This is a genomic window from Volucribacter psittacicida (genome assembly GCF_004339025.1).
Taxonomy (GTDB): domain Bacteria; phylum Pseudomonadota; class Gammaproteobacteria; order Enterobacterales; family Pasteurellaceae; genus Volucribacter; species Volucribacter psittacicida.
Genome location: NZ_SMFT01000002.1, coordinates 140,276 through 370,961, shown reverse-complemented (window position 1 = coordinate 370,961; position 230,686 = coordinate 140,276). Strand labels below are relative to the sequence as shown.

Sequence of the window (230,686 nt, the reverse complement as noted above, 5' to 3'; positions counted from 1 at the left end):
ACCTGATGAAAGTGAGGCGATACGATGTAGTACTTCGGGTGAAATATGCATTTGTTTAGCAATAGCTAGATATTTTTCACCTAAGGCTTCCAATGCGATTCCCATACCACCTGACGCTGAGCCTGTTGCACCTGCTAAAATATTTACCGCAATAGAAAGGGAGACTAATGGTCCGCCTAGAATATTGAGAATCATCGTGGTGAGTAAATCAAAACCTGGCACCATTCTTACTACACTGCCGAAACCAACAGCAGCGGCAGTATTGATGATTGCACCGACCGCACCATTTGCACCTTTACCAATAGCAGGGATAAATTTGTCTCTTTGCTTTAAACTTAATAATCCCACAAGGATGATGCCTGAAAGTAAGGCGATGACAATATTTTTAGGATCATCATTTTTTAACCCAATGAGTGGTGGTATAAAGTTAAGCACGACGATAACGGCAATTAATGGTAGTAAAGCAACCAAAGGGCTAGGTAATTTTTCTTGTTGTGGTGTAGTGCTTTGTTCTATGACGGCTGGCTCAGTAAAAAACTCACCATTACTGGCATATTTTTTACGACGCATTTCAAGATAAGCTACGCCACCAAAGAATAAAATCGCAGAGGCTATAATGCCCATCATTGGTGCCGCCATCGCATCAGTGCCAAAGTAAGCGGTTGGGATTAAGTTTTGGATTTGTGGCGAGCCCGGTAAGGCGGTCATTGTGAAGGTAAACGCGCCACAGGCAATCGTTCCGGGAATTAATCGTCTCGTAATATTGGCTTCTTTGAAAACTGCGAGAGCAAGTGGGTAGATAGCAAATACTACCACAAATAAACTAACGCCACCGTAAGTTAATAATGCACACCCCAGTACGATTGAGGCGATAGCACTTTTTGTCCCTAACATTCTTGTCAACCAAGCGGCAATAGATTTTGCACCGCCACTGACGTCCATTAAATTACCAAAAATAGCACTGAGTAAGAATGCAGGAAACCAGGCTTTAACAAAGTTGACAAGACCACTCATATAGCTATCTAAATAAGCATCTAGCACATTGAGATCGCCAGTAAAGGCAACAATCGCGGCACAAATCGGCGCAATCCATACTATGGAATAGCCCCGAAAGGCTAATACCATAAGTAAGACTATACCAACGAAAATACCAATTAAACTTAGCATAGCTTTACTCCTTAACCCGCAGTCCAACCACCGTCAATAGATAAGCAAGAGCCTGAGATCGAAGCTGCTGCATCAGAACAGAGGAATTTTACAAACTCGCCAATTTCTGCAGGTTCAATTAAGCGTTTAACCGCCGCTTTTTGTAGCATAATTTTACTAATCACATCTTGTTCTGAGATACCGTGATGATTAGCTTGATCAGCAATTTGTTTATCTACAAGTGGTGTTCTGACATAAGCCGGGCAAATTGAATTAACCGTGATACCATAAGCTCCCCCCTCTAAAGCGGCAGTTTTAGTTAAACCAGATAAGCCGTGTTTGGCTGAAACATAGGCGGATTTAAAGTCAGAGGCAACAAGTCCATGAATAGAATTAAGGTTAATAATTCTACCCCATTGATTTTTCGCCATATGTGGCCAGCAATATTTGGTTAATAGGAAAGGGGCAGTAAGCATAAGATTAATCATAAAATCCCATTTATCTTCGGGAAAACTTTCAATAGGGGAAACTGTTTGAATACCTGCGACATTCACCAAAATATCTACGCCGCCAACGGTTTTATGTGCAAAATCTACCGCACTTTTGCATCCTTCTCGTTTGGATAAATCGGCAACGATATAGCTTGCTTGTAATTGTTCAGCTTGTTGTTTAAGTAAATTTTCATTCACATCTACCATAACAACTTTAGCCCCTTCATTGGCTAAAGTTTGACTAATCGCTAAACCAATACCACTTGCAGCACCTGTGACCAATGCAACTTTATTATTTAACATAAATTTTCTCCTTACAGATTAATTGGGTACATCTTAGACTGCTCGTACCTTGTTTGATGAAAGGAAAAATGCTGAAGCATTTTTCCATTTTATGGTTTAAACACGTTCCACAACCATTGCAACGCCTTGACCGCCACCAATACATAATGTGGCTAACCCAAGGGTTTTATCCCTCGCTTGCAAAGCGTGTAATAATGTCACTAAAATTCTTGCCCCACTCGCTCCTACAGGATGACCCAATGCAATTGCACCGCCATTAACATTCACTTTCTCTAAATCAAAATGAAGTTCTTTACCTACGGCTAAGAATTGTGCAGCAAAAGCCTCATTGGCTTCGATGAGATCCATATCTTGTACGCTTAATCCTGCGTTAGCTAAGGCTTTTTGCGAGGCAGGAACAGGACCTAGCCCCATAATTTCCGGTGCAACGCCACCACTGGCATAACTACGGATTCTCGCTAAGATAGGGAGACCAAGATCTCTTGCCGTTTGTTCCTCGACAATCACTAAAGCGGCGGCTCCATCATTAATACCAGAAGCATTGCCTGCGGTAACTGTTCCCTCTTTATCAAATGCAGGACGTAATGCAGATAATTTTTCTAATGTTGTTTCTGCTTTAGGGTATTCATCTGTAGAAAAGGTAATTTCTTGCTTTTTCTGTTTTATGTTGACAGGAACAATTTCTGCTTTAAATGCCCCACTTTCAATCGCCGCCGCCGCTTTTTGTTGTGAAGCTAAGGCAATCTCATCTTGTTGTTGACGGCTAATACCATATTTTTTTGCTACATTTTCTGCCGTAATTCCCATATGGTAACCCTGTTCGGCACAGGTTAAAGCATCAAGTAGCATCACATCGCCAATTTGTCCCGAACCGAGACGATACCCCCAACGTGCTTTATCCAAAAGATAAGGGGCTTGGCTCATATTTTCCATTCCACCTGCAATAATGATCTTCGCATTACCCGCCTTAATTGCCTGAGCCGCTAAGGCAACGCTTTTTAAGCCAGAACCACAGACTTTGTTTACGGTATAAGCCGTTACTTGTTGGCCAATGCCACTATGTAATAAGGCTTGTCTTGCGGGGTTTTGTTTTTGTCCCGCTTGTAATACCTGTCCCATAATGACTTCATCAATCAATGCCACATCAAGATCAGCACGCTCAATGGCTGCTTTGATAGCGATTGAACCTAATTCGACGGCATTTATATTGGCTAAACTCCCATTAAAACTACCGATAGGGGTGCGAACAGCGCTCGCAATAACAACATTTTTCATTGACTCTCTCCTATAAGCCTTTTTGGCTGATTTGCATAGGTTTAAAATCACTCGCTACACTAAACTCCGCTTCTGTAGCCGCTTGGATTGTCTCTAAATCAACTTCTGGCGCGTGTTCTTTTAGCACCAATTTTCCATCAATAAATTCAAATACGGCAAGCTCAGTAACAATCATATCTACCGCCTTTACTGCGGTAAGTGGTAAACGGCATTTCTTGAGAATTTTTGCATCCCCTGATTTTGCACAATGTTCCATACCGATAATTACTTTGCGAGCTCCCGTTACTAAATCCATTGCTCCACCCATACCCGGTACCATTTTGCCCGGAATCATCCAGTTAGCGAGATTAGCTTCTTGATCGACTTCCAAACCACCCAATACACAAGCATCAACGTGCCCACCACGAATTAAGGCAAAGGAAAAAGCACTATCAAAAAACGCACCACCTGCTTGAATGGAACAAGGTTGCCCACCTGCGTTGACAATATTTGGATTGGCATTAGTAGGATCAAAAGCGGCAAGCCCTAAAAAACCGTTTTCTGATTGAAGTGTAATATTCACGTCATCTGGAATATAGTTTGCTACCATTGTTGGTAAGCCAATGCCGAGATTGACAACATCACCATTATGAAATTCCATTGCAATACGACGAGCAATTAATTCTTTTGCGTTCATCATTATTCTCCCCTTAATTATGCGTAATAATATGATCGACTAAAGTCGCAGGTGTCATAATTTGATTTGAATCTAATTCCCCGACTTTAACGACTTTATCCACTTCAGCAATCACTGTTTTTCCTGCTAATGCCATAATGGGATTAAAGTTTCTTGCCGCACCGTCATAAATTAAATTTCCTGCTTCATCGGCAATATGAGCTTTTAAAATGGCAAGATCTGCTTTTAAAGGTAATTCAAGTAAATAATCTTTTCCTTCAACTTGGATTTTTTGTTTACCTTGTTCAACGACTGTACCTATACCTGTTGGCGTGAGAATACCACCCAAACCAGCACCGCCCGCACGAATACGCTCCGCAAAAGTACCTTGTGGAACAAGCTCTACTTCAATTTCACCAGCAATCATTTTTTTACCTGTTTCTGGATTTGTACCAATATGTGAAGCTATCACCTTTTTTACTCGATTATTAACGATCAATGGCCCTACGCCGGTATCAATTAAAGCGGTGTCGCTACAAATTAAGGTAATATCTTTTATGCCAGCCGCTAAAATTGTCTGGACAATATGTGAAGGTGTACCAATGCCCATAAAGCCACCGGACATAATGGTCATACCATCAAAAAGATATTGTTGAATTTCATTGATAGGAATGATTTTTGACATAGTTTCCTCCATATAAACTATTTTCATAATAAAATCTATTTATGAAATAGCTTCCGATTTTGTTTTATCTTTATCAAAGGGAATACTATTGTTATGCTTTATAAAACAGCATAGAAGCATAATGTATGTATTGTTATAGAAATTATCTCTTTCTATCGGCTGACAGACTAGCAAGAAAAAAATAAAAAAAGAAATATTGATTTTTTAGATTTGTATAAATTTTTTTTATAGTATTTTAATCAGGATAATTATATGATTTTGGTGAATTTTAAGTGAAATAAAGCAAGATAATAATATCGTTATAATTTATTTTTATATATAAAATAAATCTCAAGTAAAGCGGATAGCCCTGAGATGCTGGTACAGCAATATTTACCTAAATATAGTTATTCCACTTTAAAATAAAACAAGGCGTGGCAACAGGCTATTCTTTTAAAGTGGAATAGCCATAAGGGAGAAATGATTATCCTAATGCTTTTAACACAGGGGGAGGAACTAATTGGCTAATGTCGCCACCATGCAGTTTTATTTCTCGGATCATGGTTGAGGAAACATAAGACCACCGATCAGATGGAGGAAAAAAGAGGCTTTCTACACCTTGGGTTAATAAGCGATTTAAATGGGAAAGTTGTAACTCATATTCAAAATCAGCTACACCCCTTACGCCTCGAATAATGGCTTTAATTTGGCGTTGTTGAATAAATTCCGCTAACAGACCAGAAAAACCTTCTACTTGCACATTAGGCAGATGTACAATAGATTGACGCACAAGTTCTACTCTTTGGTTGAGGTCAAGCATTGGACGCTTACTTGGGCTATTGGCAACAGCCACTAACACCTCAGGAAACAAAGTGGCACTACGTTCAATAATATCTAAATGCCCATTGGTAATGGGATCAAAGGTACCGGGATAAATTACACGGATCATATTTATTGCTCTAAATAAGGTTGTAAAAGTTGTAATAAACGGTCTAATGCCCCTCGATTTTCCATAAGGACTTTAAAACCAGCTTCGCCATATTGATGACGTTTTTCTTCGGAATTTAATAAAAAATCCACCGCACTTTTGAGAGATTGTACATCTGAGTTGACTTCTATTACGCCCTGTACGTTTAATAATTGCTCAAAGATTTCTGGAAAATTAAAGGTATATTGTCCACTAATAATCGGGCATTTAAACGCTAAAGGTTCTAGTGGATTATGTCCACCATGTTTCACTAAACTCCCGCCTACAAAAGCCACATCGGCAAGCCCATATAACAACATAAGCTCGCCCATCGTATCACCTAAGACTACCTGTATGTTAGGATTGGGTAAGATATTTTTACTGCGGCGACAATAATGAAATCCCATTTTTTCAATTAACTCCTCCACCGTATTAAAACGTTCAGGGTGGCGAGGAACAAGGATTAAGAGTAAATTCGGATATTGAGCTAATAGCTGTTGATGTGTTTGCAAAATGATGTCATCTTCGCCCTCATGGGTACTGCCCGCAACCCAAACTAGACGATCATTCCATAAAGTTTTTAAGCCATTAATTTTTTCCTGCAAACGGTGGGAAATTGTTAAATCATATTTAATATTGCCCGTCAATTTTAACTTTTCTTTGGGATAGCCTAGTGTTAAATAACGGTTACCGCTAACTTGATCTTGGGGAGTGATAAGTTCAATATCTTTTAATATATTTTGAAAACGCCCTTTTACCCAGCCATAACGTTTAGCCGAACGAGGCGATAAACGGGCATTGGCAATAATAAAAGGAATATGGCGTAGGCGTAATTGTCGGATTAAATTTGGCCAAATTTCAGTTTCAATCACAATACAAAGTTTGGGCTGTACAAAGTCAATAAAGCGTCGAATCACAAAGGGTAAATCATAGGGTAAATAAAGATGATTGACTTGATGACCAAATGCTGAAATAACACGATCTGATCCTGTCGGTGTTACCGTTGTAAAGGTAATCGGCAGATCAGGATACTGTTGTTGTATGCGTTTTACTAAAGGTGTTGCAGCAATAACTTCCCCAACAGAAGCGGCGTGAATAATAATTCCGTTGGGTTTAGGGGGGCGAATATGCGAATAACAACCGTAACGTTCGCCAAGACGTTGCCGATATTGCGGCGATTTTAAACTACGGATCAGCATAAATAATAAAATAATTGGCTGAATCCCATACATAAATAAGGTATATAAAAAACGTAACATAGTTTTTTTATTGGTTAAATTTGCTCTCACGAAAATAGTCTCAGAGAGATTTTGTGTGTTAAAATTTCGCAATAGTATAATCGTTCAGGCAATAGACTTAAAGGATAAATTATGGCTGAAACCTTGCCCATTAGCGTCACTATTCTCACTAAAAACTCGCAAAGCTATCTGGCTCAGTGTTTAAATGCGTTAAAAGATTTTGATGAAATTATTGTGTTAGATAATGGCTCAACCGATGACACCTTAGCCATTGCTCAACAATATCATAATGTTGTGATTCATTATCATGATTTTGTCGGGTTTGGGGAAATGAAAAATTTAGCGGCGTCTTTGGCTAAAAATGATTGGATTATTAATATTGATAGCGATGAAATTTTTACGCCTGAGCTTATTCAAGAAATTCGCCAGCTTGATCTGAGTAATCCTCATCGTGTTTATGCGATTCCTCGTATTAATCATTATCGTGGTAAACCCATAAAAACCTGCGGTTGGTATCCTGATTATGTAAAACGTTTATATCATAAAAGTGCGGTGCAATTTAACCATAAAAAAGTGCATGAATCGCTACAATTAACACAAGAACATCAAATTATTAATCTTACTCAACCCTTTTTACATTATTCTTTTGCCAATGCTGAAGGCTTAATTAGCAAAATGCAACAATACACGAGCTTGTTTGCCGAACAACAAAAATTCCGAAAACGAGCCTCATTATTGACCGCTATAGGGCATGGCATTTCAGCCTTTGTGAAAAATTATATTGTTAAGAAAGGCGTTTTATCGGGTGCTGATGGTTTTGTGATTTCCTTTGCCAATGCCAGCGGTTCTTATTATAAATATGTAAAATTAGCAGAAGCTAATCAAACCTTGACCGCTGCACTCATCATTACGACTTACAACCGCCCTGATGCCTTAGAAGCTGTACTCTATTCAGTGTTAGCACAAAAAGTGTTACCACAAGAAGTGATTATTGCTGATGATGGCTCAAGCGAACAAACGCAACAAGTTATCAAAGATTTTCAAGCGCAACCTTTACCCTTTAAACTCAAACATGCTTGGCAACCCGATGATGGATTTCGTTTAGCACAATCTCGCAATCGGGCTTTAGCTATGGTAGAAAGTGATTATGTTATTGTTATCGATGGCGATATGCTTCTTCACCCCGATTTTATCGCTGATCATAAAAACGTGGCTCGCAAAGGGCTTTTTGTTCAAGGTGGACGCGTCATCTTAACCGAACAAAAAACGAAACAATTATTGGCAAATCCTCGCCAATATAGACCATTAAAATTCTATGAAAAAGATTTAGAAAAACGTTTAGAAAAACGGCTTTCTGCCTTACATTTACCTTGGTTAAGTGCGGTCATTTTAGCCAAAGAATTGCGTAATGAATACCAAGGCATACGCGGTTGTAATATGGCTTTCTTTAAACAAGATGCCGTTGCAATTAATGGTTTTAATAATGACTTTATTGGTTGGGGGCGTGAGGATAGTGAGTTTGTAGCACGTTTTTACAATAACGGCGGTAAACGGGCTAACCTTAAATTTGCGGGCATCGCTTATCATCTTTGGCATCACGAAGCCGAACGGGATAGCCTACCTGAAAATGATAAATTATTGAATATGGCGATGAATCAAAAACTGGTTCGTTGTGCGAATGGGCTTGAACAATTACAACCTATAAATGAAAACAAGGACATAAAGAAAAATGATAAATAACAGAGAATCCTCAAAGGTTACCCTTGTGATCACCAGCGCAGGGCGTTTTGATTTATTAGCAAAGACCTTACAAAGTTTTTTTCATTATAATCATTATCCCCTCGCTAAAATTATCATTATTGAAGATAGTGGTGGCGGCGAAAAAGCATTACGCCAATTAATTAGCCAATATGATCAATATCCTATTCAGCTTATTATTAATCCACAACGTTTAGGACAAATGCGCTCCATTGATCGTGCTTATGCGGAAGTAACTACTCCCTATATTTTTCATTGCGAAGATGATTGGTTATTTTCACAATCAGGCTTTATTGAGCGTTCTCTAGCATTGTTAGAGCAAGATCCAAAGGTTTTATTGGTAGGAATGCGAGATAAACAAGATTATCCACAAGATTTTTTCCTTGAGGAAGATTATATTTCGCCACAGGGCGAACATTTTTACCAAGTGCGTAAAGAGGTTTTTACTTTTAATCCTGGATTACGTCGTAAAGCAGATATGGATTTGTTCGGCGATTACGCCAAGCTCATTGGACAACCTTTAGAAGATGTGCTTTCGGATTTTTATTATCAACGTAATTTCATTAGTGTTTTTTTCAAACAGCCAATGGTTGCCCACCTTGGCGATAAACGGCGAGTACATTTTAGCCAACATAAAATGAATAGCCGTTTGAATTTGATTTTAGATCAAGGAATTAAGAAGGTAAAAATAAAGCTAAAAAAATGGCTAGGAAAAAATAGATAAAAACTGACCGCACTTTGTATTGCCTTCAGTTTACAGGCTTGTCTTATTTTAAATTGAAACGGCTATAAAAGTGGGATGGTATTTATTTCATACTTGCATTTTTTATCAAAAAAGGTAAAATCGGCAGGCTTTTTGTCTATATATACAGAGAAAAAAGTAAGCATTATCCTCATTTATGAGGATTTTTCTTTTTACTATTGAATTAGAGGAAGGTTATGGTAACCATTCGTTTATCTCGTGGCGGAGCAAAAAAACGCCCATTTTATCAAATTGTTGTTGCAGATAGCCGTTCACCGCGTGACGGTCGTTTTATTGAGCGTGTAGGCTTTTTTAACCCTTTAGCTTCTGGTCAAGCTGAGCCTTTACGTATTAATTTAGAGCGTGTTGATTACTGGTTAGGTCAAGGTGCTACTTTATCTGATCGTGTAAACAGCTTAGTAAAACAAGCTCGTAAAGAAGCATAAACAATATTCTTTATTTTAGTTAGGTGAGTAAGATGAGTGAACAACGTATTGCAGTGGTTGGGAAATTAGGTTCCACTTATGGCATTCGTGGTTGGTTGCGTATCTATTCATCAACAGAACAAAGTGAAAGTATCTTTGCTTATCAGCCTTGGTATTTAAAAATTAAAGGCAAGTGGCAACAAACAGAATTAGAAACTTGGCGTTATCACAATAATGATTTGATTGTTAAATTGAAACATATTGATGATCGAGAAAGCGCTCAAACTCTCGCTAATATTGAAATTGGCGTGGATCTTGCGGTCTTTCCTCAGCTTGAAGAGGGGGATTATTATTGGCACGATTTGATTGGCTGTCAGGTCGTTAATTTGCAAGGCTATAATATGGGCGTGGTTTCTGAAATGATGGAAACGGGATCTAATGATGTGTTGGTCGTAAGAGCAATGAATAAAGATGCTTTCGCTAAGCAAGAACGGTTAATTCCTTTTTTGCTTGAACAAGTAGTTAAAAGAGTCGATCTCACCACAAAAACAATAGAAGTGGATTGGGACGCTGGTTTCTAACCTCAGGTAATCCTGTAGCTTTATATGCAGATTGGTATTATTAGCCTTTTTCCCGAGATGTTTAAAGCGATTACGGAATTTGGGGTAACAGGACGAGCAGTTAAACAAAATCTGTTAAGCATACAATGTTGGAATCCTCGAGATTTTACAACGGATAAACATAAAACTGTTGATGATCGCCCTTATGGCGGTGGTCCGGGTATGTTGATGATGGTGCAACCTTTGCGTGATGCCATTCGTTGTGCTAAACAGAATATTGGCGAGCAGACAAAAGTGATTTACCTTTCGCCACAAGGACGTAAACTCGATCAAGCAGGCGTAAAATATTTGTCTACATATCAAAACTTGGTTTTAGTTTGTGGGCGTTACGAGGGCATTGATGAACGATTGATTGAAACGGATATTGATGAAGAATGGTCAATCGGTGATTACGTTTTAACAGGGGGGGAGTTGCCCGCAATGACGTTAATCGATGCAGTGGCAAGATTTATCCCGGGTGTATTGGGTAAAGCGGTTTCTGCACAAGAAGATTCCTTTGCAGAAGGTTTGTTAGATTGTCCTCATTATACACGCCCTGAATGTTTAGACGGCTTGACTGTTCCTAAGGTGTTAATGTCTGGTAACCATGAAGAAATCCGCCAATGGCGATTAAAGCAATCTTTATTGCGGACTTGGTTAAGACGACCTGAGCTATTAGAAAGCCTAGCTCTGACTGACGAACAACGTAAGCTATTGGCTCAAGCACAACTTGAGTATCAAGCGATTATCAGTTAAACCTAGGATTTATCCTTATAAGGAAAGATTATGAGTAACATCATTAAACAACTTGAACAAGAACAACTTAAACAAAACGTACCTAGCTTCCGCCCAGGTGATACTTTAGAAGTGAAAGTATGGGTAAAAGAAGGTAATAAAAAACGTTTACAAGCCTTTGAAGGCGTTGTTATCGCGATTCGCAATCGTGGTTTACATTCTGCTTTTACTTTACGTAAAATTTCTAATGGCGTTGGGGTTGAGCGTGTATTCCAAACTCATTCACCAATCATTGATAGCATTAGTGTGAAACGTAAAGGTGCGGTACGTAAAGCGAAACTTTACTACTTACGTGAGCGTTCAGGTAAATCTGCACGTATTAAAGAGCGTTTAGGCGACTAATTAAGTCGTTAAGATAGTCTTTTAAAGGGATTATCTTTCATATTGTTGCGAGTGCATTTTTATTATAAAATGCACCGCACTTTTCCTGTTGCATTTATGCAATGAATATTAACCAACTAACCTGAAATAGGTTAAGATTACATACGGTATTGGCTGAAAAACGCCAATGGCGGTATGGCTTCAGATTGAGGTTTTCTATGAGACAAGGTATTCACCCAGAATATAAAGAAATTACGGCAACTTGTTCTTGCGGTAATGTGATTAAAACTCGCTCTACAGTGGGTAAAGACATTAACTTAGATGTGTGTGGTGTTTGTCACCCATTCTATACAGGTAAACAACGTGTTGTTGATACAGGCGGTCGTGTAGAACGCTTTAACAAACGTTTCAGTATTCCAAGTACAAAATAATCTTGGTTTAACGATGATATTAACCCTGCATAATGCAGGGTTTTTTATGCCAAGAAAGGGTTTTATAGTTGTTTCAGTTTAAAGTGTCGCGATTATAGTCGTTTCCAATTTAAAATGAGACAAGGCGGTACGCCGAAGACAGTACAAGTCGTACGGCGAGGCGTACCAACGCTGTATCATTTTTAAAGTGGGACGACTATATATTTGGGTTCCCTCACCCCAATCACTTAATAAAAAGGATCATTATGTTAAAACAATCGTTAGTATTTACACGTCAACAAAAAATTTATTCTCTTTTTTTACTCAGTTTTTTTCATATTTTTATCATTACCGCCAGTAATTATTTGGTACAAATTCCCTTTGAAATTCGTCTTCCTTTGGGGATTTTTCATCTACAAGATTTTCGTTTTCATAGCACTTGGGGCACACTCACTTTTCCTTTTATTTTCCTTGCCACAGATTTAACGGTACGCATTTTTGGCGCAAAGGCTGCACGTATTATTATTTTTATTGTGATGTTGCCCGCATTAGTTATTAGCTATATTGTTTCTGTTTTGTTTTCAGAGGGCGTTTATCAAGGGCTAAGTGCGGTCAGTATTTTTAATTTTTTTGTTTTTCGTATTGCCATTGCCAGCTTTTTGGCTTACGTCTTTGGGCAATTATTAGATGTGTTTGTGTTTAACCGATTACGTCGCTTACCACAATGGTGGATAGCCCCTAGTTGTTCAATGATTTTCGGTTCTGCGATGGATACCTTTTTATTTTTTGCGGTGGCTTTTTATCAAAGTAGCGATCCTTTTATGGCAACTCACTGGGTAAGTCTAGGGTTTGTGGATTATTTATTTAAACTCTTTATTGGGATTTTATTATTTGTTCCTGCCTATGGTGTGGTGCTAGATGTTATTTTGCGAAAGATTAATCGTTTAACGCAGTAAGTTTTATCATAATAGTGGAGAAGTGGTCTATGACATTAACAGAAAAAATCGCGCAAAGTCCAATGAGTTTATACCAATGGCTCATTGTTATTATGGCGGCGGTAATGAATTTATTAGATGGGTTTGATGTATTGGCTCTCGCCTTTACGGCAACGGCAATTCGTACTGAATTTGGGCTAACAGGCGTTGAGCTGGGCTATTTATTTAGTGCAGGTTTATTGGGTATGACCGCTGGCTCCTTATTTCTTGCCCCTTTAGCGGATAAATTTGGTCGCCGTCCCTTATTGCTGATTTCGGTAGCCCTATCGGCATTAGGTATGTTAGGCTCTGCCTTTGTAAGTAGTTACCAAGTCCTCGGTTTTTGGCGAGTTATCACAGGATTAGGCGTGGGTGGGATTTTAGTCGGCACCAATGTTTTAACCAGTGAATATTCTTCTAAAAAATGGCGTAGTTTAGCCATTAGCATTTATGCCTCTGGCTTTGGTATTGGTGCTATGTTGGGGGGCTTTTTTGCGGTTGTTTTACAAGCAGAATATGGTTGGCGTTCGGTGTATTTGGTCGGCGCGATATTAACTGCTTTATGTTTGTTGGTGTTATTATTTTGGTTACCTGAATCCATTGATTTCCTTAGCACGAAACAACCTAAAAATGCCCAACAGCGTTTAAATCACATAGCCCGCAAAATTCATTTAGCGGGCGACTGGGCATTACCCCCTAAAGGGAACACAAATGCGGTAAAACTGCCTATTTCTAAATTATTTAGCCCACAATATTTGCGTTCAACATTGTTAATCTGGCTTGCTTTTATTGCCATTATGTTTAGCTATTATTTTGTTAGCTCTTGGACGCCTGCTTTGTTAAAAGAAATGGGAATGAGTACGGAACAAAGTGTTACTGTGGGAATAATGATCTCCTTAGGGGGAACTTGTGGGGCATTGCTTTATGGTATTTTAGCCAGCCGATGGACAGCACGCAACGTCTTGATTTTATTTACCTTGGGAGCGGCGTTAATGTCGGTAATTTTTATTTTATCCGCCAGTATGTTATCCCTCGCCATTGTTTTTGGGATTGCCATTGGTGCGTTAATGAACGGTTGTATTAGTGGGCTTTATACCCTCAACCCAAGTATTTATGCCGCAGATATTCGTGGTACAGGAGTAGGCTGGTCAATAGGCGTGGGGCGTGTAGGCGCGATTTTAGCTCCCACCGTAGCAGGCTTTTTATTGGATCAAGGTTGGCAGAAACAGGATTTATATATTGGCATTGCATTGATTATGCTTGTTTCTACCTTAGCCTTAGCTTTCTTACGTATTAAAGCAGAATTAAACGCAGTAAAATGAATCTTGTAAGTCAAATTAATTTAAATCCTATGCGGCCTTATCAGTGGTTTGTCATTTTGATGACCGCCATAATGAATATGCTTGATGGTTTTGATGTATTGGCACTTGCCTTTACCGCGTCCGCCATTCGAGAAGAATTTTCTCTCACAAGCACCGCACTTGGTTATTTACTCAGTGCTGGGCTTATTGGTATGGCACTAGGCTCTTTGTTTCTTGCCCCTCTTGCGGATCGTATTGGGCGGCGACCATTATTATTAATTGCGGTGGCAATTTCTGCTTTAGGTATGTTCGCTTCCGCTTTTGTTCATAACCCAACTAGCCTTGCCATTTACCGCATTATTACGGGCATTGGCGTAGGAGGCATTTTGGTTGGAGGAAATATTTTAGCCAGTGAGTATGCATCACAAAAATGGCGAGGCGTTGCCATTAGTATTTTTATTGCGGGTTACAGTTTAGGGGCGGTATTAGGCGGAATTTTTGCTGTGTTTTTACAGCAATATTATGGTTGGCGCTCGGTATTTTTAGCAGGGGCAATCTTAACCGGCCTTTGTTTTGTGATGTTATGGCTATTTTTACCTGAATCCATTGATTATTTAGTCAATAAGCAACCAAAAGCCTTTCGCCAACGCCTTGATCATATCAGCCAACGATTAGGCATAACTCAATACCAATTACCGCCTTTATCTCCTCAAGAGATAAAATCTCATTCGCCACGTCAACTTTTCTCGCCCCCCTTAATCAAAGCCACTTTATTACTTTGGTTTGTGTTTTTTACCATTATGTTTGCCTTTTATTTTATTAATTTTTGGACACCTACATTACTCAAAGAAGCAGGTATGACCGCTCAACAAAGTATTACCGTAGGTATTATGATTTCGGCAGGAACCGTATGTGGGGCAACGTCCTACGGCTTTTTTGCTATTCGCTGGCGAGCAAGCCAAGTTTTAATGCTGTTTACCTTGATGGCTGCCATCACCATGATTGGATTTATTTTATTGTCTGAACAGCTGATTTTTGCCATTGTTATTGGCGTGGTATTAGGTTTTCTTATTAATGGCTGTATTAGTGGTATTTATATGCTTAACACGTTAATTTACCCAACTAAAATCCGAGCCACAGGCGTGGGTTGGGCGGTAGGTATTGGCAGAATGGGCGCGATTATCGCCCCAATCCTTGCAGGGGCATTATTAGATCTAGGTTGGCAAAAACAATCGCTTTATATTGGGGTGGCAATGATGTTGGTTATCACCAGCTTAGTTATTCTTACTATGCCAAAAAGCCATAATTGAAACAACGATAGTCGTCCCACTTTAGACTGATAGCCTGTTGGTACGCCTTGCCGTACGCTTTGTACTACCTTCGGCGTACCTCTTTCAATGCTATAACACCATTTTGATTAAGGCATCGGCTTTAATTCTGGCAAATTTTTTCAGTAATTTTTGCACAGGAAAAGGATAATCCGTTAAATCTTGTAATTGAGTATAGTGGGTAATTTGTTGGGTATGTTGACGAATCGCTTGTAACTCTTGCGCTACTTGAGTTTTTAATTGTTGCTGAGGATCTTGGATTAACAAACCATTTTCCGCATCTAAACGCCAAGCACGAGGATTAAGATTATTCCCCGTCAATAAAATATAATAATCATCAACCCACACCCCTTTAAGATGATAGCTATTTTCACCATTTTTCCAGATTCTAATGGTTAAATTGCCTTGAGTAATATCATCCGCAAATTTTTTGCTAAATGCGCGTAGATTTTTTTCATAGAGATAAGGCAATGCTCCAATCAGTTTAAAAGGTTTTTCAGGGGGAATATAAAAATCATTCGCGGTTTTATCACCTACAATAATTTCTACTTGTTTGCCTAATTGCAAAAGCAGACGAATTTTTTGTTGTAAACTGCGTGGTAAATTAAAATATGGTGTACAAATAATTAATTTTTGTTCTACCACTAACAATAAATCCTCAATGGTGCGATTTAATACATTATGTTGAGCACCTAAACCAAATAATGGACTAATACGAAGTTGTTGCTCATTGGCATTATTCTCAAATTGATATTTTCCCTGTTGTGCCAAGTGTTTACGGTAAGCACGAATAGCGTGGCGAAGGGTCTTCGTGGTAGGGCGAGGTAACTGATCCAAGGAAAAAACAGCACGCTGATCCCATAAATATTGGTTAATAAAATTGACCATACAATCCGCTAAAGCAGAATTGGTAATTTGATGATAACGATCATAACGGTACTTTTGCTGTTGGCATAAATAAACATTATTAATGCTCGCCCCACTATATAACAAGGTATCATCAAAAATAAATCCTTTAATATGCAAAACACCAAAAATTTCTCGGGTATTAATCGGCACTCCCCAGAATAATGGGGTGTCTTGATGGGCTTGGCGTTGTTGAACATACCAATCGGCATTGGTTTCGCACTTTTTTGCCCCCAATAAATTACGTTGGGCGCGATGCCAATCCACGAGGATTTTAATATCGAGTTGAGGATTATCTTGTTTCGCTTGGTAAATTTCAGCTAAGATTTGTTGACCCGCCTCATCATTTTGCCAATAAAGTGCGGTCAAATAAATGCGCGTTTTTGCTTGACGAATAAGCTGAATAATTTGTTGTTTAAAGTCTTCTGCACGATAAATAAAGGTAATATCTTCTGGTTGTTGTGCTAAACAAGGCAAATTTTCAAGATTTCTTTTGGCTCGCTTACTTTTGTCTATTAGCATAATTATTCAATGTTATTCCGAATATTAAGTGATTAGTTTACAATTAACCAAGCCATTTTAACAGTAATTTCCGCCTTTTTCTGTTAAAAAATAGCGATTTCTCTTGCTTTTCTCGCTATAATGATCGGCATTAAATATATTATTTTTGAGTAATTTATGCAGCATAAAAAACCCACTTTTCAGCAAAATAAACGCCAGTTTAAAGAACCTACTTCTCCTCATTTTTCCACTCAACGCCGTACGTCAAAGCCTACGCAGGATAAAACGGGGCAACCATCAGCGACCTCAGCAAAAAAACATTATTCCCTTAATACTGAGTTACAACGTGCGGATAAACAAGGCACAGTGCCGGTTTTCATTAAACATCGTGGCACTACAACACAAACGAAAAAGACAGGGCCTCTTTCGCCGCGTGCACCAGAGAAAATTCGTAAAAATCGTGCAGAAGAAATGAAAGTTTATGGCGAGAATGCGTGTTTAACCTTGTTTGATGTACGCCCTGAAGCCATTGTACGAGTATGGGCAACGGTGCAAATGTCCCATAAAATTGGGCATATTTTAAGCTATTTGGCGAACCATAAAAAAGCCTATCATATTGTCGATCAACAAGAATTACAATTAGTGAGCGGATCAGAACACCATGGCGGTATTTGTATGTTGGTGAAGAAAAACACGCCTTTTAGCCTTGCAGGCTATTTGCAACTTGAACGTTCACAAGATTGTTTAGTCTTACTTAACCAAATGGGGAATGCTTATAACATTGGTGGCTTAATGCGGACTTGTGCGTATTTTGGCGTGAGAGGGCTTGTGGTGGATAATATTGATGCTTTACATTCTTCTATGGCATTACGCATTGCCGAAGGGGGAGCGGAACATCTTTTATCTTTAGAAACCCCCTACCTTCACGAAGGTTTACAGCAATTACGTCAGGCAGGCTATCAAATTATTCATCTTAGCCAAAATAAGCAAGCGGCGCTTATCACGCAAACCAAATTTGCCGATAAAGTGGTGTTTGTGTTAAGCGAAACAGATGATGATAGCTTGGTTATGACTGGCGATAAACACATAAAAATCCCCCATAGCTATCAACTGAAACAAGGCTTAAATGTGGTAGTGAATGCAGGGATATTATTGTCCGCTTGGTATAATGCTTAATGATGAATAAGGACGTAAAATGATTAATAAAGATACACAACTTTGTATGTCATTAGCTGGGCGACCCGGCAATTTTGGCACCAGATTTCATAATTATTTATATGAAAAGTTGGGCTTAAATTTTATTTATAAAGCCTTTACCACCGAAAATATTGAAGATGCCATAAAAGGTATTCGTGCATTAGGCATACGAGGTTGTGCCATTTCAATGCCCTTTAAAGAAAGCTGTATTCCGTTTCTTGATGAATTATCACCCTCAGTTCAAGCCATTCAATCGGTAAATACCATTGTTAATGATAAAGGTTACTTGACCGCTTACAATACCGATTATATCGCCATTAGTAAGCTCATTGCCCAATATCAATTATCCCCCGAGCAAGCTGTGGTAGTGCAAGGGAGTGGCGGTATGGCAAAAGCAGTGGTGGCGGCTTTTAAACAAGCAGGATTTACTCAATTAACTGTATTGGCACGCAATCAGCAAACAGGGCAACCTTTAGCAGAATTATACGGCTATCAATATTGCAATACCTTGACCCAAGGGGCAGATATTTTAGTCAATGTTACCCCAATAGGAATGTATGGTGGTGCTGAGGCGGAACAATTAGCCTTTGCTGAACCTTTGATTCAACAAGCACAAGTGATTTTTGATGTGGTCGCATTACCAGCACAAACCCCATTGATAACTTATGCCCAGCAACAAGGTAAAACCACCATTTCTGGGGCAGAAGTTATTGTTTTACAAGCGCTGGAACAATTTGTGCTGTATACCCAACAACGCCCAGATGAACAACTTATTGCCCAAGCTGCTGCTTTTGCTCGAGAAGCCACAGCTTAAAGGTTAGAGTTTATCGGCGTGATGAATTAACACAAATTTTTCCCACAGTTCATCGTGGCTTTCAACATGGGCAGGATCAGAAATAATACAATGATTAATAGGGCAAACTTTCTGGCAAGTGGGTTTATCATAATGTCCCACGCATTCAGTACAAAGTACAGGATCAATTACATAGATCTCATCGCCCACCGAAATAGCCTCATTGGGACATTCGGGTAAACACATATCACAATTTGTACATTTTGCGGTAATTAATAATGCCATAAACCTATTGTTACAAAGGATAAAAAATCATTGAGTGGCACATTATAAAGAAAGTTGGCTAAAAAGCCACTGTTTCACAAGTCTTAGATAAGGAATAACAATGAATCAACGTAATACATTATTACTTTCATTATTTGTGGTTTGCTTTTTTATGTTTTTATTAGCAGGCTGGTATTATTTTGCACAGCAAAAACACGCCGTAGAAGTGGTGTTAGATACGGATTATGATGTTTCAATGAAACATGATCCCATAGGGCAAAATAAACGTGCAAGCACTGATTATTACACCCTCGTTTTATCTTGGTCGCCAGCTTTTTGTGCGCAACAACAAAAACGTTATCAAGATAATTTACCTAATTCTGTGCAGTATCAATGTGGCGACACTCAACAGTTTGGTTGGATCATTCATGGTTTATGGCCACAACATGCCAAAGCTCGCCGAGTTTCCGAACACCCTCGTTTTTGCCAAGGGGATTTAAAGCCCTTGCCACGAGATCTTATTGAAGAATTTATGCCAGAGTCCCCTGATGCAAGATTATTACAGGGCGAATGGGAAAAACATGGTGCTTGTGCGTTTAAAGATGCACGTAGTTATTTTGAGAAACAACGAGAATTATATCAAGCACTGACTTTACCCCATTATGAGCTATCACGCACAGAACTCTTTCGTTGGTTAAAGAAAAACAACCCAGCTTTACAAAATAAAAGTTTAAATGCCAGACGTAACGAACTCTTTATTTGTTATGACTTACAATGGCAAGTGATTGATTGCCCAAAAGTGCGTTAGGAGATAAAAAATTTGCTAAAAATGACCGCACTTTTTATTTGGATTGATAGAGTTTTTCAATTTAAAGCGGGGCAATTATAAATGATTGTGTCTATCTCTTGGGAGGCTATCATCGCCCATCTTTAAAGTAATACGTGTTGGTAGCCATTGTCTTATTGTAAAGTGAAAAGACAATATCATTAGGCTTGATTTATTTAAATAAATAAAATAAATCGAAAATTCTTTGATCTAACACTATTAATCACAAGGGATAACTGGTTATAATGGACGGAGTTTTTATTTTATCTTAACTTAATAGAGGATCAATTATGTCAGTAATTAAAATGACCGATTTGGACTTAGAAGGTAAACGCGTATTTATTCGTGCAGATTTAAATGTGCCTGTAAAAGATGGCGTGGTAACTTCTGACGCGCGTATTCGTGCGACGATTCCGACCTTAAAATTGGCGTTAGAAAAAGGCGCGAAAGTGATGGTAACCTCTCACTTAGGTCGTCCAACAGAAGGTGAATTTACTGAAGCAGATTCATTACAACCTGTTGTTGATTACCTAAATAAAGCCCTAGATGTACCTGTACGCTTAGTGCGTGATTATCTTGATGGCGTTGAGGTTAATCAAGGTGAAGTTGTGGTGCTTGAAAACGTACGTATCAATAAAGGTGAAAAGAAAAATGATCCTGAACTTGGCAAAAAATATGCTGCACTTTGCGATGTGTTTGTGATGGATGCCTTTGGTACAGCGCACCGTGCGCAAGCCTCAACTTATGGTGTGGCTGAATATGCACCAGTCGCTTGTGCTGGCCCATTATTAGCCGCCGAATTAGATGCGCTAGGCAAAGCCTTGAAAGAACCACAACGCCCAATGTTAGCTATCGTGGGTGGATCAAAAGTCTCAACAAAATTAACGGTATTAGATTCTTTATCCAAAATTGCCGATCAATTAATCGTTGGTGGCGGTATTGCTAATACCTTTATTGCCGCAGAAGGAAATAATGTGGGTAAATCTCTCTATGAAGCAGATTTAATCCCTGAAGCTCAACGTTTAGCGAAAGCGACCAATATTCCTGTTCCTGTTGATGTGCGTGTTGGTACCGAGTTTTCAGAAACGGCACCAGCCACAGAAAAAGCGGTGAACGAAGTAGCGGATAATGAATCTATTTTTGATATTGGTGACAAAACTGCAGAAGAATTTGCCGCATTAATCAAAAATGCCAAAACCATTTTGTGGAATGGCCCAGTAGGCGTATTTGAGTTCCCGAATTTCCGTAAAGGTACCGAAGTGATTTCTCAAGCGATTGCAGAAAGTGATGCGTTCTCTATTGCAGGGGGTGGAGATACTTTAGCTGCTATCGACTTATTTGGTATTGCCGACAAAATTTCTTATATTTCCACTGGGGGCGGTGCGTTCTTAGAGTTTGTGGAAGGTAAAGTATTACCTGCTGTTGAAATTTTAGAGAAACGTGCAAAAAATTAAGGTTATTAGGGGCGTTGCCCCTTATTGTTTGATAAATTTTATTATTAATAAAGGAAAATAAAATGGCTAAATTATTAGATATCGTAAAACCAGGTGTGGTTACGGGTGATGATGTACAAAAAGTTTTTGCTTATGCAAAAGAGCATAATTTCGCAATTCCAGCAGTAAACTGTGTAGGCTCAGATTCCATTAATGCAGTATTAGAAACTGCCGCTCGTGTCAAAGCCCCAGTGATTGTACAATTCTCAAACGGTGGTTCTTCTTTCTATGCTGGTAAAGGTATTAAACCAACTAGCGGACAACGCCCAGATGTATTAGGTGCGATTGCGGGTGCAAAACACGTTCATGCTCTAGCAGAAGAATATGGTGTTCCTGTTATTTTACATACTGACCATTGTGCGAAAAACTTACTTCCTTGGGTAGATGGCTTACTTGAAGCTGGCGAAAAACACTTTGCTGAAACAGGCAAACCATTATTCTCTTCTCATATGATCGATTTATCAGAAGAACCAATGGAAGAAAATATGGCAATTTGCCGTCAATACCTTGAGCGTATGAGCAAAATTGGTATGACCCTTGAAATTGAAATTGGTATTACAGGTGGCGAAGAAGATGGCGTAGATAATACCGATGTTGATGAAGCACGTCTTTATACTCAACCAGAAGATGTACTTTACGTTTACGATCAGTTAAATCCAGTTAGCCCACGTTTCACCGTTGCCGCGGCATTTGGTAACGTACATGGCGTATATAAACCAGGTAACGTAAAATTAAAACCAAGCATCTTAGGCGCATCGCAAGAGTTTGTATCAAAAGAACGTAACTTACCAGCGAAATCTATTAACTTCGTATTCCATGGTGGTTCAGGTTCAAGTCGTGAAGAAATTCGTGAAGCTATCGGTTATGGTGCAATCAAAATGAATATTGACACCGATACACAATGGGCATCTTGGGAAGGCATTTTAAACTTCTATAAAGCGAATGAAGCCTATTTACAAGGTCAATTAGGTAACCCAGAAGGCCCAGATGCACCAAACAAAAAATACTATGATCCACGCGTTTGGTTACGCAAAATGGAAGAGTCAATGTCTAAACGTTTAGAGCAATCTTTTGAAGATTTAAACTGTATTGATGTGCTTTAATCACTCATTAATAGATGAGATAAAATAAAAAGTGCGGTTGGTTTTACCGCACTTTTTTATTGGTGTGATGGACAAAATAGTGACTAAAAAGAGTTTGAAATCTTATAGTATCGGTATTATGCAACGGTTGCACAAAACCAAAACACTAACTACATTAACTTAAAGATAAAAAATATGTTCTCTCGTTTTTATAGTCCATTAAATAAAAGAAACTGTATTAGATAAAGCTTTTTTAGGGACGTGTTTATTTACTTACTTACTTCCTTTAAATGAGTAAAGAAAGTAGGTCGCCAACGGCGAAAGCCGTTAGTAATAACGGAGAAATAAAAATGAAAAATCATTCTTAAACCCTCTGTTTTATCTGTGGATAACTTATGAATAAATCCTGAATAAGCCTTGTATTACCCAAATATATCCTATTTTTCCCTTAATTCTGCTGAACAAATCAGATAAAAAAACCAACAAATCTTGCCTTAATCCTAATCACTCTTTTTAAATTTCGCTGTACTTGTGAGTTATTCAGATTTTCTGTGGATAAAATTGTGGTTGAAATAAGGTATAATTTAGAATAACTTTTTAGCCCTATAAACCAAGCAACAAGATCTTATATTTTTCCTTTATTTATCATAGTGATAAATATTCAGTATGAATAAATTCACAGGATCAATATTAAGATCCTAATACAGTGATTATTTATTAAGCAATCCACAATGAAAACACAGATACCCACATCAGAACAAGAATTATTACAACGAGCCTATGATATTGCAGGGCTAACCTTTGCAGAACTTGCCAGTGCCTTAAATATTGCTGTTCCGCCTGATCTTAGACGGGATAAGGGTTGGGTTGGCATATTAATTGAAACTGCACTAGGCGCAAAAGCAGGCAGTAAAGCAGAACAAGATTTTGCTCATTTAGGCATTGAATTAAAAACGATCCCGATCAATCAACAAGGTTTTCCCCTAGAAACGACCTTTGTGAGCCTTGCACCTTTAACCCAAAATATTGGTGTGAATTGGCAAAACTCTCATGTACGCCATAAATTATCCAAAGTATTATGGATCCCCATTGAAGGGGATCGCAGTATTCCCCTTGCTGAACGGCGTATAGGCTGCCCAATCCTATGGCAACCAAGCCCTGAACAAGAGCAACAATTACGCCAAGATTGGGAAGAATTAATGGATTATATTGCCTTAGGCAAGGTGCAACAAATTAATGCAAAATTGGGGGAAGTGTTACAATTACGTCCCAAAGGGGCAAATCGTCGCTCCTTAACCAAAGGCATTGATCAAAATGGGCAAATCATCAATACCCTTCCCCTTGGTTTTTATTTACGCAAAGAGTTTACCTCGCAAATATTGCAAGCCTTTTTAACACAAAATGCCCATAAAAATGGGTAAATCAGTTGCTTTATTATCATAACAAGCTATGATCTCCCTTTTACTTTCTCTTTTATATTTTAAGGATATTTTATTATGTTTGAATGGCTAGCAAGCCCCGAGGCTTGGGTCGCTCTTTTTACCCTAACGGCACTAGAAATTGTGTTAGGTATTGATAACATTATTTTTATTAGTATTTTAGTCAGTCGTTTACCTGAACAAAAACGTCAATCTGCACGCTTAATCGGTTTAAGCCTAGCAATGGTGTTACGTATTCTGCTATTGCTTTCCCTAGCTTGGGTAATGAAACTTACTGCCCCCTTATTTAGTATTATGGGCAACGAAATCTCTGGACGTGATCTTATTCTCTTAATTGGGGGGTTATTCTTAGTCGCAAAAAGTACCCACGAAATTCATCACGCATTAATGCCCGTACAAGATGATGAACAACAAGCCCCTAAGCATGCTAATTTTTTTAGCATTTTGGCACAAATTGCGGTATTGGATATTGTGTTCTCATTAGACTCAGTGATTACCGCCGTAGGTATGGCAAAACATATTGAAGTGATGATCTTAGCCATTATTATTGCGGTAGGGGTAATGATGTTGGCGGCAAAATCCATCAGTGATTTTGTGGAATCACACCCAACCCTAAAAATCTTAGCATTATCTTTCCTTATCCTGATTGGCGTTGCACTATTAGGCGAGGGACTAGATTTCCATATTCCAAAAGGCTATATCTACTTCGCAATGGGCTTCTCTGTGGTAGTAGAAATGATTAATATTAAAATGCGTAAGCATATTACTAAGCCTTAAATATTCCTAATAAACCTAAAACTCGGAGCTTATTTTCTAAATAAGCTCCTTTAGAGTCTTAATCATTAAACTCAGCCGTAATTTCTTGCTGTAATTTTGCCCAGATGATGCCACTGTCTTTACCATATTGGCGAATACAAGGGGCGACTTCATCAATGGCTTGTCGTTGGCAAATATCTTTTAATTGTAGATAAAATTGTTTTGCTAACAAACGGGCTTGTGGATTGGCAAAATAAAATAAAGCCACTCGGCTATAAAGGCTTTTTAGGCTATTTAGAATTAAGCCATAGACAGGGTTGTCAGAGGCAAAAGCCAGTTTACGGAATAAGTCGTAGTCAAATTTTGTGTAGTCTTCGGCATTATCTTGTAATGTTTCTAAGGGTTCAAAGATCTGTAGGCTTTCGGCTTGAGAGAGTTTAAAGGCTTTTTTGATGTAGATGGGCGAAATATTAGTCCGAGCTGATAGTACATTAGCAATTAATGAGGGTAATTTGGTGCCGTCAAGGCGAACTAATACATCAATAATATTTAATCCTGAGGTTTCCCAGATATTATTGACTTTGGTCGGTTTTCCATGTTGGATACTTAGCCAACCATCTCGTGCTAAGCGTTGTAAGACTTCTCGTAATGTGGTGCGAGTAACACCAATTTTTTCTGCTAATTCACGCTCAGCAGGTAAATCAGAGCCTGGGGGGAAATGATTATTCCAAATACTTTTTACAATATATTCTTCTGCTAGCCCAGCGGGGCTTTGTGCTTTTAATAGAGTGTGATTTGTCATATTTTGTGATTAACCTTTGTTGAGTATTTTGATCTAGTTAAATAAATATCGTATTTCTTTCTTTATATAACAAGAAACTATTATCGTTCAAAGTTTTTTATATTACAATCAGAAAACTTCTCTTATCGCATTAAGGAATCCTATAATGGAATACGCGCGAGCCTTATTTAAAAACTTTTTAGGGCAAAGTCCCGATTGGTATAAATATACTATTCTTCTTTTTCTGATTATTAACCCTTTACTGTTCTTTTTTATAAGCCCTTTCTGGGCAGGTTGGGTGCTTGTTGCTGAGTTTATTTTTACGTTAGCTATGGCATTAAAATGTTACCCTTTGCAGCCCGGTGGTTTATTAGCCATTGAGGCGGTGATCATAGGTATGACCACAGCTGAGCACGTTAAGGCTGAAATTATGGCAAATTTTGAAGTGATTTTGCTATTAATGTTTATGGTGGCGGGTATTTATTTTATGAAGCAATTATTGTTGTATTTATTTACAAAATTATTGTTAGGTATTCGCTCAAAAATCATTTTGTCTTTGGCTTTTTGTTTAAGTGCGGCGTTTCTTTCAGCATTTTTAGATGCCTTGACGGTGGTAGCGGTTATTATTAGTGTTGGAATGGGATTTTATGGGGTTTATCATAAGGTGGCTTCAGGCTATCATTTTTCTGATCCGACGGATATTACCAATGACGATAAAATTCTTCATCATCAACAAACCTTAGAGCAATTTCGCCGTTTTCTCCGCAGTTTAATGATGCACGCTAGTGTTGGTACCGCTTTAGGTGGGGTAATGACAATGGTTGGTGAGCCACAAAATTTGATTATTGCGGAACAAGCAGGCTGGCATTTCAAGGAATTTTTCTTTCGTGTTTTGCCCGTCAGTTTACCTGTGTTAATTTGTGGGATTTTAACTTGTGTTGTATTAGAAAAAACACAGTGGTTTGATTATGGGGCAAAATTACCGCGTAAAGTTTGGGCGGTATTAGCAAAATTCGATCGTGCACAAGAGCGTAAAATGATAAAACAGGAAAAAATGAAACTGTTTATGCAAGCCGTTATTGGTGCATGGTTAGTGATCGGGCTTGCTTTTCATCTTGCGGCAGTTGGCTTGATTGGTTTAACCATTATCGTATTTTGTACCGCGGTTTGTGGCGTTACCTCAGAACATGAAGTAGGAAAAGCCTTTCAAGAAGCCTTACCTTTTACCGCGTTATTAGTGATCTTTTTCTCAGTGGTTGCAGTGATTATTGATCAACAATTATTTGCCCCCATTATCCAATTCGTACTATCCGCCAGTGAAAGCACACAGTTAGCCTTATTCTATGTGTTTAATGGCTTATTATCCGCCATTTCAGATAATGTTTTTGTCGGTACAGTTTATATTAATGAGGCAAAAGCGGCTTGGACATCAGGAGCAATTTCTCATCAACAATTTGAATTATTAGCGGTTGCCATTAATACAGGTACAAATTTACCTTCAGTTGCAACCCCTAATGGACAAGCAGCTTTCTTATTCCTCTTAACCTCTTCTTTAGCACCATTGATCCGTTTATCTTACGGAAAAATGGTATTGATGGCATTACCTTATACGATTGTGTTATCCTTAGTGGGTTTATTGTCAGTGGAATTTATTTTACCAAGCCTAACCGCTTTATTTGAAAATATAGGTTTACTGACCTCAATGTAACCTAACAAGACAAAAGGAAAAGTTATGCTGAATACATTAAAAAGTTTATCAACACAACGTTTAGGTTGGTTCTTATTGTTACTCTCCGCATTAGCTTTAGAATTGACCGCACTTTATTTCCAACATGGAATGGCATTACAGCCCTGTGTGTTGTGTATTTATGAACGAGTGGCTTTATTCGGTGTACTGATTGCTGGTATCGTTGGTTTACTTGCCCCACAACGCTTAGTAATACGTTTAATGGCGATTGGTATAGGGTTAGCCAGTGCAATCAAAGGGTTATTCATCGCATTAAAACATGTGGACTATCAAATGAACCCAGCACCTTGGAAACAATGTTCTGTATTTGCTGATTTTCCAGAAACCTTGCCCCTTGATCAATGGTTGCCTTTTATGTTTAAACCTACAGGTTCTTGTAATGAAATCACTTGGACATTTTTAGGGGTAAGTATGGCACAATGGATTGTCGTGATTTTTGCCTTTTACATTGCTCTTTTGGTTCTTGTATTAATCAGTCAATTAAAACGGACACATAAACAACGCCGTTTATTTCATTAATCCTTTTCACCATCCTCTCTTGATAAAACTCAGAGGGGATTTTTATTTTTAGATAATTTATTATGCAAAATGTAAAGCAATTTACCCAACGCTATATTAACTGGGTTATAAAACTTGGGCGATTAAAGTTCTCTTTATTAGGTTTCGTTATCCTAGCAATATTAGCATTAGTGATACAAGGATTAACAAGCTTAATCATTGTCGGGCAGATTTATTGGCAAGATGTTATCCGCTCCATTATTTTTGGTTTATTATCCGCCCCCTTTGTGATCTATTTTTTCACCTTATTAGTGGAAAAATTAGAACATTCTCGTTTGAAATTGGCACAAAGTAACGCCCAATTAAATGAAAACATTCTCGCCTTAAATCAAGCACAACAAGAACTTGAACAAAAAGCCGAATTTTTACGCTCTTTTATTGATGCCTCGCCTGATTTAGTTTTTTACCGTTCCGCACAAGGGCAATTTCTCGGTTGCAACCGTGCAATGGAAACCTTAACAGGAAAAACTGAAGCTGAATTAATCCAAGTCACACCACAACAGATTTTTAATCAAGATGTGGCTCAACGTATTGAACAAATTGATCAAGATATTTTAAACAGCAATCAAGGTGTTACCTATGAACAATGGTTAGAAGATCCTAAAGGCAATCAAACTTGTTTTGAAATTCGTAAAGTGCCTTATTTTGATGCCATGACCAATAGCCATTATATTATGGGATTTGGACGAGATATTACCGAAAGAAAACGTTATTTAGAGGTGATTGAAAAAAATAGTCGTGATAAAACCAACCTAATGGCAACCATTAGCCACGAATTACGCACACCTTTAAATGGTATTGTCGGATTAAGCCAAATTCTACTGGATAGCCAACTTACAGAACAACAACGTAATTATCTCCAAACCATTCATGTAAGTGCGGTCTCTTTAGGCTATATTTTTAGTGACATTATTGATCTTGAAAAATTAGACAGTAGAAGAATTGAAATTTATCACAAAGAAACAGATTTCAACCACTTCTTAAAGGATATTCAAAACATCGCCACCTTTATGGCAGAAAGGAAAAACCTCAAATTTGAGCTACAATGTGATGAACCTTTACCAAGTTGGTTAATGCTTGATGCCACCAGATTAAGCCAAATTTTATGGAATTTAATCAGCAATGCGGTAAAGTTTACCTCACAAGGCAAAATTTGCCTCAAGGTAACATCCTTAGCACAAGAAAAATTACAATTTAGCCTAACCGATACTGGTATTGGTATCGCCCCGCAAGAACTGGATAAAATCTTTATGATGTATTATCAAGTTGAAGATGAACAACATCGCCAAAAAGCCTTAGGCAGTGGCATTGGTTTATCGATTTCTAAACATCTGGCTAAATTAATGGGTGGCGATCTTTGTGTACAAAGTGAAGTAGGCAAAGGCTCAACCTTTACCTTAATAATAAAAGCACAACAAGTTCGCCAACCTTCTTCTCAGGCACAAACACAAATACATTTCCCCTTAAATATCTTGTTAGTGGAAGATATTGAGGTCAATATTATCGTAGCAAAAGCGATGCTAGAAAAATTGGGTTGCCACATTGATGTCGCCATGACAGGACAACAGGCTATTGAAAAATTTACCCAAAATGCTTACGACTTATTACTCCTAGATATTCAATTACCCGATATGACAGGCTTTGATGTAGCCCAACATTTGCGTGAAAAATATCAAGCCGATGAATATGAATATTTACCGCCTTTAATTGCCCTGACAGCTAATGTAATTAACAATAAACAAACCTACCTTGATAAAGGCATGGACGATGTACTTTGTAAACCTTTATCCATAGAAGCATTAACTCATTGTCTATCTGATTATTTTGCGATAGATGAGCAACCTCAAGCAAATCAATCTCAAATGCAAACAGATGATGTTGCCATTCTTGATAAAGAAATGCTAACAGATCTATTTGCTATGCTTGGTAAGGATTTTATCCAACAAAATATCCAATTATTTGAACAAACAATGTCTGACTATCTCAAAGAATTAACGGATTGCTATCAACACTATCGACAAGATCCCCAATACCAAAAGCCGCTCACAGAAATTGCCCACAAAATAAAAGGTGCTTGTGCCGCTATCGGATTAAAACGCCTCCAACAATTAGCCCAACAAGCACAATCAGATGACAATTCTCAATGGACACAATCTATTGGCAACTGGGTTAACCAATTAAACGAATATTGGCAACAAGATGTGAATACACTTAAGCGGTATTTGGGGAGTAGGGATATTTTTAACTAACCAAATAAAATAAGCCCCCAAACCAACAAACAAATAAGCATACAAATAAATACTGAAGCAGAGCCGAGATCTTTGGCTCGTCCTGCTAAGGGGTGATAATTTGGGCTAACTAAATCTACTACGCTTTCAATGGCACTGTTTAATAATTCAGCGACCAGAATAAGTAGTAACGAGCCTATCATGAGAGCCATTTCAATAGGGGTATCAGCTAGCCAGCAGGCGAGAGGAATGCCAATGAGGCAAAGTAATAATTCGTGGCGGAAGGCGGTTTCTTTTAATGCCCATTTTAGCCCTTGTAGTGAATAGCCTGTGGCTTTAATAATATGGGTTAATCCTCGATGTTTTTGCATGAATAATCCTTAGCTGGCTAAGCGTTTTGCTTCAATAACGTCATCTAATTTTGCTAATCTCGCAAGAATTTTACTTAGCATTTGGACGTTATTTAGGCTAATTTCCATATCAATGGTAGCCAGTTGACGCTTTTGATCCGTTCGGCTTGAAATGCCTGCGACACTGACTTTTTCATTGGCTAATACTGTTGTAATATCTCGCAATAAGCCATGGCGATCACTCGCCACAATGCGAATAGTGAGATGGAAAAACTCACTTTTAGAGTTTTCGCCCCAGCAAGATTCCACAATGCGTTCTGGATTTTCTCGTTGTAAATCCGCCAGACGTTCACAATCACTGCGATGAATGGAAATGCCTCGCCCTCGGGTGATATAGCCCACAATGGCATCGCCAGGGATTGGCTGACAGCAGCGGGCGATATGGTGCATAAGATTGCCTACGCCGTCCACGACGACATAGCCTTGTTTCTCCGTTTTTTGTTGGGCATTATTAGCACTTTTGTGGCTAACATGGCGTAAAATTTCTTCGTCCGTTTCTTGGGCAGTAGGTTTAATCAATTTGCTTTGCAGGAAGTGGATTAAATGATTAAGGCGAATATCGCCACTGCCAATGCCCGAAAATAAATCATCCGTTTGTTTGAGGTTATAACGTGGCAGGGCATAGGGTTCAATCTGTTTTAAGGTTAGCCCAATTCTTGCCAGTTCATCTTCTAATAATTCTTTGCCAATAGGGATATTTTTATCTCGGTCTAATTTTTTAAACCAAGCGTGGATTTTAGCTCTGGCTTTGGCGGTATGGGTAAAACCAAGGTTAGGATTGAGCCAATCTCGGCTTGGGTTCGGATTTTTTTGGGTGATGACTTCAATTTGATCGCCCATTTGTAGTTGGTAAGTAAAAGGTACAATGCGTCCTGACACTTTTGCCCCAATACAGCGATGTCCTATTTCACTATGAATAGCATAGGCAAAATCTAATGGCGTAGAGCCTGTGGGTAAATCAATCACTTCGCCTTTTGGCGTGAACACATAAACACGATCATCAAACACTTGGCTACGTAATTCTGCCATCACTTCGCCTGAGTCGGTAATATCATCTTGCCAAGCTAATAATTTGCGTAACCAAGTGATTTTTTCTTCATAGCCAGAGCGTCCGCCTGTGGTGCCTTCTTTGTACTTCCAATGGGCAGCGACCCCTAATTCGGCGTCATCGTGCATTTGTTGGGTACGGATTTGTACTTCAATGGGTTTGCCCCCTTTGCCAAGCACAACGGTATGAATAGATTGATAACCATTTGGTTTCGGATTGGCAACATAATCATCAAATTCTTTGGGTAAATGCTTAAAATGGGTATGTACCACGCCAAGTGCGGTGTAACAATCCTGTAATTTTTGCACAATAATACGCACCGCACGAACATCATAAAGATCGGTAAATTGCAGGTGTTTCTTTTGCATTTTTCGCCAAATGCTATAAATATGTTTCGGGCGACCATAAACTTCCACCTGCTCAAGATTTTGGCTTAAATAACCACTTAATTCTTGCACAAAATCGGCAATATATTGTTCTCGATCTAAACGGCGTTCATGTAATAAATTGGCAATATTGCGATATTGTTCGGGATGCAAATAGCGGAAACAATAATCTTCAAGTTCCCATTTTAATTGCCCAATGCCTAAACGATTGGCTAAAGGGGCATAAATATTGGCACATTCTTTTGCGGCAAGGACACGTTCTTCTTCGCTACAATATTTTTCTGCACCACGTAAAAAGGTAATACGTTCTGCCAGTTTAATAATCACGCAACGAAAATCATCTACCATCGCTAATAACATTCGTCGTACATTATCCACTTGCAATGCACTTGCTGATTGGCTCACATTAAGCTGGCGAATATTATCCATTTCTGCCACGCCTTTGATTAATTTACTGATTTTGCTACCGCAATGTTCTTTAATTTCATCAAGGCTAATCAGTTTACGTTCGTACAATGGAAATAACATGGCGGTCATTAGCGTATCCGCATCCATATTTAAGCCATGTAAAATTTCAAGCATTTCAATGCGATTACGCAAGGATAATAGAGGGGAATTTGTCGCTTGTAATTTTTGTTCAGAATAATGCCAAGTTGCAATCAGTTTATTCGCCAGATCGGCATTGAGTTGTAATGCCTGGCACCAATTTTCAAAAATAAAATCCTTGGGATTAATTAAGTGTGAACCACGAATTGCAACCATATTAATCTCCTATTGTCGTTCAAATAAACTGATACTTTCCAAATGCCCCGTATGGGGGAACATATCAATCATCGCTAATTTAACGAGTTGATAGCCTTTATCCAATAAAATTTTTGTATCTCGTACTAAACTGGCGGGGTTACAAGATACATAAAGAATTTTTTCTGCTTGTAACTCACATAACCCATTAAGAGCGAAATCAGCCCCTGCCCTTGGTGGATCCAGTAAAATCTTATTAAATGTTTGTTTTGCCCAAGGTTGATCCAAAAAAGATTTAGCTAAATCAGTTTGATAGAAGCGAACATTATGGCATTGATTTTGCTCAGCATTGTAACGAGCTTTCGCTACCATTGCTTGCACGCCCTCAATGCCTACCACGCTTGCTACATACTTGCTTAATGGTAAGGTAAAATTTCCCATACCACAAAATAAGTCTAACACATGATCCTGTGCTTGCAATTCCAACCAGTGCAAAGCGGTATTTACCATTTGTTGATTAAGGCAGGCATTGACCTGAATAAAATCCTGCATATCAAATTGGAGTTTGAGATCATTGATCATATACATAGGCATATCACCATACCAGCACATCACATCATGATCAGATTGGACAAATAAATTCAGTTGCTGTTGCTCAGCAAAATGTTGCAATAAGGCTTTATCACGTTTATCCACTTCGCCTAGATGACGCAATAACATACTTACACCATTATCCCCAGCCACCAAATCAATATGCCCAAGTTGCTGTGGCTGTTGCCACTGGCTAAAAAGTGCGGTCAGTTTTGCAATAATTTTATTCAAACGAGGTTCAACCACTTCACAATGAGCAATACTCACAATATGTTGGCTTTGTTTTTGCCGAAAGCCTAATTCAAGTTGTTTACTTTTGGGATTGACTCGTAGGGCTAAACGAATACGGCGACGATATTGCCAAGGCTCGCCCGTAATCATTGGCATAAACTCAATCTGTTTATGCCATTGTGATAATTGACGAAATAGGGCTTGTTCTTTGGCTTGACGTTGCATTGCAATAGGAATATGTTGACTCTGACAGCCACCACAACGTGCATAATAATGGCATTTTGGTTGTTGTCGTTGTGGGCTAGTCTTAAGCCATTTTTGTGCTGTACCGCGTCCATATTGACGCTTATTCTCTAATACAGAAAAATGAACCACTTCTTGTGGCAAAGCGTTTTCAATAAACCAGGTTTTCCCCTCAATTTTTGCCACCCCTAATCCCTGATAATCAAGCCCAATGATCTCGGCTTGCTGTAACGAAGTTGGTTGATGTGCTTTAGTAGGGGAATAAAATAATGCCATAATAATTTATTGATGAGTTTGTCTTTGTTGTAAAAAAAGTTCACGACTTTTCAATGGTTTACCACCTAAATAAGGTTTTAATGCCATACGCGTAAAACGCTTAGCGGCTTTTAATACCTCTACATCATAGAATTGCCGTTGTTCAAAAGCGAGTAATTCACGCCCATAAAAGGTCAAATTATCTTTAATTAACGAAGCAATAAACCCTTTTTCTTCCCGATAACGATAGGTCATATTCTCATCAACAGGCTCGCCGCTGCCTGCACAATGCACGAAATCAACGCCATAACCAAGAGTTTGTAACAGCTGAAATTCAAAATAACGTAACATAGGTTCTACTTGATTAGGCGAGCTTGCTAATCCCATAAGGCATTGCAAATAATCTTGAAAAAGGTGCGGATAAGGGGTTTCTTTTTCCAGCACTCGTGTAATCAATTCATTAATATAAAAACCACTAAAAAGGGCAGTTTGCTCTAAAGGCAGGCTAATAGAAGCAGGTTCGGCTTTGGTTAAAATTTTGAGTTCGCCTTTGCCTGTCCAACGGAGTAATAAGGGTGTAAAAGGTTGTAATACCCCTTTTAAGGGCGAACGTTTAGTCCTTGCTCCTTTAGCAAGAACCGTTAATCGACCGCCGTGTTCCGTAAAAATATCCACCAATAAACTGGTTTCACTATAATTTTTACGATGTAACACAAAACCACGTTGCCAATTTTCGATAGCCCATTCCTCAATAGCAGGTTCAAAGGGGTATTATTTTAACAGAAAATTGGCATTTAGGCGGTCTCTTTTAGATGAAAATGCAATAAATTACATAAAAAAGTTATTACACTTTTTTTCGCGTTTTTTTAATATAGTCGTCCGCTTTAAAATGAAATGGCTATAATAATGCCATTTTTATGGAGAGAGAATAATGATATTTACAGGATTAATTTGTGGCTTATTGCTCGGTTTTATTATGCAACGTGGACGTTTTTGTATTACAGGTGCATTTCGTGATATGTATGTAACAAAAAATAATAAAATGTTCATTGCTTTGCTTATTGCAATTAGTATCCAATCAATAGGTTTATTCATTTTTCATAGCCTTGGTTGGCTTAGTATTCCCGCTGAAAAATTAGCGTTTGGCGCGGTAATTCTAGGCGCATTTATTTTTGGCATTGGAATTATTCTTGCTGGTGGTTGTGCTACAGGGACATGGTACCGAGCAGGAGAAGGGCTTATTGGAAGTTGGGTCGCATTATTCACTTATATGTTATTCAGTGCCATGATGCGAACTGGTCCATTAGGTGGGATAAACCATTACTTGCGTAATCAAACTATTGAACATACCACCATTTATGAAACTTTCGGTATTTCGCCTTGGTTACTCGTGGCTTTACTAAGTGCGGTAACAATATGGTTGGTATTTAATCAATTACGCAAACCTAAAGCAAAACTGGCACAATTAAAAGCTAAGAAAACGGGGTTAGCACATATCTTATTTGAAAAACGCTGGGATCCGTTTGTTACTGCAATTTTAATCGGATTAGTGGCATTATTAGCTTGGCCATTAAGCATAGCCACCGGCCGTCAATTTGGCTTAGGTATTACTGGCCCATCGGCCAATTTGATACAATATTTTATTACTGCAGATACCGCATTTATTAACTGGGGTGTTTTCTTAGTATTAGGTATTTTACTTGGCTCATTTATCGCAGCTAAAGGCAGTAATGAATTCCGTTTTCGTGTGCCAGATACCACCACAATGTTGCGTAGTGCCGCAGGTGGGGTACTCATGGGAATAGGGGCTTCTTTAGCTGGAGGCTGTTCTATTGGTAATGGATTAGTTGAAACCGCCTTTTTTTCGTGGCAAGGTTGGATCGCTTTACCAATGATGATATTAGGTACTTGGGTTGCGGCTTATTTCACAATAATCCGCCCACAACGTAAAGCATTAACATCATAATAAAATGTAAGGAGAATTTATGTTAGTGACATTAGAAACCAATGGGTTAGTTTGTCCTTTCCCTTTAGTCGAAGCAAAACAAGCTATGGCAAAATTAAATAAAGGCGATGGATTAATCATTAATTTTGATTGTTCACAAGCCACAGAAAGTATTCCAAACTGGGCAGCAGAAGAAGGCTATGAAGTGACTAACTTTGAACAAATTGGGGATGCTTCTTGGACTATTACTGTGGTAAAATAACAAACTAACTTGAAGATAAAGTGCGGTATCAATTTACCGTACTTTTTTATTTTTACGGAGTAATAAATTAATGACTTGGCTGTTGTTAAGTTTATCTATAATGATTGAAGTCTGTGCTACCAGTTTACTTAATGCAAGTGCAGGGTTTAGCAAACCTCTACCGACTTTTGGTGCATTGCTCTTATACGCACTTTCCTTTTATCTTGCAGCTAAAGTAATGACGGTGTTACCTGTAGGAATTGTCTATGCAATTTGGTCAGGTATGGGTATTGTCTTAATTTCTGCGGTAGGTATGGTATTATTTAAACAACGTCTTGATATCGCTGCGATTTTAGGTATAGGACTAATAATTAGTGGTGTATTAGTAATTAATTTATTTTCTAAAACTACTTTGCATTGATTTAATCTTAAATAGGAATATTCTCAATTTTGCAATACATTATCACTTATGATTCCATTTTAAACATTTTTAGTGTAATGGAAAAATGGTTACTAAAAAGTGATTTATTATCAAATATATTTAAATACATCAAGATCATTTGAATGAACGTTCAAATAAATGCAATGAAAAAGGTTATTTTCCTTATAAATATAAAAAGTTAAGCAGAAAGTGTAATATTATTTTTATAAAGAATTTTTTAAACAAAACGAGTTAGTAAGTAATATAGAAATAATTAAATTCCATATTTTTGTCCATTACACTTTTATTTTTCAATAGCAAACAACCCACAACTTTGCTGCCAAATAACCTCTGCAATATGTTGTGCGGGTTCTTTTCTTAACTGACATAGCACCTCAAAAATTTGCCTAATGCGTTCAGGGCGGTTAGGTTGTCCTTGAAAACCAAAAACAGGCATATCTGGGCTATCAGTTTCCAATAACAAACTCTCTAAGGGTAATTTTGTAATGGTTTGGCGAGTTTTATTTGCACGTTGGTAAGTAATAGTACCCCCAACACCAATTTTATAACCTAAATCAACAAAACGTTTCGCTTGTTGGTAACTACCTGCAAAGCCATGGATAACACCTGTAACCGTTAAATCTGCTCGCTTTAAAAAGGGAACGAGCTGTTCATGGGCTTTGCGAGAATGAATATTGACAGGCAACGCATAATGTTTAGCAAGTTGTAATTGATTTTCCAATAACTCACATTGCTTACGCCAATGTTGGGGTGTGATTAATTCGGGTATCGCGCGTTCTAAACCAATTTCACCAATGGCAGTGCAACCTTTTGGGCGTTGTGCCAGTAATTGTGCTAATTGTTGCAAATGTTCTGGCTGATGTTGTAAAAGATGTAAGGGGTGTAAACCTAAGGCATAAACCAGTTGTTGTGGATAAAGTGCGGTCATTTTTTCAATTTTTTTGAAATCTTTTGCCATTACCGCCACAATTAATATTTTTTCTACCGAATGTTGCTGGGCATTATGCAGTAATTCCGCTAAAGGGCATTGTGTTTGCTGTTCAACGTAATCTAAATGGTTATGTGTATCAAAAAATTTTAGTTGTTGCACTCTGTGATCTACCTAAATATCGTCGTTTTAAAATAAAACAAGGCGGTACAGTACATATAGTACAGTGAATAGTGTTATTTTAAAGTGGAACGATTATAAATGCCAATATCTTAGATATTGGCATCATTTGTGATTATTCTTGAATAATAAAACGTGAATTTAATGGTTGTAATGGACGATTATTTTTTCCCATAACATTGGCTAACCAATCAATTTGGCTTTGGCTTGCTTCAATAGGCTGTTGCATAATAATCCAATTCACGCCTTCAGTACAAGGAGGGGTTGTCAGTGAACCTGTTAAGCGGAAATGTTTAGGATTTTTAGGCATTAATTTTGCGAGATCAACCTCTTGCGTAACAGAATGTTTTTCTCCTATAGGTAAGGTTTGTTGCTCTAATTTCGCTAATTCTGAATTTGCTTTACCTAGAGTGAAAAATACAGCAATAACAGCTAATTGTCCTTCTTCATTTTGATAAACAAAATGGGCTTCTAAAGGAAAATGTTTTTGCTTAAAAGTATGTTCACTTGGCGTATGAAAATGAAATTGTTGTAGGGCAAAGGGCGTTTGTTTAATCCATAACTGGTTATTTGCTGTTATTGGCGTTGCCTGAATACTATGTCCATTATTTTCTAATTTCACCTGTGTTTTTGCTGTATGTAATTTGATTGTATGAGAATGTGTTTCAATACTTTCAGAAACATCCACAGGAGATTGATTTTTACCTAGTTTACAAACTTGATATTCAGTTGCTAATTCTCCCCAATGAGCAGGATCTTCATTTCCCACATAAGACCAGTGATGATGGTGAAGATTTGCGTTTTGATCATGGTGATGTTGTTGGCTACAACCTAAAAGAATAGCGGAAAAAATGCTAATTATCCCTATGTTTTTCATCATAATTACCTCTTTATATTATGAAAATAATGTATAACTCCAAATATAGTCATTCTTTTGTAAATCAGAACCACTATACATTGGTAATTATAAAAGAAAACAAATTTTGTTTTATAGAATAAAAACGGATAATACTAGGATAAAAAACAAACAAAAAGGGCGTAATAACGCCCTTCTTTTGCTAAAATTGATGGTTATTATTCATCTACAGAAACAGAAGTAATAATCACTTCTTCTTTTGGTACATCTTGATGGAAGCCATAGTTACCTGTTTTCACTTTACTGATTTTATCCACGATATCCATACCGTCCACAACTTCACCAAATACACAATATCCCCAACCTTGCATAGACTCTGATTTAAAATCTAAAAAATCATTGTCAACGGTATTGATGAAAAACTGAGCCGTTGCAGAATGTGGATCCGCAGTACGAGCCATAGCAATAGTGCCACGCTTATTACTTAATCCATTATTGGCTTCATTTTGAATGGGTTGATTGGTTGCTTTTTCTTGCATACCCACTTCTAAACCACCGCCTTGAATCATAAAACCATCAATAACACGATGGAAAATTGTGTTATTATAAAAGCCATTTTTGCAGTAATTTAAAAAATTCTCTGCCGTTTTAGGTGCTTTTTCATGATTCAATGCAATTTTAATGTCACCAAAATTTGTATGTAATGTAACCATTTTTTCAATCCTATTTAGAAAATGAAGTTATCATTATTTCATAAATTAGAAAAAAGTGCTATAAAATGTGAAGAATAATTTTACTTATCATTGGAAAATTTTATGCTAAAAATATTTAATACCCTCACTCGAGAAAAAGAAATTTTCAAACCTATTCATCAGAATAAAGTAGGTATGTATGTTTGTGGGGTAACCGTTTATGATCTTTGCCATTTTGGGCATGGTCGGACTTTTGTTTCTTTTGATGTTATTACTCGTTACCTACGCTATCTTGGTTACGATCTTACCTATGTTCGTAATATTACTGATGTGGACGATAAAATTATTAAACGAGCGTTAGAAAATAACGAAACCTGCGAACAATTAGTAGAACGAATGATTAACGAAATGCATCGTGACTTTGATGCACTTAATATTCAACGTCCTGATATTGAACCGAGAGCAACACATAATATTGCTGAAATTATTGCAATGGTAGAAAAACTGATCGCCAAAGGGCATGCTTATGTGGCAGAAGATGGCGATGTGATGTTTAATGTCCCTAGCTTTGAACAATATGGTGCATTATCTCGCCAAAATCTACAACAACTGCAAGCGGGAGCAAGGGTTGAAATAAAATCTATCAAACATAATCCAATGGATTTTGTGTTATGGAAAATGTCAAAACCGAATGAACCAAGCTGGGATTCGCCTTGGGGAAAAGGTCGCCCTGGTTGGCATATAGAATGTTCTGCAATGAACCAAAAAACCTTAGGGGAACATTTTGATATTCATGGCGGCGGCTCTGACTTGATGTTTCCACACCACGAAAATGAAATTGCACAATCCTGCTGTGCAAATGGGCATGATTATGTTAATTATTGGCTACATACAGGTATGTTGACCATTGATAAAGAAAAAATGTCTAAATCGTTGGGCAATTTTTTCACCATTCGTACTATGCTTGAACAATACGATGCGGAAAGTTTACGTTATTTCTTTCTAACAGCGCATTATCGTTCACTGCTCAATTATGATTTAGAAGCACTCAACAATGCTCGTCAAGCCCTAGAACGGCTTTATACCGCTTTACGTGGCACAAATCCACAAACTGCACCAATGGGCGGCGAACAATATGTTGAAGCATTTCAACACGCCATGAATGATGATTTTAATACCCCTTCTGCCTTGGCAGTATTATTTGATATGGCACGTGAACTCAATAAATTAAAAATTGAAGATCAACACAAAGCCGATCAACTGGCAGCAAGATTACGTGAATTAGCTGGCGTATTGGGTCTTTTATACCAAGATCCAGAACAATTTCTACAGGCAGGTGCAAATCAAGATGATATTGTGCTTATTGAGCAACTTATTGAACAACGCAACACTGCTCGTGCTAATAAAGATTGGGCAATCGCCGACCAAGCTCGTGATAAACTTACCAAAATGGGGATTATTTTAGAAGATAGTGCAAATGGCACAACTTGGCGGAGAGCTTAATCAATTTAAGATGGTACGCCAAATACAGTACAAATAGTAGGGCAAGGCGTACCAACGCTGTATTATTTAAAGTGGAACAGCTATAATTTCTTTCCAGCTAGAAATTATGCTTTTTATTAACTTTCTTATCGCTATTGCTAAAAGATAAAAATGGTACTTTGGATAGGGTATTGAATATCTCTTTTAATAATCTATGATAACTATCGCAAGTAATTAATTGAATTATATAGCCTTTCCTCCCTTAATTTATTTAAACCATAGGTTATCTTAGATAACTAAAATAAATTACCTTTAACTAGTTGTTTTAAAATGTAAATTTAATACTTTATGTTACTGTGAGTAATGCTGAAATGAGTAAATAGTGAGTTTGTCAGTTATCTAATACAGCCCCAAAATAATTAGACTCCACACCTTTATCCATTACACCATAATACAATGTTAGCACGCCTTTATGTATTTGGCGTGCCAACTTGTCTTTATTTTAAATTGAAATGACAATAAAACGGATTATTTACCAATACAAAATGAACTAAAAATATGGGTAAGTAAATCATCAGAGGTAAATTGTCCAGTGATTTCACTTAATTGTAACTGTGCCAATCTAAGTTCTTCCGCCAGTAATTCCCCAGCAAAATATTGGGTAAGCTGGATATGCCCTTGTGCTAAATGTTGAGCGGCTTTATTGAGCGCCTCTAAATGGCGGCGGCGAGCTAAGAATCCCCCTTCTGTACCCGATTGATAGCCCATCGCTTGTTTTAAATGCTCGCGTAATAGATCGACACCATATTGTGTTTTTGCCGATAGTTGAATCACCGTATAGTCTTGTTGCTGCTGAATACCTTCGGTTTCGCCTGTGAGATCAACTTTATTACGAATAATGGTCACAGGAATATGGGGAGGTAATTTTTGTAAAAATTCTGACCGCACTTTTTCCATATTTTGGTTATCAGGTGCTGTGCTGTCTAACATTAATAAAATCATATCCGCTTGTTTGATTTCATTCCAAGCACGATGAATACCGATTTTTTCTACTTCATCGGTGGCATCCCGTAGCCCTGCGGTATCAATAATATGTAAAGGCATACCGTCAATATGAATATGTTCTCGCAAAATATCACGGGTGGTGCCAGCAATATCGGTAACAATCGCTGCTTCACGCCCAGCTAAGGCATTCAATAAACTGGATTTTCCGGCATTAGGTCGCCCAGCAATGACTACTTTCATTCCTTCCCGTAAAAGTGAACCTTGTTTCGCCTCTTGTTGAACTTGGTTAAGTTGCTGGATAATTTGTTGTAAATGCCCTTCAATTTTGCCGTCAGCAAGAAAATCAATCTCTTCATCGGGAAAATCAATGGCAGCCTCCACATAGGTGCGTAAATAAATGAGCTGATCCACTAATTGGTTGATTTTATGTGAAAATTCCCCTTGGAGCGACTTTAAGGCAGAACGTGCCGCCTGTTCTGAACTGGCATCAATGAGATCGGCAATGGCTTCTGCTTGGGCAAGATCCAATTTATCATTTAAGAAAGCCTGTTCAGAAAACTCACCTGGGCGAGCAAGACGAATATGATCAAGCTGTAAAATACGTTTTAGTAATAAATCCAATACCACTTGTCCGCCATGCCCTTGTAATTCCAACACATCTTCGCCGGTAAACGAATGAGGGGCTTTAAAATAAAGGGCAATGCCTTGATCAAGGATCGTGCCATCGGCGTCTTTAAAGGGTAAATAATCTGCCATTCTTGGCTTTGGGCATTTACCTAATACGGCTTGTGCCACATTGCTTGCTTGTGGGCCTGATACCCTTAATATGCCAATTCCACCACGCCCAATGGCTGTGGCTTGGGCGACAATCGTTTCTTTTTGTTGCATAAAATTTTCCTAAAATAGACCGCACTTGCTTAGAAGTGCGGTACGTTTTGACTTTATTTTATCGCTGTTCCACTATAAATAAAAAAGCGTCAGAGGACGCTTTTTTATATTATTTTTTGGCTCTTGAATGTAAGCCTTTTTTCTCTAATCCTCGATAAATTAATTGCTGTTGAGCAATGGTAATCAAGTTAGAGGCTAGCCAGTATAAAACCAGTCCTGAAGGGAACCAGAGAAAGAACACAGTAAATACTAACGGCATAAAGTTCATAATCCGTTGTTGCATCGGATCAGCCATAGGTGTTGGCGATAATTTTTGCAACAGGAACATTGAGCCACCCATTAAGATTGGCAAAATATAATAAGGATCAGGTGCCGATAAATCTTGAATCCAGCCAAAGAATGGGGCGTGGCGTAATTCTACCGCTTCCATAAACATCCAATACAAGGCAATGAAAATTGGCATTTGTAGTAGGATAGGTAAGCAGCCGCCTAATGGATTGACTTTTTCTTCTTTATAAAGTTTCATCATTTCTTGGCTCATACGTTGGCGATCATCGCCAAAACGCTCACGCATTTCTTGCAATTTTGGTTGCAACATACGCATTTTTGCCATAGAGGTATATTGTGCTTTGGTTAATGGATAAAGAATGGCTTTAACCACTAAGGTAACCCCGATAATCGCTAGACCCCAGTTTTTTACAATACTCTGAATGAGTTCAAGGAGCATAAACAAAGGTTTAGAAATAAACCAAGCCCAGCCATAATCAACGGTTAAATCAAGGTTCTTAGCCACATTTTCCATATCATTTTGTAGCTTAGGCCCTGTCCATAATTGGCTACTGATGGTTTGTGTTGTGCCAGCAGGGATAACAGTAATCGGCCCACGATAACCAATAAAGCCTAATCCATTGGCAGTACGGCTATAAAGCTGATTTTCTGCATCTTGATTTGGGATCCAAGCGGAAACGAAATAATGTTGTAAGACCGCAACCCAACCTGCTTTGGTATCAACGGATAAATTGGCTTTTTCCATATCTTCAAAGCTGTATTTTTTATAATTGGTGTCTGATGAGGAATATGCTCCCCCCGTATAGGTTGGCATAGCAATATTGCCTGAGCTGTCCACTAATTTATGTTTGAGCTGTCCGTATGGTTGAACTTCAATGGCGTTGGCACTGTTATTTTGAATATCAAAATTAACCTCTACATTATAAGCATTTGGCTTGAGAATAAAGGTTTTGCGGTAAATTACGCCATTTTTTTCTAAGGTTAATGGTACAACTAATTGTTGTTCACCTGGTGCAAGTCTAAAGCTATCGCCATCAACTTGATAATTAGCACGTCCTGCCTGACTGTCAATGCCATCTTTACCAATCAAGCCACTTTGTGCAACATAAATATGCGCGGGATCATTTTGTAATAACACAAAAGGTTGATGAGAGTTTAAGGTTTCATCGTATTTTAATAACTCAGATTCCACTATATCTCCACCTAAGGTATCCACTTTTAAACGAAAGACATCGTTTTCAAGGGTAATAATACGCCCAGTTGCTTGGCTATCCACGGTCATTGTGGTATTGCTTGATGAAGGTGTTTCAGAAAATGCTGTTGTTTGTTGTTCTGTGGTAGCAGGTTTTGGCGAATGATAATCCATTTGCCATTGCTGATACACAAGAAAAGATACAAACAGGAGAGCGATAACTAATAAACTGCGTCTTGAATCCATTATTGTTTCTCTTTATTTGTTATAGATTGACGAGGTGGAACGGGATCATATCCTCCCTCACTTAAAGGATGACATTTTAATACACGCTTAAACGTAAGCCAACTACCTTTTAATACACCGTGAGTTTTTAATGCTTCAATACCATATTGAGAACAAGTGGGCGTAAAACGGCAACGTGGTCCAAGTAAAGGACTGATTGTGAGTTGATATAGCCGAATTAACGCAATAAAGATTTTTGTGCCAAACGAATATGTCTTCGCCATAACTTGTCTAATAATTGGTTTAAACTCTGATTATCCAGATTACCAATGCCTTTTTTACTAATGATAACGAAATCACAAGCTGGGAGCTGATGTTGCTTCAAGCGAAAACTTTCACGACAAACTCGTTTAATACGATTACGATCATGGGCTTTTTTGACATATTTTTTTGCTACGGTTAAACCTAGTCGAGGGATTTGAAGTTGATTAGGACGAGCAAGAATGGTAATTTCAGGCGAACTCGCTTTAAGCGGTTCTTGGAAAACAGATTTAAATTGAAGAGGAGTTACTAAACGTAACTCCCTAGAAAAATTAAACTTAATCACGGGCTAGGCGGATTAAGACTATGCACTTAAACGTTTACGACCTTTAGCACGACGACGAGCTAATACTTGACGGCCGTTTTTGGTTGCCATACGAGCACGAAAACCGTGAGTACGGCTACGTTTTAATACTGATGGTTGAAATGTACGTTTCATAATGTTCTACTCACTTAATTGAATTTGTTCTAAAAAACAAGGTTACAGTAATAAAATGAAGAACGGAATTTTAATCATAATTCCTAAGTTCGTCAAATCAGAATCGTTAAAATCTTGGCAAATAAAGTAAAACCTAGGGGTTTCGTTTATTTTTTCGCCTATTTGTTGTTAAGAATAACGGCAGAATTATACGGATTTATCATAAAATCTCAAGCCACCTTTTTTAGTTTTTTTATGATTTGGTTAAAGATCTTTTATTGTCTTTATTGTAGAATGAGTGGCTAAAAATAAAAAAGACAACAAATTTGGTGGTTTCAATTTAAAATAACACAAGCGGTGTTAATACCGAATTATTTTAAGCAGGAACGACTTATAGAAAGATAACGGAGCTAGATAGTGTCTGCTTTATGGCAAGATTGCCTTTCCCAATTACAAGATCAGGTTTCATCAACAGATTTTAGTACATGGTTACGTCCCTTACAGGCGGATGTGAGTGGTAATACCTTAACCCTCTATGCCTCTAACCGTTTTGTGCGAGATTGGGTACAGAACCATTATTTGGCGAAAATTACGGAAATTATTCGCTTTCTCAGCCAAAATGCCGAGTTTAGTGTAAAATTGCAAGAGGGAATAAAACCTCTTAAGCAGCCAGAACAGCCTATGGATGAGCTGGCGTCAAAAGCGCAAAGGGAACAAAAGGCAAACCATGAGATTGAAACTGAAAAAAATGCGGTTTTTCGTTCTAATCTCAACCCTAAACACGTTTTTGAAAACTTCGTTGAGGGGAAATCCAACCAATTAGCACGTGCAGTGGCACAAAAAGTGGCAGATAATCCTGGCGAACCAACGGCAAATCCACTGTTCTTATACGGTGGCACAGGATTAGGTAAAACCCATTTATTGCATGCTATCGGTAACGGTATTTTGGCAAATAATCAACAGGCTAGAGTCGTTTATATTCATTCTGAGCGTTTTGTGCAAGAAATGGTGAAAGCCTTACGCAATGAAACCATAGAGAAATTTAAGCGATTTTATCGTTCATTGGACGTGTTATTAATTGATGATATTCAATTTTTTGCGGAGAAAAAAGGCACACAAGAAGAGTTTTTCCATACCTTTAATACCTTATTTGAAGGGGGAAAACAAATTATCCTTGCTTCCGATCGCTTTCCTAAAGAAATAGACAAAATTGAAGAACGGTTAAAATCTCGTTTTGGTTGGGGATTAAGCATTCCCATTGATCCCCCAGAGCTTGAAACACGCGTTGCGATTTTATTGAAAAAAGCGGAAGAGAAAAATATTGATTTACCCCAAGAAGTCGCCTTTTTTATTGGACAAAAATTGCGTGCTAATGTGCGAGAATTAGAGGGAGCATTAAATAGAATTAGTGCCACCGCGGATTTTACCGGTAAAAAAATTGATATTGATTTTGCTCGAGAGTCTTTGAAGGATATGATTGCGGTACAAGATCGCCTTGTGACCATTGAGAATATTCAAAAAGTGGTGGCAGAATATTATCGTATTAAAGTGTCAGATTTAAAAGGTAAGGTGCGAACCAAATCCATTGCTCACCCTCGTCAAATGGCGATGGCATTGGCGAAAGAATTAACCAACCGTAGCTTGCCTGAAATTGGTAAAGCCTTTGGTGATCGTGATCATACAACCGTATTGCACGCCTGTAAAACAGTGGCACAAAGACGCAAAGATGATACCAGTGTACAAGAAGATTTTTCTAATTTGATCCGAACATTATCCTCATAAGGAACAAACTATGCAGTTTATCATTTCAAGAGAAAATTTGTTAAAACCGTTACAACAAGTTTGTGGCGTATTAAGTGGGCGACCGAATATTCCTGTGCTTAACAATGTTTTACTGCAAGTGGAAGGTGAAAGGTTAATCATTACTGGCACAGACTTAGAAGTAGAGCTCTCCACCCAAGCACAGTTAATGTCTAGCTCAGCAAATCAAAATATTACAATGCCTGCCAAAAAATTATTGGATATTTGTAAAAGCCTGCCTGAGCAATCAGAAATTCAAGTTTTACTTGAAGAAGATCGTGCCATTGTTCGCTCTGGACGGAGTAAGTTTACCTTAACCACATTACCAGCGGAAGAATATCCTAATCTAGCTGCTTGGCAATCAGAAGTGGCGTTTTCATTGCCACAAAGCACCTTACGCCGCTTAATTGAAGCCACGCAATTTTCTATGGCAAACCAAGATGCTCGCTATTTTCTTAATGGTATGAAATTTGAAACAGAAGGCAATTTATTACGCACTGTGGCAACCGATGGACATCGCCTTGCGGTTTGTACCATTGCCTTAGAGCAAGATTTACAAACCCATTCTGTTATTGTTCCGCGTAAAGGCGTTATTGAATTAATGCGCTTATTAGAACATAACGACCAAGAGGTTCAGCTACAAATTGGCACCAATAATATTCGTGTTCAATTACCAAACATTATCTTTACCTCAAAATTAATTGATGGTCGTTTTCCTGATTACCGTCGAGTCTTACCACGCAACGCCAACCGTATCCTTGAGGCTAACTGGGATTTACTCAAACAAGCCTTTTCACGCGCGGCAATTCTTTCTAATGAGCGAGTGCGTAGTGTCCGCTTACAATTAAACCAAAACCAATTAACCATTACCGCCTCTAACCCAGAACAAGAAGTGGCAGAAGAAATTATTGATGTAGCTTATACGGGCGAAGAAATGGAAGTGGGCTTTAATGTTACCTACATTTTAGATGTACTCAATGCGTTAAAGTGCAATCAAGTCCGTATGCGTCTAACTGATTCATCTTCAAGCTGTCTTATTGAAGATTGCGAAGATGCCAGTGCAGAATACGTGATTATGCCAATGCGTTTATAATTTATGGCACTTTCTCGTTTATTGATTGAGAATTTTAGAAATCTTGCAGCCGTTGATCTTGAATTAGATCACGGCTTTAACTTTTTGGTTGGCAATAATGGCAGTGGCAAAACCAGCCTACTTGAAGCGATTTTTTATTTAGGACATGGACGCTCATTTAAAAGTGCGGTCAGTAATCGAATAATTTCTTATGATCAACCGCACTTTATCCTACATGGTAAAATACAAGAACATCAGCATCAATGGTCAGTCGGGTTACAAAAATTAAGACAAGGCAATAGTATCGTCAAAATTAACGGTGAAGATGGTAATAAAATTTCTGATCTTGCTCACCTACTACCAATGCAAATCATTACCCCAGAAGGCTTAAATCTACTTAATGGCGGACCAAGTTACCGCCGAGCTTTTTTAGACTGGGGATTATTTCATCATCAACCCGCCTTTCATCGAGCTTGGGCAAGTTTACACCGCTTACTTAAACAGCGTAATGCCGCACTAGCACAAGCTCAATATTATGAAGAACTAAAAATTTGGGATAATGAATTAGCAAAATTGGCATATCAAGTCAGCCAATGGCGAGCAGAATATGCCGAAGCTCTACGCCCAGAAATAGAACAAACCTGCCAATTATTTCTCCCCGAATTGGAAATCAGCGTCAGCTTTTACCAAGGTTGGGATAAAGACAGTGATTATAGCCAATTACTCGCCCAAAACTTTATGCGTGATAAAGCGGTAGGCTACACTATGTCGGGGCCACAAAAAGCCGATTTCCGCTTTAAAGCCAACGGATTGCCCGTAGAAGACGTATTATCTCGAGGACAATTAAAATTATTAATGTGTGCCTTACGTCTGGCACAAGGGGAGAATTTAATGCAACAAAAAAACCGCCATTGCATTTTCCTCATTGATGATTTTGCCTCAGAACTTGACGAAAACAAGCGAGGATTATTAGCTGAACGACTACAAGCCAGCCAATCACAAGTCTTTATTAGTGCGATTACCAATGAACAACTCGCCAAAATGCAAGGACAACATCACCGCACTTTTCGTTTGGTTGAGGGGAGAGTGGAAGCAACCGAATAGATAGGCGTAATGAACAAAATGGTTGTTAATTATTTTTCATAATATTTAATATTCGTTAATGCGCTCTTAAGTCTTTATGTTTATTAGGTTAAAGCTTTGTATAGTCGTTCCACTTGAAATGATACATCGTTGGTAGGACTTGCTGTACTACTGGTATTGTCTTCGATGTACCGCCTTGCTTTATTTTAAATTGAAATGATTATAGTATAAGACTTTAATCCGTTTTTCTCTCATTTTTCCATTACACTAATAGTTAGGTTAAAGAAAAACTGAGGCTTTATGCGTCTTGTTGTAACATAAATTGCAACGAATGGCGTGATGATACCATTTTTTTTCTCTGTCTTAATCGTTTTAAGCGTAATGCACGATTTTGTGAGATGCGGAATGAAGTTTTTTGTTTTAAGAATATTTTTTTACGTCTAACAGCCATAATATTTCCTAATTGTTGGTTTCGTTATTTTCAACGGTGTTTTGTTCGCTTATTTGTTCATTATTCGTTTGTAAACGATGATAGTTTACGATGCTATTCATATAACGGCGGATATTTTCCACATAACGATAAGCCTCATAGCCTCTTGCGTAACCATATTTGAGTTTTTCGTAGTAGCGTTTTTCTGCCAATAAGGGAAGATTTTTTTTCACGTCTAACCAATTATCAGGGTTTCCGCCTAAACTGGAGGTTAAACGTCTTGCATCAAGTAAATGTCCTAATCCCATATTATAAGCGGCTAACGCAAACCAAATTCTATCTTCTGGTGGGATAGTGGCGGGCATTTGGTTGATTAATAAGTGTAAATATTCTGAACCTGCTTTGATACTTTGTTCTGCATCCGTTCGATCAGTGACATTCATACGATCTGCCGTTGCTTTGGTTAGCATCATCATGCCTCTTACGCCTGTTGGGGAGGTGGCATTTTCTTGCCAATGGGATTCTTGGTAGGCAATGGCGGCTAATAAACGCCAATCAAGTTCGCCTTTGTATTTTTCAAATAAAGGTTGATAAAGGGGTAAAATATTTTCAATGGCTTTTAAATAAGCACGCATATCCACATAATCAAAATTAGAAAAGTGATTGAGATATTTTTCTTCAATGCGAGCGATAGCTCCTGTTTCTAGGGCTTGATTCATAAATTCCAGTAAGCTAGCTTGTAATTCATTGTAAGAGCTTGCAGGAAGATACCAATGTACTTGAGCTTCATCGGTAATATCAAAAGCCACCGCAATTTGGGGGCGAATTTGTTGAATAGCAAGGACATCAATAGAATTTGCAATGGTATAATTTATCTCCCCTTCGGCAACTTTTAGTAATAATTCCTCTTGGGTACTGTCATTTTTATTATCCCATTGTAAGTTAGGATAGTTTTGTTGGTAGTCCATTAAAATTTTGGCTAATTCAGATCCGCCCGCAATAAGCAATTTGTCATTAATTTCTGCTAATGAACGTGGGCGATATTCTCCTTTACGATAAACTAATTGCCAGGAGGCGGAATAGTAAGCTGGGCCTATTTGAAAATGATGTGCTTTATCTGGTTGGTATAGGAGATTAGCTGCCGCAATATCAATGTTATTGTTATTGAGCGCGTTAAATAAGGCATCATTATTGCTTAATGTGCGCATTTCTAACTGTACCCCAAGATAATCAGCAAAGGCTTTGCTTAATTCATATTCTAAACCAGCCGCACCATCTTGTCCGATAAAATAGGATACGGGATTATTAATTGTGCCAACGATGATTTTTCCACGTTGTTGAATAACATTGTAATGATTTTCTTCGGATAAAAGTATGCGTTGCCATGGAAATACCATGTCAATCGCCCAAAGTAATAATCCGACGGCAACGATAATGCGTAAAAATAAACCTTTCAATGGGATAAATAAGTGAAAATAACAATCTTGCGATTGTACACAGGAAATGCGGATTTAACAAATAGAAAGATAAGTATAAATCTGGAAGGTATCCTTATCGCATTTTAAAAATCACAGGGTATTGGCATATTTTGCTTGATTCTTATGTGAAAATTGCCATGAAAAGTCTGTGGTTTTGTTGAGATTTTTGTAAAGCAAACGTTTTCGTTTTATTCGCTTTACTTTATAATAACCGCCAGTTTTTAATTAAAAAGGGTGTTATTGTTTATGATTCAAACCTTTCGTGGCTCACCAGCCTTATCTGATTTCCGTATTAATCAATTATTAACGCGTTTTGCTAAAGCGGATTTAGCGGTAACGTCTGTCTATGCCGAATATGTGCATTTTGCAAAATTAACTGAAAAACTGACCGCCCTTGAGCAACAAGCATTAACGGAATTATTGCATTATGGTCCAACCTTAGCGGAACAAGCCACGCAGGGCGAAAGTCTGATTGTTATCCCTCGCATTGGCACCATTTCGTCTTGGTCATCAAAAGCAACGGATATTGCCCATAATTGTGGTTTAAATAAGGTGGAGCGTTTGGAGCGAGGGGTTATTTATTATTTTTCCTTTGCGCAAGCCTTAACGGAACAGCAATATCAACAGCTTGCCCGTTTATTACACGATCGAATGATGGAAACCGTGATCACGGATATTGCCCAAGCTGATGCCTTGTTTGCTCAACAAGAGCCGAAATCTTTTACTGAAGTGGATATTTTGAAGGACGGCAGACAAGCCTTAGAACAAGCTAATACTCAATTAGGCTTGGCATTAGCGGAAGATGAAATTGATTATTTAGTGGAAAATTTCACCGCACTTGGACGCAATCCACACGATATTGAGCTTTATATGTTTGCTCAAGCCAACTCGGAACATTGTCGCCATAAAATTTTTAATGCGGATTGGATTATTGATGGCGAAAAACAAGAAAAATCCTTGTTTAAGATGATTAAAAATACCTTTGAACAAACCCCTGATTATGTGTTGTCCGCTTATAAAGATAATGCAGCGGTGATGCAAGGATCAAAGGTGGGACGTTTCTTCCCTGATCAAGATGGACAATACCGTTACCATCAAGAAGATGCGCATATTTTAATGAAAGTAGAAACTCATAACCATCCAACAGCGATTTCGCCTTTCCCGGGAGCAGCAACAGGTTCGGGGGGCGAAATTCGTGATGAGGGCGCCACAGGACGTGGAGCAAAACCAAAAGCAGGTTTAACGGGCTTTTCGGTATCTAACTTAGTGATCCCTAACTTTGAGCAACCTTGGGAAGCCCCATTATCTAAACCAGAACGCATTGCCTCTGCTTTAGATATTATGATTGAAGGCCCATTAGGCGGTGCGGCATTTAATAATGAATTTGGTCGCCCTGCTTTATTAGGGTATTTTCGTACTTATGAACAAAAGGTGAATAGCTTTGCCGGCGAAGAAGTGCGTGGCTATCATAAACCTATTATGTTAGCGGGTGGAATCGGTAATATTCGTGCGGAACACGTGCAAAAAGGCGAAATTCCAGTGGGGGCAAAACTGATTGTATTAGGTGGCCCAGCGATGAATATCGGCTTAGGTGGCGGAGCGGCTTCCTCAATGGACAGCGGTAAATCAAAAGAAGATTTAGATTTTGCCTCAGTACAACGTGATAACCCAGAAATGGAACGCCGTTGCCAAGAAGTGATTGACCGCTGTTGGCAATTAGGGGAACAAAACCCAATTTTATTTATTCACGATGTGGGGGCTGGTGGGTTATCTAATGCGATGCCAGAATTAGTGAACGATGCGGATCGTGGCGGTAAATTTCAGTTACGCCAGATTTTATGTGATGAAAAGGGAATGAGCCCTTTAGAAATTTGGTGTAATGAGTCGCAAGAGCGTTATGTTTTAGCGGTTGCCCCAGAAAAATTAGGTTTATTTACCGCCCTTTGTCAGCGTGAACGAGCACCTTTTGCGGTGATTGGAGAAGCAACGGAACAACGCCATTTAGAATTAGCGGATAGTCAATTTAATAATAAGCCCATTGATTTACCGATGAATGTGCTATTGGGTAAAACACCAAAAATGACGCGAGATGTCAAAAAAGCCAGCGTGAATAGCCCTGCTTTGGATCAACAAAGCATTGAACTGAAAGAGGCATTACATCGGGTATTACGCTTGCCTGTAGTCGCAGAAAAAACGTTCTTAATTACCATTGGCGACCGTTCTGTAACAGGTATGGTGGCAAGGGATCAAATGGTTGGACCTTGGCAAGTGCCAGTGGCAGATTGTGCGGTAACCACTGCCAGTTTAGATAGCTATTATGGCGAAGCTATGGCGATGGGCGAACGTGCCCCTGTGGCATTATTGGATTTTGCCGCGTCCGCACGTTTAGCGGTCGCTGAATCCATTACCAACATTGCCGCCACCGATATTGGCGACATTAAAAGAATTAAATTATCCGCTAACTGGATGGCCGCCGCAGGGCATCAAGGCGAAGATGCTGGCTTATACGAAGCCGTTAAAGCGGTGGGCGAAGAACTTTGCCCAGCATTAGGCATTACCATTCCTGTGGGTAAAGACTCTATGTCAATGAAAACCGCTTGGCAAGAAAACGGCGAACAGAAAACCGTTACCGCACCATTATCCCTCGTCATTAGTGCCTTTGCTCGAGTAGAAGATGTGCGTAAAACCGTTACACCACAACTGCGTACTGATAAAGGTGCAAGCCGTTTATTATTAATCGATCTTGGCGAAGGGCATAACCGCTTAGGGGCAACGGCATTGGCTCAGGTTTATCAACAATTAGGCGATAAGCCAGCAGATATTGTGAACACCGCTCGCTTAAAAGGCTTTTTTGATGCTATCCAAACCTTAGTGCGTGAACAAAAATTATTGGCTTATCACGATCGCTCTGATGGCGGTTTAATCACAACCTTAGCCGAAATGGCATTTGCAGGGTATTGTGGTGTGCAAATAGATATTTCCGCATTAGGCGATAATGATTTAGCCGTATTGTTTAATGAAGAATTAGGGGCAGTGATTCAAGTACGAGAAACTGATTTAGTGGCTGTGCGTGAAATTCTAAAACAATATGATTTATTAGCGATTACCAAAGATATTGGTGTGGTAACCACGCAAGATGAATTTGAAATTACCCGTGCTACAAAAACTTTATTGCGTGAAAAACGTTCAACCTTACGCCGTATTTGGGCGGAATTGACCCACCAAATGCAACGTTTGCGTGATAATCCTGATTGTGCTGATCAAGAATTTGCCAGCAAGCAAGCCACTGATGATCCTGGTTTATCGGTTAAACTCAGTTATGATGTCAATCAAGATATTAGTGCCCCATTTATTGCCACAGGCGCAAAACCGACTATCGCTATTTTGCGTGAGCAAGGTGTGAATAGCCATTATGAAATGGCGGCAGCTTTTGACCGAGCAGGTTTCAATGCCATTGATGTGCATATGAGTGATTTAATGCAAGGACACCATAACTTAGCGGACTTTAATGCCTTAGTGGCTTGTGGCGGTTTCTCCTATGGCGATGTACTTGGCGCAGGCGGTGGCTGGGCAAAATCTATTTTGTTTAACCCACAATTAAGAGAACAATTTAGCCAATTTTTTGCCAACCCAAATACCCTTGCCTTAGGGGTATGTAACGGCTGTCAAATGATCTCACATTTAGCGGAAATTATCCCAGGAACAGAAAACTGGCCGAGATTTGTACGCAACAAATCTGAACGTTTTGAAGCTCGTGTTGCCTTGCTCAAAATTAATGAAACCCCGTCCCTCTGGTTCAAGGGAATGGCAGGCTCACATATACCAATCGCCGTTTCTCACGGGGAAGGACAAGTGGAGTTCAAATCTCAACAACAATTAACTGGGTTACAACAACAAAATTTAGTTGTAGCACAATATATTGATAATCACTTGGCTGTTACCGAAACTTATCCAGCTAACCCAAATGGCTCAGTATTAGGCATTACCGCCATTTCTAATCTTGATGGACGTGTCGCCGCAATGATGCCACATCCTGAGCGTGTATTCCGAGCTGTCAGCAATTCTTGGTATCCAGAAGATTGGTCGGAAGATGGTGCTTGGATGCGATTGTTTAGAAATGCGAGAGTGGCGTTGGGTTAATTTCTAGGTGTAATGGAAAAATGGTCACTAAAGAGTGGTTTGAAGTTTGTAGTATAAGGCCTTAACCCACTTTTTTGTCCATTACACCTGTGATCTTGATCTGCCATCAAAAATTTAGACACATTTCTGCCTCCTGAGTCTTACAAAGCGAGGCGAGTTCAGAAATGTGTCGTGATGGTTCAAGTTGAAACACAGGATCAGAATTTTTCTAAGGGGCATTTCTTTGCTTACTTTTAATTAAAACAGCTATCACATAATTAACTTTCTTTCTTCGCCTGCTCCCACCAATAATCCATTTCAGCTAAGTGGCTTTCATCTAAGGATTTATTCTGTGCTTTGAGTTGTTGTTCAACAAAACGGAAGCGTTTTTCAAATTTCAGATTGGCTTGGCGTAAGGTTTGTTCGGCTTGACAGTTTAGATGACGACTTAAGTTAACGCAGGCAAAGAATAAATCGCCCATTTCTTCTTCTATTTTATCTTGCTGTGGTTGCGGTTTATTAAGTTCTTGTTGGACTTCCTGTAATTCTTCTTCTACTTTGGCAAAAACAGCATTAATGTTATTCCAATCAAACCCTTTTTTACTACAGCGTTTTTGTAATTTCTCTGCTCGCATAAGGGCTGGAAAAGCATAGGGGATATTGTCTAAAATAGACTGATGTCCTGCATTTTGGTATTCTTCGCTTTTGACTTGATTCCAGTTTTGTAATGCCTCTTCTTCATTATTTGCTTTGCTTTCTCCGAAAACATGGGGATGACGGCGAATAATTTTTTCACAGACGGATTGTACAACATCAGTAAAATTGAATTTTTGTTCCTCTTGGGCAAGTTGGCATAAAAAGATTACTTGTAATAGTAAGTCGCCGAGTTCTTCTTTTAAATTTTCGGTATTGTTTTGTTCAATGGCTTCTACGACTTCATAGCTTTCTTCAAGTAAATGAGGGATCATTGTTTGGTAATTTTGTTTTAAATCCCATGGGCAGCCACCATTTGGATCACGAAGTTTAGCAATGATAGTGATAAAATCTTGAATATTATATTTTGGCATAAGAATTCCTTATAAAATAAATGAAGTGAATAAATAAAGATCATCATATTTGGAAATATTTTTTATCATTATGTGATCTTTATCGCGACTTTTTTTCTATTTTGGTGGTAATATTTAATCATAAACAAGCTATTCTGTTAATGTTTAGATCTGATAAGGAGCAAATTATGTATAAACATGTTTTAGTTGCGGTGGATCTTTCTGATGAAAGTGTAATTTTATTGGAAAAAGCAGCGGGCGTTGCCAAAAGAAATGAGGCTAAACTTTCCATTATTCACGTGGATGTGAATTTCTCGGATCTTTATACGGGATTAATTGATGTGAATATGTCTTCTATGCAAGATCGTATTTCCAGTGAAACCCAGCAATCTCTCACTCAATTAGCAGAACAAGCGGGATATCCTGTAACCGAAAAATTAAGTGGTAGCGGAGATTTAGGTCAGGTGTTATCTGATGCGGTGAAACAATATGATGTTGATTTACTGGTAACAGGGCATCATCAAGACTTTTGGAGTAAACTTATGTCTTCTACCCGTCAAGTTATGAATAATATTACGGTAGATATGTTAGTTGTCCCATTGCGTGACGAATAAAAAAATAACAGAAATTGACCGCACTTATTGCTTGTTTTGCAAAAGTGCGGTAGGTTTTTTAATAATTTTTATATATCTTTCCTTAATCAGAAAATTTATTGTTGGATAATTTGGATAAACCTTAAAAGTATGCCACAATATGGCAAAAAATTATTAATGATAACCTTTATGAATATACCCTGTATATTTTTAAGGCTTATAGTAAGGTTTATTAATGAAGACAACAGCACAAATTAGACAGTCATTTCTTGATTTCTTTCATAGTAAAGGTCATCAGATCGTAGAAAGCAGTTCCTTAATTCCTGATAATGATCCTACCTTACTTTTTACTAATGCGGGTATGAATCAATTTAAAGATGTTTTTCTTGGTTTAGATAAGCGTCCTTATTCTCGCGCAACCACAGCACAACGTTGTGTGCGAGCTGGTGGTAAACATAATGATCTTGAAAATGTGGGTTATACCGCTCGTCATCATACATTCTTTGAGATGCTGGGAAATTTCAGTTTTGGCGATTATTTTAAACAGGATGCTATTCATTTTGCTTGGGAATATTTAACCTCAGCACAATGGCTTGGGTTACCAAAAGAAAAATTATGGGTAACCGTCTATGAAACCGATCAGGAAGCCTATGATATTTGGCATCAACAAATTGGGGTGCCTGCTGAACGGATTATTCGAATTGGCGATAATAAAGGTGAGCCTGGAAGTTATGCTTCAGATAATTTCTGGCAAATGGGCGATACGGGGCCTTGTGGTCCTTGTACTGAAATTTTTTATGATCATGGTGAACATATTTGGGGTGGGCCTCCAGGGTCTGCAGAGGAAGATGGCGATCGTTATATTGAAATTTGGAATGTGGTTTTTATGCAATATAATCGCCAAGCCGATGGTACAATGGAGAAATTACCAAAGCCTTCCGTTGATACAGGTATGGGATTAGAGCGGATTGCTGCGGTTTTACAACATGTCAACTCTAACTATGATATTGATATTTTCCAAACATTAATTGCGAAAGCTGCCGAAATTACGGGTGAAAAGGATTTAAAGAATAAATCGTTACGCGTGATAGCAGATCATATTCGTTCTTGTGCTTATCTTATTGCTGATGGTGTGATTCCGTCCAATGAAGGGCGAGGCTATGTGTTACGCCGTATTATTCGCCGCGCTGTGCGTCATGGGCATTTATTAGGAGCGAAAGAAGCCTTTTTCTATAAATTAGTGCCGACATTAATTGAAGTGATGGCGAGTGCCGCGAAAGAGCTAAAAACAAAACAAGCCCAAATTGAAAAAGTATTACGTTTAGAAGAAGAACAATTTGCTCGTACCTTAGAACGCGGGCTGACACTTCTCGATGAGGCATTAGCGGAAGTAAAAGATGGGCAATTATCAGGCGATGTGGCATTTAAATTATATGATACTTATGGCTTCCCATTAGATTTGACGGCTGATGTTTGCCGAGAGCGTAACATTACGATTGATGAGCAAGGATTTGAGCTGGCAATGGAACAACAGCGTGTGAGAGCACAATCCGCCAATCAATTTGCGATGGATTACAACAATATCATTCGTGTTGAAGGTTCAACTCAGTTTGAAGGATATACTGAAGCAGAATCTTTGGCAAAAGTGACCGCACTTTTTTATGAAGGTAAAGCTGTTGACAGCATTGAAGCGGGTCAAAGTGCGGTGGTTATTTTGGAAAATACGCCATTCTATGCGGAATCAGGGGGACAAATCGGCGATACGGGTTATTTAACAAGTCGGGATTTGTCATTTAAAGTGACTGATACGCAGAAATATGGGCAAGTTTTTGGTCATATTGGCGAATTACAGCAAGGACGTTTACAAGTTGGGCAGATGGTGAATGCCGTCGTTGATGTAGCACGCCGTCAATCCACTTCTTTAAATCATTCTGCAACACACTTATTACACGCAGCGTTACGCCAAGTGTTAGGAGAACATGTTGCACAAAAAGGTTCTTTAGTCGCTGATACGGGATTACGCTTTGACTTTGTGCAACCAGAGCCTGTGACAAAACAGCAATTAGCTGAAATTGAACGTCTGGTAAACCAAGAAGTAAGGGCTAATTATCCGATTATGACTGAAGTGATGGCGTTAGATGATGCTAAAGCAAAAGGCGCAATGGCATTATTTGGCGAAAAATATGGTGAGCAAGTACGTGTTGTGGGTATGGGAGATTTTTCTATTGAATTATGCGGTGGTATCCATGCTCAACGTACTGGCGATATTGGTTTATTTAAAATCACTGCGGAAACTGCCGTCGCAGCGGGTATTCGTCGTATTGAAGCGGTAACGGGTGAACAAGCAATAAGTTGGTTACATCATCAACAATCTTTGTTAACACAAAGTGCGGAATTATTAAAATCTGATGTAAACTCTCTTGTTGATAAAATTCATCAATTACAAGATAAAGCGAAGAAAACCGAAAAAGAATTACAACAATTAAAAGACAAAATGGCTCAGCAAGCTGGTGCAGACTTGGCTAAAAATGCAATCAAAATTCATGATGTTGCTGTAGTTGTGCAACGTTTAGATAATTTAGATAGCAAATCCTTACGGATAATGGTCGATGATCTGAAAAATCAGTTAGGTTCAGCAGTCATTGTTTTTGCATCAGCGATGGGCGAAAAAGTAAACTTGGTAGTAGGCGTGACACAGGATCTTACAGACAAAGTGAAAGCTGGTGAGTTAGTGAACGTGTTAGCTCAACAAGTAGGTGGAAAAGGCGGTGGTCGTCCTGATATGGCGATGGCTGGCGGTACTCAACCTAATAACATTGATGTTGCATTATCGGGTTGTTTAGATTGGTTACAAGCACATTTGTAATTATATTTTAATATGAATTATTTGTGACAGATCACAGCTTATGTTCACCACGCCAACCAACAGGTTGGTTTGGTTATGATGATAAATGGTTGTAATTATCATATCTTGAGTAAGAAGGATCTTTTAAGTAATAAGGATATTTCCGATATAAATTACAAATAAAAGGGGAGTTTGTATGCTAATATTAACCCGTAAACTTGGCGAAAGCTTACTCATTGGCGATGATATTTCAATCACAATTTTGAATATGCGTGGTAACCAAATTAAAATTGGTGTCAATGCGCCAAAAGAGGTTTCAGTTCATCGAGAAGAAATTTATCGGCGAATTAAAGCATCTCAAGACAAAAAAGATACACCTTAATAGGTAGGAAATAAATTATGGAAAAATTAACCTGTTTCAAAGCCTATGACATTCGTGGTCAATTAGGAAGCGAATTAAATGCCGATATTGTCTATCGTATTGGACGTGCTTTTGGTCAGTTCTTACAGCCAAAAACCATTGTGGTTGGCGGCGATGTTCGTTTAACCAGTAAAGAACTTAAAAGTGCGGTAACCAATGGATTATTAGATTCCGGCGTTAATGTAATCGATCTTGGTGAAGTAGGAACAGAAGAAGTTTATTTTGCCACCACCTTTTTACAAGCTGATGGCGGAATAGAAGTAACGGCTAGCCACAATCCAATGGATTACAACGGGTTAAAATTGGTACGAGAAGGATCTCGTCCTATTAGTGCTGACACAGGTTTAGCTGAAATACAACGTTTAGCCGAAGAAAATCATTTTCCTGCGGTAAGCCAACGAGGGAGTTATAAGCAACAATCTGTGGTTGGTGATTATGTAGAACATTTACTTTCTTATATCAATCTGACGGAATTAACCCCATTAAAACTCGTCATTAATTCGGGTAATGGAGCAGCAGGTCATATTATTGATGCCATTGAAGCACAATTTAAAGCTCATCAAGTTCCCGTAAACATCATAAAAATTCATAATAACCCTGATGGTACCTTTCCACATGGTATTCCTAATCCATTACTACACGAAAATCGCCAAGATACGATAGATGCTGTCAAAAAACATCAGGCAGATATGGGAATTGCTTTTGACGGTGATTTTGACCGATGTTTTTTATTTGATGAAAATGGCGAATTTATCGAAGGCTATTATATTGTCGGTTTATTAGCACAAGCATTCTTAGCAAAACAACCTGACGCCAAAATTATTTATGACCCACGTTTAGTCTGGAATACCGAAGAAGTGGTGAAACAAAACGGCGGTCAAGCGATAATGTCTAAATCAGGGCATTCTTTTATTAAAGAAAAAATGCGAGCGGAAGATGCCGTTTATGGCGGTGAAATGAGTGCTCATCATTATTTTCGTGATTTTAATTATTGCGATAGCGGTATGATCCCTTGGTTATTAGTGATGGAACTTTTATGCAAAACAGGAAAAAGCCTGGGACAATTAGTCAATGAAAGCGTTAAACGTTACCCATCACCGGGCGAAATTAATAGCAAATTGACAAATGCACAACAAAGTATCGCACGGGTCAAAGAATATTACGCTCCTAATGCGATTAAAGTTGAAGAAATTGATGGCATTAGCATAGAATATCCACAATGGCGTTTTAATTTGCGTAGCTCTAATACAGAGCCAGTTGTACGTTTAAATTTAGAAACCCGTGGTGATAAAGCGTTAATGACAGAAAAAACCGAAGAAGTATTGGCGTTGTTGCGTCAATAAAGTACTATAATTTTAACTGTAATCTGCCCTCAAAAGTTGGATTTCCCAACCAATTAAGGAGCAGATTTTTTTATGACAAAATACACCCAAGTAGTTAAATAACATAGTCGTTAATTTTTATTTTCAATATAACAACTTGCTCAGACTTATTGTTATTTTAACCTCTCAAAATCCATTGTTAAACACTGGATTCGCCTTATTTAACTATGGGTAAAACTAGATTAATGTTGGTCAAACCGAATAGGTTTGTTTATCTGATTTTAATGCAACCTATTATGTAGAAACTGTACTATAGAGCAAGTTATGGCTGAATTTGTTTTGTCTAACACGAGGCTTATAAAAAATGATTTAAAACAAGGTATAATGAACTATGGTCAAAAAACTTGAAGGCTCAGCTAAAATAAAAGTCAAATAGCTTATTGCCCCACCGAAAATCTAAAAATAACGCTAACCTTATCGTATTTTAGAGTTTGATGAATCAAACTTCCACTAAACTAAATGAAAGCAAAACAATCCTGTATTTTAACAAAAGCTGGCAATACCTGATTTTTCTGGCAGTTAAAAACGATATGTTATTTTAGTAAGGTTAGTAAGAGTTTTTAATAACTGAAAAATGAGCTGCATGAATATTATAATAATCGGCGTATTTAAAGAAATTAAACGGACTAAGTCTTGTGTGTATAGAATTAAGGGAATACTCGCGAGCATTAAATATTATGAAAGATATTTACCTTCGAAAAGTGTGTGAAATTAAATATGAAAAAACAACAAATTGATTAGAAGGTTTATTGAGTGAACCTAAGGGAAAATTAATTGATCACAATAGATTAAGCGGAAAATATAAGATTATATTTATAAAGAATTTTTTAAATAAAAAGAGCTGCTGATAATTTGAAAAAATTATCAGCAGCTCTTTTTCTATCATACCGATTAATGAATAAATACAAAATAAACCACTATCGCAACCACAAAACGATAAATGGCAAATGGCACAAAAGAAATTTTTTTAATAAGATTTAAAAAGGTTTTAATTGCGATTAAAGCAACAACAAAAGCAGTAAAAAATCCTACTGCAAACATTGGTAAGTCATCAAGGCTAAGAAAATCAAGGCTTTTATATAAATCTAATATGGTTGCTCCCATCATCATAGGAACGGCTAAAATAAAAGAATATTCTGCCGCTGCCTGACGCCCCACGCCCATTAACAATCCCCCAGAAATGGTTGCACCTGAACGTGAAAATCCTGGCCATAAAGCAAGACATTGAAATAAACCGATCGTAAAGGCTTGTTTATAACTCATTTGATCTAAAGTAGCAGCTTTTACTTGAGGACGATATTTCTCTGCTAATAATAACAAAATCCCTCCTGCAACAAGAGCGTACATAACCATTTCTGGACTAAATAAACCTTTAATATGGCTATGAAAAATTAGCCCTAAAATCACAGCAGGGATCATACCTAAAATAATATGTACTAAGGTTAAGTGAGGTTGGTTTTTATCTTGTTTTTCCCCAAAATGAATACCGATTAAACCGAACATTTTACGCCAAAATACAACAACAACGGCTAAAATAGACCCTAATTGGATAATGACTTCAAAGGTTGCAGCTTTCTCTCCCTCAAAGCCTAGTAAATGCCCAACAATGATCATATGACCAGTGGAAGATACAGGTAAAAATTCAGTAAGCCCTTCCACAATTCCTAAAATAAATGCGATTAATAATTCAGACATAATTTCCTCAAAATAATTAAAAAATCCACCGCTCTTTATGCATTATCAATACCAAAAGCTAATACTTCTTTAATATCTGTTGCATTGAGGGCAATCATTAATAAGCGATCAACACCTAATGCCACACCAGCACAATTCGGCATACCTGCCTGTAAAGCTGCAATAAAGCGATGATCAATTTTCTGTGGCTCTAAGCCCAATTTTTGGCGTTGACGATTATCCTGTTCAAAACGACTTAATTGCTCTTTGCTGTCCGTTAATTCGTGAAAACCATTCGCTAATTCTAGTCCTTTATAGTAAAACTCAAATCGTTCTGCAACACGATGATCTTCGGAACTCACTTGTGCTAAGGCGGCTTGAGTGGCTGGAAAATGATAAACCGCAATGGGACGTTCTAAGCCAATATTCGGTTCAACCACCGCACTAAATAAAAATTGTAACAAGGTATCTCTTGGTTCATCTTCAGAGGTTTGAAAACCATATTCTTGTGCTTTCTCTAATAATTCTGATTTTTCGGCTGAAAGCGGATCAAGCCCAACATATTGTTGAAAAACAAATTGGTAGCTAAAACTTTCTGCAGGCTCACAATCCAAGATTTGTTGTAGTAAATCATCCACTTCATTGATCAAACGATACATATCAAAATAAGGGCGATACCATTCTAACATCGTAAACTCAGGATTATGTTTACTCCCAGCTTCTTCATTACGAAACACGCGACAAAGCTGAAAAATTGGTCCACTGCCTGCGGATAATAAACGTTTCATATGATATTCAGGACTTGTCATTAACCACAGTTGTTTATTTTGATGTTGAAAAGGTGCGATAAATTCTGTACTAAAGGTAGATAAATGTACATCTGTTACGCCAAATTCACTTAATACGGGGGTTTCTACTTCAAGCAAACCTCGATCTGTAAAAAATCGACGTATATCTGCGATAATTTTTGCCCTCGCCAATAAATTTTCTATTGGAGCAGAGGGTTTCCATTGGGTATCATGATTATTCATTATTAATGCTATTTTAAATAAAAATGGAATTATTCTAACGGAAAAAGCAGAATTACTAAACCAATATTATTCAAATAAGTTGATATTTCATCACAAGTTATTGTGACCTAATTATCAAACCAAATTGAAATTATTTTCATTTCTCGTTAAAATCTCGCCGATTTTTTCCACAGTATTGATGTCAGCAAAAATAAGGAGAGGAAATTGTGTTTCAATTAAAACAGGTGTCTTTTGTGATTCCGCAACGTACCTTGTTATATCCTCTTGATTTGAATTTTAATGCTGGCAAGGTTTATGGCTTAATTGGGCATAATGGTTCGGGGAAATCTACCTTGATTAAGTTAATGGCTCGCCAACAAAAAATCAGTGGTGGGCAGATTTTGCTTAATAAACAGGATATTTCCTCTTGTTGGGGAAGTCGTGATTTTGCGAAACAAGTGGCTTATTTACCGCAACATTTGCCTACTTCAACCCAATTAACGGCGCGTGAATTAATTGCTATGGGGCGTTATGCTTGGAATGGTTTATTGGGGCGTCAAACTGAAACGGATCAGCAGGCGATTGAACGGGCAATGCAACTGACCCATACTTGTCAATTTGCCGAGCAATTTATTGATACCCTCTCTGGTGGTGAGCGTTCTCGCATTTGGTTAGCCATGTTATTAGCTCAACAAAGCCAATTTTTATTGCTTGATGAACCCTTAGCCCCTTTGGATATTGCTCATCAAGTGGAAGTTATGCAGTTAATTCGTCAATTAAGCCGAGAATTGGGATTAGGGGTGGTGATTGTTATTCATGATATTAACCTTGCCAGCTATTTTTGTGATGAATTAATCGCCTTACATCGTGGGCGTTTGTTAATGCAAGGTACGCCACAACAAATGATTACTCAGCCTAATTTACAAGCGATTTATGGTATTCAACTTAATGTGATACCTCACCCTGATACCACTTGCCCAGTGAGCTTTTACTAATGAAAAAAATTTTGTTTATTTTCACCGCACTTTGCTGTTGCTTTTTCGCTGTTTTAGCACAGGCTCAAATGGGATCAGATCGTTATGCAAGCCTTGATTGGACAGTAGCAGAAACCTTGTTAGCTTTAGGGGTTGAGCCTGTGGCGATTGGCGATGTTGAGGCTTATAAAAAATGGGTGGCAAAGCCTAGCTTACCACCAAAGATTATTGATTTAGGGCTTCGTCATCAACCTAATCTTGAGCAAGTGGCTTGGTTAGCCAAGCAAGATAGCGAACAACCACTTATTTTTATTAATACCCCTTTTTATGCTATGGCAAGTGCAACGCTCAAGCCCTTTGCTCAAGTAGAAATGGTGGATTTTTATCAAGCGGGCAATGCTTGGCAAAATATTGTTACCGCCACTCAGCAAGTGGCAAATTTAGCAGGGCGAACGGATGATGCGGAGAAATTATTGGCAAATTTTGACAAACAGATTGCACAGTTAGTACCACAGGCTCAGCCTTTTACCTCACGTCCCATTGCCTTAGTGCAATTTATTGACACTCGCCACTTACGCATTTATGCGGAAAATAGTTTACTTGGAGCTGTGTTAAAGCAGCTGGGTTTCCATAATGCTTGGCAAGGGGAATATAATATTTGGGGATTTGCCACTATCAATATTACCCAATTAAGCCAATTACCCCAAAATGTGAGACTTGTAGTGATAAAACCTTATCCTGCCAATGTGGTGCAAGCTCTTAGCCATAATAGTTTATGGCAATATTTAAAGCTCAATGAAAACACCTTAGTTTTGCCTGCCATTTGGACCTTTGGCGGTATTCCCTCAGCACAGCGTTTTGCCCAAACCTTGGTGCAGGCATTACAAACAGGAGGGGAACCTTGGTAAAAATAAACACAAAACCCACCGCACTTTTCTTTGTGGGCTTATGCTTATTATTTTTCGTGTTAGCGATAATGTTGTTAAGCCAACAATTACCCGCTCACTTTAATCTAACGGATTTATTCCGTCAGTCCACAGATCTTGAGGTATTGTTATTGCAAAACTATAGCCTACCTCGTATTGTTATGGCGTTATTAGCGGGCGGGACATTAGGTTTAGCAAGCCTTTTATTACAACAAATTATGGCAAATAATTTGGTATCCGACAGCACCATTGGGATCAGCAGTGGCGCCCAATTTGCCTTATTTTTAGCCACCATTTTATTTCCAGCCAGTTTACATTATGGGGCAAGCCTGATCGCTTTAGGCGGTGCGGTGGTGAGTTTGTTATTAGTATTTTGTTTAGCTTGGCGTAAAACTATGTCGCCCTTACTGCTGATTTTGGCAGGTTTAGTGGTAAATTTATATTTTGGTGCGTTTTCATCACTGATGATGTTATTTTATCCTGAAGAATCGCGAGGCTTAGCATTATGGGGAGCTGGCTCATTGGTGCAAGAATCTTGGCACGACAGCTAATGGCTTCTTTGGCAAATAAGCCCAATATTATTGATTATTGCCCTATTAATACGCCCACTCACAATTTTAAGTTTAAATGAAAGCAATGCCGTCAGCTTAGGCGTCCCTGTGGCTCGCTTGCGTTTTCTTGGGATTGCCATAGCAAGTTATTTGATCGCTTGTGTGGTCAGTGCGGTAGGTATGTTAGGATTTATCGGCTTGATTGCTGCCACCTTGGTGCGTCAATTAGGGGTGCGTCGCCTAAAATATCAGCTTATTTTGGCATTTTATTGTGGCGGATTATTACTGGCAATCACGGATTTATTGTTGCAATTATTGGCATTATGGCGAGGTATTCATTTACCCACAGGGGCAGTAACCGCGTTATTAGGCACACCTTTATTATTATGGTTAATGTTCCGCACCTTGCCGAAAGCCACAGGACTGAATGAAACCACTACCACAAAACAAATTAAATTTAGACCGCACTTTATCGGCATTGCCTTGTTGCTTTTGTTCGCTGTGATTTTTGTGGCGTTAAATTTTGGGCGTAGCGGACAAGGCTGGCATTGGCTAAATCAAGATACATGGCAAGATATTGTTATAGGGTTACGCTATCCCCGTTTATTAATGGCGTTAGCCGTAGGAATTTTATTAGCCACCGCTGGGGTTTTATTACAACGGCTTACCCTAAATCCGATGGCAAGCCCTGAATTACTGGGCATATCCTCAGGCACCAGTATGGGGATTTTGCTGTTGCTGTTTTTCTTTTCTAGCCAAAACCCTGTATTTTTTTGGTTAGCTGGGGTTATTGGGGCGTTACTGGCGTTATCCTTATTATTACTGATTAATCAAACCAATGGTATGTTGCCAGAAAAAGTGCTACTCACAGGGATTTCCTTGTCAGCATTATTTGATACCTTACAACGATTAGCCATTGCCAGTGGTGATCCGAGAGCCATTTTATTACTTAACTGGACATCAGGCTCCATTCAACCCGTAGAAAGCCATTTCGCTTGGGGCTTTTTATTAATTAGCTTGGCGTTATTTAGCATAAGTTTGTTATTTAGCCGTTGGTTAGAAATTTTAGGCTTACAAGCCCCTATGGCACAAGCCTTAGGCTTAAATTTACGCCAAGTGCGGTGGATTTTAATTTTATTTTCTGCCTTGCTCACAGCCATCGCCACCTTGATTATCGGGCCTCTGAGTTTTATTGGTTTATTAGTGCCACATTTAGCCCGTTTAGTGGTGGCAAGGGTTTATCAACAGCTTATTGTGGCTGCCTTATTGGGTGGCATTATTATGATTACGGCAGATTGGCTAGGACGTCAGCTACTTTTCCCTTATGAAATTCCTGCGGGATTGGTCGCCACCTTACTTGGCGGTAGCTATTTTTTAGTGATGATGCGTAAAGTGTAATATATAGTGGTTTCAATTTAACATCAGACAAGCTGAAACGGCTATATTTTAAAATAGAATAAGCGAAAAAGTGATATTTTTCGCTTTGTAACCGCCCCTTGTGGGCTTAACCTAACTAGGAACTTAACAATGAAAAAATCCTTTGTTTATACTGGCTTAGCCAGTGCCATCGCTATGGCAATCAACCCAGCATTCGCAGAAGAAAATAGCTCACAAGCAGAATTGTTAGAGGCTATTGAAGTGGTGGGTACATTAAATAAACTTGATGCACAACCCTTTAATCAAGCAAAATCTGCCACAGTGATTAGCCAGCAAACCTTACAAGAGGAAGGCGTGGTAAAAGCCGATGAATTAGGGCGTTATCAAGCAGGGTTTGTTAATCAAACCTATGGCTCAGATACCAATACAAACTGGTTTAATATTCGTGGTGCAAAAGTCAGTCAATCTTTAGATGGCTCCCCGATGTTAGAGCAAGGCTTTTTTACCCCACAAATTGACTTGTTTGGGCTTGAAGCGGTAGAGGTAGTTAAAGGTGCTGATTCTATGGCTTATGGTAAAGCTCTATCAGGCGGCTTAATTAACTATATTAGTAAACGCCCACATAAAGATCTTGTGGGGGGGGGTACGATCGTTAGTTATGTAGGTAACAAAAATCAACGTGGCATTGGATTGGATTATACGGGCGGATTAAATGCGGATAATAGCCTACGTTACCGTTTAGTGGGATCTTATGCACGTGCCGACGGCGAATGGAATGGCACTTGGTCAGAAAGCTATTATTTTGCTCCCTCTCTTAGCTGGGATATTTCCGATCGCACTCATTTAACCCTGCTTGCTAGCTATCTAAAAAATGTGGGTGTACCAAGCTCAAATTTCTTACCACAATTAGGCTCTTTAGTTGCAACCCCACAAGGTAAAATTGCTCGTCATGCTAACCTTGGCGATCCTACCCAAGATTATGAGCGTAATCATGTAAAAAGTATTGGTTATGAATTTAGCCATGATTTTGGTGCAGGTTTAACCTTTAGCCAAAATTATCGTTATCAATATATTTCTAATCAACATCAAGGGGCTTATGCTTATCCCTCCCTGTATGATGCAAACTGGAACCCTATTCCCTTTACCAATGATTTAACTCGAGGTGTTGTATATAACAATGGGCGTGCAAAAAGCCATAGTATTGATAATCGTATGACTTGGCAATATAACAATGATTGGTTAGAAAATACCTTATTAGCAGGTTTTGATTATCGTCATCAGGATTTTAATTCCCTTTATACTTTATCAGGGGAAGCCAGTAGCGTTGATGTGTATAATCCTTCGCTTTCTTATGGACAGCCTTATAGTATTAATGCCCCTCATGTGCATATTAAATATATCCAACAAGGTTATTATGTACAAAATAATGCTCGTTTATGGGATAAATTGGGCGTTACATTAGGGCTCCGTCATGATCGCATAAGAAATACAGAACTTGGTCGATTACTTTCTGATAAAAATAATCATACCTCGTATCAAGGTTCAATCATGTATTTTAATGATTTAGGTTTAAATCCTTATTATGCTTATAGTGAGGCATTTTCTTTGCCTGCAGGATTAAATGCAAATGAAACTCTCTATAAACCTATTATTTCTCGTCAACATGAAGTTGGGGTGAAATATATGCCAAGTTGGTTAGATGGTACAATTTCATTAGCTTACTTCCAAGCTCGCGATACAGGGGCATTAGTTATGTCAGCAACAGGAGAGGGGGCAGAAAATGGAACACCAACAAAACGAAAAGGAATAGAGTTTGAATTAAGAGCAAATATTACTGAACGATTAAACGCTTTATTTGCCTATACTTATCTAAACTCAGTAGAGCGAAAAACAGGAGCAAGAACTGCACTTACTCCAAAACATACCCTTGCGAGCCGTTTAGCTTATCAATTTACCCCTGATTTTAATGCAGGCATTGGTTTGCGTTATATTGGTAATAGTGTCACTGCAACAGGATCATTATATTCAGGTGCCAAAGTACCGTCCGCTACCTTAGTGGATCTCTTTGCTAGCTATAATATTTCGCCACAATGGCAAGCTAGAGTAAATATTGATAACCTAGGCAATCGTAAATATCTCGCAGGCTGTGATTACTATTGTTATTACGGTGAGGGCATTAGTGGCGTTGCCAGCTTATCTTATAAATTCTAATTAAACCTTTCTTGAATTTAGCTCCGTTAAAAAATTGCATTTAGCGGAGCTTTCTTTTAGCTATCATAATTATGCAAAATAGCTTATAATCCGTAGTTTTCATTTAACCCAATAAGCATTATGTTTGAACTTAATCCAATCAAAAATAAAATCCTTGATATTCAGCAGCGTACTCAGTTGCTTAGGGGGTATCTTTGACCTTGATAACAAAATTGAACGTTTAGAAGAGGTTAATGCGGAATTAGAACTGCCCGAAGTGTGGAATGATCCTGATAAAGCCCAAGCCTTAGGTAAAGAGCGTGTTAGCCTTGAAAATGTGGTCAATACGATTCGTCAACTTGAGCAAGGCGTAGAAGATATTGATGTCTTGCTTGAACTTGCCATTGAAGGCGAGGATGAACAAAGTTTTGCCGAAGCCTGTCAAGAAGTAGAACAGCTAGAACAAAATTTAGCCCAGCTTGAATTTCGTCGTATGTTTAGCGGACAGCACGATAGCGCGGATTGTTATGTGGATTTACAAGCAGGTTCTGGCGGTACGGAAGCGCAGGATTGGACAGAAATGTTGTTGCGAATGTATTTGCGTTGGGCGGAAAGTAAAGGCTTTAAAACAGAATTAATGGAAGTTTCTGACGGCGATGTAGCTGGCTTGAAATCCGCCACCATTCGGGTTTCAGGGGAATATGCTTTTGGTTGGTTACGCACTGAAACAGGTATTCATCGCTTAGTGCGAAAAAGCCCCTTTGATTCTAACAATCGCCGCCATACCTCTTTTGCTGCGGTGTTTGTTTATCCTGAGATTGATGAAGATATTGATATTGAAATTAATCCAGCAGATTTACGCATTGATGTTTATCGTGCCTCTGGTGCAGGGGGACAGCACGTCAATAAAACAGAAAGTGCGGTGCGTATTACCCATTTACCTAGCGGTATTGTGGTGCAATGTCAGAATGATCGTTCTCAACATAAAAATAAAGATCAAGCAATGAAACAGCTTAAAGCTAAGTTGTACGAGTTAGAATTGCAAAAACAAAATGCGGAAAAACAAGCCATGGAGGAAAGTAAATCCGATATTGGCTGGGGCAGCCAGATTCGTTCTTATGTACTTGATGATTCAAGAATTAAAGATCTACGCACTGGAGTAGAAAACCGCAATACCCAAGCTGTACTTGACGGGGATTTAGACCGTTTTATTGAAGCGAGTTTAAAGGCGGGGTTGTAGTAAGTATTTTTTGAGGTGACAAAATGTCTCCTCAAAAACATTAAACAAAATAGGGAAAACGCTTTCTAAGCCCCTTAAAAAGCCCCTGACTAAGGCTTACAACGATAGAATAATTTTGGCTGTTTGAGCGTAGCGAGTTCCAAAATTATTCGTATATCGTTGTTGCCGAAAGGCAGGATAAGGCTTTTTCTAGGGGTGCATTTCTTTGCTTACTTTCTTTGTGCAAGCAAAGAAAGTAAGTCGCCAACGGCGAAAACCGTTAGCCATAACGAAGAAATTAAAGTAAATTGTCAACAATAAAAACCGTTGATAACATAGAAAAAATAAACGAAAAACTTACCGCACTTTGTCATAAAAAGTACAAATTTAAAGATTAAACATACAAAAGGTAACAAAATGACAGACCAAAACCAAGAATTAGATTTAAACGGCGAAATGCTTGCTCGCCGTGAAAAATTAAATACCTTACGTCAAAAAGGTAACGCCTTTCCTAATACCTTTCGCCGTAATGCTTTAGCACAGGATTTACATCAACAATATGACGAAAGTGATGGCGAAAGTTTAAAAGCCCAAGAAATCCAAGTCAAAGTGGCTGGGCGAATTATGACTAGACGTGTTATGGGGAAAGCCACTTTTGTTACCCTACAAGATGTGAGCGGACGTATTCAGCTCTATATTGCTCGTGATAATTTACCTGAGGGCGAATATCAAAATAACGTGGGGCTATGGGATTTAGGCGATATTGTGGGTGTGCAAGGTACCTTATTTAAAACCAAAACCAATGAACTGACCATTCGTTGTAATCAAGTGGAATTATTAACCAAAGCGTTACGTCCATTGCCTGATAAATTCCACGGCTTAAGCGATCAGGAAACCCGTTATCGTCAACGTTATTTGGATTTAATTGCTAATGAAGAATCACGCCGTACCTTTATTATTCGTTCTAAAGTGGTGGCGGGTATTCGTGAATATTTTATTAACAAAGGTTTCCTTGAAGTGGAAACCCCTATGCTCCAAGTGATCCCGGGCGGTGCCTCGGCTCGTCCTTTTGTTACTCATCATAATGCCTTAGATGTGGATATGTATTTACGCATTGCCCCTGAGCTCTATTTAAAACGTTTGGTTGTGGGCGGTTTTGAGCGTGTATTTGAACTAAATCGTAACTTCCGCAATGAGGGGGTATCCGTTCGCCATAATCCAGAATTTACAATGTTGGAATATTACCAAGCCTATGCGGATTACCACGATTTAATGGATAACACCGAGGAATTATTGCGTAAATTAGCCCTAGATATTCTTGGCACAACCATTGTACCTTATGGCGACTATGAGTTTGATTTTGGCAAACCATTTGAACGCATTACAATGCACGAGGCAATCCTAAAATATGGTGCAGAGAAAGGAATTGTGGAAGCTGATTTATATGATTTTGAGCGTGCCGTTGCGGTGGCAAATAAATTAGGTATTGAGGTACAAAAATCTTGGGGCTTAGGTAGCCTTGTGAATGCTATCTTTGAAGAAGTCGCAGAACCGCACTTAATTCAACCGACTTTCTTAATGGCACACCCTGCGGAAATTTCGCCATTAGCGCGTCGTAATGATCAAAACCCAGAGGTAACCGATCGTTTTGAGTTATTTATTGGGGGGCGTGAAATTGGTAATGGTTTCTCAGAGCTTAATGATGCAGAAGATCAAAATGCCCGTTTTGATGCTCAAGTGGCTGCCAAAGAAGCAGGCGATGATGAAGCTATGTTTAAAGATGAAGACTTTGTGGTCGCCCTTGAACATGGCTTACCACCAACCGCAGGCGAAGGCTTGGGGATTGACCGTTTAGCGATGTTATTTGCTAATGCCGCTTCTATTCGTGATGTGATTTTATTCCCAGCGATGAAGCATAAGAGTTAATTCTGTATAGTCATTTCAATTTAAAATGAGGTGACTATAAAATTTAGGCTATTTGTATCTACAAATAGCCTATGACCCTTTAACCGTGGTTCGCAAACCTCCCACGCAAAAAAACTAGGAAAATTAATGAACAATTTAGCAACCAACAATCCTAAAGGGATTGTTATCTTTTCGGGTGGACAAGACTCCACCACCTGCTTATTACAAGCCATTCAACATTATGGTGTTGAAAATGTAGAAACCATCAGTTTTCAATATGGACAACGTCATCATATTGAGTTGGAAAAAGCCAAATGGATCGCTCAAGATCTCAAGGTAAAGCAAACAATCCTTGATCTCTCGGTGATGCAAAGCATTACCCATAATGCCTTAATGGATAGTCAGCAAACCATTGCACAAGCAAAAGGCGAACTGCCTAACACCTTTGTAGACGGACGCAATGCGCTATTTTTGCTTTACACAGCCATTTATGCCAAAGGGCAAGGCATTAAGGATATTATCACTGGGGTTTGTGAAACCGATTTTAGTGGCTATCCTGATTGTCGAGATGTGTTTATCAAATCAATGAATATCACGCTCAACCTTGCGATGGATTATCAATTCAATATTATTACCCCATTAATGTACCTAACCAAAGCCCAAACCTGGCAACTTGCTGATGAACTGGGCTATTTAGACTATGTTCGCCAACATACTCACACTTGTTATCAAGGGGTACAAGGCGGCTGCGGACAATGCCCAAGTTGCCAATTAAGGGAAAAGGGCTTGCAACAATATTTACAACAAAAGCAAGGGGGAAATAATGGCATTTAAAATTAGCAAAGAATTTAGCTTTGATATGGCACATTTGCTCGATGGACATGATGGCAAATGCCAAAATTTACACGGACACACCTATAAATTGCAAGTGGAAGTAAGTCAACCTTTACAGCAAACAGGAGCTAAAAAAGGGATGGTAATGGATTTTAGCGACATCAAAAGTATTGTAAAACGTGCGATTCTTGATCCCCTTGATCACGCCTTTATTTATGATCAACATAGCGAACGAGAAAGCCAAATTGCTCAGCTACTAAACCAGCTCAATTCAAAAACCTTTGCTTTTCCGACGCGTACAACCGCAGAAGAAATGGCGAGATTTATTTTTAACCGCCTAAAATACGAGGAAAATTTACCTGTCAGTGCCATTCGTTTATGGGAAACGCCCACCTCATTTTGTGAATATCAGGAATAAATTATGCCAACGCCAGCATTATTTGATCCACAATTTAATATTGTGGAAATTTTTGAAAGTTTACAAGGGGAAGGCTTTAACACAGGTATGCCGAGTATTTTTATTCGCTTTGGCAAATGCAATCTCGCTTGCCCTTGGTGCGATACCAATTACAATCAGTATCAACCCTATTCCCTAAGCCAAATTATGGCAAAAGTGCGGTCGTTTTCCGCAAAAAATATTATTATTACGGGCGGCGAGCCTACGATTGTGCCACATTTAAGCCTACTGCTAGAACAATTAAAAGCAGAAGGCTATTTTCTCGCCATTGAAACCAACGGCTTAAAACCTATCCCACCACAAATTGATTATATCGCCACCAGTCCGAAACGCTTGTACCAACACAAATACTGCCAACGCTGTATTCCCTTTGCTCACGAAGTCCGCATAGTTGCCGATGATGATGTGCTGGCATTTTGTGAACAAATTGAAACCACCATTGAAGCCCAGCATTATTATCTCTCCCCTTGTGAGAATAATGGCGAGATGAATCTGGAACAAACCATTCGCCAATTAGGCTTATTAAACCAACGCCCCAATAAACCTAAATGGCAGTTAAGTATTCAAACCCATAAGTTGGTGGGGATGAGGTAAGTTATGAATTATTATTCCATTTTTTATCAAATCCATAACCTAAATTTAAGCGAGATTTTGCTGTTTTTGCTTGTTTGCAAGGATAGCTATCTTCAATTTGATATTTCATATTATATTGATATGATGAGCTATTTTTAACCATTTCTAATTGATCTAAACAATGATTATAATCGATACGAAGAGCTTCATAATTTTCAATATAATAAAATGCTAATTAGTTCTTATGATATTCTAATTGAATTACCATCTTGCTTCACAATTACGAATACCACTTGCATATTCTCTAATGCTTTGTGGGGTAGGAAAGAACTCCGCAACTTTTTTATTATGCAAATAAATAGTAAATTCATTAGCTGTTGAAATAGCTTGAGTAAATTCATACCACTCATTAGCACCATTTCTGGTGTCAGTGGGTATTGATAAAGGATGATAGGTTTTTCCATTTATTAGGAAAGCTAATTTACCACTCAATTGCTCTGCATCGTAAGTTTGCCCATTTACTGAAAAACTAATGCGATGATCGACATCAGGATCATCACTGGCTCCTGCATTACAAGAGAGAGTCATTGATTGCCCTTGATTATTAGCGATATTATATTCAAGCCAACCTTGACCGAAACCACTAGTCCAAGTATCTGGTAAAAAGTCAGATATATTATTTTGAACATCAAATTTATTACTCTGCTCAATGGTTCTATGATTATTAAATAGTATAGACTCATCGTTATAGCAATTTAATAGTGTTTGTTTAACATTATCTACATCTGTTAAGGTGCATTGATTATTTTGACAATTAAAAGAATAAACAATTTTATTTGGTTCATCAAAATTATTAAAAACTGCTACAACTTGTCCTGCTTGGTTAATAGAGGTTTGAAAATTAGTAATTAAAATATCTTGACCATTACTCATAATGCTACCAACACAATCAGGATCCTCAATAGGTAAGTTTAATGCTTTTTTGAAACTTTGATCTGCATAGACTGATAGAATTTCATGACTATTAGCGTTACTATAAATTAGATTGTAATACATATTATGTACGAGTGTGCGCTTGATATTATTTAAGTCTTCAGCATAAGAAGTTTGAAAAAATAAACAAGCAATATAAAACAAAATTTTTTTCATATATTATTTCCGTATAGTTAATTTATTTTTTATATAAGATTTTGTCAGTGAAGAAAAATTTGGTAAAAAATCATATATAATAGATATATTCTAAAATGTTTGTAATAAATTAATAAAAATATATCTATAATAGATTATAGATAATTATATTTTCATTATAGAAGGTGGCTTATATATTTACCATTTAAATATTGATTTGATAAACTTAAAAATAGTAAATGCAAATAATAAGATCAAACCTATAGTATAACATATAGCAAAGTTTTGTATTGGAAGACAAACTTTATAATAATCATATCTACTAGGCGTTCCAAATTTACCACATCCATAAATAATAGATATGATTATCATTAATATGAAACATATAGCAAACAATATCCAAATTTTTTTTAGCATAAAATTTCCTCAATAAACAAAGTTAATATTATTTTTTACTAAATGTTTTAGCTAAGAGAGCAATGGTTGCTGCTGAAGCAACACCCAAAACTGATTTTCCTAGAGTTGATGAACCAGCTTTATCTTCTTCTTTTACACAAGAAATAATTTTAGCTTTAGTAAATAGCGATTTAAATTTATTTTTAGCCTCAATAATATTACTAGCAGTAACTCTATAACGAATATAGCTAGTATCGGAAGGTTCTACCTTTGCTTTAATCAAATAAGTATATTGTTTATTTCTCATAATGCTTATCTCTAATTAACGAATTTTCTCACAAGCCAATCTCTGTTTTTCAATAAAATAAACTCAATAACAGTTACGTTAGCAAATAGTCTAAATGGAGTTGGTAGAATATTAAATACTATATTCGCTATTCTACGGATATTTTCATCATTCTGTAGAGCGGAAGAAGTCAAAGATAATCCACTATTTTTTATACCTGATATAATACTTTCAGAATGTTGAGAAATATAATTAACTATCATCCCATCTTTTTTATTATCATTTTCTTCCTCATCTTCTTCTATATTATTATATATAACAATATCAGTACTTGAATTGTAATTATTATTTTCATCTTCAAATCTTAATTTTGGTAATGTAATAGAGTTTTCACAGATATCAATAAAAAATGGAGTTTGCTCCTTAATATCTGCAATATAATCTTCAAATTCTTCAGATAAAATAATATCCAAACTGATTTCCTTATTAAAGCACTTTGATAAGAATGGTAGTATTGAAGATAATCTTTTTTCTAAAGGGTATATAAATTTATTTATTATATTTATTTGTTCTATGGTTGTATATTTATTATTTTCTAATATCTCTGACAATATTGTTAATTTATTAGATTCCTCTTTTAACTTTCTAATTTTATCTGATATATCAATAACAAGTTCTTTAAAAAGATCTATTGATTTAAATAGATCAATACTATCTTCATCGAAAAAGGTTTTGTTAATAGAATAATGTTCAAACATTACAAATGTAGTTATAGATATATCAACATCTTTTACAGTTCTAAATAAATTATTTAAACGAATTAAGACTTCATCTGATGTATTTCTGAATGTTCTTATTTTTGTTTTATTTTGCTTTTCTAACAATTTTTCTTGTTCTTGTCTTTCTTTTTCCTTTTCTTCCTCTATATAAGCTAGTTTGAGTTTTATACAAAGATCTATAAGTTTACTTATATAGTTAGATAATAATTCGATATCTTTTTTAGATGCCCCATTAAAAGACTCTACCCAAGGTTGATCCGGATAACGTTTATCTTCAATTTTTATTTTTGTTAGAAAACCAGAGTTTAAAGATATTGACTGTATATCAGTAAAACCAATTGAAATAGGAGTAGAAGCCATTTCTTTAAAAAATAAATTATCATAAGTTAAAAACATTCCGGTTTTAGCGCTACCGAAAACGGTGTTATCAATAAGTAAGCAAACATCGTCTTCATCTAAATCATCACTTCCATATGCATTAATCGCATTAGATAACTTATCTTCAGGAATAGAAGGGAGAGTATATATTTTCAAGCCAGAAGATAAACGGGGTGGTGCTCTAAGCAAGTCATAAATTGATTTTTCAAGTTCTGTAGTCATAGCTTCATTAGTCCTTTACATAAATGAATAATTCATACAAATATTATTCATTTTTATGGCTTTAATCAAGATCAAAAATCAAAAAAATATGCTATTAATGAATAGTATTAGTATATATACAACTATAATGGCAAAATTTATTCCTACAAATATCGACAAACTCATCGGGCAGAGAATCCAACAAAAACGTAAAGAACAAGGCTATACAGCAGAAAAATTATCGGAATATGTAGATATTTCGCAACCCCAGCTTTCTCGTTATGAACGAGGAACCAACAAAATCAACATGAGCCATCTTGTGGCTATTGCTCATTTTCTGAAAACGCCTATTAGTTACTTTTTTGTGGATTGTATGAAAAATGAAGAATGGAATAGTGATGAACTAGATTTACACTGGCAACAGCTTAACCTTGAGCAAAAGCGGGCTATCGTACATTTATTAGCAACTTTACGTAATTCAACTTAGCTAAAAGTAAGTAATATGATTAAATATCAGGTAAATATTTTCTACAAATTCTGATTTTGAAATATATTGATAGGCTGAAGACCTAAGGATCAAATATGAACATAAAACAAAAACTCTATTTAAAACAACTGGATTTTTTACGCCCATTATTAGGATTAATCATTTTATTGGGGTTATTATTTTTTTATGGGTTAGAGGATTTTGATAAATTATTTGCTCAAGTGGGTTTTCATTTGCCCCATTGGCTGATTTATGCTTTATATGCAGTGTTTGCGGTTTATGCCTTATGGCGAACATTCTTTGGTTGTATAATGTTGCTAGATATCAAACATATGAAAAAAGCCAAATGCTTTTTTGCCTTGGTGAGAAATAAGCAACCCGAAGTGAAAATTGAAAATATTGCGGAGCAATATGCTTTATTAGCCACCTTATTTTATGAAAGCTCAAACATTCATTTTTATGACAAAGCCAGTTTGCAAGGCTTAGCCAATAATCCTGATTATATTCCGCCTTATCGTCAAGATAAACAAGGCAATATTGTAGGGGGATCACATTTTATTAATAGCCTTGAGGCTTTTTATTCCACCAAAGCAACTGCATTAATTGAAGATTTAAAACAAGCCTTAGAGATGTCTTGGGGGATTACGGAGCGAGAGTCCGCCTTGGAGCAAATTGATGCCCTATGGCAAGGGGCAAATGAGGGGGCGGAATATGATTTGTTAGCAAGCAAAGAAGGTAAAGCCTATGCCCAAGCTGTGCAAGATTTTGGTTTTCAGTTTGCTTGTTCGGATTTGCCTGTCAATGCTTCGGGTTTTGATTTAGTCCGTTTTATTTATTTAGTGCGAGCGGGGTTTACTTTAGGTTATTTAGATGAACAAGAAACACGTTCGGCCTTATTTTCTGCGGCGATGTTTTTAGCCCATAATTATCGTGATTGGCAACATTTCGCTTATTCTTATTTGATTAATTTCTTAATTTGGAATGTAGCATCAAATAATGACAAAATGGCTTATAATTATGCGTTAGAACGTGTGTTAGGTGTCAATGAAGTGTTATCAGATCCCTATAGTCCATTACAAGGCACTTCTCTTGATAAGTTGAGAACCGAATTACAAGCCCTTATAAAAGAAGAGGTTTAATCAGCAAAAAGGACAAGGGTAATATTTTTTAGAAAGTGCGGTCAAAAATTCATTTATTTTTTCATCGCATACTTGTCCTTATCTGACAATCTCTGTATAATCCACGCCTTACAGCCATATTGAATTTTCGTTCCTTGCTTCCGCAGATTGATGGCTGGTCTATAGTCGGAGGCTGATTAACCCGTAAGGAGCAGTAATGCGTCACTACGAAATCGTGTTTATGGTTCACCCAGATCAGAGTGAACAAGTACCTGGCATGATTGAACGTTATACAGGTTCTGTTAAAGAAGCTGGCGGTCAAGTTCATCGCCTAGAAGATTGGGGACGTCGTCAATTAGCTTACCCAATCAATAAACTTCATAAAGCACATTATGTGTTAATGAATGTAGAAGCGCCTCAAGAAGTCATCGACGAGCTAGAAACAACTTTCCGTTACAATGACGCAGTTCTTCGTAACGTAATTATTCGTACTAAGCACGCCGTAACAGAAGCGTCCCCAATGGTTAAAGCACGCGAAGAGCGTAAACCTTTAGCTGAAGTTGAAGCCAACGATTTTGAGGATGCTGAAGAGTAATTTGAATATTGAGAATCGTTTTTCGTTAATTGGTCAAGTTGCCAGTTTACCAAAACGTATTAAAAGCCCAAGCGGTATCGAACATTGTCGTTTTTATTTAGAACATCGTTCTCAACAACAAGAGGCGGGGTTAATGCGGCAAGCATGGTGTAAAATGCCGATACAAGTGAGTGGCAATCAATTTCATCAAAAAACTCAAAGCATTACGGTCGGTTGTAAATTATTAATTGTCGGCTTTGTGAGTACACATAAAACCAATAATGGTTTAAGCCAATTAGTATTACATGCCGAGCAAATCGAATTTATAGATTAGGAGACTAGCCAAATGGCACGTTATTTCCGTCGTCGTAAGTTCTGCCGTTTCACAGCGGAAAATGTAGTTGAAATCGATTATAAAGATGTAGCTACATTAAAGAACTATATTACAGAAAGCGGCAAAATTGTTCCAAGCCGTATTACCGGTACTCGTGCGAAGTATCAACGTCAATTAGCGCGTGCAATTAAACGTGCACGTTATTTAGCGTTGTTACCGTACACTGACAATCATCAGTAATTTAAGGAGTCGGTAATGCAAGTAATTCTTTTAGATAAAATTGCTCACTTAGGTAATGTGGGCGATCAAGTAGATGTTAAATCTGGTTTTGCACGTAACTACTTAATTCCGCAAGGTAAAGCAGTTATGGCAACCAAAGCAAACATTGAGTATTTTGAAACTCGTCGTGCAGAATTAGAAGAAAAAGCAGCTAAAGCCTTAGCCGCTGCTTTAGATCGTGCAGAGCGTTTAGAAGCCTTAGGATCTGTAACTATCGCTTCTAAAGCTGGTGATGAAGGTCGTTTATTCGGTTCTATCACTACACGTGATGTTGCAGAAGCAGTAACAGCTGCTGGTGTTGACGTTGCGAAAAGCGAAGTGCGTTTACCAACAGGTCCACTTCGTACTACAGGCGAACACGAAGTTAAATTCCAATTCCATGGCGAAGTATTTGCAACATTAAATATTGTTATTGTTGCAGAATAATTTTTCTGATAACTAAAACAAAACCCAGCAATTTGCTGGGTTTTTTCTTGCTTTCTGTTTGGCATAGTGTCAAACTTCTAAAACATTTATATTTTAATTGAACTAAATATATTCATTTTTTATTTGACGGTAACGGGCGGTTAACCAGAATTTTTTTACAAGATTTATCGTTGTTTTAATTTGAAATAAGGCAAGGCGGCACGCCGAAGACAGTACAGGTAGTACGGCGAGGCGTGCCAACACAGTATTATTTCAAAGTAGAACAACGAGCATTCCAATGTGGTTTTGAATTAAATCTAACAAACATTCAGCAAGCAGGCTGGTATAAGGCAATGGAATATGGGTTTTATTGTGGAAATACTGACTTTATTGAACAAGAAATTTATGCCTGTTTTGATTAACGATTAACAAGAATATAAGAGAAATAAGGTTTTTAGAATGACAAAAAAAATAAATAAAAAACAGACCGCACTTTTAGATCCCAATTTTGATCTGGAAGCGAAAAAATATGCTAATCCTATCCCAAGTCGGGAATTTATTTTGGCAACCATTCGTCAGCATAATGCCCCAATGTCTAAAGAGGAGTTGTTTAGTCTTTTAGCGGTGGAAGATGAAGAACGACAAGAGGGTATGCGTCGCCGTTTGCGAGCAATGGAAAATGCAGGGCAATTAGTTTTTACCAAACGTAAACGTTATGCTTTACCAGAAAAATTAGATTTGCTTAAAGGTATGGTAATTGGGCATCGTGATGGTTATGGCTTTTTGCAAGTTGATGGGCAAAAGGAAGATTGGTTTATTCCTAATGGGCAAATGCAACGGGTTTTGCATGGCGATTATGTGCTTGCTCAGCCGAATGGTACGGATCGCCGTGGGCGTAAGGAAGTACGCATTGTGCGAATTTTGGAAAATCGTAAGAAACAGATTGTTGGGCGATTTTTCTTAGAGCAAGGCATTGGCTATGTGGTGCCTGATGATAGTCGGATTAATCGTGATATTTTGATCCCAAATGAAAATCGTCGTGGTGCACGTATGGGGCAAGTGGTGGTGGTTGATATTCAATCTCGCACAGGAACCAGTTCCAGTCAGCCTATTGGTATGATTAGTGAAGTGCTTGGCGATAATATGGCAAAGGGAATGGAAGTGGAAATTGCAATCCGTAACCACGATATTCCTCATCAATTTCCGACGAGTGTAGAAAAATATGTTAAGCGTTTTAGTGAAGAGGTGCCAGAACAGGCGAAACAAGGGCGTGTTGATTTACGTCAATTACCTTTAGTTACTATTGATGGCGAAGATGCTCGCGATTTTGATGATGCGGTATATTGTGAAAAACGCGGTAAGGGCTGGAAACTTTGGGTTGCTATTGCTGATGTGAGTTATTATGTGCGTTTAAGAACAGCCTTGGATAATGAGGCTTATCAGCGTGGTAATTCTGTTTATTTTCCTAATCGTGTGGTGCCGATGTTGCCAGAAGTGTTATCCAACGGGTTATGTTCATTAAATCCGCAGGTGGATCGCTTGTGTATGGTGTGTGAGCTAGATATTTCAAGTAAGGGAAAAATGCAGGGTTATAAGTTTTACGAGGCGGTAATGAACTCTCACGCACGTTTAACCTATAACAAAGTATGGAGCATTTTGCAGGGCGATGAAACCTTGATTGAGCGTTATCAAGGATTGGTCCCCCATTTGCAAGAACTCTATGCGATGTATCAAACCCTATTAGAAGCACGTCATCAACGTGGTGCTATTGATTTTGAAACCCTTGAAACGAAATTTATTTTTAATCCGCAGGGGCGTATTGAGCGAATTGAACCTGTGGTACGCAATGATGCCCATAAAATTATTGAAGAATGTATGATTTTAGCCAATATCGCGGCGGCGAATTTTATGGAAAAGCATAATGAGCCTGCTTTATATCGTATTCACGCAGTGCCTACGGAGGAAAAGTTATCCGCTTTTCGTGATTTTTTGCGTGAATGTGGTTTAACCTTGCAGGGGGGCTTAACACCAAGTACAGAGGATTATGCGGCATTGTTAGAACAGGTGCGAGAGCGTCCTGATCGAGAACTTATTCAAACAATGTTGTTGAGATCTTTAAGTCAAGCGGTATATTCGGCGGATAATATTGGGCATTTTGGTTTGGCGTTGCCAGAATATGCTCATTTTACTTCGCCAATACGCCGTTATCCTGATTTAACCTTGCATCGTAGTATTAAATATTTATTGGCGAAGCAAGCGGGAAGTAAACGGCGTACAACTGATACTGGGGGTTATCATTATACCCTAGATGATATGGATTTGTTGGGCGAACATTGTTCTATGACGGAACGGCGAGCTGATGATGCGACCCGTGATGTGGTGGATTGGTTAAAATGTGAGTATATGCAGGATCACGTCGGCGAGGTGTTTGAGGGGGTGATTTCCTCTGTAACAGCTTTTGGTTTATTTGTACGTTTAAATGATTTGTTTATTGATGGTTTAGTCCATGTCTCTAGCTTGGATAATGACTATTATGCCTTTGATGCCGCAAGACAAATGCTGGTGGGCGAAAATTCAGGAACGGTTTATCGTTTGGGCGATGCGGTTACCATTAAAGTGGAAGCCGTTAGTCTTGAGCAACGTCAAGTGGATTTTTCTATGGTACAAACAAACCGTAAAGTACGGCGTGTAGGCAAAACGGAGAAGGATAAACTGAAGAAAAATCAACGTTATGCTAAAAGTTTAGAGAAGCAACTGGCTAGCAAGGGAAAAGCAAGAAAAGCAAAGCCAATCAAGGCTAAAGCTACTAAAACACCAAAAAGTGCGGTCAAAAATAAGAATAAATCTAACAAAAATAGGAAAAACTAATCCATTATGAGCGATTATATTTATGGTATTCATGCGGTAGAGGCATTGCTACACAATGCCCCTGAACGCATTATTGAAGTCAACGCTTTAAAAGGGCGTGAAGACAAACGATTACAGTCTTTATTACAGCAAGTAGCCGCATTGGGGATTGCTATTCAATTACTCAATCGGCAAAGTTTAGATAAAAAAGCCAATGGTGAAGTTCATCAAGGGGTTATTGCTCGTGTACTTCCAGCTAAGGAATTAAATGAAAGGGATCTTGATGTGATTCTAGCCAATAAAACTGACCCCTTATTATTGGTATTAGATGGGGTAACCGATCCGCATAATTTAGGGGCTTGTTTACGAACCGCTGATGCCGCAGGCGTTGATGCGGTAATTATTCCTAGAGATCGTGCGAGTGGATTATCGGCGATTGCTCGTAAAGTAGCTTGTGGTGCGGCAGAAACGATGCCGTTAATTCGTGTTACTAACTTAGCTCGTACATTAAGGGAGCTACAACAGGAGCACAATATTTGGGTGGTAGGAACAGCAGGCGAGGCGAGCGAAACCCTATATCAAACGAAACTGACTGGCGGTTTAGCTTTAGTAATGGGGGCAGAGGGCGAGGGTATGCGTCGCTTAACCCGAGAACATTGCGATCAATTAGTGAGTATTCCAATGGCAGGGACGGTGTCTTCTTTAAATGTTTCTGTTGCCACTGGGGTATGCTTATTTGAAATTGTCCGCCAACGGTTGGGGTAAAAATATCCAGTTACTCCCTTGAGATCTGATTTTATACCCTTATATACAATGATTAAGATTTATTAATTTAGAGAGAAAGATTATGTGTGCTGGTCGAACAAAAAAAATAGCTATTCCAGTATTGCCATTGCGTGATGTGGTGGTTTTTCCTTATATGGTTATGCCGTTGTTTGTCGGTAGGGATAAGTCTATTCGTAGCCTTGATGAAGCAATGGAACAAGGGAAACAATTACTTTTAGTTTCCCAAAAACGTGCGGAACTTGAAGATCCTAGCATTGATGATGTTTATGATGTAGGGACAATAGCGAATATTATTCAATTATTGAAATTACCTGATGGCACCGTAAAAGTGCTTGTAGAGGGGCAACAACGCGCCAAAATTACCGCATTAGAAGATGATGGCGAATGTTTTATGGCACAGGTTACGCCTATCAATACATCGTTAGGCGATGAACAAGAATTAGACGTGATTAAGCATAGTGCCTTAACGGAGTTTGAGAATTACGCTAAGCTCAATAAAAAAGTACAGCCTGAAGTGATTAGTGCTTTGCGTAACATTGATGACCCAGAACGTTTAAGTGATACTTTGGCGGCTCATATGCCTGTGAGCGTTGCTAATAAGCAAAAAGTATTGGAAAAGGCGAATGTGGTTGAGCGTTTTGAATTTTTGCTAGGCTTAATGGAATCAGAGGCGGATCTTTTACAAGTTGAGAAACGTATTCGTCAGCGTGTTAAAAAGCAAATGGAAAAAACTCAACGGGATTATTATCTCAATGAACAAATCAAAGCGATTCAGCGTGAACTTGGCGATAATAATGAAAATTCAGTGGTTGATGAAATTGAGCAATTACGGCAAAAAATAGAAAAAGCCAAAATGCCATTGGAAGCACGCCAAAAAGTTGAGGCGGAATTACAAAAATTAAAAATGATGTCGCCAATGTCGGCGGAAGCCACTGTGGTGCGTAGCTATATTGATTGGATGTTGCAAGTACCTTGGCATAAGCGGACTAAAGTGAAAAAGGATCTTGCTCAAGCACAACAGATTCTCGATCAAGATCACTATGGTTTAGAACGGGTTAAAGAGCGTATTTTAGAATATTTAGCGGTACAAAGCCGTTTAAACCAAGTTAAAGGGCCGATTTTGTGCTTGGTTGGGCCACCGGGAGTAGGGAAAACTTCTTTAGGGCAATCTATTGCGAATGCCACAGGACGAAAATATGTGCGTATGGCATTAGGCGGTGTGCGTGATGAAGCAGAAATTCGTGGGCATCGTAAAACCTATATTGGCGCTTTACCGGGTAAGTTAATGCAAAAAATGGCAAAAGTGGGGGTAAAAAATCCATTATTTTTGCTTGATGAAATTGACAAAATGGCGTCTGATATGCGTGGTGATCCTGCCTCAGCTTTATTAGAAGTATTAGATCCAGAACAGAATACCACCTTTAACGATCATTATCTTGAAGTGGATTATGATTTGTCTGATGTGATGTTTGTGGCAACTTCTAACTCAATGAATATTCCAGGTCCACTCTTGGATCGTATGGAAGTTATTCGTTTATCAGGTTATACCGAAGACGAAAAACTCAATATTGCTAAACAACATTTATTAGCGAAGCAAATGGAACGTAATGGCTTGAAAGATAAGGAATTGCATATTGATGAAAGTGCGATTTTAGATATTATCCGTTATTACACCAGAGAAGCTGGCGTGCGTGGACTTGAACGTGAAATTTCTAAAATTTGTCGTAAAGCCGTAAAAAATTTATTGTTAGACAAAACATTAAAACATATTAAAGTCAGTGCAGAAAATTTAGCGGATTACCTCGGCGTAAAACGCTTTGAATTTGGACGTGCAGATACACAAAATCGCATTGGCGAGGTTACAGGGTTAGCTTGGACGCAAGTGGGCGGAGATTTATTAACCATTGAAACCGCTTCGGTATTAGGTAAAGGCAAGCTCACTTATACAGGGTCATTAGGCGATGTGATGAAAGAATCTATCCAAGCGGCAATGACTGTGGTACGTTCTCGTGCGGAAAAATTAGGGATCAATAATGATTTCCACGAAAAACGTGATATTCATATTCATGTGCCTGATGGTGCAACGCCGAAAGATGGCCCAAGTGCAGGGATTGCCATGTGTACCGCTTTAGTTTCTTGTTTAACGGGTAATCCAGTGAGATCTGAGGTTGCGATGACAGGAGAAATTAGCTTGCGTGGTAAAGTCTTGCCTATTGGTGGTGTCAAAGAGAAATTACTTGCGGCTCATCGAGGTGGCATTAAAACGGTGTTAATTCCGAAAGAAAATGTGAAAGATCTTGAGGAAATCCCTGATAATGTGAAACGAGATTTGGCCATTCACCCAGTGGAAACCATTGATGAAGTGTTAGGTTACGCATTGGAAAACCCACCTACGGGAATTGAGCTGGTTAAACAGGCAACAATGAAAGCCATTGCACCAGTAAAACAAACACGCCGTAAGCGCCAAAGTGCGGTGAATTAATTTATTATTTTTTAAGCCAGCATTTTTTCATGCTGGCTTTTTAATGATTTCATTTTATTTAAATAGTGCGTATAATCCTCAGTATTTAACGATTTAAAAAGGTAATTGTGAATGATAATGGATAAATTTCGCGGTGCAAGTAATAGCTTGCCTGCTAAGATTTTGTTGACGGTTATTGCGGTTTCATTTGTATTAAGTGGCGTAGCGGGGTATGTTTTTTCTCGTGTAGATACGTCGGCAGTGAAAGTAAATGGCGAAGAAATCTCACAACAAGCATTTCAACGCCAATATAATTTAGAATATCAGCAATTAAGTAATCAACTTAGTGCACAGTTTGCCGCTGTAGCTGATTCCCCTGAATTTATTAATGGTTTACGCAATAGCGTATTAAATAACCTAATTAATCAAGAATTATTACGCCAATATGCGGATGAACTAAAATTGGCGGTGACGGATGAACATATCAAACAGCAAATTGTTTCAACGCCTGCATTTCAAGTCAATGGTAAATTTGATAACCAACTATACCAACAAATGTTAGTGAGCAACCAAATTTCGTCAGATACCTATGCTCATTATGTACGCGAAGGATTAGAGCTAGAACAATTACAAACAGGACTATTAGCCTCAGATTTTCTTGTACCAACACAGCAACAAGCACTGACAAAATTATTATTGCAACGTCGTGAAGTGCGTTTAGCTACCTTAAGTTTAAATGATGAAGTGGCTAAGCAAAATGTGAGCGAACAAGAAATTGAAGATTATTATAATACAAACAAAAATGCCTTCTTAATTCCTGAATTGGTTAAAGTGCAATACCTTGATATATCCAGAGCGGATATTGAGAAAAATATTCAGGTTTCGGATGTGGAAATTGCACAGTATTATCAAGATCATAAAGCCAATTTCCTTACCCAAGGACAACAACGTGTTGCCCATATTCAGTTGAATAATCAACAAGATGCCGATGAAGTTTATCAAGCCTTACAAGCAGGAGCGGATTTTGCTCAACTAGCCCAATCTCGTTCTATTGATAAATTATCAGGCGTTAATGGTGGTGATTTAAGCTGGGTCGTGGCTGGCGAATTTCCCCTTGCATTTGAACAAGCTGCGGATAAATTGGCAGTAGGCGAATATAGCCAACCAGTCAAAGTGGATAACAGTTTCCATATTATTAAAATCCTTGATCGCAAAGCCCCGTCAGAACTTCCTCTTGAACAAGTAAGAGGGCAAATTGTGGATCAAATTCGCCAAGATCTCGTTAGCAGAGAGTTTTATCAGCTAGAGAAAAATATTGCAGAGAAAGCCTTTGAAAACCCAACGTCTTTAACGGCAGCTTCGGAAATTGCACAACAAAATGGCGTAAAATTAGTGGAAACTGATTATTTTTCACGTCAAGATATTCCTGTTGCATTAAACTATCCTAATGTAGTGTCTGCCATTTTTGACAGCGATTTAGTCAATGGTGGAGAAAATTCCCAACCGATTAATATTGGCGATGAGCATTCTATTGTTTTTCGTGTTATTGAGCATAAAGCAGAAGGCATTGAAAGCCTTGCTGATGCGAAAGCAAAAATTGAAAATTTATTAAAACGTCAAAAAGCTGAGCAAATTGTGTTACAACAAGCCGAACAATTAGCGAAGGATTTAAATGCTAACCCAAGTGCGGTGCAAAATAAGGTTAATTTTGCGGATAAACAAACCTTAACTTATGGGCAAAGCACAGATCCACGATTAAATAATGCCATTTTTGCTCTCTCAAAGCCTGAGGAAAATAAAGCGGTTTATTCTGTGGCAAAAGCTGGCAATGGCGATGTAGTCATTATTGAGTTAGATAAAATCATTGAGGGAGAATTAGATCAAGCTCAACAACAAGCCTTTAACGCTCAACTCGCTCAAGCCCAACAACAAGAGTTACAACTTACCTTGCTTGAGGCATTGCGAAGTAAAGCTAAAATTGAAATAAACGATGAGTTTATTAATCAACAACAATAATCTTTATGATAAAGCCTTTCTGATAGAGAGGCTTTTATTTTTAAATTATGGTCATTCGACTTTAAAATAATACAGTATTGAAAACATCGTACTCGTACTATTTGTACTGTCTTTGGTGTGTCGCTTTGTCTTATTTTAAATTGAAACGAGTATCATTTAATCCACTAAAACACCACTAATCAAAAAATTTACTGGATTTAGACCGCACTTTGTGGTATAAAATCGCCCGTCATTTTGCATTGTGCTAATGACGTTTTTTATTCAATTTCAAAAACACACACATATCTTGTTCATTAAATTGGGGTGCCAAATGGTTCAATTTAATTGGATATGTGGAGGCTAAACCCAAATTAAAAGGAAAAATTATTATGGCACAAGTTTCTATGCGCGATATGCTACAAGCAGGCGTTCACTTCGGTCACCAAACTCGTTATTGGAATCCAAAAATGAAACCATTTATTTTTGGTGCGCGTAATGGCGTTCATATCATTAACTTGGAAAAAACCCTTCCATTATTTAACGATGCGTTAGCTGAATTATCTCGTATTGCTCATAACAACGGTAAAATATTATTTGTTGGTACTAAACGTGCAGCCACTGATGCGGTAAAAGAAGCAGCATTAGATTGTCAACAATACTATGTAAATCATCGTTGGTTAGGTGGTATGTTGACTAACTGGAAAACCGTTCGTCAATCTATCAAACGTTTAAAAGATCTTGAAACTCAATCTCAAGACGGTACTTTTGATAAATTAACCAAAAAAGAAGCGTTAATGCGTACCCGTGAAATGGAAAAATTAGAGCTAAGCCTTGGCGGTATCAAAAATATGGCTGGCTTACCTGATGCATTATTTGTTATTGCTGCGGATCACGAGCATATTGCAGTGAAAGAAGCAAACAATCTTGGTATTCCAGTATTTGCGGTAGTAGATACTAACACTGATCCAGATGGTGTTGATTATATTATTCCTGGTAATGACGATGCGACTCGTGCTATTCAGCTTTATTTAAGTGCTGCAGCAGCGGCAGTTAAAGAAGGTAAAGGCGTTGAGGACGTTGTTACTGAAGAAGTTGCAGTGGAAATTGCTAGCGAAGAATAATCTTGGCTAACAAGGCGATTGCCCTTAGTAAATGAATAGGTAAGCAGGGGCATGAATACCCTGCTTTTTTTATAAAGTTATAAATTATAGAGAATAGAGGACATTAAAATGGCAGAAATTACTGCATCATTAGTAAAAGAACTCCGTGAACGTACTGGCGCAGGTATGATGGAGTGTAAAAAAGCATTAGTTGAAGCAAACGGCGATATTGAATTAGCAATTGATAATATGCGTAAGTCTGGTCAAGCAAAAGCGGCTAAAAAAGCAGGTCGTGTTGCAGCTGAAGGGGTGATCCTTGCGCGTATTGGTGCAGGTTTTGGTGCATTAGTTGAAATGAACTGCGAAACTGACTTCGTAGCAAAAGATGCGGGTTTCTTAGAATTAGCCAATGCTGTTGCTGATTATGCTTTAGCTAATAAAGGTGTAAGCATTGAAGCCCTACAAGCACAATTTGAAGAGCAACGTGCGGCATTAGTGGCTAAAATCGGTGAAAATATGACTATTCGTCGTGTGCAGTTCTTAGAGGGCGATGTATTAGTCTCTTACTTACATGGTGCGAAAATCGGTGTGTTAGTTGCAGGTAAAGGTTCTGAAGAAGAATTAAGAAAAGTGGCAATGCATGTTGCGGCGAGTCGCCCTGAGTTTGTTCGTCCAGAAGATGTCCCAGCGGATGTTGTTGCTAAAGAGCGTGAAATCCAAGTTGATATTGCGATGCAATCAGGTAAACCGCGTGAAATCGCAGAGAAAATGGTAGAAGGTCGTATGAAGAAATTTACTGGTGAAGTTTCTTTAACAGGTCAACCATTTGTAATGGATCCATCAAAATCAGTGGGCGACTTCTTAAAAGAGGTTGGTGCTGAGGTGACTAACTTCGTTCGCTTTGAAGTGGGTGAAGGTATTGAAAAAGTGGAAACCGATTTCGCGGCAGAAGTGGCTGCAATGCAAAAAATCTAATTAGAAATTTTGGTAAAATTGACCGCACTTGTAGTGCGGTTTTTTATTCTTAGGCTAGATGATATGAAGTCTTATTTTAAATTGAAATGACGATAAAGTAGGACGAGTATAAAAGGCATAAAAATGGATCAACAAGATAATTCTGTGAAAACTTCAAGTAAACGCAAAAAAATCTTAACTTATTTCTTTATGATTTTATTGCTTATTGGTATAGGTGTCGCCATTTATTGGTTTTTGGTTTTGCGTAATCATCAAGAAACCGATGACGCTTATGCTTCGGGTAATCAAGTAATGGTTTCTGCACAAATCAGTGGCAATATTACTCAAATTAATGTAGATGATATGGATTTTGTTCATCAAGGCGATGTTTTAATTGTGCTTGATGATACTGATGCGAAATTCACTTTTGCTCAAAGCAAAGAGGCACTAGCCAGCGCGGTGCGTTCAATTAAACAGCTTGAATATACGGTGCAACAATTACAGGCGACAGTACAAGCCAATCAAATTACCCTAGCACGTGCAGAAGGCGATTTTGCCCGCCGCCAACAATTAAGTAAATCAGGGGCGATTGATCAAGAATCTTTGCAACACGCCAAAGAAGCCGTTGCTTTAGCTGATGCACAATTACAGGTTGCAAAAAGTCAGTTATTGGCAAATCAGGCTTTATTGGGTAATACGCCATTAACGCAGCAACCTAGCGTGAAAAACGCCATTGATAATGTTAAGCAGGCTTGGCTTAATTTACAGCGTACTCAAATTAGAAGCCCATTAAACGGTTATGTGGCAAGACGTACCGCACAGGTGGGAGCAAGAGCTACTGTTGGTAGCCCATTATTGGCTGTGATTGCTACTGATGATATGTGGGTAGATGCTAACTTTAAGGAAACTCAGCTGGTCAATATGCGTATTGGGCAACCTGCCACCTTAGTGTTTGATTTATATGGTGATAAGGTTGAATTTGAGGGGAAAGTTGAGGGGATTGAGCTAGGTACAGGCAGTGCATTTTCTTTATTACCTGCTCAAAATGCCACAGGGAATTGGATTAAAGTGATTCAACGTGTGCCAGTGCGTATTCGTTTAAATAAAGATCAGCTTGCACAGTATCCTTTGCGGATTGGTTTGTCGGCAACTGTAAATGTTAATACCGCCGATACTTCAGGCGAAGTACTATTGAGCCATAAACGGCTGACTCCTATTTACCGTACTGATGTACTTGATTATGATCTTGCTCCAGTAAATGAACTGATTGAGCAAATTATTTCTGAAAATAGTAAATAGGCAGAAAAATGCAACAAACAATGCGATATGAACCCATAAAGGGCGTGGCCTTAGTGTTAATGACCTTAGCTTTAGCACTCGCTACCTTTATGCAAGTATTAGATTCAACCATTGCCAATGTTGCCATTCCAACCATTGCTGGCGATCTTGGTGCGTCTTCTAGTCAAGGGACTTGGGTAATCACTTCTTTTGGTGTTGCTAATGCCATTGCTATTCCTATTACAGGCTGGTTAGCGAAACGTTTTGGAGAAGTTCGACTATTTTTAGTGGCAACCAGTTTATTTGTGCTTGCCTCTTGGTTATGTGGTATTTCCCATAGCTTAGAAATGCTGATTTTTTGTCGTGTATTACAAGGGATTGCCGCAGGACCAATTATTCCCTTATCACAAAGTCTATTACTGAATAATTATCCTCCACAAAAACGTAGTATGGCTCTTGCTTTTTGGTCAATGACGGTCGTGGTAGCGCCGATTTTTGGACCGATTCTTGGTGGTTGGATCAGTGATAACCTACATTGGGGGTGGATTTTCTTTATTAATGTGCCTATTGGGATTAGTGTGGTACTCATTAGTTGGAAAATTTTGGCAAAACGAGAAACACAAACCTCTCAACAACCTATTGATCGTATTGGTTTAGTGTTACTGATTTTAGGAGTAGGTTGTTTACAATTAGTGCTAGATAAAGGACGTGAACAAGATTGGTTTAATTCCAGCGAAATCCTGCTGCTATCTGTGATTTCCGCTATTAGCCTAATATTATTAATTATTTGGGAATTAACCGAGAAAAATCCTATTGTAGATATTTCTTTATTTAAACAACGTAATTTTAGCATTGGCTGTTTAAGCACCAGTTTAGCGTTCTTAGTTTATTTAGGTTCGGTGGTATTAATTCCTTTATTGCTCCAACAAGTCTATGGCTATACTGCGACTTGGGCAGGTTTAGCGGCTGCACCAGTGGGGTTATTGCCTATCTTATTATCGCCTTTGATTGGTAAATTTGGCAGCAAAATTGATATGCGGATTTTGGTTAGCTTAAGTTTTATTGTCTATGCCTTGACCTTTTATTGGAGAGCAGAAACCTTTGAACCCAATATGAATTTTATGGACGTGGCGTTACCACAATTTGTGCAAGGGTTAGCGGTTGCTTGCTTTTTTATGCCATTAACCACCATTACTTTATCAGGTTTACCGCCAGAAAAAATGGCATCGGCTTCAAGCCTCTTTAATTTCTTGCGTACGTTGGCTGGCTCTATTGGTACCTCGGTTACTACCGCAATGTGGTATAACCGAGAAGCACTCCATCATGAGCGTTTAGTGGAAGCCATTACTCCTTATAATATCAATAGCCAATTATATTATCAGCAAATGGAACAATTAGGGCTATCGGATACCCAGTCTTCTATCTATGCTGCCGAGATGATTACTAAACAAGGCTTTATTATTGGCGCTAATGAAATTTTTTGGTTATCAGCATTATTATTTTTATGCCTTATCGCTGTTGTTTGGTTTGCAAAACCACCTTTTGGGAACAAGACTGGTTAGGTGTAGGTATTTTAAATTTGAAAGGATTATAGTTTAAAATAGAGCGATGATGATTTGAAAGATAAAAAAGACCTAGCTTTTATGAACTAGGTCTTATTAACCCGTTTTTACTGGTTGTTTATTTATTCACTTAATGATTAAAATGTATAATTTACACCTACTGTTAAATTTCTACCAATGCCCGGTAAAGTGTCACCTCGTTGAGTATGTGGGTAATAGAACTTATTAAAGGCGTTGTTTAATGATACATTCACATTCATACTGTCATTATTAAAGGGTTTCCAGTTAAGATAAAAATCATGCACCGTATAACCGTTACGCTCTACCTCCGTCGTATCCCGTACTAATACAGAACCTTTCGCATCTTCTACCGTACGATTACGCCAACCTAGTTCAAGATTTGGTTGAGTAAAGCGATAAGCTAAGCCCGCAGTCCAGGTTCTTCCCACTTGTACGGCAAACTCAGGATTTGCACTAAGCAAGTTATCGGGATGAGTATCGTAAATTCTTGGTTTACTTTGTGATACCCCAATACGTGCACTAAAGCCCTCATACTCATAAGAAGCACTAAGCTCATAACCATGATTTTTAATATAACCCGCATTTACCGTTTCTCTGACTTTGATACCATCTACTTCATGGCGGTCTTGCGGATTGGCTAAGGCGTCATTGATTTTTTGCCAGAAATAGCTTCCTGCCAAGGTAAAGCCCGCATATTTATAGTTAAAGCCTAATTCTGTATTACGAGCTCGTTCAGCGACTGTACCATCAGCAATAGAAATCACCCCTCTTTTGCCATGGGTCATTAAAGCATCATATAAACGTGGGCTACGAGAAGCATAGTTATGGTTCACATTAAAACTTAAATTTTCTAGCGGCATCCAAATTAAACCAAAACTCGGATTAAAGCGTCCATCAGACACAGATTTCCCATCCATAGCTTTAAGGTTAAAGTAATCGTAACGCAAACCACCTGTTAAAACAAAATCACTAATAGAATGAATAACTTCAACATAATTACCCACATCCGTTTTCTTTGGTTCTGTCAATGAATAATTTGGTAATAGGAAGGCGTGTGGCGTGATTTTTTGGTCACGATAATTTACCCCATATTTAATTAAGGTATTTTGTCCTAATGGAGAATCTAAATTAATATTAAAGCCTCGGGTATCAATTTTCGTTGTGGTTGGACCTTCCACATTACCGCAATAACCACAACCGCTATCATCCGCAGAATAGCGTTTATTTTGCATAAAATACGCATTGGCGGTAAGCTCACTGATAAAGCCTAATTCTTTGGCTGTCCACTCAAGATTGGTATTGGTTAAGGTTGTTTCACGATAGGCTGGAGATTGACGAGCGAGGGTTAATCTTGGACCACCGATGGCAAATTCTTCACGAACTAAACGCACTCCTCGATGTTGGTCGCTTAAATGGCTTAAAACAAAACGATGATTAGCAAAAGTTGCCCCTAATTTGATTAAATAACTGCGTTTATCTAACGCACTATAGGGTACCGTACCCCCCCCCCTCAAAGTTCTCAAAACCCTTGCCAGGCTTGTAATCATGGTCATTGACACGATTAAAAGAGATTAAGGCATCAAAGTTTCCAGCCTTACCAAATAGGGTTGCCCCATAAGAATAGCCATCATTACTGGCATAACCTGTATTTAATTTAAAACCATAATCACGCGAGCTATTAGCTAGCAAATCTAAGGCATCAACAGTTTTAGCAATAATTGCCCCATTGGTTGCCCCAATCCCAGCACTTGCCGCACCCGCCCCTTTTTGTACTGAAATACTTTTTAATAAAGAAGGGTCAATAATAAAACGTCCTTGATGGTAAAGAATTTGGCTATCAGAATAGGCATTATCCACTTTAATATCTACAGAGTTTTGCCCCATTCCGCGAATTGTTAAGAATTGAGATGTCCCATTTCCACCACCAAAATCAATGGAAGGCTCTTTTGCCAATACACTACGCATATCTGTTGCTGTCCCCTCATCCATTTCAGGTAAAGTAACAATATCCGTTTCCACTTTGGTTCCTTGATGTGCTGAAATCACAATTTCATCAAGGGTTACGGTTTCTGAGTTTTGATTATTAGCTAACACCGCTGAGCTGGCTAATGCCCCTAATACGATGCAACTAATAGATGTAAGCCTAAATTTTGCAGCCATATTCATTTCCTTTAGGTTATCCATAAAAAAGCGGTAATTTTTACCGCCGCCAAATATACGTTTACAACAAAACGCCAATAAACTTTATCATTTTACTCAAGTTTATACAAATGATATTTATTATCATTTTGTTTGAGGGTAAAAGTGAAACAACGATAAAAAATTCTAAAAACAGACCGCACTTTAATGTATGCTCGGCAAAGGAAGGATAAAAATAACCCACTTTTTATTCTGTTTAAAAAGTGGGTTTGATGATGGATTAAGTGAATAACAATTTACATTGCTTGAGGAACAACAATTTCTGGTTCGGCAGGTTTTTCTGCCTCTTTAATTTGTTTACCTTGGTTAGCGTCAATAATACGTTGTACATCATTTGCCATATCGGTTAATCCCATTTTTTCATAAGCATCACGCATTAAAGGTAAGGCTTGCAATGTGGCATGAGTATCTGAATATTGACGCAACATTTCCGCTACACGATTTGCTACTGCCACATAGGCGTGGCGTTTCATATAAAATTGAGCAATATAAAGCTCGTGGCGTGCTAAGCGTTCTTTTAAATAAGCCATACGAGCTAGGGCATCAGGAACATAAGGGCTATTTGGAAAATTCATCACTAAGGCTTGGAAGTTACCAAAGGCATTTAATACGGATTGCGGTTCACGAGAAGCGCGGTCAACGTGGAAGACATTTTGAATCCAATTTTCCCCTAAGGCACTGTTGGTTAAACCTGCCATATAAATGACATAATCTAAATGAGGGCTACGAGGGTGTTGACGTAAGAAACGTTCTGCCACCGTAAGGGTCATGGTATAGTCTTGGGATTTATAGTAAGCGTAAATTAAATTTAACTGGGTTTGTTCACTATAATTACCAAAAGGAAAACGATTTTCAGTGGCTTCCAAATAGCGAATCGCTTGTGAATAATTACCTTGTTGTAAATAGGTTTGTGCCTTGCTATATAATTCTTGTGCTGAGGCTTGTTCAACCTCTTGATTTGAATTAGAACAAGCGCTAATAGTCAAAGCAACGGCGACAACCAGAATAAGGGATTTTAATTTACGCATAAGTAGTTTCCTATATTTAACAAATTTTTTAACCTGTTGTTTGTTCAGCGATTAAATTATAATATTGTATCGATCATTATCAAATAAGCAAATTGAATTCACAGGTTATTTATATGGCAAAGATTACCTTGTCGGCACAAATTGAGCCACAGTATATGGGACAACGCTTAGACCAAACATTGGCAGAATTGTTCCCTGATTATTCCCGTTCTCGTCTAAAAACTTGGATTGAGGCGGACTTAGTCCAGCTTGATGGACGTATTGCCAATATTCCTCGCGAAAAAGTGTACGGTGGCGAGCAGGTGGTTATTCAGGTAGAAGTGGAAGATGAAAATCATTATGAGCCAGAAAATTTACCCCTTAATATTATTTATGAAGATGAACATATTTTAGTGCTGAATAAACCACAGGATTTTGTGGTTCATCCGGGAGCGGGTAATCGCTCTGGTACGGTATTGAATGCGTTACTTTATCATTATCCAAGCATTATTGAGGTGCCAAGAGCGGGGATTGTACATCGTTTAGATAAGGACACCACAGGATTAATGGTGGTGGCAAAAACCATTCCAGCCCAAACAAAGTTAGTGCGTGATTTGCAAAAACGCAGAATTACCCGAGAATATGAGGCGGTGGCGAGTGGTATTATGACCAAAGGGGGCAAGGTTGATGAACCTATGGCACGCCACCCTACTAAACGTACCCTAATGGCAGTGCATCCTATGGGGAAGCCAGCGGTAACCCATTATCGTATTATGGAGCGTTTTCGTGATTACACTCGCCTGCGTTTACGTTTAGAAACAGGACGGACACACCAAATTCGGGTGCATATGGCACATATTGCTCATCCTTTATTAGGGGATCAAACCTATGGCGGACGTCCTCGCCCACCGAAAAATGCCAGCGAACAATTTGCACAAATATTAAGGGATTTTAAACGCCAAGCCTTGCATGCGGTAATGTTAAGATTAAATCATCCGATGACTGGCGAGGAAATGGAATGGTATGCCCCTTTGCCTGAGGATTTTGTGCAATTAGTCAATGCCTTAAAGCAAGATTATTTATTGCACAAAGACGAATTGGATTACTAATAAAAAACATGATGAAAAAAATTATTCCAGCTTGGCAATGTTCAACAAATGTACGGGCTTTTACCACGACTAGAATGGGGGGCGTGAGTTTACCGCCTTTTGAGAGTTTTAATCTTGCGACTCATGTTGGCGATGAAAAAAATTCTGTGGAAACGAACCGCACTTTGTTAGTGCAACAAGGGCAATTACCCCATATGCCTGCGTTTTTACAACAAGTACATAGCACCAAGGTCATCAGGCTACCCGAGGATCTTTCATCAACAGATACGCCCATTGCTGACGCCGTTTATACTTGTCAGCCTAATCAAGTTTGTCTAGTGATGACCGCCGATTGTTTGCCTGTCTTATTGGTTAATCAACAAGGCAATGAAGTGGCGGCAGTACATGCTGGCTGGCGAGGGTTATGTGAGGGCATTTTAGAAAACACCTTAGCGAAATTTCAGTCCAATCCGACACAAATTCTTGCTTGGCTTGGTCCAGCCATTAGCCAAAACGCCTTTCAAGTGGGGGAAGAGGTTAGGCAACAGTTTGTACAGCGAGATCCACAAGCGGCACTGGCTTTTAAACAAGATAAAAGTGCGGTGGGAAATCAAAATAAATTTTTGGCAGATTTATATTTATTAGCGAAACAACGCCTAAATGCCTTGGGTGTAAGCCAGATCACAGGTGGCGAATATTGCACTTATCGCCAAGCCGAGCATTTTTTTTCTTATCGGCGTAAACAACAAACAGGAAGAATGGCAAGTTTGATTTGGTTTGAGCCATCTTAGTGAGCTGGACTTTTTGCAAAAAATTGATTATTGTACTCAGCCAATTATTTAGTTAGTTGAGTTTAAGGAAAGAAAAATGGGATTATTTGATTTTGTTGGCGATATTGGTCGCAAATTATTTTCTAAACAAGAAGAGGCTTCACAAGCCGTAACACAACATATTAACGAAGATAACCCGGGGATTGAAGATGTATCGGTAACCGTTGATAATGGCGTGGCAAAAATTGAAGGCAATGCAGAATCTGCCAGTGCCTTAGAAAAAGCCATTCTTATGGCAGGAAATATCGCTGGTATTACGGAAGTCAACGCAGATGGCGTAACCATTAAAAATGGTGAAGCCTTAGCCAGTGATGAGCAGTTTTATGTAATACAAAAAGGCGATACTCTATGGAAAATTGCTCAAACTTACTATGGTAATGGGGCAAAATATACCGCCATTGTGGAAGCCAATAAAGAAGTGATTAAAGATGCGGATAAGATTTTCCCGGGACAAAAAATCCGTATTCCTAAAAATCTTTAATGATTTCAAGCTGATTTTATTCGTCATCTCAACGACAGTCGTTTATTTTATGTTTAAAAAATAGTCGAATGTCGTTTTTTATTTGGCATTTTTTCGTCTGTTTCTAGACTGTTCGCTTGAGTATGGCTATAATTTGCGGTCTAATATTTTATTTTCGTGTTCGGTGCGGTTCGCCGAGTGCAATGATTGATTATTTTGAGGTGCATAAATGCAATTTTCAGTAGAAACAACACAAGGACTTGAGCGTCGTATCGAGATTACTGTACCCGCTGAAACAGTAGAACAGGCGGTACGCGAGGAATTAAAAAAAGTCGCTAAAAATGCTCGCGTTGATGGCTTCCGTAAAGGTAAAGTTCCACCAAGCATTATTGAGAAACGTTTTGGTTTATCTGTTCGTCAAGATGTCTTAGGCGATTTGATGCAAAAACATTTCTTTGATGTCATTATCAAAGAAAACATCAATTTCGTGGGCCGTCCAACCTTTAACCCAGAGCAAATTGAAGCAGGGAAAGACTTTAAATTCTCAGCAACCGTTGAAGTCTATCCAGAAATTGCATTAAAAGGCTTAGAAAATATTAAAGTAGAAAAAGATATTGTTGAGATCAAAGAGACTGATATTGACAATATGATTGAAGTATTGCGTAAACAACAAGCCACTTGGAAAGAAACAGAAGAAGCGGCTAAAGCAGAAGATCGTGTAACCATTGATTTTGCTGGCACAGTAGATGGCGAAGCCTTTGACGGCGGTAAAGCCTCAGACTTTGTATTATTAATGGGACAAGGTCGTATGATCCCGGGCTTTGAAGAAGGCATTGTTGGACATAAAGCGGGCGAACAATTTGATATTAATGTCACTTTCCCAGAAGAATATCACGCAGAGAACTTAAAAGGTAAAGCAGCGACATTTGCCATTACCTTGAAAAAAGTAGAAGTGATGGAATTGCCAGAAGTAACTGATGAGTTTGTGGCTAAATTTGGGCCAAATACCAAAACTGTCGCTGACTTACGCAATGAAATCAGCAAAAATATGCAACGTGAATTAAACAATACTTTGACTTCTCGTGTTAAAAATCAAGTGATTGATGGTTTATTAGCGGAAAATCAAATTGATGTGCCTGTGGCTGCTGTTGAACAAGAAATTGAAGCATTGCGTGCTCAAGCGGCACAACGTTTTGGCGGTAATAGCAAGCAAGTAGCTGAATTACCAAAAGAATTATTTGAAGAACAAGCGAAACGTCGTGTTCAAGTAGGTTTATTGTTATCTAAGGTGATCAGTAGCAATGAATTAAAAGTGGACGAAGATCGTGTGGCTAAAATGATTCAGGATATTGCTTCAGCTTATGAGCAACCACAAGAAGTTGTAGAATATTACAATTCAAATAAAGAATTAATGAATAATATTCGTAATGTGGTGTTAGAAGAACAAGCCATTGATGCAGTATTAAGCAAAGCGCAAGTAACGGAAAAAACCGCATCTTTTGATGACGTGATGAATCCGAGAGCCTAATTTGATTTATTTTTGATTGTGTAAGTGCGGTCATTTTTGGGTAAGAAAATGACCGCACTTTTTTATAATGTATTTCAAATGAAAACGATAGTCGTCCTACTTTAAAATGATACGACTATATTAAATCAAGCCTTTTCATAAAAATTCAGGTAGAATAGGCGAATGATTAACATTGATAATGAGGTAGTTATGAGCGTTATTCCTATGGTCGTAGAACAAACTGCTCGTGGTGAGCGTGCTTACGACATTTATTCTCGTTTACTCAAAGAACGTGTGATTTTTTTAAGTGGTGAAGTTGAAGATCGTATGGCGAATTTAATTGTCGCTCAATTATTATTTTTAGAATCCGAAAACCCTGATAAAGACATTAATATTTATATTAATTCCCCGGGTGGCTCGGTAACCGCAGGTATGGCGATCTATGACACCATGCAATTTGTTAAACCAGATATTCGCACCCTTTGCATTGGGCAGGCTTGTTCCATGGGGGCATTTTTATTAGCTGGTGGTACAGCAGGTAAAAGAGGGGCTTTACCTAATGCTCGTGTGATGATCCATCAACCCTTAGGCGGTTTTAGAGGACAAGCCTCAGATATTCAAATTCACGCCCAAGAAATCTTAAAAATTAAAGAAAAACTCAATGAGCGTTTGGCATTTCATACTGGGCAGCCATTAGAAAAAATTGAACGTGATACGGATCGTGATAATTTTATGTCGGCAGAACAAGCCAAATTATATGGGCTTGTTGACGAAGTTATTACAAAACGATAAGAGTTGGGAAAAATATGACAAAAGATGAAGAATTATATTGTTCATTTTGTGGTAAAGAACAAAAAGAAGTGGATAAATTAATTGCAGGTACATCAGGTTATATTTGTAATGAATGTATCGAATTATGCCACCATATGCTAGAAAATAGCGAAACACAAACTGACGAGCAAGTGGAAGGTCAGGCGGTTGAAGAAGAAAGATTACCAACCCCTCATGAAATTCGAGCTCATTTAGATGATTATGTTATTGGGCAAGATTATGCCAAGAAAGTGCTTTCTGTGGCGGTGTATAATCATTACAAACGCTTGCGTAGTGAATATAAAACAGATGATGTAGAGTTGGGTAAAAGTAATATTTTGCTCATTGGACCAACAGGAAGCGGAAAAACCCTTTTAGCAGAAAGTTTAGCGAGAATGTTAAACGTACCTTTTGCAATGGCTGATGCCACAACGCTAACCGAAGCAGGTTATGTTGGCGAAGATGTGGAAAATATTATCCAGAAATTATTGCAAAAATGCGATTATGATCCCGAAAAAGCGGAGCAAGGCATTATCTATATTGATGAAATTGATAAAATTTCACGCAAATCCGATAACCCATCAATTACCCGTGATGTTTCTGGCGAAGGGGTACAACAAGCCTTATTAAAATTAATTGAAGGCACGATTGCCTCAATTCCACCACAAGGCGGGCGTAAACACCCGCAACAAGAATTTTTGAAAGTGGATACTTCAAAAATCTTATTTATTTGTGGTGGAGCCTTTGCTGGACTGGATAAGATTGTAGAAAAACGTGTTCACGTGGGTAGTGGCATAGGTTTTGGTGCAGAAATTAAAGGCGAACAGGATCAACAAAGTCTTAGTGAATTATTTAAACAAGTTGAGCCTGAAGACTTAATGAAGTTTGGCTTAATCCCTGAGTTTATTGGACGTTTGCCTGTGGTTGCACCATTAAGCGAACTGGATGAAAATGCCTTAGTACAAATTCTTACTCAGCCGAAAAACGCCCTGACAAAGCAATATCAAGCCTTGTTTAAACTGGAAAATGTTGAGTTAGAATTTACCCCTGAAGCTCTTACAGCTATGGCGAAAAAAGCCTTAGCACGCAAAACAGGGGCAAGGGGATTACGTTCAATTGTTGAATCTGTATTGTTAGACACCATGTATGATTTGCCTTCTTTGAATGATTTACAAAAAGTCATTATTGATGAAGAAGTTATTACTGATAATCAATTACCGAAATTGGTTTATCAACAATAATTGAATAAATGATTTTAAAAGTGCGGTGGGAAAATAAATTATTTTTTACCGCACTTTTTTGTTTTACGGATTAATCGTTTTTTCGTCTATTATCATTCGTCATTTTAGGCTATACTAATCCGCATTTACTTTAAAAAATAGAACAGATTATTATGAGCGCAAAATTCAATGTAAAAACCTTTCAAGGTATGATCCTTGCCTTACAAGATTACTGGGCAAATCAAGGTTGTACAGTAGTACAACCCTTTGATATGGAAGTGGGAGCAGGGACTTCTCACCCAATGACTTGCTTGCGTGCCATTGGGCCAGAACCGATGGCATTTGCCTATGTTCAACCTTCACGCCGTCCTACCGATGGACGTTATGGCGAAAACCCAAACCGTTTACAACATTATTATCAATTCCAAGTGGTGATTAAACCCTCGCCTGATAATATTCAAGAATTATATTTAGACAGCTTAAAAATGTTAGGCTTTGATCCTACTCAAAATGATATTCGTTTTGTGGAAGATAACTGGGAAAACCCAACTTTAGGGGCGTGGGGCTTAGGTTGGGAAGTTTGGTTAAATGGTATGGAAGTTACCCAATTTACTTATTTCCAACAAGTGGGTGGCTTAGAATGTAAACCTGTTACCGGCGAAATCACTTACGGTTTAGAACGGTTAGCGATGTATATTCAAGGGGTAGATAGCGTCTATGATCTGGTTTGGTCTGATGGTCCACTGGGTAAAACCACCTATGGCGATGTGTTTCATCAAAATGAAGTGGAACAATCCACCTATAATTTTGAATATGCTGATGTGGATTTTCTTTTCCAATGCTTTGATCATTATGAAAAAGAAGCCCAATCACTTCTCTCCTTAGAAAAACCGTTACCTTTGCCAGCCTATGAACGTATTTTAAAAGCGGCTCATAGTTTTAACCTACTTGATGCCCGCAAAGCCATTTCTGTTACCGAACGTCAACGCTATATTTTGCGTATCCGTACCCTAACCAAAGGGGTGGCAGAAGCATATTATGCAAGCCGAGAGGCGTTAGGGTTTCCGGGGTGTAATAAATAAATTATGCGACCGATTTTATATTTTGCTCACTGGTGTCCTGATACTGAACCATTTATCGCAGAACTAAAACGCTTCAAGATTGATTATGAAGCTGTGGATATTACGCAGAATGGTGGTAATTTGAAAGCCTTTTTAAGGTTGCGTGATCGTCTTTCTGCTTTTGATGAAGCTAAACAAAATGGTTATATTGGTATTCCAGCACTGTTGTTAGATAAGGATACTGTCGTGTTAGATGCGACAAAGTTAGATGATATTTTTGCCCAATAAGGCATAAGCCAAAGTGCGGTGAGTTTTGCAGGAGTTTTGTCTGAGATGAAAATAGAAAAACAAATTGCAATTAATGATCAACAATTAGTTAGTGAAATTAGTCAATTAATTCAGGACAGTAAACAACGTGTTACTGTTAGCGTCAATGCGGAACTTACCTTACTTTATTGGCATATTGGACAACGAATTAGCCTGCATATTTTGCAAGGTGAACGAGCAGAATATGGTAAAGAAGTGATAAAAACATTGTCCCAACATTTGACCGCACAATTTGGCAAAGGTTGGGGACGTTCACATCTTAATTATTGCGTAAAATTTGCGGAAACATTTAGTGATCTACCAATTGTCCACGCACTGCGTGGAAAATTGAGTTGGACACATTTTAAAGCCTTAATTTACATTGATGACCCAATAAAACGTGATTTTTATGCCACTATGGCTGCTCAAGAACAATGGAGTACAAGAACTTTAGACGAACGCATTGGTTCTTTACTTTTTGAACGCACCGCCATTTCCAAAAAACCTGAAGAAACCATTATTGCTGAATTGACCAATTTGCGTGAAAAAGGGCAATATAACCAAGCATTAATGTTAAAAGATCCCTATATTTTAGACTTTCTCGATCTTAATGATCGCTATTTAGAAAAAGATCTTGAAGATGCTATTTTGCGAGAAATTGAGCAATTTTTATTAGAATTAGGGGCGGGTTTTAGTTTTGTGGCAAGGCAAAAACGTATTCAAATTGATCAGGATGATTTTTATTTAGATTTGCTATTTTATAACCGAAAATTAAAATGCCTAGTTGCCATAGAATTAAAAACAGAAGCCTTTAAAGCCGCTCATAAAAGCCAAATGGAGCTTTATTTAGCTTGGCTAGCTAAATATGAAAAAGAAGAAGATGAGAATAATCCAATAGGCATAATTCTTTGTACTGGCAAAAAACAAGAACAAATAGAATTATTGGATCTTAATAATTCAGGCATTCATATTGCAGAATATTTAACGGTATTACCGCCAAAAGAACTGTTATTAGAACGTTTACATTCTGCTGTTAAACGCGCTAAACAACGTTTTAATTCAAAAAATGATATTCATTAAATTAGAGAAAACACAATGACTACAAGAAATTTCCTTGCCGAAATTGGCACAGAAGAATTGCCACCAAAGGCACTCAAAAAATTGGCTCTCGCCTTTGCCGAGAATGTTGAACAGAGCTTAATCCAAGCGGATTTAACCTTTGACAAAGTAGAATGGTTTGCTACTCCACGCCGTTTGGCAATCAAAGTATTAGGGCTTGCTGAACAGCAGCCGAGCAAAGAAATTGAAAAGCGTGGTCCAGCTATTTCGGCGGCATTTGATAGTGAAGGAAAGCCGACAAAAGCGGCAGAAGGTTGGGCAAAAGGTTGTGGTATTCGTGTAGAGCAAGCACAGCGTATTAGCACCGACAAAGGCGAATGGTTAGTACATCGAGCCACCGTAGCAGGGCAAGCCACCAAAGATCTCTTGTTAGATATTGTTGCCAATGCGTTGGCTAAGTTACCGATTCCAAAAACTATGCGTTGGGGCGATAAAAATGAATATTTTGTTCGCCCAGTGCATACGGTAACCCTATTATTTGGTGATGAATTAATTCAAGGGGAAATTTTAGGGATAAAAAGCGACCGCACTTTACGGGGACATCGCTTTTTAGGGCAGCCAACATTACAGATTGATAATGCCGATCAATATCCAGCCTTATTGCAAGAAAAAGGCTCAGTTATCTCCGATTTTAATCAACGACAAGCCCTAATTTTAGAACAAGCTCAGCAAAAAGCCGCTGAGTTAGGCGGACAAGCGGACATTGAACAGAGTTTACTTGATGAAGTAACCGCCTTGATTGAATACCCAAATGTGCTCACTGCCACCTTTGAAGAACGCTTCTTAGCAGTGCCAGCAGAAGCCTTAGTTTATACCATGAAAGGCGATCAAAAATATTTCCCAATTTATGATAAACAGGGCAAATTATTACCGCACTTTATTTTTGTTTCTAATATTAACCCAGCTGATCCAACGGCGATTATTGAAGGCAATGAAAAAGTGGTTCGCCCACGTTTGACGGATGCTGAATTTTTCTTCAAAACCGATTTAAAACAACGGTTAGAAGATCGCTTGCCTCGCTTGGAAAGTGTATTATTCCAGCAACAATTAGGTACATTAAGAGATAAAACCGCTCGCATTGAACAATTAAGCGGTATTATTGCTCGCCAAATTGGTGCAGATGAGCAAAAAGCAAAACGTGCTGGGCTGTTATCCAAATGTGATTTAATGACCAATATGGTATTTGAATTTACTGATACCCAAGGGGTTATGGGAATGCACTATGCTCGCCACGATGGCGAAGATGAAGAAGTGGCAGTAGCGTTAAATGAACAATATATGCCACGTTTTGCGGGCGATGATTTGCCACATTCTTTAGTGGCTTGCTCCGTGGCGTTAGCGGATAAATTTGATACCTTAGTGGGCATTTTTGGTATCGGACAACATCCAAAAGGCGATAAAGATCCTTTTGCCTTACGCCGTGCAGCACTAGGGGTATTGCGTATCATTGTTGAGAAAAATCTTCCCCTTGATATTGAAAATTTAGCAGAAAAAACCACCGCACTTTATGGTGATAAATTAACCAATTCAAATGTGGTACAAGATGTGGTGGACTTTGTATTAGGACGTTTCCGTGCTTGGTATCAAGATGAAGGCTTTAGTATTGATGTGATTCAAGCGGTATTAGCCCGCCGCCCAACCAAGCCAGCGGATTTTGACGCCAGAGTGCGTGCTGTTTCGCATTTCCGTCAATTAGAAAACGCCCAAGCTCTCGCGGCTGCCAATAAACGTGTAAGCAATATTTTAGCCAAAGCAGAAGGAAAAATTGGCGATATCAATTTAGCACTTTGCGTTGAACCTGCGGAAAAAGCCTTAGCGGAAGCGGTGTTAGCTTTAACGCAAACGATTGAGCCATTAATCGCGCAAGGCGACTATATTGCCGTACTCGATAAATTAGCGGCGTTGCGTCAGCCTGTGGATAATTTCTTTGAAAACGTAATGGTTAACAGCGAAGATCAACAGCTACGCCATAACCGCCTCGCCATTTTGCAACACCTGCAAAATCTTTTCTTACAAGTGGCGGATATTTCGTTGTTGCAATAGGAAATGCTAAATAAGGTATGATATTTAAAAAAGAACGATAATAACATATCGTTCTTTTTACAAATTGGCGTAATGGACAAAAATGCGAGGAAAAAGTGGGTTAAGTCCTTATACTACAAGGCTAACCTACTTTTTTAAAATGAATAAAAAATAGTTCATATTGTCAAAATAATTCAATCTATAAACATGGAAACAGAAAGGGGGAGAAGCAGTGGGACACAGCATTCTCAGGCTTCAACCTTACAGTCCTGACCTTAATCCAATTGAACATACTTGGGCTTGAATAAAGTAAAAATGCAAGAGTGGCGGTTAAATTGCATTGATCGTTTATTCTTTTATTTTATGTGGTTGTGTGGCGATTTTTAATGGGTTTGACTATAAGACAGATCGGCACATCGAATAAATTACAACGAGTACAGCGAGGCGTGCCAAGGCTGTATTATTTTAAAGAGGAGCAACAATTATATTTTGGCACAATCAAGATATTCCTTGATTGTGCCTTACTTTAATTTTTAACTCACTTTCATCCCCGCTAATGCGTGTTGATCCGCTGAAAGTAAAGCTAATACTTTATCATCTGCCGTTGCACCTGTTAGGATCATGCCTTCTGAAACGCCAAATTTCATTTTGCGTGGGGCTAAATTTGCTACGACAACCACAAAGCGTCCAATTAATTGTTCAGGTTGATCGTAGGCTGACTTAATGCCTGAAAAGATTTGTCGTGTTTCATTACCTAAATCTATTTGGAATTTCAGGAGTTTTTTGGATTCAGGAACGGCTTCACACTGAACCACTTTACCAATGCGTAAATCTAATTTTGCAAAGTCTTCAATGCTAATTTGTGGGCTTATGGGTTCAAATTCTTGCGAATTTTGTACCGCACTTTGCTCAGGGGTTGAGGTATGTGCTGCGTTTTCTTGTTTTGACGCTTCAATCATGGCTTCAATTTGTTTCATTTCTACCCTTGAGAATAAGGCTTTAAATGGTTCAATGTTATGATCCAATAAAGGTTGTGCTAAGTTATCCCACATCAACTCGGTATTTAAAAAGGCTTCAGAACGTGCGGTAAGCTGTGGTAATACAGGTTTTAAATAGCCCATTAAAATGCGGAATAATTGAATCCCCATGGAGCATACTTGATGCAATTCTTGCTCTTTTTCAGGATCTTTCGCCATTACCCAAGGGGCTTTTTCATCAATATATTTGTTGGCTTTATCCGTTAATGCCATAATTTCTCGAATTGCTTTGCCAAACTCTCGATGTTCATAATATTGAGCAATCTGTTCTGATTGAGCAATGAACTCATCAAATAAGGTTTGGTTTTCTAAGGCAGAGGCTAATTTGCCATTAAAGCGTTTATGAATAAAGCCAGCGTTGCGTGAGGCAAGGTTGACTAATTTATTGACGAGATCAGTATTAACACGTTGTACAAAATCTTCTAAATTGAGGTCAAGATCGTCAATACGATGGCTTAATTTTGCCGCATAATAATAGCGTAAACATTCAGGATCTAAATGCTTCAAATAAGTTGAGGCTTGGATAAAGGTGCCTCTTGATTTAGACATTTTTTCGCCATTAACGGTAACATAGCCATGTACAAAAATATTAGTAGGTTTACGCAATCCCGCCCCTTCAAGCATTGCAGGCCAGAATAAGCTATGGAAGTACATAATATCCTTACCAATGAAATGATAAAGCTCTGTATCGCTTTCTTTTTGCCAGAAACGATCAAAATCAATACCGCCCTTTTTCATACAAAGGTTTTTAAAAGACGCCATATAGCCAATAGGGGCATCAAGCCAAACATAAAAATATTTGCCTGTTTGTCCTGGAATTTCAAAGCCAAAATAAGGCGCATCACGAGAAATATCCCATTGTTGTAGCCCTGCTTCAAACCATTCTTGCATTTTGTTTGCCACTTCTGTTTGTAATGCGCCAGAACGATTCCATTCTTTTAACATGGATTCAAAAGCAGGTAAGTCAAAAAAGAAATGTACAGACTCTTTGATTACAGGCGTTGCTCCTGAAATAGCGGAACGAGGATTGATTAATTCTGTTGGATTGTAAGTGGCTGAGCAAACTTCACAATTATCACCATATTGATCCTGTGCTTTACATTTTGGGCAAGTGCCTTTTACAAAGCGATCAGGCAGAAACATTTGTTTTTCGGGATCAAATAATTGTGAGATTGTACGGGATTTAATAAAACCGTTTTGATTTAGACAATGATAAATCTGTTCCGATAATTGGCGGTTTTCTTCGCTATGGGTGGAATGGTAATTATCAAAGCTAATATTAAAGCCATTAAAGTCTGCAATATGTTGTTGCTGGACTTGGTCGATAAGTTGTTCTGGGCTTATTCCCATTTGATCGGCTTTAAGCATAATGGGGGTGCCATGGGCATCATCAGCACAAACAAAATGAACTTGATGACCTCGCATACGTTGAAAACGTACCCAAATATCCGCTTGAATATGCTCAAGCATATGCCCTAAATGTATTGGGCCATTAGCATAAGGTAATGCACAAGTAACTAAAATATGACGATGAGTTGACATTCTCTTGATTTCCTAAATGATACGCAAAAAAATTGGTTTAATGTTACCTTAATCAAGCCATTTTTTCCAGTTTAACCGCTGTTTGGTATTTAACAGAGAGGGATTTATGGTTATTATATTGGGCTGATTTTATATCATGATAAACTTAGCTATATATAAAAATAGGACAGTATATGCCAGTATTTACCGATAATCTTACAACACAACAACAAGCGGGGATTTTAGATTTATTTAAGCAATTTTCTCACCCGAGTTTGCAAAAAGATTTGCTGAGTATTGATGCCGTAAAGAAAATTGAGAAAGGTGGCGACACCTTACGCATTGAGCTACGTTTACCCTTTGCTTGGAATAGCGGTTTTGCCCAGTTACAGCAACAGCTTAGCCCTAAATTGCAACAAGTAAGCGGTTGTTCACAAGTTAAATGGCAAGCTAATTATCAAATTGCTACGTTAAAGCGCGCCAATAATCATCCTGCGGTAAAAGGGGTTAAAAATATTATTGCGGTAAGTTCAGGCAAAGGGGGTGTAGGAAAATCGAGTGTTACTGTCAATTTAGCCCTTGCTTTGCAAGCGCAAGGCGCAAGAGTGGGGATTCTTGATGCGGATATTTATGGACCTTCTATTCCTCATATGCTAGGGGCTACAGATCAACGTCCAACCTCGCCAGATAATCAACATATTATTCCTATTGAAGCCCAAGGCATTTTCTCTAATTCTATCGGTTATTTAATGGAGCCTGATAATGCCACTATTTGGCGTGGGCCAATGGCAAGTAGTGCTTTAAGCCAATTATTGAATGAAACATTATGGCCTGATTTAGATTATTTAGTCATTGATATGCCACCAGGTACTGGCGATATTCAGCTCACACTTTCTCAACAAATTCCTGTAACAGGGGCAATCGTGGTTACCACACCGCAAGATATTGCTTTGCTTGATGCGATTAAAGGAATTGCGATGTTCCAAAAAGTGTCTGTTCCAGTGTTGGGCGTGGTGGAAAATATGTCGGTGCATATTTGTAGCCATTGCGGACAGCAGGAAAATATTTTTGGTACAGGAGGGGCTGAAAAACTTGAGCAAAAATATCAAGCCAAAATCTTGGGGAAATTGCCGTTGCATATTCGCTTACGTCAAGATCTGGATCAAGGCGTACCAACGGTACTTGCTGATCCACAACATGAAATCAGTCAAGCATTTATGCAACTGGCTGAGCAAGTCGCCACTGAGCTTTATTGGCAAGGGTCGGTTATTCCAAGTGAAATTATGTTTCGTGAAGTAAAATAATAGACAGTCATCATATCGCCATTTTAATAGCCTTGGCGATATGTTACACTCTGTTGCTATTTGACAAATCCTAACGAAATATTGTTATGAAAAAATTGCTTGGTTGCTTATTCATTCTTCTTTTATTCGGTGTGGCAAGTGCGGTTTATGCTTGGCATCAACTTGAACAAATACGCTATGCCCCTTTTTCTCAAGCCGAACAAGATAACCCCTATTATTTTACCATTACACGTGGTACAAATAGCCAACAGCTGGCACAACAATTTCACCAAGCAGGGCTAATTTCTCAACCATACTGGTTACCTATTTTATTAAGGCTCAACCCTGAATATGCACAAATTAAGGCAGGGACTTATGAGATAAGTGCGGTCAAAAATCTGCACGATTTATTATTATTATTCAATAGTGGTAAAGAGGCACAACTCGCCATTCGTTTTACCGATGGCGAAACCTTTAAACAACTTCAGCAACATTTGGCTAATGCCCCTTATTTAAACAATCAATTATCAGAGAAAAGCATTGATGAGATTATGCAATTACTCGCGATCCCAAGCTATGCCAAAAATGCTTATCAATGGCAAAGTTTAGAAGGCTGGATTTATCCTGATACCTATCATTATACGCCTTATTCTAGCGACTTAGATTTATTAAAACGTGCCTCAACACGCACCATTAAATTATTAGATCAGGCTTGGCAACAACGTGATAAAGATTTGCCCTTAGCCAATCCTTACGAATTATTAATTCTTGCTTCAATTATTGAGAAAGAAACCGCCATTGATAGCGAACGAGGTAAAGTCGCCTCGGTATTTGTTAATCGGCTAAAACGTAATATGCGTTTACAAACTGATCCTACCGTTATTTATGGTATGGGGGACGCTTATCAAGGCAATATTCGCCGTAAAGATCTGCAACAAGCCACCCCTTATAATACCTATGTCATTGACGGCTTACCCCCTACACCGATTGCAATGCCAAGTGAAAAATCCATTATGGCAGCCGCTAATCCCGATAAAACCGATTTTCTCTATTTTGTAGCTGACGGTTCGGGCGGACATAAATTTAGCAAAACCTTAGGGGAACATAATCGCGCAGTACAACAATATTTACGCTGGTATCGAGAGAATTATCAAAAATGAAAGGAAAATTTATTGTTTTAGAAGGGCTTGAAGGGGCTGGCAAAACCACCGCACAACAAGCCATTGTTAATGTATTAGCGGAATATGGTATCAAAGATTTGGTGTTTACACGTGAACCTGGCGGTACACCGCTGGCGGAAAAATTACGTCATCTGATTAAACACGAAGTGGAAGAGCCTGTCTGCGATAAAGCAGAATTATTAATGCTCTATGCAGCCCGTATTCAGCTCGTAGAAAATGTAATCAAACCTGCACTTTTATCGGGAAAATGGGTTATTGGCGACCGCCACGATCTATCTTCACAAGCCTATCAAGGCGGTGGACGACAATTAGATCAACAATTATTAACCCATTTAAAGCAAGCGATCCTCGCGGATTTTAAACCTGATCTCACCCTTTATTTAGATATTGATCCCGCTATTGGGCTTGCTCGAGCTAAAACAAGGGGAAAATTAGATCGCATTGAACAGCAACAACTGGATTTCTTCCAACGTACACGCAATCGTTATTTACAACTCGTACAACAAGATCCAAAAGCCTTGATCATCAATGCGGAACAGCCCCTAGAAAAGGTGCGTGATGATATTAAACAACAAATACGACATTGGATAGAGAATGAACAACTTGTATCCTTGGCTTGAACCTTATTACCAAGAAATTAGCCAAGCCTTTCAACAAGGCTATGGACATCACGCTTTATTATTCAAAGCCGAGCCTGATATTGGCGTTGCCGCATTAATTCATCATCTTTCTGCTTGGTTGATCTGTCAACAACAGCCAAAACCTTGCCTAGCCTGCCATGCTTGCCAACTGTTTAAAGCAGGCAATCACCCCGATTATTATCATATTTCTCCCATTGAGAATAAAGATATTAGTATTGAACAAATTCGAGAGTTAAGTGAAAAGCTAAATCAGCACGCCCAACAAAATGGCAATAAAGTCGTTTATTTACAAGACGCTCATCGCCTTACTGAAGCGGCGGCAAACGCACTTTTAAAGACCTTAGAAGAACCCCGCCCACAAACCTATTTTTTATTACAAACAGATTTATCTTCCCCATTATTGGCAACCATTTACAGCCGCTGCCAAACTTGGTTAATTCACAATCCTAGCGAGCAACAAGCCAGCCATTGGTTACAACAACAATTACAAAATCATAATGAATATGATCTCACCAGCCTACAAATGGCATTACGCATTACCCATAATCGTCCCCTTGCCGCTTTAACCTGCTTACAACAAAATTGGCTTCAGGAGCGTAATGAATTAATTCGTCAATTTTGGCGTTTTTATCAACGTGATGACATGCTACAAATTTTGCCTTATTTCAAAACTGAGCTGATTTTCCAACAATTAGATTGGCTCATTGCTTTCCTAATGGATAGCTTAAAAGCGAAACTCAATATTCAACATCATTGGGCTTGTCCTGATTTCCAACGAGCCATCCTCCAGTTTGCTCAACAAAATAACCTACAAACCTTGCTTAACGCTAATCAAATCCTACAAAAAGTGCGGTCTGATTTAAAAAATATTAATGGCGTTAATCAAGAGTTAATGCTTATTGATGGGTTAAGTGGGTTGTTATTGGAGAAAGAAAATATAGTCGTCCCGCTTTAAAATAATACAGTGTTGCTATGCTTCGCCGTACTACCTGTACTGTATTCGGCGTGCCACCTTGTTTTATTTTAAATTGGAACGATTATAAAATAGTTAAAATCCTAAGTTTCGCCGAATTTGATCAAAATCGGTAGTTTTAAGCAATTTTCCATTGCAAAATATTTCTTCAAGTAAATCTTGATTAAAATCACTGTTAGCATTCAAATTTTCTATATAACTATCTAAAGATGTTACTTTTACCCTACCTCGTTGTGATTTTTTTAATCCTGTATCGGTTTTTGGAGCTTTAAAAATCGCTTGTTCTTTACCATTAATGGTGATTGATGTTGCTTTCATTGCGAAACCTAAGGTATCGCGACTGAGTTGTTGATAAGTTCTTGAACCGACACCAAATACAATATTACTACTCGCAAAACCTTTTTCTTTTAAGCCCATTAGAATTTTTTCCATTTTGTCATAATTGAGTCCATCACCATAAATGGCACCAATATGACCATCAAGCACTTTATAGCCCTTTTGATTTATCTTACCACCAAATAAATCCCATAAACATTCAATCAGTCCTTTTTGTTCATATTCAGTCTTGGCTTGATTATCACCACAAAGTAGTTTTACGGCATCTCCGCTATCAGGGCGGATGACGACTTTGGCTTGCTCAGGGCGAGCCATAATTTCATCTTTGAGTAAGGGTAAATTAACATTAATGTTATGCCAAAAATCTGTCGTATCTGCCACAATGGATAACATAGTATTAGGATAGAGAGACATTAAATGGCGAAAGGTAGAAAGCTCATCTGGTCCGTGAGCACTCATAACAGAATGCTCAGACGCTGGAATTGACGTACCAATAAGTTTTTGACTTCCGTAATAACGTTCAATATAACAAATAGCTGGAATGGTATCTGTTCCTAAGAATGCGGTTAAATGCCCAGCCCCTGAAATCTCAGCGGCTTCTAAGCCACTCATTCCTCGCATAGAAAAATCATGGGCTTGGAAAGGGATATGCAGATCATTATCACAGGTTTCTTTGGCAAATTGTTCGAAAGTTAATCGGCAGCGACGAGCCATAGAAGCCGAAGTCATCGGTTGCCATAAACAAAGATTAATTAAAGTTTCAAGATAATTGGTTAACCAAAAAAATTTGGGATGTGTATTTTCAATCGTCATGATGGGGACTTTCATTGCAACACTTTTTCCCTCAGCAATGGCTTTAATTTTTATTGGTAAATAACCAAGCTGATGAAGTTGTTTAATATGTTCGCCAGAATCTTCCTGTTGCAAAGTGCGGTAAATAAAATCACGATATTCTTGCAAAACCTCTGCCTGAGGTCGTTGGAAAAAATTATCGTTAAAATAATCAATCAGATACTTTTGAATAAAACCTTGTAAACCAAAACAGACAGCCCTATCAAGATAAGGATTATTATGGTTATCTCTTGGTGTAAAGGTGCTATATATTACTTCTGTTCCCGCTGGATATTGTTTACGATGAGAAACTTTATAGAAATCACAAAGTAAACTAGGGATTGCTGAAGTGTTTTGATGATAAGTATAGGGTGATTTTGTTTCGCTCATAATAAAAAATGAAAAGTATATATTATTTATATATGGAAAATATAACAGCTTATTGGTTTTTATGTAAAGTAAAAATTATATTTTTATTAGGTAATTGATATTTGCTTAACCCTATAGGCTTATGTCAAATACAGTACAAAGACTACAGCGAGATGTATCAACACTATATTCTTTTAAAGGAGGACAAGGATAATGATTGGATTGCTTTAGTTGATTATTAGTTATAGATAATTCTATTAAAGTGCGGTGTATTTTAAAAAAGTTTTAACAGAAAAATAACGGTTTATATTGACATGAAAATTAAATGAGATGTTTAAAAGAATTGGCGGAATGGACGGGACTCGAACCCGCGACCCCCTGCGTGACAGGCAGGTATTCTAACCAGCTGAACTACCACTCCGCTTTGTGTGGTGCATAATAATTGGGATTGATTTGATCGTCAACCCCTTTTTTATGGGTTTTCTATAAATTTGCTTTAACTGATTAGGAAATAAACATTAATGCAAGTTTTGTCCCTTTTCGTATAGTACCCATAAGCATTTATCGCCACTTTTTTTGTTGATCAATTTTAAATATTCTTGATGTGCCGCTAGCTCTTCTTCATTGGGGGTAAGGCATTTTAGTTGATGTTGTGGGGTGTTATATTGAATTTGGCTTTGTTGTGTATCAGGGGTATTTTCTAACGATTGAGGTTCATCAATGATATTTTCATCAAATAAGCTGGTTTGCCCCCCTGTCATGGTGAGATAAACATCTGCTAATATTTCCGCATCGAGCAAGGCGCCGTGTAGGGTACGTTTGCTATTGTCAATGGCGAGACGATCACAGAGGGCATCTAAATTATTACGTTTGCCGGGAAACATTTGACGTGCCAGTTGGAGGGTGTCCGTTACTTTACAGATTTGTTCCGTTTTGATCTGTATTCCTAGTTTAGTAAATTCATAATCCATAAAGCCCACATCGAAGGGAGCGTTGTGAATTAATAATTCTGCCCCTTGGATAAATTCTAAAAATTCATCGGCAATTTCTGCAAAAGGTGGTTTATCCGCTAACATTTCGTCGGTAATGCCATGAACTTTTACCGCTTCAGGATCAACGGGGCGGTCGGGTTTGATGTAAACATGAAAGGTTTTTCCCGTATAGCGGCGATTGATAATTTCCACCGCACCAATTTCAATAATGCAATGCCCTTCGTAATGTGCCCCTAATTGGTTCATACCTGTGGTTTCTGTATCCAGTACAATTTGTCGATGAGTATTAATTTCTAGGTTCATAATAAGTTTTGCGTTATGATCGGTTTATTTCTGGTTATTGTAACAAAGATTTATGCAAAAAAAGATTGAAATTTTTACGGATGGCTCCTGTTTAGGCAATCCCGGTGCTGGGGGAATTGGGGTATTGTTGCGTTATCAACAACATGAAAAGACGCTTTCTCAAGGTTATTTTGTTACCACCAATAATCGTATGGAGTTATTGGCGGTGATTGAGGGATTAAAATGTTTAAAACAGCCTTGTGTGGTGGATTTGTATTGTGATAGTCAATATGTAAAAAATGGGATCACGCAATGGATTTTTAATTGGAAAAGAAAAAATTGGCGAACCAGCAATGGAAGTGCGGTTAAAAATCAGGATTTATGGCGATTATTGGATCAGCAAGTGCAACAACATCAGGTAAATTGGCATTGGGTAAAAGGGCATACTGGGCATAGTGAGAATGAGCGTTGTGATCTGTTGGCAAAACAAGGAGCTAAAAACCCAAGTTTAGAAGATGAGGGCTATCAAGCAGAAACCTCATAGCCCCTTTATTATCCGTTTAAGCGAATAATGCTTGATGTAATTTGCTTACAATATCATCGGCTTGGCTACCATTGACTAACATACAAATGTTATTGGTGCTGGCACCATAGCTGATCATTCTCACATTGTAATCTTCTAATGCTGTAAAGATTTGTTTCGCTACCCCTGCTGCAATATGTAAATCATTGCCAATTAAGGCGACTAATGCCAAGCCTGTATCCACTTTGACATTACAAAGCTCGCTTAACTCGGTAATTAACGCATTAGAGAGTAATTCTGCTCCCGAAGAAGCTGAGCCTGTTTTATCTAAGGTCAAGGCAATGCTCACTTCCGAAGTGGTAATGGTATCTACGGAAATTTTGTGTTTCGCTAAAATACTAAAGACTTTCGCCAGAAAACCTTGAGCATGTAGCATACTTAAGCTAGATAAGGTCAGTAAGGTTTGCTCACGACGTAAGGCAATGGCTCGGAAAGTTGGGCGTAAATGTGGATCCCTTGTTACCCAAGTCCCGCCTTGTTCTGGTGCTTTACTTGATCCTACATAAACAGGAATGTTACTGCGTACCGCAGGTAATAAGGTGGCAGGGTGTAAAACTTTTGCCCCAAAGGTCGCCATTTCAGCGGCTTCGGAAAAGCTAATGGTTTCAATGCGTTTCGCTGCGGAAGTAATGCGAGGATCAGTGGTATAAATGCCAGCCACATCAGTCCAAATTAAAACATCTTTGGCTTTTAGTACTTCGGCTAATAATGCCGCGGTATAATCAGATCCGCCACGCCCTAAAGTGGTGGTTTTGCCCATTTCATCTCGTCCAATAAACCCTTGTGTGATAACTAGTTCGCCATTTTCCACTAAAGGTTTTAGCACCTGATCACAATTATGCTGGGTTTTTTCATCGTTTGGTGCCGCTTTACCAAAATGGCTATCGGTGGCAACCACAGAACGGACATCAAGCCAACTTGCGGTATGACCTAAATCGCGTAATACTTCCACAAAAATTAACGATGACATCATTTCACCATGACTAATCAATTCATCGGTTAATGCGGGAGAAGTGGCTAAGCTCGCGGCTTCAGATAAAGATTGAATACTGGCTAATAAGCGTTCAATTTCTTCGCGGATAATACTGGCGTCTTTGAGTTTATCAAGAATGGCATATTGAATTTGACGGATTTTAGCAAGGCATTGCTCCCGTTGTGCCGTATCACAGCCTTTCGCTAATTCAACTAATAAATTGGTAATGCCAGCGGAAGCCGAAAGCACAACGACACGAGTATTCGGATCGGCAATAACAATTTTCGCAGAGGCTTGCATTGCTTCATAATCTGCAACACTGGTACCACCAAATTTAGCAACAGAATAATTGGACATAGATGATTCCTTTAAACAAGTAAAAAATAAGTTAAGAGAATATTCAGAGAGGGAGCAAACGCAAAGGACAATAATAGAAATATCATTGTAGAAGCGCTCCATTTGCACCAATTTAGGTAAAAATGACAGCCTCAGAGATTCAACCCTAAAGGCCGATAAAGGTTTGTTCGGACAAAACTTTATCTCGGCGAAAACTCCCCTGATTATTTTTGTTAAATTAAACCCTTGATTTAATTTATTGATTCCGAAATCAAAAAAATAACTACCTGAGTAACGCACCTCTTCTGTGGCCTATAGAAATAACGTTAAACCGATTTTTTGTCAATCAAAAATTAAAATTTCGTGGTTTTTATTGAAAATAATAGGGCGTTGTTGGCATACCTCATCTAAATCAAACTCCCTATAAAAAAACAGACGAAAACTGACCGCCCTTTACTTGCGTATTTTTATTGGCGAGCTTGTTAATAAGCATACATTTTACCAGAAACATGGTATTATTAGCCCTTTATATTGGGTGAACTATATTGAGCAAAAATTTATGAATATTCGTTGGAATATTGTGCTATCTCTTGTCGCATTATTATTGTTAGCTTGGTTTTATTCGTTAAACCAACAGGATGAGAGTTTGCATAATCTTATTAAAGCCGAAGAAAGCCCAGAATATACAGGGTTAAATATGGAAACGGTGCTTTATTCGCCCACTAATGGTCAGCGTCAATATGTAGCAAAATCAAGCAAGGTTGCTTATTTTGAAAGTGATGGTCGCACCGAGTTTGAACAGCCGATTGTTTATTTATACGACACAGAAAGCCGTCAATCACAACAACAAAGCTGGACATTGCGTGCGGATCTTGCCACCTTAAGCAAAGAAAATTTGTTATATTTAACGGGCAATGTGGTGGTGCAAAGTTTATTACCTGATTCACGTTTACAACGGATTGAAACCCAAAGTGCGGTGGTAAATTTGACGAATCATAATATTTCTTCACAAAGTGCGGTCAAAATTAATGGACAAAATTTTGTTACCACAGGGCAAAAACTCACTGGAAATTTACAACAACAAATTGCAACCTTACAAGAGCAGGTAAAAACACATTATGAAATTAACAATTAATCACTTTGCCGCTAAAACCTTATTAACGGCAACCTTATTGCTCGCCTCTTTGCATGTTTGGGCATTACAAGATGATACTAATCAGCCGATTAATATCGTTTCTGACAATCAATCTTTAGATTTAGAGCATAATGTGGTGACCTTTACCGATAATGTGGTGATTACGCAGGGTTCCATTATTATCAAAGCACAAAAAGTGGTGATTACACGTCCACAGGATTCAAAACAGCAGGAGACCATTGATGCCACAGGCAATCCTGTTACCTTTCATCAAATGATGGACGATGGCAAGCCTGTTGATGGTAAAGCTCAAAAGGTGCATTATGATTTGTCAAAAGAGTTTTTGACTTTGACTGGGAATGCGGAATTAAAGCAACTGGATAGTAAAATCAATGGTAATGTGATTACTTATGATGTGAAAAAACAACAATTAAATGCGGTGGGATCGCCAAATTCTCGTGTAAGAACGGTGCTCTTGCCTGCACAATTAAAAAATAAATAGGTGATGACTATGCCAGTGTTATATGCAGAAAATTTAGCCAAAAGTTATAAAAGCCGTCAGGTGGTTGAAGATGTGAGTTTACAGGTTAATTCAGGGGAAATTGTAGGCTTACTTGGGCCTAATGGGGCTGGCAAAACCACCACCTTTTATATGGTGGTAGGCTTAGTACGCCACGATCAAGGGAAAATTCGGATTGATGATGAAGATATTAGCCTTTTACCTATGCACAAACGTGCTCAGCGTGGAGTAGGGTATTTGCCGCAGGAAGCCTCGATTTTTCGCCGTTTAAGCGTTTATGATAATTTGATGGCAGTATTGCAAATCCGTAAGGATCTGAATGGACAGCAACGGCGTGAGCGTGCTGATCAATTAATTGACGAATTTAATATTGGGCATATTCGTGATAGCTTAGGGCAAGCCCTCTCTGGGGGGGAGCGTCGTCGTGTAGAGATTGCAAGAGCCTTAGCGGCAAACCCAAAATTTATTTTACTTGATGAACCCTTTGCTGGGGTTGATCCTATTTCGGTGATTGATATTAAAAAAATTATCGTGGATTTGCGTGATCGTGGTTTAGGGGTGTTAATTACCGATCATAATGTGCGTGAAACCCTCGATGTGTGTGAACGGGCTTATATTGTGAGTGCAGGGCATATGATTGCTAATGGCACACCTGATGAAATTTTGAATAATGAACAGGTTAAACGGGTTTACCTTGGCGAGCAATTTAAGCTGTAATTTTTATGAAGTTTACTGAGTTATTAACCCCAGAGAATATTCGGCAAGGGATATTATGTTCAAGCAAAAAACGTTTGCTAGAATTAGTCGCCGAGATGATTGCTCAACAAGGCAATCTCGATCCGCATTTATGTTTTGATAAATTGTTTAATCGAGAAAAAGTAGGCTGTACTTGTATTGGTAATGGCGTTGCAATTCCTCACGCTAAATTGCCAGAGGGCGAAAAACCTTTAGCGGTGTTTATTCAATTAGAAAACCCGATTGAATTTAACGCTGCAGATCGGCGAGAGGTTGATTTATTCTTTGCTATTATGTTGCCAGAACAACAATGCCAAGCCTGTTTACCTATGTTACAAGCCTTAGCACAAAAATTAATGGATAAATCCTTATGTAAACAACTACGTAATGCAAAAAGTGCGGTGGAAATTTGGCAAATTTTTGAAATGGTGGACTTACAATCAGAAACATAAACGAGGATAAGAAATAATGGAAATTATCATTATTAGCGGACGCTCGGGGGCTGGTAAATCCGTTGCCTTACGAGCCTTAGAAGATATTGGATATTATTGTGTTGATAATCTTCCGTTTAATTTGTTACCACAATTAATTGATAATCTCGCCGCTAATCAGTCTTCGGTAGCAATCAGCTTAGACATTCGTAATTTGCCCCGTAAACCCACTATCGTCAATGAGATTTTGGCGAAAATCCCCTCTCAGCACCAAATTAGAATTATCTTTTTAGAGGCGGATCAAAGCACCCTAATTCGCCGTTACAGTGATTCAAGACGATTACACCCTTTGTCCACGCAGGATTTATCACTGGAATCAGCCATTGAATTAGAACAACAACAGCTTGAACCTCTTATACAGCAGGCGGATTTAATCATTGACACCAAAACCCTTTCTACCCACGAGCTTGCGGAAAAATTACGTCAGTTTTTGCGTGGCAATGGCGAAAAAGAATTAAATATTGTGGTGGAATCCTTTGGCTTTAAATATGGTATCCCCCTTGATGCGGATTATGTGTTTGATGTACGTTTTTTGCCTAATCCCCATTGGGATCCTGTGTTACGCCCAATGACTGGGCTAGATGAACCCGTTATCCAATTTCTTGCTAAACATAACGAAGTCAATCATTTTATTTATCTTACTCGCAATTATATTGACACTTGGCTACCTATGTTAGAACAAAACAACCGCAGTTATTTAACTATCGCTATTGGTTGCACAGGGGGCAAACATCGTTCAGTCTATATTGCTCAACAGCTTGGCGAATATTTCCAAGCGAGAGGTAAAAAAGTAAAAATTGTTCATAAATCTTTGAATAAACATCAATTATCCCATTAAGCAATGTAAGGAGAAAATACAATGAATTTTATGAATGCCATTGGTCTGGGGGTTGCAGGTAATTTTGCAGGGCATTTAGAACAAGCGGGCGAAGCAAAAGATTTCGCTAATGTGGCAACGCAAGACGTGATCCAACCTAAAGCGATTTTCCCTTTTTATGTGCCTCAAGCCAACAATTTTTTAGCCACTTATCCTCTTAGTGCGGATTATATTCGTTTTCCTCGTCAAGGGGCGGATAACTTACAAATTGAGCCTGAAGTGGCGTTAATTTGTGATATTCAATATTCTCAGCAAAAAGTGACCGCCCTTATCCCTCGTGCCTTTGCCGCTTACAACGATTGCTCAATCCGCTGTCCTAATGCCAATAAAATTTGTGAAAAGAAAAACTGGGGCGAGCAAACCAAAGGTATTGCCACTAACCTTATTTCATTAACCTCTTTTGATCAACAAAGTGAAATTAACACATATCGCATAGCTTGCTTTCATCAACGTGGCACCGCATTAAATGAATATGGTGTAGATAGCCCTGTATTAAGCTATTCTTATTTTCATCAAAAATTACTAGATTGGATTATTGATCGAATGAATCATCAACCAGATCAAGGGCCAATGAACGAGATTTATTCATTAATCCAACAAGCTAATTACCCAACTCAAGCCGTGATTAGCATTGGTGCAACCCGTTATACGCCCTTTGGCGAGAAAAACTTTCTCCAAGTAGGCGATAGCAGTATTGTGGTACTTTACCCTGGCGATCGTTATTCTTCTACCGACATAAAGCAGATGATCCAACAACAGCGTTTTCCAACAGAGGTTTCTGCTTTAGTACAAAAAGTTATTGATTAATTAAGAAACTTGGTGATTTTGCCAAGTTTTTTACATTATAGTCTTTCCAATTCTTGTCTTATTTTAAATTGAAACGACTATATTTTATTGCTCAATTTTTTATTTTTCCGATCTCTCTCGCAAAATACTCTCCTTATACTTTGCTTTTTTCAACCTTGTTCTATAGTCCATCGTATTTACCTCAGGAGGAAATATGCGCTATTTATTCTCAACAACCTTAACATTATTGATAAGTCTATGGAGTTATGCCAATCCGCCCAATCTGATGTTATTAGATACTTATCAAGCACAGGACATACAAGGCTGGGTAATGAGCGAAAAATTAGATGGTGTGCGAGGATATTGGGACGGTAAACATCTTTTTAGTCGTAATGGTTACTTGCTATCGCCGCCAAGTTATTTTACTCAACATTTTCCCCCTTTCGCTATTGACGGTGAATTATTTAGCCAACGTAATCAGTTTGAACAAATCTCTGCGATTGTGCGATCGGAACAGGATCAAGGTTGGGATACATTAAAACTCTATGTTTTTGATGTGCCAAATCAACAGGGAGATTTAACCGAAAGATTACAATATTTAAGGGATTATTTAGCTCAAAATCCCACTCCTTATATTCAAATTATTCCACAAATTCCCATTCAAAATCAGCAACATCTACAAGATTTTCTCGCTCAAGTGGAACAAAATCAGGGCGAGGGAGTTGTAATTCGTGATCCCAAAGCCCCTTATATAGCAGGGAGAAGCCAACGTATCTTAAAAGTGAAAAGTACCCTTGATGAAGAATGTACCGTTATCGCTCATCATCAAGGACAGGGGCAATTTGCTCAAGTATTAGGGGCAATTACCTGCGAAAATCATCGGGGGCAATTTAAAATTGGCTCAGGATTTAATTTAGCCGAACGCCAAAACCCACCAGCTATAGGGTCAGTGATTACTTACCGATATCGTGGTGTAACAAATAATGGTAAACCCCGTTTTGCTACCTATTGGCGACAGCGAGAGAAATAAAATCAAGCGAGTAAGCGAAATCTTTGTTAAAATTCGGCACCAAATAGAATGATTTTTAAAGAATGAATTATGCGTGTTTCTGATTTTAATTTTGATTTACCCGATGAGCTTATCGCTCGTTATCCTATGGCAGAACGCCGAGCCAGTCGTTTATTACAGCTTAACGGTAAAACGGGAGAAATTACTCACCGCACTTTTGCTGATATTGTTGAATTAATTGATGAAGGGGATTTACTGATTTTTAATAATACGCGTGTTATCCCTGCACGAATGTTTGGGCGTAAAGCCAGTGGTGGAAAAGTGGAAGTATTGGTGGAACGCGTTCTCACTGAAAGCCGTTTTTTAGCCCATATTCGATCCTCAAAATCCCCTAAAGAACAGGCAGAATTATGGCTTGGCGAGGATAAATTGGGGGAAGGAAAGGGCATAGGGGTCAAAATGCTCGCAAGGCAAGGTAGTTTATTTGAGCTAGAATTATTAGATCAATCTTTGCCCCTACTTGAAGTGTTACAACAAATAGGGCATATGCCTTTGCCACCTTATATTGATCGCCCAGATGAAGATGCCGATCAAGAGCGTTATCAAACGGTGTATAACCAAGTGCCAGGCGCAGTGGCAGCACCCACCGCAGGTCTGCATTTTGATCAAGATTTACTCGATCAATTAAAACAAAAAGGCGTTAATTTTGCCTTTGTTACCTTGCACGTTGGGGCAGGTACGTTTCAACCTGTACGAGTAGAAAATATTGAAGATCATCAAATGCACGCCGAATATGTGGAAGTGCCACCACAGGTTTGCGAAGCGATTATCGCCACCAAAAAGGCTGGCAAACGTGTGATTGCCGTAGGGACAACTTCGGTACGTTCAGTGGAAAGTGCGGCACAACAAGCCATTGCTAAACAAAGCCGTCAAATTATTGAACCTTATTTTGCCGACACAGCGATTTTTCTCTATCCAGGTAAAACCTTTCATATTATTGATGCCTTGATTACGAATTTTCATTTGCCAGAAAGCACATTAATTATGTTGGTTTCCGCTTTTGCAGGCTATCAACATACTATGCAGGCTTATCAAAGTGCGGTGCAACACCGCTACCGTTTTTTTAGTTATGGTGATGCGATGTTTATTGAGCAGAAGACAGAGGAGAGATGGCTGATGGTTAGAGATTAATCATTAAAAGCTGAAAGCGAAATATTTTGCTGGATATAAAAACGGTCAAAAACTTTTTATTTTTGACCGCGCTTTTACTAATAAATAATATTTAATCAAAAAGCACTATCGGCGACACACACTTGAACCATATTTGCTACCACCGGGTAAACATTCGCAGGGTTCGCCATCTCGATCCCGATCTAGATAATATGCTCCATAACGCTCCATATAAGCTTGGGCTTCCGCTTGTGTGGCAAAATCCGCACAACGTGCCTTGCGTGCTTCGCTAATAGGGACAATAAGTAATAACCCTAATAAAATAACTGCTTTTTTATACATTTTTATTCCTTATGCTGATTTAAAATTATTGATTATTTGACTTTCTATAATTATCACAACCTAACTGACTGCCATTATCACAAGCCTTGCCAAACCATTCTTTGGCTTGGGAAAGATTTTGCCTAACCCCTTGTCCATTAGCATACATAAAACCCAAATTATTTTGGGCATCAGCATGACCTTGCTCCGCTGCTTGACGATACCATTGTACTGCTTGAAAATAATCCTGTTTTACTCCTAGTCCATTATCATACATAAGCCCTAAATTAAATTGAGCTTGAACCAATCCTTGCTCCGCTACTTGGCGATACCATTGCACTGCTTGAAAATAATCTTGTTTTACCCCTTGTCCTTTAGCATACATCCCCCCTAAATTAAGTTGAGCCTCAGCCAAACCTTGCTCCGCTGCTTGGCGATACCATTTTACTGCTTGAAAATAATCTTGTTTTACCCCTTGCCCATTGGCATACATAGTCCCTAAATTAAATTGGGATTCAGCCAAACCCTGCTCCGCTGCTTGACGATACCATTGCACTGCTTGAGCATAATCTTGTTTTGCCCTTTCTCCGAATCTATACATCACTCCTAAATTAAATTGTGCCTCAACATCCCCTTGCTCCGCTCGTTGTTGTAGTTGTTTAATATCATTTGCCTGAACAGATAGACTGGTTAGGCTTAAAGCGATGGCGAGAATAAATACCAGAAAAGAAAAGGGTTTTTTCCATAAGTTTACCCATAATTTGTACATAAAATGCCTCCAAAAACTCAATAAATTATCTTGTTTGTCAATTAGCTATTCAGCCGACAAAACTTCCCTATTCAAAAAAAAACGATTTGTGTCAAGTGAAAAATCAATATTTTTTCGCAAAAATTTATCTCAATAAAGCGAGAATAATCAGCCATAATGGTGTCGCCAATTTGGCGAGCTAAAATGGGGGATTTAGCCATAGGTAGCAAGAATAATTTGAAATAAAAACCAAGCAAATTACCATAAATCATATTAAAATACTGCCTTTGTTTATGGCGAGGGGCTGTAAACGACAATATATCGAACTGTTTATTCGGTTATAAGGAGTGAATAATGCAATATCAATTAGATAAAACGGACGGCAGAGCCAGACGGGGGCGCTTAATTTTTCAACGTCCACAGGGGGAATTTACTGTGGAAACCCCAGCGTTTATGCCAGTGGGCACTTATGGGACTGTCAAAGGTATGACGCCAGAAGAAGTGCGTGCAACGGGAGCGGAAATTTTATTGGGTAATACCTTCCATTTATGGTTACGTCCTGGGCAAGAAATTATGCGTAAGCACGGCGATTTGCACGATTTTATGCAGTGGCATCGTCCGATTTTGACCGACTCAGGCGGTTTTCAGGTGTTTAGCTTAGGCAAGTTACGCAAAATTAGTGAAGAGGGCGTGCAATTCCAAAATCCGATTAATGGCGAGCGTATTTTTCTTTCGCCTGAAAAATCAATGGAAATCCAATATGATCTTGGCTCTGATATTGTGATGATTTTTGATGAATGTACCCCTTATCCAGCCACGTTTGATTATGCTAAACAGTCAATGGAAATGTCATTACGTTGGGCAAAACGCAGTCGTGATCGCTTTGATCAATTAGGCAATAACAACGCGTTATTTGGCATTATTCAAGGGGGCGTTTATGAAGAATTGCGTAAAATTTCGGTGGAAGGTTTGATTGAGATCGGTTTTGATGGCTATGCGGTGGGCGGTTTAGCCGTTGGCGAACCCAAAGAGGATATGCACCGTATTTTAGAATATATTACGCCGAAAATTCCAGCGGATAAGCCACGCTATTTAATGGGCGTGGGCAAACCAGAAGATTTGGTTGAAGGTGTGCGGCGTGGGATTGATATGTTTGATTGCGTGATGCCGACTCGTAATGCTCGCAATGGGCATTTATTTGTGAGCGATGGCATTGTAAAAATTCGTAATGCTAAATATCGTGATGATACCAGCCCTTTAGATCCTGAATGTGATTGTTATACCTGTCAGCATTACACCAAATCTTATCTCTATCATTTGGATAAATGTGGCGAGATTTTGGGGGCGAGATTAAATACCATTCATAATTTACGTTATTATCAACGTTTAATGGCACAAATTCGTCAAGCCATTGAGCAACAACGTTTTGAGCAGTTTGTGCAGGAATTTTATGCCAAAATTGGTAAGCCTGTGCCGCCATTAAATCAATATCATTCGGCAGAGTAATCATTATGATCAAAACAGGCTGTTATTTAATCTAAAGTGCGGTCTGTTTTGGAATTATTTTTATTGTTGTTTCTCAGAAATCGTTCCACTTTAAAATGTACAGCGTTGACAAGTTTCGCTGTACTACCTTATCTCATTCTAAATTGAAACGACAATATTCAAAACCCCTTAAAAAACCTCGCTTTTGCGATCTTGATTCCAACTTTCTGCCTAACTTTAGCATTCTATTTGGTCTTGTGTCGTTTTTATTAGATGATAAGAAAATGCTGATTATTGTGAAAATATTGCTATGACTGAACTATCATTAATGCCTCGAGAAAAATTATTAAAATTAGGTGCAGGTGCGTTACAAGATTATGAACTTTTGGCGATTTTTTTGCGGACAGGGATAAAAAATTGCCCTGTTATTGATCTTTCTCAACAAGTATTACAGCATTTTGGTTCTTTGCGTGCTTTGATGAATGCCAATGCAGAGGATTTTTGTGCGGTTAAAGGTATTGGTATAACCCAATTTATTCAGCTAAAAGCCTGTACAGAAATGACGAAACGTTATCTTTCGCAACAATTATTTATGACACATCAATTTCATAATATTGAGTCCACAAAATTCTATTTACAAACGGAATTAGAACAACAGGAACGTGAGATCTTTTTGCTCTTATTGTTAGATAATCAACATCGTTTAATTAAACAAGAAACGCTGTTTTTAGGCACAATTAATCAAGCGAATGTTTATCCTCGAGAAATTATTAAAACGGCGTTAGCTTATAATGCCGCCGCCGTGATTTTGGCACATAATCACCCTTCAGGCGTGGCAACGCCAAGTGAACAAGATAAACAGATAACCGAACAAATTCGGCAAGCCTGTGAGTTAATGGAAATTCGTGTTTTGGATCATTTTATTATTGGTAAAGGCACTTATTTTTCTTTTGCGGAGCAAAATTGGCTATGATTTTGGTGGAATATGTGTTTTTTACTTGAGAAACTGGAATAAAGTAAGTATAATTCACGACCTTTAATATACTATGCGGGTTGGGTTGATACCTGACGAGGTAGCTCAAGGATTTGGGTTTTAACGAAAAATTGAGTAATCCAAACCGTAAGCTCGAGCTTAATTAATTATTGGAGAATAACTATGTCTAGAGTCTGTCAAGTAACAGGCAAGCGTCCAGCTGTTGGTAACAACCGCTCACACGCTATGAATGCGACACGTCGTCGTTTTCTTCCTAACTTACATACCCATCGTTTCTGGGTTGAAAGTGAAAAACGTTTCGTAACTTTACGCTTAACAGCGAAAGGTATGCGTATTATTGACAAGAAAGGGATTGATGCAGTGTTAGCTGACATCCGTGCCCGTGGCGAGAAAATCTAAGGAGCTAACAAATGGCAGCTAAAGGTGCTCGTGAAAAAATCCGTTTAGTTTCTAGTGCAGAAACCGGTCATTTTTATACTACAACCAAAAATAAACGTAATATGCCTGAAAAAATGGAAATCAAAAAATTTGATCCTGTTGTGCGTAAACACGTTATTTATAAAGAAGCTAAAATTAAATAATTTTAGTCTCCATGCTGAAAGCCCGAACAATGTTCGGGTTTTTTATTGTTGTTCTATTATGAGGTCATAATGCCTGAATTACCTGAAGTTGAAACCACTAAAAATGGCATTGCCCCTTATTTGCAAGGTGCGATAATAGAGGAAATTATTGTACGGCAAGTAAAACTGCGTTGGGCGGTCAGCCCTGAGCTAATGGCACTTTCTCAACAAAAAGTCACCGCACTTTCAAGACGAGCGAAATATTTGATTATTCATCTTGAGCAAGGTTTTATTATTGGGCATCTTGGTATGTCGGGATCTTTGCGTATTGTGGATAAACAAAGCCCCGCCGAAAAGCACGATCATCTTGATATAAGATTAAATAATGGCAAAATTTTACGCTATAACGATCCACGCCGATTTGGGGCTTGGCTATGGACTGATGATCTGGCAACCTTTCCACTTTTTCGTAAGCTCGGTCCTGAGCCTTTGAGTGATGATTTTACGGGAGATTATCTGTTTAAAAAATCTCGTCAAAAACAAACGGCGGTGAAAACCTTTTTAATGGATAATGGGGTCGTGGTTGGTGTAGGTAATATTTATGCGAATGAAAGCCTCTTTTTAGCTGGTATTCATCCTCTTAAACCAGCGGCAAAATTAACTCAGCGACAATGCCATCATTTGGTTGATATTATTAAGCAAGTATTAGAGACCGCCATTGCTCAAGGGGGAACCACATTAAAAGATTTTTTGCGTCCTGACGGAAGACCGGGCTATTTTGCACAGGAATTGTTGGTTTATGGGCGTAAGGATCAGCCTTGTGTGCAATGTGGACACCCAATAGAAAGCCTAGTGATAGGACAACGCAATAGTTTTTGTTGTCCTATTTGTCAATCTCGATAAAGTTAAGATTTCCTGAAGTGCGGTGCATTTTTAGCTTTTTTATTGAATTTCAAGCTGTTTGGCTATAGCTTTAATCACGACCTCAGGCGATATTTGTGCCATTAAATTATCGCCTTTTAGTTTTGTTGCCCAAGGAAGTTGTTCCGCCGGTAAGCCAAATTGTTGCTGTAAATTTTGCTGGTATACCGAAATGACATTCTCAAGATGATTGTAAGGCCCTGTGCGTAACGGATTATGGTAGGCGTATAAACCAATGACTTTTGTGCCTTGAATTGAGGCGAGATGTGCGGCGGCAGAATCTGGCGATAACACTAAATCTACTTTGCCAATTAATGCGGCTAATTGTTTTAATGTGGTTTTACCGGCTAAATTAATCGGCTTAAATTGGCAAAGTGCGGTGATTTTTTCTACCATTTTTTGTTCTCGCTCCGCACCAGATGCCGACAATATCACATTGATATTGTGCTGATTTGCCCAGTTAGCCACTTGTGCATAATTTTCCACTAACCAATCTTTTTCCGCTTTGCTTGAACAAGGGGAAATCAATAGGTTTTTACGTTGTGGATCAATAAATTGCACAATGGCTTGCTTATCCGAAGAAGAAAGCGGTAAATGCCAGTGAGGCACAAATGGGGGAATGCCCAAATAATGGGCAAAAGCCATAAAACCAGCAAGAACATGAGGATTATCGGGTTCATTCACCTGCCGATTAATAAATAACCATTGTCCTTCTCTTGCACGTTTAGCGCTAAAACCGATTTTATATGTTGCCTTAATTCCCAAAGAAATGATGGAGGCTCGCAAAGCGGTTTGCATATTTAACAAGGCATCAAAACGCCGTTTTTTTAATTGCCGCCATAATGAAAATACCCCTCGCCAGCCAGTTTTTTTGTCATAACAAATTAACTCAACACCCGGAAGCCCAGCAAGTAATTGCATTTCTGTTTTCCCCACGATCCAAGTTAATTTGGTTTCAGGCCAATATTGTTGAATTTGTTGCACCACAGCAAGGGCTTGGCAAACATCGCCAATAGCAGATAAACGTAAAATACATAAAGCCTGAGGTGCTTGCTGAAAAAGGGACATATTACTCTCTATCTTTATTGTTAAATGGGCTTATTATAGAGAGAAAGCGTAGGGATTGAAAGGTATAGCCGTCCCCCTTTAAAATAATACGGCGTTGGTATGCCGACTTGTTTTCTTAAGTTGAAACGACTATAAAATAAAAGTGCGGTTATTTTTTAATAATTTTAATCAGCTCATTTAATATAAGATGGAAGCGAGCTAAACTCGCCTCAAGTTACTGAATTAATAATCAAAAACATCATCAATGAGACTGCTATCATTCCAAATTTCTTCTAAAAATTCGAGCATCTTTTCTTTTTCTTCACTAGAAAAGCCGCTTAAATCAACACCTTGAGAAGTAGAGATACGAATCCTCACATTGACATCATCAAATTTAGTGGCAATGCGTTCAGGTAAAACTTGTTGCAATTTCACGATAATTTTATCTTGCATTATCGCTTTTTTGCTGTCTCTTTCTTTGGAAAAACGAATATCAATTTTTTTCATACTATGCTCCTGTTTACTGTTTATTTGTACAGTATTATAAGTAATAAAAAATAACTGTCAATAAATACAGTTAAATACTGTTTTTATTATCAGTTGCCTGTTCTGCCTAACCTTGCCTTACTTTGATAAAATTTTGTATTTTCTTGACAATATTTTCATTGAAATTTTGTCTCAATGTGTAAAATAAAAGTGCGGTTATTTTTTGATAATTTTTAGGAGCAATCGATGTCTGTTAAAAATATGGCTAAGTTATTGGGCTTAGCAACTTGTTTAACTTCTACGGCAGTGTTAGCCAATCAAGATCTTACTTTTGATCCAGAGCAATATGAACATCAAACCATTACATTAAATGGTAAATCAATGGCAATTCGTGCTTATGAGAATATTGTCTATGTGAGTAATCCTGTGGATAGAGATTATCAAGTGATGAATATTTATATTCCAGAGGCTTATTTTGAAGGAAAAAGTATTGGGCAATACAATGCTGAGAATGCGCCGATTTTCTTACCTAATCAAGTCGGTGGCTATATGCCTGCCAAACCTGCTACAGCAACTAGCGAGGCTAAAGGCTTTGCTGGGCAAGCGACAAAAACGATTGCTACGGCTTTGGAGCAGGGCTTAATTGTGGCTTCACCAGGGGCAAGAGGGCGTACAACGCAAAATGCACAAGGTGAATATACGGGAAAAGCCCCTGCGGTTATTGTGGATTTAAAAGCCGCAGTGCGTTATTTGCATTTTAATGATGGGGTAATGCCAGGCGATGCCAATAAGATTATTTCTAATGGAACAAGTGCGGGTGGTGCCGTTTCCGCTTTGCTTGGGGCAACGGGCGATAATCAAGATTATGAGCCTTATTTAAAAGCATTAGGTGCTGCCGAGGCAAGCGATAAGATTTTTGCAGTATCGGCTTATTGCCCAATTACCAATCTTGAGCATGCAGATATGGCTTATGAATGGCAATTTAATGGGATTAATGATTATAAAAAAATTGAAGTGAGTATGCTAGATTATAATGTGCAACGTAAAGAAGTGCCAGGAACATTAGATAATGAGCAAATTCAAGTTTCTTATCAATTAAAACAACAATTTCCAAGTTATCTCAATAGCCTTGCTTTAACCGATGAGCAGGGTAAGCCTTTGCGTTTAGATGAGCAAGGACAAGGGAGTTTTAAGCAATTAGTGAAATCTTACGTTTTGCGTTCTGCGCAAACGGCACTAGCACAAGGCAAGGATTTAAGTCAGTTTAGCTGGTTGAACATTGAAAAGGGGCAAGTGACCGATCTGGATTTTAATGCTTATCTACATGATATAGGGCGTATGAAAACGCCACCTGCTTTTGATGCGTTAGATTTAAGTGCGGGCGAAAATCAGTTATTTGGTACGGCAAGTATTAATAAACGTCATTTTACACCTTACTCACAGCAACATAGCCTCGTGGTGGATAGTCAACAAGCGGATCAGGACGTGGTGAAATTGATGAATCCATTAAACTATTTGGAAAATAAAGCCAACAATGCCCAATTTTGGCGAATCCGTCATGGCACCAAAGATAGGGATACCAGCTTAGCTATCCCTGTGATATTAGCAACGGCGTTACAAAATCAAGGTTATCAGGTGGATTTTGCTTTACCTTGGGATAAACCACATAGCGGAGATTATGATTTAGATGAGTTATTTACTTGGATTAAGCAGATAACGCAGTAATGAAATAGATATACCGCACTATAAAAGTAAAAAGTGCGGTATATTTTTATCATATCTCTCAATTTCCTCAACGAGTGTTAAATTAAAATTAAATAAATCTATCGCTTGTTAGATTTTATTTAATATTTATCGTTTCTGTTATCTGTTCTTTTGCTTTTTCTAATTTTTTCTGTATTTTATCTCGTCTTGAAATATTACAAGGAGAAAATATGGAAAAATTTCATCAGTTTATCAATCAAGTCAATGCACCTTTATGGGATATTGCAATTATTGCATTGCTTGCTACTGGCTTATTTTTCACCATTACTACTGGCGGTGTACAAATTCGTTTATTCGCTCAAAGTGTAAGAGAAATGTTTAATGGGCGTAATTCCGCGGATAAAAATAAAGAGAGTATTTCAGCTTTTCAGGCATTCGTAATCGGATTAGCGAGCCGTGTTGGCGTAGGTAATGTGGCTGGGGTGGCTTTGGCGATTACCCTTGGTGGACCGGGTGCGGTATTTTGGATGTGGGTAACGGCGATTATTGGTATGAGTAGTGCTTTTGCTGAATCTTCATTAGCACAATTATTCAAAGTCAAAGATGTAAATGGGCAATATCGTGGTGGTCCTGCTTATTATATTACTCAAGGCTTAAAACAGCGTTGGTTTGGGGCATTATTTGCTTTATCCTTAATTATTACCTATGGTTTTGTGTTTAATGCTGTGCAATCAAATACGATTGCAGAGGCAAGCCAAGCGGCTTGGGGAATTTCTCCGACTGTTGTGGGCATTGCTTTAGTGATTTTATCTGCTCCAATGATTTTTGGTGGGATTAAACGCATTTCTAAAATTGCTGAGTTTTTAGTTCCTTTTATGGCGATTTTGTATATTGGTATGGCAGTTTATATTTTGGGCAAAAATATCAGCTTAGTGCCAGAAGTAATCCATTATATTATTCGTTCAGCTTTTGATTTTAGTGCAGCAGCAAGTGGTTTCTTTGCAGCATTTTTCTCACAAGCTATGATTTATGGGATTAAACGGGGTTTATATTCTAACGAGGCAGGTATGGGTTCAGCGCCTAATGCGGCAGCCTCTGCTGATGTTAAACACCCTGTGAGCCAAGGTATGATCCAAATGCTTGGTGTGTTTGTAGATACCATTATTATTTGTACGGCAACAGCAGTGATTATTTTATTATCTGGAGTCCATAATGATGCAACGACCACAGGGGCACAGCTTACTCAATTAGCCATTGAAAGCCAAGTTGGAAGTTGGGGCAAAGATTTCTTAGCGATCATTATGTTTATGTTTGCTTTCTCTACCATTATTGGTAATTATGCTTATGCGGAAAATAACATTAGCTATTTAAAAGACAATCGTTTGTTATTGAATGTGTTTAGACTGTTGGTGCTTGCTATGGTTTATTGGGGAACAACACAAAAAGTGATGTTAGTTTGGGATATGGCGGATATGTTTATGGGGATTATGACGCTCATTAACTTAACGGCAATTCTATTGCTTGCACCGATTGTTTGGACCTTGTTGAAAGATTATCAACAACAATTAAAACAAACAAAAGTACCTCAATTTAACATTGATAAACACCCAAAATTAGCGAAACGTGTAGAGTCTGATATTTGGAAATAATTGAGGCTTTTTTCATTAACATTAGGCGATAGTAAATATCGCCTTTTTGATTGTTATAGTGCGGTTGGTTTTTTTTATTATTTTTCACTTTCATTTCTCTGCTCCCAAAATTTTTCTCAAATAGACCGCACTTTATCGCCTAACCAGTTGGCAATCAGTTGTGAGCCATATTGGCTGATAAAGGATTCAGGGTGAAATTGTACGCCGTAAATGGGGAAATCACGATGTTGGATTGCCATAATTACACCTTGTTGGTCTTGGGCGATGATTTCTAAGTCTTCTGGTAAGGTATCAGGATCCGCAGCCCAAGAATGATAAAGTCCCACTTGGAAGGATTGAGGTAATCCCGCAAAAAGGGGACTTTCTTTAGTGCAATAAAGCGTGCCTGATTGTCCGTGACGAACTTGTCCAAGGTTATAGAGTTTGCCACCAAAAAATTCATATAAAATTTGATGACCTAAACATACCCCTAAGATTTTTTTCTGTTGGTAATATTGTCGTAAGATGGCAAAAACTTGCGGATAGGCTTGGGGAATATCAGGACCCGGGGAAATTAAAATATGTTCCGCTTGTTGTAGTTGTTGTGAGCTAACTTGTTCTACTGGCACCACCATAAAAGGATAACCGAGGGGACGTAGTAAATCCACTAAGTTGTAGGTAAAAGAATCGTGATTATCAATGAGTAATAACATAAATAGCCTCAATCAAGGGGATTCATTGCGTTAATTAACCGCACTTCTTCAAATAAATCCAATTCGTGCAAATAAATATCTCGTAATTCAATACGTTGCTGATCGAGCAAGTATTGCCGTTGTGTGCCTGCTAATAAGGGGGATTTGGGGGTAAACCATTGCCCTTGCCGTTTAAAGACTAAATTGCCAATGGTGCAATCGGTGATGAGGTTTTGTTGTACAAGCATCACTTCATCATAGTCGCCCCGTTGGGCATAATATTGTTGTAATAAATGGCGGTCGGTCCATTTTAATGAATAATTTAATGGTTGATTGACGATAATGGGTAAAAAATGGCGAAAACAACGGCGTTGATAAGGGGTATATTGAATCTGTATGTGTTGATCATTGTAATCCACTCGACAGCGTATTAATCCTTCAGTGCAATGGGGCGGAAGTTGCAAAACTTGGCGAAAATCCACCGCACTTTTTTCGGCGTGAACCCCATAATAATGGCGTAAACTGCGTTGATAACGAGCTTGATGATAATCTAAACGTTGTGCTTGCCCTTGTTCAAAGGCAATGGTTTCAAATAAGGGAAATGACATAGAGGATTACCGATAGTCTGTTTTTAAAGGGAGATAGACTTTTTCGCAAAGTTCATTGTATTCGCTGCTGATTTCACTTTGTGCGGTAATACCACCGCCGCTATGGAAATGATATTGTTGTCCTTGTTGGGCAATATAGCGAATGGCAACGGCACTTATTAAATGTTGTCCGTCAAAATAACCAAAGACACCAGTGTAATACCCTCTTTTTTGTTGTTCCGCTTGTTGAATAATTTGGACGGTTTTTTGTTTTGGCGCTCCGCTGATTGATCCCGCAGGTAATAATTTTTGCAATAAACTTAAGGGATCTTGTTGCCAATTTGATGGTAATTTACCACTAATCTGTGAGCTAGTTTGCCAAATAGCCCCTTGTTGCCGTTCAATTTTTTCTAAATAACGATAACGATCTACCTGAATATCCTGTGCGATAATGGCTAAATCATTACGCATTAAATCCACAATGGTATTGTGTTCACGAATTTCTTTTTCATTGTGTAATAATTGAGCTTTAGCTTGTGGCAGATCGGCATCGATTGTGCCTTTCATCGGATAAGTATAGATCCGATCATTTTCCATTTTGACAAAACATTCTGGCGAGAAGCACACAAAGCGGTTATCCCACAATAATTTATAAGGTGCTTGGCTTGCTTGAAAAAGTTGGCGTAAATTCAGGTTTGTTTCAATGGCGGTGGGATAAGTAAGATTTAATAAATAGGTATTGCCAAATTGCAGCTGTTGTTGTACTTGCTGAAAGCCTTGTTGATAAATATGATAATCCAATGGTGTCTTGCTAAAACGGATGGGCGTAGGAATTTGTACTTGCCAATCTAGATTATGATAGCCCTGTATATCAAAATAAATGCCTTGTTGATGAGCTTGCTCACAAGGCACCACCAAAGGTGCTTGCTGTTCAAAATCAATTAAAAAGAAATAAGGTGGTTTTATCATCACACAATAAAAATGAAAAAAGAAATAGGGCGATATTATAATCAAAAAATGCGTTGCTGACTATGAGTGTGGCTTATGGGTAAAGGCTTTTAGTAATGAATCAAAAATATAATTTTCCACACTAGAATAATTATTTTTCTTTAAACGGCAAAGCGTAACGATCCAAGGAATGGGATTTTTAATTTTACGGCAAACAAAATCAGGCGAAGCATATTGCTTAGCAATGGGATAAGGCAAAATGGTTAATAAATCTTTATTAATTTTAGCTGAGTTCAATAAAAAATCCCAAGAGCTTGATTGTAAAATAATCTGTGGATAAATATTATGAATTTCAAAGGCTTCAGTGAGCTGATGATAAATCATAAAAGTATTATCAAAGATAGCCATTTTTTGGGTATGTAAATCTTGCCAACAAATATATTCTTGGCGAGCAAGTTTATGCTCAGGAGAACAAAAAACCGCCAGTTCTGAATGATGAATTACAAAGGAATCAATGATATTTTTGGAGATACGTTCAGGGTAAAGTAACGAAGCAAAATGAATATTTTCCAATAAAAGCTCATTTTTTAAGATAAATGCCCCTTGTTCTTTGATCGTAAAATTAATAGAAGGATTATTTAAAATCAATTTTGGCATTGTTTCAGAAAAAATGACTGACAATACCAAAGGGGGAATACCAATCACGACATTTCCTGTGATTTGTTTATTACTTTGGTGCAAGTTTTTATGCATTTGATTATATTTCAGCAAAATTTCTTTGGCATCACGGTAATAATTTTCCCCCATATAAGTTAATCCTACAATCCGCCCCTGAGATCGCTTAAACAAAGCAATTCCTTCACGTTGTTCAAAATCACCGATCATCATACTCAACGCTGGTTGGGAGATATATAAATTCTGTGAGGTACGGCTTAGGTTAAAGTCATTATCTACAATAGCGACAAAATAGCGTAAATGTTTAATATCCATTGTGGGATCCTTAATGATGGGAAAGAGGGATGAGGTATTTTGCCATAGAATTTTAGCTTGTAAGTAAATATTTTGTCATAAGATCTCTATTTGTAATCGCTTCAAATTATAGTTGTTTCAATTTAAAACGAGATAAGTCTGTACGTCAAAGACACCACAAAGGGAGTGTTGAGGCATGCCAATGTCCTGTTCTTTTAAAATGGGACGACTATAACCCTATTCAATAAACCTTATTAATGCCATAAATAAATCAAACAAAATCACAATAAATCAAAAAATAATTAAATAAAAACTAATTCAATTTGATTTTTTGTTAAATTTAATTTATTTTTATTGGCAGTTAAGTGTTTTTCGTTTAAATTATTACCCTAGATAGCTTGTTATCCCTTGATAACGTGGGTAAACAAGCCAATAAGCAACAAAAGAATTAAATAATAAAGGAAATGTATTTATGTGTGGATTTATTTTTTCGTCTTCAAGCGAAACCTCAGAACAGTTTAAACGTGGTTATGATGCGCTATTTCATCGTGGGCCTGATCATCAAAGTTTAGTGTCGGATCAAAGTGGTATTTGGGGCTTTCATCGTTTATCTATTATGGATTTAAGCAACAATGGTAACCAGCCTTTTGAGCATGAAGGTGTTCGTTTATTATGTAATGGCGAAATTTATAATTATCCACAGTTAAAAACTATGTTAGCCAGCGGCTATCAATTTCACTCCGGTAGCGATTGTGAGGTTTTGATTCCTTTGTATCAGCGTTTAGGCATTGAGATGATGATGAAAATGCTTGATGGGGAATTTGCTATTGTTTTATGGGATAGCCAAAGTGGCGATATTATGGCGGGGCGTGATCCTATGGGGATTCGTCCAATGTTTTATGGCTATGATAAGCAAACTGGCGGTATTGCTTTTGCTTCTGAGGCGAAAGGTTTAGTGCCGTTTTGTCGTGATGTGCAGCCTTTCCCACCGGGGCATTATTATGCTCAAGGGCAATTTGTGTGTTATAACGATTTGGCGGATCCGAAACGTATTGTGGAACAAGATGTGGATACGATTGCCATTAACTTGCGTGAGAAATTAGAGGCAGCGGTGCTAAAACGTTTAAATTCTGATGCGCCATTAGGTTTTTTACTCAGTGGCGGTTTGGATTCGTCTTTAGTTTGTGCCATTGCTCAACGTCATTCTGATAAGCCGATTAAAACCTTTGCGGTGGGTATGGATACCGATCCTATTGATTTGAAATATGCGAAAGAAGTGGCGGATTATCTGGGGACGGAACATACCGAAGTGATTATGACTAAAGATGAGGTGTTATCAAGCCTAGAAAAAGTCATTTGGCATTTGGAAACTTGGGATATTACCACGATTCGTGCCAGTATGGGTATGTATTTGGTGTGTAAATATATTCGTGAAAATACCGATCTGAAAGTATTGCTTACGGGGGAAGTGAGCGATGAAATTTTTGGTTATAAATACACAGATTTTGCTCCAAGTGCGATGGCATTCCAGCAAGAAGCACAAAAACGTATTCGTGAGCTTTATATGTATGATGTGTTGCGTGCTGACCGTTGTTTAGCGGCAAACTCTTTAGAGGCTCGTGTTCCGTTTAGCGATACTGATTTTGTGGATTATGCGATGAGCATTAATCCAGAACGTAAAATGAACGTATATAACAAGGGGAAATATTTATTACGCCGTGCTTTTGAGGGCTTGGATTATTTGCCTGATAGTATTCTTTATCGTGAGAAAGCGGCATTTAGCGATGCGGTGGGACATTCTATGGTGGATCATCTTAAGGCTTATGCGGAAAGCAAATATTCAGATCAAGATTTAGCACAAGCGAAACAAAAATATCCACATGGTACGCCATTTACCAAAGAATCTTTACTTTATCGTGATATTTTTGAGCAATTCTACCCAGGACAATCTCATTGGATTAAAGACTTTTGGATGCCGAATAAAGAATGGGAAGGCTGTAATGTTGATGATCCAAGTGCGAGAGTATTGGGTAACTATGGGGATAGTGGAAAATAATTAAAGCATAATTATCAAATTAATATGACTATATGGTGTGGTCAAAAAATTCTCTCTATTTTGACCGCACTTTTTTCTCTCTCCCTAAGGTAGGTATAACTACCAGAACACAACAAATCAATAAAACCAACGACTTTTACTTTTTACAGGAAGTTAAACTATGCAGATGTTATATGATCCTTCTCTGACACGAGAAAACTGCGGATTTGGTTTAATCGCCAATATTGATGGGGTACAAAGCCATAAGGTTGTGCGTAATGCCATTTTAGGTTTATCCAGAATGCAACATCGTGGGGCGATTTTGTCCGATGGGAAGACAGGCGATGGCTGTGGCTTATCCTTGCAATTACCCGAAAGTTTTTTTCGTACCATTGCGGAAGAAAATCACTTTTCTTTAGCGAAAATCTTTGGTGTGGGGCAAATATTTTTGCCACAAGATGAACAAAAAGCTCAAGCCTATATTGAGATTATCAATGAAGAATTAACCAATGAAACCCTTGGTATTGCGGCTTGGCGTGATGTGCCTACCAATCCTTCCGTATTAGGGGCGATTGCGTTGGCAGATATGCCTTTGATTAAGCAAGTATTTATTAATGCACCGAGCGGTTGGCGTGTGCAAGATTTACAACGCCGTTTGTTTATTGCCCGTCGCCGTATTGAGAAGCGAATTAGTGATCCTGATTTTTATATTTGCAGTTTTTCTAATCAAACCATTATTTATAAAGGTTTGTGTATGCCGAAAGATCTGCCTAAATTCTATTTGGATTTAGCGGATTTGCGTATGCAGTCTGCCATTTGTTTATTCCACCAACGTTTTTCTACCAATACTCAACCACGTTGGCGATTGGCACAACCTTTTCGTTATCTTGCTCATAATGGGGAAATTAATACCATTTCGGGTAACCGAGCTTGGGCAAGAGCAAGGGCTTATAAATATCGCACGCCATTAATTCCTGATTTACAAACTGCCGCTCCTTTTGTGGATGAAAGCGGTTCAGATTCGGCTTCATTGGATAATATGCTGGAGTTATTTGTGTGCGGTGGTATGGATTTATTTCGTGCTATGCGTTTGCTTGTACCACCAGCTTGGCAGCATAATCCTGATATGAGCGATGATTTGCGGGCGTTTTATGATTTCAACTCAATGCATATGGAGCCTTGGGACGGCCCAGCTGGTATCGTCTTATCCGATGGGCGTTATGCCGCTTGTAATTTGGATCGTAATGGTTTACGTCCTGCTCGTTATGTGATTACCCAAGATCGTTTAATTACCATTGCCTCTGAAGTGGGAATTTGGGATTATGCCCCTGATGAAGTGGTGGAAAAAGGGCGAGTCGGACCAGGGCAATTATTGGTGATTGATACTCGTAAAGGGCAACTGCTCCATTCTGATCAAATTGATGAAGAAGTGAAAAATCGGCACCCTTATCGCCAATGGCTTAATAAAAATGTAAAAAGTTTAATCCCATTTGAGCAAATAGCGGAACAGGATATTGGTAACGTAAGCCTTGATGATAAACAACTTAAGATTTATCAAAAGCAATTTTTATATGATAGCGAAGAATTAGAGGGGATTATCCGCGTACTGGGCGAAAACGGGCAAGAAGCCGTTGGCTCAATGGGCGATGATACGCCATTTGCAGTATTGAGCGAACGCCCTCGAGTGATTTTTGATTATTTCCGTCAATATTTTGCTCAAGTCACTAATCCGCCCATTGACCCATTGCGTGAAGCCCATGTGATGAGCCTTAACACCAGTATTGGGCGAGAAATGTGTGTATTCTTTGAGGCGGAGGGAATGTCGCATCGGGTGAATTTTAAATCGCCGATTTTGCTTTATTCTGATTTACAACAGCTACTCAACTTACCGCAGCAACATTATAAAGCCGAACGCTTAGATGCCACTTATTCGGCGGAGCAAGATTTACAATCTGCCCTAGTACAGCTTTGTGATCAAGCAGAAAGTGCGGTCAAAAATGGCGCTGTTTTATTGATTATTTCTGATCGTCAAATTAGCAAAGATCGCCAGCCAATTCCGTCTGCGTTATTTGTGGGCGCAATTCAACAACGTTTAGTCAGTGCCAATTTACGTTGTGATGCCAATATTATTGTGGAAACCGCTGAGGCACGCAATCCTCATCATTTTGCCGTATTAATCGGTTTAGGTGCAACGGCGGTATATCCTTATTTAGCCTATGAAAGTTTGGCACATATGGTGCAAAAGGGGGCGATTAATAAGCCGTTACGAGAGGTATTGGCGAACTTCCGCAATGGTATCAACAAAGGGCTATACAAAATTATGTCTAAAATGGGGATTTCTACCATTTCTTCCTACCGTTGTGCTCATTTGTTTGAACTCGTGGGAATGAGTAAGGAAATTACCCAATTATGTTTTCCAAAGATCAGCAGTCGGATCGAGGGAGCAAATTTTGCTGATTTACATCAACAAATTAGCCAAACTCGCCAACGTGCATGGCGAGCTAGCCAAGGGCTTGACGCTGGTGGTTATTTGAAATTTAAACCACAAGGAGAATATCACGCCTATAATCCAGAGGTAGTAAATACCATTCAAGCGGCGGTGAATACGGGCGATTACGAAAAATACAAATTATATCGTGATGCTGTTAATCAACGTCCGATTACTACTCTTCGTGATATGTTACGCTTGAAAACAGAAGATTGCCAAGCCATTGCTTTGGAGCAAGTAGAGCCTGCGGAAAATCTGTATAAACGCTTTGATAGTGCGGCAATGTCCATTGGGGCATTAAGCCCAGAAGCACACGAGGCTTTGGCTACGGCGATGAACCGTTTAGGTGGTTTTTCTAACTCAGGTGAGGGCGGCGAAGATCCTAAACGTTACGGCACCGAAAAAGTGTCTCGTATTAAACAAGTTGCCTCAGGACGTTTCGGGGTTACTGCGGCGTATTTAATGAGTGCCGATGTGATTCAAATTAAAGTGGCACAAGGGGCAAAACCCGGCGAGGGCGGACAATTACCCGGCGATAAAGTTACCCCTTATATCGCACAATTACGCTATGCAGTACCAGGCTCAACCTTAATTTCGCCACCACCACATCATGATATTTATTCTATCGAAGATTTGGCACAGCTGATTTTTGATCTCAAACAGATCAATCCAACAGCTTTAATCTCGGTAAAACTTGTGTCCTTGCCGGGCGTGGGAACTATTGCCACAGGGGTCGCCAAAGCCTATGCGGATTTAATTACCATTGCAGGCTATGATGGCGGTACAGGGGCAAGCCCATTATCTAGCGTTAAATATGCAGGTTCTCCTTGGGAATTAGGATTGGCAGAGGCACAACAAGCCTTAGTGGAAAATAATCTTCGCCATAAAGTCCGCTTACAAGTTGATGGTGGCTTAAAAACAGGTTTGGATATTATTAAAGCTGCCATTTTAGGGGCGGAAAGTTTTGGTTTTGGTACAGGACCAATGGTGGCATTAGGTTGCCGTTATCTGCGTATTTGCCATTTAAATAACTGTGCCACAGGGATTGCGACCCAAGACGATACCCTACGCAATAACCATTACCATGGTACAGTAGAAAAAGCGATGAATTATTTCAAATTTATCGCCCAAGATGTGCGTGAGTTATTGGCGCAATTAGGGGTAGAAAAACTCACTGATTTAATCGGACGTACCGATTTATTAGAAATTATTGAAGGAAAAACCGCAAAACAACGTGGCTTAGATTTAACCAAATTATTGTATTCGCCAAAAGTGCCTGACGGCAGTGCACGTTTCTGTCAAGAAAATAACCCGCCATTCGATCAGGGCTTATTAAATAAAGCCATTGTCAATGAGGTACAAGAGGCATTTAACAAAGGCGAAAGTCTTCGAGTGAATTTTGATATTAGCAATCTCGATCGCTCAGTGGGGGCAACCTTATCGGGTATGATTGCGAAAGAATATGGTAATAAAGGAAACAGCACACAAGTTTTTGATATTAACTTAGTTGGCACCGCAGGGCAAAGTTTCGGTGTTTGGCTAACAGGTGGCGTAAACCTTACGCTCACAGGGGACGCTAACGATTATGTAGGCAAAGGTATGGGCGGTGGCCGTATTGTGATCAAGCCTCATAACGGCGTGGCGTTCAAAGCTGAACATGCAGCCATTATTGGCAACACTTGCTTATATGGTGCAACCCATGGCGAATTATTTGCTTCTGGGCGAGCAGGAGAACGCTTTGCGGTGCGTAATTCAGGGGCAAGTGCCGTAGTAGAGGGCATTGGCGACAATGGCTGTGAATATATGACAGGCGGTGTTGTTACCATTTTAGGCAAAACAGGCATCAATTTTGGTGCAGGTATGACAGGTGGATTTGCCTATGTCCTCAATGAAGATGGCAACTTCCCACAACGCATTAATCCTGAATTGGTAGAAGGTTTATCCCTAAGGGAATTACCAATGCACCAAGAACATCTACGCGGTTTAATTTCACGCCATGTGGAGCTAACCCATAGTGCCATTGGCGAACGTATCCTCGCAGATTGGGAAAACTTTATTGACCGCTTTATTTTGGTCAAACCAAAAGCCAATGATGTCAATGCCTTACTCGGTCATAAACGCCGTAGCATTGAAGAATTACGCGTGGTTACGCAATAACCTTAACCTAAGTTAAATATCAAAGGATTTCTAAGGAAAGTATTATGAGTGAGAATGTTTACCAATTTATTGATTTACCTCGAGTAGATCCACCAAAAATCCCATTAAATGCACGCAAAATAGAATTTATTGAAATCTATCAAGCCTTTAGCGATAGCCAAGCCAAATCTCAAGCGGATCGCTGTTTAGCTTGTGGTAACCCTTATTGCCAAAATAAATGCCCGTTACACAACAACATTCCTAACTGGCTAAAGTTGGCTAATGAAGGGCGTATTATTGAAGCCGCCGAATTAGCCCATAGCACCAATAGCCTACCAGAAGTTTGTGGACGAGTTTGCCCACAAGATCGCCTTTGTGAGGGCGATTGCACCCTAAACGCAGAATTTGGTGCAGTAACCATTGGCAACGTAGAAAAATATATTACCGAAAAAGCCTTCGCTATGGGCTGGAAGCCTAGCGTTCCAGCGGTAGAGGCAAGCGGTAAAAAAGTGGCGATTATCGGAGCAGGTCCAGCTGGACTAGGTTGTGCTGATGTATTAATTCGCAATGGGGTAGAGGTTACCGTTTACGAACGCCAACAAGAAATTGGCGGATTGCTGACCTTTGGTATCCCTGCCTTTAAATTAGAAAAGCAAGTGATGCAACGCCGCCGAGAATTGTTTAGCGAAATGGGTATCCAATTTAAACTTGGTGTAGAAATCGGCAAGGATATTGAATTAGCTGACATTGTGGAACAATATGACGCCGTATTTCTCGCGGTTGGGACTTATCAAGGGATCAAGGCGAATATCCCTAACGAACAAGCTCAAGGGGTATATTCAGCTTTACCATTTTTAATCGGCAATACCCAACATCTATTAAATTTACCAGCACCTGATTATGTGAGTATGCAGGATAAACGCGTGGTTGTGTTGGGCGGTGGGGATACCGCAATGGATTGTGTTCGCACCTCTGTTCGCCAACGAGCGAAAGCGGTAACCTGTGTTTATCGTCGTGATGCCGCTAATATGCCAGGCTCCAAAAAAGAATACACTAATGCACAAGAGGAAGGGGTAAAATTCCAATTCAATGCCCAACCTGTTGAAATTGAAGCAGATCCTGTGGCAGTGGAAGTGGATAAACAAGGCAAAGTCACAGGGATTAAAATTGTCCGCACCCAACTAGGCGAGCCTGATCAACAAGGACGCCGCCGAGCTGAACCTATTGCTGGCAGCGAAGAAATTATCCCTTGTGATGCCATTATTGTGGCTTTCGGTTTTGCACCACATCGTATGCCTTGGCTCAGTAAAGTAGGGGTAACCACCGATCAACGAGGCAGAATTGAAGCAAAAACAGGCTTAAAACAACAAACCGCCAACCCAAAAATCTTTGCCGGCGGCGACATCACCCGAGGCTCCGATCTCGTCGTAACCGCCATCGCAGAAGGACGAGATGCCGCACAGAGTATCATGGCGTTTTTGGATATTTAAGCTTAATTTTATAAAGATTAATTTTGTTATTACAACATTAAAATAAGTATAAAAGTGCGGTGCAAAAAATTTTTATTTTTATACCGCACTTTTAATCATTACTTTGCCCGATATAATCACTAAATTCCTCAGGGGAGAATCCATGAGAAATCATATAACGCCAAATCTTCTGTTTGGTTTTAAGATCCTTAACTTGTGCAAAATCAGGAAATTTTTTCTCTAAAGTGGTAAAGGCTTGTTCGAACCAATCAATTTCCATATTTTCAAAAACCATCGTTAATGTTTCATTATTAACGCCTTTTAAATGTTTAAGTTCTTGTTTAATCCGTAATTTACCGTAGCCGCGTTGTAATCGAGAACGGACATAACTTTCACAAAAACGCAGATCACTTTGCCAATTTTTTTGTTGGCAGTATTGAATGACTTGTTCTATATCCTCTTGGCTAAAGCCTTTTTGTTGCATTTTATATCGAATTTCCGCTTCGCTATATTCTCGTCGAGCAAGTAAATTAACGGCGTAATGTAGTGCTGATGACATAATCTATCCTTATTATAGTTGTTCCACTTTAAAATAATACGGTGTTGGTACAGCTGTACGAACTGTACTGTCTTGGGCGTGTCACTTTGTCTTATTTTAAATTGAAGCGACTATATTTAAAAAGTGTTTATTATAGACAAGATAAGGGAGTTATAGCAGGATTAACTTTCTATCTTGTTTGATTTCTTATACAATGCCTGAATATTTGTACAACAATGGAGTAATCAATGAAAGTAGCAAAAAATGTTGTGGTAAGCATCGCTTATCAAGTGAGAACAGAAGACGGTGTTTTGGTCGATGAGGCGCCTGCAAATCAGCCTTTAGAATACTTACAAGGTCATAATAATCTTGTAATTGGTTTAGAAAATGCTTTGGAAGGTAAATCGGTTGGCGATAAATTTGAAGTCAAAGTGAAACCAGAAGAAGGTTATGGTGAATATAACGAGAATATGGTGCAACGTGTGCCAAAAGACGTTTTTATGGGCGTTGATGAATTAGAAGTAGGTATGCGTTTTATTGCGGATACTGATGTTGGCCCGTTACCTGTTGTGATTACAGAAGTTGGCGATAATGAAGTGGTGGTTGATGGTAACCATATGTTAGCAGGGCAAGCGTTACATTTTACTGTTGAAGTAATTGCAACAAGGGAAGCGACATTAGAAGAAATTGCTCATGGTCATATTCATCAAGAGGGTGGTAGTTGCTGTGGTGGTCATGAAGAGGAAGGTCATGGTTGTGGTTGCGGTGGGCATCATCATGAACATCACCACCATGAACATGGCTGCGGTTGCGGGCATAAGCATTAATTGCTTTCATAAAAAAGGTGAGCTTTGCTCACCTTATTAATTACTACCCAAGTAACTTATTAACCCGCTTAATAAAGGCAATCGGATTTTCTAAACTGCCACGTTCTGCCAACATAGATTGTTCTAATAATAATTCAATCCATTCTGCAAATTGTTGCTCATCGGCAATATCTGCGACTTTTTGTACCATTGGGTGGTCTGGGTTTAATTCAAAGGTGTATTTTACCTCTGGGACGCTTTGTCCAGCCGCTGCGAAAAGTTTTGCCATTTGTGTGGTCATTTGATCATTATCAGTAGAAACCACAGCAGGCGTATCCGTTAAGCGATGAGTTAAACGCACATCTTTCACTCGATCACCTAATAGATTTTTCACACGTTCAATAAAACTTGCAAAAGTTTTATCTTGCTCTTTTTGGCTTTCTTCTTGTTCTTTATCGGCGAGATCACCTAAATCTAAATCCGCTTTGCTAATGGTTTGTAATGGTTTTCCGTCAAATTCGGTTAGATAACTTAACATCCATTCATCAATGCGATCGGATAATAATAAAACCTCAATACCTTTCTTGTTAAAGATTTCTAAGTGCGGTGAGTTTTTAGCCGCAATATAGCTATCCGCAGTAATATAATAGATTGCTTTTTGCCCCTCTGGCATACGGCTTACATAATCTTGTAAGGACACTGTTTGTTCTGAGCTGTCCTGATGGGTTGAGGCAAAACGCAGTAACTTAGCAATCTCTTCTTTGTTGGCAAAATCTTCCGCAGGGCCTTCTTTTAGCACTAAACCAAATTGTTGCCAAAATTCTTGGTATTTTTGCTCATCATCTTTCGCCAATTTTTCTAGCATTTGTAGTGAACGTTTGGTTAAGGCTTTGCGTAAAGCCGCGGTGACTTTATTATCCTGTAAAATTTCTCTTGAAACATTTAACGGTAAATCATTGCTGTCAATTAAACCACGCATAAAGCGTAAATAATTCGGCATAAATTGTTCAGCATCGTCCATAATAAACACTCGTTGTACATAGAGTTTTAAGCCATGTTTATGTTCACGATTAAATAAATCCCAAGGGGCTTTGCTTGGTACATAGAGTAGGCTGGTATATTCTTGTTTTCCCTCAACTTTATTATGTACCCATAATAAAGGATCGCTGAAATCATGAGTTAAATGTTTATAAAATTCTTTATATTCTTCATCAGAAATATCGCCTTTGGCTCTTGTCCACAAGGCTTGGGCTTTGTTAATTTTTTCCCATTTAACGCCTGTTTCTTTGCCTTCATCATCATATTCTTTTGTGAGAACTTCCACAGGTAAGCCAATATGATCGGAATATTTGCTGATGATTTCGCGTAAACGCCAGTCATTTAAAAATTCTTTTTCATCCTCACGCAAATGTAAAGTAATTTCTGTACCACGCTGTGGTTTTTCAATATCAGCGACACTATATTCTCCCTCGCCTGCGGATTCCCAAAGGACACCTTTATCCGCTGACTCACCAGCGGCGCGACTTTTTACGGTAACTTTGTCCGCGACAATAAAGGCAGAATAAAAACCTACCCCAAACTGACCGATTAATTGGCTATCTTTTGCTTGTTCACTGCCGAGGGCGGATAAAAACTCTTTAGTGCCAGATTTGGCAATGGTACCTAAGTTATCAATAATTTGTTCACGCGTCATACCAATACCATTATCACTAATGGTTAATGTACCTTTTTGTTCATCAGTACTAATACGCACTTTTAAATCGCCATCGCCTTCATAAAGTTCTGGGGCTGAAAGGGCTTTAAAACGTAATTTATCTGCGGCATCAGAGGCGTTAGAAATTAATTCGCGTAAAAAAATCTCTTTGTTGGAATAAAGAGAATGGATCATTAATTGTAGTAATTGTTTGACTTCCGATTGAAAGCCTCTTGTTTCTTGATTTTGACTCATTGTTTTATCCTATATGTTGATTATAAATAAAAGAATACCTAGCCTATATAGGCATAAAAAATGAAATTTCAAGGAGATAGTGGTTAATAGTCGTCCCACTTTAAAATGATACAGCGTTGGTACGTCTCGCCGTTGTTTTCTGCATACTGTTCAACTTAAAGGGATGATAAAAAAATGATCTGTTACTCAAGTTAAGTAACAGATCAAGAATTTATTTAATAAGTGCGGTCAGAAATTACAAAATTTCTTTCGCGGTTGCCACCACGTTTTCTACGGTAAAGCCGAACAGTTTAAATAGCTCATCGGCTGGGGCGGATTCGCCAAAGCTGTGCATACCAATTACACGTCCTTCAAAGCCAACATATTTATACCACGCATCAGTAATACCCGCTTCAATGGCAATACGTTTGGTTACTTCTTTTGGTAATACTTGTTGTTTATAGTTTTCATCTTGACGATCAAACACATTAGTACAAGGTAAAGAAACCACACGCACTTTTTTACCCTCAGCGGTTAATTGTTCAAAGGCGTTTACCGCTAATTCCACTTCTGAACCTGTGGCAATTAAAATTAATTCAGGTTTGCCATCAGCACAATCTTTTAAAATATAGCCCCCACGAGCCACATCAGCAAGCTGTTGGTTATCACGTTGTTGTTGAGCCAGATTTTGGCGAGTGAAAATTAACGCACTTGGACCAGCTTTACGCTCTACCGCTTGTTGCCACGCAATGGCTGATTCTACTTGATCGCAAGGACGCCATGTATCTAAGTTTGGTATTAAGCGTAATGAAGCGGTTTGCTCCACAGGTTGATGGGTTGGACCGTCTTCACCTAAACCAATGGAATCGTGGGTATAAACAAAGAGGACACGTTGTTTCATTAATGCTGCCATACGCACCGCATTATGAGCGTATTCATAGAACATTAAGAAGGTTGCACCATAAGGAATAAAACCGCCATGTAAAGCAATACCATTCATAATGGCAGACATACCAAATTCACGCACACCGTAATTAATATAATTACCGTCAACATTTTCTGTTGCACGCAGTGGTCTTGAGCCAGACCATAGGGTTAAGTTAGAACCCGCTAAGTCCGCAGAACCGCCTAAAAACTCAGGTAAAACTGGGGCGTAAGCCTCAATGGCATTTTGAGAGGCTTTACGGCTGGCAATCGCCGCAGGATTAGCTTGTAATTTTTCAATAAAGGCTTGAGAATGCGCCGTCCAATTTGCGGGTAATTCTCCGCTAATACGGCGTTTAAACTCAGCAGCTAATTCAGGATAAGCCTGCTCATAAGCGGCAAATTTTTGTTGCCAAGCTTGTTCAGCGGCTTGACCTTGTTGTTTTGCATCCCATTGGGCATAAATATCATCAGGAATTTCAAATGGGGCATATTGCCAACCTAAATATTCACGAGCCGCCGCAATTTCTGCATCACCTAATGGAGCGCCATGGCAATCGTGCGAGTTTTGTTTATTTGGCGAGCCATAGCCAATAATGGTTTTACAAATAATTAAGGTTGGTTTGTTTTGTTCTGCTTGTGCTTGTTTAATGGCTTGCACAATTTGCTCAGGATTATGCCCATCAATGGCAGGAATTACTTGCCAGCCATAAGCCTCAAAACGTTTTTGTGTATCATCAGTAAACCAACCGTCAACATGACCATCAATAGAAATATTATTGTCATCATAGAAAGCAATTAATTTCCCTAAACCTAGTGTTCCAGCTAATGAACAAGCCTCGTGGGAAACCCCCTCCATTAAGCAACCATCGCCAAGGAAAACGTAAGTATAGTGATCGACAATCTCGTGTCCGCTACGGTTAAATTGAGCCGCTAAGGTTTTTTCTGCTATCGCCATACCTACCGCATTGGTAATCCCTTGTCCTAAAGGGCCTGTGGTGGTTTCTACGCCAGGCGCATAGCCATATTCAGGATGTCCTGGCGTTTTAGAATGTAATTGACGGAATTGTTTTAAATCTTCAATAGAAAGATCATAGCCGCTAAGATGTAGCAAACTATAAATTAACATTGAGCCATGTCCATTCGATAACACAAAGCGATCGCGATCAGCCCATTGCGGATTAGTTGGATTATGTTTGAGAAAATCACGCCATAACACTTCGGCAATATCCGCCATTCCCATTGGTGCACCTGGGTGTCCAGATTTTGCTTTTTGTACTGCGTCCATACTTAAAAAGCGAATTGCATTCGCCAACACTTTACGGTTAGCCATATTAATCTCCTAAAAAAGAAATAACCTAAATTAAAATCTTTTTGATTGTACACTATTTATAAGATAATGTACTGCGATTAATGTAATTTGTTTTGCCTGTTGATAAGAGCTGGTTATTCCTTGATAGTTCGTTTCTGTTGCAATAACCAATTCATTACTGCTGGGCTATCAAACGCCATATCCCAACTATTATGTGCATTATTGTTAATAATGCCATTGTCGCCAACTTGTTGAAATGTTAATTCATTATATTTAACAAAAGGGGCGTTAAGTGAGCGGAGTATTTGATAGTTTTTTTGAGTACCTGTTACAGGCGCAATTTTATCTTCTTTACTATGAATAAACCAAATAGGTATATGCTGAATACTAGCAAGATTATCTTTGGTGGCATTACCATCGATCCACTCAAGACTATGTGCTTCACGTCCACTAAGTAGCAATGCACCTGCAAAAAAGTGCGGTCGTTTTAGTAAAAGATTTAATGCGCCTTCTGCTCCTCTTGATAAGCCAATAAGATAAATTCTATCAGTATCAATATTAGGATTGTTAGCTAAGGTTTGATCAATCATTTTTAAGAGTAATTGTTGGCGATTATCTGTTTGCCAATGAATACCGCCGGGTTGCCCTTTCTCTACATTGTCAAAAGGATCAAATGGCGTTTGGTATTGTGGTGCAAGAACAAAGCCTTGTTCATAGGCTAAAGTAGAAATAGCACCTTTACTAGAAAGTAATTGAGCAAGATTATCTTTGCCTACTTGCCCTGAGCCATGTAAGAAGATCGTTAATGGGTATTTTTGTTGCGCAGATAATGGTGTATATAAACGATAAAGAAGTTGGTTGTCTGGGGTATTGAGATAAATACGATGGGAAGTAAATTGATCAATAAAAGGGGTAATGATATTTTTTCTTTCGGCAGATTGTTTCGCTTGTGTTGGTAAAACAGTTTTACCATTGACTAAAGGTAAATTACCAGTTTGGTTGATATGATAGATTAATCGTTGTTGATAATATTGTGGTACACGGCTCACTTGTACTTTTTGAGTATAAATAATTTGTCCCTCAGCATTTTTTTCTCGCACAGTAAGTGGGGTTTCATTCGCCTTGTTTAGCTGATAAACATCGGCATTAGGATCATCTTGAGCCAATTCAATAATCACAAAGCGTCCTTGCTGTGGTTTTTCACTTCTTTCAGGACGATGATTGCTATAAGCCTTGAGTAATGTTCGTTCTTGTAATTCTTGTTGATCTAAACTGGTTTTCACTTGGTAGAGGGTTTTGAGATTATTGCCTGCTAATAAATCATCTTCATACTCTAAAGCAACAGCTGTGATTTTTTGCCCTTTGGCGGTAATTTCACTTAATAAACTTACATTGAGGATAGCAGGATTTTCAGTATTTCTTAATGATTGAGCGAATGTTGTGGTATTGAAGAAAAATAAAAGTAATAGAACGTATTTTTTCATTTTGTTCTCTCCTCTGAAACAATAAAAAAGTTAGGGATTTGCCCTAACTTTTTAGATGATATTAGACAAAGATAAACCAAATTAAACTAATAAAGATAAAGGCGAGACTACCGAACAAAGTAGATAATATTGTCCAAGTGCGTAGCCCTTCACTAATGGAAATGCCAAAGAATTTTGTCCATACCCAAAATAAGGAGTCATTAACGTGTGATAAGGTCATAGAGCCTGCACCAATTGCCAGAGTAAGGAGTGAGATTTGTAATCCTGTATATTGTTCCGCAATAGCCGCTGGGGCGAGAATTGTGGCGGTAGTAATTGTTGCAACGGTTGCTGAACCTTGAGCAGCACGTAATAAAGCCGATAATATAAACGCAAGGAGTAATAAAGGTAAGCCTGTGCTTGCTAACACATCAGCGAGCGCTTTGCCAACGCCACTCGCATCTAATACCTTTCCAAACATACCGCCAGCACCAGTGATAAGTATAATGCCAGCTATTGGCGCGAGTGCGGAGTTTAAAATTTCTTCTAAACGATCAGCATTCCAACCTCGTCTAATACCTAAAACATAAGATGATAGGAATACAGCAATTAATAATGCAAAAGGAGAGCTACCAATCATACTAAATATTTCTCTGATAAGGTTACCTTTTGGGAGCATAGTCGCTGTTACTGTCCCTAACATAATTAAAATCAGAGGAAAAACGATCATTGCTAATACCGTACTAAAGGCAGGTAATCCTTGTTCTTGTTGTGCGATCTTTTTTTGTTGTTGAATAAGATCACTAGATGTTGGTACAGCGACAAAATTACGCTTGGTAAAAAAAGGAATACAGAGATAGCCCAATAAATAAGCAGGCAAAGCCGCAATTAATCCAATGCCTAGCACTAAGCCAATGTCCGCTTGTAAACTTTGTGCTCCTGCTACGATCCCCGGATGAGGTGGAAGTAAAACGTGAACAAGTAACATTGATAAACCAATAGGTAAAGCATATACCAACATATTGCCACCTATGCGTCTAGCAACACTAAAAATAATAGGAATTAATACAATAAAACCAACATCAACGAAAACAGGAATACCAAAAATAAACCCTGTCATACCAAGGGCAAAGGGAGCACGTTTTTCACCAAATTTATTGAGTAGCCAACTTGCAAGTACATCTGCACCATTGGACTTTTCAATAATTTTACCAAGCATAGCCCCCAATCCCACGATAAGGGCTACGCCGCCTAATGTACCGCCCATTCCGCTAATGAGTGTTGGTACAACTTTACTCATTGGAATACCTGCACTTAATGCGACGGCAATACTGACCAAACCTAAAGCAAGGAAAGGATGAACTTTTCCTTTAATCATAATGATTAACAAAGCAATAACGCTTGTGAGTCCGATAAGAATTAACATTTCATTTGACATAAAAAGACCTCCTCGTTGCTTATCTAAGTAAGCAACGAAATATGGTGATTAATTAAATAATGGGTATGGATAAATTAGAATAGGGATTATTTATACCGACTAAACCAAGCTAACCCCTGTTCTGTTTCGCCTCGAGGTTTATATTCACAGCCGATATAGCCCTCATAGCCCATTGCGTCTAACTTATCAAACAGGTATTGATAATTAATTTCTCCCTCATCAGGCTCGTGGCGATCAGGTACAGAAGCTATTTGAATGTGGGCAATATGTTTCGCCAATTTATCGGTTAAACGAGAAAGATTACCGTCCACATTTTGGGCGTGGAAATAATCAAGTTGAATAAATACATTATCTCGCTCAACTTGTTCAACAATCGCTAAGGTATCAAACTGACTTTTTAATAAATAATTAGGTTTAACTTCTGGGCTTAGCGCTTCAAGAAGTACATTGATACCATAGGGTTTAAACTTATCAGCAGCATAACGTATATTTTTAATAAAGGTTTGTTGATATTGCTGGCGATCAGCGCCTTCAGGAACAACAGCTGCCATAATATGAACATTAGAGCAACCTAAAGCAATGGCATATTCCAAAGCAAGATCTATTTCTCGTTGACTATCCTTTTCTCGTCCTGGGATAGCGGCAATGCCCCATTCGCCAGCCTCAATGTTGCCAGCAGGGGTGTTAAATAGCACTTGTTTTAGCCCATATTGATCGAGTTTGGCTTTTAATTCGTGAGCGGGATAATCATAAGGCCAAAGATATTCTACGTAGTTAAAACCAGCTTTAGCAGCGGCGGCAAAACGCTCTAAAAATGGCACTTCATTAAACATCATTGTTAAATTGGCAGCAAATTTTGGCATATTATTTTCCTCTGTTTTTTAGAAAATTCACTTCGTCATCACTTAGATAGCGGATAGCTTGACCTTGTAAGATAAAATAGAGTTTGGCAGTTTCTTCCAACTCTTCACAGTTATCTACCGCATCAATCAAATCCGAGCCTGTTACCACTACACCATGATTGGCTAATAAAAAGGCTTTGGCGGTATTGGCACGTTCGCCTAATTCTCTCGCAATATTGATATCACCCGGTGGATAGTATGGTATGAGGGGTAATTGTCCTACTCTCATAACATAATAGGGCGTGAAGGCTTGCATTGCGTTATCAGGATTAAGCTCCTGTAAACAGGATAAGGCTGTTAAATAGGTTGAATGTAAATGAACAATCGCTTGGCAATCAGGATTATTTTGGTACATAGCTAAATGAAAGACCGATTCTTTAGAGGGTTTATCTCCCTCTAATAAATTGCCTTGCATATCCAATACAGAAAGACGCTCCGCTTGTAAACGCCCTAATGAAGATCCTGTTGGTGTTACTAAAATACGTTGTTTATCAAGTCGTACAGAAAGATTACCTGCACCACCAACACTATAGCCACGTTCAAATAAAGAACGAGCTAAATCAACCATTTGTTGTTTTTGTTGTTGTTCTTTCATACGGACATATCCTGTGCAAAACGGAAAAAATCTTGGCGACCAAAATTGCCTGATTTCAAGGCAAGGAAAATCGGTTGCTCAATGGCTTTTAACCAAGGCACACCCGGTGCGATTTGTTTACCGATATGAAAACCTTGAAAACCTAATTGTTGTACCACAATGCTTGAGGTTTCTCCGCCTGCGGTAATAAAATGTGTTACTCCATAGTCTTTTAATTTTTGTGCTAATTTTGCAAAGGTTTGTTCAATCGCATGGCTGGCTTTTTCTGCCCCAAATTGCTGTTGGATTTCTGCTAATTTTTCAGCAGGTACGGTAGCATAAATCATTGGGGCAAACTCATCGTCTAAATGTTTGATAACCCATTGATAAAGTTCCCCAACATAATTAGGGGTGTTAAGCGTTTGTGCCACATCTAGCCAACAACTGGCGGCATATTGTTGATAATCCTCTACTTGCTGATTTGTCATTAAAGAACAAGAGCCAGATAGAACGACAGTTTTTCCTTTTGTCGCGGTCGGCACAAAAGCATTTTTTCCTGTTTTTCCGCCACTTAAACGAGCCGCCATATAAGCCCCTAATCCAGAACCACCAGTAACAAGTTTTAAATCGGTAATGGCTTCTGCTAAGGTGGCTAATTGGCTATTATCCACCGCATCAACCACTGCATAACGGTAGCCTTGCTGTTGTAATTCAGCTAAACGTGCTTTAACCTGATTTGCTCCCTGACTAACATCAGCATAAGCAACTAAACCCGTTTTACCCTGTGCTTGAGCGTCCATTAAACGCATTAAGTTAGCATCTTTCATTGGGGTAATTGGGTGATTACGCATACCTGATTCATTTAATAATTGTTCGCCAACAAATAAATAACCATTGAAAATGGTACGTCCATTCACAGGTAAAGCGGGGCTAATCACCGTAAAAGTTTCGCCTAATGCATCAAGCAAAGCATCGGTAACAGGACCAATATTTCCTTTGGCGGTGCTATCAAAGGTTGAACAATATTTAAAATAAAATTGTTGGCAGCCTTGTGTTTTGAGCCAATCTAAGGCTTGCAAAGACTGTTGTATCGCTTGTTGTACAGGATTAGAACGAGATTTCAAACTAATCACAATCGCTTCAACTTGTTCCGTTAATGGTTGTGTTGGTACACCATTCATTTGGACGGTTTTTAATCCATTTTCTGTTAGAAAACTAGCGATATCACTTGCGCCAGTAAAATCATCAGCAATAATGCCTAACATCTTAGTTTTCTCCTTGTTTAGAGGGTAAATTCACACCGCTAAAAATTTTGATAACCGCACTATCATCTTGTTTGCCATAACCAGCGTTACTGGCTTGAGTAAACATCGCATAAGCTGTACTGGCTAAATGTAATGGAAAGTGCAAGGCTTTAGCTGTATCATTCACTAATCCCAAATCTTTGACAAAAATATCAACCATTGATAATGGCGTATAATCGCCCTCCACAACGTGTTTCATACGGTTTTCAAACATCCACGAATTACCAGCGGCATGAGTAACCACGTCATACATTAAATCTAAAGGAATACCTGCTTTGGCGGCTAATGCCATTGCTTCTGCCCCAGCGGCAATATGTACGCCTGCTAATAACTGATGAATAATTTTGACGGTCGCCCCTAAGCCAATATCTTGACCAATGTTATAGACTTTACCTGCTACTGCTGATAATACAGGTTGTAATTTATGGAAGGCTTGCTCTGAGCCTGATGCCATAACGGTCATTTCGCCATTTGCCGCTTTTGCTGCGCCACCAGAAACAGGTGCATCAAGCATAATTAATCCAAATTCTGTTAATTTTTGTGAAATTTGTTGAGCGTCTTGAGCGGAAATGGTGGACGATACCATCACAGCTGTACCAGCTTTTAGTTGTTGAGCAAGACCGTTTTCACCAAATAATACGGCGTTTACTTGTTGAGCATTGACAACTAATAACAAAACCGCATCTAAAATGTTTGCAAAATCTACCGCACTTTTTGCTACCCCTTTTGCACCAGCTTGTTTTAATTCTTCTAATGCTTGTGGATTGAGATCAATGCCGTAGGTATCTAAACCGGCACGAATACAAGATTTAGCCGCTCCCATACCCATCGTACCTAAACCAACGATAGCTACCGAATAAGATGAATGTGTGCTCATAATGATTCCCTTTTTTGATGAAATAAGTTATTTGATAATTTAGCGTTTTTTTCTGATTAAGTCTGCGATCAAGATCACAAATATTAACATTAAGTTAAAATTTGTTAATTTACTGAGTTAAAAAACTTCCTGCTTGTTGTATGCGAGTATCCAGAAAAGGAGTATAATTTCAGTTACTTATGGAGTCAGAGGGAAAATTATGATCCCAATAGAACGGCAAAAAAAAATTATTAATCTTATTCATCAACATCAAATACTTGGCATTAATGAGCTGGTTGATTTGTTTCAAGTTTCTCATATGACAATACGGCGAGATATCAAAAAGCTAGAAGATGAAGGTAAAATCATTACTGTGTCAGGTGGTATTCAATTACACGAACGGTTAGCCAGTGAGCCTGCTCGTATTGATAAATCTTTATTATTTTATCCACAAAAACAACGTATTGGAGCAAAAGCTACAGAATTAATTAAAACCAATAGCACGATTTATTTAGACGCTGGTACGACAACATTGGAAATTGCCAAGCGTATTTGTCAACGTGAAGATCTGTTAGTCATTACTAATGATTTTGTTATTACTGAATTTCTTTCGGAACAAGGAAAGTGTCAATTAATTCACACGGGCGGATTTGTTAATAAACCTAATCATTCTTCAGTGGGAGAATTGGCGGCACAATTTCTGCGTAATATTTCTATTGATATGGCATTTATTTCTACCTCTTCTTGGAATATAAAAGGGCTTACTACCCCTGATGAAAATAAAATTCCTGTAAAAAGAGCCATCATACAATCTTCCCACCACAAAATATTAGTGAGTGATTCGTCTAAGTATGGCAAAGTCGCAACATTCTTTTTATTTCCTTTAACAAATTTTAACAAGATTATCTGTGATAAGGATTTAATTGAAAATGCACAAAATGCCATTCAAGAGACAAATATTGAATTAATGTTAGTTTAAATTATTAAGATGAAACATAAACGCCCTACCTTACAAGATATCGCCAATCATCTCGGTATAACTAAGATGACAATAAGTCGTTATCTACGGGATCCAAATAAAGTCTCTCAAGCAACAAGAGAAAAGATTGCGGCAGCAATAGAAAATTTTGGCTATATTCCTAATCGAGCCCCTGATATTTTATCTAATGCGAAAAGTAAAGCCATAGGGGTATTAGTTCCCTCTTTAACCAATCATGTCTTTGCTGATGTGATAAAAGGTATCGAGCAAGTTACGGATCAAGCGGGTTACCAAACTATGCTTGCTCATTATGGCTACAGTGTAGAAAAAGAAGAACAACGGATTGAATCCTTATTGTCTTATCACGTTGATGGGTTGATTTTATCGGAAAATCATCATTCAGCACGAACCTTAAAAATGTTGCAAGTGGCAAATATTCCTGTTATTGAAATTATGGATAGTCGAGAGATGGGCTTACAGCAAGCTATTGGTTTTGATAATGTTGGTGCAGCACAAGCGATGACTGAAACGATGATCCAACGAGGCTATCAGCAAATTGTTTACCTTACAGCTCGTATGGATAAACGTACCCAGCTAAAAATGCAAGGGTATGAATATGCAATGAGAAAACATCAATTATCTCCTCGTAGTCTTATTACTTCTGAGCCTTCCTCTTTTACCTTAGGCGCAAAACAATTACGTTTAGCTCTTGAACAATATCCAGAAACGAACGGAATTTTTTGCACCAATGATGATTTGGCCATTGGGGCGTTATTTGAATGTCAACGCTTGGGGATTAAGATTCCACAGCAAATGGCTATTGCCGGTTTTCACGGACATGATGTAGCCTTATCCATTACGCCAAAACTCGCCACCGTGATTACGCCTCGTTTAGCTATTGGTACAAGGGCGGCACAGGAATTATTAGATCGTATCCATCAACGCCCACAACAAAGTTTAATCGTGGATTTAGGTTATCAAATTTATCTTGGTGAAACGCTATAGTTGCTTTGCTTTAAAATAATATAGCGTTGACATACTTTGCGGTATCTTTGACTTATAACAACGGACGAATAGCCTTGATACAACGCTGAACCACCTCATCAAAAGGAGCATTGATATCAATAGGAATCACATCTGTTTCATCCACTTGAGGAATTTCTAAGGTATCAAATTGGCTTTTTAACATCTCTATTTTCATAAAATGCCCTTGCCGTTTTTTCATACGTTCTAATACTAAATGAAAATCCCCTTGTAAAAAAATAAAGGTGATATGGTTGTTACCAGCACGAATTTGATCACGATATTGACGTTTTAATGCGGAACAAATAATAATGCCTTGTTCACTTTTTTGCTCAAGGCTAAAGGCAGCATCGCGAATACGTTCTAACCAAGGTGCACGATCCTCGTCATTAAGCGGTTGCCCTTTTCCCATTTTTAGAATATTGGCACTAGGGTGTAAATCATCGCCGTCAATCAGTTTTAAACCAAGCTGATGAGCAACTTCTGTACCAATGGAGGTTTTTCCTGTACTTGATACGCCCATTAAAATAAAACTTCTTCCTTTTTGACACGACATAATGCTTACCTCAAACGTTACCAGTAACAAAAAATTTTAATTATCATCGCAAAAAATAATGAAAATAGCCACCGCACTTTTTAGTTTAATATTGAATTTGTGAAGCAGATCGCAATTTCAAATATTGGTTTGCAAAGATAATTTACAATAAGTCAAAAAGTCAGTATGTTACCAGTAACTATTTAAATGATATTTAATCTGCTCATTTTTAACTAAGGAAATGCTTATGTTAATTGGAATTATGATTGTTGCCATTTTGCTTTTATTGGTTTTAATTATGAAATTTAAGGTACACGCTTTTGTTGCCTTAATTATTGTGAGTTTATTTACCGCACTTGCGGCAGGTATTCCAGTTAATAAAATTTTGCCTACATTATTAAATGGTTTTGGTGGCACGCTTGCTTCAGTGGCATTATTAGTGGGATTGGGCGCAATGATTGGGAGATTATTGGAGATTACAGGTGGTGCAAAAGTGCTTGCTGATACTTTAATTAATCAATTTGGCGAGAAAAAAGCGCCTTTTGCCTTAGGTATTGCTTCATTATTATTTGGTTTTCCTATCTTCTTTGATGCGGGATTAGTGGTTATGTTACCTATTATTTTTAGTGTAGCAAAACAATTTGGTGGCTCAGTGTTACGTTATGCTTTCCCTGCTGCAGGGGCTTTTGCAGTGATGCACGCTTTTGCCCCTCCACATCCCGGCCCAGTAGCATCTGGCGAGTTATTAGGTGTGAATATGGGATTATTAACTATCGTGGGGATTATTTGTGCCATTCCTACTTGGTATTTTGCTGCATATTTATTTAGCACCTATTTAGGGCGTAAAATTCACGTTGATTTGCCTAAAGCCTTTCTTAATGCCACAGCCATCAATGAAACAGCGGTAATAAATCCACCGAGTTTTGGCAAAGTATTATTTTTACTCTTACTTCCTTTAGCCTTAATTTTGTTAGATACAGGGCTTAACACCTTATCTGTGGCACAAGTGATTGATGGTTCACAGCTTTGGGTTGAGAGTTTACGCTTATTAGGTAAAACACCAATCGCTTTATTAATCACTCTTATCGCCGCCATTTTGTTATTGAAAGAACAACGTAGTTATGAGCAAATTGAGAAAATCTGTGATAACGCCTTAGGTCCAATTTGTTCCATTGTTTTGGTAACAGGGGCTGGCGGTATGTTTGGTGGGGTTTTACGAGCCAGTGGTATCGGTGAAGTATTAGCCCAAATGTTTGCCGATACAGGTATGCCAGTGATTGTTGCAGCCTTTATTATTTCGTTAACTTTAAGGGTAGCACAAGGATCGGCGACTGTTGCATTGACGACAACAGCAGCACTTATCGCCCCAACCGTAGCTGCCACTTCAGGATTAAGTCAGTTTGATTTATGTTTTATCGTTATTGCCATTGCGTCAGGCTCAACTGCGTTATCGCACGTTAATGACTCTGGCTTCTGGTTAGTGAGTCGTTTTCTAGAAATGGATACCAAAACCACCTTAAAAACTTGGACGGTATTAGAAACAATGATCGGATTAGTCGGATTTGCTATTGCTTTGTTGGGAAGTGTTTTATTGTAATGAATTAAGGGGGATTAGCCCCCTTAAAATAATCCAGCCTTGGTACGCCTTGTATTATTTTTTAATTGAAACGACTATAAATTTAGACCGCACTTTCACACAATTAGCGAGCGTATTGATGAATGGCTTGGCTAATTTCTTGATCTTGATAGATTTTCTGAGTGATGTCATTTAATGTGGTGGTAAGTACATTCTGAATCTCATTATTTTTGGCGGAAAACGCGCCTTCTTGCGTACGTGAGGCTGTTAAGGTTTTGGTAAATTGTCCCGCAGTGCCTTGAACTTGGATTTCAAGTTGAATATTACTGGTTATTTTATAGCGTAGGTTACCTTGTTCTACATTGGCATAAAAAGCCTTGATATTGACAATAACATTGGTATTAGATTGTGCTGGTGGGGTAATGCGAAAGCCTTTGCTATTAAGATCCTGTTGTAGGATTTGTTGGAATAATTGGGTAACGCTTGGCGATGAAGTGAGTTTGATAATTTTTTCTTGTTCTACATAACTCGCTACTTCTGGTTGCGGACGCTGATCCCGTGCCACAATATTTAACGTGGCTTGTGCTTGGTTTGCAATGTTAAATTGTACATTAGGAGCAATAGGGGTGAAGTATAAGGTTGTGCTAGTTTGGCTTTGGCAGGCGGTTAAACCTATACTTGCCATCAATAATGCTGTAAGAGTAAGGGATTTTGTGGTTTTGCTCATAGATGAAAACTCCAGAAAAAAGAAATTTAATGTTTGATATAACCGTTCCACTTTAAAATAATACGGTGTTGGCACTATCTGTACTGCTTTGGCGTACCCTCTTGTCTGATTTTAAATTGAAACGACTATAATATTGGGTAGAATATATAATTTCTTTATTGTTTTTACAAGAGAGGTCAAGGTGGAACAATATTTAGCAGATAAAATTTATACGCAATTTGCACCGCACTTTTTGCAAATAGAAAATGAAAGTCATCGGCATAGTTCGGGCAAAGGGGCAAATTCGCATTTTCGTATTGTGCTTGTGACGGATGATTTTTTAGGGATCAGTAAAGTCGCACGTCATCAACAAATGTATCAACTTTTTGCTCAAGAATTACAAACGGGCATTCATGCTTTGGCTTTACATTTATATACCTTAGAAGAGTGGCAAAATTTAAATCAGCAAGCACCATTATCGCCAAATTGTATGGGAGTGGGGCAATAGATACTCTTTTAGAGGTATTTTCTTTAGCTAAGATAAAAATGATTTTTGATGTACTTCAAAAAATTTCACTTTTTTTCAGGAAAAATTTGCTTGAAAGTGGCAAGATGCTTATTCTTTCGCTAAAATAAGTCGCTTTATTTTTAAATGAATTTTTAGCTGTTTGGTCTTAATGTCAATTTTGTGCCAAATATAGTGAAATACAGAATTTGAGTTTTATTTTTAGTGGTTGGAGTACAGATTATTATTAATTCGCATCCTTTCGCAATTAATGTATTTTTTCTGTCATAAAGCCCTTACTCAAGACGAGGTTATAACTGGCTAATTCAGTTATAGCTATATTTTCAATCTAACCGAAAGTAGTGCAAACAATATGATTACAATCAAAAAAGGCTTGGATCTTCCGATTGCAGGAAAACCTGCACAAGTAATCCATAACGGTAATCGCGTTAATGAAGTTGCTTTGCTTGGCGAAGAATATGTGGGTATGCGTCCTTCTATGAAGGTGCGTGAAGGTGATGTAGTAAAAAAAGGTCAGGTGCTTTTTGAAGATAAAAAGAATCCTGGTGTTGTATTTACTGCACCTGCCAGTGGAACGATTGTTGCCATTAATCGTGGGGAGAAACGGGTATTACAATCCGTTGTGATCCGTATTGAAGGTGATGATCAAATTCGTTTTACCGCTTATGATTCTGCCAAACTTGCTTCTTTAGACGCTGAGCAAGTAAAACAAAATTTGGTGGAATCTGGCTTATGGACAACCTTGAGAACGCGTCCATTTAGTAAAATTCCTGCGTTAGATGCAACGCCTTCTTCTTTATTTATTAATGCGATGGATACCAATCCGTTAGCGGCGGATCCTGTGGTCGTGATTAATGAAGAAAAGCAAGCATTTATTGATGGGGTAACCGTATTAAGTCGTTTAATCAGTGGTGATATTCATCTTTGTAAAGCGGCAGGAGCCAATCTTCCAGCGGTATCCGCAAATAATGTTAAAGTTCACGAATTTGCGGGTGTTCACCCTGCGGGCTTAGTCGGTACTCACATTCATTTTATTGATCCTGTTAGTGTGAATAAAAGCGTATGGCATATTAATTACCAAGATGTGATTGCTGTGGGCAAATTATTTACTACGGGGGAATTGGTAACGGATCGTGTGGTGGCATTATCTGGTCCTCAAGTGAAAAATCCTCGTCTAGTTCGCACCCAAATTGGGGCAAATTTAGCACAATTAACAGAAAATGAATTATTAGATGGCGATAATCGTGTGGTGTCTGGTTCTGTATTGCATGGTAATACTGCTCAAGGTCCACATAATTATTTAGGTCGTTATCATTTACAGGTTTCAGCTTTACTTGAAGGCTATGAAAAAGAGTTTTTAGGTTGGATTACGCCAGGTGCGGATAAATATTCTATTACCCGTACTACGGTTGGGCATTTCTTGAAAAATAAATTATTCAACTTTACCACTGCGGTAAATGGTGGCGAACGTGCTATGGTGCCAATTGGTAATTATGAACGTGTAATGCCACTCGATATTATCCCAACCTTATTATTACGGGATTTAATTTCTGGTGATACCGATAGTGCTCAAGCATTAGGTTGCTTAGAGTTAGATGAAGAAGATTTAGCACTTTGTACTTTTGTTTGCACAGGTAAATATGAGTACGGTCCAATCTTACGTCAAGCCTTAGATAAGATTGAGAAGGAAGGTTAACAATGGGTTTAAAAAATCTTTTTGAGAAACTAGAGCCTCATTTTCATAAGGGCGGTAAATATGAAAAGTGGTATGCCTTATTTGAGGCAGCTTACACCATTTTCTATACGCCTGGTACAGTAACAAAAAAATATACACATATTCGTGATGCCCTTGATTCCAAACGAATGATGATCTTAGTTTGGTTGGCGTTATTTCCAGCCATGTTTTATGGTATGTATAACGCAGGTGCACAAGCGATTTTAGCGGCGAATCACCTTGGCACATTATCTGATATGATTGCCAATAATTGGCATTATGGTTTAGCGGATAGCTTAGGCATTACTTTGACCAATGATGCTGGTTGGGTAAGTAAAATGGCATTTGGGGCAGTTTTCTTCCTCCCTATTTACCTCGTTGCCTTTTTGGTGGGTGGTTTCTGGGAAGTCCTCTTTGCGATGATACGTAAACACGAAATCAATGAAGGCTTCTTTGTGACTTCTATTCTTTTTGCTTTAATTGTTCCGCCAACTTTACCTTTATGGCAAGCAGCCTTAGGAATCAGTTTTGGTGTAGTTGTGGCAAAAGAAGTGTTTGGGGGCGTAGGTAAAAACTTTATGAACCCTGCATTAGCAGGCCGTGCTTTCTTATTCTTTGCCTATCCTGCTCAAATTTCAGGGGATTTAGTCTGGACGGCTGCTGACGGTTTTTCTGGTGCAACTGCACTATCACAATGGTCGCAAGCAGGGCAAGCAGGTTTAACGAACACAGTAACAGGACAACCTTTAACTTGGATGGACGCCTTTATTGGTAATATGCCAGGTTCTATTGGTGAAGTTTCTACCTTAGCCTTAATCATTGGTGGGGCGATGATCGTTTTCTTCCGCATTGCATCTTGGCGAATTATCGCTGGGGTTATGATTGGAATGATTTTAACCTCAAGTTTATTTAATTTGATTGGTTCAACTACCAACCCTATGTTTGCAATGCCTTGGTATTGGCATTTAGTGTTAGGTGGTTTTGCCATTGGTATGTTATTTATGGCAACCGATCCTGTATCAGCCTCTTTCACTAATAAAGGCAAATGGTGGTATGGGGGATTAATTGGTGCAATGGCAGTATTAATTCGTACAGTTAACCCAGCTTATCCAGAAGGAATGATGTTAGCAATTCTTTTTGCCAACTTGTTCGCACCAATTTTTGACTACCTTGTTGTTCAAGCAAATATCAAACGTCGGAGAGCACGCAATGGCTAAATTTAATAAAGATAGCGTAGGCGGTACAGTACTTGTTGTGCTACTACTTAGTTTAGTTTGTTCTATTATTGTGACAGGTTCAGCAGTATTGTTAAAACCGGCACAAGATGAGCAAAAAGCACTTGATGTGCAACGTAATATTCTTAGTGTGGCTGGATTAGCGAATGAAAATGATAGCCCCGCTCAGATTAAAGAAACCTATAGTAAATTTATTGAACCTCGTTTAGTCAATTTAAATACTGGTGATTATGTACAGGCGACTGAAGAGGAAATTGAGCGTTTTGATCCTAAAAATGCGATTAAAGATGCGCAACAAAGTCAAACTATCGCACCAGAAAAAGATAAAGCGGGTATCCGTGTACGTGCTAATTTAGCCAAGGTTTATTTGGTTAAAAATGCGGAAGGTAAAATAACACAAGTGGTTTTACCTATGTATGGTCGAGGATTATGGTCTGTTATGTATGGTTTTGTTGCAGTTGAACCAGATGGCAATACCTTAAAAGGCATTACCTATTATGATCAAGGGGAAACCGCAGGTCTTGGTGGTGAAATTGCTAACCCAAGATGGCAGGCAAACTTTGTTGGTAAAAAATTATATGATGATAACAACAATGTAGCTTTACGTATTGGTAAAGGTGCTTCTGCTAATGCAGAACATGGCATTGATGGTTTATCTGGGGCAACCTTGACCACTAATGGGGTACAGGGTTCATTTGATTATTGGTTTAGTGAAAATGCTTTTGGCCCATTCTTAGCGAAATTTAAAGCAGGAGAGAACTAATGGCTGGTTCAAAAAGTAATTTAAAAGATCTTTTATTTTCACCTGTGGTGAAAAATAATCCGATTGCATTACAAATTCTTGGTATTTGTTCGGCACTTGCGGTAACCACCAAACTTGAAACCGCGCTTGTTATGGCGATTGCGGTAAGTTTAGTAACAGGCTTATCCAGTTTCTTTATTTCATTAATTCGCAATTATATTCCGAATAGTATTCGTATTATTGTGCAACTTGCTATTATTGCTTCCTTAGTAATTGTGGTTGACCAAGTTTTACGTGCTTATGCTTATGGTTTATCTAAGCAACTTTCGGTATTCGTAGGCTTGATTATTACTAACTGTATCGTAATGGGACGTGCGGAAGCCTATGCGATGAAATCTGGGCCAGTAGAAAGTTTTGTGGACGGAATTGGTAACGGTTTAGGTTATGGTGTAATCCTTGTTATCGTGGGAACTTTACGTGAGTTAATTGGTTCTGGTCGTTTATTGGGTTACCCAGTATTACAAACAATCCAAGATGGCGGTTGGTATCAAGCAAATGGCTTATTCCTACTCGCACCAAGTGCATTCTTTATTATTGGTTTCTTAATCTGGGGATTAAGAACTTGGAAACCAGAGCAAGTGGAGGAATAAGATGGAGCATTATATTAGCCTATTTGTTAAAGCCGTTTTCATTGAAAATATGGCGCTTTCGTTCTTCCTTGGAATGTGTACTTTCCTTGCGGTATCTAAGAAAGTCTCAACAGCTTTTGGTTTAGGTATTGCTGTTGTTGTTGTGTTAGGTATTGCGGTGCCAGCTAACCAATTTGTTTATGAACATATTTTAAAAGACAGTGCGTTAGTTGAAGGTGTGGACTTAAGTTTCCTTAACTTTATTACCTTTATCGGCATTATCGCAGGTATCGTACAAATCCTTGAAATGATTTTGGATAAGTATTTTCCTGCCTTATACAGTGCCTTAGGGATCTTCTTACCTTTAATCGCTGTAAACTGTGCCATTTTCGGTGGGGTATCTTTTGCTATTCAACGTGAATATACCTTTGGCGAATCTGTGGTTTATGGTATTGGTGCTGGTGTAGGTTGGATGTTAGCCATTGTAGCATTAGCTGGTATTACTGAAAAACTCAAATATGCGGATATTCCAGCAGGATTAAGAGGGTTAGGTATTACTTTTATTTCCGCTGGGTTAATGGCACTTGGTTTTATGTCGTTCTCAGGTATTCAATTATAAGGAGTGTAACATAATGAATGATATGACGATTCTTACACTCGGTATTGCGGCTTTTACTGCCATTGTTTTAGTATTAGTGGCAATTATCCTAGTGGCAAAATCCAAATTAGTGGATTCAGGCGATATCACTATTACGATTAATGATGATCCTGAAAAAGCCATTACGTTACCTGCAGGTGGAAAATTATTAGGTGCATTAGCCAGCAAAGGAATCTTTGTTTCTTCCGCTTGTGGGGGCGGTGGCTCTTGTGGACAATGTGTGGTAAAAGTAAAAAGCGGTGGTGGTGAAATTCTTCCTACCGAATTAAGCCATATTACCAAACGTGAAGCCAAAGAGGGTTACCGTTTATCTTGCCAAGTTAATGTCAAATCCAATATGGATATTGAATTGCCAGAAGAAATTTTTGGTGTAAAAAAATGGCAATGTACGGTTATTTCTAATAATAACGAAGCAACCTTTATTAAAGAACTTAAATTGGCAATCCCAGAAGGCGAAGAAGTTCCATTCCGTGCAGGAGGTTATATTCAGATTGAAGCTGAACCTCATACTGTCCATTATAAAGACTTCGATATTCCACAAGAATACCACGAAGATTGGGATAAATATGACTTATGGCGTTACGTGTCTAAAGTTGATGAGCCGATTGTGCGTGCTTACTCAATGGCATCTTATCCTGAAGAAAAAGGGATTATTATGCTTAACGTACGTATTGCGACACCACCACCCAAAAATCCAGATGCACCACCAGGACAAATGTCCTCTTATATTTGGTCATTAAAAGAGGGAGATAAAGTGACTATTTCCGGGCCATTTGGTGAATTCTTTGCTAAAGACACTGATGCAGAAATGGTATTTATCGGCGGTGGTGCAGGTATGGCACCAATGCGTTCTCACATCTTTGACCAATTAAAACGCTTACATTCAAAACGTAAGATTTCATTCTGGTATGGCGCACGTTCTAAACGTGAAATGTTCTATGTAGAAGATTTTGATACCTTACAAGCAGAAAATGACAACTTCCAATGGCACGTTGCCCTTTCTGATCCACTACCAGAAGATAATTGGACAGGTTACACAGGCTTTATTCACAATGTGCTATATGAAAACTACTTAAAAGATCATGAAGCACCAGAAGATTGTGAATACTATATGTGTGGACCACCAGTGATGAACGCTGCAGTTATCAAAATGCTAAAAGATCTTGGCGTTGAAGATGAGAATATCTTATTAGATGATTTTGGTGGCTAATTAACAAACGAGAGGAATCTTGTGATCTGCTTACTAATTTATTAGTGAGCAGATTTTTTATAGTCATTTCACTTTAAAATAGTACAGCATTAGTATGTCTTGCCTTATTTTAAATTGAAACGACTATAGATAAAGATTTATTCAGTGTACCAAGTGCGGTCAGTTTTCAGCAGAATTTTTACCCTTTACATCAATAATCAACACTTCCGATTGTGAACCTAAACGCATAGGAATTCCCCAAAAACCATAGCCCGATGAAACAAAAAAATGCCCTTGGTTAATTTGTTGGTAGCCGTAATCTAGTACATACATCATCTTGGTAATCAAATTGGCAGGAAAAATTTGTCCTTTGTGTGTATGCCCAGATAACTGAATATCAATGGGTAATTGAGCGTGTTGGGTTATTTCCGTTGGGCGATGATCCAATAAGATAATGGGGATATGGGTATTTACATCTTGTAATAAATCCGCAGTTGAAGGACGATCTCGCACTAAATCATCGTTTCTGCCAATTAAGATAAATTGATTTTGAACATTTAGGCTTTCATCTCTTAATACTTTAATACCTGCTTGGGTTAATTCTCGGTAAATAGCTTGATCATGTCCAAAGAAATCGTGATTACCTAATGTGGCATAAACCCCAAGTGGTGCGGTGAGTTTAGCAAGGTGGGGTTGCATATTTTGAGCTAAATAGGCATCAACATTATCATCCATAATATCGCCAGGCATTAAAATAATATCAACCTGTTGTTGCTGCATAATGTTAGCTAATTTATCTAGTTGATTAGCACCGAACAATATACCTAAATGTAAATCGCTTACCATACCTATTCTTAATGGATGCTTGAGCGGTTTATTTAATGTGATGTTGTAATGAATGATTTTGGGCGTATAAGCATTATAAATGCTTAAACTTAGTAAACTAATTAAAGCAAATGGGTAAGCAATTTTAAGGCTAAGGTTTAATGTATGCGGATTAAACCAAACTTTACCAAGCCTAAAAAGAATAAGGCAGGATAAACTGATAAAGCTAATAAACAGTAATAATACTAATAAACCTGCACTGATTCTAAATAAGGGCGGATAAATGCGTAATAATGTGAGAGCAATAATGCCGTTAAATAGCAAATAAAGACCAATACCTGTTGCTCGTTTGGCTTTAAATGATAATTTATCGCTCCATAGCCAAAAAATTGTGCGTGCGGTGATATAAATAAAAACTTGTAAGGCGAAAATTGCCACAGCAATAATAATGTAATGACGGTATTCCAAAATTCACTTTCCTAAATAATGCGGTTATTTTAATCAATAAAAGGGCAGTTATCATATAATGTTTTTTGCGGAATAACTAGTCTGAAAAGTGCGGTGAAAGAGTGATAAGCTTTAAGATTTTATTGAGCTATAGAATAAGTTAGTATAAATTTTAAAAAATGACCGCACTTTTAATACAAATAGCCTTTATTGTTTACTCAGGGTAAAAAGTTATTTTACTGTTGTGATATTGTTATAATGATTAAATTTCGTTATGATCCCTTGTCCCTTATAGTTCTATAAGGGAAAATATTGTCAGTTTTATTACATAGGATCATATTATGAATTCATTGAATAAATATTCTCCTTATATTCTCGCTTTATTACGTATTATTGCGGGTTATATGTTTTTATTACACGGTACTGCCAAATTTTTTGAATTTCCTATTTCAATGACAGGTGGAAATGGAAGTGTTGAGCTATTTTCTTTATATGGTTTAGGTGGCTTAATTGAAGTTATTGGTGGTCTACTCTTAATTTTAGGTTTATTTACTCGCCCAGCAGCATTTTTAATGTCTGGTCAAATGGCGTATGCATATTTCTTTATGCACGCTGCGGCGGATAATTTACTTTTACCCATTGTGAATAAAGGTGAATTAGCTGCATTATATGCACTTGTTTTCTTATATTTTGTTTTTGTCGGTGGTGGAGCTTTTGCCTTAGATAATAAATTCAAAAAATAATTAATTCAAAGAATATAGCCCTGCTTCAGGGCTTTTTTATCGCATAAAATTGCCTTTCTTAATATTTTTCTTAGGATTTTATCCTGTGAAAATCTCTAAAAATAAACCCTAATCCATTGTTTTTATTAAATAAAATGTTGTTTATCCTGATTTTTATGCTTAAAATCTTGCTACTTTGTTTTTTTATTTGTATTAAGGAATCCAATTTATGCATGAACAATCACAATCCGTTTCTACTTGGCAGACGAAGTTTAAGGCAATGGGGCCAGGGATTTTAATGGCTTCAGCTGCCGTTGGTGGATCGCATATCATTGCCTCTACACAGGCAGGGGCAATTTATGGTTGGCAATTAGCAATTATTATTATTTTAGCCAATTTATTTAAATATCCTTTCTTCCGTTTTGGGGCACAATATACTCTAATGACAGGAAAAACCTTGTTAGAGGGCTATCAAGAAAAAGGCAAAGCCTATCTTTGGGTGTTTTTTATTCTTAATGTTTTTGCCACTGCAATTAATACCGCTGGTGTGGGTATTGTTACGGCGGCAATTTTGAGTTTTATTTTTCCTCAACAGATTAATTTGAGTATTCCACAATTAAGTACCATTGTGATAGCGGTAACTTGGGGGATGTTGCTATTAGGAAAATATCGTTTGTTAGATCGTTTATCAAAATGGATTATGATTGCTTTAACCGTATCAACAGTGAGTGCGGTGATTATTGCGGCGTTAAAAGGGAGTACGATGGTGCCAGATTTTGTGGAACCTTCCCCTTGGAATTTGGCTTCATTGGCTTTTATTGTGGCATTAATGGGTTGGATGCCCGCACCAATAGAAATTTCGGCAATTAATTCAATGTGGGTAATTGCTAAAAAGCGTTTTGCGACCATCAGTTATAAAGACGGTTTATTTGATTTTAATGTGGGTTATATTAGTACAGCAATTTTAGCCATTGTCTTTCTTGCTTTAGGTGCGATTGTGCAATATGGCTCGGGCGAGCAAGTGGAGGCAGCAGGGGTAAAATATATTGCTCAGCTAATCAAGATGTATGCTTACGCTATTGGTGATTGGTCAAGATTATTAATTGCCTTTATTGCATTTATGTGTATGTTTGGCACGACAATTACAGTTATTGATGGTTATTCTCGTGCTAATGCTGAGGCATTGCGTCTTTTGAGGAATAAAAAAGAAAGCTCGTTAAAACAGCTTAACCTTTGGATGACCTTTGCGGCAGCGATGGGGATTATTATCATTACATTCTTTATGCGTGATGTGGCAACGATGTTAAATTTTGCTATGATTTGTTCCTTTGTAACCACCCCTGTTTTTGCCTATTTGAATTTATCTTTGGTATTGAAAGGCCAGCATAGAGTGAAAGGGGGATTATTTTGGTTATCCATTATTGGTTTAATTTATTTAACTGCTTTTACCCTATTATTTATCGCTCATCAAACGGGCTTTATAGAAAGAGTTTGGAGATAATTTGTGATAACAACGGTAGCCTGCTAAAAATAGCAGGCTTTTTTATTGGGAAATCAGGTAAGGTGTAGGCTGAGATGGTGAAAGTGCGGTTGATTTTTGAATTATTTTTTCGCTTTTACTAATGATTTCAGCGTTCAGAGGACAGAATAATGGCTATGCTAATTTATTAGTATTTAAGATTAATACTGTCCTCCGTCCTCTGAACACCAAAATGATTCTATCGTTCTAAGTTTAGGCTGGGGCTTTTTAAGGGGGCAGGGAGTGTTATTTGCTTTATATAATAAGTCTATAAGGGATCTGGCATTAAAGTGGAATGATTATATTTTAAAGTTGGACGTTATAATTTCCCTTATATAGACTACATAAAAGCAAACGTTTGCGTTATAATACGACGCTCAATTTTTCATTCAATTTATTTTTTACTCAAAGGAATTATCAATGCAACAACATCGACCTATTCGTCAAGCCTTACTTAGTGTGTCCGATAAAACAGGAATTGTAGAATTTGCTAAAGGTCTCGCCGAGCGTGGCGTAAAATTGCTTTCCACTGGTGGTACGGCAAAACTGTTAGCGGATAATGGATTAAAGGTAACTGAAGTGTCGGATTATACAGGTTTTCCAGAAATGATGGACGGACGAGTTAAAACCTTGCACCCTAAAATTCACGGCGGTATTTTAGGTCGCCGAGGTACGGACGATGAAGTAATGCAACAACATCAGATTGAAGGCATTGATATGGTGGTGGTTAATCTTTATCCTTTTGCGGCAACCGTAGCGAAACCCGATTGTGCCTTAGCTGATGCAGTGGAAAATATTGATATTGGTGGGCCAACGATGGTGCGTTCTGCGGCGAAAAATCATCAAGATGTCGCGATTGTGGTCAATAATCAAGATTTTCCAGCCATTTTAGCGGAAATGGATCAACATAATAATAGCCTGACATTAGCTACACGCTTTGATTTAGCCATTAAGGCATTTGAACATACGGCACAATACGACAGTATGATTGCCAATTATTTTGGGCAAAAAGTTAAACCTTATTTTCGTGCGGAGGAAGAGGATCAAGAGGCTTTATGTGGACAATTCCCTCGTACCATTAACCTGAATTTTATTCGTAAACAAACTATGCGTTATGGCGAAAATAGCCATCAAAATGCCGCCTTTTATGTGGAGCAAAATCCAACGGAAGCCAGTGTTGCCACAGCGGTACAATTACAAGGCAAAGCCCTTTCTTATAACAATATCGCCGATACTGATGCCGCATTAGAATGTGTGAAAGAATTTGAACAGCCTGCTTGTGTGATTGTAAAACACGCTAACCCTTGCGGAGTGGCACTAGGGCAAGATATTTTGCAAGCCTACGAACGTGCTTATCAAACCGATCCAACCTCTGCATTTGGGGGAATCATTGCCTTTAATCGTGAACTTGATGAAGCCACAGCCAAAGCCATTATTGATCGTCAATTTGTGGAAGTGATTATTGCTCCAACAGTGAGTGAGGCGGCACAGGCGGTAGTCAAAAGCAAGAAAAATGTTCGTTTGTTAGCTTGTGGTGAATGGCAACAACGTCAAGCACGTTTAGATTTTAAACGTGTTAATGGTGGATTATTGGTGCAAGATGCGGATTTAGCCACAGTGGATCTTGCTGATTTGCAAGTGGTGAGCAAACGTCAACCTACTGAGCAAGAACTTAACGACTTATTATTCTGCTGGAAAGTGGCAAAATATGTGAAATCCAATGCTATTGTGTATGCCAAAAATAATCAAACCATTGGTATTGGAGCAGGGCAAATGAGCCGAGTCTATTCTGCTAAAATTGCAGGGATTAAAGCCGCCGATGAGGGATTAGAGGTCAAAGGCACAGTGATGGCGTCCGATGCCTTTTTCCCATTCCGAGATGGCATTGATGCCGCTGCTGCCGCAGGGGTAACCTGTGTGATTCACCCAGGCGGTTCAATGCGTGATCAAGAAGTGATTGATGCGGCTGATGAACATGGTATGGCAATGGTTTTAACGGGAATGCGTCATTTCCGTCATTAGTGAGTTATAAAAAAGTGCGGTAAAAATGACCGCACTTTTAAATGATAGAATGGATTGTAAGGAGAAAAAATGAAAATTTTAATTATTGGTAATGGCGGACGTGAACACGCCTTAGCGTGGAAAGCGGCACAATCGCCATTAGCAGACAAAGTATTTGTTGCACCAGGCAATGCAGGTACTGCTTTAGAGACAAAAGTAGAAAATGTCGCTATTTCGGCGACAGATATTGAGGGCTTGGTACAATTTGCTCAGCAACAACAGATTGATTTAACCATTGTTGGCCCAGAAGCTCCTTTGGTGTTAGGGGTTGTGGACGCCTTTCGAGCAGCAGGGTTGAAAATTTTTGGTCCAACTAAAGCGGCGGCTCAACTAGAGGGTTCAAAAGCCTTTACTAAAGATTTCTTAGCACGTCATCAAATCCCTACCGCCGAGTATCGCAACTTTACCGAAATTGAGCCCGCTTTAGCTTATATTCAGCAAAAAGGTGCACCTATTGTGATTAAAGCTGATGGCTTAGCGGCAGGAAAAGGGGTGATTGTGGCAATGACTGAAGCGGAGGCTGAAGAAGCGGTGCGTGATATGCTCTCAGGCAACGCTTTTGGCGAGGCAGGAAGTCGTGTAGTAATCGAGGAGTTTCTTGATGGTGAAGAAGCAAGTTTTATTGTGATGGTTGACGGTAAAAACGTAGAACCAATGGCAACCAGCCAAGATCATAAGCGAGTGGGTGAGCAAGATACGGGCTTAAATACAGGGGGAATGGGGGCTTATTCTCCAGCACCAGTGGTTACGCCTGATATTCATCAACGCATTATGCAAGAAGTGATTTATCCAACGGTGCAAGGTATGGCACAAGAGGGCAATGTTTATACAGGCTTTTTATATGCTGGCTTGATGATTATGCCAAATGGGCAGCCAAAAGTGATTGAGTTTAATTGCCGTTTTGGCGATCCTGAAACTCAACCAATTATGCTGCGTTTACAATCAGATTTAGTGGCACTTTGTTTAGCCGCTTGTGATGAAAAGCTGGATCAACATCAATCACAATGGTGTGAACAAGCGGCATTAGGCATTGTATTAGCCGCAGAAGGCTACCCGGGCGATTATCGCAAAGGCGATGAAATTAGCGGCATTGAAAGTGCGGTGCAAAATGAAAAAGTTTTTTTAGCTGGTGTTGAAAAGAAAGGCGATAAGTTGATTACCAACGGCGGTCGTGTATTATGTGCAACGGCTTTAGGTGATACTGTGTTTGAAGCTCAACAAAAAGCTCTTGCTTTAGCGGAAAAAATCCACTGGCAAGGACGTTTCTACCGCCGAGATATTGGTTATCGTGCGGTGGCAAGGGAAAAAGCCTAACAAGATAATGAAAAATTTTCATACACAGAATGAAAAATTAGAGATAAAAACTTGTAGCCGTTTCAATTTAAAATAAGACAAGGCGGCACGCCGAAGACAGTACACAGAGTACGGCGAGGCGTGCCAACGCTGTATTATTTTAAAGAGGGACGGCTATAATTGATAAACCGTTAAACTATACAACAATTTTCTAAAACAAAGAGGACTGAACAAATGCTAACAAAAAGTATGAATATCAAAGATTATGATCCGGTTTTATGGCAAGCTATTCAAGATGAAAACCGTCGCCAAGAAGAGCATATTGAGCTAATTGCCTCTGAAAACTATGCAAGCCCAAGAGTGATGGAAGCACAAGGCTCGCAATTTACCAATAAATATGCCGAAGGCTATCCGGGCAAACGTTATTATGGCGGTTGTGAATATGCGGATATTGTGGAGCAGTTAGCGATCGATCGTGCTAAAGAGTTATTTGGGGCAGATTATGCCAATGTGCAACCTCACTCAGGTTCACAAGCTAATGCCGCGGTATATATGGCATTATTGCAACCAGGCGATACCATTTTAGGTATGAGCCTTGCTCACGGCGGACATTTAACCCATGGTGCTGCGGTCAGTTTCTCAGGTAAAATTTACCACGCCGAACAATATGGCATCACCGCAGAAGGCTTTATTGATTATGAGGCTTTACGCAAACAAGCCCTTGAAGTAAAACCAAAAATGATTGTTGGCGGTTTTTCAGCTTATTCACAAGTGGTGGATTGGGCAAAAATGCGTGAAATTGCCGATGAAGTAGGGGCTTATTTATTTGTGGATATGGCTCACGTTGCCGGTCTTATCGCCGCAGGCGTTTACCCTAATCCATTACCACACGCTCATATCGTTACTACTACCACACACAAAACCTTAGGTGGACCACGCGGTGGCTTGATCTTATCTAGTGCCAAAGATGAAGACTTGTACAAAAAATTACAAAGTGCCGTATTCCCAGCAGGACAAGGCGGACCATTAGTACATGTTATTGCGGCAAAAGCCGTTTGCTTTAAAGAGGCAATGGAACCTGAATATAAAGCCTACCAACAGCAAGTGGTCAAAAATGCCAAAGCGATGGTGGAAGTATTTAAACAACGTGGTTATAACGTGGTGTCTAACGGTACAGAAAATCACTTATTCTTAGTGGATTTAGTCAGCCACGGTTTAACAGGTAAAGCCGCTGATGCTGCGCTTGGTAAAGCCAATATTACCGTGAATAAAAATGCGGTGCCAAATGATCCGCAAAAACCATTTGTTACATCGGGTATTCGTGTGGGAACCCCTTCAGTAACACGCCGTGGCTTCAAAGAAGCTGAAGTGGCTGAGTTAGCAGGCTGGATGTGCGATGTTCTTGATGCGATCGGTAAAGATAACGAAGCTGAAGTGATTGAGCAAACCAAACAAAAAGTATTAGACATTTGTAAACGTTTACCAGTGTACGCTTAAAGATTAAACACTTTCTAATTTATAACGGCGATATTTATCGCCGTTTTGTTATAGTCGTTCCACTTTAAAATAATACAGTGTTGGTACGCCTCGCCGTACTATTTAGCAATATTAAACTCGGAGTAAACAATGATTATTTTAGATGGTGGTATGGGACGAGAATTAGCTCGCCGAGGTGCCCCTTTTAAACAGCCTGAATGGTCAGCTTTAGCCTTATGGCAACAACCTCAAGCCATAACACAGGTTCATCAAGATTTTATTGAAAGTGGTGCTCAAGTGATCACCACCAACAGTTATGCCGTTGTGCCTTTTCATATTGGCGAACAACGCTTCCAACAACAGGGCGAACAGCTTTGTGCTTTAGCAGGACAATTAGCTCAACAAGCGGTAGTGCAAAGTGGTAAAGCTGTAAACATTGCGGGTTCTTTGCCACCACTTTTTGGCTCATATCGTGCAGATTTATTTCAAGCGGACAAAATGGCTGAAATTGCCCGTCCGATTATTCAAGGTTTAGCTCCCTATGTGGATATTTGGTTATGTGAAACCCAAAGTGCCATTATTGAACCAACAATGATCAAACCTTTGTTACCAAAGGATCAGCGTCCATTTTGGGTATCCTTTACCTTACAAGATGAGCAAGTAGGCACAACCCCTTGTTTACGCTCTGGCGAAAGCGTGGAATTAGCGGTCAACAAAATGATTGAATTGGGCGTTGATGCCATTTTATTTAATTGTTGCCAACCCGAAGTGATTGGTGCTGCCTTACAAGTGGCAAAACAACAACTTATTGCCCATAAGGCGACCACTATCCAATTAGGGGCGTATGCCAATGCGTTCCCACCACAGCCTAAAAATGCCACAGCCAATGACGGCTTAGATGAAATCCGCCAAGATCTCAATCCTAGCGATTATTTAAGCTGGGCAAAACAATGGCAACAGCTTGGAGCAAGTATTATTGGTGGTTGTTGTGGTATTGGACCTCAACATATTCAAGTATTAGCAGAAGCTATAAGGAAATGATATGGCAAAAGGTAAAATTGGTTTAATGGCGCTCACTGCATTGGTGCTTAGCTCAATGATTGGCTCAGGGATTTTTAGCTTACCGCAAAATATGGCAGAAGTCGCAGGAGCAGAAGCATTAATTATTGGCTGGTTAATTACGGGTATAGGCATTATTTTTCTCGGTTTATCCTTCTTTTTCTTATCTAAATTAAAACCTGAATTAGACGGTGGTATTTACACTTACGCACGAGCAGGTTTTGGCGAATTGGTGGGATTTTTATCCGCTTGGGGCTATTGGCTCTGTGCTACCATCGGCATTGTTGGCTATTTAGTGGTGGCGTTTGAGGGCATCGGTACCTTTACTGACAGCCCTAATCACATTATTTTTGGACAGGGCAACACCATTGCCTCATTTATTGGTGCATCATTGATCGTTTGGTTAGTCCATTGGCTAGTTGCCAGTGGCGTAAAAGAAGCTGCCTCGGTCAATTTAGTGGCAACCTTTGTCAAAGTTTTTCCCCTCGTCTTATTTATTATTTTGGCGCTTTATTATTTCTCGCCAACCCAATTTCAACAAGATTGGCAAGGGCAATCCTTGCAGCAACCAGTGATGGATCAAGTCAAAAATACGATGTTAATTACCCTTTGGGTATTTACCGGCATTGAGGGAGCCTCAGTCTTATCCGCTCACGCCAAGAAAAAAAGCGATGTCGGCTTGGCGACCGTATTAGGGGTATTAATTGCTTTAATATTATATGTTGCAATCACATTATTATCCTTAGGCATTTTAGCCAGAGAACAAATTGCTACGATGTCTAATCCTTCAATGGCAGGCTTATTACAACATATGATTGGCGACAGTGGCAAAATTATCATTACCTTTTGCTTAATCGTCTCAGTGCTAGCCTCCTATATTAGCTGGACAATGTACTCCGCCGAAGTACCTTATCGTGGGGCAAAAATGGGGGCATTTCCTAAAATATTAGATAAACTTAACCGCAACGGCACACCGATTAACTCCCTTTGGTTCACAGGATTGGTGGTACAGTTTTGTTTATTCCTAGTATTATTAACAGGTAAAAGTTACAACGCCTTATTACTAATTTCTACTTCAATGATCTTAGTCCCCTATTTCCTGATCGGTGCTTATCTCCTTAAAGTCGCCATTAAAGAAAAGGCAAAATGGTATATCAAACTCACAGGGCTGATTGCCTCTGTTTATGGTTTATGGATCGTCTACGCCGCAGGGCTAGAATACCTTTTATTATCCGCCTTGCTTTATATGCCCGGCATTGCACTCTTTTTATATTCTCGTTATCAATATAATGGCAAAAAATTAGGTTTACGAGGCTATGAAATTTTGATTATTGCTTTAGTTTTTATATTGTTTATAGCAGCGTTGTATAATAATTATTTGGTTAGTGTAGGCTAAAATTAATCTAAAAAGCACCGCACTTTTTTATAATTGTTACCCTGTAAATTGAAATGACTTTATAGATTGCGCCTTTTATATTTTTGTTAAAAGGCGCTTTATTAATTGATATTAGGACTTTAATTCAGAAGTATAAGGCTGAACTTTGGTAAGAATATTTTTTACTATACGTGCTGAGCCTGCAATAATATGCCCATTGGTGAGATAGTTTGGTGAACCTAAGTAATCACAAATTAAGCCACCAGCTTCACGAACAATAAGTTCGCCAGCCGCACAATCCCAAGGTTTTAAACCAATTTCAAAAAAACCATCTACTCGTCCTGCGGCGGTATAGCATAAATCAAGGGCAGCTGAGCCTGTACGGCGGAAATCGGCACAATGTTCAATTAATGCGGTTACCATAGCAAGATGCATTGGCATATATTTGTTTTGTTTAAAAGGGAAACCTGTAGCAAGGATGGCACCTTGTAATTCTGTTCTACTTTCAATACGTAAGCGAGTGTCGTTAAGTTTGGCACCTTCGCCACGAATAGCGGTAAATAATTCATTACGAATAGGATCATAAACGACAGCAATTTCATTACGTCCTTTCACTCGGACAGCAATGGAAACTGAGAAATGAGGGAAACCTTTTATAAAATTTGTGGTGCCATCAAGTGGATCGATAATCCATTGAATATCGCTTTGTTTGCCTTCGATTGCACCAGATTCTTCCCCAATAATGGTGTGTTCAGGATAAGATTTTTGGATAATTTCAATAATGGCTTGTTCTGCTGCTTTGTCAATATTTGTTACATAATCATTTGCCATTTTTTGTGCGGTTGTGATTTCGTCACGGCGTTCATAGCCTTTTGCAATAATATTGCCTGCTTTTCGTGCGGCACGAATAGCGATATTTAACATTGGATTCATAATTCCACCAGATTTTAAAGAACGATAAAGGGGTATTATTATAAAATGTTTAGTCTGAAATAGCGAGTGAAATTTCTTGGTTAAGATAATACTGCCCTGAATTTTATGCTAGAATGGCTTTTTTTAAGTTAAGTGATAAAGAATGATTGCAAGATGTTGGCAAAGATTAAGATTGTATTAGTAGAAACTTCGCATAGTGGGAATATTGGTTCAACGGCCCGAGCAATGAAGACAATGGGATTAAGTCAATTATGTTTGGTCAATCCTTTACAAGCGATTGACGAGCAGGCTATTTCTTTATCCGCTAATGCTTCTGATATTTTACAACAAGCAGAAATCCAACCTAATTTAGCTTGTGCGGTGGCAGATTGTCAGTTAGTGGTAGGCACTAGTGCAAGAAGCCGTCATATTCAAAATAATATCCTTGATCCTCGTCAAAATGCCCAATTAGCCATACAACAAGCAATGCAAGGGCATAATGTAGCGATTGTCTTTGGACGAGAGCGAGTAGGTTTAACTAATGCGGAATTATTGCAATGCCATTATCATCTTGCTATTCCAGCCAATCCTGAGTATTCGTCATTGAATTTAGCTATGGCGGTTCAATTAATTAGCTATGAATTACGTATGGCTTGGTTAGCACAGACTCAGAATGAGCACGAAGATCGTCCTTTGACTCATTTACCCACTGCACAGCAGTTAGAACATTTTTTGCAACAAACTGAAGCACTTTATCAACAACTTGGTTTTATTCAAAATCAAGGTGTTATGCAAAAACTTCGGCGTTTTTATTATCGTGCGGGAATTGAGCAAAATGAATTAAATATTTTGCAAGGTATGTTAACGGCGGTGAAACGTCATATTCGTTAGTCCTATTGGTTTAATTTATAGATTCAATGGTGAAATAGTTGACTAATTTAATAGGTTATGTAAGATCTCAGCTATTCATCATTCAGCTAGGGACGTGACAATGAAACTGACTTCAAAAGGACGCTATGCTGTTACAGCGATTTTAGATATTGCATTATATTCTAATGAGAAGCCTGTAACACTTGCGGATATTTCTGAACGGCAGCATATTTCTTTGTCCTATTTAGAGCAATTATTTGCCAAGTTAAGACGTCATGGCTTAGTGAAAAGTGTGCGAGGGCCCGGCGGTGGTTATTGTTTAGGTTATGCCAGTAATCAAATTTCCGTGGGAATGGTTATAGCCGCTGTCAATGAAAATATCAATGTAACAAAATGCTTAGGTAAAGGAAATTGTCAAGGTGGGCATGAATGTCTTACCCATTCTTTATGGGACGAATTAAGTTTACGTATTGAACAATTTTTAAATGAAATTACGTTAGCTGAGTTAGTAGATAAACATTATGAAAAACAATCGCAACAGAAATTATCTTCAACTTATCCTCATAAGTTAGATAATTTATTGGTTGTCAACCGTTAATTTGGTAACAAGATAGTTTGGTTAGGAGTGAAAATGAAATTACCAATTTATTTGGATTATGCTGCAACTTGTCCCGTTGATGAGCGTGTAGCAAAAAAAATGATGGAATATTTAACCGTTGAGGGGGTGTTTGGTAATCCAGCCTCACGTTCCCATAAATTTGGTTGGACTGCCGAAGAAGCCGTAGATGTTGCTCGTAATCAAATTGCTGAGCTAATTGGGGCAGATTCAAGAGAAATTGTGTTTACTTCTGGTGCTACAGAAGCCGATAACCTTGCTATTAAAGGTGCGGCACATTTTTATCAAAATAAAGGGAAACACATTATTACTTGCAAAACTGAGCATAAAGCGGTATTAGATACTTGCCGTCAGTTAGAACGTGAAGGTTTTGAAGTCACCTATTTAGCCCCTAAATCAGATGGTCTTATTGATTTAGAGGAATTAAAAGCAGCTATGCGTGATGACACAATTTTAGTGTCTATTATGCACGTTAATAATGAAATTGGTGTAATTCAAGACATTGCCGCTATTGGTGAGTTATGTCGTGAACGTAAAATCATTTTCCATGTTGATGCCACTCAAAGCGTAGGAAAATTACCAATCAATTTGGCGGAACTTAAAGTGGACTTAATGTCAATGTCAAGCCATAAACTCTATGGACCAAAAGGAATTGGTGCATTATATGTTCGCCGTAAACCTCGTGTAAGATTAGAAGCCTTAATTCATGGTGGTGGGCATGAGCGTGGTATGCGTTCAGGAACATTGCCGGTACATCAAATTGTGGGGATGGGCGAGGCCTATCGTATTTGTAAGGAAGAAATGGCAACAGAAATGCCTCGTTTAAAAGCCTTACGTGATCGTTTATATAATGGCTTAAAAGATATTGAAGAAACCTATGTGAATGGTTCAATGGAACACCGCATTGATAATAACTTAAACATTAGTTTCAACTTTGTGGAAGGTGAATCCTTGATGATGTCTTTGCGTGATATTGCTGTATCATCAGGATCTGCTTGTACATCCGCCAGCCTTGAGCCTTCTTATGTGTTACGTGCTTTAGGTTTGAATGATGAATTAGCTCATAGTTCAATTCGTTTTACCGTTGGACGTTATACCACAGAAGAAGAAATTGATTACACCATTGAATTAGTGAAAAAAGCGGTAACGAAATTGCGTGATTTATCGCCATTATGGGATATGCACAAAGAAGGTATCGATCTTTCAACCATTGAATGGTCGCATCATTAATTTTTAAGATCAAGGGCATTATTTATGCCCTATAACAGGGCTAATTATAGCAAGTAAATAACGAGATTAAGTTAGGAAAATAAAATGGCATACAGTGACAAAGTAATTGATCATTATGAAAATCCACGTAATGTAGGATCTTTTGATAAAAAAGCAGCGGATGTTGGTACAGGTATGGTCGGTGCACCCGCTTGTGGCGATGTGATGCAATTACAGATTAAAGTTAATGAACAAGGTATTATTGAAGACGCAAAATTTAAAACCTATGGTTGTGGATCTGCTATTGCATCCAGTTCATTGATTACTGAATGGGTAAAAGGAAAATCCCTGGATGAAGCTCAAGCGATCAAAAATAGCCAAATTGCGGAAGAATTAGAGTTGCCACCAGTAAAAGTGCATTGTTCTATTCTTGCCGAAGATGCGATTAAAGCGGCCATTGCAGATTATAAAGCGAAAAAAGGCGAATAATCCTTAAACTCACAACTTGTTTTGATCTATGTAGGGCGTCAACACGCCCTATAAACTTAATTGGGAGCCATTATGTCATCAGTACAACAGCATTTATCCGAGTCCGCTCTTAATACAGGGGTTGGCTTAACCGAAGCGGCGGCACAACGTGTGAAAACGTTTTTAGCTAATCGGGGGAAAGGTATTGGATTACGTCTTGGGATCAAAACGTCAGGTTGTTCAGGTTTAGCTTATATCCTTGAATTTGTTGATGAATTAAATGAAGATGATCAAGTGTTTGAGCAGCATGGCGTAAAAGTCATTGTGGATACCAAAAGCCTTGTTTATTTAGAAGGCACCATATTGGATTTTACCAAAGAAGGCTTAAACGAAGGGTTTAAATTTCATAATCCTAATGTGAAAGATCAATGTGGTTGTGGTGAAAGTTTTAACGTATAGGGTGAGTTTATGCAAAATTGTTTTCAGCTTTTTGAGCTTCCAGTGAGTTTTCAACTGGATTTAAATTTGTTGTCACAACGTTATCTTGCCTTACAAAAAAGTTTGCACCCTGATAATTTTGCCTCAAAAGATGAGCAACAGCAACGGGAGGCATTACAACGCTCTTCCCAAATTAATGATGCTTATCAACAGCTTAAAGATCCTATTTTGCGAGCGGAAGCCATTGTAGAAATTGCCACAGGGCAGGCTATTGATAAAGAAAATACCACCCATGATATGGCATTCCTTATGGAACAAATGGCTTGGCGTGAACAACTTGAAGAGATTGAACAAAGCCAAAATGAGCAAGATTTGTTATCCCTGCAACAAGGTTTACAGGAAAAAAAATCTCAAGAATTGACCGCACTTGCAACGGAAATTGAGCAACAACAATGGCAGCAAAGTCAATTACATATTGATCGCCTAAAATTCATCAAAAAATTAGAACAAGAAATTGAACGCATTGAAGATCAACTGGCAGGTTTTTAACCTTAAAACCTTAACCTAAAGAGAAAATATATGGCATTATTACAAATCGCTGAACCCGGACAAAGTGCGGCACCTCACGAACACCGTTTAGCAGTGGGCATTGATTTGGGAACCACCAATTCACTTGTAGCAACAGTGCGTAATGGCCATGCTGATATTTTATTAGATGAGCAACAGCGTGCCTTGTTGCCTTCTGTTGTGCATTTTAACCCTGAACATACGTTTGTGGGTTATGAAGCAATGGCAGTCGCCAGTGAATACCCTAAAGATACCATTGTATCCGTTAAGCGTTTAATTGGACGTAGTTTGGCTGATGTGCAAGCTCGTTATCCCCATTTGCCTTATCAATTTAGTGCAAGCGAAAATGGCTTGCCTTTGCTTAATACCGCGCAAGGGCAATATTCTCCCATTGAGATTTCCGCCAAAATTTTACAAAAACTGACCTCCCTTGCTGAACAACGATTGGGCGGTGAATTAACGGGGGCGGTAATTACTGTTCCCGCTTATTTTGATGATGCACAACGGCAAGCCACAAAAGATGCGGCGAAACTTGCTAATCTTAATGTACTACGCTTATTGAATGAACCTACCGCCGCTGCGATTGCTTATGGTTTGGACAGTGGGCAAGAAGGGGTTATCGCCGTTTATGATCTCGGTGGTGGCACCTTTGATATTTCAATTTTGCGTTTATCAAAAGGCGTGTTTGAAGTCTTGGCAACGGGGGGAGATACCGCATTAGGGGGTGATGATTTTGATCATTTATTAGCGGATTGGATTGCCCAACAAGCACAATATTCCCCAAAAAATGAGCAAGAACATCGTCAATTACTGGATCTGGCTATTGCCACCAAAATTGCCTTAACGGAAAAGCAGACCGCTGACATACAATATGGAGCTTGGCAGGGTAATATCTCTCGTGAGCAGTTTGAACAACTTATTGCTCCATTGATTAAACGTTCTTTACAGGCTTGTCGCAGAGCGTTAAAAGATGCCAAAGTCAGCGTTGAAGAGGTTCAACAAGTCGTGATGGTAGGCGGTTCAACCAGAGTGCCGGCGGTTCGTGCTCAAGTCGGTACCTTTTTTAACAAACCCCCTTTGACGTCCATTGATCCTGATAAAGTCGTGGCATTAGGGGCTGCAATTCAAGCGGATATTTTAGCGGGTAATAAACCTGATAATGAGATGTTATTGCTTGATGTGATTCCCCTTTCCCTTGGAATTGAAACCATGGGAGGATTGGTGGAAAAAATTATTCCACGTAATACCACGATCCCTGTGGCAAGAGCCCAAGAATTTACTACCTTTAAAGATGGGCAAACCGCTATGGCGGTGCATGTGGTGCAAGGCGAGCGTGAAATGGTGGCAGATTGCCGTTCCTTAGCACGTTTTACCTTGCGTGGTATTCCCGCAATGGTCGCTGGTGCCGCTCACGTCAGGGTAACCTATCAAGTGGATGCTGACGGTTTATTAAGTGTCACCGCCATGGAAAAGTCCACCGGGATCCAATCTTCTATCCAAGTTAAACCTTCTTATGGTTTAACCGATGAAGAAATTGCCAATATGTTACGAGCCTCAATGCAAAATGCGAAACAAGATATTCAATTACGTTTATTAGCGGAACAAAAAGTAGAAGCAGAACGTGTATTATCCAGTTTACGCAATGCCTTACAACAAGATGCGAGTTTATTAAATGAGCAAGAACTTGAGGCTGTCAAAATGGCAATCCATAATTTAGATGAATTGCGTCAACAACAAGATGCTGTTGCCATTAAACAGGGCATTAAAGCCCTTGATCAAGCAACTAGAGAATTTGCCGCAAGACGTATGAATAAGTCCATTAATGCGGTATTAACGGGACATTCTGTTGATGATATTGAAAAAAAATCGTAGTTGAGAGTGAAAAATGACAAAAATTATCTTTTTACCCCATGAAACCCTTTGCCCTGAAGGTATGGTTATTGATGCCGCAAAAGGGGATAATGTATTAGAAAAAGCCTTAGAAGCAGGTATTGAAATTGAACACGCTTGTGATGGTTCTTGTGCTTGTACCACTTGCCATGTCATTGTGCGTGAAGGCTTTGATTCATTAAATGAAAGCACCGATGAAGAAGATGATATGCTTGATAAGGCTTGGGGCTTAGAAGTCGATAGCCGATTAAGTTGCCAATGTATTGTGGGTGATGAAGATTTAGTAATTGAAATTCCAAAATATAGTTTGAACCATGCACGTGAGGAAAATCATTAATGAAATGGACAGATTCACAAGAAATTGCTTGGGCATTATATGATCGCTATCCTGATCTTGATCCCAAAACAGTACGTTTTACGGATATGCACCAATGGATTTGCCAGCTAGAAGAATTTGATGATGAGCCTGAAAAATCCAATGAAGCAATTTTAGAAGCGATTTTATTGAAATGGCTGGAAGAATTTGAATAAAATAGACCGCACTTGGTAAAGACTAAGTGCGGTCATTTTTTAAAATGTTTTTAAACATAGAAGGATAAATCAATGGCAATGGAAATAATCTTATCAAATCAAGTCGCTGAAGAACAAATTTGGGGGAAAAAGGCAGTTCTCAGCTTTACTGATAAAACCGCAGTAATTCATCTTAGTCAACAGGATAATCTCTGCGTTGTACAAAAAGCGGCGCGTAAATTGCGCAATCAAGGCATTACACAAGTCAAACTCGCTGGCGAGGGGTGGGATTGGCAATATTGTTGGGCTTTTCAACAGGGATTTTATAGCAATAAACAAGATTATCAGATCAGTTTTCCCACATTACCAGCGGATCAGCAACAGCAATTAACCCATTTGTTGGATTGCAGTAACTTTACGCGTGAAATCATTAATTTGCCTGCGACCATTATTACCCCTGAACAGCTGGCTCAACGGGCAGCAGAGTTTATTGTGCAACAAGCAGAAAAGGTTAATCAAGCCAATGCTGTCAGCTATCATATTTTGAATAATGATCAGCTACATCGACAAGGATATTTAGGTATTTGGAATGTGGGAAAAGGCTCAGTCAATCGCCCTGTGATGTTGCAACTTGATTTTAATCCTACGGATGATGAGCAAGCCCCAGTATTAGCAAGTTTAGTGGGAAAAGGGATTACCTTTGATAGCGGCGGATATAGTTTAAAACCAAGTAATAGTATGGAAACCATGCGTTCTGATATGGGCGGAGCGGCACTGTTGACAGGCGCATTAGGACTTGCTATCTCTCAAGGTTTAAAGCAACGTGTCAAACTTTATTTATGTTGTGCTGAAAATATGGTCAGTAGCCATGCTTTTAAATTGGGCGATATTATTGAATACCGTAATGGTGTGAGTGTTGAAGTGCTTAACACCGATGCAGAAGGGCGCTTAGTTTTAGCTGATGGTTTAATTGATGCCGATAAAGATAATGCAAAATTTATTCTTGATTGTGCTACCTTAACTGGGGCGGCGAAAGTGGCAGTAGGAAATGACTATCATTCGGTATTAACGATGGACGATGAACTTGCTCAAGCCTTATTTACTGCCGCAGAACAAAGCCATGAGCCATTTTGGCGTTTACCCTTTGCGGAATTACATCGAGGACAAATTCATTCAAACTTTGCGGATATTGCCAATGTAGGCTCTGTACCCGTTGGGGCAGGGGCAAGTACAGCAACGGCTTTCTTGTCTTATTTTGTTCAAAATTATCAACAACATTGGTTACATATTGATTGTTCAGCCACATTTTGTAAAAGTGGTAATGGGCTATGGGCTGCTGGCGCAACAGGCTTAGGCGTGCAAACGCTAGCGAGATTATTATTAAATCAACAGGGAGATTAACGATGGCAGTTGAACGCACATTAGCGATTATTAAACCTGATGCAACACAACGGGCAATCATTGGGCGTATTCTGGCACGTATTGAACAAGCAAAACTTCATATTGTTGCAATGAAAATGTTGCATTTAAATCAAGAACAGGCTGAGGGATTTTATGCGGAGCATAGAGAGAAACCTTTTTTTCAGCCCTTGGTGGCGTTTATGACATCAGCACCTGTTGTGGTTGTTGTCTTAGAGGGAGAAAATGCGGTTAAAAATTATCGTGAATTAATTGGGGCAACCAATTTAACGGAAGCAAGAGCAGGAACAATTCGCCATGATTTTGCATTAAGTGCAAGAGAAAATTCAGTGCATGGTTCTGATAGCCTTGCCTCAGCACAACGAGAAATTGCTTATTTCTTTGTTGAAGAAGAGTTATTCTAAGCTAATTTTTATGCTCACTTTCTATCAAAAAAGTGAGCATTTTCTTAAAGTGCGGTTAGATTTTCAACAATTTTTCCTCTCGCTATCATTGATTTATCAATAAAAAAGCGTATTATAGACGTCCAAACATCTAAACATCCATTTAATTATTATTAGGTAGCATTTATGGCAAGTCATTTATTTACTTCTGAATCCGTATCAGAAGGGCATCCTGATAAGATTGCAGATCAAATTTCTGATGCAGTCTTAGATGAAATTCTCAAACAAGATCCTAAAGCACGCGTTGCTTGCGAAACCTATGTGAAAACAGGTATGGCATTGGTGGGAGGCGAAATTACTACTTCAGCTTGGGTTGATGTGGAAAATATTGCTCGCCAAGTTATTTGTGATATTGGTTATACCAGCTCTGATATGGGCTTTGATGGACATTCTTGTGCAGTATTAAATGCGATTGGTAAACAATCATCAGATATTAATCAAGGCGTAGATCGTGAAAATCCCCTTGATCAAGGAGCAGGCGATCAAGGCATTATGTTCGGTTATGCCACTAATGAAACCGATGTTTTTATGCCAGCAGCAATTACCTACGCACATCGTTTAATGGAACGCCAAGCCTTAGTGCGTAAAAATGGTACATTGCCTTGGTTACGCCCTGATGCCAAAAGCCAAGTTACTTTACAATATGAAAATAATCACATTGTGGGCATTGATGCCGTTGTACTTTCTACCCAACACGCAGATAGCATTGATCAAAAAGCGTTACACGAAGCGGTAATGGAAGAAATTATTAAACCTGTCCTCCCTGCTCAATGGCTTACTGCCAAAACCAAGTATTTTATTAATCCAACAGGACGCTTTGTTATTGGTGGTCCAATGGGGGATTGTGGTTTAACTGGGCGAAAAATTATCGTGGATACTTATGGCGGTGCGGCACGTCATGGTGGCGGAGCATTTTCAGGAAAAGATCCCTCTAAGGTAGACCGCAGTGCCGCTTATGCTGCCCGTTATGTGGCTAAAAATATCGTGGCAGCGGGCTTGGCTGATCGTTGTGAAATTCAACTTTCTTATGCCATTGGTGTCGCTGAGCCAACTTCTATTATGTTAGAAACCTTTGGCACAGCGAAAGTGAGTGAAACGCTACTCATTCAATTAGTGCGTGAACATTTTGATCTACGCCCTTATGGCTTAATTAAAATGCTTGATTTAATTCGTCCAATTTACCGAGAAACAGCGGCTTATGGTCATTTCGGCCGCGACCATTTCCCTTGGGAAAAATTAGATCGTGTTGAGCAATTAAAACAAGCCGCAGGGTTAAAATAATCACATCAATTAAGGGAATGTTCATTCCCTTATTCTTGATTATGCTATGCAACAACAGCAATTATTTCGCCATATTAATTTACAAGTTATACGCCAAGTCAAGCATTGCGTAAAACTTGCTGAACAAGCCTTTCAACGCCATTTTGTTTACCCTCAAATTGAATATACATTACGAGGTTTAAAAGCAGGCGTTGCTTATTTACAACAAAATAAAATTAATTTAAACCGCACTTTATTATTAGAAAATCAACAAGAATTTATAGCACAAACCGTTCCGCACGAAGTTGCTCATTTAATTGTTTATCAACAATTTGGCTTGGTAAAACCTCATGGTAAGCAATGGCAATTTGTAATGGAACATATTTTTCATTGTCCTGCCACTACTTGTCATCAATTTGATGTGAGTAATGTACAGGGTAAAACCTTTTTATACCAATGTGCTTGCCAGCAACATCAACTCTCATTACGCCGCCATAATAATATCCAACGTAATGGAATGCTGTATTATTGTAGAAAATGTAAAAGTGCATTGGATTTTGTGGGGTGATATGTTACTCTCACCTTGCGATTTTATATCGTTTACAGCATTTAATTATTTTTAAGGAGTTTTTTATTATGAAAAAGACATTAATGGCAGTCGCATTAGCAACCACATTAGCAGCACCATCATTACTCGCGAATGTATATGTTCAAGGTGATCTAGGCTATTCAAGAACAAAAATTGAAGATTATAAAAAGAATCGTTTTGAGCCTCGCTTAAGTGTAGGTTATCAATTACAGGATTTCCGCTTAGCGTTGGATTATACTTATTATAGAAACATTAATTATTCCTATAATAATGGATACATTGGAAATAAAGAGTTAAAGACAAATGGTATTGGTTTTTCAATGATTTATGATATTCCAGTACAATCAGAATTAAAGCCTTATGTAGGAACTCGTTTAGCTATTAACCGTTTAAAATTAACTGATACTAGAGTAGGCAATTATTCTTCATATAGTAATACTAATCTAGGTTATGGTCTCGTTGCCGGGGTAACTTATCCATTAGCACAAAATTTAAAACTTAATGCGGGTGTTGAATATAACCACTTAGGTAGAATTGATGACACAAATGTAAGAAATTATGGTGCTAAAGTAGGTTTACGCTACGATTTCTAATAATATTAAAAATGCGACTAGAAATAGTCGCATTTTTCTACTTAAAGATTTTTTCGTTATGTTTATTCAACCAATCTTCCATTTGTTTAATTTCAGGCTCTTGAGCTTGAATAATCTGTTCTGCTAATTGGCGCATTTCAGGATCTTTGCCATATTTTAATTGGATTTTCGCCATTTCTATGGCACCTTGGTGATGAACGATCATTCCCTGAGCAAATGACACATCGGGATTTTGTGCAAAAGCAGCTTGTTCCATGCCTTGATGCATTTCTACCATTGACGAGAGATAGTCTTTCCCGAATTCAGTGCTAGGTTGGTGATGATGATCGTGGCTATTATTTGCCATCACTAAACTACTAGTTAAAATGCTTGCTAATAAAATGATATTTTTTCTCATAGGTTTCTCCAAATAAAGATAGAAAAGTGATAGATGCCAGTTTGAATATTTACTGGCATTAAAGTGCGGTGGAAAATTGAAATTATTTTAATTTATTTGGTAAATCCCACCAAATATCAAATAATTCACTGATTTCAATTTGTTGTAATCCATTATTTTCTAGCCATTGTTTAACTAATTGCTGATGAGACTCATCGCATTTTCCAGTTTGTTCTAGGCAAACTAATCCTTCCCAATGGAGATAACCACTGCCTTCATAGGCTAATTGATTAGGTTTGATTACCTCCTCAATAAAACGATCAACAGTGGCATCAATTTGCTCTAAAGAGGTTCCTTCAGCAAATTGCCAATTCACCAAAAAACCGAACTCCTGATATTCCGCAAGATGTAATTTTTTGCGTTGTCTTTTGTTATGCTTCGTTGCCATATTTTTCTCCTATTGTTGTTCAAGTTTTAATAAAATACAAATCCCAGACACCATGCCCTAATTTTTGCCCACGTTGTTCAAATTTCGTTAATGGGCGTGAGTCAGGGCGAGGAATATAGTCGTTAGTTGCTGATAAATTTTTTAACTGAGTATATTGTTGTAGTACCTCTAGCATATATTCCGCATAATTTTGCCAATCTGTTGCTATATGAATAAAGCCTTGTGGCTGTAAGGCTAATAGAATTTGCTGGATAAATTCGGGTTGTACAATACGTCGCTTATGATGCTTACTTTTTTGCCAAGGATCGGGGAAGAAAAGCTGTAAGCCCGCTAAGCTCTCTGGAGCAATACAATCACGTAGAATTTCGGTGGCATCGTGGCAAATAACGCGTAAATTTTTAACATTTTGTTCTACGGCATAAGCAATACAAGCCCCTACGCCAGGCGTATGGACTTCAATTCCTAAATAATTTCTATTAGGATTTTGTTTTGCCATTTCCACTAAAGATTTTCCCATACCAAAGCCAATTTCTAAAATAACAGGATTATCATTAGCAAAAATTTGTTGGAAATTAAAACAATGAGGTTGATGTTCTAAACCATAAGTTTGCCAATGACTGTTCATCGCATTTTTTTGTAATTCACTTAATCGTCCAGTACGCAATACGAAGCTACGTACTTTACGTTTATAGCGTCCATCAGCGGTAAATTCTGCAACTTCAACGGTTTTACGTTTACGTTCAGCAAAAGTGGTTTGTTGTTCATTCATAGTGTTTTGTTATTGCATTAATGAAATTGGTCATTATAAAGATTTTATAAGGGGAGGAAAAGTTATTCTCTTTTCTTATCATTGGATTTTATAGTCGTTCTATTTTAAGGTTGTCTTACTTTTGTAATGTTTTCCGCCTATCGTCCTGCCATTCTTTTAAATTGGAATGATTATATTTCTTTTACACTTAAAAATACACAAAATAAATTATAGGTGCCAGCTTTGCCTTATGCTACACTTGCCCACCAAGAATGATTTGTTGTTATTTTGTTATGTTTGCTCAATCTTCCGTTTCTGCACCTTTTGCTCAGGCAGTATTAACTTGGTTTGACCAATTTGGTCGTAAACATTTGCCTTGGCAACAACAAAAGAATCTGTATAAAGTCTGGTTATCAGAAATTATGCTACAGCAAACCCAAGTGGTTACGGTTATTCCTTATTTTGAGCGTTTTATCGATACTTTTCCTACTATTATTGATTTAGCCAATGCACCTTTAGACGAAGTTTTACATTTATGGACTGGTTTGGGTTATTATGCACGTGCAAGAAATTTGCATAAGACAGCCCAGATTGTGCGAGATCAATATCAGGGGCAATTTCCTACGAATTTTGCTGATGTGGTGGCGCTCCCCGGTATCGGGCGTAGTACTGCTGGGGCTATATTGTCTTCGGTATTAAATCAGCCTTATCCGATTTTAGATGGTAATGTAAAACGGGTATTATCTCGTTATTTTGCGGTAGCAGGCTGGGCTGGAGAGAAGTCAGTAGAAAATCATTTATGGTCATTAAGTCAAGAGGTTAGCCCATCTCAAAGGATTGCAGATTTCAATCAAGCAATGATGGATATTGGCGCAATGGTTTGTACGAGGAGTAAGCCTAAGTGCGGTCTTTGTCCATTAAATTTTCAATGCCAAGCCTATAAAGAGCAAGATTGGCAACGTTATCCAGGTAAAAAACCAAAAAAGTCTTTACCACAGCGTACCAGTTATTTTTTAGTGCTGGCACAACAGGGGAAAGTTTATTTACAACAACGTTCAAATCAAGGACTTTGGGGAGGATTATATTGTTTCCCTCAATTTGATCATAAAGATGAGGTCTTGGCTTTTTTGCGTCAGATGGGAATAGAACATTATCAGGAGTGGACGAGCTTCCGCCATACCTTTAGCCATTTTCACTTAGATATTTATCCTATTTATGCTCAATTTACGCCGCCAATTGAACAACAAGATCGTACGGATTGGCGAAAAATTGCGGAAAATACGGCGAAATATCAATCTCCGGTAGGCACTGAATTGAAATATTGGTATGATCCAGATAATCCTGATCCTATTGGATTGGCGACACCAGTGAAAAATTTGTTATCTCAATTTCAACAACATAAACTTAATTTTAGTTAAGTTGTCGAACTTTTTATCCATCAATTAAATGAAGAGGGTATTATGGCAAGAACCGTTTTTTGTGAATATTTAAAACAAGAAGCAGAGGGATTAGATTTTCAGCTTTATCCCGGAGAGCTTGGTAAACGTATTTTTGATTCTATCAGTAAACAGGCTTGGAGTGAGTGGCTGAAAAAGCAAACGATGTTAGTGAATGAAAAGAAATTGAATATGATGAATGTGGAACATCGCCAATTACTTGAGCAAGAAATGGTGAGTTTTTTGTTTGAAGGAAAAGATGTACATATTGAAGGTTATGTTCCACCATCAGAAAAATAAATTATGAAAAAATATGTTGCATGGGCTATTGTGCCTTTTCTTTTTGCTTGTAGTAGTTCAAATAAATCCGTTGATCCCTTTGATGAAGCCTTTATTAAGGATACAAGAGGATTAGATATTTTAACGGGACAATTTTCTCACAATATTGACCGTATTTGGGGCGTGAATGAATTATTAGTCGCAAGTCGTAAAGACTATGTGAAATATACTGATGGTTATGCCACACGTAGCCATGTGAGCTTTGATGAAGGTTTAATTACTATCGAGACCCAAGCTAATTTAGATCGTTTGCGTAATGCTATTGTGCATACCTTACTAATGGGATCTGACGCCAATGGCATTGATCTGTTTGCCGATGGTGATGTGCCTATTAGTTCTCGTCCTTTTTTGGTTGGGCAAGTCATTGATCATCTTGGTGGCTCAATTAATAATGTTACGGTAGCAAATAATTTTGCTAACTATCTTATCCAAAATAAATTACAAAGCAGACGATTAAATAATGGGCATAATGTCCAATTTGTTACCATTCCAATGATTGCTAATCACGTTGCAGTCCGAGCGCAAAAATACTTACCTATGGTGCGTAAATCCGCTCGCCGATATGGCATTGATGAAAGCCTTGTATTAGCCATTATGCAAACGGAATCAAGTTTTAACCCTTATGCGATTAGTTATGCAAATGCAATGGGATTAATGCAAGTTGTTCCTCATACAGCAGGGCGAGATATTTTTAGAGAAAAAGGAATGTCTGGACAACCATCAAAAAGTTATTTATTTGATCCTGCTAAAAATATTGATGCGGGCGTACATTATTTATGGATTTTACAAAATAAATATCTTGATGGAATTACTGATCCTACCGCTAAACGTTTTGCCATGATTTCGGCTTATAACAGTGGTGCTGGCGCAGTGTTACGTGTCTTTGATCAAGATAGAGAAACCGCGATTGATAAAATTAATCGCCTTTATCCAGAACAGGTTTATCGTATTTTAACTACTAATCATCCTTCATCACAGGCAAGAAATTATTTGGTTAAAGTGGATAGCGCACAAAAAACTTATCGCGTTCGGCGCTAAAATTTAATCGGAAATTGATCTAAATTTATGCGTATTGAATATAAAGCACGCAGCCAAACAAAAAAATGCAATATTTTTAAAATAGCTGTTGACTTAGATGTGAAAAAACGGTTTAATACGCCCCGTTGACGCGATGAGCGTAACGCCTCGATAGCTCAGTCGGTAGAGCAGGGGATTGAAAATCCCCGTGTCGGTGGTTCGATTCCGCCTCGAGGCACCATCTCTTCCTCCTTAGTTCAGTCGGTAGAACGGTGGACTGTTAATCCATATGTCGCTGGTTCAAGTCCAGCAGGAGGAGCCAAATTCAATAAAAAGCCCCTAACTTCCTCCTGGTTAGGGGCTTTTTGTATTGTCAGTCTAGATTAGAAAAGTACGGGTTATTTTAGCTTGTTATTTAAACTTTAGCCAAACGTTGCAATAAACGATCCATTGCTCGATAAGCAAGGGCTTCTGCTAAATGAGAACGTTGGATTTGTGTTTCTTGATTTAAATCAGCGATGGTGCGTGCGACTTTTAATATGCGGTGGTAAGCTCTAACAGATAATCCTAATTTGGTTAGCGCATTTTCTAAAAATATTGCATCGTTATGTGTTAATCGGCAATCTTGTTCAATTTCTTTACTATTAAGATGGGCATTTACTTTGCCTCGGCGTGTAAGTTGTAATTCTCGGGTCTTTAACACCTTATTACGCACTTGTTCGCTATTTTCACCACGTTGCTCATTATTTTGTAAAGCGCCTTGGGGAAGTAAAGGCACTTCTATGGATAAATCAAAACGATCTAAGAAAGGCCCTGATAAACGATTGAGATAACGCATAATTTGTTGCGGAGAAGTGCGATTATGCTGTCCTTGATAATGTCCTGTTGGACTCGGATTCATTGCGGCAATTAATTGAAAACGGGCAGGAAAACAAATTTTAGCATTTGCTCGAGAAATAATGATTTCTCCCGCCTCAAGAGGTTGTCGTAATGCATCTAAGACTTTGCGTTCAAATTCAGGAAGTTCATCTAAGAATAATACGCCATTATGGGCTAAACTGATTTCGCCAGGTCGAGGGATCGTACCACCACCAACTAATGCTGCCATAGAAGCACTGTGATGAGGGGCCCTAAATGGGCGTTGTTTCCAGTTAGTAAGATTTAATTCATTTTGTACTAAGCTACTGATGGCGGCAGTTTCTATGGCTTCTTGATCGGTCATATTTGGCAATAATGTTGTTAATCGGCTTGCAAGCATAGTTTTGCCTGTGCCAGGTGGACCGATAAATAATAGGTTATGTTGTCCTGCCGCCGCAATGGTTAATGCTCGTTTTGCATGTTGTTGTCCAATAATATCCGTAAGATCAAGAGTATTTGTTGGCTTATCATCAGTTTGTGTTGGGGCAAGTTGGCGTGCGGAAGGTAAGTCAATTTGTTTATTTAAGAATTGTACGACTTGAAGTAAAGATTTAGCCACATAGCTGATTTGATTACCCACTAATGCCGCTTGATTGGCATTTTGGTGAGCAATAATAAGCTGTCTATGTTGTTTTTTAGCGGCTAAAATGGCAGGGATAATGCCTTGTACACCTCGTAATTGTCCTGTTAATGCTAGCTCACCGAGAAACTCAAATTGAGTTAATTTATCGCCATCAATTTGTCCAGACGCCACTAAAATGCCAATGGCAATGGGTAAATCAAATCTTGCGCCTTCTTTGGGTAAATCGGCTGGGGCGAGATTTACGGTAATTTTCTTAGGTGGATAGCGAAATTGTGCATTTAATAAGGCACTACGCACGCGATCACGTGCCTCTTTTACGGTGGTTTCAGGCAATCCTACGAGAGTAAAACCGGGGCTACCATTGCTAATATGCACTTCAATGGTAACTAAAGGGGCTTGTACGCCCATAGAGGCTCGGCTATAAACAATGGCTAAAGTCATAATATTCCTAATTTCGTTTAACGATTAGCCGATAGAGTAGAAAAAAGTGCGGTCAGAATAAATTTAATTTTTATTTTGACCGCACTTTTTGGAATGGGGATCGCAAAAATAAGATTTATTATAGAAAATTTGGGCTAAACCATTGGTCAAGTTTGGCAGATAATTTATCGATGCCAAGTTTATTTAAAGCAGAAAACGCCTCTACTTGAATATTGCCTTGGAATGGTAATATTGCTTCACGCACCATTTTAGTTTGTTTACTTCTGGCACTTTGACTGAGCTTATCCGCTTTGGTAAGCAATAATAAAAGGGGTAATTGCGCTGAAACAGCCCATTCAATCATCTGTTGATCTAAATCTTTGAGCGGGTGGCGAATATCCATTAAAATCACGACGCCTGCTAAACATTGCCGTTTTTGTAAATATTCGCCTAGTGCTTTTTGCCATTGTAATTTCATTTTTTCAGGCACAGCGGCATAGCCATAACCGGGTAAATCTACCAATTTACACTGAGGCTCCACTTCAAATAAATTAATAAGTTGCGTACGCCCCGGCGTTTTTGAGGTACGAGCCAGATTTTTTTGATTAGTCAACGCATTTAATGCTGTTGATTTGCCCGCATTAGAACGTCCAGCGAAAGCAATTTCAATCCCCTGATCTTCGGGTAAATGACGAATATCAGGTGCACTGGTAAGAAAATGGGTTTTATGATAATTGAGTTTTAATTCAGACATTGTAATTTCCTAAAATTTTAACTGAATAGATTGTCCATATTTACCATATTGATTAGGTTTATCTATCCCTTTAAATATGCCCCAATCTAATAATAACAGGGTTGTGATAAATATCGGCATAAAGCGTCCTAACGCCCAAGCCATAAATCCTATATTTGGTGCAGTAAAATAACATAATATCGGTAAAAATAACATAACTAAGCCCCAAGCTGAACGTCCACGATCGTGCAAACGTTTAACGCAAACTGCGAAAATAATCCAACTGACGAGAACGAGGCCAAGTAAAGGAATAAATGCCGTATGAGATTGTTGGAATAACTGTTGCATAGGGAATAATGTGGCTAATCCAAATAATAATATCAATGCCACACTGATACCTTGCCAAAATCCTTGGCGATTTAATCGCCCTTTAAATGAAAATAATGCTTGATACCATTTCATTGTCTTGTCCTTGTTGGTTAGATTTATAACACCCCAGCTAGCTCAAAAAAAGTTTTATAGGCTTGGGCTTTTTTTTCCAAGCTGAGAGGGTAAGCCCTTGAGGTGGAGGGTAAACGGTAGAGCTTTAATGGGCGATTTGGGTAAGGAAAATCAATATATTGATTGGTTTTTGGTGCCTTAATTTTTTCGGGTAATAGGCTGAGTAAAATATCTGTGGCTTTACCGCCTGTGGTAAAAATCCATTGACAATGGGGGAGTTGTTCAAGGATATGCGTTAAATTGACAGGTTCAACAATTTTAAGAAATTTGTCTGAAGCATTGTCATGTTCACGTATGGCTTTTATGACCGTTGGACAGGTGGCTATGCCTTTTTGATAGAAAAAGGCTTTAATCTTGTCAGGATCAAAGCGTTTTTCATTATTCACTTGAAAATAATGCGGATCATTAAAAAAGACTAAACCATAAATACGCCACATATCGTTTTGGAAATTGGGATAATGAAACTCCATACAACGTTTTTCTTCTTTAGGTGGAAAAGTTCCCATCATCATAACGGTTGCCTTTGGGGGTAAAACAGGTGGGAAAGGGTGGGTTTCAATGAGCATAAAAAATCCTTGAGGTAGTAGTCGTTTTAGTTGAGATTAAAAAAGGGCGAATTGCCCTTTTATAGTCGTCCCACTTTAAAATAATACAGCGTTAGTACGCCTCGCCGTACTACCTGTACTGTCTTCGGCGTACCGCCTTGTCTTATTTTAAATTGAAAACGACTATATAGTCGTAGTGAATTTGTACATTATTTAGAACGATAGATTATTTCGTTAAGATGTTGTCTAATTCAGCACTCACTTGTTCAACTTTTTGTGTGCCGTCTAAACGAAAATATTGAGTATTCCCTGCTTTGGCTTCCGCTTGGTAATAATCAATTAATGGTTTGGTGGTAGTGTGATAAACCTTTAAACGATCTAGGACAGTTTCTGGTTTATCGTCCGCTCGGATAATCAGTTCTTCGCCTGTAATATCATCTTTACCTTCCACTTTTGGCGGATTATAAAGGATATGATAAGAACGTCCTGAAGGTTGATGTACACGGCGACCGCTCATTCGTTCCACAATAACATCGTCAGGTACATCAAATTCAAGTACATAATCAATGTTGATTCCTGTATTTTTTAAGGCGTCAGCTTGTGGAATGGTGCGTGGGAAACCGTCTAATAAGAAACCTTTGGCACAATCCTCTTGAGCAACACGTTCTTTGACTAAGGCAATAATAAGTTCATCAGGCACTAATTGTCCTGCGTCCATTAAGGTTTTTGCTTGTTGCCCGAGTTCTGAACCTGATTTGATTGCGGCACGTAACATATCCCCAGTAGAAATTTGTGGGATATTAAATTTATTCATAATAAATTGTGCTTGTGTGCCTTTACCTGCACCTGGAGCACCTAATAAAATGATTTTCATATTGACCTCTTTGTTAAAATCGCTTTATGCGTTTTGTGGAAATAATTCTCTTAAAAACCGTTATAAAATACCTATATTCCTAATAAAACTCAAGATTTTCTAAAAACTTGTTAAAATTCGACTGCACTTTTATGCTGAATAATCAAGGCTTAGTGATGTTGTCTTGTTTTTCTCGCCAAGGGGCGACCCAAATTAAACAGAGCATACCCGGCACAGCAAGCCAGAAACAAAACCAGAAATAATGATAATAGCCAAAATAATCAATTAAAATCCCAGCTTGAGAATTAAATAAGGAACGAGGTAGAGCGGCTAGGCTGGTAAATAAAGCTAATTGTGTGGCGGTATAAATGGGATTGGTTTCCCTTGCCATAAAGGCTACAAAGGCAGCTGTCCCTAATCCAATACCAATATATTCCGCGGCTACCACGATGGTTAAAGAAATAAGTGCATAGCTATTTATTTGCTCAAATCGTCCATGGCTTGCCAGCCAAGCAAAGCCTAAAATGGTAATAATTTGTACCAAGCCAAAGAGCCATAAAGCTTTATTAATACCAATTTTAAGCATAATAATGCCCCCTATAATACCCGCAATAATCATTGGCCATAGCGAAGCATTTTTAACAACAATACCAATATCCGTATTGCTAAAGCCCATATCTAAATAAAAGGGCGATATTAAGGCGGTTGCCATACTATCGCCTAATTTATACAGAAAAATAAAGGCGAGAATCCCCAACGCTGACATAATTCCTTTACGATGAAAAAACTCTTGAAAGGGTTCAAGCACTGTTTCTCGTAAGGTGCGATTAGGGCGTAAAGCCACTTGGGGTTCTTTAGCAAGGCATAAGGTCATAAAAATGCCGGGTAACATAAATAATGCCGTAATGATAAATACCCTATCCCAAGGCAAATGATCGGACAGTATCAAGGATAAGGAACCAGGAATTAAGCCAGCAATACGATAAGCATTAACATGAATGGAATTACCTAGTCCTAATTCATTATCCGTTAGAATTTCTCGCCGATAGGCATCAAGCACAATATCCTGTGTTGCGGATAAAAAGGCGGTTAAGCTGGCAAGTATGGCAACAAGGGTTAAATGCTCAGTTTTGGTAGGCTGTAAAAAGCCAAAACTGGCTAGGGATAGAATCAAACCTAACTGGGAAACCAATATCCAACCACGCCGCCGCCCTAAGGGCAAACTAAAACGATCAAGAAAGGGCGACCATAAGAATTTCCATGTATAGGGCAAGCTAGTTAAAGTGAGTAATCCAATGGTTGCCAGATCGATATGTTGATTGCGTAGCCAAATAGGAATGAGAGAAACCAAAATATAAAGAGGTAAGCCAGAACTAAACCCCGTAAATACGCAAATAAGCATATTACGGCTAAAGATCTGGCGAATGAGCGAGGGAGATGAGGACATCATTATTCCTCTTTATAACCTTTTGGATTATTTTTTTGCCAATGCCAAGTGTCTTTCATCATAGTGGTTAAATCTCGTTCGGCAACCCAACCTAATTCTTTTTGAGCTAAGCTAGGATCGGAGTAACAGGTGGCAATATCTCCCGCTCGGCGAGGGGCAAATTGGTAAGGAATCTGAATGTGATTCGCTTGCTCAAAGGCTTTGACCATATCTAATACCGAGTAACCTTGCCCTGTACCAAGATTGTAAATATGTAAACCTGCATCATTATAATGACGTTCAAGGGCTTTAAGATGACCAATAGCCAAATCCACTACGTGAATATAATCACGCACGCCTGTGCCATCTGCGGTGTCATAATCATTGCCAAAAATGGAAAGCTGAGGAAGTTTACCAATGGCAACTTGGCTAATATAAGGCAATAAGTTATTGGGAATTCCATTAGGATCTTCGCCAATTAAACCGCTTGAGTGCGCTCCCACAGGATTAAAATAACGCAAGATAGTCAAGCTAAATTGGGGAATAGCTTTGGCAACATCAGTGAGGATTTGTTCTACCATAAATTTTGAGGTGCCATAAGGATTCGTTGTGCCACCCACAGGGCAATCTTCTGTAATAGGAATAATCTCAGGATCGCCATATACGGTTGCGGAAGAACTAAACACAAAATTCCAAACCCCTGCTTTACGCATTTCATCAATCAGGACTAAGGAACCAGTAACATTGTTCATATAATATTCAATCGGCTTTTGCACCGATTCTCCAACGGCTTTTAACCCTGCAAAATGAATCACCGAATCAATAGAATGTTGTTGGAAAATTTGTTGCAATAATGCACGATCTAACACATCGCCTTGATAAAAACTGACGGATTTACCTGTAATTTGCTCAACACGCTCTAAAGATTTCGCTGACGAATTAACCAAATTATCTAATACTACCACCTGTTTGTCTGCGTTTAATAATTCAACGAGTGTATGAGAGCCAATATAACCCGCCCCGCCTGTGACTAAAATTGCCATAATTGAATTCCTCTTTACCCAAAATTAGACTAAATTATCGCATTATCTGTTAGAAAAGAAAGTAAAAATTCATTCTCTTTATGCTAATTTGTGCTATAAATAACTTATCTTAACCGCAAAATGGAGGACAATTATGAATTGGTATATCAGTGTATTAAAACAATATGCCACATTTAGTGGGCGTGCAAGACGTAGAGAATATTGGTTTTTTTGCTTATTTAATGTGATTATTTCTTTTATTTTAAACATTGTTGATGGTATGACGGGTACTTATAATCCTGAGCTTGGCGTTGGATTTCTAGGCGGTTTATATGTATTAGTTGTATTCTTACCAAGTATTGCCGTAACCGTAAGACGTTTACACGACACCGATCGTTCAGGCTGGTGGATCTTAATCACTTTAATTCCTATTGTCGGTGCAATCGTCTTATTTGTCTTTATGCTATTTGATGGTACAAGAGGAGCCAACCGCTTTGGTGAAGATCCGAAAGGGGAAAGTCATTTTTTAATACAATAAAATAAAGGTTAATGCAGAGAATTTTTCTTATAATTCTTGAGGTTATATGAGTTTTAGGGCTAATTTATTTTAGCCCTAATTATTATTGATTATTTAACTCTCTATAAAAATCACAACCTTGTTGCAAACCATTATCACAGGCTTTACCAAACCATTCTTTTGCTTCAGAAAGATTTTGACGAACTCCTTTTCCAAATTGATGCATTACACCTAAATTATTTTGTGCTGTAGCATGACCTTGTTCAGCTGCTTTACGGAACCATTCTGCAGCTTTAGATAAATTTTGCTTTACTCCATGTCCATTAATATACATCATTCCTAAATTAGACTGTGCATCCACTAATCCTTGCTTAGCCGCTTTGTTATACCATTCTACGGCTTTAAAATAATCTTGTCTTACTCCTTGCCCTCGTTCATACATTATAGCAAGATTGTGTTGTGCTGGAGCATAGCCTTGTTGAGCTGCTTTTTTCCACCATTCGGCAGCTTTAAGATAATCTTGTTTTATCCCTTGACCATTAGCATATATTAGCCCCAAATTAGTTTGAGCATTTAGATCTCCTTGCTCAGCCTGTTGTTGTAGCTGTTTAATATCATTCGCTTGAATGGGTAAACTTATTAGTCCCAAAAAGCTGATAAGAATAAATATCAAGATATTAAAGCGTTTTGTAATATTAATTAATGGAATTTTACTTTTTTTCATTAAATACCTCTTTATATTAGTAATCTATAATGTTTTTTATTGTTTTTCATCTAAGTTGGTGTCATATAGATTATTCATTAACAATTTCTTTCCTTTTGATTTTGGATCTTCGCCATATTGATTATCCCTATCTTCCCCTTTAAGAAAAATAAGAATAAAGCTAACAAAGGGAAGGAGTGTCCATAGGCTATAATAACCACTTTTACCAAGATCATGTAGGCGAGCAATAATACAATAAAATCTAGGTACAGTATAAAAAATGAGAAGAATTATAGCAGTTATAAAAATAATAAGTAATTGACATACATCAGATTCATAATATAAATAATTAATAGATATTATTAAACGAAAGAAAAATCCCCATATTGCAAAATTGAAAAAGCATGAGCCAATGTAGTAAAGACCATAGTCTAATCGCCTCATTCTCCCTATTTTCATATATTATTCCTTATTTAAATTAGTATAAATAAAATTATTTATTAACGATTTCCTCTTATTTTGACTTTGGATCTTTACCATATTGATTATCACCAACTTCTCCTTTAATAAAAATAAGAATAAAACTAACAAATGGAATAAGTGTCCATAGGCTATAATAACCGCTTTTTCCAAGATCATGAAATCGAGCAATAGTAGAATAAAATCTCATTAATGTATAAATAATCAAAAGAATGATAACCCATCCAAAAATAATGAGTGATTGAAATGTATCAAACTCATAAGGTGAATTATCAATATCTTTTCCTAACGCGATACCAAACATCCATAAATAACTAAAGACATATAACCCAATATACCAAAGACCATAATCTAAACGTCTCATTCTTCCGATTTTCATATTTTATTCCTTATTTAATAGGGTATTTAATTATTAGATGAGTCTGGTGGAATTGAACCTATAATTCCTATTATTATTCCGATAGCTGTAGCCCATTCAGGAATAAAAAGATTAGCAATACCATAAGCAATCCAGCCAGAAGTTACTCCAACAAATAAATATCTATTGAGGAAAAATGATATTAAAATACTAGTAACAACGTAAATAGCCATAATATCTCCTTGAAATTACCAAACTTTATTTTGGCATTGGGTTAATAAATGTTGATAAATTTTTTGATTCTGCTGTTCTATATATTGATTTTCTATGGCATTAGCATGGTTTTGAGCTGCATATTGGCTAGTAAGATATTGAATGTCTTGGAAAGATCCTAATCCCATTTTCCCCATTAAAATACCAGCATAAGCAAGCTGTTCTCCTTGTGTCATATTGCCAAAAGGCAAATTTGTAGGCTTTAAAGGGTAAAAGCCATTAAAATCAAAATAGTTTTTTAAATCGTCTAAAATATATTGAGTATTTTGGTTAATAGAGTTAAATAGATAGTTTAATCCTGTTGAACAATCACGGGGAGCTTTATCTTGAATGTAGAGCCAACCTAAATTTATTCTAGCGAGATTAGAATTGTATTTTCGTAGGGCTTGTTTATACCAATATTCTGCTAGCTCAATATTTTTCTCAGTACCTAAACCATTTTGATAAAAATAGCCTAAATTAATGTGATTATGAGGATTAGGCTCTGTTTCAGCTGCTTTAACATAATAATTAAAAGCCTTAGGATAGTTTTTTTCTTTATAGTATTGGAAAGCAAGTTCAGTATTAGAACTACAAGCAGTTAATAAAGAAATTATACTGAGCGTGAGGATTGATTTTTTCATCTGGCTTATACTTTAATCATTCATATGTTTTACATAAACAAATATTCTACCGTAAAAAAGCCCTATTGAAAACCATTTGGTTTATAAAAACTATAAAGTTTACATTTTCATCTTAAATGCAAGCATAATGCCCAATATGAATATTAATCCTGAAAAAGAAGATTTTGGGGTCAGATTGCGATTAGCACTGAAAATGGCAAACTTAGCTCATTTAAAAACCAGTGATATAGCAACAAGATTTAATTTACGCCACCCTGAAGAACCTGTTACTCAACAAGCCGTACATAAATGGTTAAATGGCTTGTCGGTACCTTCTGCTAATAAGATAGTTACTTTATCTAAATGGCTTAATGTATCGGAGCAATGGTTAAAGTACGGTATTGATGATTCAAAGAGTTCAACATCACTTTTATCCTCTCTAGACAAGAAATTGCTTAGTTTATTTTTAAACTTATCTGATCCACAAAAAAAGTTGATTATTCAAATAATGCAAAATTTTAGAAAGTAATCTGTACTATTTGACGGCACAAGAGGAGCCAACCGCTTTGGTGAAGATCCGAAAGGGGAAAGTCATTCTTTAATACAATCCTAAGGCAGAAAATAAATGGCATAGCTAAGAACTATGCCATTTTAATTTATTTATGATTTTCTTACTGCAATGGCTTCAATTTCAATCCCGACATCTTTAGGTAAGCGTGCGACTTCAACGCAAGAGCGAGCTGGGAAATTAGGGTGGTTGTTTTGTTGGAAGAAACGTTCATATTCCCCATTAACAGCAGTAAAATCATTGAGATCTTTAACAAAAACAGTGGTTTTGACAATATCTGCGACTGTGAGTCCAGCTTGTTCAAGAATGGCTTGAATATTTTGTAGTGATTGGTGGGTTTGTGCCACAATATCTGTCGGGATTTCGCCTGTTTGTGGATTAACAGGGATTTGTCCAGAGGTAATAACCATATTGCCTAAATCTACCGCTTGTACATAAGGTCCAATCGCCGCTGGGGCTTGTTCGGTATGAATAAATGTTGTCATCTTTTTTCCTTTTGCTGATTTGTGAAATAAAAAATCGGTATATTGACCGCACTTTTTTGGTATTAAGTGATTTGTGTAAAGAAATCACGAATACCGACTAGCATATTATTAATGGCTACTGCCGCGAGAATTAACCCCATGACTCGGCTAATGACAGCGGCACCTGTATTGCCGATAATACGTTGAATTTTATTGGCGGCGAGCAGTAAAAAATAGGTGATCAATAACACGAGTAACATAATGACGGTGGTAAAAAATTGATCAATAAAACTAAAGCGGTGATTGTCGGTTAATAGGACAATCGCCATCATTGCACCCGGGGAGGCAATAGAAGGCACTGCAAGAGGATAAACCGCCAGTTCGTTAAGATTGGTGGATAAACGAATTTCTTGTTCTGGTTTACTTTCGCCAAAAATCATAGTTAAAGCAAAGAGTAATAGTACTAATCCACCTGCGATTTGGAAGGCGGTAAGTGGGATCTGCATTGCTTCTAATAGAGCTTGCCCTAAAATGAGGAAGAACACTAAAATCCCTGTGGAAATAAGAATCGCATTACGTGCGATTTTACGGCGATCTTCTAGGGGTAAACCTACGGTTTTAGCAAGATAAACTGGTACGCTACCAATAGGGTCAATTACCGCCCAAAGTACCACAAATTGAACAATAAGAGAGTCAAACATGAATGAAATCCAATAAAACAAAAAATAATGATAAGATAGGGCAAATATTATAACAAAATAGTGACAAGAAATGATTTTTTTTAAAAATTTAATTTTAAAACGTGGTCAAACGGAATTATTAACGCAAGCCAATGCCAGTATTAATCCTAAACAAAAAGTGGGGTTAGTGGGCAAAAATGGTTGCGGTAAGTCCACTTTATTGGCGTTATTAAAGGGCGAAATTAGCCCTGAGGGCGGTGAAGTGGCGTTGCCTAGCCAATGGACGTTAGCTTGGGTAAATCAAGAAACTCCGGCTTTATCGCTTTCTGCATTGGATTATGTGATTGAAGGCGATAGAGAATATATGAAGTTGCAACAAGCATTAGCCATTGCTAACCAAAATAATGATGGGCAACAAATCGCTTTGTTGCATAACAAGTTAGACATTATTGACGCTTGGACGATTGAAGCTAGAGCGGCAACCTTATTAAATGGATTAGGCTTTACTCAACAACAGCTGAGTTTGCCTGTTAAGGCGTTTTCTGGTGGTTGGCGTATGCGATTAAATTTAGCTCAAGCCTTGTTGGTACGTTCCGATTTATTATTGCTTGATGAACCCACTAACCACCTTGATTTAGATGCGGTGGTTTGGTTAGAAAATTGGTTAGCGAACTATACGGGGACATTGGTGCTGATTTCGCACGATCGTGATTTTTTAGATCCCATTGTCAATAAAATTATTCATATTGAACAACAGCAATTACAGGAATATACAGGGAATTATTCTGCCTTTGAACAGCAACGTGCCACCAAATTAGCCCAACAAAGTGCGATGTATCGTCAGCAACAGCAAAAAATTGCCCATTTACAAAGCTATATTGATCGTTTTAAGGCAAAAGCCACTAAAGCAAAACAGGCACAAAGTCGCGTCAAAGCCTTACAACGTATGGAATTAATTGCTCCTGCTTATGTGGACAATCCTTTCAGTTTTCGCTTTCAACCGCCGATAGCCTTACCTAACCCATTATTGGCGTTAGAACAGGTAAGTGCAGGTTATGGTATTGGCGAAAGTGCGGTGCAAATTTTGAAAAAAATTAAATTGAATCTTGTACCCGGCTCAAGAATTGGTTTATTAGGCAAAAATGGGGCAGGAAAATCTACCTTAATCAAATTACTGGCTGGAGAAATTTCGCCCTTATCTGGCACCATTCAACTGGCGAAGGGGGTTCAACTTGGCTATTTTGCTCAGCACCAATTAGATACCTTGCGAGCGGAAGAAAGTGCCTTATGGCATTTGCAACAACTTGCTCCACAGCAAACAGAACAACAATTAAGGGATTATTTAGGCGGTTTTGCCTTTCAAGGGGATAAGGTCAATCAGCCTGTGCAATCTTTTTCAGGGGGCGAAAAAGCACGTTTGGTGTTAGCATTAATTGTGTGGCAACGTCCTAATTTATTGTTATTAGATGAGCCTACCAACCATTTAGATTTAGATATGCGACAAGCCTTAACGGAAGCCTTAGTGGATTATCAAGGTTCGTTAGTGGTGGTTTCGCATGATCGCCATTTATTACGCAATACGGTGGACGAATTTTATTTAGTTCACGATCAGCAAGTACAGCCATTTAAAGGGGATTTAGAGGATTATCAAAAGTGGTTAAATCAGTTATCCACCTCTCAAGCTCCGCAACAAAATCATATTGCCACAGAAAATAATCCCCATACACAGGAAAACCGCAAGGAACAAAAACGGCGAGAAGCGGAGCTACGTCAGCGAACCGCCCCTTTGAAAAAAAGATTAGCTCAATTAGAACAACAAATGGAAAGGCTCAGCCAACAGCTTAGTGAACTTGAAACGGCACTTGCGGACGTTGAATTATATAGTGAAAAAAATAAAGCAAAACTCACCGCACTTTTAGCCCAACAAGTGCAAGATAAAAAGCAATTAGAGGAGGTGGAGCTGCAATGGTTGGCTGGGCAAGAAGAACTTGAACATATCCTTGCAACGGCGGAATAATGCGTTTATTCAAGGAGAAATTTTCCCCGATTTTCGCAGAATATGATATATTGCACAGTTTGTTTTAAATTGAAACAACGCTATTTCAAACTATTACCCTTTATTAATTTAGGAAAATATCACGTATTATGAAAGATCAATTAGATACCAGTAATTTATCTTATCAGGATAAAATGGCGATAGAAGAACACGAACGTTTAAGTCCACGTTTACTTTATGAAATTATCCGCCGAGATGGCATTGAAGAGCTTACGCGTCCCACTAAAGCTCTTGTTTTTTCTGGCATTACGGCAGGGTTGGTTGTCAGCTTTTCATTTATCTTTAAAGCGATTTTTACCGCTTATGTGCCACAACAACCTTGGGCACCATTAATTACCAATATGGGCTATACGGTAGGCTTTTTATTGGTGATTTTAGGGCGTATGCAACTTTTTACGGAAAACACCATTACCACCGTTGTGCCTCTATTTAGCCCGTTAAATTTAACCAAATTATATGCGGTGGCAAGGCTATGGTTTATTGTGTTTGCCTCCAATCTTATTGGTACCACATTAGCCGCTTTGTTTTTACAGAACTCTCATGTGCTTAATCCCGAATTTGTTGTGGCATTGAAACAAATTGCGCATCATGTGAAAGCCTTTTCCGTCAGCGACAGCATTTGGAAAGGTATTCCAGCTGGGATTTTAATTGCTTCTATTGTGTGGATGACCCCGATGGTCAATGGCGGTAAATTCATTATGATTTTCTTTTTTATTTACCTGATTGCTTTAGGGGATTTTGCCCATGTGGTAGTGGGATCTGCCGAGATTGCTTATCTTGTGTTCCAAGGCGAAGCCTCATTGTATGATTATTTTGTCCGTTTTCTTGCTCCAACGGCATTAGGCAATATTTTAGGGGGAACTGTGGTCTTTACCTTGATGATCTATGGGCAAGTCAATGATGAAATTCGTAAAAAATAGCCATAAGGAAGAGAAAAAATGAAAAAATTATTCATTACGGCATTATTTTTATCCACCTTGCCAGCGATGGCAAATAATACGGCGTTACAGCAAAAACTTAGCGAAATGGGATTGCGTAATATTGAAATTAAGCCATCACCTATTGCAGGAATTAATACCATTATTGCTGAACAAGGGATATTTTATGCCACAGAAAACGGGCGTTATGTTTTTGACGGCAGTTTATATGAATTAACCCCACAAGGTACGGTTGATGTGGCGAGTGGTTTTTTGTCAGAAAGATTGGCAAGTTATGAAAAAGAAATGATCGTCTATCCCGCTAGCCAAGAAAAATATGTGGTAACGGTTTTTATGGATATTACTTGCCATTATTGTCGTTTATTACATCAACAAGTGAAAGATTATAATGATTTGGGCATTACCTTGCGTTACTTGGCATTTCCTCGTGCGGGGTTAAATAATCAAACAGCCCGTCAAATGGAAGCCATTTGGACAGAGAAAGATCCTGCTTTTGCTTTTAATCAAGCGGAACAAGGCAATTTACCCAAAAATTTAAAAACCCCGAATATTGTTAAAAAACATTATGAATTGGGCGTGCAATTTGGCGTGCGTGGTACACCAAGTATGATTACTGAGCAAGGACAAGTTATCGGTGGATATTTATCGCCAAAAGATTTATTAGCCGCATTACAACAACAATAATTGGTTATGAATAAGACAATACAACGCCGATTGATCCCCGCTAGTCCGCCAGTTTGCGATGATCCCTTATTGGATCGCTTATATCGTGCAAGGGAGATCAAAAATTCTCAGCAATTAGACCGCACTTTATCGGCAATGTTAGCCCCCCATTTATTTTATGGTATTGAACAGGCGGTGGCGTTGTTGGTAGAAGCTCGCCAACAACAGCAAGCCATCGTGATTGTTGGCGATTTTGATGCCGATGGGGCAACCAGTACCGCCTTGATGGTATTAGCATTGCAACAGCTTGGTTTTAGCCAAGTACAATATTTAGTGCCTAATCGTTTTGAGCAAGGGTATGGGTTAAGTGTTGCGGTGGCAGAGCAGGCGTTTGCCTTAGGCGTAGAACTACTGATTACGGTGGATAATGGCATTTCATCCCTTGAAGGCGTGGCTTGGTTAAAGCAACGTGGTGTAAAGGTATTAGTGACGGATCATCATTTGCCACCAGAACAACTTCCTCTCGCTGATGCCATTGTTAATCCCAATTTAGCCCAATGCCCTTTCCCCTCTAAATCTCTTGCAGGGGTCGGCGTGGCGTTTTATGTGATGTTGGCATTACGGGCGAAATTGCGTGAACTTGGCTTTTTTTCTCCACAATCACAACCGAATTTTGTGGAATTATTAGATTTAGTGGCATTGGGAACCATTGCTGATGTGGTACCCCTTGATCAAAATAACCGCATTTTAGCTTATCAAGGCTTGGGGCGTATTCGTGCTGAACGTTGCCGTTGTGGTATTCGAGCCTTAGCGGAAGTGGCACAGCGAGACGTAAGTAAGCTAAATTGTAGCGATTTAGGTTTTGCCATTGCACCACGTTTAAATGCGGCAGGGCGTTTAGATAATATGTCCATTGGCGTTGAATTATTATTGGCAGAGGATATGGAAACCGCAAGGGCATTGGCGTTGGAGCTAGATAGCTTAAATCAAACACGCAAAGAAATTGAACAAGGAATGAAACTTGAAGCCCTAGAAATTTGCCAAAAACTGACCGCACTTCAACAACAATTACCCACAGGTATCGTCTTATATCAAGCGGATTGGCATCAAGGCGTATTAGGTATCCTCGCAAGCCGAATTAAGGATCAATTTCATCGCCCTGTGGTGGCATTTGCACAAGAGCAAGAGGGCTTACTAAAAGGCTCGGCACGTTCCATTGAAGGTGTACATATGCGCGATTTATTGGAACGTATTCATAGTGCTTATCCTCAGCTTATTTTGAAATTTGGTGGGCATGCTATGGCGGCAGGATTAACCATTATGGAAGAAAATTTTGCTTTATTTCAGCAGGTGTTTAACCAAACTGTGGCAGATTGGATCGATCAGGATCAATTACAAGGCGTTATTTGGACAGATGGCGAATTGAATGCCCAACAAATGAATTTGAGCGTGGCGGAAAAAATAAAACAAGCTGGGCCTTGGGGGCAGCGTTTTCCAGAACCCTTGTTTGATGGCGAATTTCGTATTTTGCAACAACGTTTGGTCGGCGAAAAGCATTTAAAAATGATGGTTGAGCCTAAACAGGGCGGACCATTGTTTGATGCTATCGCTTTTAATGTAGATACCCGTTATTATCCTGATTTATCCATTAAGTTTGCAAAATTGGTGTATAAATTGGATATTAATGAATATCGTGGTAATCGTTCGGTACAGCTTCTTGTGGATTATATTGAGCCAATGATGTTGGCAAATTAAGGAATAATAGAAAGGTTATGGCTAGACTTTTTTTTCTCGTATTCTTGGGGTGGAGTACCTGCATTTCTGCGGAAACACAAACCATTGTAGAAAAAAATATCCCACAATTTGAGGACGGTAAGGATTATTTTTCTTATCGTGTTCCTATAATTCTTGAAAAACAGCAAGATAATAAGATCCTTATTCAATCTTTTTTTGCTTATGATTGCCGAATTTGCTCGCAAAGCCAAGATGTTTTAACACTTTATAGTCAATTACATCCACATATTGTTTTATTGCAAAAACAACCTGTCGCCACAGAACAAGCAAAATTTTCTTCCAATGTGTACTTTACCCTACTAGCCCTTGATCGTGAAGATTTAGCAGATTTATTGTTATTTGATAGTGCAACAAATCCCGCTTTAACAGAGATGGAAACTTTATTAACTTGGGTGGCAGAAAATGGCATACCAGATCAACAGTTTTTAGAATTTTTACAACTACCTGAAATCCAACAAAAATCCGAAGAAGCGGTTTATTTAACGGAAAAATATGGGGTTTTTACCATTCCTTTTGTGGTAATTGATGGGCGTTATGTATTAACCCAAAGTACCTTATATGATGATGATTATGCTTTTGCTGTATTGGATTTTTTAGTGGATAAGGTCCGCAATGAACAACAACATTTAAGGAATAAAAAATGAAAGTAGGAATTATTGGTGCTATGGCACAAGAAGTGGAGATTTTAGTTAGCGTTATGGAAAACCTGACGAAAACCGCCATCGCAAATGGAACCCTTTATCAAGGGAAAATTAATGGGATTGATGTGGTATTAATGCAGTCAGGAATTGGTAAAGTCGCCGCTGCTGTTGGTACCACCGCATTATTACAGCTCACGCAACCGGATATGGTCATTAATACAGGCTCAGCAGGTGGAATTGCGACAGGATTATCGGTGGGGGATATTGTGATTTCTGAACAAACTTGCCACCACGATGCCGATGTTACTGCCTTTGGCTATGCTATGGGGCAATTACCGAATTGCCCTGCACGCTTTCCCTCAGATCCGCACTTAGTAACATTAGCAACGGAAATATTAAAGCAACAAAATAAATCAGCAAAGTTAGGGCTAATTTGCTCGGGCGACAGTTTTGTTCAAGGTGGCGATGCCTTAGCAAACATTAAGCAACATTTTCCAGAGGCGATTGCCGTTGAAATGGAAGCCGCCGCCATTGCACAGGTTTGTTATATGTTCAACGTGCCATTTGTGGTGGTAAGAGCCATTTCTGATAATGGCGATAGTGAGGCAACCCTATCTTTTGAAGAATTTTTGCCTATTGCCGCTCAATCTTCCTCGCAAATTGTTTTAGCCATGCTAGAAAAATTAGCAAAATCCGCTTAACTTCTGAACCTGTGGTTAGCCACAGGATTTTAGACACGCAATAAACGGCAAATAATCAAGGTTACGCCACCGCCTAATAAGGTGGCAATAATCCGATGTTCAGTAATCGCCACAGGATCACCGCTGCCTAAACCAATAAGCAATACAATGGTGGCAGAAATCATACTGGTTAATAAAGCATAATGGGCTTTTTGCATAGAAAATGCCGCTCCCGAAGTTAATGCTAATAAACTAAGTAACATCAACGCATTATCCTGTAAGCCATAAATTGCCAAAGTTGCGAAGCAACAGCCCAATAATGTCCCAATAAAACGATTAATCGCACGTTCTAAGGTGGTTTTACTGTCAGGACGCAAAATAATTAACGCCGTCATAGCCGCCCAATAATCATTGGCTAAACCTGCACTTTTAGCGATATATAAGGAAAAATTAACCGCTAAAATGACTGCAATAACAAATCGAATTTGCTTATTAAAGGATAAGGCACTGAGGGCAACAGGTGGTAAAAGGGTGGCACTATAAGGAAATAATTTGGCACTTAACATCATACCCACTAATTGTAAGCCAGCCCCTAACAGGGTAAATGCTCCTCGCAACAAAGCATTCTCCCAATCTTCGGGATAATAACTTGCCACCAAAAACGCCACCACAATTTGCAGAGTAATCCACCATAAGTCATTATTATAACTGGTTAAAATGGCACAGCCTGCGGATAATAACGCAATGGCAAGATATAACCATAACCCCTCGTGCCCAAATAATGACCCTGCCACCGCCGCAACCGCCATACCCACAGCAGAAGCTGTTAGCGCTCCCCAACGGTGTCCATAAAAACTGCGTGAAGCCCCAAACCCCACCGAAAACGCCGCACCAACCATAATGACAGCATGGATATAGCTAAAATCGGTACTAATGGCTAATACTAAAAGAATGGCAGGAGAGCATAAAATTAGCTCGCGCCAATAAATCGTGCCACAGAGTTGGCGAAAAGATTGATATTTTTGCGATAAAATTGACATAGTTTTCTAAAAATTTTGGCTTCCGCTTGATGAGGAAGTTTATCATTCATCATCTATTCCGCTATAGGTTTTACCGTAAACCTCGTCAGTTTTTCTGACACACCTCGAGCATAACGGCGTGGAATTTCTACTTTAATTTGTTGATTATGCACAGTGTCAGTATATCGACAAATCTCTCGTTCTTCGGATTGGGTATTAATGCTACCATCAAGATTTAATAAGGGCGAAATGGAAGAATACATTGTCCATTCAAGTTGTGTACCATCAGCATAATTCACATTTAAATGGGCAACGGCATTACCTTCATTACAGCCAATATGGTAATTGTCATAGTCAAAACCTTCATTATTTGGAAAATCTTGAGCTTGATAGAAACCAAATAGGCGATCGTGGGCGAACAAACTTTGTTTTGCATAACGCCAGACTTGCTCGCGTAAAAAATATTGATCGGCAAAACGTTGTGATAAAGATTGTTTACTTTCTATATAATGATGGATTTTTTGTTCTAACTGGGGAACCGCACCTGCTACACAACCCCATAATCCTGCTAAAATTAATTCCGTATGCGAACCGCTATCACGCATGGTATGGAATAATTTATCACTGGCTAACCATTGATTAACCGCCGCAGCCTCTCGTTGTGAAATGACGGAATCCGCATCACGGAAAATCACATAACCCACCTCAGGATCGTCAATGGCTAAGAAACGCCATAATGTGCCTTGCCATTGTTGCTGTTGCTCTGATACATACACAATTTCCGCACCATTTTGGCGTAAACGCTCAATCAAGGTTGTAGGGACAGAATGATCCACATAAAAACGGCATATCCAATCAGGGTATAAAATTGGGCAAAGTTCCGTATTTAACACCGCAGGTTCCGCATAGCGAGAAAGCCCACCAAATAAGGAAAACGCAATCACTTTTTTCTTCTTTTTGGCTAAGGCTAAATCAATGTGGGTGGGGGGGGGTAATTCACCTGAACCATATTGCTGATCTCGCAGTTGTAATGCTTTTAAGCCAGCCTTGCCGGCATTTTCCCAATCTTTTAATGCACCATAGCTATGAGCGAGGGCATCATAAGCGTTTAAACAATTCACATCACGTTGCAAAGCACGATTGGCATAGCGAATACTGTCTTGCCATTGATTAAGATAAATCGCCACCGTTGCCGCATCGCTTAGGGGTCTAACGGAAGCTGGAATAAGTTTATGGGCTTTTAATGTTTCTTGCAAAGCGAGAGAAAATTGCTGGTTAGCAAGATATTGATGAAAATTTTGGGAGATGATATCCAGTTTTTTCTGTAATTTTTTGTTCTGTGCTGGCTGAATAGGGCGTTTATAAATCATCGTTTTATTTTATCTTGTTAATGAATAAAGGCTTATCATACCTCATATTTACCTTTGAAGTAATCATAAAGTGCGGTCTATTTTGGCAAAATTTTTGTATCGCCGCCCATTTTAAATAGAAACAATGATAAGCAATAGAATGGGTTATTTTTTGTTATTAAAATGTTGCAAAGGATAAATTTTTGTTGTAGTTTATGAATTATTGTCAATTAAGTTAAGCGGAATAAGAGGTGCTTATGCAAATCAATTTTGATGACTTATTCTGTGGGATTAAAATAAAAAATCTATTTCCCCCACGCTCTATTCATATTATTCTCCCTTGTTGTTTTCTTTTCAGGCAGCCTATTTGGGGTTCTCAATATTCTCTTTGGCAATATTAATCTTTTTTATTTTCTTTCTTTTTGGCATGTTTGGCTAATTTAGTCCAACAATATTTTTTATATTCTTAATCTCGTTTTCTTTTATCTTTTTGATTAAAGAATGGCTCACTTTTTATGATTTCATGAGAGGAAAAAATAATGTTTATTGAAGGCAGTATTATTCAACAAAGTTTAATGATTGGCTTGATTATTTTAATTCTTGCGTCATTTGTAGCCGGTTATATTGATGCGATTTCTGGTGGGGCGGGGTTAATTCTTATTCCTGCTTTTATACTAACGGGATTACCGCCGCAATTAGCATTGGGGCAAGAAAAATTAGTCAGCACCATAGGCACAGTGGCGGCGATTAAGAATTTTTTTCAGAGTAAAGCCATTGTTTGGAAAATTATTCCAGCAGGGATAATTATTGCCATTATTGGGGCTTATGTAGGGGCAAAGGCGATTTTGTTTTTACCCACAGAAACCATTTCTTATGTGATCGTGGCTTTATTGCCTATTGGTTTATTATCGGCATTTGTTAAGGGCAAAATTCATCCCCATATCCAAGCACAAGAAATCAAAATTTCGTTTATAACGGTATTTTTAACCTGTTTTATTGTGGGGTTTTATGATGGCTTTTTTGGACCGGGTACAGGCAGCCTCTTTATTATTGCCTTAACCTTATTTAATGGTTTAACTTTATTGCAAGCCTCGGCAACCTCAAAGATTTTTAATTTTGGTTCAAATATTGGGGCTTTTGTTGCCTTTTTTATGGCAGGACAAATGGCGTTTTTAATTGGTATTCCGATGATTATTGCCAGTTTATTAGGCAATCATATTGGGAGTTTGCAAGCTATTAAAACCAACGGTGAAGTGGTACGCAAAGTGTTAATTATAACGGTTATTTTTATGATGATTACTTTGATTTATCAGTTGGTAAAATAATGGAAAATAGACCGCACTTTTTATAGTCATTTCACTTTTATTTCTCCGGTTTCACAAATGTATTTCGCACATTCGTGCGACCTACTTTCTTTGCTGTTCAGAGGACAGATGACGGATGACAGAGGACAGCAATAGTAGGCTAATTTATTGATATTTAAAGTAAATGCTGTCTTCTGTCCTCAGTTCTCTGTCCTCTGAAAGCCAAAATTATTCTATCGTTCTAAGTTTAGGCTGGGGCTTTTTAAGGGGGTAAGGAAGCGTATACAATAAGTATAGTCGTCCCACTTTAAAATAATACAGAGTTGGTACGCTTTGTCTTATTTTTAAATTGAGACAACGACAACCATAAAGTGCGGTCTGTTTTGGCAAAATTTTTTCAAAACTGACCGCACTTTATGTCTTAGCATTTTTAAACATTTCAGCGTGGGTATCTAAATAATGAAGTTCGACCGTACTGTCGTCATCAGAAATACGATAAAGCAACACCAAATCATTTTTAACATGGCAATAACGAAAGGCATTTAAATTGCCTTTTAATGCGTGATCACGGTATTTGGCAGGCAATGGCTGGCGGTGGATTAAACAATTAATGACTTCTGCCCATTCCGCACTGATTAAATGTATATAATGTTTTTTGGCATTTTTCTTATAGTCGTTTCAATTTAAAAGAAGATAAGGCGGCACGCTGAAGACAGTACAAAGAGTACGGCGAAGCGTGCCAACGCAGTATTATTTTAAAGTGGAGCGACTATAAATGCTTTAAAAACCTCTAACTGTCTAGGCTCACTCATCGGCTAAATCGCTCATCATCTCTGTTAAACTCGCAAATTTTTGTGTTTTACCCTCTGCTTGTTCACGTTGATTTTGTTGCAAAATCGCCAGAACATGATCTTGTAGCAATGATGTTTGCTCGGCTTGCCAAGCAAAAGAAAGCGGCACTGTTTTGGTTTTAATCACTTGATTAGCAAAGAGTTTAAAGGCTTGAGGAATAGTTAAGCCATATTCTGCCAATACTTCGGCAAATTGCTGTTTGGTTTTGGCATCAAAATGCATATTAAAGTTATTACTCATGATAACTCCTTTATATATTCGTTAGATTTTCTTGATTTTATCGTTATTTTTTATGCCTTACAAGGCAAATATCCGCAACACTGTTTCAACCAAGCGTTGAATTTTGATTGCTCGTTTTATTGTTTCATTAGAGGAAAAAATGATGTTTATTGAAGGCAGTTTTATCTAATTTATAGTCGTTTCAATTTAAAATAAACAAGGTGGTACGCTGAGATGGTTAAAGTGCGGTCAGTTTTGGCAAAATTTTTTCAAAACTGACCGCCCTTTTTATGAGTCAATGAAAATTTCAGTATGACTTAGAACTGAGGGCGATACCTTTAGCTCACGTGCCGCCGCCATAAAGCCCTGATGTTTCGCCACAATCACAAAATAATAAAGTGTATTCCATTCCTTATCTATTACACCCACTTGAAAATAGCGTGAAAAAAGACCGCACTTTGTTTGTTATGTTGATATTGAATGATTTTCAGCTAAGAAACGATCAAAATCGCTTTCAAACATTTTATCTTGTATCACACGGTATTTTTCAAATTCACTTAATGCATGTGCTTTGGCAATTTCGTCGGTAATTTTGCCTGCATCTTGTAAAACCGCACGATCGGTAAAGGCAAGAAAACGATTTAAACGATTTTCCCAATCTGCCATTGTCATGGGAATTTGTCGGTTTGCCATATCTTCGGCAAGATCTAAATAAGCGGATACTAATCGCTGTAATTGTGCCATTTCGTCTTCATTAAGATAATTTTTGGCAACGATAACATCAAATTTTTGAATTTTTCCCTGAGGTGCATCTCGCCAAGAGGTTAAGCCCATATTTTGTTTTTGTGCATCAGCACGATGATAAATGACCTCTGAAGCGGTTTGTCCATGAATTGCCCAATGCAGTTTATTTTGTACCGTTGCAAAAAAACGTTTAGTCGTCATGGCATCACGATCATAATCAATCGCTGTGGCATAAATATCGGTAATTTTTTGGTAAAATTTACGTTCTGATAAACGAATTTCACGAATACGAGCAAGCTGTTCTTCAAAATATTTTTTACCTAATATTGAGCCATCATTTTTTAATCGCTCATCATCCATAGCAAACCCTTTAATGGTAAAGGATTGAATGACCTGTGTCGCCCACTTACGAAACTGTACGGCTCGCTCTGAATTTGCCTTATAACCTAACGCAATAATGACAGATAAATCATAATGTTGGGTTTGATAACGTTTACCATCATTGGCAGTTATTAGAAATTTTCTAATAACTGAAGATTTATCAAGTTCACAATCAGAAAAAATCTTTTTTAAATGGTAATTAACGGTTGCAATATCAATATCATATAACGCCGCCATCATTTTTTGCGATAACCAAATATTTTCATCAGCATAAATGGCATTTACGCCGCCTTCACCCGTACTTGCGATAAAGGTTAAGTATTCCACCGCTGATGCTCTAATAGGTTGTAATTTACTCATATTATGATCATTCAAGCTAAAAAATCCTCTAATGATTTTGCCGATAAAAACCCCATTCCTCGATTACCCGCTCATCAGGCAAATGACATTCTGCGTATTCATTGCCTTGTGCATCGGATTTGGTTACCGACTGTCCGCCTTGCTCTACACAATAGACTGAAGCAGGATTTGCCATACCGATTGGCTCTGCTGTGGGGTGAAGTGAATGACAAGCGGTCAATAAGAGCAGGGGAAGTAAAAATTTATTGCTCACGTTCTTTCCTTTAGAAAAAACAATATCATAGCAGAATTAGTGAGAAAAACTCACAAGGGCATGCAAGATTAGCACGTCTTTTGACGGATTTGCTGAGATAGTTTTTCAGGCAGCCTCGCTGCTTGAAATTTTTGGAAAACTGACCGACCTTTCCCCTTATCCTTTTGGGAATAACCGCGTTTTTGCATCAAGATAAACCTTATTTTTCTCTCGCTTACCAACAGCAATCACAAAAACAACGATTTCTTTCTCTCTGACCTGATAAACCAAACGATAACCCGCCTCACGCAGTTTAATTTTATAACAATCGGAAAAACTACTTAATCTATTGGCTTCTATTCTGGGATTTTGTAACACCTTAGCCAACTTCTTTTTGAATTGTTCTTTGACGGTTTTACCCAGTTTCTGCCATTCTTTTAAGGCGCGAGGATCAAAATATAACTCATAAGTCATCTAAATGAACCTTAACCCCCTGTTGCGAATGTTTTAGGCGATAACGCACGGTTTCTAATAATTCCGCTTCTTCATGATTTAACAGCGTTGTTTGAATGGGGAATTGATGATTTTGTGCCACATATTGAAACAGCAATCTTACTGCCTCTGTTGGGGTCATATTCAGCTCTTGCAAGGCAAGATATGCCTGTTTTTTTAACTCATCATCTAAACGAATGTTTACAGTTGCCATGATGTTCTCCTTAGTCTAAATGGGGTCATTGTAATGCAATTTGGCATTACAAACAATGTTCGGAGAAGTTTCCGAAGTGCATTCAGTTTTGCTATGTTTCAGGCTGCCTGAAATTTTTGTAAAACTGACCGCACTTCGTATAAAACTTGATTAAAAAGTTATCTTTCTTGTAATGCCTGTTTCATTCGGGTAATTGGCTTGGTGAGGTATTGGAATACGGTTTTTTCGCCGGTTTTAATATCTACGGTGGCGATCATACCGGGGATAACAGGCAAGGTTTTGCCGTTTTTATCGGTCAGTTCTGCACCGTCAGTACGGACTAACACACGATAAAATGCGGAGTTGGGATCAAGGTTGAGTTCGCTCCCCATTTTTTTATCCTGTAACGTGCCTGGGCTTAATAAGGTAACTTCGCCGTCTAAACCGCCGTAAATGGCATAGTCATAGGCGGTTAATTTCACTACCGCTTTCATACCCGGCATAATATAAGCCACATCTTTGGGGTTAATGTAGGCCTCAACCAGCAAGGTATCTTCTAAAGGGGTAATCTCCATAATATCTTGCCCTGCTGAAATCACGCCGCCAATGGTGTTAATTTTGATATTTTTAACAATCCCTTTGAGTGGGGCTCGAATCATTGAGCGTTCAACAGGATCGGCACGCATAGCAAGGTTTTCTCTGGCTTGATCCAGTTCGCCTTGTGTTCGCCCTAATTCGGCATTGGCATCGGTAATATATTTATGTTGGCGTTCGCTAATTTGTAATTGCAAATCTGCGGAAGAACGTTCCATACGCAATAATTCTACCTGCGACATGGCACCACGAGCCACAATAGGTTTGGTTAAGGTAATTTCACGATCTAATAGGCGTTTACTTTCTTTTAAACTTTTCAAACTTTCAGCCAGTGCGGCACGTTTCGCTTGATAAACCCCTTTTTCTCGGCGTTGAATTTCTTCAGGGATATTGTCAGGAAAAACGGGTTCTTCGCCGTTAATTTCCGCTTTTAAACGAATCACTGTGGCTTCAAGGTTATCCACTTTGGCTTGGGTTTCACGCAAAATGGCGGAAGAACGGGTATCGTCAAGTTTAAGCAAGATTTGCCCTTTTTCCACTTGATCCCCTTCTCGCACCAACATTTCGCTTAAGATACCAGGATCTAAACTTTGAATCACTTGCTCGTGGCTACTTGGCACAATCGTTCCCTGAGCACGCGTTACCTCTTCTAATTTGCTGAAATAGGACCAAATAATAAACACAATAAGAAAAGCCCCAATTAACCAAAGAATGGCAAAGGTTTTGGTGTGTTTTTCCTGTTGCATTGCGGCGTGCAGATCCGTAAGCAAATGCAAGTCTTTGTTTTCCACCTTTTCTAAGGTGGTTTTTTGAGGTTGTTGATTTTGATCTTGAGATTGATTTTCTGCTGTCATTTTGATACTTCTTTATGCTTATTCATTAATGATTTTCCACAGGTTTAGCCTCTGCTGCTGGGGCTTCTGGTTTTTCGTTGAGTTTGGCTAATACCGCATCTCTTGGGCCGTCCATAATCACTTTACCGTTATCCACCACAACGATACGATTCACTAAGCGTAACACTTGCGGTCTATGGGTAACGATCACTAAAGTACGATTTCTCGCCCAAATATCAATGGCGGCAATGGCTTGGTTTTCGTGGAATTGGTCAAAGCCTGTGGTGGGTTCATCTAATAACACTACTTTAGGATCACGCAACATCATACGAGCAAGGGCAACTGCTTGACGCTGTCCGCCAGATAAACCTAAACCATCTTCCCCTAATGGCATATCTAAACCTTTCGGGTGATTTCTAACCATTTCTAATAAGCCTAAACGTTGTAAGGCAAATAATAGGGTTTGGTCATTGGAAAAGCCATCAACACGAGAAATATCTAAATTTTCTCTGAGGGTACCTAAGAATAAACGAGGTTTTTGCTCGAGTAATAACACTTGATTACGTAAAAAATAAGGATCAAGCTGTTGTAAATTAATGCCGTCTAAACTGATTGTTCCACTGGTTGGGCTATATTGATTGACCGCCAATTTTAGGGCAGTGGATTTACCGCTACCAATTTTACCAATAATCGCTACTTTTTCCCCTTCACGAATACTGAGGTTAAATTGATCTAATACGGCGTTATTTTCTTCGTCATATTTAAAGCTCACATTGGCAAAATTTAAGTTTCCTTTGACTTGTTTTAGGCTTAAATATTCACGATCGCTGGATTTCTCAATCGGCTTTTGCACAATCATTTCCACCCCTTTTAGGGCGATCCAAGCCTGTTGGAAACGAATGGCTAAACCCGCAATTTGCCCCAGTGGCGATAAAGCACGTCCAGAAAGAATCACCGCCGCAATTAACGCCCCCATAGTGATGCGACTAGCCACATCTTCGCTATGAATCAAGTAAGTGCCATAAACCACTAATAATACGGTGTTAAGTTGTTGTAAAGCGGTAACGGTATTAATCACAAAGTTACTAATATCCTTCACCTTTATGGCGGAATAAGAGCTTTTCGCTGTGTAATGATCCCAACGTTGTTGTGCCCATAACATCGCATTGTTATTTTTTAAGGTTTCTAAGCCCTCTACGGCTTCTACTGCCAGCCCTTGGCGTTGTGAGGATTCACGCATAGATTCATTAATGGCTTTGGACAGGGGAATTTGTGCCAGCAAGCCAACCAAAATCACTAACGGAATAATAATGGCAGGGATAATGGCCAATTTACCTGCCACAAGGCTAATGACCGTAATAAAAAGCAGTAAAAAAGGGAGGTCAATTAAGGTTAATAAACTGGCACTGGTTAAAAATTCGCGTACCGATTCAAAATCACGCAAATTATTGGCATACGAACCTGAAGACATCGGTTTTTCTTGCATACGCAATGCCATCACCCGTCTAAATAACATCGCACTAATAATTAAATCTGCTTTTTTACCCGCAATATCCGTTAAATGCCCTCGCAAGGTTTTAGCGATAAATTCAAAGAAAATGGCTAATACCACCCCAATACTCAATACCCATAAGGTGGCGTAGGCTTGGTTAGGGATTACTCGGTCATACACATTCATCACATATAAAGAACTGATTAATGCCAAAACATTAATCATAAAGGTGGCAATAATGACCTGATAATAATAAGGCTTAAATCGCCAAATAATTTTGAAAAACCAAGATTTAGGTAGCTCATATTCAGGCAGCTCTGAACGCACATCTTGAATCACTTTGGGTTTAATAAACCAGCAATAGCCCGCATATTTCGCCGCTAATTCCTCCGCACTGATATCTGCAAACAGGTTACCCTCTTGCATAATGCGGTAAGTACGTTGCCCTTGTTCATCAGTATGGATCTCAGTAATTAAGACCGCTTCCTGATCTTTTAAAATGGCAATCACAGGCATGGCTAAAGAGGGAATATCCCCTAAGGCACGCTCTGAAATATTATTATCAAAGCCTTCGGCACGCAAAAACTCGCATAGACCCGAAAAATCCGCACTATTGCCTACTTTACGCACCGTATTGGCGGTTAAGGTGGCAACAGAAATAGGCGTACCCAAATATTGAGTCGCCAAGGCAATTTGTTCAAAAATACTTTTCATTTTTTACGACTTATTTCACGATTTAGTTATTCAGTTATTTTTCATCAACCCATTGTTTTAACGCACCTTGTGCGTAGAGATAATCTAGCACAGCATGACGTACCTGATATTGCGAATTCACCTTTGACAGCTGTGCTGATAAAAGTTCATTCTCCGCATTTAACAGTTCCAATAGGGTACGTTTCGCAATAGAAAATTGCAATTTATAAAAATCAATCACTTCTTTTTGCGATTTAATTTGTTGGCTAAGAATATTGACGTGTTTTTGATACTGCTCAAAATTAATTAAAGAAAGGGCTTTTTGTTCTGCAATTTCTAAATTGGCATCTTCTAATTCACTTTCTGCCGACACTAAACGCTCAACATTTTCTTGTACATTATAATGATTACGGCGATTGTAAATATCCCAAGACATATTTAAATAAACCACACGATCATCACGAGTAGCCTGTGCCACAAAGTCTAATTTGGGTAAACGACTTGCTTTACTGGCTTCAATACCCGCTTTAGCCACTTCTATTTGTTGTTCAGAGGATTTAATACGCGGATTGACTTTTTCTGTACCATAACGTTGCTTTAATTGTTGCAAACTGAGTTTGCTAAAAGGATCACGAATATCTTGACTACTTAAATTACGCTTGGCATAACGAACTAAACGATTAATACTGGTATCAATTTCACGTTGCACCGCATTCATTTGTTGTTCAACTTCATATTTACGAGATTGTGCTTGTACTAACTCCGATTGACGACCAATGTCATTATCAGAAATCACATTAATATCCCGAATAATTTGATTAATCCGTTGATGAGCCTGTTTTAACACCTCTAGCTGTTCCAAGCTACTCAATGCCATTAAATAAAGCTCTGTGACACGATAAGCCACTTCCTCTTGCGTTTGCTCAATATTAAATTGACTTAATAATCGCTTAGATTTCGCTTCTTTAACACGTTTATCAATCGCACCAAAAGAATATAAATTTAAGGAAAGCTGAGCCCCCGGCACAAAATGAGAGGCTTCCGTAGAAGAATAACGATGATATTGTTTGATATTTTGTTGCATAAAAGTTGAGATTTGTGGGTAATGATCCGATTTTTCCTGCTCCACTTGGCTTTCTGCAATCATCTTTTCACTTTGTGCCAACAAGATTTTCGGATCTTGGCTTAAAGAACGCTTGATAACGTCTTTTAATACGGTTTCGTTGGCGAGGCTTTTAGGTAAGAAAAGTAAAAAGGGTAAACAAAGTAACAACTTATTTAAACGCGTAAAAGGGGAAAGTTTCATAATTATACCTATTTTATTAGTAAGAGTATTAAATACCCAACGAGTAAGTTAATAATTAATCAGCAAGCGAATATATAGCAAATAGGCTATGACTGCAAGAGAAGAGAAATAAATAAGGGAGAATAATGTATGTAGAGTTTTTGTTAAGTAAAGTTTGGTAAAGTTTGAGGGGGGGGGGGGTAGAATGATAAATATTGTTTTCTCTATAATTACGCTATTTTTATTCACTTTACATATTATTAACACAGGTTTTATTTAATACATTGTTTTTCTGATTGTTGTTTTTTATGTTGTTCATTAGTTAGGATAATGTTTTTTGTAGGCTTGTGTTTTTATTTTTATAAATTTTTCAGTAAATCTTGAGTATAGTTATGAGGAGCTTATTATGCGACTAAAACTTGGCGGAGCAATCTTTGCTTGCTTGGCTTTAACCGCGTGTTCAGCGAATAATTCGCCAGAAACATGGCAGAATTTTACAGATAAAACTGTAGGTGCGGATAATTTAAATCAAGGAGAATCTTTGGTTGTATTTTATCGCCAACCCAATACACCAGGCGTAGCCATTGATGTTTATGTGAACCAAGACTATCAAACATCATTGCTCAATGGTGGATTTAGTGCCATAAAATTGTGTGCCAATCAAAATTTTATTTCCACATCTTACACCTCAGACCGCGATTTTGGAAATCGTACCAGGGGTATCCATTTTTATAGCTCTAGCCAGCAAATTACCTACGTTAAAGTTACCTCAAATGGTAATCAACAACCTGTATTTACTTTTGTTGATAATGAACAAGGTAAAAGGGATGTTGAACAATTACAATACCAATCTAATGTACTTTCTCGAGTGATTGAAAAACCTTGTAGTAATCAAAACTATGTTACCGCGACTTATCAAGTCAATTTTGGTTTTGATCAATCTTCTACAAAGAGTTTACCAGCTAATGTTCAACAGGCATTAGCACAGTTTGTACAACAAATTAATGCGGAAAAAGTGACTTCAGTAAAAGTGAATGGTTACAGTGATCCTGTAGGGAACTCAAATTATAATGTAAAACTTTCTGAACGTCGGGCAAATACAGTAGCAAACCTGATTCAACAAAGTAACCCTTCTATTCAAACCGAGGTAAATGGTTTTGGTGCAAGCAATGTCCTCAACAATAATTGTGCTAAAGAATATCGAGGTAATCGTACTCTTATTAATCAATGTAATGCCGAAAATCGTCGTGTAGAAATCGCCGTTTTTGGGCAAGAGTAATTTATTTAGGAACTTATTTAAAAGGATGAATTTATGTCAACAACATTAAAAGTATTAAGTGCAAAAAAAGTTATTTCAAAATATAAAATTGCAGATGGTGAAACCTTAACGATCAAAGCATCAAAGAATGTTAATTACCAATTAATTGATGATCAAACAGGCGTTGCGCCACAGAAAATCATCGCAAAACGCGTAGGTAACGATCTCCAAATCTTATTAGAAAATGGCGATCAAGTACCAGATATCGTTATTACAGACTATTACACAGATACAACAGCGGAAAGCACTAATTTATTAGTTGGTCAGCATGAAAATGGAAAAGTGTATGTTTATGTGCCGACTTCTGGCGAAAAAGCTGATGCTATCAGCGTATTATTAAATAACCAAGCAGAACCACAAGTATTAGGTGGCGATGAAAGAGATGGGGCATTTTGGGTATTTAGTCCATGGTGGTTATTAGCATTAATTCCAGTAGCGGGTATTGCTATTGCTGCGGGTAGTGGCGGCGGATCAGGCTCCTCGAATGATGCGCCAGCGGATACTTCAGCAGACAAACCAAGCATTGATGCACAAAAAGGTGGCAAGGTGATTGTTGCTCCTGGCGCAGATAATACGAAATTGGTTGTTGAATATACCGATGAAAATGGTGATCAAAAAACGATTACTGTAAATAAAGGCAGTGATGGTAGTTGGACATCTGAAGATACTTTACCAAATGGCGTTACATTAGATCCTAGCACTGGAACAATTACTTTAGCACCTGAAGCAGTAAAAGATAAAACCACTGTAACTGCAACAGGTACTGATGCAGCAAATAATTCAAGTTCTGTAACCTCAACTGCACAAGTAGATGATTCAACGCCAGATCAGGCGGATAAACCTAATGTTGACACACAAAATAATGGTCAAGTTGTAGTAAAACCAGGTGAAGATAATACTAAACTCGTTATTGAATATACTAACGAAGATGGTGAATCAAAAACAATAATATTAAATAAAGACAGTGATACTGGTAATTGGACTTCGGAAGAGAATTTACCGAGTGGTGTTACATTAGATCCAACAACTGGGAAAGTGACTTTACCTCCTGACGAAGTAAAAGATGAAACGACGATCACTGCAACAGGTACTGATCCATATAATAATAAAAGCAAAGAGACTAAAACATCAAAAATTGATGGTGTATCAGGCGCACCATCATTGTCTATTCCAGACGCAGCAGATGGCTACATTAACGCTCAAGAAATCAAAGATGGTGT

At 38.5% G+C, this 230,686-nt stretch carries 219 protein-coding genes, 3 tRNA genes, 3 pseudogenes and 2 riboswitches (1 of these 227 only partly in view); of the genes and pseudogenes, 137 read left to right on the top strand and 88 right to left on the bottom strand.

The genetic code is table 11. From position 1 onward, the window contains the following. The 7 genes from EV694_RS05070 to waaA all read right to left on the bottom strand — a co-directional run. A protein-coding gene (locus EV694_RS05070; RefSeq protein WP_132690162.1) for a GntP family permease crosses the window boundary here: on the bottom strand, positions 1-1,167 show its 5' portion. 165 nt of this gene lie to the left of the window's left edge; 1,167 of the gene's 1,332 nt are visible here — the first part of the coding sequence; it begins with the start codon at positions 1,165-1,167; its stop codon lies off the left edge, out of view. 11 nt (positions 1,168-1,178) lie between these two features. Next, the gene (locus tag EV694_RS05065; protein WP_132690159.1) at positions 1,179-1,940 is read right to left on the bottom strand and encodes a 3-hydroxybutyrate dehydrogenase; all 762 of its coding nucleotides are present in this window, start codon (positions 1,938-1,940) and stop codon (positions 1,179-1,181) included. Between the two features lie 96 nt (positions 1,941-2,036). Beyond that, entirely contained in the window at positions 2,037-3,215 is a 1,179-nt protein-coding gene (locus EV694_RS05060) for an acetyl-CoA C-acetyltransferase (protein ID WP_132690156.1), read from the bottom strand. A 10-nt stretch (positions 3,216-3,225) separates the two neighbouring features. Then, positions 3,226-3,891 carry a 3-oxoacid CoA-transferase subunit B gene (locus EV694_RS05055; protein WP_132690842.1) on the bottom strand — a complete coding sequence of 222 codons (666 nt, stop codon included), beginning with the start codon at positions 3,889-3,891 and terminating at the stop codon, positions 3,226-3,228. 13 nt (positions 3,892-3,904) lie between these two features. After that, positions 3,905-4,555, bottom strand: coding sequence for an acetate CoA-transferase subunit alpha (gene atoD / locus EV694_RS05050; RefSeq protein WP_132690153.1), 651 nt, complete (start codon positions 4,553-4,555; stop codon positions 3,905-3,907). Between the two features lie 463 nt (positions 4,556-5,018). Next, entirely contained in the window at positions 5,019-5,483 is a 465-nt protein-coding gene (gene coaD, locus EV694_RS05045; protein WP_132690150.1) for a pantetheine-phosphate adenylyltransferase, read from the bottom strand. Between the two features lie 2 nt (positions 5,484-5,485). Next, positions 5,486-6,760: a lipid IV(A) 3-deoxy-D-manno-octulosonic acid transferase gene (gene waaA / locus EV694_RS05040; RefSeq protein ID WP_132690147.1), complete on the bottom strand. Its 1,275-nt coding sequence runs from the start codon at positions 6,758-6,760 to the stop codon at positions 5,486-5,488. A gap of 111 nt (positions 6,761-6,871) precedes the next feature. Here waaA and EV694_RS05035 point away from each other — a divergent pair, with 111 nt between their 5' ends. From EV694_RS05035 to EV694_RS04990, 10 genes are all read left to right on the top strand, one after another. Beyond that, the gene (locus EV694_RS05035) at positions 6,872-8,479 is read left to right on the top strand and encodes a glycosyltransferase family 2 protein (protein ID WP_132690145.1); all 1,608 of its coding nucleotides are present in this window, start codon (positions 6,872-6,874) and stop codon (positions 8,477-8,479) included. Next, entirely contained in the window at positions 8,469-9,221 is a 753-nt protein-coding gene (locus EV694_RS05030) for a glycosyltransferase family 2 protein (RefSeq protein ID WP_132690142.1), read from the top strand. The genes EV694_RS05035 and EV694_RS05030 overlap by 11 nt, the downstream gene beginning before the upstream one ends. Positions 9,222-9,436: 215 nt before the next feature. Further along, a complete protein-coding gene (rpsP, locus tag EV694_RS05025; RefSeq protein WP_132690140.1) occupies positions 9,437-9,685 on the top strand; it encodes a 30S ribosomal protein S16 in 249 nt (82 codons plus the stop codon). Positions 9,686-9,717: 32 nt separating this feature from the next. Further along, the gene (gene rimM / locus EV694_RS05020; protein WP_132690137.1) at positions 9,718-10,245 is read left to right on the top strand and encodes a ribosome maturation factor RimM; all 528 of its coding nucleotides are present in this window, start codon (positions 9,718-9,720) and stop codon (positions 10,243-10,245) included. A gap of 24 nt (positions 10,246-10,269) precedes the next feature. Beyond that, on the top strand, positions 10,270-11,019 hold the full coding sequence (gene trmD / locus EV694_RS05015; protein ID WP_132690134.1) for a tRNA (guanosine(37)-N1)-methyltransferase TrmD: 750 nt from the start codon (positions 10,270-10,272) through the stop codon (positions 11,017-11,019). 30 nt (positions 11,020-11,049) lie between these two features. After that, entirely contained in the window at positions 11,050-11,400 is a 351-nt protein-coding gene (rplS, locus tag EV694_RS05010) for a 50S ribosomal protein L19 (RefSeq protein ID WP_132690131.1), read from the top strand. A gap of 197 nt (positions 11,401-11,597) precedes the next feature. After that, on the top strand, positions 11,598-11,810 hold the full coding sequence (rpmE, locus tag EV694_RS05005; RefSeq protein ID WP_132690129.1) for a 50S ribosomal protein L31: 213 nt from the start codon (positions 11,598-11,600) through the stop codon (positions 11,808-11,810). Positions 11,811-12,055: 245 nt separating this feature from the next. Further along, positions 12,056-12,745 (top strand): 7-cyano-7-deazaguanine/7-aminomethyl-7-deazaguanine transporter, encoded by a 690-nt coding sequence (locus tag EV694_RS05000; protein WP_132690126.1) that lies wholly within the window; start codon positions 12,056-12,058, stop codon positions 12,743-12,745. Between the two features lie 29 nt (positions 12,746-12,774). Further along, the gene (locus EV694_RS04995; protein ID WP_132690124.1) at positions 12,775-14,085 is read left to right on the top strand and encodes an MFS transporter; all 1,311 of its coding nucleotides are present in this window, start codon (positions 12,775-12,777) and stop codon (positions 14,083-14,085) included. Next, the gene (locus EV694_RS04990; protein ID WP_132690120.1) at positions 14,082-15,374 is read left to right on the top strand and encodes an MFS transporter; all 1,293 of its coding nucleotides are present in this window, start codon (positions 14,082-14,084) and stop codon (positions 15,372-15,374) included. Before EV694_RS04995 ends, EV694_RS04990 begins: the two co-directional genes overlap by 4 nt. Positions 15,375-15,464: 90 nt before the next feature. Here EV694_RS04990 and pssA read toward each other — a convergent pair whose 3' ends face one another. Then, positions 15,465-16,820 carry a CDP-diacylglycerol--serine O-phosphatidyltransferase gene (gene pssA, locus EV694_RS04985; protein ID WP_132690118.1) on the bottom strand — a complete coding sequence of 452 codons (1,356 nt, stop codon included), beginning with the start codon at positions 16,818-16,820 and terminating at the stop codon, positions 15,465-15,467. 156 nt (positions 16,821-16,976) lie between these two features. Here pssA and EV694_RS04980 point away from each other — a divergent pair, with 156 nt between their 5' ends. Both EV694_RS04980 and EV694_RS04975 read left to right on the top strand, forming a co-directional pair. Next, entirely contained in the window at positions 16,977-17,975 is a 999-nt protein-coding gene (locus tag EV694_RS04980; protein WP_132690116.1) for a TrmH family RNA methyltransferase, read from the top strand. A 19-nt stretch (positions 17,976-17,994) separates the two neighbouring features. After that, the gene (locus tag EV694_RS04975) at positions 17,995-18,810 is read left to right on the top strand and encodes a shikimate 5-dehydrogenase (protein ID WP_132690113.1); all 816 of its coding nucleotides are present in this window, start codon (positions 17,995-17,997) and stop codon (positions 18,808-18,810) included. 3 nt (positions 18,811-18,813) lie between these two features. On the opposite strand, the gene EV694_RS04970 is transcribed toward EV694_RS04975, so the two are convergent. Continuing rightward, complete coding sequence (locus EV694_RS04970) at positions 18,814-19,074, bottom strand: YfhL family 4Fe-4S dicluster ferredoxin (RefSeq protein WP_132690110.1); 261 nt, start codon at positions 19,072-19,074, stop codon at positions 18,814-18,816. A 100-nt stretch (positions 19,075-19,174) separates the two neighbouring features. Here EV694_RS04970 and EV694_RS04965 point away from each other — a divergent pair, with 100 nt between their 5' ends. From EV694_RS04965 to EV694_RS04945, 5 genes are all read left to right on the top strand, one after another. Further along, positions 19,175-19,861, top strand: a complete 687-nt coding sequence (locus EV694_RS04965; protein ID WP_132690108.1) for a ribonuclease T2 family protein — start codon at positions 19,175-19,177, stop codon at positions 19,859-19,861. Between the two features lie 308 nt (positions 19,862-20,169). Next, the gene (gene pgk / locus EV694_RS04960) at positions 20,170-21,333 is read left to right on the top strand and encodes a phosphoglycerate kinase (RefSeq protein WP_132690105.1); all 1,164 of its coding nucleotides are present in this window, start codon (positions 20,170-20,172) and stop codon (positions 21,331-21,333) included. 62 nt (positions 21,334-21,395) lie between these two features. After that, positions 21,396-22,475: a class II fructose-bisphosphate aldolase gene (fbaA, locus tag EV694_RS04955; RefSeq protein WP_132690103.1), complete on the top strand. Its 1,080-nt coding sequence runs from the start codon at positions 21,396-21,398 to the stop codon at positions 22,473-22,475. A gap of 710 nt (positions 22,476-23,185) precedes the next feature. Continuing rightward, positions 23,186-23,875 (top strand): DNA mismatch repair endonuclease MutH, encoded by a 690-nt coding sequence (mutH, locus tag EV694_RS04950; RefSeq protein WP_132690100.1) that lies wholly within the window; start codon positions 23,186-23,188, stop codon positions 23,873-23,875. 75 nt (positions 23,876-23,950) lie between these two features. After that, complete coding sequence (locus tag EV694_RS04945) at positions 23,951-24,670, top strand: TerC family protein (protein ID WP_132690097.1); 720 nt, start codon at positions 23,951-23,953, stop codon at positions 24,668-24,670. A gap of 58 nt (positions 24,671-24,728) precedes the next feature. Here the strand turns inward: EV694_RS04945 and fadR are convergent, their stop codons facing one another. Beyond that, on the bottom strand, positions 24,729-25,451 hold the full coding sequence (gene fadR, locus EV694_RS04940; protein ID WP_132690095.1) for a fatty acid metabolism transcriptional regulator FadR: 723 nt from the start codon (positions 25,449-25,451) through the stop codon (positions 24,729-24,731). A gap of 145 nt (positions 25,452-25,596) precedes the next feature. On the opposite strand from fadR, the gene nhaB reads away from it, so the two are divergent. From nhaB to arcB, 3 genes are all read left to right on the top strand, one after another. Beyond that, positions 25,597-27,138: a sodium/proton antiporter NhaB gene (gene nhaB / locus EV694_RS04935; RefSeq protein WP_132690092.1), complete on the top strand. Its 1,542-nt coding sequence runs from the start codon at positions 25,597-25,599 to the stop codon at positions 27,136-27,138. A gap of 24 nt (positions 27,139-27,162) precedes the next feature. Next, positions 27,163-27,696: a disulfide bond formation protein DsbB gene (gene dsbB, locus EV694_RS04930; protein WP_132690090.1), complete on the top strand. Its 534-nt coding sequence runs from the start codon at positions 27,163-27,165 to the stop codon at positions 27,694-27,696. A gap of 62 nt (positions 27,697-27,758) precedes the next feature. Continuing rightward, the gene (arcB, locus tag EV694_RS04925) at positions 27,759-29,984 is read left to right on the top strand and encodes an aerobic respiration two-component sensor histidine kinase ArcB (RefSeq protein ID WP_132690087.1); all 2,226 of its coding nucleotides are present in this window, start codon (positions 27,759-27,761) and stop codon (positions 29,982-29,984) included. Here arcB and EV694_RS04920 read toward each other — a convergent pair. From EV694_RS04920 to recO, 4 genes are read right to left on the bottom strand one after another with little or no spacing between them, the layout of a single operon-like run. Beyond that, entirely contained in the window at positions 29,981-30,334 is a 354-nt protein-coding gene (locus tag EV694_RS04920) for a diacylglycerol kinase (RefSeq protein ID WP_132690085.1), read from the bottom strand. The two genes, arcB and EV694_RS04920, sit on opposite strands and share 4 nt — an antisense overlap. 9 nt (positions 30,335-30,343) lie before the next feature. Then, the gene (relA, locus tag EV694_RS04915) at positions 30,344-32,569 is read right to left on the bottom strand and encodes a GTP diphosphokinase (protein WP_132690082.1); all 2,226 of its coding nucleotides are present in this window, start codon (positions 32,567-32,569) and stop codon (positions 30,344-30,346) included. Positions 32,570-32,578: 9 nt separating this feature from the next. Continuing rightward, on the bottom strand, positions 32,579-33,889 hold the full coding sequence (rlmD, locus tag EV694_RS04910; protein WP_132690079.1) for a 23S rRNA (uracil(1939)-C(5))-methyltransferase RlmD: 1,311 nt from the start codon (positions 33,887-33,889) through the stop codon (positions 32,579-32,581). A gap of 6 nt (positions 33,890-33,895) precedes the next feature. Continuing rightward, positions 33,896-34,606: a DNA repair protein RecO gene (gene recO / locus EV694_RS04905; RefSeq protein ID WP_132690076.1), complete on the bottom strand. Its 711-nt coding sequence runs from the start codon at positions 34,604-34,606 to the stop codon at positions 33,896-33,898. A gap of 193 nt (positions 34,607-34,799) precedes the next feature. Between recO and EV694_RS04900 the strand changes: the two genes are divergently transcribed. The 3 genes from EV694_RS04900 (at position 34,800) to EV694_RS04890 (ending at position 36,475) form a co-directional block, all read left to right on the top strand. Further along, the gene (locus tag EV694_RS04900; protein WP_132690073.1) at positions 34,800-35,834 is read left to right on the top strand and encodes a YeeE/YedE family protein; all 1,035 of its coding nucleotides are present in this window, start codon (positions 34,800-34,802) and stop codon (positions 35,832-35,834) included. Between the two features lie 19 nt (positions 35,835-35,853). Then, positions 35,854-36,075, top strand: coding sequence for a sulfurtransferase TusA family protein (locus EV694_RS04895; protein WP_132690071.1), 222 nt, complete (start codon positions 35,854-35,856; stop codon positions 36,073-36,075). A gap of 70 nt (positions 36,076-36,145) precedes the next feature. Then, complete coding sequence (locus EV694_RS04890; protein ID WP_132690068.1) at positions 36,146-36,475, top strand: DMT family transporter; 330 nt, start codon at positions 36,146-36,148, stop codon at positions 36,473-36,475. Positions 36,476-36,779: 304 nt separating this feature from the next. On the opposite strand, the gene EV694_RS04885 is transcribed toward EV694_RS04890, so the two are convergent. From EV694_RS04885 to EV694_RS04875, 3 genes are all read right to left on the bottom strand, one after another. Beyond that, complete coding sequence (locus EV694_RS04885; RefSeq protein ID WP_132690065.1) at positions 36,780-37,586, bottom strand: TatD family hydrolase; 807 nt, start codon at positions 37,584-37,586, stop codon at positions 36,780-36,782. A 133-nt stretch (positions 37,587-37,719) separates the two neighbouring features. Next, positions 37,720-38,484 (bottom strand): carbonic anhydrase, encoded by a 765-nt coding sequence (locus EV694_RS04880; RefSeq protein WP_132690062.1) that lies wholly within the window; start codon positions 38,482-38,484, stop codon positions 37,720-37,722. A gap of 194 nt (positions 38,485-38,678) precedes the next feature. Beyond that, a complete protein-coding gene (locus EV694_RS04875; RefSeq protein ID WP_132690059.1) occupies positions 38,679-39,173 on the bottom strand; it encodes a peptidylprolyl isomerase in 495 nt (164 codons plus the stop codon). Positions 39,174-39,275: 102 nt separating this feature from the next. Between EV694_RS04875 and cysS the strand changes: the two genes are divergently transcribed. Beyond that, entirely contained in the window at positions 39,276-40,655 is a 1,380-nt protein-coding gene (gene cysS, locus EV694_RS04870) for a cysteine--tRNA ligase (RefSeq protein ID WP_132690056.1), read from the top strand. Positions 40,656-41,162: 507 nt separating this feature from the next. Here cysS and mnmE read toward each other — a convergent pair. The 5 genes from mnmE to rpmH form a co-directional block, all read right to left on the bottom strand. Next, positions 41,163-42,527 (bottom strand): tRNA uridine-5-carboxymethylaminomethyl(34) synthesis GTPase MnmE, encoded by a 1,365-nt coding sequence (mnmE, locus tag EV694_RS04865; RefSeq protein WP_132690043.1) that lies wholly within the window; start codon positions 42,525-42,527, stop codon positions 41,163-41,165. Between the two features lie 109 nt (positions 42,528-42,636). Further along, on the bottom strand, positions 42,637-44,253 hold the full coding sequence (gene yidC / locus EV694_RS04860; protein ID WP_132690040.1) for a membrane protein insertase YidC: 1,617 nt from the start codon (positions 44,251-44,253) through the stop codon (positions 42,637-42,639). After that, positions 44,253-44,516 carry a membrane protein insertion efficiency factor YidD gene (gene yidD, locus EV694_RS04855; RefSeq protein ID WP_132690038.1) on the bottom strand — a complete coding sequence of 88 codons (264 nt, stop codon included), beginning with the start codon at positions 44,514-44,516 and terminating at the stop codon, positions 44,253-44,255. The genes yidC and yidD overlap by 1 nt, the downstream gene beginning before the upstream one ends. Next, complete coding sequence (gene rnpA, locus EV694_RS04850) at positions 44,471-44,839, bottom strand: ribonuclease P protein component (protein ID WP_132690036.1); 369 nt, start codon at positions 44,837-44,839, stop codon at positions 44,471-44,473. The genes yidD and rnpA overlap by 46 nt, the downstream gene beginning before the upstream one ends. A gap of 18 nt (positions 44,840-44,857) precedes the next feature. Further along, on the bottom strand, positions 44,858-44,992 hold the full coding sequence (gene rpmH / locus EV694_RS04845) for a 50S ribosomal protein L34 (protein WP_084255372.1): 135 nt from the start codon (positions 44,990-44,992) through the stop codon (positions 44,858-44,860). A gap of 396 nt (positions 44,993-45,388) precedes the next feature. Between rpmH and dnaA the strand changes: the two genes are divergently transcribed. From dnaA to recF, 3 genes are read left to right on the top strand one after another with little or no spacing between them, the layout of a single operon-like run. Continuing rightward, on the top strand, positions 45,389-46,753 hold the full coding sequence (dnaA, locus tag EV694_RS04840; protein WP_243645976.1) for a chromosomal replication initiator protein DnaA: 1,365 nt from the start codon (positions 45,389-45,391) through the stop codon (positions 46,751-46,753). A 10-nt stretch (positions 46,754-46,763) separates the two neighbouring features. Next, positions 46,764-47,864, top strand: a complete 1,101-nt coding sequence (dnaN, locus tag EV694_RS04835) for a DNA polymerase III subunit beta (protein ID WP_132690031.1) — start codon at positions 46,764-46,766, stop codon at positions 47,862-47,864. 3 nt (positions 47,865-47,867) lie between these two features. Then, positions 47,868-48,947 (top strand): DNA replication/repair protein RecF, encoded by a 1,080-nt coding sequence (recF, locus tag EV694_RS04830; RefSeq protein ID WP_132690028.1) that lies wholly within the window; start codon positions 47,868-47,870, stop codon positions 48,945-48,947. A 277-nt stretch (positions 48,948-49,224) separates the two neighbouring features. Here the strand turns inward: recF and EV694_RS10870 are convergent, their stop codons facing one another. After that, entirely contained in the window at positions 49,225-49,377 is a 153-nt protein-coding gene (locus EV694_RS10870) for a hypothetical protein (RefSeq protein WP_165865499.1), read from the bottom strand. Between the two features lie 8 nt (positions 49,378-49,385). Beyond that, the gene (mltF, locus tag EV694_RS04825) at positions 49,386-50,813 is read right to left on the bottom strand and encodes a membrane-bound lytic murein transglycosylase MltF (protein ID WP_132690026.1); all 1,428 of its coding nucleotides are present in this window, start codon (positions 50,811-50,813) and stop codon (positions 49,386-49,388) included. Positions 50,814-51,080: 267 nt separating this feature from the next. On the opposite strand from mltF, the gene purL reads away from it, so the two are divergent. Then, positions 51,081-54,974, top strand: coding sequence for a phosphoribosylformylglycinamidine synthase (gene purL, locus EV694_RS04820; RefSeq protein ID WP_132690023.1), 3,894 nt, complete (start codon positions 51,081-51,083; stop codon positions 54,972-54,974). Positions 54,975-55,231: 257 nt separating this feature from the next. On the opposite strand, the gene mazG is transcribed toward purL, so the two are convergent. Further along, on the bottom strand, positions 55,232-56,020 hold the full coding sequence (gene mazG, locus EV694_RS04815; RefSeq protein WP_132690021.1) for a nucleoside triphosphate pyrophosphohydrolase: 789 nt from the start codon (positions 56,018-56,020) through the stop codon (positions 55,232-55,234). A gap of 167 nt (positions 56,021-56,187) precedes the next feature. Between mazG and uspA the strand changes: the two genes are divergently transcribed. The 4 genes from uspA to EV694_RS04795 all read left to right on the top strand — a co-directional run bounded on the left by uspA (position 56,188) and on the right by EV694_RS04795 (position 61,201). Beyond that, a complete protein-coding gene (uspA, locus tag EV694_RS04810) occupies positions 56,188-56,613 on the top strand; it encodes a universal stress protein UspA (RefSeq protein ID WP_132690019.1) in 426 nt (141 codons plus the stop codon). A 214-nt stretch (positions 56,614-56,827) separates the two neighbouring features. Further along, the gene (alaS, locus tag EV694_RS04805) at positions 56,828-59,458 is read left to right on the top strand and encodes an alanine--tRNA ligase (protein ID WP_132690016.1); all 2,631 of its coding nucleotides are present in this window, start codon (positions 56,828-56,830) and stop codon (positions 59,456-59,458) included. A 175-nt stretch (positions 59,459-59,633) separates the two neighbouring features. Next, the gene (gene csrA, locus EV694_RS04800; RefSeq protein WP_132690014.1) at positions 59,634-59,819 is read left to right on the top strand and encodes a carbon storage regulator CsrA; all 186 of its coding nucleotides are present in this window, start codon (positions 59,634-59,636) and stop codon (positions 59,817-59,819) included. A gap of 17 nt (positions 59,820-59,836) precedes the next feature. Next, a complete protein-coding gene (locus tag EV694_RS04795; protein ID WP_132690011.1) occupies positions 59,837-61,201 on the top strand; it encodes a phosphohexomutase domain-containing protein in 1,365 nt (454 codons plus the stop codon). 930 nt (positions 61,202-62,131) lie between these two features. On the opposite strand, the gene bacA is transcribed toward EV694_RS04795, so the two are convergent. Together bacA and epmA are read right to left on the bottom strand one after the other, a co-directional pair. Further along, a complete protein-coding gene (bacA, locus tag EV694_RS04790) occupies positions 62,132-62,935 on the bottom strand; it encodes an undecaprenyl-diphosphate phosphatase (protein ID WP_132690009.1) in 804 nt (267 codons plus the stop codon). Between the two features lie 35 nt (positions 62,936-62,970). Further along, complete coding sequence (epmA, locus tag EV694_RS04785) at positions 62,971-63,945, bottom strand: elongation factor P--(R)-beta-lysine ligase (RefSeq protein WP_132690007.1); 975 nt, start codon at positions 63,943-63,945, stop codon at positions 62,971-62,973. Between the two features lie 206 nt (positions 63,946-64,151). On the opposite strand from epmA, the pseudogene EV694_RS04780 reads away from it, so the two are divergent. The 9 genes and pseudogenes from EV694_RS04780 to EV694_RS04740 form a co-directional block, all read left to right on the top strand. Then, positions 64,152-64,661 (top strand): annotated as a pseudogene (locus EV694_RS04780) (ABC transporter ATP-binding protein); the annotation flags it as partial. 257 nt (positions 64,662-64,918) lie between these two features. Next, positions 64,919-65,806 carry an iron-siderophore ABC transporter substrate-binding protein gene (locus tag EV694_RS04775; protein ID WP_341538822.1) on the top strand — a complete coding sequence of 296 codons (888 nt, stop codon included), beginning with the start codon at positions 64,919-64,921 and terminating at the stop codon, positions 65,804-65,806. Beyond that, positions 65,800-67,773 (top strand): annotated as a pseudogene (gene fhuB, locus EV694_RS04770) (Fe(3+)-hydroxamate ABC transporter permease FhuB). Before EV694_RS04775 ends, fhuB begins: the two are co-directional and overlap by 7 nt. A 129-nt stretch (positions 67,774-67,902) precedes the next feature. After that, a complete protein-coding gene (locus EV694_RS04765; protein WP_132690002.1) occupies positions 67,903-69,963 on the top strand; it encodes a TonB-dependent siderophore receptor in 2,061 nt (686 codons plus the stop codon). 120 nt (positions 69,964-70,083) lie between these two features. Beyond that, positions 70,084-71,182, top strand: a protein-coding gene (gene prfB / locus EV694_RS04760; RefSeq protein ID WP_132689999.1) for a peptide chain release factor 2 whose coding sequence is annotated in 2 segments (ribosomal slippage) — positions 70,084-70,158 and positions 70,160-71,182 — 1,098 coding nt in all. Because the reading frame shifts where the segments join, the coding sequence is not laid out codon by codon here. 396 nt (positions 71,183-71,578) lie between these two features. Continuing rightward, complete coding sequence (gene lysS / locus EV694_RS04755; RefSeq protein ID WP_132689997.1) at positions 71,579-73,087, top strand: lysine--tRNA ligase; 1,509 nt, start codon at positions 71,579-71,581, stop codon at positions 73,085-73,087. A gap of 79 nt (positions 73,088-73,166) precedes the next feature. Continuing rightward, positions 73,167-73,211: riboswitch (PreQ1 riboswitch) on the top strand. A gap of 2 nt (positions 73,212-73,213) precedes the next feature. Then, positions 73,214-73,900 (top strand): 7-cyano-7-deazaguanine synthase QueC, encoded by a 687-nt coding sequence (gene queC, locus EV694_RS04750; protein ID WP_132689994.1) that lies wholly within the window; start codon positions 73,214-73,216, stop codon positions 73,898-73,900. Continuing rightward, positions 73,890-74,318, top strand: a complete 429-nt coding sequence (gene queD, locus EV694_RS04745; RefSeq protein WP_132689992.1) for a 6-carboxytetrahydropterin synthase QueD — start codon at positions 73,890-73,892, stop codon at positions 74,316-74,318. Before queC ends, queD begins: the two co-directional genes overlap by 11 nt. A gap of 3 nt (positions 74,319-74,321) precedes the next feature. Then, entirely contained in the window at positions 74,322-74,951 is a 630-nt protein-coding gene (locus EV694_RS04740; RefSeq protein ID WP_132689989.1) for a 7-carboxy-7-deazaguanine synthase QueE, read from the top strand. A 240-nt stretch (positions 74,952-75,191) separates the two neighbouring features. Here the strand turns inward: EV694_RS04740 and EV694_RS04735 are convergent, their stop codons facing one another. The 3 genes from EV694_RS04735 to EV694_RS04725 form a co-directional block, all read right to left on the bottom strand. Further along, positions 75,192-76,079 carry a hypothetical protein gene (locus tag EV694_RS04735; RefSeq protein WP_132689987.1) on the bottom strand — a complete coding sequence of 296 codons (888 nt, stop codon included), beginning with the start codon at positions 76,077-76,079 and terminating at the stop codon, positions 75,192-75,194. 424 nt (positions 76,080-76,503) lie between these two features. After that, on the bottom strand, positions 76,504-76,761 hold the full coding sequence (locus tag EV694_RS04730) for a hypothetical protein (protein ID WP_132689984.1): 258 nt from the start codon (positions 76,759-76,761) through the stop codon (positions 76,504-76,506). A gap of 11 nt (positions 76,762-76,772) precedes the next feature. Continuing rightward, positions 76,773-78,119, bottom strand: coding sequence for a hypothetical protein (locus EV694_RS04725; protein ID WP_132689982.1), 1,347 nt, complete (start codon positions 78,117-78,119; stop codon positions 76,773-76,775). Positions 78,120-78,246: 127 nt separating this feature from the next. Between EV694_RS04725 and EV694_RS04720 the strand changes: the two genes are divergently transcribed. From EV694_RS04720 to EV694_RS04655, 15 genes are all read left to right on the top strand, one after another. Continuing rightward, complete coding sequence (locus EV694_RS04720) at positions 78,247-78,585, top strand: helix-turn-helix domain-containing protein (protein WP_132689979.1); 339 nt, start codon at positions 78,247-78,249, stop codon at positions 78,583-78,585. A 95-nt stretch (positions 78,586-78,680) separates the two neighbouring features. After that, positions 78,681-79,724 carry a DUF1266 domain-containing protein gene (locus EV694_RS04715; protein WP_132689976.1) on the top strand — a complete coding sequence of 348 codons (1,044 nt, stop codon included), beginning with the start codon at positions 78,681-78,683 and terminating at the stop codon, positions 79,722-79,724. A 196-nt stretch (positions 79,725-79,920) separates the two neighbouring features. Then, entirely contained in the window at positions 79,921-80,298 is a 378-nt protein-coding gene (rpsF, locus tag EV694_RS04710; RefSeq protein WP_132689974.1) for a 30S ribosomal protein S6, read from the top strand. After that, entirely contained in the window at positions 80,285-80,611 is a 327-nt protein-coding gene (priB, locus tag EV694_RS04705; RefSeq protein WP_132689971.1) for a primosomal replication protein N, read from the top strand. Before rpsF ends, priB begins: the two co-directional genes overlap by 14 nt. 12 nt (positions 80,612-80,623) lie before the next feature. Then, positions 80,624-80,851 (top strand): 30S ribosomal protein S18, encoded by a 228-nt coding sequence (gene rpsR / locus EV694_RS04700; protein ID WP_005717555.1) that lies wholly within the window; start codon positions 80,624-80,626, stop codon positions 80,849-80,851. 15 nt (positions 80,852-80,866) lie between these two features. Beyond that, positions 80,867-81,316, top strand: a complete 450-nt coding sequence (rplI, locus tag EV694_RS04695) for a 50S ribosomal protein L9 (protein ID WP_132689968.1) — start codon at positions 80,867-80,869, stop codon at positions 81,314-81,316. Between the two features lie 233 nt (positions 81,317-81,549). After that, the gene (locus EV694_RS10865; RefSeq protein ID WP_165865498.1) at positions 81,550-81,717 is read left to right on the top strand and encodes a hypothetical protein; all 168 of its coding nucleotides are present in this window, start codon (positions 81,550-81,552) and stop codon (positions 81,715-81,717) included. A 37-nt stretch (positions 81,718-81,754) separates the two neighbouring features. After that, complete coding sequence (gene rnr, locus EV694_RS04690; protein ID WP_132689966.1) at positions 81,755-84,163, top strand: ribonuclease R; 2,409 nt, start codon at positions 81,755-81,757, stop codon at positions 84,161-84,163. A gap of 6 nt (positions 84,164-84,169) precedes the next feature. After that, entirely contained in the window at positions 84,170-84,907 is a 738-nt protein-coding gene (gene rlmB / locus EV694_RS04685; protein ID WP_132689964.1) for a 23S rRNA (guanosine(2251)-2'-O)-methyltransferase RlmB, read from the top strand. An 82-nt stretch (positions 84,908-84,989) separates the two neighbouring features. Next, entirely contained in the window at positions 84,990-87,410 is a 2,421-nt protein-coding gene (gene lon / locus EV694_RS04680; RefSeq protein WP_132689961.1) for an endopeptidase La, read from the top strand. Between the two features lie 111 nt (positions 87,411-87,521). After that, entirely contained in the window at positions 87,522-89,405 is a 1,884-nt protein-coding gene (ppiD, locus tag EV694_RS04675) for a peptidylprolyl isomerase (RefSeq protein ID WP_132689959.1), read from the top strand. 368 nt (positions 89,406-89,773) lie between these two features. Beyond that, the gene (rpsB, locus tag EV694_RS04670; protein ID WP_132689957.1) at positions 89,774-90,505 is read left to right on the top strand and encodes a 30S ribosomal protein S2; all 732 of its coding nucleotides are present in this window, start codon (positions 89,774-89,776) and stop codon (positions 90,503-90,505) included. Between the two features lie 108 nt (positions 90,506-90,613). Next, on the top strand, positions 90,614-91,459 hold the full coding sequence (gene tsf / locus EV694_RS04665) for a translation elongation factor Ts (protein WP_132689954.1): 846 nt from the start codon (positions 90,614-90,616) through the stop codon (positions 91,457-91,459). A 123-nt stretch (positions 91,460-91,582) separates the two neighbouring features. Continuing rightward, positions 91,583-92,737: an EmrA/EmrK family multidrug efflux transporter periplasmic adaptor subunit gene (locus EV694_RS04660; RefSeq protein ID WP_132689951.1), complete on the top strand. Its 1,155-nt coding sequence runs from the start codon at positions 91,583-91,585 to the stop codon at positions 92,735-92,737. A 20-nt stretch (positions 92,738-92,757) separates the two neighbouring features. Beyond that, positions 92,758-94,278: a DHA2 family efflux MFS transporter permease subunit gene (locus tag EV694_RS04655; protein ID WP_132690838.1), complete on the top strand. Its 1,521-nt coding sequence runs from the start codon at positions 92,758-92,760 to the stop codon at positions 94,276-94,278. A 137-nt stretch (positions 94,279-94,415) separates the two neighbouring features. Here EV694_RS04655 and EV694_RS04650 read toward each other — a convergent pair whose 3' ends face one another. The 3 genes from EV694_RS04650 to bamD all read right to left on the bottom strand — a co-directional run bounded on the left by EV694_RS04650 (position 94,416) and on the right by bamD (position 97,526). Then, positions 94,416-95,813, bottom strand: coding sequence for a TonB-dependent receptor domain-containing protein (locus tag EV694_RS04650; RefSeq protein WP_341538821.1), 1,398 nt, complete (start codon positions 95,811-95,813; stop codon positions 94,416-94,418). After that, positions 95,785-96,459: a TonB-dependent receptor plug domain-containing protein gene (locus tag EV694_RS11070; protein ID WP_341538820.1), complete on the bottom strand. Its 675-nt coding sequence runs from the start codon at positions 96,457-96,459 to the stop codon at positions 95,785-95,787. The genes EV694_RS04650 and EV694_RS11070 overlap by 29 nt, the downstream gene beginning before the upstream one ends. Before the next feature lie 275 nt (positions 96,460-96,734). Then, on the bottom strand, positions 96,735-97,526 hold the full coding sequence (bamD, locus tag EV694_RS04645) for an outer membrane protein assembly factor BamD (protein ID WP_132689948.1): 792 nt from the start codon (positions 97,524-97,526) through the stop codon (positions 96,735-96,737). A gap of 113 nt (positions 97,527-97,639) precedes the next feature. Here bamD and rluD point away from each other — a divergent pair, with 113 nt between their 5' ends. The 10 genes from rluD to glyS all read left to right on the top strand — a co-directional run bounded on the left by rluD (position 97,640) and on the right by glyS (position 107,949). After that, positions 97,640-98,614 (top strand): 23S rRNA pseudouridine(1911/1915/1917) synthase RluD, encoded by a 975-nt coding sequence (rluD, locus tag EV694_RS04640; protein ID WP_132689945.1) that lies wholly within the window; start codon positions 97,640-97,642, stop codon positions 98,612-98,614. A gap of 11 nt (positions 98,615-98,625) precedes the next feature. After that, positions 98,626-99,384, top strand: a complete 759-nt coding sequence (gene pgeF / locus EV694_RS04635) for a peptidoglycan editing factor PgeF (RefSeq protein ID WP_132690836.1) — start codon at positions 98,626-98,628, stop codon at positions 99,382-99,384. A gap of 76 nt (positions 99,385-99,460) precedes the next feature. Beyond that, positions 99,461-99,904: a peptidoglycan-binding protein LysM gene (lysM, locus tag EV694_RS04630; protein ID WP_132689943.1), complete on the top strand. Its 444-nt coding sequence runs from the start codon at positions 99,461-99,463 to the stop codon at positions 99,902-99,904. Positions 99,905-100,112: 208 nt separating this feature from the next. Further along, positions 100,113-101,411: a trigger factor gene (tig, locus tag EV694_RS04625; protein WP_132689940.1), complete on the top strand. Its 1,299-nt coding sequence runs from the start codon at positions 100,113-100,115 to the stop codon at positions 101,409-101,411. Between the two features lie 189 nt (positions 101,412-101,600). Further along, positions 101,601-102,182 (top strand): ATP-dependent Clp endopeptidase proteolytic subunit ClpP, encoded by a 582-nt coding sequence (clpP, locus tag EV694_RS04620; RefSeq protein WP_132689937.1) that lies wholly within the window; start codon positions 101,601-101,603, stop codon positions 102,180-102,182. Positions 102,183-102,196: 14 nt separating this feature from the next. Beyond that, positions 102,197-103,441, top strand: a complete 1,245-nt coding sequence (clpX, locus tag EV694_RS04615; protein WP_132689934.1) for an ATP-dependent protease ATP-binding subunit ClpX — start codon at positions 102,197-102,199, stop codon at positions 103,439-103,441. A 152-nt stretch (positions 103,442-103,593) separates the two neighbouring features. Beyond that, positions 103,594-104,502 carry a glycine--tRNA ligase subunit alpha gene (gene glyQ / locus EV694_RS04610; protein WP_132689931.1) on the top strand — a complete coding sequence of 303 codons (909 nt, stop codon included), beginning with the start codon at positions 103,594-103,596 and terminating at the stop codon, positions 104,500-104,502. 3 nt (positions 104,503-104,505) lie between these two features. Further along, positions 104,506-104,769, top strand: coding sequence for a hypothetical protein (locus tag EV694_RS04605; RefSeq protein WP_132689928.1), 264 nt, complete (start codon positions 104,506-104,508; stop codon positions 104,767-104,769). Positions 104,770-104,814: 45 nt separating this feature from the next. Beyond that, the gene (locus EV694_RS04600) at positions 104,815-105,867 is read left to right on the top strand and encodes a PDDEXK nuclease domain-containing protein (protein WP_132689925.1); all 1,053 of its coding nucleotides are present in this window, start codon (positions 104,815-104,817) and stop codon (positions 105,865-105,867) included. A 15-nt stretch (positions 105,868-105,882) separates the two neighbouring features. Further along, positions 105,883-107,949: a glycine--tRNA ligase subunit beta gene (glyS, locus tag EV694_RS04595; protein ID WP_132689922.1), complete on the top strand. Its 2,067-nt coding sequence runs from the start codon at positions 105,883-105,885 to the stop codon at positions 107,947-107,949. Between the two features lie 512 nt (positions 107,950-108,461). Here the strand turns inward: glyS and metG are convergent. After that, positions 108,462-110,507: a methionine--tRNA ligase gene (gene metG / locus EV694_RS04590; RefSeq protein WP_132689919.1), complete on the bottom strand. Its 2,046-nt coding sequence runs from the start codon at positions 110,505-110,507 to the stop codon at positions 108,462-108,464. A gap of 173 nt (positions 110,508-110,680) precedes the next feature. On the opposite strand from metG, the gene apbC reads away from it, so the two are divergent. From apbC to EV694_RS04570, 4 genes are all read left to right on the top strand, one after another. Further along, entirely contained in the window at positions 110,681-111,790 is a 1,110-nt protein-coding gene (gene apbC / locus EV694_RS04585; protein WP_132689916.1) for an iron-sulfur cluster carrier protein ApbC, read from the top strand. 86 nt (positions 111,791-111,876) lie between these two features. Beyond that, positions 111,877-112,929, top strand: coding sequence for an endolytic transglycosylase MltG (gene mltG, locus EV694_RS04580; RefSeq protein WP_132689914.1), 1,053 nt, complete (start codon positions 111,877-111,879; stop codon positions 112,927-112,929). Further along, entirely contained in the window at positions 112,926-113,570 is a 645-nt protein-coding gene (gene tmk / locus EV694_RS04575) for a dTMP kinase (RefSeq protein ID WP_132689911.1), read from the top strand. Before mltG ends, tmk begins: the two co-directional genes overlap by 4 nt. Further along, the gene (locus EV694_RS04570; RefSeq protein WP_132689908.1) at positions 113,545-114,546 is read left to right on the top strand and encodes a DNA polymerase III subunit delta'; all 1,002 of its coding nucleotides are present in this window, start codon (positions 113,545-113,547) and stop codon (positions 114,544-114,546) included. The genes tmk and EV694_RS04570 overlap by 26 nt, the downstream gene beginning before the upstream one ends. Before the next feature lie 93 nt (positions 114,547-114,639). Here the strand turns inward: EV694_RS04570 and EV694_RS04565 are convergent, their stop codons facing one another. The 3 genes from EV694_RS04565 to dnaQ form a co-directional block, all read right to left on the bottom strand. After that, on the bottom strand, positions 114,640-116,121 hold the full coding sequence (locus EV694_RS04565) for a nicotinate phosphoribosyltransferase (protein ID WP_132689905.1): 1,482 nt from the start codon (positions 116,119-116,121) through the stop codon (positions 114,640-114,642). A 323-nt stretch (positions 116,122-116,444) separates the two neighbouring features. Continuing rightward, positions 116,445-116,521, bottom strand: a tRNA-Asp gene (locus EV694_RS04560). A 97-nt stretch (positions 116,522-116,618) separates the two neighbouring features. After that, on the bottom strand, positions 116,619-117,395 hold the full coding sequence (gene dnaQ / locus EV694_RS04555; protein ID WP_132689902.1) for a DNA polymerase III subunit epsilon: 777 nt from the start codon (positions 117,393-117,395) through the stop codon (positions 116,619-116,621). A gap of 52 nt (positions 117,396-117,447) precedes the next feature. Between dnaQ and rnhA the strand changes: the two genes are divergently transcribed. Next, positions 117,448-117,918, top strand: a complete 471-nt coding sequence (rnhA, locus tag EV694_RS04550) for a ribonuclease HI (protein ID WP_132689899.1) — start codon at positions 117,448-117,450, stop codon at positions 117,916-117,918. Positions 117,919-117,934: 16 nt separating this feature from the next. Here rnhA and lysC read toward each other — a convergent pair whose 3' ends face one another. Beyond that, the gene (lysC, locus tag EV694_RS04545) at positions 117,935-119,287 is read right to left on the bottom strand and encodes a lysine-sensitive aspartokinase 3 (protein WP_132689896.1); all 1,353 of its coding nucleotides are present in this window, start codon (positions 119,285-119,287) and stop codon (positions 117,935-117,937) included. An 83-nt stretch (positions 119,288-119,370) separates the two neighbouring features. Further along, positions 119,371-119,579: riboswitch (Lysine riboswitch) on the bottom strand. Between the two features lie 246 nt (positions 119,580-119,825). Between lysC and lptC the strand changes: the two genes are divergently transcribed. The 8 genes from lptC to queA all read left to right on the top strand — a co-directional run bounded on the left by lptC (position 119,826) and on the right by queA (position 126,010). Beyond that, a complete protein-coding gene (lptC, locus tag EV694_RS04540) occupies positions 119,826-120,401 on the top strand; it encodes an LPS export ABC transporter periplasmic protein LptC (RefSeq protein WP_132689894.1) in 576 nt (191 codons plus the stop codon). After that, positions 120,385-120,903: a lipopolysaccharide transport periplasmic protein LptA gene (gene lptA / locus EV694_RS04535; RefSeq protein ID WP_132689891.1), complete on the top strand. Its 519-nt coding sequence runs from the start codon at positions 120,385-120,387 to the stop codon at positions 120,901-120,903. The genes lptC and lptA overlap by 17 nt, the downstream gene beginning before the upstream one ends. Before the next feature lie 9 nt (positions 120,904-120,912). Next, entirely contained in the window at positions 120,913-121,638 is a 726-nt protein-coding gene (gene lptB, locus EV694_RS04530) for an LPS export ABC transporter ATP-binding protein (protein ID WP_132689888.1), read from the top strand. Positions 121,639-121,643: 5 nt separating this feature from the next. Next, positions 121,644-122,108: a PTS IIA-like nitrogen regulatory protein PtsN gene (ptsN, locus tag EV694_RS04525; RefSeq protein WP_132689885.1), complete on the top strand. Its 465-nt coding sequence runs from the start codon at positions 121,644-121,646 to the stop codon at positions 122,106-122,108. 16 nt (positions 122,109-122,124) lie between these two features. After that, complete coding sequence (gene rapZ / locus EV694_RS04520; protein WP_132689882.1) at positions 122,125-122,985, top strand: RNase adapter RapZ; 861 nt, start codon at positions 122,125-122,127, stop codon at positions 122,983-122,985. A gap of 21 nt (positions 122,986-123,006) precedes the next feature. Further along, complete coding sequence (locus tag EV694_RS04515) at positions 123,007-123,831, top strand: DUF5718 family protein (protein ID WP_132689879.1); 825 nt, start codon at positions 123,007-123,009, stop codon at positions 123,829-123,831. A gap of 193 nt (positions 123,832-124,024) precedes the next feature. Then, positions 124,025-124,840: a DNA ligase gene (locus EV694_RS04510; protein WP_132689876.1), complete on the top strand. Its 816-nt coding sequence runs from the start codon at positions 124,025-124,027 to the stop codon at positions 124,838-124,840. Positions 124,841-124,909: 69 nt separating this feature from the next. After that, positions 124,910-126,010, top strand: a complete 1,101-nt coding sequence (queA, locus tag EV694_RS04505) for a tRNA preQ1(34) S-adenosylmethionine ribosyltransferase-isomerase QueA (RefSeq protein WP_132689873.1) — start codon at positions 124,910-124,912, stop codon at positions 126,008-126,010. 105 nt (positions 126,011-126,115) lie between these two features. Here queA and EV694_RS04500 read toward each other — a convergent pair whose 3' ends face one another. Both EV694_RS04500 and EV694_RS04495 read right to left on the bottom strand, forming a co-directional pair. Next, a complete protein-coding gene (locus tag EV694_RS04500; protein WP_132689870.1) occupies positions 126,116-126,331 on the bottom strand; it encodes an excalibur calcium-binding domain-containing protein in 216 nt (71 codons plus the stop codon). Positions 126,332-126,356: 25 nt separating this feature from the next. Continuing rightward, positions 126,357-127,079 (bottom strand): tetratricopeptide repeat protein, encoded by a 723-nt coding sequence (locus tag EV694_RS04495; protein ID WP_132689868.1) that lies wholly within the window; start codon positions 127,077-127,079, stop codon positions 126,357-126,359. A gap of 333 nt (positions 127,080-127,412) precedes the next feature. Between EV694_RS04495 and tgt the strand changes: the two genes are divergently transcribed. From tgt to mutM, 5 genes are all read left to right on the top strand, one after another. Continuing rightward, positions 127,413-128,564, top strand: coding sequence for a tRNA guanosine(34) transglycosylase Tgt (gene tgt, locus EV694_RS04490; protein ID WP_132689865.1), 1,152 nt, complete (start codon positions 127,413-127,415; stop codon positions 128,562-128,564). A 283-nt stretch (positions 128,565-128,847) separates the two neighbouring features. Beyond that, entirely contained in the window at positions 128,848-129,516 is a 669-nt protein-coding gene (gene radC, locus EV694_RS04485) for a RadC family protein (protein ID WP_424580050.1), read from the top strand. Between the two features lie 183 nt (positions 129,517-129,699). Next, positions 129,700-129,936, top strand: coding sequence for a 50S ribosomal protein L28 (rpmB, locus tag EV694_RS04480; RefSeq protein ID WP_078238985.1), 237 nt, complete (start codon positions 129,700-129,702; stop codon positions 129,934-129,936). Positions 129,937-129,947: 11 nt separating this feature from the next. Beyond that, the gene (gene rpmG / locus EV694_RS04475; protein ID WP_047977607.1) at positions 129,948-130,118 is read left to right on the top strand and encodes a 50S ribosomal protein L33; all 171 of its coding nucleotides are present in this window, start codon (positions 129,948-129,950) and stop codon (positions 130,116-130,118) included. A 69-nt stretch (positions 130,119-130,187) separates the two neighbouring features. Next, positions 130,188-131,000 carry a bifunctional DNA-formamidopyrimidine glycosylase/DNA-(apurinic or apyrimidinic site) lyase gene (gene mutM / locus EV694_RS04470; RefSeq protein WP_132689859.1) on the top strand — a complete coding sequence of 271 codons (813 nt, stop codon included), beginning with the start codon at positions 130,188-130,190 and terminating at the stop codon, positions 130,998-131,000. A gap of 39 nt (positions 131,001-131,039) precedes the next feature. Here the strand turns inward: mutM and EV694_RS04465 are convergent, their stop codons facing one another. Both EV694_RS04465 and EV694_RS04460 read right to left on the bottom strand, forming a co-directional pair. Beyond that, the gene (locus EV694_RS04465; protein WP_132689856.1) at positions 131,040-132,086 is read right to left on the bottom strand and encodes a glycosyltransferase family 9 protein; all 1,047 of its coding nucleotides are present in this window, start codon (positions 132,084-132,086) and stop codon (positions 131,040-131,042) included. Positions 132,087-132,308: 222 nt separating this feature from the next. Then, entirely contained in the window at positions 132,309-132,572 is a 264-nt protein-coding gene (locus tag EV694_RS04460) for a DinI-like family protein (RefSeq protein WP_132689853.1), read from the bottom strand. Between the two features lie 225 nt (positions 132,573-132,797). Between EV694_RS04460 and EV694_RS04455 the strand changes: the two genes are divergently transcribed. Further along, a complete protein-coding gene (locus tag EV694_RS04455) occupies positions 132,798-134,276 on the top strand; it encodes a subtype B tannase (protein WP_132689851.1) in 1,479 nt (492 codons plus the stop codon). Positions 134,277-134,485: 209 nt separating this feature from the next. After that, a complete protein-coding gene (locus EV694_RS04450) occupies positions 134,486-135,904 on the top strand; it encodes an alanine/glycine:cation symporter family protein (RefSeq protein WP_132689848.1) in 1,419 nt (472 codons plus the stop codon). Between the two features lie 116 nt (positions 135,905-136,020). Here the strand turns inward: EV694_RS04450 and EV694_RS04445 are convergent, their stop codons facing one another. Genes EV694_RS04445 through EV694_RS04430 form a run of 4 tightly spaced genes read right to left on the bottom strand, consistent with a single transcriptional unit; the run spans position 136,021 to position 139,100 of the window. After that, positions 136,021-136,596 (bottom strand): anthranilate synthase component II, encoded by a 576-nt coding sequence (locus tag EV694_RS04445; protein ID WP_132689845.1) that lies wholly within the window; start codon positions 136,594-136,596, stop codon positions 136,021-136,023. Between the two features lie 8 nt (positions 136,597-136,604). Further along, positions 136,605-137,183 (bottom strand): aminotransferase class IV family protein, encoded by a 579-nt coding sequence (locus EV694_RS04440; protein ID WP_132689842.1) that lies wholly within the window; start codon positions 137,181-137,183, stop codon positions 136,605-136,607. Between the two features lie 6 nt (positions 137,184-137,189). After that, on the bottom strand, positions 137,190-138,131 hold the full coding sequence (locus tag EV694_RS04435; protein ID WP_132689839.1) for an aminodeoxychorismate synthase component I: 942 nt from the start codon (positions 138,129-138,131) through the stop codon (positions 137,190-137,192). Between the two features lie 60 nt (positions 138,132-138,191). After that, positions 138,192-139,100 carry a LysR family transcriptional regulator gene (locus EV694_RS04430; protein WP_132689836.1) on the bottom strand — a complete coding sequence of 303 codons (909 nt, stop codon included), beginning with the start codon at positions 139,098-139,100 and terminating at the stop codon, positions 138,192-138,194. Between the two features lie 451 nt (positions 139,101-139,551). On the opposite strand from EV694_RS04430, the gene asnB reads away from it, so the two are divergent. From asnB to EV694_RS04415, 3 genes are all read left to right on the top strand, one after another. Continuing rightward, entirely contained in the window at positions 139,552-141,135 is a 1,584-nt protein-coding gene (gene asnB, locus EV694_RS04425) for an asparagine synthase B (protein WP_132689833.1), read from the top strand. 160 nt (positions 141,136-141,295) lie between these two features. Next, positions 141,296-145,759, top strand: coding sequence for a glutamate synthase large subunit (gene gltB, locus EV694_RS04420; RefSeq protein ID WP_243645975.1), 4,464 nt, complete (start codon positions 141,296-141,298; stop codon positions 145,757-145,759). Between the two features lie 44 nt (positions 145,760-145,803). After that, complete coding sequence (locus tag EV694_RS04415; protein WP_132689830.1) at positions 145,804-147,228, top strand: FAD-dependent oxidoreductase; 1,425 nt, start codon at positions 145,804-145,806, stop codon at positions 147,226-147,228. 91 nt (positions 147,229-147,319) lie between these two features. On the opposite strand, the gene recX is transcribed toward EV694_RS04415, so the two are convergent. Beyond that, the gene (gene recX / locus EV694_RS04410; RefSeq protein ID WP_424580044.1) at positions 147,320-147,766 is read right to left on the bottom strand and encodes a recombination regulator RecX; all 447 of its coding nucleotides are present in this window, start codon (positions 147,764-147,766) and stop codon (positions 147,320-147,322) included. 227 nt (positions 147,767-147,993) lie between these two features. On the opposite strand from recX, the gene slyD reads away from it, so the two are divergent. After that, positions 147,994-148,572, top strand: coding sequence for a peptidylprolyl isomerase (gene slyD / locus EV694_RS04405; RefSeq protein ID WP_132689824.1), 579 nt, complete (start codon positions 147,994-147,996; stop codon positions 148,570-148,572). Between the two features lie 43 nt (positions 148,573-148,615). Here the strand turns inward: slyD and htpG are convergent, their stop codons facing one another. The 8 genes from htpG to ltnD form a co-directional block, all read right to left on the bottom strand. Then, the gene (gene htpG / locus EV694_RS04400) at positions 148,616-150,499 is read right to left on the bottom strand and encodes a molecular chaperone HtpG (protein ID WP_132689821.1); all 1,884 of its coding nucleotides are present in this window, start codon (positions 150,497-150,499) and stop codon (positions 148,616-148,618) included. A 235-nt stretch (positions 150,500-150,734) separates the two neighbouring features. Further along, positions 150,735-152,735 carry a transketolase gene (gene tkt / locus EV694_RS04395; RefSeq protein WP_132689818.1) on the bottom strand — a complete coding sequence of 667 codons (2,001 nt, stop codon included), beginning with the start codon at positions 152,733-152,735 and terminating at the stop codon, positions 150,735-150,737. A 113-nt stretch (positions 152,736-152,848) separates the two neighbouring features. Beyond that, positions 152,849-154,198 (bottom strand): alpha/beta hydrolase-fold protein, encoded by a 1,350-nt coding sequence (locus EV694_RS04390; RefSeq protein ID WP_132689815.1) that lies wholly within the window; start codon positions 154,196-154,198, stop codon positions 152,849-152,851. A gap of 61 nt (positions 154,199-154,259) precedes the next feature. Further along, complete coding sequence (locus EV694_RS04385; protein WP_132689812.1) at positions 154,260-155,615, bottom strand: GntT/GntP/DsdX family permease; 1,356 nt, start codon at positions 155,613-155,615, stop codon at positions 154,260-154,262. Between the two features lie 86 nt (positions 155,616-155,701). Next, entirely contained in the window at positions 155,702-156,478 is a 777-nt protein-coding gene (otnI, locus tag EV694_RS04380) for a 2-oxo-tetronate isomerase (protein WP_132689809.1), read from the bottom strand. Position 156,479: 1 nt separating this feature from the next. Next, a complete protein-coding gene (otnC, locus tag EV694_RS04375; RefSeq protein WP_132689806.1) occupies positions 156,480-157,112 on the bottom strand; it encodes a 3-oxo-tetronate 4-phosphate decarboxylase in 633 nt (210 codons plus the stop codon). Next, entirely contained in the window at positions 157,109-158,356 is a 1,248-nt protein-coding gene (otnK, locus tag EV694_RS04370) for a 3-oxo-tetronate kinase (protein ID WP_132689803.1), read from the bottom strand. Before otnK ends, otnC begins: the two co-directional genes overlap by 4 nt. A 1-nt stretch (position 158,357) precedes the next feature. Further along, positions 158,358-159,272 (bottom strand): L-threonate dehydrogenase, encoded by a 915-nt coding sequence (gene ltnD / locus EV694_RS04365; RefSeq protein WP_132689801.1) that lies wholly within the window; start codon positions 159,270-159,272, stop codon positions 158,358-158,360. A 199-nt stretch (positions 159,273-159,471) separates the two neighbouring features. Here ltnD and EV694_RS04360 point away from each other — a divergent pair, with 199 nt between their 5' ends. Both EV694_RS04360 and gntR read left to right on the top strand, forming a co-directional pair. Next, entirely contained in the window at positions 159,472-160,230 is a 759-nt protein-coding gene (locus EV694_RS04360; protein ID WP_132689798.1) for a DeoR/GlpR family DNA-binding transcription regulator, read from the top strand. Between the two features lie 9 nt (positions 160,231-160,239). After that, positions 160,240-161,235 carry a gluconate operon transcriptional repressor GntR gene (gntR, locus tag EV694_RS04355; RefSeq protein WP_132689795.1) on the top strand — a complete coding sequence of 332 codons (996 nt, stop codon included), beginning with the start codon at positions 160,240-160,242 and terminating at the stop codon, positions 161,233-161,235. Between the two features lie 52 nt (positions 161,236-161,287). Here the strand turns inward: gntR and EV694_RS04350 are convergent, their stop codons facing one another. Continuing rightward, on the bottom strand, positions 161,288-161,809 hold the full coding sequence (locus tag EV694_RS04350) for a gluconokinase (RefSeq protein ID WP_132689792.1): 522 nt from the start codon (positions 161,807-161,809) through the stop codon (positions 161,288-161,290). 226 nt (positions 161,810-162,035) lie between these two features. Between EV694_RS04350 and EV694_RS04345 the strand changes: the two genes are divergently transcribed. Then, complete coding sequence (locus EV694_RS04345) at positions 162,036-163,385, top strand: GntP family permease (RefSeq protein WP_132689789.1); 1,350 nt, start codon at positions 162,036-162,038, stop codon at positions 163,383-163,385. A 103-nt stretch (positions 163,386-163,488) separates the two neighbouring features. On the opposite strand, the gene EV694_RS04340 is transcribed toward EV694_RS04345, so the two are convergent. Next, positions 163,489-164,091 carry a YajG family lipoprotein gene (locus tag EV694_RS04340; RefSeq protein WP_132689786.1) on the bottom strand — a complete coding sequence of 201 codons (603 nt, stop codon included), beginning with the start codon at positions 164,089-164,091 and terminating at the stop codon, positions 163,489-163,491. A 181-nt stretch (positions 164,092-164,272) separates the two neighbouring features. Between EV694_RS04340 and EV694_RS04335 the strand changes: the two genes are divergently transcribed. The 7 genes from EV694_RS04335 (at position 164,273) to nqrF (ending at position 170,784) form a co-directional block, all read left to right on the top strand. Further along, entirely contained in the window at positions 164,273-164,578 is a 306-nt protein-coding gene (locus EV694_RS04335; RefSeq protein ID WP_424580043.1) for a BolA family protein, read from the top strand. 370 nt (positions 164,579-164,948) lie between these two features. Next, positions 164,949-166,292, top strand: coding sequence for a Na(+)-translocating NADH-quinone reductase subunit A (locus EV694_RS04330; protein WP_132689783.1), 1,344 nt, complete (start codon positions 164,949-164,951; stop codon positions 166,290-166,292). A 2-nt stretch (positions 166,293-166,294) separates the two neighbouring features. Further along, complete coding sequence (locus EV694_RS04325; RefSeq protein ID WP_132689780.1) at positions 166,295-167,527, top strand: NADH:ubiquinone reductase (Na(+)-transporting) subunit B; 1,233 nt, start codon at positions 166,295-166,297, stop codon at positions 167,525-167,527. Beyond that, positions 167,520-168,308 carry a Na(+)-translocating NADH-quinone reductase subunit C gene (locus EV694_RS04320; RefSeq protein WP_132689777.1) on the top strand — a complete coding sequence of 263 codons (789 nt, stop codon included), beginning with the start codon at positions 167,520-167,522 and terminating at the stop codon, positions 168,306-168,308. Before EV694_RS04325 ends, EV694_RS04320 begins: the two co-directional genes overlap by 8 nt. Beyond that, positions 168,308-168,937 carry an NADH:ubiquinone reductase (Na(+)-transporting) subunit D gene (locus EV694_RS04315; protein WP_132689774.1) on the top strand — a complete coding sequence of 210 codons (630 nt, stop codon included), beginning with the start codon at positions 168,308-168,310 and terminating at the stop codon, positions 168,935-168,937. The genes EV694_RS04320 and EV694_RS04315 overlap by 1 nt, the downstream gene beginning before the upstream one ends. Before the next feature lies 1 nt (position 168,938). Beyond that, complete coding sequence (gene nqrE / locus EV694_RS04310) at positions 168,939-169,535, top strand: NADH:ubiquinone reductase (Na(+)-transporting) subunit E (RefSeq protein ID WP_132689771.1); 597 nt, start codon at positions 168,939-168,941, stop codon at positions 169,533-169,535. Positions 169,536-169,548: 13 nt separating this feature from the next. Beyond that, a complete protein-coding gene (gene nqrF, locus EV694_RS04305) occupies positions 169,549-170,784 on the top strand; it encodes an NADH:ubiquinone reductase (Na(+)-transporting) subunit F (RefSeq protein ID WP_132689768.1) in 1,236 nt (411 codons plus the stop codon). A gap of 159 nt (positions 170,785-170,943) precedes the next feature. Here the strand turns inward: nqrF and EV694_RS04300 are convergent, their stop codons facing one another. Further along, positions 170,944-172,056: a metallophosphoesterase gene (locus EV694_RS04300; RefSeq protein WP_132689765.1), complete on the bottom strand. Its 1,113-nt coding sequence runs from the start codon at positions 172,054-172,056 to the stop codon at positions 170,944-170,946. A 320-nt stretch (positions 172,057-172,376) separates the two neighbouring features. On the opposite strand from EV694_RS04300, the gene EV694_RS04295 reads away from it, so the two are divergent. The 7 genes from EV694_RS04295 to EV694_RS04265 all read left to right on the top strand — a co-directional run bounded on the left by EV694_RS04295 (position 172,377) and on the right by EV694_RS04265 (position 181,561). Continuing rightward, positions 172,377-172,778, top strand: coding sequence for a DoxX family protein (locus EV694_RS04295; protein WP_132689762.1), 402 nt, complete (start codon positions 172,377-172,379; stop codon positions 172,776-172,778). 208 nt (positions 172,779-172,986) lie between these two features. Then, on the top strand, positions 172,987-174,258 hold the full coding sequence (locus EV694_RS04290) for an NRAMP family divalent metal transporter (RefSeq protein WP_132689759.1): 1,272 nt from the start codon (positions 172,987-172,989) through the stop codon (positions 174,256-174,258). 438 nt (positions 174,259-174,696) lie between these two features. Then, positions 174,697-176,298 carry a bifunctional phosphoribosylaminoimidazolecarboxamide formyltransferase/IMP cyclohydrolase gene (gene purH, locus EV694_RS04285; RefSeq protein ID WP_132689756.1) on the top strand — a complete coding sequence of 534 codons (1,602 nt, stop codon included), beginning with the start codon at positions 174,697-174,699 and terminating at the stop codon, positions 176,296-176,298. Between the two features lie 69 nt (positions 176,299-176,367). Further along, positions 176,368-177,651 carry a phosphoribosylamine--glycine ligase gene (gene purD / locus EV694_RS04280; RefSeq protein ID WP_132689753.1) on the top strand — a complete coding sequence of 428 codons (1,284 nt, stop codon included), beginning with the start codon at positions 176,368-176,370 and terminating at the stop codon, positions 177,649-177,651. A gap of 213 nt (positions 177,652-177,864) precedes the next feature. Continuing rightward, positions 177,865-179,127: a serine hydroxymethyltransferase gene (gene glyA / locus EV694_RS04275; protein ID WP_132689750.1), complete on the top strand. Its 1,263-nt coding sequence runs from the start codon at positions 177,865-177,867 to the stop codon at positions 179,125-179,127. A gap of 129 nt (positions 179,128-179,256) precedes the next feature. After that, positions 179,257-180,147: a homocysteine S-methyltransferase family protein gene (locus EV694_RS04270; protein ID WP_132689747.1), complete on the top strand. Its 891-nt coding sequence runs from the start codon at positions 179,257-179,259 to the stop codon at positions 180,145-180,147. A gap of 1 nt (position 180,148) precedes the next feature. Next, a complete protein-coding gene (locus tag EV694_RS04265; RefSeq protein WP_132689742.1) occupies positions 180,149-181,561 on the top strand; it encodes a basic amino acid/polyamine antiporter in 1,413 nt (470 codons plus the stop codon). Positions 181,562-181,672: 111 nt separating this feature from the next. On the opposite strand, the gene suhB is transcribed toward EV694_RS04265, so the two are convergent. Next, positions 181,673-182,473 carry an inositol-1-monophosphatase gene (suhB, locus tag EV694_RS04260; RefSeq protein ID WP_132689739.1) on the bottom strand — a complete coding sequence of 267 codons (801 nt, stop codon included), beginning with the start codon at positions 182,471-182,473 and terminating at the stop codon, positions 181,673-181,675. A 153-nt stretch (positions 182,474-182,626) separates the two neighbouring features. Here suhB and trmJ point away from each other — a divergent pair, with 153 nt between their 5' ends. The 14 genes from trmJ (at position 182,627) to EV694_RS04190 (ending at position 193,324) form a co-directional block, all read left to right on the top strand. Further along, on the top strand, positions 182,627-183,343 hold the full coding sequence (trmJ, locus tag EV694_RS04255) for a tRNA (cytosine(32)/uridine(32)-2'-O)-methyltransferase TrmJ (RefSeq protein ID WP_132689737.1): 717 nt from the start codon (positions 182,627-182,629) through the stop codon (positions 183,341-183,343). Positions 183,344-183,443: 100 nt separating this feature from the next. Beyond that, positions 183,444-183,920, top strand: a complete 477-nt coding sequence (iscR, locus tag EV694_RS04250) for a Fe-S cluster assembly transcriptional regulator IscR (RefSeq protein ID WP_132689734.1) — start codon at positions 183,444-183,446, stop codon at positions 183,918-183,920. Between the two features lie 33 nt (positions 183,921-183,953). Continuing rightward, complete coding sequence (locus tag EV694_RS04245) at positions 183,954-185,168, top strand: IscS subfamily cysteine desulfurase (protein ID WP_132689731.1); 1,215 nt, start codon at positions 183,954-183,956, stop codon at positions 185,166-185,168. 84 nt (positions 185,169-185,252) lie between these two features. Next, positions 185,253-185,636: a Fe-S cluster assembly scaffold IscU gene (gene iscU / locus EV694_RS04240; RefSeq protein ID WP_132689728.1), complete on the top strand. Its 384-nt coding sequence runs from the start codon at positions 185,253-185,255 to the stop codon at positions 185,634-185,636. 72 nt (positions 185,637-185,708) lie between these two features. Continuing rightward, positions 185,709-186,074: an iron-sulfur cluster assembly protein IscA gene (gene iscA, locus EV694_RS04235; protein WP_132689725.1), complete on the top strand. Its 366-nt coding sequence runs from the start codon at positions 185,709-185,711 to the stop codon at positions 186,072-186,074. Between the two features lie 9 nt (positions 186,075-186,083). Continuing rightward, positions 186,084-186,602, top strand: a complete 519-nt coding sequence (gene hscB / locus EV694_RS04230) for a Fe-S protein assembly co-chaperone HscB (RefSeq protein WP_132689722.1) — start codon at positions 186,084-186,086, stop codon at positions 186,600-186,602. 30 nt (positions 186,603-186,632) lie between these two features. Then, positions 186,633-188,492, top strand: a complete 1,860-nt coding sequence (gene hscA / locus EV694_RS04225) for a Fe-S protein assembly chaperone HscA (RefSeq protein WP_132689719.1) — start codon at positions 186,633-186,635, stop codon at positions 188,490-188,492. Between the two features lie 13 nt (positions 188,493-188,505). Continuing rightward, positions 188,506-188,847 carry an ISC system 2Fe-2S type ferredoxin gene (fdx, locus tag EV694_RS04220; protein ID WP_132689716.1) on the top strand — a complete coding sequence of 114 codons (342 nt, stop codon included), beginning with the start codon at positions 188,506-188,508 and terminating at the stop codon, positions 188,845-188,847. Further along, the gene (iscX, locus tag EV694_RS04215) at positions 188,847-189,041 is read left to right on the top strand and encodes a Fe-S cluster assembly protein IscX (RefSeq protein ID WP_132689713.1); all 195 of its coding nucleotides are present in this window, start codon (positions 188,847-188,849) and stop codon (positions 189,039-189,041) included. The genes fdx and iscX overlap by 1 nt, the downstream gene beginning before the upstream one ends. Positions 189,042-189,119: 78 nt before the next feature. Further along, a complete protein-coding gene (gene pepB, locus EV694_RS04210) occupies positions 189,120-190,421 on the top strand; it encodes an aminopeptidase PepB (RefSeq protein WP_132690830.1) in 1,302 nt (433 codons plus the stop codon). Between the two features lie 2 nt (positions 190,422-190,423). Then, positions 190,424-190,843 (top strand): nucleoside-diphosphate kinase, encoded by a 420-nt coding sequence (gene ndk / locus EV694_RS04205; protein WP_132689710.1) that lies wholly within the window; start codon positions 190,424-190,426, stop codon positions 190,841-190,843. Positions 190,844-191,008: 165 nt separating this feature from the next. Further along, the gene (metK, locus tag EV694_RS04200) at positions 191,009-192,163 is read left to right on the top strand and encodes a methionine adenosyltransferase (RefSeq protein ID WP_132689707.1); all 1,155 of its coding nucleotides are present in this window, start codon (positions 191,009-191,011) and stop codon (positions 192,161-192,163) included. A gap of 46 nt (positions 192,164-192,209) precedes the next feature. After that, positions 192,210-192,710, top strand: coding sequence for a SprT family zinc-dependent metalloprotease (locus tag EV694_RS04195; RefSeq protein ID WP_132689704.1), 501 nt, complete (start codon positions 192,210-192,212; stop codon positions 192,708-192,710). Between the two features lie 68 nt (positions 192,711-192,778). Further along, positions 192,779-193,324 carry an opacity family porin gene (locus EV694_RS04190; RefSeq protein ID WP_132689701.1) on the top strand — a complete coding sequence of 182 codons (546 nt, stop codon included), beginning with the start codon at positions 192,779-192,781 and terminating at the stop codon, positions 193,322-193,324. Positions 193,325-193,361: 37 nt separating this feature from the next. Here EV694_RS04190 and copM read toward each other — a convergent pair whose 3' ends face one another. The 3 genes from copM to trmB form a co-directional block, all read right to left on the bottom strand. Further along, the gene (gene copM, locus EV694_RS04185; RefSeq protein ID WP_132689698.1) at positions 193,362-193,721 is read right to left on the bottom strand and encodes a CopM family metallochaperone; all 360 of its coding nucleotides are present in this window, start codon (positions 193,719-193,721) and stop codon (positions 193,362-193,364) included. Between the two features lie 82 nt (positions 193,722-193,803). Beyond that, on the bottom strand, positions 193,804-194,148 hold the full coding sequence (locus EV694_RS04180) for a YggL family protein (RefSeq protein WP_132689695.1): 345 nt from the start codon (positions 194,146-194,148) through the stop codon (positions 193,804-193,806). 19 nt (positions 194,149-194,167) lie between these two features. Continuing rightward, positions 194,168-194,917: a tRNA (guanosine(46)-N7)-methyltransferase TrmB gene (trmB, locus tag EV694_RS04175; RefSeq protein WP_132689692.1), complete on the bottom strand. Its 750-nt coding sequence runs from the start codon at positions 194,915-194,917 to the stop codon at positions 194,168-194,170. A 272-nt stretch (positions 194,918-195,189) separates the two neighbouring features. Here trmB and mutY point away from each other — a divergent pair, with 272 nt between their 5' ends. From mutY to EV694_RS04150, 5 genes are all read left to right on the top strand, one after another. Further along, the gene (mutY, locus tag EV694_RS04170) at positions 195,190-196,314 is read left to right on the top strand and encodes an A/G-specific adenine glycosylase (protein ID WP_132689689.1); all 1,125 of its coding nucleotides are present in this window, start codon (positions 195,190-195,192) and stop codon (positions 196,312-196,314) included. Between the two features lie 42 nt (positions 196,315-196,356). Continuing rightward, positions 196,357-196,632: an oxidative damage protection protein gene (locus tag EV694_RS04165; protein ID WP_132689686.1), complete on the top strand. Its 276-nt coding sequence runs from the start codon at positions 196,357-196,359 to the stop codon at positions 196,630-196,632. A 3-nt stretch (positions 196,633-196,635) separates the two neighbouring features. Next, positions 196,636-197,709 carry a membrane-bound lytic murein transglycosylase MltC gene (mltC, locus tag EV694_RS04160; protein ID WP_132689683.1) on the top strand — a complete coding sequence of 358 codons (1,074 nt, stop codon included), beginning with the start codon at positions 196,636-196,638 and terminating at the stop codon, positions 197,707-197,709. Positions 197,710-197,853: 144 nt separating this feature from the next. Then, positions 197,854-197,929: transfer RNA gene (locus tag EV694_RS04155), tRNA-Phe, on the top strand. 5 nt (positions 197,930-197,934) lie between these two features. Beyond that, a tRNA-Asn gene (locus tag EV694_RS04150) sits at positions 197,935-198,010 on the top strand. Positions 198,011-198,103: 93 nt separating this feature from the next. On the opposite strand, the gene EV694_RS04145 is transcribed toward EV694_RS04150, so the two are convergent. From EV694_RS04145 to galE, 7 genes are all read right to left on the bottom strand, one after another. Further along, positions 198,104-199,630, bottom strand: coding sequence for a YifB family Mg chelatase-like AAA ATPase (locus EV694_RS04145; RefSeq protein ID WP_132689681.1), 1,527 nt, complete (start codon positions 199,628-199,630; stop codon positions 198,104-198,106). Positions 199,631-199,748: 118 nt separating this feature from the next. After that, positions 199,749-200,363, bottom strand: a complete 615-nt coding sequence (gene yihA / locus EV694_RS04140; RefSeq protein ID WP_132689678.1) for a ribosome biogenesis GTP-binding protein YihA/YsxC — start codon at positions 200,361-200,363, stop codon at positions 199,749-199,751. Between the two features lie 9 nt (positions 200,364-200,372). After that, a complete protein-coding gene (locus tag EV694_RS04135; RefSeq protein ID WP_132689676.1) occupies positions 200,373-200,804 on the bottom strand; it encodes a DUF805 domain-containing protein in 432 nt (143 codons plus the stop codon). 23 nt (positions 200,805-200,827) lie between these two features. Next, positions 200,828-201,409: a DNA glycosylase gene (locus EV694_RS04130; RefSeq protein ID WP_132689673.1), complete on the bottom strand. Its 582-nt coding sequence runs from the start codon at positions 201,407-201,409 to the stop codon at positions 200,828-200,830. A 205-nt stretch (positions 201,410-201,614) separates the two neighbouring features. Then, entirely contained in the window at positions 201,615-202,262 is a 648-nt protein-coding gene (gene adk / locus EV694_RS04125) for an adenylate kinase (RefSeq protein ID WP_132689671.1), read from the bottom strand. A gap of 142 nt (positions 202,263-202,404) precedes the next feature. After that, positions 202,405-203,691: an AmpG family muropeptide MFS transporter gene (locus tag EV694_RS04120; RefSeq protein ID WP_207859786.1), complete on the bottom strand. Its 1,287-nt coding sequence runs from the start codon at positions 203,689-203,691 to the stop codon at positions 202,405-202,407. Beyond that, complete coding sequence (gene galE / locus EV694_RS04115; protein ID WP_132689668.1) at positions 203,691-204,710, bottom strand: UDP-glucose 4-epimerase GalE; 1,020 nt, start codon at positions 204,708-204,710, stop codon at positions 203,691-203,693. The genes EV694_RS04120 and galE overlap by 1 nt, the downstream gene beginning before the upstream one ends. Positions 204,711-204,843: 133 nt before the next feature. Here galE and EV694_RS04110 point away from each other — a divergent pair, with 133 nt between their 5' ends. After that, a complete protein-coding gene (locus EV694_RS04110; RefSeq protein WP_132689666.1) occupies positions 204,844-205,227 on the top strand; it encodes a DUF805 domain-containing protein in 384 nt (127 codons plus the stop codon). An 82-nt stretch (positions 205,228-205,309) separates the two neighbouring features. Here EV694_RS04110 and EV694_RS04105 read toward each other — a convergent pair whose 3' ends face one another. From EV694_RS04105 to EV694_RS04085, 5 genes are read right to left on the bottom strand one after another with little or no spacing between them, the layout of a single operon-like run. Further along, on the bottom strand, positions 205,310-205,930 hold the full coding sequence (locus EV694_RS04105) for a tetratricopeptide repeat protein (protein WP_132689663.1): 621 nt from the start codon (positions 205,928-205,930) through the stop codon (positions 205,310-205,312). 36 nt (positions 205,931-205,966) lie between these two features. Beyond that, positions 205,967-206,368 (bottom strand): DUF805 domain-containing protein, encoded by a 402-nt coding sequence (locus EV694_RS04100; protein ID WP_132689661.1) that lies wholly within the window; start codon positions 206,366-206,368, stop codon positions 205,967-205,969. Between the two features lie 55 nt (positions 206,369-206,423). Beyond that, positions 206,424-206,768 (bottom strand): DUF805 domain-containing protein, encoded by a 345-nt coding sequence (locus EV694_RS04095; protein WP_132689658.1) that lies wholly within the window; start codon positions 206,766-206,768, stop codon positions 206,424-206,426. A 26-nt stretch (positions 206,769-206,794) separates the two neighbouring features. Next, entirely contained in the window at positions 206,795-206,980 is a 186-nt protein-coding gene (locus EV694_RS04090) for a hypothetical protein (RefSeq protein WP_132689656.1), read from the bottom strand. Between the two features lie 15 nt (positions 206,981-206,995). Further along, positions 206,996-207,643 (bottom strand): tetratricopeptide repeat protein, encoded by a 648-nt coding sequence (locus EV694_RS04085; RefSeq protein WP_132689653.1) that lies wholly within the window; start codon positions 207,641-207,643, stop codon positions 206,996-206,998. Between the two features lie 136 nt (positions 207,644-207,779). On the opposite strand from EV694_RS04085, the gene EV694_RS04080 reads away from it, so the two are divergent. Continuing rightward, positions 207,780-208,151, top strand: coding sequence for a helix-turn-helix domain-containing protein (locus EV694_RS04080; protein ID WP_132689650.1), 372 nt, complete (start codon positions 207,780-207,782; stop codon positions 208,149-208,151). Positions 208,152-208,282: 131 nt separating this feature from the next. Here EV694_RS04080 and EV694_RS04075 read toward each other — a convergent pair whose 3' ends face one another. Beyond that, complete coding sequence (locus tag EV694_RS04075) at positions 208,283-208,675, bottom strand: RidA family protein (protein ID WP_132689648.1); 393 nt, start codon at positions 208,673-208,675, stop codon at positions 208,283-208,285. A gap of 62 nt (positions 208,676-208,737) precedes the next feature. Beyond that, positions 208,738-209,355, bottom strand: coding sequence for a MarC family protein (locus EV694_RS04070; RefSeq protein ID WP_132689646.1), 618 nt, complete (start codon positions 209,353-209,355; stop codon positions 208,738-208,740). A gap of 70 nt (positions 209,356-209,425) precedes the next feature. Between EV694_RS04070 and EV694_RS04065 the strand changes: the two genes are divergently transcribed. The 6 genes from EV694_RS04065 to EV694_RS04040 all read left to right on the top strand — a co-directional run bounded on the left by EV694_RS04065 (position 209,426) and on the right by EV694_RS04040 (position 216,127). Continuing rightward, positions 209,426-211,351 (top strand): ABC transporter ATP-binding protein, encoded by a 1,926-nt coding sequence (locus EV694_RS04065; protein WP_132689643.1) that lies wholly within the window; start codon positions 209,426-209,428, stop codon positions 211,349-211,351. Between the two features lie 128 nt (positions 211,352-211,479). Next, positions 211,480-212,310, top strand: coding sequence for a formate/nitrite transporter family protein (locus EV694_RS04060; protein WP_132689641.1), 831 nt, complete (start codon positions 211,480-211,482; stop codon positions 212,308-212,310). 18 nt (positions 212,311-212,328) lie between these two features. After that, positions 212,329-213,012, top strand: coding sequence for a bifunctional protein-disulfide isomerase/oxidoreductase DsbC (gene dsbC, locus EV694_RS04055; protein ID WP_132689639.1), 684 nt, complete (start codon positions 212,329-212,331; stop codon positions 213,010-213,012). Between the two features lie 6 nt (positions 213,013-213,018). After that, positions 213,019-214,746, top strand: coding sequence for a single-stranded-DNA-specific exonuclease RecJ (gene recJ / locus EV694_RS04050; protein ID WP_132689636.1), 1,728 nt, complete (start codon positions 213,019-213,021; stop codon positions 214,744-214,746). A 17-nt stretch (positions 214,747-214,763) separates the two neighbouring features. Beyond that, on the top strand, positions 214,764-215,429 hold the full coding sequence (locus tag EV694_RS04045) for a thiol:disulfide interchange protein DsbA/DsbL (RefSeq protein WP_132689634.1): 666 nt from the start codon (positions 214,764-214,766) through the stop codon (positions 215,427-215,429). Continuing rightward, complete coding sequence (locus EV694_RS04040; RefSeq protein ID WP_132689632.1) at positions 215,426-216,127, top strand: 5'-methylthioadenosine/adenosylhomocysteine nucleosidase; 702 nt, start codon at positions 215,426-215,428, stop codon at positions 216,125-216,127. Before EV694_RS04045 ends, EV694_RS04040 begins: the two co-directional genes overlap by 4 nt. Positions 216,128-216,156: 29 nt before the next feature. Here the strand turns inward: EV694_RS04040 and EV694_RS04035 are convergent, their stop codons facing one another. Both EV694_RS04035 and EV694_RS04030 read right to left on the bottom strand, forming a co-directional pair. Beyond that, complete coding sequence (locus EV694_RS04035; protein ID WP_132689629.1) at positions 216,157-217,146, bottom strand: FUSC family protein; 990 nt, start codon at positions 217,144-217,146, stop codon at positions 216,157-216,159. Positions 217,147-217,199: 53 nt separating this feature from the next. Further along, the gene (locus EV694_RS04030) at positions 217,200-218,495 is read right to left on the bottom strand and encodes a tetratricopeptide repeat protein (RefSeq protein ID WP_132689627.1); all 1,296 of its coding nucleotides are present in this window, start codon (positions 218,493-218,495) and stop codon (positions 217,200-217,202) included. 518 nt (positions 218,496-219,013) lie between these two features. Between EV694_RS04030 and EV694_RS04025 the strand changes: the two genes are divergently transcribed. Next, a complete protein-coding gene (locus tag EV694_RS04025) occupies positions 219,014-219,799 on the top strand; it encodes a sulfite exporter TauE/SafE family protein (protein ID WP_132689624.1) in 786 nt (261 codons plus the stop codon). Positions 219,800-220,192: 393 nt separating this feature from the next. Here EV694_RS04025 and EV694_RS04020 read toward each other — a convergent pair. From EV694_RS04020 to EV694_RS03975, 10 genes and pseudogenes are all read right to left on the bottom strand, one after another. After that, positions 220,193-220,441: pseudogene (locus tag EV694_RS04020) on the bottom strand (type II toxin-antitoxin system YafQ family toxin); the annotation flags it as partial. Positions 220,442-220,582: 141 nt separating this feature from the next. After that, complete coding sequence (locus EV694_RS04015; RefSeq protein ID WP_132689622.1) at positions 220,583-220,870, bottom strand: type II toxin-antitoxin system RelB/DinJ family antitoxin; 288 nt, start codon at positions 220,868-220,870, stop codon at positions 220,583-220,585. 267 nt (positions 220,871-221,137) lie between these two features. Next, positions 221,138-221,278 carry a helix-turn-helix domain-containing protein gene (locus tag EV694_RS11115; RefSeq protein WP_132689619.1) on the bottom strand — a complete coding sequence of 47 codons (141 nt, stop codon included), beginning with the start codon at positions 221,276-221,278 and terminating at the stop codon, positions 221,138-221,140. A 36-nt stretch (positions 221,279-221,314) separates the two neighbouring features. Continuing rightward, positions 221,315-222,334, bottom strand: a complete 1,020-nt coding sequence (locus EV694_RS04005; RefSeq protein WP_132689617.1) for a virulence RhuM family protein — start codon at positions 222,332-222,334, stop codon at positions 221,315-221,317. A gap of 28 nt (positions 222,335-222,362) precedes the next feature. Further along, positions 222,363-222,587 (bottom strand): putative hemolysin, encoded by a 225-nt coding sequence (locus tag EV694_RS04000; protein WP_243645974.1) that lies wholly within the window; start codon positions 222,585-222,587, stop codon positions 222,363-222,365. A gap of 156 nt (positions 222,588-222,743) precedes the next feature. Next, complete coding sequence (locus tag EV694_RS03995) at positions 222,744-223,040, bottom strand: type II toxin-antitoxin system RelE family toxin (RefSeq protein WP_132689614.1); 297 nt, start codon at positions 223,038-223,040, stop codon at positions 222,744-222,746. Next, positions 223,030-223,272 carry a type II toxin-antitoxin system RelB/DinJ family antitoxin gene (locus EV694_RS03990; protein ID WP_132689611.1) on the bottom strand — a complete coding sequence of 81 codons (243 nt, stop codon included), beginning with the start codon at positions 223,270-223,272 and terminating at the stop codon, positions 223,030-223,032. Before EV694_RS03990 ends, EV694_RS03995 begins: the two co-directional genes overlap by 11 nt. Positions 223,273-223,430: 158 nt before the next feature. After that, on the bottom strand, positions 223,431-224,699 hold the full coding sequence (locus EV694_RS03985) for a beta-barrel domain-containing protein (protein WP_132689608.1): 1,269 nt from the start codon (positions 224,697-224,699) through the stop codon (positions 223,431-223,433). Between the two features lie 25 nt (positions 224,700-224,724). Then, entirely contained in the window at positions 224,725-226,884 is a 2,160-nt protein-coding gene (locus tag EV694_RS03980) for a type I secretion system permease/ATPase (protein WP_132689605.1), read from the bottom strand. 34 nt (positions 226,885-226,918) lie between these two features. Beyond that, positions 226,919-228,169 (bottom strand): TolC family protein, encoded by a 1,251-nt coding sequence (locus EV694_RS03975; protein WP_132689602.1) that lies wholly within the window; start codon positions 228,167-228,169, stop codon positions 226,919-226,921. Positions 228,170-228,554: 385 nt separating this feature from the next. Here EV694_RS03975 and EV694_RS03970 point away from each other — a divergent pair, with 385 nt between their 5' ends. Next, positions 228,555-229,427 carry an OmpA family protein gene (locus EV694_RS03970; RefSeq protein ID WP_132689599.1) on the top strand — a complete coding sequence of 291 codons (873 nt, stop codon included), beginning with the start codon at positions 228,555-228,557 and terminating at the stop codon, positions 229,425-229,427. A gap of 33 nt (positions 229,428-229,460) precedes the next feature. Further along, on the top strand, positions 229,461-230,686 hold a 1,226-nt coding region (locus EV694_RS10860; protein ID WP_243645973.1), incomplete at its 3' end, for a putative Ig domain-containing protein.

Excerpts from the sequence above, each read along its gene's own strand:
- slyD (WP_132689824.1), top strand. The coding sequence starts at position 147,994 with ATGAAAGTAGCAAAAAATGTTGTGGTAAGCATCGCTTATCAAGTGAGA.
- relA (WP_132690082.1), bottom strand. The coding sequence starts at position 32,569 with ATGGTTGCAATTCGTGGTTCACACTTAATTAATCCCAAGGATTTTATT.
- adk (WP_132689671.1), bottom strand. The coding sequence starts at position 202,262 with ATGAAAATCATTTTATTAGGTGCTCCAGGTGCAGGTAAAGGCACACAA.
- EV694_RS04085 (WP_132689653.1), bottom strand. The coding sequence starts at position 207,643 with ATGAAAAAATCAATCCTCACGCTCAGTATAATTTCTTTATTAACTGCT.
- EV694_RS04120 (WP_207859786.1), bottom strand. The coding sequence starts at position 203,691 with ATGATGTCCTCATCTCCCTCGCTCATTCGCCAGATCTTTAGCCGTAAT.
- EV694_RS04130 (WP_132689673.1), bottom strand. The coding sequence starts at position 201,409 with ATGCTCATTGAAACCCACCCTTTCCCACCTGTTTTACCCCCAAAGGCA.
- EV694_RS04965 (WP_132690108.1), top strand. The coding sequence starts at position 19,175 with ATGAATCAACGTAATACATTATTACTTTCATTATTTGTGGTTTGCTTT.
- yidD (WP_132690038.1), bottom strand. The coding sequence starts at position 44,516 with ATGGCGAAGACATATTCGTTTGGCACAAAAATCTTTATTGCGTTAATT.
- dnaQ (WP_132689902.1), bottom strand. The coding sequence starts at position 117,395 with ATGAACCTAGAAATTAATACTCATCGACAAATTGTACTGGATACAGAA.
- EV694_RS04100 (WP_132689661.1), bottom strand. The coding sequence starts at position 206,368 with ATGAAAATAGGGAGAATGAGGCGATTAGACTATGGTCTTTACTACATT.
- EV694_RS04070 (WP_132689646.1), bottom strand. The coding sequence starts at position 209,355 with ATGTTTGACTCTCTTATTGTTCAATTTGTGGTACTTTGGGCGGTAATT.
- EV694_RS04445 (WP_132689845.1), bottom strand. The coding sequence starts at position 136,596 with ATGTTATTACTCATTGATAATCACGATTCTTTTACCTACAACTTAGTG.
- EV694_RS04995 (WP_132690124.1), top strand. The coding sequence starts at position 12,775 with ATGACATTAACAGAAAAAATCGCGCAAAGTCCAATGAGTTTATACCAA.
- EV694_RS05030 (WP_132690142.1), top strand. The coding sequence starts at position 8,469 with ATGATAAATAACAGAGAATCCTCAAAGGTTACCCTTGTGATCACCAGC.
- queD (WP_132689992.1), top strand. The coding sequence starts at position 73,890 with ATGGCATTTAAAATTAGCAAAGAATTTAGCTTTGATATGGCACATTTG.
- nqrF (WP_132689768.1), top strand. The coding sequence starts at position 169,549 with ATGAATGATATGACGATTCTTACACTCGGTATTGCGGCTTTTACTGCC.
- EV694_RS04015 (WP_132689622.1), bottom strand. The coding sequence starts at position 220,870 with ATGAGTAATAACTTTAATATGCATTTTGATGCCAAAACCAAACAGCAA.
- hscB (WP_132689722.1), top strand. The coding sequence starts at position 186,084 with ATGCAAAATTGTTTTCAGCTTTTTGAGCTTCCAGTGAGTTTTCAACTG.
- rpsP (WP_132690140.1), top strand. The coding sequence starts at position 9,437 with ATGGTAACCATTCGTTTATCTCGTGGCGGAGCAAAAAAACGCCCATTT.
- glyA (WP_132689750.1), top strand. The coding sequence starts at position 177,865 with ATGCTAACAAAAAGTATGAATATCAAAGATTATGATCCGGTTTTATGG.
- EV694_RS04195 (WP_132689704.1), top strand. The coding sequence starts at position 192,210 with ATGCAACAACAGCAATTATTTCGCCATATTAATTTACAAGTTATACGC.
- EV694_RS04385 (WP_132689812.1), bottom strand. The coding sequence starts at position 155,615 with ATGTCAAATGAAATGTTAATTCTTATCGGACTCACAAGCGTTATTGCT.
- rplI (WP_132689968.1), top strand. The coding sequence starts at position 80,867 with ATGCAAGTAATTCTTTTAGATAAAATTGCTCACTTAGGTAATGTGGGC.
- htpG (WP_132689821.1), bottom strand. The coding sequence starts at position 150,499 with ATGAGTCAAAATCAAGAAACAAGAGGCTTTCAATCGGAAGTCAAACAA.
- copM (WP_132689698.1), bottom strand. The coding sequence starts at position 193,721 with ATGAGAAAAAATATCATTTTATTAGCAAGCATTTTAACTAGTAGTTTA.
- rpsF (WP_132689974.1), top strand. The coding sequence starts at position 79,921 with ATGCGTCACTACGAAATCGTGTTTATGGTTCACCCAGATCAGAGTGAA.
- EV694_RS04315 (WP_132689774.1), top strand. The coding sequence starts at position 168,308 with ATGGCTGGTTCAAAAAGTAATTTAAAAGATCTTTTATTTTCACCTGTG.
- gntR (WP_132689795.1), top strand. The coding sequence starts at position 160,240 with ATGAAACATAAACGCCCTACCTTACAAGATATCGCCAATCATCTCGGT.
- tsf (WP_132689954.1), top strand. The coding sequence starts at position 90,614 with ATGGCAGAAATTACTGCATCATTAGTAAAAGAACTCCGTGAACGTACT.
- EV694_RS04350 (WP_132689792.1), bottom strand. The coding sequence starts at position 161,809 with ATGTCGTGTCAAAAAGGAAGAAGTTTTATTTTAATGGGCGTATCAAGT.
- mltC (WP_132689683.1), top strand. The coding sequence starts at position 196,636 with ATGAAAAAATATGTTGCATGGGCTATTGTGCCTTTTCTTTTTGCTTGT.
- yidC (WP_132690040.1), bottom strand. The coding sequence starts at position 44,253 with ATGGATTCAAGACGCAGTTTATTAGTTATCGCTCTCCTGTTTGTATCT.
- EV694_RS04765 (WP_132690002.1), top strand. The coding sequence starts at position 67,903 with ATGAAAAAATCCTTTGTTTATACTGGCTTAGCCAGTGCCATCGCTATG.
- glyQ (WP_132689931.1), top strand. The coding sequence starts at position 103,594 with ATGAGCGCAAAATTCAATGTAAAAACCTTTCAAGGTATGATCCTTGCC.
- EV694_RS04460 (WP_132689853.1), bottom strand. The coding sequence starts at position 132,572 with ATGAAAAAAATTGATATTCGTTTTTCCAAAGAAAGAGACAGCAAAAAA.
- EV694_RS04145 (WP_132689681.1), bottom strand. The coding sequence starts at position 199,630 with ATGACTTTAGCCATTGTTTATAGCCGAGCCTCTATGGGCGTACAAGCC.
- EV694_RS03990 (WP_132689611.1), bottom strand. The coding sequence starts at position 223,272 with ATGGCAACTGTAAACATTCGTTTAGATGATGAGTTAAAAAAACAGGCA.
- dnaN (WP_132690031.1), top strand. The coding sequence starts at position 46,764 with ATGCAGTTTATCATTTCAAGAGAAAATTTGTTAAAACCGTTACAACAA.
- EV694_RS04735 (WP_132689987.1), bottom strand. The coding sequence starts at position 76,079 with ATGAAAAAAATTTTGTTTTATATTGCTTGTTTATTTTTTCAAACTTCT.
- rpsB (WP_132689957.1), top strand. The coding sequence starts at position 89,774 with ATGGCACAAGTTTCTATGCGCGATATGCTACAAGCAGGCGTTCACTTC.
- trmD (WP_132690134.1), top strand. The coding sequence starts at position 10,270 with ATGCAGATTGGTATTATTAGCCTTTTTCCCGAGATGTTTAAAGCGATT.
- atoD (WP_132690153.1), bottom strand. The coding sequence starts at position 4,555 with ATGTCAAAAATCATTCCTATCAATGAAATTCAACAATATCTTTTTGAT.
- ndk (WP_132689710.1), top strand. The coding sequence starts at position 190,424 with ATGGCAGTTGAACGCACATTAGCGATTATTAAACCTGATGCAACACAA.
- EV694_RS04190 (WP_132689701.1), top strand. The coding sequence starts at position 192,779 with ATGAAAAAGACATTAATGGCAGTCGCATTAGCAACCACATTAGCAGCA.
- mnmE (WP_132690043.1), bottom strand. The coding sequence starts at position 42,527 with ATGCAACAAAAAGAAACGATTGTCGCCCAAGCCACAGCCATTGGGCGT.
- EV694_RS03980 (WP_132689605.1), bottom strand. The coding sequence starts at position 226,884 with ATGAAAAGTATTTTTGAACAAATTGCCTTGGCGACTCAATATTTGGGT.
- EV694_RS04975 (WP_132690113.1), top strand. The coding sequence starts at position 17,995 with ATGATTAATAAAGATACACAACTTTGTATGTCATTAGCTGGGCGACCC.
- EV694_RS04165 (WP_132689686.1), top strand. The coding sequence starts at position 196,357 with ATGGCAAGAACCGTTTTTTGTGAATATTTAAAACAAGAAGCAGAGGGA.
- EV694_RS04945 (WP_132690097.1), top strand. The coding sequence starts at position 23,951 with ATGTTTGAATGGCTAGCAAGCCCCGAGGCTTGGGTCGCTCTTTTTACC.
- nhaB (WP_132690092.1), top strand. The coding sequence starts at position 25,597 with ATGGAATACGCGCGAGCCTTATTTAAAAACTTTTTAGGGCAAAGTCCC.
- recF (WP_132690028.1), top strand. The coding sequence starts at position 47,868 with ATGGCACTTTCTCGTTTATTGATTGAGAATTTTAGAAATCTTGCAGCC.
- EV694_RS04045 (WP_132689634.1), top strand. The coding sequence starts at position 214,764 with ATGGCTAGACTTTTTTTTCTCGTATTCTTGGGGTGGAGTACCTGCATT.
- fdx (WP_132689716.1), top strand. The coding sequence starts at position 188,506 with ATGACAAAAATTATCTTTTTACCCCATGAAACCCTTTGCCCTGAAGGT.
- EV694_RS03995 (WP_132689614.1), bottom strand. The coding sequence starts at position 223,040 with ATGACTTATGAGTTATATTTTGATCCTCGCGCCTTAAAAGAATGGCAG.
- EV694_RS04440 (WP_132689842.1), bottom strand. The coding sequence starts at position 137,183 with ATGTCATTTCCCTTATTTGAAACCATTGCCTTTGAACAAGGGCAAGCA.
- tig (WP_132689940.1), top strand. The coding sequence starts at position 100,113 with ATGCAATTTTCAGTAGAAACAACACAAGGACTTGAGCGTCGTATCGAG.
- EV694_RS04415 (WP_132689830.1), top strand. The coding sequence starts at position 145,804 with ATGAGTGAGAATGTTTACCAATTTATTGATTTACCTCGAGTAGATCCA.
- EV694_RS04565 (WP_132689905.1), bottom strand. The coding sequence starts at position 116,121 with ATGAGCGAAACAAAATCACCCTATACTTATCATCAAAACACTTCAGCA.
- recJ (WP_132689636.1), top strand. The coding sequence starts at position 213,019 with ATGAATAAGACAATACAACGCCGATTGATCCCCGCTAGTCCGCCAGTT.
- otnC (WP_132689806.1), bottom strand. The coding sequence starts at position 157,112 with ATGAAAGAACAACAACAAAAACAACAAATGGTTGATTTAGCTCGTTCT.
- tkt (WP_132689818.1), bottom strand. The coding sequence starts at position 152,735 with ATGGCTAACCGTAAAGTGTTGGCGAATGCAATTCGCTTTTTAAGTATG.
- rapZ (WP_132689882.1), top strand. The coding sequence starts at position 122,125 with ATGGAAATTATCATTATTAGCGGACGCTCGGGGGCTGGTAAATCCGTT.
- EV694_RS04105 (WP_132689663.1), bottom strand. The coding sequence starts at position 205,930 with ATGAAAAAAAGTAAAATTCCATTAATTAATATTACAAAACGCTTTAAT.
- EV694_RS04890 (WP_132690068.1), top strand. The coding sequence starts at position 36,146 with ATGACTTGGCTGTTGTTAAGTTTATCTATAATGATTGAAGTCTGTGCT.
- lon (WP_132689961.1), top strand. The coding sequence starts at position 84,990 with ATGTGTGCTGGTCGAACAAAAAAAATAGCTATTCCAGTATTGCCATTG.
- recX (WP_424580044.1), bottom strand. The coding sequence starts at position 147,766 with ATGTCATCAGCACTACATTACGCCGTTAATTTACTTGCTCGACGAGAA.
- EV694_RS04270 (WP_132689747.1), top strand. The coding sequence starts at position 179,257 with ATGATTATTTTAGATGGTGGTATGGGACGAGAATTAGCTCGCCGAGGT.
- EV694_RS04290 (WP_132689759.1), top strand. The coding sequence starts at position 172,987 with ATGCATGAACAATCACAATCCGTTTCTACTTGGCAGACGAAGTTTAAG.
- EV694_RS03975 (WP_132689602.1), bottom strand. The coding sequence starts at position 228,169 with ATGAAACTTTCCCCTTTTACGCGTTTAAATAAGTTGTTACTTTGTTTA.
- priB (WP_132689971.1), top strand. The coding sequence starts at position 80,285 with ATGCTGAAGAGTAATTTGAATATTGAGAATCGTTTTTCGTTAATTGGT.
- apbC (WP_132689916.1), top strand. The coding sequence starts at position 110,681 with ATGCCAGTATTTACCGATAATCTTACAACACAACAACAAGCGGGGATT.
- EV694_RS04500 (WP_132689870.1), bottom strand. The coding sequence starts at position 126,331 with ATGTATAAAAAAGCAGTTATTTTATTAGGGTTATTACTTATTGTCCCT.
- fadR (WP_132690095.1), bottom strand. The coding sequence starts at position 25,451 with ATGACAAATCACACTCTATTAAAAGCACAAAGCCCCGCTGGGCTAGCA.
- EV694_RS04025 (WP_132689624.1), top strand. The coding sequence starts at position 219,014 with ATGTTTATTGAAGGCAGTATTATTCAACAAAGTTTAATGATTGGCTTG.
- dsbC (WP_132689639.1), top strand. The coding sequence starts at position 212,329 with ATGAAAAAATTATTCATTACGGCATTATTTTTATCCACCTTGCCAGCG.
- otnK (WP_132689803.1), bottom strand. The coding sequence starts at position 158,356 with ATGTTAGGCATTATTGCTGATGATTTTACTGGCGCAAGTGATATCGCT.
- rluD (WP_132689945.1), top strand. The coding sequence starts at position 97,640 with ATGGCAAAGATTACCTTGTCGGCACAAATTGAGCCACAGTATATGGGA.
- tgt (WP_132689865.1), top strand. The coding sequence starts at position 127,413 with ATGCAATATCAATTAGATAAAACGGACGGCAGAGCCAGACGGGGGCGC.
- rpmG (WP_047977607.1), top strand. The coding sequence starts at position 129,948 with ATGGCAGCTAAAGGTGCTCGTGAAAAAATCCGTTTAGTTTCTAGTGCA.
- EV694_RS04515 (WP_132689879.1), top strand. The coding sequence starts at position 123,007 with ATGAATTTTATGAATGCCATTGGTCTGGGGGTTGCAGGTAATTTTGCA.
- tmk (WP_132689911.1), top strand. The coding sequence starts at position 112,926 with ATGAAAGGAAAATTTATTGTTTTAGAAGGGCTTGAAGGGGCTGGCAAA.
- fbaA (WP_132690103.1), top strand. The coding sequence starts at position 21,396 with ATGGCTAAATTATTAGATATCGTAAAACCAGGTGTGGTTACGGGTGAT.
- EV694_RS04980 (WP_132690116.1), top strand. The coding sequence starts at position 16,977 with ATGCAGCATAAAAAACCCACTTTTCAGCAAAATAAACGCCAGTTTAAA.
- mutH (WP_132690100.1), top strand. The coding sequence starts at position 23,186 with ATGAAAACACAGATACCCACATCAGAACAAGAATTATTACAACGAGCC.
- EV694_RS04900 (WP_132690073.1), top strand. The coding sequence starts at position 34,800 with ATGATATTTACAGGATTAATTTGTGGCTTATTGCTCGGTTTTATTATG.
- waaA (WP_132690147.1), bottom strand. The coding sequence starts at position 6,760 with ATGTTACGTTTTTTATATACCTTATTTATGTATGGGATTCAGCCAATT.
- EV694_RS04990 (WP_132690120.1), top strand. The coding sequence starts at position 14,082 with ATGAATCTTGTAAGTCAAATTAATTTAAATCCTATGCGGCCTTATCAG.
- EV694_RS04080 (WP_132689650.1), top strand. The coding sequence starts at position 207,780 with ATGAATATTAATCCTGAAAAAGAAGATTTTGGGGTCAGATTGCGATTA.
- coaD (WP_132690150.1), bottom strand. The coding sequence starts at position 5,483 with ATGATCCGTGTAATTTATCCCGGTACCTTTGATCCCATTACCAATGGG.
- EV694_RS04005 (WP_132689617.1), bottom strand. The coding sequence starts at position 222,334 with ATGAGTAAATTACAACCTATTAGAGCATCAGCGGTGGAATACTTAACC.
- EV694_RS04795 (WP_132690011.1), top strand. The coding sequence starts at position 59,837 with ATGGAAAAATTAACCTGTTTCAAAGCCTATGACATTCGTGGTCAATTA.
- queA (WP_132689873.1), top strand. The coding sequence starts at position 124,910 with ATGCGTGTTTCTGATTTTAATTTTGATTTACCCGATGAGCTTATCGCT.
- EV694_RS04040 (WP_132689632.1), top strand. The coding sequence starts at position 215,426 with ATGAAAGTAGGAATTATTGGTGCTATGGCACAAGAAGTGGAGATTTTA.
- rpsR (WP_005717555.1), top strand. The coding sequence starts at position 80,624 with ATGGCACGTTATTTCCGTCGTCGTAAGTTCTGCCGTTTCACAGCGGAA.
- EV694_RS04390 (WP_132689815.1), bottom strand. The coding sequence starts at position 154,198 with ATGAAAAAATACGTTCTATTACTTTTATTTTTCTTCAATACCACAACA.
- EV694_RS04295 (WP_132689762.1), top strand. The coding sequence starts at position 172,377 with ATGAATTCATTGAATAAATATTCTCCTTATATTCTCGCTTTATTACGT.
- rpmH (WP_084255372.1), bottom strand. The coding sequence starts at position 44,992 with ATGAAACGTACATTTCAACCATCAGTATTAAAACGTAGCCGTACTCAC.
- mutY (WP_132689689.1), top strand. The coding sequence starts at position 195,190 with ATGTTTGCTCAATCTTCCGTTTCTGCACCTTTTGCTCAGGCAGTATTA.
- EV694_RS03970 (WP_132689599.1), top strand. The coding sequence starts at position 228,555 with ATGCGACTAAAACTTGGCGGAGCAATCTTTGCTTGCTTGGCTTTAACC.
- iscA (WP_132689725.1), top strand. The coding sequence starts at position 185,709 with ATGTCATCAGTACAACAGCATTTATCCGAGTCCGCTCTTAATACAGGG.
- pgk (WP_132690105.1), top strand. The coding sequence starts at position 20,170 with ATGTCAGTAATTAAAATGACCGATTTGGACTTAGAAGGTAAACGCGTA.
- EV694_RS04600 (WP_132689925.1), top strand. The coding sequence starts at position 104,815 with ATGAAAATAGAAAAACAAATTGCAATTAATGATCAACAATTAGTTAGT.
- uspA (WP_132690019.1), top strand. The coding sequence starts at position 56,188 with ATGTATAAACATGTTTTAGTTGCGGTGGATCTTTCTGATGAAAGTGTA.
- EV694_RS04720 (WP_132689979.1), top strand. The coding sequence starts at position 78,247 with ATGGCAAAATTTATTCCTACAAATATCGACAAACTCATCGGGCAGAGA.
- alaS (WP_132690016.1), top strand. The coding sequence starts at position 56,828 with ATGAAGACAACAGCACAAATTAGACAGTCATTTCTTGATTTCTTTCAT.
- EV694_RS04265 (WP_132689742.1), top strand. The coding sequence starts at position 180,149 with ATGGCAAAAGGTAAAATTGGTTTAATGGCGCTCACTGCATTGGTGCTT.
- EV694_RS05000 (WP_132690126.1), top strand. The coding sequence starts at position 12,056 with ATGTTAAAACAATCGTTAGTATTTACACGTCAACAAAAAATTTATTCT.
- rlmD (WP_132690079.1), bottom strand. The coding sequence starts at position 33,889 with ATGGCATTATTTTATTCCCCTACTAAAGCACATCAACCAACTTCGTTA.
- purH (WP_132689756.1), top strand. The coding sequence starts at position 174,697 with ATGCAACAACATCGACCTATTCGTCAAGCCTTACTTAGTGTGTCCGAT.
- lysM (WP_132689943.1), top strand. The coding sequence starts at position 99,461 with ATGGGATTATTTGATTTTGTTGGCGATATTGGTCGCAAATTATTTTCT.
- lysS (WP_132689997.1), top strand. The coding sequence starts at position 71,579 with ATGACAGACCAAAACCAAGAATTAGATTTAAACGGCGAAATGCTTGCT.
- EV694_RS05065 (WP_132690159.1), bottom strand. The coding sequence starts at position 1,940 with ATGTTAAATAATAAAGTTGCATTGGTCACAGGTGCTGCAAGTGGTATT.
- ppiD (WP_132689959.1), top strand. The coding sequence starts at position 87,522 with ATGATAATGGATAAATTTCGCGGTGCAAGTAATAGCTTGCCTGCTAAG.
- EV694_RS05035 (WP_132690145.1), top strand. The coding sequence starts at position 6,872 with ATGGCTGAAACCTTGCCCATTAGCGTCACTATTCTCACTAAAAACTCG.
- EV694_RS04135 (WP_132689676.1), bottom strand. The coding sequence starts at position 200,804 with ATGAAATGGTATCAAGCATTATTTTCATTTAAAGGGCGATTAAATCGC.
- lptC (WP_132689894.1), top strand. The coding sequence starts at position 119,826 with ATGAATATTCGTTGGAATATTGTGCTATCTCTTGTCGCATTATTATTG.
- EV694_RS04065 (WP_132689643.1), top strand. The coding sequence starts at position 209,426 with ATGATTTTTTTTAAAAATTTAATTTTAAAACGTGGTCAAACGGAATTA.
- EV694_RS04495 (WP_132689868.1), bottom strand. The coding sequence starts at position 127,079 with ATGTACAAATTATGGGTAAACTTATGGAAAAAACCCTTTTCTTTTCTG.
- EV694_RS04920 (WP_132690085.1), bottom strand. The coding sequence starts at position 30,334 with ATGCAAAAACATCGAGGATTAACCCATATTATTAAAGCCACAGGCTAT.
- EV694_RS04725 (WP_132689982.1), bottom strand. The coding sequence starts at position 78,119 with ATGACTACAGAACTTGAAAAATCAATTTATGACTTGCTTAGAGCACCA.
- suhB (WP_132689739.1), bottom strand. The coding sequence starts at position 182,473 with ATGAATCCAATGTTAAATATCGCTATTCGTGCCGCACGAAAAGCAGGC.
- iscX (WP_132689713.1), top strand. The coding sequence starts at position 188,847 with ATGAAATGGACAGATTCACAAGAAATTGCTTGGGCATTATATGATCGC.
- EV694_RS04325 (WP_132689780.1), top strand. The coding sequence starts at position 166,295 with ATGGGTTTAAAAAATCTTTTTGAGAAACTAGAGCCTCATTTTCATAAG.
- EV694_RS04030 (WP_132689627.1), bottom strand. The coding sequence starts at position 218,495 with ATGATTTATAAACGCCCTATTCAGCCAGCACAGAACAAAAAATTACAG.
- yihA (WP_132689678.1), bottom strand. The coding sequence starts at position 200,363 with ATGTCTGAATTAAAACTCAATTATCATAAAACCCATTTTCTTACCAGT.
- rlmB (WP_132689964.1), top strand. The coding sequence starts at position 84,170 with ATGAGCGATTATATTTATGGTATTCATGCGGTAGAGGCATTGCTACAC.
- nqrE (WP_132689771.1), top strand. The coding sequence starts at position 168,939 with ATGGAGCATTATATTAGCCTATTTGTTAAAGCCGTTTTCATTGAAAAT.
- trmB (WP_132689692.1), bottom strand. The coding sequence starts at position 194,917 with ATGAATGAACAACAAACCACTTTTGCTGAACGTAAACGTAAAACCGTT.
- EV694_RS04740 (WP_132689989.1), top strand. The coding sequence starts at position 74,322 with ATGCCAACGCCAGCATTATTTGATCCACAATTTAATATTGTGGAAATT.
- EV694_RS05055 (WP_132690842.1), bottom strand. The coding sequence starts at position 3,891 with ATGAACGCAAAAGAATTAATTGCTCGTCGTATTGCAATGGAATTTCAT.
- cysS (WP_132690056.1), top strand. The coding sequence starts at position 39,276 with ATGCTAAAAATATTTAATACCCTCACTCGAGAAAAAGAAATTTTCAAA.
- pgeF (WP_132690836.1), top strand. The coding sequence starts at position 98,626 with ATGAAAAAAATTATTCCAGCTTGGCAATGTTCAACAAATGTACGGGCT.
- metG (WP_132689919.1), bottom strand. The coding sequence starts at position 110,507 with ATGTCAACTCATCGTCATATTTTAGTTACTTGTGCATTACCTTATGCT.
- queC (WP_132689994.1), top strand. The coding sequence starts at position 73,214 with ATGAACAATTTAGCAACCAACAATCCTAAAGGGATTGTTATCTTTTCG.
- clpP (WP_132689937.1), top strand. The coding sequence starts at position 101,601 with ATGAGCGTTATTCCTATGGTCGTAGAACAAACTGCTCGTGGTGAGCGT.
- lysC (WP_132689896.1), bottom strand. The coding sequence starts at position 119,287 with ATGTCCAATTATTCTGTTGCTAAATTTGGTGGTACCAGTGTTGCAGAT.
- EV694_RS04895 (WP_132690071.1), top strand. The coding sequence starts at position 35,854 with ATGTTAGTGACATTAGAAACCAATGGGTTAGTTTGTCCTTTCCCTTTA.
- mltG (WP_132689914.1), top strand. The coding sequence starts at position 111,877 with ATGAAAAAATTGCTTGGTTGCTTATTCATTCTTCTTTTATTCGGTGTG.
- EV694_RS04075 (WP_132689648.1), bottom strand. The coding sequence starts at position 208,675 with ATGACAACATTTATTCATACCGAACAAGCCCCAGCGGCGATTGGACCT.
- EV694_RS04570 (WP_132689908.1), top strand. The coding sequence starts at position 113,545 with ATGAACAACTTGTATCCTTGGCTTGAACCTTATTACCAAGAAATTAGC.
- mazG (WP_132690021.1), bottom strand. The coding sequence starts at position 56,020 with ATGCCAAAATATAATATTCAAGATTTTATCACTATCATTGCTAAACTT.
- EV694_RS04660 (WP_132689951.1), top strand. The coding sequence starts at position 91,583 with ATGGATCAACAAGATAATTCTGTGAAAACTTCAAGTAAACGCAAAAAA.
- EV694_RS04340 (WP_132689786.1), bottom strand. The coding sequence starts at position 164,091 with ATGAGCAAAACCACAAAATCCCTTACTCTTACAGCATTATTGATGGCA.
- iscR (WP_132689734.1), top strand. The coding sequence starts at position 183,444 with ATGAAACTGACTTCAAAAGGACGCTATGCTGTTACAGCGATTTTAGAT.
- ltnD (WP_132689801.1), bottom strand. The coding sequence starts at position 159,272 with ATGAGCACACATTCATCTTATTCGGTAGCTATCGTTGGTTTAGGTACG.
- EV694_RS11070 (WP_341538820.1), bottom strand. The coding sequence starts at position 96,459 with ATGGCTGCAAAATTTAGGCTTACATCTATTAGTTGCATCGTATTAGGG.
- EV694_RS04035 (WP_132689629.1), bottom strand. The coding sequence starts at position 217,146 with ATGTCAATTTTATCGCAAAAATATCAATCTTTTCGCCAACTCTGTGGC.
- EV694_RS04510 (WP_132689876.1), top strand. The coding sequence starts at position 124,025 with ATGCGCTATTTATTCTCAACAACCTTAACATTATTGATAAGTCTATGG.
- rimM (WP_132690137.1), top strand. The coding sequence starts at position 9,718 with ATGAGTGAACAACGTATTGCAGTGGTTGGGAAATTAGGTTCCACTTAT.
- hscA (WP_132689719.1), top strand. The coding sequence starts at position 186,633 with ATGGCATTATTACAAATCGCTGAACCCGGACAAAGTGCGGCACCTCAC.
- rplS (WP_132690131.1), top strand. The coding sequence starts at position 11,050 with ATGAGTAACATCATTAAACAACTTGAACAAGAACAACTTAAACAAAAC.
- EV694_RS04880 (WP_132690062.1), bottom strand. The coding sequence starts at position 38,484 with ATGATGAAAAACATAGGGATAATTAGCATTTTTTCCGCTATTCTTTTA.
- EV694_RS04095 (WP_132689658.1), bottom strand. The coding sequence starts at position 206,768 with ATGAAAATCGGAAGAATGAGACGTTTAGATTATGGTCTTTGGTATATT.
- EV694_RS04730 (WP_132689984.1), bottom strand. The coding sequence starts at position 76,761 with ATGAGAAATAAACAATATACTTATTTGATTAAAGCAAAGGTAGAACCT.
- glyS (WP_132689922.1), top strand. The coding sequence starts at position 105,883 with ATGACTACAAGAAATTTCCTTGCCGAAATTGGCACAGAAGAATTGCCA.
- gltB (WP_243645975.1), top strand. The coding sequence starts at position 141,296 with ATGCAGATGTTATATGATCCTTCTCTGACACGAGAAAACTGCGGATTT.
- EV694_RS04655 (WP_132690838.1), top strand. The coding sequence starts at position 92,758 with ATGCGATATGAACCCATAAAGGGCGTGGCCTTAGTGTTAATGACCTTA.
- EV694_RS04060 (WP_132689641.1), top strand. The coding sequence starts at position 211,480 with ATGAAAGATCAATTAGATACCAGTAATTTATCTTATCAGGATAAAATG.
- EV694_RS04345 (WP_132689789.1), top strand. The coding sequence starts at position 162,036 with ATGTTAATTGGAATTATGATTGTTGCCATTTTGCTTTTATTGGTTTTA.
- pepB (WP_132690830.1), top strand. The coding sequence starts at position 189,120 with ATGGAAATAATCTTATCAAATCAAGTCGCTGAAGAACAAATTTGGGGG.
- epmA (WP_132690007.1), bottom strand. The coding sequence starts at position 63,945 with ATGAATAATCATGATACCCAATGGAAACCCTCTGCTCCAATAGAAAAT.
- rpmE (WP_132690129.1), top strand. The coding sequence starts at position 11,598 with ATGAGACAAGGTATTCACCCAGAATATAAAGAAATTACGGCAACTTGT.
- EV694_RS03985 (WP_132689608.1), bottom strand. The coding sequence starts at position 224,699 with ATGACAGCAGAAAATCAATCTCAAGATCAAAATCAACAACCTCAAAAA.
- EV694_RS04435 (WP_132689839.1), bottom strand. The coding sequence starts at position 138,131 with ATGATAAAACCACCTTATTTCTTTTTAATTGATTTTGAACAGCAAGCA.
- EV694_RS04090 (WP_132689656.1), bottom strand. The coding sequence starts at position 206,980 with ATGGCTATTTACGTTGTTACTAGTATTTTAATATCATTTTTCCTCAAT.
- EV694_RS04245 (WP_132689731.1), top strand. The coding sequence starts at position 183,954 with ATGAAATTACCAATTTATTTGGATTATGCTGCAACTTGTCCCGTTGAT.
- EV694_RS04875 (WP_132690059.1), bottom strand. The coding sequence starts at position 39,173 with ATGGTTACATTACATACAAATTTTGGTGACATTAAAATTGCATTGAAT.
- EV694_RS04455 (WP_132689851.1), top strand. The coding sequence starts at position 132,798 with ATGTCTGTTAAAAATATGGCTAAGTTATTGGGCTTAGCAACTTGTTTA.
- rnhA (WP_132689899.1), top strand. The coding sequence starts at position 117,448 with ATGCAAAAAAAGATTGAAATTTTTACGGATGGCTCCTGTTTAGGCAAT.
- EV694_RS04180 (WP_132689695.1), bottom strand. The coding sequence starts at position 194,148 with ATGGCAACGAAGCATAACAAAAGACAACGCAAAAAATTACATCTTGCG.
- pssA (WP_132690118.1), bottom strand. The coding sequence starts at position 16,820 with ATGCTAATAGACAAAAGTAAGCGAGCCAAAAGAAATCTTGAAAATTTG.
- ptsN (WP_132689885.1), top strand. The coding sequence starts at position 121,644 with ATGAAGTTTACTGAGTTATTAACCCCAGAGAATATTCGGCAAGGGATA.
- EV694_RS04430 (WP_132689836.1), bottom strand. The coding sequence starts at position 139,100 with ATGGATATTAAACATTTACGCTATTTTGTCGCTATTGTAGATAATGAC.
- arcB (WP_132690087.1), top strand. The coding sequence starts at position 27,759 with ATGCAAAATGTAAAGCAATTTACCCAACGCTATATTAACTGGGTTATA.
- trmJ (WP_132689737.1), top strand. The coding sequence starts at position 182,627 with ATGTTGGCAAAGATTAAGATTGTATTAGTAGAAACTTCGCATAGTGGG.
- purL (WP_132690023.1), top strand. The coding sequence starts at position 51,081 with ATGATTCAAACCTTTCGTGGCTCACCAGCCTTATCTGATTTCCGTATT.
- EV694_RS10870 (WP_165865499.1), bottom strand. The coding sequence starts at position 49,377 with ATGGCTGTTAGACGTAAAAAAATATTCTTAAAACAAAAAACTTCATTC.
- bamD (WP_132689948.1), bottom strand. The coding sequence starts at position 97,526 with ATGCGTAAATTAAAATCCCTTATTCTGGTTGTCGCCGTTGCTTTGACT.
- EV694_RS05060 (WP_132690156.1), bottom strand. The coding sequence starts at position 3,215 with ATGAAAAATGTTGTTATTGCGAGCGCTGTTCGCACCCCTATCGGTAGT.
- csrA (WP_132690014.1), top strand. The coding sequence starts at position 59,634 with ATGCTAATATTAACCCGTAAACTTGGCGAAAGCTTACTCATTGGCGAT.
- rnr (WP_132689966.1), top strand. The coding sequence starts at position 81,755 with ATGACAAAAAAAATAAATAAAAAACAGACCGCACTTTTAGATCCCAAT.
- galE (WP_132689668.1), bottom strand. The coding sequence starts at position 204,710 with ATGGCAATTTTAGTCACAGGCGGGGCGGGTTATATTGGCTCTCATACA.
- rpmB (WP_078238985.1), top strand. The coding sequence starts at position 129,700 with ATGTCTAGAGTCTGTCAAGTAACAGGCAAGCGTCCAGCTGTTGGTAAC.
- clpX (WP_132689934.1), top strand. The coding sequence starts at position 102,197 with ATGACAAAAGATGAAGAATTATATTGTTCATTTTGTGGTAAAGAACAA.
- EV694_RS04775 (WP_341538822.1), top strand. The coding sequence starts at position 64,919 with ATGAAAAAAATTTTGTTTATTTTCACCGCACTTTGCTGTTGCTTTTTC.
- EV694_RS04465 (WP_132689856.1), bottom strand. The coding sequence starts at position 132,086 with ATGTCCCTTTTTCAGCAAGCACCTCAGGCTTTATGTATTTTACGTTTA.
- EV694_RS04715 (WP_132689976.1), top strand. The coding sequence starts at position 78,681 with ATGAACATAAAACAAAAACTCTATTTAAAACAACTGGATTTTTTACGC.
- EV694_RS04320 (WP_132689777.1), top strand. The coding sequence starts at position 167,520 with ATGGCTAAATTTAATAAAGATAGCGTAGGCGGTACAGTACTTGTTGTG.
- bacA (WP_132690009.1), bottom strand. The coding sequence starts at position 62,935 with ATGTCTGAATTATTAATCGCATTTATTTTAGGAATTGTGGAAGGGCTT.
- purD (WP_132689753.1), top strand. The coding sequence starts at position 176,368 with ATGAAAATTTTAATTATTGGTAATGGCGGACGTGAACACGCCTTAGCG.
- lptA (WP_132689891.1), top strand. The coding sequence starts at position 120,385 with ATGAAATTAACAATTAATCACTTTGCCGCTAAAACCTTATTAACGGCA.
- EV694_RS04970 (WP_132690110.1), bottom strand. The coding sequence starts at position 19,074 with ATGGCATTATTAATTACCGCAAAATGTACAAATTGTGATATGTGTTTA.
- EV694_RS04110 (WP_132689666.1), top strand. The coding sequence starts at position 204,844 with ATGAATTGGTATATCAGTGTATTAAAACAATATGCCACATTTAGTGGG.
- EV694_RS04605 (WP_132689928.1), top strand. The coding sequence starts at position 104,506 with ATGCGACCGATTTTATATTTTGCTCACTGGTGTCCTGATACTGAACCA.
- asnB (WP_132689833.1), top strand. The coding sequence starts at position 139,552 with ATGTGTGGATTTATTTTTTCGTCTTCAAGCGAAACCTCAGAACAGTTT.
- EV694_RS04330 (WP_132689783.1), top strand. The coding sequence starts at position 164,949 with ATGATTACAATCAAAAAAGGCTTGGATCTTCCGATTGCAGGAAAACCT.
- lptB (WP_132689888.1), top strand. The coding sequence starts at position 120,913 with ATGCCAGTGTTATATGCAGAAAATTTAGCCAAAAGTTATAAAAGCCGT.
- iscU (WP_132689728.1), top strand. The coding sequence starts at position 185,253 with ATGGCATACAGTGACAAAGTAATTGATCATTATGAAAATCCACGTAAT.
- metK (WP_132689707.1), top strand. The coding sequence starts at position 191,009 with ATGGCAAGTCATTTATTTACTTCTGAATCCGTATCAGAAGGGCATCCT.
- dsbB (WP_132690090.1), top strand. The coding sequence starts at position 27,163 with ATGCTGAATACATTAAAAAGTTTATCAACACAACGTTTAGGTTGGTTC.
- otnI (WP_132689809.1), bottom strand. The coding sequence starts at position 156,478 with ATGCCAAAATTTGCTGCCAATTTAACAATGATGTTTAATGAAGTGCCA.
- mutM (WP_132689859.1), top strand. The coding sequence starts at position 130,188 with ATGCCTGAATTACCTGAAGTTGAAACCACTAAAAATGGCATTGCCCCT.
- EV694_RS04450 (WP_132689848.1), top strand. The coding sequence starts at position 134,486 with ATGGAAAAATTTCATCAGTTTATCAATCAAGTCAATGCACCTTTATGG.
- EV694_RS04360 (WP_132689798.1), top strand. The coding sequence starts at position 159,472 with ATGATCCCAATAGAACGGCAAAAAAAAATTATTAATCTTATTCATCAA.